The organism is Nocardia sp. NPDC057227 (assembly GCF_042669725.1).
GTDB classification, from domain to species: Bacteria; Actinomycetota; Actinomycetes; order Mycobacteriales; family Mycobacteriaceae; genus Nocardia; species Nocardia asteroides_A.
On sequence record NZ_JBHUXA010000015.1, the window covers coordinates 1 to 197847 of the forward strand.

At 71.7% G+C, this 197847-nt stretch carries 189 protein-coding genes and 3 pseudogenes; 111 read left to right on the forward strand and 81 right to left on the reverse strand.

All coding sequences use genetic code 11. The features are described 5' to 3' along the window. From ACFUJ1_RS20700 to ACFUJ1_RS20715, 4 genes are all read right to left on the reverse strand, one after another. The coding region (locus ACFUJ1_RS20700; RefSeq protein WP_378648158.1) for an SDR family NAD(P)-dependent oxidoreductase at nt 1-161 on the reverse strand (161 nt) is incomplete at its 3' end. 60 nt (nt 162-221) lie between these two features. After that, nucleotides 222-1199, reverse strand: coding sequence for an alpha/beta hydrolase family esterase (locus ACFUJ1_RS20705; RefSeq protein ID WP_378647844.1), 978 nt, complete (start codon nt 1197-1199; stop codon nt 222-224). A gap of 105 nt (nt 1200-1304) precedes the next feature. Continuing rightward, entirely contained in the window at nt 1305-2144 is an 840-nt protein-coding gene (locus ACFUJ1_RS20710; RefSeq protein WP_378647846.1) for an SDR family NAD(P)-dependent oxidoreductase, read from the reverse strand. A 2-nt stretch (nt 2145-2146) separates the two neighbouring features. After that, the gene (locus ACFUJ1_RS20715; RefSeq protein ID WP_378647848.1) at nt 2147-5014 is read right to left on the reverse strand and encodes a BTAD domain-containing putative transcriptional regulator; all 2868 of its coding nucleotides are present in this window, start codon (nt 5012-5014) and stop codon (nt 2147-2149) included. A 98-nt stretch (nt 5015-5112) separates the two neighbouring features. Here ACFUJ1_RS20715 and ACFUJ1_RS20720 point away from each other — a divergent pair, with 98 nt between their 5' ends. Together ACFUJ1_RS20720 and ACFUJ1_RS20725 are read left to right on the forward strand one after the other, a co-directional pair. After that, nucleotides 5113-6189, forward strand: a complete 1077-nt coding sequence (locus ACFUJ1_RS20720) for a class I SAM-dependent methyltransferase (RefSeq protein WP_378647850.1) — start codon at nt 5113-5115, stop codon at nt 6187-6189. A gap of 16 nt (nt 6190-6205) precedes the next feature. After that, the gene (locus ACFUJ1_RS20725; RefSeq protein ID WP_378647852.1) at nt 6206-6955 is read left to right on the forward strand and encodes a PIG-L family deacetylase; all 750 of its coding nucleotides are present in this window, start codon (nt 6206-6208) and stop codon (nt 6953-6955) included. A 13-nt stretch (nt 6956-6968) separates the two neighbouring features. On the opposite strand, the gene ACFUJ1_RS20730 is transcribed toward ACFUJ1_RS20725, so the two are convergent. The 4 genes from ACFUJ1_RS20730 to ACFUJ1_RS20745 form a co-directional block, all read right to left on the reverse strand. Beyond that, nucleotides 6969-7445 carry a nuclear transport factor 2 family protein gene (locus tag ACFUJ1_RS20730; RefSeq protein WP_378647854.1) on the reverse strand — a complete coding sequence of 159 codons (477 nt, stop codon included), beginning with the start codon at nt 7443-7445 and terminating at the stop codon, nt 6969-6971. Between the two features lie 19 nt (nt 7446-7464). Further along, the gene (locus tag ACFUJ1_RS20735; RefSeq protein ID WP_378648160.1) at nt 7465-7911 is read right to left on the reverse strand and encodes a nuclear transport factor 2 family protein; all 447 of its coding nucleotides are present in this window, start codon (nt 7909-7911) and stop codon (nt 7465-7467) included. Nucleotides 7912-7996: 85 nt separating this feature from the next. Beyond that, nucleotides 7997-9421 carry a rifampin monooxygenase gene (gene rox / locus ACFUJ1_RS20740; protein ID WP_378647856.1) on the reverse strand — a complete coding sequence of 475 codons (1425 nt, stop codon included), beginning with the start codon at nt 9419-9421 and terminating at the stop codon, nt 7997-7999. Between the two features lie 84 nt (nt 9422-9505). Further along, entirely contained in the window at nt 9506-9919 is a 414-nt protein-coding gene (locus tag ACFUJ1_RS20745; RefSeq protein WP_378647858.1) for a VOC family protein, read from the reverse strand. Between the two features lie 76 nt (nt 9920-9995). Here ACFUJ1_RS20745 and ACFUJ1_RS20750 point away from each other — a divergent pair, with 76 nt between their 5' ends. Then, entirely contained in the window at nt 9996-10580 is a 585-nt protein-coding gene (locus tag ACFUJ1_RS20750) for a TetR/AcrR family transcriptional regulator (protein ID WP_378647860.1), read from the forward strand. A 37-nt stretch (nt 10581-10617) separates the two neighbouring features. Next, nucleotides 10618-10842, forward strand: a complete 225-nt coding sequence (locus ACFUJ1_RS20755) for a hypothetical protein (protein ID WP_378610811.1) — start codon at nt 10618-10620, stop codon at nt 10840-10842. Here the strand turns inward: ACFUJ1_RS20755 and ACFUJ1_RS20760 are convergent. Beyond that, nucleotides 10839-11360, reverse strand: coding sequence for a class I SAM-dependent methyltransferase (locus ACFUJ1_RS20760; RefSeq protein WP_378647862.1), 522 nt, complete (start codon nt 11358-11360; stop codon nt 10839-10841). The genes ACFUJ1_RS20755 and ACFUJ1_RS20760 overlap by 4 nt on opposite strands. Next, complete coding sequence (locus tag ACFUJ1_RS20765) at nt 11357-11530, reverse strand: hypothetical protein (RefSeq protein ID WP_378647864.1); 174 nt, start codon at nt 11528-11530, stop codon at nt 11357-11359. Before ACFUJ1_RS20765 ends, ACFUJ1_RS20760 begins: the two co-directional genes overlap by 4 nt. Before the next feature lie 120 nt (nt 11531-11650). On the opposite strand from ACFUJ1_RS20765, the gene ACFUJ1_RS20770 reads away from it, so the two are divergent. Continuing rightward, a complete protein-coding gene (locus tag ACFUJ1_RS20770) occupies nt 11651-12916 on the forward strand; it encodes a serine/threonine-protein kinase (protein ID WP_378647866.1) in 1266 nt (421 codons plus the stop codon). 5 nt (nt 12917-12921) lie between these two features. Here ACFUJ1_RS20770 and ACFUJ1_RS20775 read toward each other — a convergent pair whose 3' ends face one another. Next, nucleotides 12922-13635: an SDR family oxidoreductase gene (locus ACFUJ1_RS20775; RefSeq protein ID WP_378647868.1), complete on the reverse strand. Its 714-nt coding sequence runs from the start codon at nt 13633-13635 to the stop codon at nt 12922-12924. A gap of 109 nt (nt 13636-13744) precedes the next feature. Between ACFUJ1_RS20775 and ACFUJ1_RS20780 the strand changes: the two genes are divergently transcribed. After that, complete coding sequence (locus ACFUJ1_RS20780; RefSeq protein ID WP_378647870.1) at nt 13745-14356, forward strand: TetR/AcrR family transcriptional regulator; 612 nt, start codon at nt 13745-13747, stop codon at nt 14354-14356. On the opposite strand, the gene ACFUJ1_RS20785 is transcribed toward ACFUJ1_RS20780, so the two are convergent. The 3 genes from ACFUJ1_RS20785 to ACFUJ1_RS20795 are packed head-to-tail and all read right to left on the reverse strand — an operon-like array spanning nt 14353 to nt 17618. Beyond that, nucleotides 14353-15162, reverse strand: a complete 810-nt coding sequence (locus tag ACFUJ1_RS20785; RefSeq protein WP_378647872.1) for a tyrosine-type recombinase/integrase — start codon at nt 15160-15162, stop codon at nt 14353-14355. The genes ACFUJ1_RS20780 and ACFUJ1_RS20785 overlap by 4 nt on opposite strands. 43 nt (nt 15163-15205) lie before the next feature. Next, complete coding sequence (locus ACFUJ1_RS20790) at nt 15206-16120, reverse strand: cation diffusion facilitator family transporter (RefSeq protein ID WP_378647874.1); 915 nt, start codon at nt 16118-16120, stop codon at nt 15206-15208. A gap of 22 nt (nt 16121-16142) precedes the next feature. Further along, nucleotides 16143-17618: an alpha/beta hydrolase gene (locus ACFUJ1_RS20795; RefSeq protein ID WP_378647876.1), complete on the reverse strand. Its 1476-nt coding sequence runs from the start codon at nt 17616-17618 to the stop codon at nt 16143-16145. Nucleotides 17619-17909: 291 nt separating this feature from the next. On the opposite strand from ACFUJ1_RS20795, the gene ACFUJ1_RS20800 reads away from it, so the two are divergent. Beyond that, nucleotides 17910-19253 carry a lipase family protein gene (locus tag ACFUJ1_RS20800; RefSeq protein ID WP_378647878.1) on the forward strand — a complete coding sequence of 448 codons (1344 nt, stop codon included), beginning with the start codon at nt 17910-17912 and terminating at the stop codon, nt 19251-19253. 57 nt (nt 19254-19310) lie between these two features. After that, entirely contained in the window at nt 19311-20717 is a 1407-nt protein-coding gene (locus ACFUJ1_RS20805; protein ID WP_378647880.1) for a carotenoid oxygenase family protein, read from the forward strand. 7 nt (nt 20718-20724) lie between these two features. Here the strand turns inward: ACFUJ1_RS20805 and ACFUJ1_RS20810 are convergent, their stop codons facing one another. Beyond that, nucleotides 20725-21183, reverse strand: coding sequence for a hypothetical protein (locus ACFUJ1_RS20810; protein ID WP_378647882.1), 459 nt, complete (start codon nt 21181-21183; stop codon nt 20725-20727). A gap of 254 nt (nt 21184-21437) precedes the next feature. Between ACFUJ1_RS20810 and ACFUJ1_RS20815 the strand changes: the two genes are divergently transcribed. After that, entirely contained in the window at nt 21438-22664 is a 1227-nt protein-coding gene (locus ACFUJ1_RS20815; protein WP_378647884.1) for a cytochrome P450, read from the forward strand. 117 nt (nt 22665-22781) lie between these two features. Here the strand turns inward: ACFUJ1_RS20815 and ACFUJ1_RS20820 are convergent, their stop codons facing one another. From ACFUJ1_RS20820 to ACFUJ1_RS20830, 3 genes are all read right to left on the reverse strand, one after another. Beyond that, entirely contained in the window at nt 22782-23747 is a 966-nt protein-coding gene (locus tag ACFUJ1_RS20820) for an NAD(P)H-dependent flavin oxidoreductase (RefSeq protein WP_378647886.1), read from the reverse strand. A 38-nt stretch (nt 23748-23785) separates the two neighbouring features. Continuing rightward, entirely contained in the window at nt 23786-24163 is a 378-nt protein-coding gene (locus ACFUJ1_RS20825; protein ID WP_378647888.1) for a VOC family protein, read from the reverse strand. Between the two features lie 88 nt (nt 24164-24251). Further along, nucleotides 24252-24578: an SDR family NAD(P)-dependent oxidoreductase gene (locus ACFUJ1_RS20830; protein ID WP_378647890.1), complete on the reverse strand. Its 327-nt coding sequence runs from the start codon at nt 24576-24578 to the stop codon at nt 24252-24254. 126 nt (nt 24579-24704) lie between these two features. Between ACFUJ1_RS20830 and ACFUJ1_RS20835 the strand changes: the two genes are divergently transcribed. Next, entirely contained in the window at nt 24705-25712 is a 1008-nt protein-coding gene (locus tag ACFUJ1_RS20835; protein WP_378647892.1) for a cupin domain-containing protein, read from the forward strand. Beyond that, entirely contained in the window at nt 25693-28506 is a 2814-nt protein-coding gene (locus ACFUJ1_RS20840) for a M48 family metalloprotease (protein WP_378647894.1), read from the forward strand. Before ACFUJ1_RS20835 ends, ACFUJ1_RS20840 begins: the two co-directional genes overlap by 20 nt. A 26-nt stretch (nt 28507-28532) precedes the next feature. Here the strand turns inward: ACFUJ1_RS20840 and ACFUJ1_RS20845 are convergent, their stop codons facing one another. Next, the gene (locus ACFUJ1_RS20845) at nt 28533-30830 is read right to left on the reverse strand and encodes a glycoside hydrolase family 3 C-terminal domain-containing protein (protein WP_378647896.1); all 2298 of its coding nucleotides are present in this window, start codon (nt 30828-30830) and stop codon (nt 28533-28535) included. A gap of 81 nt (nt 30831-30911) precedes the next feature. On the opposite strand from ACFUJ1_RS20845, the gene ACFUJ1_RS20850 reads away from it, so the two are divergent. The 3 genes from ACFUJ1_RS20850 to ACFUJ1_RS20860 all read left to right on the forward strand — a co-directional run bounded on the left by ACFUJ1_RS20850 (nt 30912) and on the right by ACFUJ1_RS20860 (nt 33507). Then, nucleotides 30912-31490 carry a TetR/AcrR family transcriptional regulator gene (locus tag ACFUJ1_RS20850; RefSeq protein ID WP_378647897.1) on the forward strand — a complete coding sequence of 193 codons (579 nt, stop codon included), beginning with the start codon at nt 30912-30914 and terminating at the stop codon, nt 31488-31490. 520 nt (nt 31491-32010) lie between these two features. After that, nucleotides 32011-32874 carry a hypothetical protein gene (locus tag ACFUJ1_RS20855; RefSeq protein ID WP_378647899.1) on the forward strand — a complete coding sequence of 288 codons (864 nt, stop codon included), beginning with the start codon at nt 32011-32013 and terminating at the stop codon, nt 32872-32874. Between the two features lie 51 nt (nt 32875-32925). Then, a complete protein-coding gene (locus ACFUJ1_RS20860; RefSeq protein WP_378647901.1) occupies nt 32926-33507 on the forward strand; it encodes a TetR/AcrR family transcriptional regulator in 582 nt (193 codons plus the stop codon). On the opposite strand, the gene ACFUJ1_RS20865 is transcribed toward ACFUJ1_RS20860, so the two are convergent. Next, the gene (locus ACFUJ1_RS20865) at nt 33508-34272 is read right to left on the reverse strand and encodes an SDR family NAD(P)-dependent oxidoreductase (RefSeq protein WP_378647903.1); all 765 of its coding nucleotides are present in this window, start codon (nt 34270-34272) and stop codon (nt 33508-33510) included. Between the two features lie 101 nt (nt 34273-34373). On the opposite strand from ACFUJ1_RS20865, the gene ACFUJ1_RS20870 reads away from it, so the two are divergent. Further along, nucleotides 34374-35396 carry a phosphotransferase family protein gene (locus ACFUJ1_RS20870; RefSeq protein WP_378647904.1) on the forward strand — a complete coding sequence of 341 codons (1023 nt, stop codon included), beginning with the start codon at nt 34374-34376 and terminating at the stop codon, nt 35394-35396. Between the two features lie 3 nt (nt 35397-35399). Here ACFUJ1_RS20870 and ACFUJ1_RS20875 read toward each other — a convergent pair whose 3' ends face one another. The 4 genes from ACFUJ1_RS20875 to ACFUJ1_RS20890 form a co-directional block, all read right to left on the reverse strand. Next, nucleotides 35400-39212 (reverse strand): ABC transporter ATP-binding protein, encoded by a 3813-nt coding sequence (locus ACFUJ1_RS20875; RefSeq protein ID WP_378647905.1) that lies wholly within the window; start codon nt 39210-39212, stop codon nt 35400-35402. Nucleotides 39213-39307: 95 nt separating this feature from the next. Next, entirely contained in the window at nt 39308-40651 is a 1344-nt protein-coding gene (locus ACFUJ1_RS20880; RefSeq protein WP_378647907.1) for an LLM class flavin-dependent oxidoreductase, read from the reverse strand. Nucleotides 40652-40665: 14 nt separating this feature from the next. Further along, nucleotides 40666-41820 carry an ROK family protein gene (locus tag ACFUJ1_RS20885; protein WP_378647909.1) on the reverse strand — a complete coding sequence of 385 codons (1155 nt, stop codon included), beginning with the start codon at nt 41818-41820 and terminating at the stop codon, nt 40666-40668. Between the two features lie 93 nt (nt 41821-41913). Then, nucleotides 41914-42504 carry a TetR/AcrR family transcriptional regulator gene (locus ACFUJ1_RS20890; RefSeq protein WP_378647911.1) on the reverse strand — a complete coding sequence of 197 codons (591 nt, stop codon included), beginning with the start codon at nt 42502-42504 and terminating at the stop codon, nt 41914-41916. 137 nt (nt 42505-42641) lie between these two features. Between ACFUJ1_RS20890 and ACFUJ1_RS20895 the strand changes: the two genes are divergently transcribed. Beyond that, nucleotides 42642-44189: an MFS transporter gene (locus ACFUJ1_RS20895; protein ID WP_378647913.1), complete on the forward strand. Its 1548-nt coding sequence runs from the start codon at nt 42642-42644 to the stop codon at nt 44187-44189. Nucleotides 44190-44253: 64 nt separating this feature from the next. Further along, nucleotides 44254-45381 (forward strand): NDMA-dependent alcohol dehydrogenase, encoded by a 1128-nt coding sequence (locus tag ACFUJ1_RS20900; RefSeq protein ID WP_378648162.1) that lies wholly within the window; start codon nt 44254-44256, stop codon nt 45379-45381. Between the two features lies 1 nt (nt 45382). Here the strand turns inward: ACFUJ1_RS20900 and ACFUJ1_RS20905 are convergent, their stop codons facing one another. After that, entirely contained in the window at nt 45383-45883 is a 501-nt protein-coding gene (locus ACFUJ1_RS20905; protein WP_378648164.1) for an SRPBCC family protein, read from the reverse strand. Between the two features lie 197 nt (nt 45884-46080). On the opposite strand from ACFUJ1_RS20905, the gene ACFUJ1_RS20910 reads away from it, so the two are divergent. Together ACFUJ1_RS20910 and ACFUJ1_RS20915 are read left to right on the forward strand one after the other, a co-directional pair. Then, on the forward strand, nt 46081-47040 hold the full coding sequence (locus ACFUJ1_RS20910) for a hypothetical protein (RefSeq protein WP_378647915.1): 960 nt from the start codon (nt 46081-46083) through the stop codon (nt 47038-47040). After that, the gene (locus ACFUJ1_RS20915) at nt 47037-48041 is read left to right on the forward strand and encodes a polyprenyl synthetase family protein (protein ID WP_378647917.1); all 1005 of its coding nucleotides are present in this window, start codon (nt 47037-47039) and stop codon (nt 48039-48041) included. Before ACFUJ1_RS20910 ends, ACFUJ1_RS20915 begins: the two co-directional genes overlap by 4 nt. Nucleotides 48042-48226: 185 nt before the next feature. On the opposite strand, the gene ACFUJ1_RS20920 is transcribed toward ACFUJ1_RS20915, so the two are convergent. Next, a complete protein-coding gene (locus ACFUJ1_RS20920) occupies nt 48227-49153 on the reverse strand; it encodes a DUF5996 family protein (protein ID WP_378647919.1) in 927 nt (308 codons plus the stop codon). 101 nt (nt 49154-49254) lie between these two features. On the opposite strand from ACFUJ1_RS20920, the gene ACFUJ1_RS20925 reads away from it, so the two are divergent. Continuing rightward, nucleotides 49255-49884, forward strand: a complete 630-nt coding sequence (locus ACFUJ1_RS20925) for a hypothetical protein (protein WP_378647921.1) — start codon at nt 49255-49257, stop codon at nt 49882-49884. Nucleotides 49885-49927: 43 nt separating this feature from the next. Here the strand turns inward: ACFUJ1_RS20925 and ACFUJ1_RS20930 are convergent, their stop codons facing one another. The 3 genes from ACFUJ1_RS20930 to ACFUJ1_RS20940 all read right to left on the reverse strand — a co-directional run bounded on the left by ACFUJ1_RS20930 (nt 49928) and on the right by ACFUJ1_RS20940 (nt 54508). Continuing rightward, entirely contained in the window at nt 49928-51766 is a 1839-nt protein-coding gene (locus ACFUJ1_RS20930) for an ATP-binding cassette domain-containing protein (RefSeq protein WP_378647923.1), read from the reverse strand. A 35-nt stretch (nt 51767-51801) separates the two neighbouring features. Beyond that, the gene (locus tag ACFUJ1_RS20935; protein WP_378648166.1) at nt 51802-52914 is read right to left on the reverse strand and encodes a type III polyketide synthase; all 1113 of its coding nucleotides are present in this window, start codon (nt 52912-52914) and stop codon (nt 51802-51804) included. Between the two features lie 130 nt (nt 52915-53044). Continuing rightward, nucleotides 53045-54508 (reverse strand): fatty acid desaturase, encoded by a 1464-nt coding sequence (locus tag ACFUJ1_RS20940; RefSeq protein ID WP_378647925.1) that lies wholly within the window; start codon nt 54506-54508, stop codon nt 53045-53047. A gap of 427 nt (nt 54509-54935) precedes the next feature. On the opposite strand from ACFUJ1_RS20940, the gene ACFUJ1_RS20945 reads away from it, so the two are divergent. Beyond that, nucleotides 54936-55775, forward strand: a complete 840-nt coding sequence (locus ACFUJ1_RS20945; protein WP_378647927.1) for an LppX_LprAFG lipoprotein — start codon at nt 54936-54938, stop codon at nt 55773-55775. A gap of 61 nt (nt 55776-55836) precedes the next feature. Here the strand turns inward: ACFUJ1_RS20945 and ACFUJ1_RS20950 are convergent, their stop codons facing one another. Next, nucleotides 55837-56481, reverse strand: coding sequence for a TetR/AcrR family transcriptional regulator (locus tag ACFUJ1_RS20950; RefSeq protein ID WP_378647929.1), 645 nt, complete (start codon nt 56479-56481; stop codon nt 55837-55839). 103 nt (nt 56482-56584) lie between these two features. Here ACFUJ1_RS20950 and ACFUJ1_RS20955 point away from each other — a divergent pair, with 103 nt between their 5' ends. From ACFUJ1_RS20955 to ACFUJ1_RS20975, 5 genes are all read left to right on the forward strand, one after another. Beyond that, on the forward strand, nt 56585-57169 hold the full coding sequence (locus tag ACFUJ1_RS20955) for a TetR/AcrR family transcriptional regulator (protein WP_378647931.1): 585 nt from the start codon (nt 56585-56587) through the stop codon (nt 57167-57169). Continuing rightward, nucleotides 57166-58356, forward strand: a complete 1191-nt coding sequence (locus tag ACFUJ1_RS20960; RefSeq protein WP_378647933.1) for an NADH:flavin oxidoreductase — start codon at nt 57166-57168, stop codon at nt 58354-58356. The genes ACFUJ1_RS20955 and ACFUJ1_RS20960 overlap by 4 nt, the downstream gene beginning before the upstream one ends. A 67-nt stretch (nt 58357-58423) precedes the next feature. Then, a complete protein-coding gene (locus tag ACFUJ1_RS20965) occupies nt 58424-59095 on the forward strand; it encodes a hypothetical protein (protein ID WP_378647935.1) in 672 nt (223 codons plus the stop codon). Continuing rightward, the gene (locus ACFUJ1_RS20970) at nt 59092-60297 is read left to right on the forward strand and encodes a PrsW family intramembrane metalloprotease (RefSeq protein WP_378647937.1); all 1206 of its coding nucleotides are present in this window, start codon (nt 59092-59094) and stop codon (nt 60295-60297) included. The genes ACFUJ1_RS20965 and ACFUJ1_RS20970 overlap by 4 nt, the downstream gene beginning before the upstream one ends. Nucleotides 60298-60326: 29 nt before the next feature. Beyond that, nucleotides 60327-60836 carry an SRPBCC family protein gene (locus ACFUJ1_RS20975; RefSeq protein ID WP_378647939.1) on the forward strand — a complete coding sequence of 170 codons (510 nt, stop codon included), beginning with the start codon at nt 60327-60329 and terminating at the stop codon, nt 60834-60836. A 37-nt stretch (nt 60837-60873) separates the two neighbouring features. On the opposite strand, the gene ACFUJ1_RS20980 is transcribed toward ACFUJ1_RS20975, so the two are convergent. Further along, entirely contained in the window at nt 60874-61629 is a 756-nt protein-coding gene (locus tag ACFUJ1_RS20980) for an SDR family oxidoreductase (RefSeq protein ID WP_378647941.1), read from the reverse strand. A gap of 162 nt (nt 61630-61791) precedes the next feature. On the opposite strand from ACFUJ1_RS20980, the gene ACFUJ1_RS20985 reads away from it, so the two are divergent. The 3 genes from ACFUJ1_RS20985 to ACFUJ1_RS20995 all read left to right on the forward strand — a co-directional run bounded on the left by ACFUJ1_RS20985 (nt 61792) and on the right by ACFUJ1_RS20995 (nt 63799). Next, the gene (locus ACFUJ1_RS20985) at nt 61792-62574 is read left to right on the forward strand and encodes an MBL fold metallo-hydrolase (protein WP_378647943.1); all 783 of its coding nucleotides are present in this window, start codon (nt 61792-61794) and stop codon (nt 62572-62574) included. Between the two features lie 87 nt (nt 62575-62661). After that, nucleotides 62662-63162, forward strand: coding sequence for a DUF1772 domain-containing protein (locus tag ACFUJ1_RS20990; protein WP_378647945.1), 501 nt, complete (start codon nt 62662-62664; stop codon nt 63160-63162). A gap of 10 nt (nt 63163-63172) precedes the next feature. Further along, entirely contained in the window at nt 63173-63799 is a 627-nt protein-coding gene (locus ACFUJ1_RS20995; protein WP_378647947.1) for a TetR/AcrR family transcriptional regulator, read from the forward strand. Between the two features lie 3 nt (nt 63800-63802). Here the strand turns inward: ACFUJ1_RS20995 and ACFUJ1_RS21000 are convergent, their stop codons facing one another. After that, the gene (locus tag ACFUJ1_RS21000) at nt 63803-64381 is read right to left on the reverse strand and encodes a TetR/AcrR family transcriptional regulator (RefSeq protein ID WP_378647949.1); all 579 of its coding nucleotides are present in this window, start codon (nt 64379-64381) and stop codon (nt 63803-63805) included. Nucleotides 64382-64459: 78 nt separating this feature from the next. Here ACFUJ1_RS21000 and ACFUJ1_RS21005 point away from each other — a divergent pair, with 78 nt between their 5' ends. After that, a complete protein-coding gene (locus tag ACFUJ1_RS21005; RefSeq protein WP_378647951.1) occupies nt 64460-65716 on the forward strand; it encodes a glycosyltransferase in 1257 nt (418 codons plus the stop codon). A gap of 44 nt (nt 65717-65760) precedes the next feature. Here the strand turns inward: ACFUJ1_RS21005 and ACFUJ1_RS21010 are convergent, their stop codons facing one another. Beyond that, the gene (locus ACFUJ1_RS21010) at nt 65761-66336 is read right to left on the reverse strand and encodes a DJ-1/PfpI family protein (RefSeq protein ID WP_378647953.1); all 576 of its coding nucleotides are present in this window, start codon (nt 66334-66336) and stop codon (nt 65761-65763) included. A 98-nt stretch (nt 66337-66434) separates the two neighbouring features. Here ACFUJ1_RS21010 and ACFUJ1_RS21015 point away from each other — a divergent pair, with 98 nt between their 5' ends. Continuing rightward, nucleotides 66435-67382, forward strand: a complete 948-nt coding sequence (locus tag ACFUJ1_RS21015) for a GlxA family transcriptional regulator (protein WP_378647955.1) — start codon at nt 66435-66437, stop codon at nt 67380-67382. A gap of 15 nt (nt 67383-67397) precedes the next feature. Here ACFUJ1_RS21015 and ACFUJ1_RS21020 read toward each other — a convergent pair whose 3' ends face one another. Together ACFUJ1_RS21020 and ACFUJ1_RS21025 are read right to left on the reverse strand one after the other, a co-directional pair. Further along, a complete protein-coding gene (locus ACFUJ1_RS21020) occupies nt 67398-69194 on the reverse strand; it encodes an NYN domain-containing protein (RefSeq protein ID WP_378647956.1) in 1797 nt (598 codons plus the stop codon). A gap of 155 nt (nt 69195-69349) precedes the next feature. Next, on the reverse strand, nt 69350-69949 hold the full coding sequence (locus ACFUJ1_RS21025; RefSeq protein WP_378647958.1) for a TetR/AcrR family transcriptional regulator: 600 nt from the start codon (nt 69947-69949) through the stop codon (nt 69350-69352). Nucleotides 69950-69999: 50 nt separating this feature from the next. Between ACFUJ1_RS21025 and ACFUJ1_RS21030 the strand changes: the two genes are divergently transcribed. The 6 genes from ACFUJ1_RS21030 (at nt 70000) to ACFUJ1_RS21055 (ending at nt 74266) form a co-directional block, all read left to right on the forward strand. Next, a complete protein-coding gene (locus tag ACFUJ1_RS21030) occupies nt 70000-70080 on the forward strand; it encodes a putative leader peptide (protein ID WP_378648168.1) in 81 nt (26 codons plus the stop codon). Between the two features lie 62 nt (nt 70081-70142). Continuing rightward, nucleotides 70143-70661, forward strand: coding sequence for a DUF4242 domain-containing protein (locus tag ACFUJ1_RS21035; RefSeq protein WP_378647959.1), 519 nt, complete (start codon nt 70143-70145; stop codon nt 70659-70661). Then, nucleotides 70658-71674 carry an acyl-CoA dehydrogenase gene (locus ACFUJ1_RS21040; RefSeq protein WP_378647961.1) on the forward strand — a complete coding sequence of 339 codons (1017 nt, stop codon included), beginning with the start codon at nt 70658-70660 and terminating at the stop codon, nt 71672-71674. Before ACFUJ1_RS21035 ends, ACFUJ1_RS21040 begins: the two co-directional genes overlap by 4 nt. Then, nucleotides 71650-72366: an ABC transporter ATP-binding protein gene (locus tag ACFUJ1_RS21045; protein WP_378647963.1), complete on the forward strand. Its 717-nt coding sequence runs from the start codon at nt 71650-71652 to the stop codon at nt 72364-72366. The genes ACFUJ1_RS21040 and ACFUJ1_RS21045 overlap by 25 nt, the downstream gene beginning before the upstream one ends. Continuing rightward, nucleotides 72363-73490, forward strand: coding sequence for an ABC transporter substrate-binding protein (locus ACFUJ1_RS21050; RefSeq protein WP_378647964.1), 1128 nt, complete (start codon nt 72363-72365; stop codon nt 73488-73490). Before ACFUJ1_RS21045 ends, ACFUJ1_RS21050 begins: the two co-directional genes overlap by 4 nt. After that, nucleotides 73487-74266: an ABC transporter permease gene (locus tag ACFUJ1_RS21055; protein WP_378647965.1), complete on the forward strand. Its 780-nt coding sequence runs from the start codon at nt 73487-73489 to the stop codon at nt 74264-74266. Before ACFUJ1_RS21050 ends, ACFUJ1_RS21055 begins: the two co-directional genes overlap by 4 nt. A 14-nt stretch (nt 74267-74280) precedes the next feature. Here ACFUJ1_RS21055 and ACFUJ1_RS21060 read toward each other — a convergent pair whose 3' ends face one another. Further along, on the reverse strand, nt 74281-75261 hold the full coding sequence (locus ACFUJ1_RS21060; protein WP_378647966.1) for an aldo/keto reductase: 981 nt from the start codon (nt 75259-75261) through the stop codon (nt 74281-74283). 130 nt (nt 75262-75391) lie between these two features. Between ACFUJ1_RS21060 and ACFUJ1_RS21065 the strand changes: the two genes are divergently transcribed. Then, on the forward strand, nt 75392-76282 hold the full coding sequence (locus tag ACFUJ1_RS21065) for a helix-turn-helix domain-containing protein (protein ID WP_378647967.1): 891 nt from the start codon (nt 75392-75394) through the stop codon (nt 76280-76282). Nucleotides 76283-76287: 5 nt separating this feature from the next. Here ACFUJ1_RS21065 and ACFUJ1_RS21070 read toward each other — a convergent pair whose 3' ends face one another. Beyond that, complete coding sequence (locus ACFUJ1_RS21070; RefSeq protein WP_378647968.1) at nt 76288-76866, reverse strand: TetR/AcrR family transcriptional regulator; 579 nt, start codon at nt 76864-76866, stop codon at nt 76288-76290. 88 nt (nt 76867-76954) lie between these two features. On the opposite strand from ACFUJ1_RS21070, the gene ACFUJ1_RS21075 reads away from it, so the two are divergent. The 4 genes from ACFUJ1_RS21075 (at nt 76955) to ACFUJ1_RS21090 (ending at nt 80308) form a co-directional block, all read left to right on the forward strand. After that, nucleotides 76955-77398 carry an anthrone oxygenase family protein gene (locus ACFUJ1_RS21075; RefSeq protein WP_378647969.1) on the forward strand — a complete coding sequence of 148 codons (444 nt, stop codon included), beginning with the start codon at nt 76955-76957 and terminating at the stop codon, nt 77396-77398. Nucleotides 77399-77434: 36 nt separating this feature from the next. After that, nucleotides 77435-78070 (forward strand): pentapeptide repeat-containing protein, encoded by a 636-nt coding sequence (locus ACFUJ1_RS21080; RefSeq protein WP_378647970.1) that lies wholly within the window; start codon nt 77435-77437, stop codon nt 78068-78070. A gap of 117 nt (nt 78071-78187) precedes the next feature. Then, complete coding sequence (locus ACFUJ1_RS21085; protein WP_378647971.1) at nt 78188-78661, forward strand: MarR family winged helix-turn-helix transcriptional regulator; 474 nt, start codon at nt 78188-78190, stop codon at nt 78659-78661. 15 nt (nt 78662-78676) lie between these two features. Further along, entirely contained in the window at nt 78677-80308 is a 1632-nt protein-coding gene (locus ACFUJ1_RS21090) for an MDR family MFS transporter (RefSeq protein ID WP_378647972.1), read from the forward strand. Between the two features lie 42 nt (nt 80309-80350). On the opposite strand, the gene ACFUJ1_RS21095 is transcribed toward ACFUJ1_RS21090, so the two are convergent. Further along, nucleotides 80351-80962, reverse strand: coding sequence for a hypothetical protein (locus ACFUJ1_RS21095; protein ID WP_378647973.1), 612 nt, complete (start codon nt 80960-80962; stop codon nt 80351-80353). A 99-nt stretch (nt 80963-81061) separates the two neighbouring features. Here ACFUJ1_RS21095 and ACFUJ1_RS21100 point away from each other — a divergent pair, with 99 nt between their 5' ends. The 3 genes from ACFUJ1_RS21100 (at nt 81062) to ACFUJ1_RS21110 (ending at nt 84286) form a co-directional block, all read left to right on the forward strand. Further along, entirely contained in the window at nt 81062-81955 is an 894-nt protein-coding gene (locus ACFUJ1_RS21100) for an SGNH/GDSL hydrolase family protein (protein ID WP_378647975.1), read from the forward strand. Between the two features lie 53 nt (nt 81956-82008). Then, nucleotides 82009-82668 carry an HAD family hydrolase gene (locus ACFUJ1_RS21105; protein ID WP_378647977.1) on the forward strand — a complete coding sequence of 220 codons (660 nt, stop codon included), beginning with the start codon at nt 82009-82011 and terminating at the stop codon, nt 82666-82668. Between the two features lie 64 nt (nt 82669-82732). After that, nucleotides 82733-84286, forward strand: coding sequence for a hypothetical protein (locus ACFUJ1_RS21110; RefSeq protein WP_378647979.1), 1554 nt, complete (start codon nt 82733-82735; stop codon nt 84284-84286). A 37-nt stretch (nt 84287-84323) separates the two neighbouring features. Here ACFUJ1_RS21110 and ACFUJ1_RS21115 read toward each other — a convergent pair whose 3' ends face one another. Continuing rightward, nucleotides 84324-84911 carry a TetR/AcrR family transcriptional regulator gene (locus ACFUJ1_RS21115; RefSeq protein WP_378647981.1) on the reverse strand — a complete coding sequence of 196 codons (588 nt, stop codon included), beginning with the start codon at nt 84909-84911 and terminating at the stop codon, nt 84324-84326. Nucleotides 84912-84985: 74 nt separating this feature from the next. Here ACFUJ1_RS21115 and ACFUJ1_RS21120 point away from each other — a divergent pair, with 74 nt between their 5' ends. The 17 genes from ACFUJ1_RS21120 to ACFUJ1_RS21200 all read left to right on the forward strand — a co-directional run bounded on the left by ACFUJ1_RS21120 (nt 84986) and on the right by ACFUJ1_RS21200 (nt 101424). Then, a complete protein-coding gene (locus ACFUJ1_RS21120; protein ID WP_378647983.1) occupies nt 84986-85996 on the forward strand; it encodes a GlxA family transcriptional regulator in 1011 nt (336 codons plus the stop codon). A gap of 110 nt (nt 85997-86106) precedes the next feature. Continuing rightward, nucleotides 86107-86820: an alpha/beta fold hydrolase gene (locus tag ACFUJ1_RS21125; protein ID WP_378647985.1), complete on the forward strand. Its 714-nt coding sequence runs from the start codon at nt 86107-86109 to the stop codon at nt 86818-86820. 28 nt (nt 86821-86848) lie between these two features. Further along, nucleotides 86849-87814, forward strand: a complete 966-nt coding sequence (locus ACFUJ1_RS21130) for an alpha/beta hydrolase (protein ID WP_378647987.1) — start codon at nt 86849-86851, stop codon at nt 87812-87814. Continuing rightward, on the forward strand, nt 87811-88509 hold the full coding sequence (locus ACFUJ1_RS21135; protein ID WP_378647989.1) for an alpha/beta fold hydrolase: 699 nt from the start codon (nt 87811-87813) through the stop codon (nt 88507-88509). Before ACFUJ1_RS21130 ends, ACFUJ1_RS21135 begins: the two co-directional genes overlap by 4 nt. An 83-nt stretch (nt 88510-88592) precedes the next feature. Then, the gene (gene gndA, locus ACFUJ1_RS21140) at nt 88593-90035 is read left to right on the forward strand and encodes an NADP-dependent phosphogluconate dehydrogenase (protein WP_378647991.1); all 1443 of its coding nucleotides are present in this window, start codon (nt 88593-88595) and stop codon (nt 90033-90035) included. A gap of 33 nt (nt 90036-90068) precedes the next feature. Further along, a complete protein-coding gene (locus ACFUJ1_RS21145) occupies nt 90069-90644 on the forward strand; it encodes an NADPH-dependent FMN reductase (protein ID WP_378647993.1) in 576 nt (191 codons plus the stop codon). Between the two features lie 10 nt (nt 90645-90654). After that, nucleotides 90655-92106 carry a DHA2 family efflux MFS transporter permease subunit gene (locus tag ACFUJ1_RS21150; RefSeq protein ID WP_378647995.1) on the forward strand — a complete coding sequence of 484 codons (1452 nt, stop codon included), beginning with the start codon at nt 90655-90657 and terminating at the stop codon, nt 92104-92106. Nucleotides 92107-92138: 32 nt separating this feature from the next. Next, nucleotides 92139-92696, forward strand: a complete 558-nt coding sequence (locus ACFUJ1_RS21155; protein ID WP_378647997.1) for a TetR/AcrR family transcriptional regulator — start codon at nt 92139-92141, stop codon at nt 92694-92696. A gap of 54 nt (nt 92697-92750) precedes the next feature. Next, entirely contained in the window at nt 92751-93743 is a 993-nt protein-coding gene (locus ACFUJ1_RS21160) for an NAD-dependent epimerase/dehydratase family protein (protein ID WP_378647999.1), read from the forward strand. A gap of 59 nt (nt 93744-93802) precedes the next feature. Next, nucleotides 93803-94777, forward strand: coding sequence for a protein kinase family protein (locus tag ACFUJ1_RS21165; protein WP_378648001.1), 975 nt, complete (start codon nt 93803-93805; stop codon nt 94775-94777). Between the two features lie 39 nt (nt 94778-94816). Then, complete coding sequence (locus ACFUJ1_RS21170; protein ID WP_378648003.1) at nt 94817-95830, forward strand: fused (3R)-hydroxyacyl-ACP dehydratase subunits HadA/HadB; 1014 nt, start codon at nt 94817-94819, stop codon at nt 95828-95830. 58 nt (nt 95831-95888) lie between these two features. Further along, on the forward strand, nt 95889-96887 hold the full coding sequence (locus tag ACFUJ1_RS21175) for an alpha/beta hydrolase (RefSeq protein ID WP_378648005.1): 999 nt from the start codon (nt 95889-95891) through the stop codon (nt 96885-96887). A 39-nt stretch (nt 96888-96926) separates the two neighbouring features. Next, the gene (locus tag ACFUJ1_RS21180) at nt 96927-97826 is read left to right on the forward strand and encodes a ferritin-like domain-containing protein (protein WP_378648170.1); all 900 of its coding nucleotides are present in this window, start codon (nt 96927-96929) and stop codon (nt 97824-97826) included. Then, nucleotides 97823-99355 (forward strand): flavin-containing monooxygenase, encoded by a 1533-nt coding sequence (locus tag ACFUJ1_RS21185; RefSeq protein ID WP_378648007.1) that lies wholly within the window; start codon nt 97823-97825, stop codon nt 99353-99355. Before ACFUJ1_RS21180 ends, ACFUJ1_RS21185 begins: the two co-directional genes overlap by 4 nt. Nucleotides 99356-99396: 41 nt before the next feature. Then, entirely contained in the window at nt 99397-100173 is a 777-nt protein-coding gene (locus ACFUJ1_RS21190) for a MerR family transcriptional regulator (protein ID WP_378648009.1), read from the forward strand. Nucleotides 100174-100204: 31 nt separating this feature from the next. Next, nucleotides 100205-100753: an NADAR family protein gene (locus ACFUJ1_RS21195; RefSeq protein ID WP_378648011.1), complete on the forward strand. Its 549-nt coding sequence runs from the start codon at nt 100205-100207 to the stop codon at nt 100751-100753. A 17-nt stretch (nt 100754-100770) separates the two neighbouring features. After that, on the forward strand, nt 100771-101424 hold the full coding sequence (locus tag ACFUJ1_RS21200; protein ID WP_378648013.1) for a GAD-like domain-containing protein: 654 nt from the start codon (nt 100771-100773) through the stop codon (nt 101422-101424). Nucleotides 101425-101460: 36 nt separating this feature from the next. Here ACFUJ1_RS21200 and ACFUJ1_RS21205 read toward each other — a convergent pair whose 3' ends face one another. From ACFUJ1_RS21205 to ACFUJ1_RS21250, 10 genes are all read right to left on the reverse strand, one after another. Further along, nucleotides 101461-101967: an O-acetyl-ADP-ribose deacetylase gene (locus ACFUJ1_RS21205; protein ID WP_378648015.1), complete on the reverse strand. Its 507-nt coding sequence runs from the start codon at nt 101965-101967 to the stop codon at nt 101461-101463. Between the two features lie 86 nt (nt 101968-102053). Beyond that, a complete protein-coding gene (locus tag ACFUJ1_RS21210) occupies nt 102054-103610 on the reverse strand; it encodes a copper resistance protein CopC (protein WP_378648017.1) in 1557 nt (518 codons plus the stop codon). Next, nucleotides 103600-104283 (reverse strand): YcnI family protein, encoded by a 684-nt coding sequence (locus ACFUJ1_RS21215; RefSeq protein WP_378648019.1) that lies wholly within the window; start codon nt 104281-104283, stop codon nt 103600-103602. Before ACFUJ1_RS21215 ends, ACFUJ1_RS21210 begins: the two co-directional genes overlap by 11 nt. 10 nt (nt 104284-104293) lie before the next feature. Continuing rightward, nucleotides 104294-105217, reverse strand: a complete 924-nt coding sequence (locus ACFUJ1_RS21220) for a MetQ/NlpA family ABC transporter substrate-binding protein (protein WP_378648021.1) — start codon at nt 105215-105217, stop codon at nt 104294-104296. Continuing rightward, nucleotides 105214-106065, reverse strand: a complete 852-nt coding sequence (locus ACFUJ1_RS21225; RefSeq protein WP_378648023.1) for an ABC transporter permease — start codon at nt 106063-106065, stop codon at nt 105214-105216. The genes ACFUJ1_RS21220 and ACFUJ1_RS21225 overlap by 4 nt, the downstream gene beginning before the upstream one ends. Then, on the reverse strand, nt 106049-106870 hold the full coding sequence (locus ACFUJ1_RS21230) for an ABC transporter ATP-binding protein (protein ID WP_378648025.1): 822 nt from the start codon (nt 106868-106870) through the stop codon (nt 106049-106051). The genes ACFUJ1_RS21225 and ACFUJ1_RS21230 overlap by 17 nt, the downstream gene beginning before the upstream one ends. A gap of 1 nt (nt 106871) precedes the next feature. After that, on the reverse strand, nt 106872-107969 hold the full coding sequence (locus ACFUJ1_RS21235) for an ABC transporter substrate-binding protein (protein ID WP_378648027.1): 1098 nt from the start codon (nt 107967-107969) through the stop codon (nt 106872-106874). Between the two features lie 201 nt (nt 107970-108170). Further along, nucleotides 108171-109454 (reverse strand): peptide synthase, encoded by a 1284-nt coding sequence (locus tag ACFUJ1_RS21240; RefSeq protein ID WP_378648029.1) that lies wholly within the window; start codon nt 109452-109454, stop codon nt 108171-108173. Then, complete coding sequence (locus tag ACFUJ1_RS21245) at nt 109435-110871, reverse strand: condensation domain-containing protein (protein ID WP_378648031.1); 1437 nt, start codon at nt 110869-110871, stop codon at nt 109435-109437. The genes ACFUJ1_RS21240 and ACFUJ1_RS21245 overlap by 20 nt, the downstream gene beginning before the upstream one ends. Beyond that, nucleotides 110868-112286, reverse strand: a complete 1419-nt coding sequence (locus ACFUJ1_RS21250) for a condensation domain-containing protein (protein ID WP_378648033.1) — start codon at nt 112284-112286, stop codon at nt 110868-110870. The genes ACFUJ1_RS21245 and ACFUJ1_RS21250 overlap by 4 nt, the downstream gene beginning before the upstream one ends. 443 nt (nt 112287-112729) lie before the next feature. Here ACFUJ1_RS21250 and ACFUJ1_RS21255 point away from each other — a divergent pair, with 443 nt between their 5' ends. Then, on the forward strand, nt 112730-113695 hold the full coding sequence (locus tag ACFUJ1_RS21255; protein ID WP_378648035.1) for an ATP-binding cassette domain-containing protein: 966 nt from the start codon (nt 112730-112732) through the stop codon (nt 113693-113695). Then, nucleotides 113692-114513, forward strand: a complete 822-nt coding sequence (locus ACFUJ1_RS21260; protein ID WP_378648037.1) for an ABC transporter permease — start codon at nt 113692-113694, stop codon at nt 114511-114513. The genes ACFUJ1_RS21255 and ACFUJ1_RS21260 overlap by 4 nt, the downstream gene beginning before the upstream one ends. On the opposite strand, the gene ACFUJ1_RS21265 is transcribed toward ACFUJ1_RS21260, so the two are convergent. Beyond that, nucleotides 114514-116673, reverse strand: a complete 2160-nt coding sequence (locus ACFUJ1_RS21265) for a glycosyltransferase (protein WP_378648039.1) — start codon at nt 116671-116673, stop codon at nt 114514-114516. Between the two features lie 257 nt (nt 116674-116930). Here ACFUJ1_RS21265 and ACFUJ1_RS21270 point away from each other — a divergent pair, with 257 nt between their 5' ends. The 3 genes from ACFUJ1_RS21270 to ACFUJ1_RS21280 all read left to right on the forward strand — a co-directional run bounded on the left by ACFUJ1_RS21270 (nt 116931) and on the right by ACFUJ1_RS21280 (nt 120909). Then, nucleotides 116931-118202: a glycosyltransferase gene (locus ACFUJ1_RS21270; protein ID WP_378648041.1), complete on the forward strand. Its 1272-nt coding sequence runs from the start codon at nt 116931-116933 to the stop codon at nt 118200-118202. Then, nucleotides 118199-119512, forward strand: a complete 1314-nt coding sequence (locus ACFUJ1_RS21275; protein ID WP_378648042.1) for a hypothetical protein — start codon at nt 118199-118201, stop codon at nt 119510-119512. Before ACFUJ1_RS21270 ends, ACFUJ1_RS21275 begins: the two co-directional genes overlap by 4 nt. A 65-nt stretch (nt 119513-119577) precedes the next feature. Next, nucleotides 119578-120909 carry a hypothetical protein gene (locus tag ACFUJ1_RS21280; RefSeq protein WP_378648044.1) on the forward strand — a complete coding sequence of 444 codons (1332 nt, stop codon included), beginning with the start codon at nt 119578-119580 and terminating at the stop codon, nt 120907-120909. Nucleotides 120910-120912: 3 nt separating this feature from the next. Here the strand turns inward: ACFUJ1_RS21280 and ACFUJ1_RS21285 are convergent, their stop codons facing one another. After that, nucleotides 120913-121992, reverse strand: coding sequence for an AraC family transcriptional regulator (locus tag ACFUJ1_RS21285; RefSeq protein WP_378648046.1), 1080 nt, complete (start codon nt 121990-121992; stop codon nt 120913-120915). Nucleotides 121993-122126: 134 nt separating this feature from the next. Between ACFUJ1_RS21285 and ACFUJ1_RS21290 the strand changes: the two genes are divergently transcribed. Continuing rightward, a complete protein-coding gene (locus ACFUJ1_RS21290) occupies nt 122127-123026 on the forward strand; it encodes an acetaldehyde dehydrogenase (RefSeq protein WP_378648048.1) in 900 nt (299 codons plus the stop codon). Here the strand turns inward: ACFUJ1_RS21290 and ACFUJ1_RS21295 are convergent. Further along, nucleotides 123010-124725 carry a DUF3556 domain-containing protein gene (locus ACFUJ1_RS21295; protein ID WP_378648050.1) on the reverse strand — a complete coding sequence of 572 codons (1716 nt, stop codon included), beginning with the start codon at nt 124723-124725 and terminating at the stop codon, nt 123010-123012. The two genes, ACFUJ1_RS21290 and ACFUJ1_RS21295, sit on opposite strands and share 17 nt — an antisense overlap. A gap of 459 nt (nt 124726-125184) precedes the next feature. Between ACFUJ1_RS21295 and ACFUJ1_RS21300 the strand changes: the two genes are divergently transcribed. Next, nucleotides 125185-125862: a hypothetical protein gene (locus tag ACFUJ1_RS21300; RefSeq protein WP_378648052.1), complete on the forward strand. Its 678-nt coding sequence runs from the start codon at nt 125185-125187 to the stop codon at nt 125860-125862. Nucleotides 125863-126383: 521 nt separating this feature from the next. Here ACFUJ1_RS21300 and ACFUJ1_RS21305 read toward each other — a convergent pair. Together ACFUJ1_RS21305 and ACFUJ1_RS21310 are read right to left on the reverse strand one after the other, a co-directional pair. Continuing rightward, nucleotides 126384-127268 carry a hypothetical protein gene (locus ACFUJ1_RS21305; RefSeq protein ID WP_378648054.1) on the reverse strand — a complete coding sequence of 295 codons (885 nt, stop codon included), beginning with the start codon at nt 127266-127268 and terminating at the stop codon, nt 126384-126386. A 149-nt stretch (nt 127269-127417) separates the two neighbouring features. Beyond that, nucleotides 127418-128301 (reverse strand): annotated as a pseudogene (locus tag ACFUJ1_RS21310) (IS3 family transposase); the annotation flags it as partial. A gap of 259 nt (nt 128302-128560) precedes the next feature. On the opposite strand from ACFUJ1_RS21310, the gene ACFUJ1_RS21315 reads away from it, so the two are divergent. From ACFUJ1_RS21315 to ACFUJ1_RS21330, 4 genes and pseudogenes are all read left to right on the forward strand, one after another. Further along, nucleotides 128561-128782 (forward strand): hypothetical protein, encoded by a 222-nt coding sequence (locus ACFUJ1_RS21315; protein WP_378648056.1) that lies wholly within the window; start codon nt 128561-128563, stop codon nt 128780-128782. Between the two features lie 247 nt (nt 128783-129029). After that, a complete protein-coding gene (locus ACFUJ1_RS21320) occupies nt 129030-129596 on the forward strand; it encodes an RICIN domain-containing protein (protein WP_378648058.1) in 567 nt (188 codons plus the stop codon). 584 nt (nt 129597-130180) lie between these two features. Beyond that, nucleotides 130181-130743 (forward strand): annotated as a pseudogene (locus ACFUJ1_RS21325) (IS5 family transposase); the annotation flags it as partial. A gap of 29 nt (nt 130744-130772) precedes the next feature. Beyond that, nucleotides 130773-131153, forward strand: a complete 381-nt coding sequence (locus tag ACFUJ1_RS21330) for a hypothetical protein (protein ID WP_378648060.1) — start codon at nt 130773-130775, stop codon at nt 131151-131153. Between the two features lie 556 nt (nt 131154-131709). Here the strand turns inward: ACFUJ1_RS21330 and ACFUJ1_RS21335 are convergent. Continuing rightward, on the reverse strand, nt 131710-132351 hold the full coding sequence (locus tag ACFUJ1_RS21335) for a response regulator (protein ID WP_378648062.1): 642 nt from the start codon (nt 132349-132351) through the stop codon (nt 131710-131712). 93 nt (nt 132352-132444) lie between these two features. Next, complete coding sequence (locus ACFUJ1_RS21340; protein ID WP_378648064.1) at nt 132445-134595, reverse strand: sensor histidine kinase; 2151 nt, start codon at nt 134593-134595, stop codon at nt 132445-132447. Between the two features lie 766 nt (nt 134596-135361). On the opposite strand from ACFUJ1_RS21340, the gene ACFUJ1_RS21345 reads away from it, so the two are divergent. Beyond that, nucleotides 135362-136603, forward strand: a complete 1242-nt coding sequence (locus tag ACFUJ1_RS21345) for a CHAP domain-containing protein (RefSeq protein WP_378648066.1) — start codon at nt 135362-135364, stop codon at nt 136601-136603. A 6-nt stretch (nt 136604-136609) separates the two neighbouring features. On the opposite strand, the pseudogene ACFUJ1_RS21350 reads toward ACFUJ1_RS21345, so the two are convergent. After that, nucleotides 136610-137449 (reverse strand): annotated as a pseudogene (locus ACFUJ1_RS21350) (IS5 family transposase). A gap of 3 nt (nt 137450-137452) precedes the next feature. Here ACFUJ1_RS21350 and ACFUJ1_RS21355 point away from each other — a divergent pair. Continuing rightward, entirely contained in the window at nt 137453-137830 is a 378-nt protein-coding gene (locus ACFUJ1_RS21355; protein ID WP_378648172.1) for a DUF6790 family protein, read from the forward strand. After that, complete coding sequence (locus tag ACFUJ1_RS21360) at nt 137827-138318, forward strand: hypothetical protein (RefSeq protein WP_378648068.1); 492 nt, start codon at nt 137827-137829, stop codon at nt 138316-138318. Before ACFUJ1_RS21355 ends, ACFUJ1_RS21360 begins: the two co-directional genes overlap by 4 nt. Nucleotides 138319-138625: 307 nt before the next feature. On the opposite strand, the gene ACFUJ1_RS21365 is transcribed toward ACFUJ1_RS21360, so the two are convergent. Beyond that, nucleotides 138626-138991: a DUF1905 domain-containing protein gene (locus tag ACFUJ1_RS21365; protein WP_378648070.1), complete on the reverse strand. Its 366-nt coding sequence runs from the start codon at nt 138989-138991 to the stop codon at nt 138626-138628. A 53-nt stretch (nt 138992-139044) separates the two neighbouring features. On the opposite strand from ACFUJ1_RS21365, the gene ACFUJ1_RS21370 reads away from it, so the two are divergent. Together ACFUJ1_RS21370 and ACFUJ1_RS21375 are read left to right on the forward strand one after the other, a co-directional pair. Beyond that, the gene (locus tag ACFUJ1_RS21370) at nt 139045-139488 is read left to right on the forward strand and encodes an EF-hand domain-containing protein (protein ID WP_378648073.1); all 444 of its coding nucleotides are present in this window, start codon (nt 139045-139047) and stop codon (nt 139486-139488) included. Between the two features lie 70 nt (nt 139489-139558). Then, complete coding sequence (locus ACFUJ1_RS21375) at nt 139559-140320, forward strand: hypothetical protein (RefSeq protein ID WP_378648075.1); 762 nt, start codon at nt 139559-139561, stop codon at nt 140318-140320. Between the two features lie 729 nt (nt 140321-141049). Here the strand turns inward: ACFUJ1_RS21375 and ACFUJ1_RS21380 are convergent. From ACFUJ1_RS21380 to ACFUJ1_RS21410, 7 genes are all read right to left on the reverse strand, one after another. Continuing rightward, nucleotides 141050-141250, reverse strand: a complete 201-nt coding sequence (locus tag ACFUJ1_RS21380; RefSeq protein ID WP_378648077.1) for a hypothetical protein — start codon at nt 141248-141250, stop codon at nt 141050-141052. A gap of 68 nt (nt 141251-141318) precedes the next feature. Then, nucleotides 141319-141792 carry a hypothetical protein gene (locus ACFUJ1_RS21385; RefSeq protein ID WP_378648078.1) on the reverse strand — a complete coding sequence of 158 codons (474 nt, stop codon included), beginning with the start codon at nt 141790-141792 and terminating at the stop codon, nt 141319-141321. Between the two features lie 2 nt (nt 141793-141794). Beyond that, complete coding sequence (locus tag ACFUJ1_RS21390; protein WP_378648079.1) at nt 141795-142625, reverse strand: hypothetical protein; 831 nt, start codon at nt 142623-142625, stop codon at nt 141795-141797. 39 nt (nt 142626-142664) lie between these two features. Continuing rightward, the gene (locus ACFUJ1_RS21395; protein WP_378648080.1) at nt 142665-143792 is read right to left on the reverse strand and encodes a hypothetical protein; all 1128 of its coding nucleotides are present in this window, start codon (nt 143790-143792) and stop codon (nt 142665-142667) included. A 105-nt stretch (nt 143793-143897) separates the two neighbouring features. Next, entirely contained in the window at nt 143898-145805 is a 1908-nt protein-coding gene (locus ACFUJ1_RS21400) for a serine/threonine-protein kinase (RefSeq protein WP_378648081.1), read from the reverse strand. A gap of 14 nt (nt 145806-145819) precedes the next feature. Further along, entirely contained in the window at nt 145820-146662 is an 843-nt protein-coding gene (locus tag ACFUJ1_RS21405; RefSeq protein WP_378648082.1) for a hypothetical protein, read from the reverse strand. Next, the gene (locus tag ACFUJ1_RS21410; protein ID WP_378648083.1) at nt 146659-147051 is read right to left on the reverse strand and encodes a hypothetical protein; all 393 of its coding nucleotides are present in this window, start codon (nt 147049-147051) and stop codon (nt 146659-146661) included. The genes ACFUJ1_RS21405 and ACFUJ1_RS21410 overlap by 4 nt, the downstream gene beginning before the upstream one ends. A 948-nt stretch (nt 147052-147999) precedes the next feature. On the opposite strand from ACFUJ1_RS21410, the gene ACFUJ1_RS21415 reads away from it, so the two are divergent. Genes ACFUJ1_RS21415 through ACFUJ1_RS21425 form a run of 3 tightly spaced genes read left to right on the forward strand, consistent with a single transcriptional unit; the run spans nt 148000 to nt 150854 of the window. Further along, the gene (locus ACFUJ1_RS21415) at nt 148000-148989 is read left to right on the forward strand and encodes a helix-turn-helix domain-containing protein (RefSeq protein WP_378648084.1); all 990 of its coding nucleotides are present in this window, start codon (nt 148000-148002) and stop codon (nt 148987-148989) included. Between the two features lie 39 nt (nt 148990-149028). Beyond that, the gene (locus ACFUJ1_RS21420) at nt 149029-149856 is read left to right on the forward strand and encodes an alpha/beta hydrolase (protein WP_378648085.1); all 828 of its coding nucleotides are present in this window, start codon (nt 149029-149031) and stop codon (nt 149854-149856) included. 56 nt (nt 149857-149912) lie between these two features. Further along, complete coding sequence (locus ACFUJ1_RS21425) at nt 149913-150854, forward strand: helix-turn-helix domain-containing protein (RefSeq protein ID WP_378648086.1); 942 nt, start codon at nt 149913-149915, stop codon at nt 150852-150854. Here ACFUJ1_RS21425 and ACFUJ1_RS21430 read toward each other — a convergent pair. Beyond that, a complete protein-coding gene (locus ACFUJ1_RS21430; protein ID WP_378648087.1) occupies nt 150838-151398 on the reverse strand; it encodes a hypothetical protein in 561 nt (186 codons plus the stop codon). The genes ACFUJ1_RS21425 and ACFUJ1_RS21430 overlap by 17 nt on opposite strands. Nucleotides 151399-151571: 173 nt before the next feature. Beyond that, entirely contained in the window at nt 151572-151775 is a 204-nt protein-coding gene (locus ACFUJ1_RS21435) for a zinc-ribbon domain-containing protein (protein WP_378648088.1), read from the reverse strand. A 48-nt stretch (nt 151776-151823) separates the two neighbouring features. Between ACFUJ1_RS21435 and ACFUJ1_RS21440 the strand changes: the two genes are divergently transcribed. After that, a complete protein-coding gene (locus ACFUJ1_RS21440; protein WP_378648089.1) occupies nt 151824-152621 on the forward strand; it encodes a hypothetical protein in 798 nt (265 codons plus the stop codon). A gap of 6 nt (nt 152622-152627) precedes the next feature. Here the strand turns inward: ACFUJ1_RS21440 and ACFUJ1_RS21445 are convergent, their stop codons facing one another. Beyond that, nucleotides 152628-153212 (reverse strand): DUF4291 domain-containing protein, encoded by a 585-nt coding sequence (locus ACFUJ1_RS21445; protein WP_378648090.1) that lies wholly within the window; start codon nt 153210-153212, stop codon nt 152628-152630. 103 nt (nt 153213-153315) lie between these two features. Here ACFUJ1_RS21445 and ACFUJ1_RS21450 point away from each other — a divergent pair, with 103 nt between their 5' ends. Genes ACFUJ1_RS21450 through ACFUJ1_RS21470 form a run of 5 tightly spaced genes read left to right on the forward strand, consistent with a single transcriptional unit; the run spans nt 153316 to nt 158530 of the window. Next, a complete protein-coding gene (locus ACFUJ1_RS21450; RefSeq protein WP_378648091.1) occupies nt 153316-153930 on the forward strand; it encodes a hypothetical protein in 615 nt (204 codons plus the stop codon). A 34-nt stretch (nt 153931-153964) separates the two neighbouring features. After that, nucleotides 153965-154786 (forward strand): hypothetical protein, encoded by an 822-nt coding sequence (locus ACFUJ1_RS21455; protein WP_378648092.1) that lies wholly within the window; start codon nt 153965-153967, stop codon nt 154784-154786. 11 nt (nt 154787-154797) lie between these two features. Beyond that, nucleotides 154798-156021 carry an acyl-CoA dehydrogenase family protein gene (locus tag ACFUJ1_RS21460; RefSeq protein WP_378648093.1) on the forward strand — a complete coding sequence of 408 codons (1224 nt, stop codon included), beginning with the start codon at nt 154798-154800 and terminating at the stop codon, nt 156019-156021. Then, nucleotides 156018-157307, forward strand: a complete 1290-nt coding sequence (locus ACFUJ1_RS21465) for an NtaA/DmoA family FMN-dependent monooxygenase (protein ID WP_378648094.1) — start codon at nt 156018-156020, stop codon at nt 157305-157307. The genes ACFUJ1_RS21460 and ACFUJ1_RS21465 overlap by 4 nt, the downstream gene beginning before the upstream one ends. Beyond that, a complete protein-coding gene (locus tag ACFUJ1_RS21470) occupies nt 157304-158530 on the forward strand; it encodes an NtaA/DmoA family FMN-dependent monooxygenase (RefSeq protein ID WP_378648095.1) in 1227 nt (408 codons plus the stop codon). The genes ACFUJ1_RS21465 and ACFUJ1_RS21470 overlap by 4 nt, the downstream gene beginning before the upstream one ends. Here ACFUJ1_RS21470 and ACFUJ1_RS21475 read toward each other — a convergent pair. The 3 genes from ACFUJ1_RS21475 to ACFUJ1_RS21485 are packed head-to-tail and all read right to left on the reverse strand — an operon-like array spanning nt 158527 to nt 160366. Further along, nucleotides 158527-159183, reverse strand: coding sequence for an HAD family hydrolase (locus ACFUJ1_RS21475; protein ID WP_378648096.1), 657 nt, complete (start codon nt 159181-159183; stop codon nt 158527-158529). The two genes, ACFUJ1_RS21470 and ACFUJ1_RS21475, sit on opposite strands and share 4 nt — an antisense overlap. Before the next feature lie 4 nt (nt 159184-159187). Then, nucleotides 159188-159721: a 1,4-alpha-glucan branching protein gene (locus ACFUJ1_RS21480; protein WP_378648097.1), complete on the reverse strand. Its 534-nt coding sequence runs from the start codon at nt 159719-159721 to the stop codon at nt 159188-159190. A gap of 24 nt (nt 159722-159745) precedes the next feature. Further along, on the reverse strand, nt 159746-160366 hold the full coding sequence (locus ACFUJ1_RS21485; RefSeq protein WP_378648098.1) for a YdcF family protein: 621 nt from the start codon (nt 160364-160366) through the stop codon (nt 159746-159748). Between the two features lie 188 nt (nt 160367-160554). On the opposite strand from ACFUJ1_RS21485, the gene ACFUJ1_RS21490 reads away from it, so the two are divergent. From ACFUJ1_RS21490 to ACFUJ1_RS21505, 4 genes are all read left to right on the forward strand, one after another. After that, on the forward strand, nt 160555-161511 hold the full coding sequence (locus ACFUJ1_RS21490) for a DNA polymerase domain-containing protein (protein WP_378648099.1): 957 nt from the start codon (nt 160555-160557) through the stop codon (nt 161509-161511). A 43-nt stretch (nt 161512-161554) separates the two neighbouring features. Then, the gene (locus ACFUJ1_RS21495) at nt 161555-162142 is read left to right on the forward strand and encodes a DUF4126 domain-containing protein (protein WP_378648101.1); all 588 of its coding nucleotides are present in this window, start codon (nt 161555-161557) and stop codon (nt 162140-162142) included. A gap of 236 nt (nt 162143-162378) precedes the next feature. Next, nucleotides 162379-171261 (forward strand): amino acid adenylation domain-containing protein, encoded by an 8883-nt coding sequence (locus ACFUJ1_RS21500; protein WP_378648103.1) that lies wholly within the window; start codon nt 162379-162381, stop codon nt 171259-171261. 111 nt (nt 171262-171372) lie between these two features. Then, nucleotides 171373-172332: an undecaprenyl-diphosphate phosphatase gene (locus ACFUJ1_RS21505; RefSeq protein WP_378648174.1), complete on the forward strand. Its 960-nt coding sequence runs from the start codon at nt 171373-171375 to the stop codon at nt 172330-172332. Between the two features lie 64 nt (nt 172333-172396). On the opposite strand, the gene ACFUJ1_RS21510 is transcribed toward ACFUJ1_RS21505, so the two are convergent. From ACFUJ1_RS21510 to ACFUJ1_RS21520, 3 genes are all read right to left on the reverse strand, one after another. After that, complete coding sequence (locus ACFUJ1_RS21510) at nt 172397-173992, reverse strand: TROVE domain-containing protein (protein ID WP_378648105.1); 1596 nt, start codon at nt 173990-173992, stop codon at nt 172397-172399. 257 nt (nt 173993-174249) lie between these two features. After that, a complete protein-coding gene (locus ACFUJ1_RS21515; protein WP_378648107.1) occupies nt 174250-175068 on the reverse strand; it encodes a class I SAM-dependent methyltransferase in 819 nt (272 codons plus the stop codon). Nucleotides 175069-175077: 9 nt separating this feature from the next. After that, nucleotides 175078-175683 carry a TetR/AcrR family transcriptional regulator gene (locus ACFUJ1_RS21520; RefSeq protein ID WP_378648109.1) on the reverse strand — a complete coding sequence of 202 codons (606 nt, stop codon included), beginning with the start codon at nt 175681-175683 and terminating at the stop codon, nt 175078-175080. Between the two features lie 77 nt (nt 175684-175760). Between ACFUJ1_RS21520 and ACFUJ1_RS21525 the strand changes: the two genes are divergently transcribed. The 3 genes from ACFUJ1_RS21525 to ACFUJ1_RS21535 all read left to right on the forward strand — a co-directional run bounded on the left by ACFUJ1_RS21525 (nt 175761) and on the right by ACFUJ1_RS21535 (nt 178005). Next, nucleotides 175761-175982 carry a hypothetical protein gene (locus ACFUJ1_RS21525; RefSeq protein ID WP_378648111.1) on the forward strand — a complete coding sequence of 74 codons (222 nt, stop codon included), beginning with the start codon at nt 175761-175763 and terminating at the stop codon, nt 175980-175982. Between the two features lie 78 nt (nt 175983-176060). Then, entirely contained in the window at nt 176061-177278 is a 1218-nt protein-coding gene (locus ACFUJ1_RS21530; protein ID WP_378648113.1) for a cytochrome P450, read from the forward strand. 10 nt (nt 177279-177288) lie between these two features. Then, nucleotides 177289-178005 (forward strand): TetR/AcrR family transcriptional regulator, encoded by a 717-nt coding sequence (locus ACFUJ1_RS21535; protein WP_378648115.1) that lies wholly within the window; start codon nt 177289-177291, stop codon nt 178003-178005. Here the strand turns inward: ACFUJ1_RS21535 and ACFUJ1_RS21540 are convergent, their stop codons facing one another. Continuing rightward, the gene (locus ACFUJ1_RS21540) at nt 178006-178401 is read right to left on the reverse strand and encodes a hypothetical protein (RefSeq protein WP_378648117.1); all 396 of its coding nucleotides are present in this window, start codon (nt 178399-178401) and stop codon (nt 178006-178008) included. It abuts the gene before it with no gap. 106 nt (nt 178402-178507) lie between these two features. On the opposite strand from ACFUJ1_RS21540, the gene ACFUJ1_RS21545 reads away from it, so the two are divergent. Continuing rightward, nucleotides 178508-179443 (forward strand): alpha/beta hydrolase, encoded by a 936-nt coding sequence (locus ACFUJ1_RS21545; protein WP_378648119.1) that lies wholly within the window; start codon nt 178508-178510, stop codon nt 179441-179443. Here the strand turns inward: ACFUJ1_RS21545 and ACFUJ1_RS21550 are convergent, their stop codons facing one another. Then, the gene (locus ACFUJ1_RS21550) at nt 179444-179911 is read right to left on the reverse strand and encodes a MarR family winged helix-turn-helix transcriptional regulator (protein WP_378648121.1); all 468 of its coding nucleotides are present in this window, start codon (nt 179909-179911) and stop codon (nt 179444-179446) included. 71 nt (nt 179912-179982) lie between these two features. On the opposite strand from ACFUJ1_RS21550, the gene ACFUJ1_RS21555 reads away from it, so the two are divergent. Beyond that, the gene (locus tag ACFUJ1_RS21555; protein ID WP_378648123.1) at nt 179983-181089 is read left to right on the forward strand and encodes a GDSL-type esterase/lipase family protein; all 1107 of its coding nucleotides are present in this window, start codon (nt 179983-179985) and stop codon (nt 181087-181089) included. A 4-nt stretch (nt 181090-181093) separates the two neighbouring features. Then, entirely contained in the window at nt 181094-181687 is a 594-nt protein-coding gene (locus tag ACFUJ1_RS21560) for an AAA family ATPase (protein WP_378648125.1), read from the forward strand. On the opposite strand, the gene ACFUJ1_RS21565 is transcribed toward ACFUJ1_RS21560, so the two are convergent. Beyond that, the gene (locus tag ACFUJ1_RS21565) at nt 181684-182571 is read right to left on the reverse strand and encodes a dihydrodipicolinate synthase family protein (protein WP_378648127.1); all 888 of its coding nucleotides are present in this window, start codon (nt 182569-182571) and stop codon (nt 181684-181686) included. The two genes, ACFUJ1_RS21560 and ACFUJ1_RS21565, sit on opposite strands and share 4 nt — an antisense overlap. Before the next feature lie 45 nt (nt 182572-182616). Here ACFUJ1_RS21565 and ACFUJ1_RS21570 point away from each other — a divergent pair, with 45 nt between their 5' ends. Both ACFUJ1_RS21570 and ACFUJ1_RS21575 read left to right on the forward strand, forming a co-directional pair. After that, nucleotides 182617-183408: a thioesterase family protein gene (locus tag ACFUJ1_RS21570; protein WP_378648129.1), complete on the forward strand. Its 792-nt coding sequence runs from the start codon at nt 182617-182619 to the stop codon at nt 183406-183408. A 115-nt stretch (nt 183409-183523) separates the two neighbouring features. Next, nucleotides 183524-184213 carry an LppX_LprAFG lipoprotein gene (locus ACFUJ1_RS21575; RefSeq protein WP_378648131.1) on the forward strand — a complete coding sequence of 230 codons (690 nt, stop codon included), beginning with the start codon at nt 183524-183526 and terminating at the stop codon, nt 184211-184213. Nucleotides 184214-184251: 38 nt separating this feature from the next. Here the strand turns inward: ACFUJ1_RS21575 and ACFUJ1_RS21580 are convergent, their stop codons facing one another. The 4 genes from ACFUJ1_RS21580 to ACFUJ1_RS21595 are packed head-to-tail and all read right to left on the reverse strand — an operon-like array spanning nt 184252 to nt 185952. Beyond that, entirely contained in the window at nt 184252-184623 is a 372-nt protein-coding gene (locus ACFUJ1_RS21580; protein WP_378648133.1) for a 3-hydroxyacyl-ACP dehydratase FabZ family protein, read from the reverse strand. Then, nucleotides 184620-185093: a hypothetical protein gene (locus ACFUJ1_RS21585; RefSeq protein ID WP_378648135.1), complete on the reverse strand. Its 474-nt coding sequence runs from the start codon at nt 185091-185093 to the stop codon at nt 184620-184622. Before ACFUJ1_RS21585 ends, ACFUJ1_RS21580 begins: the two co-directional genes overlap by 4 nt. Next, the gene (locus ACFUJ1_RS21590; RefSeq protein ID WP_378648137.1) at nt 185090-185722 is read right to left on the reverse strand and encodes a hypothetical protein; all 633 of its coding nucleotides are present in this window, start codon (nt 185720-185722) and stop codon (nt 185090-185092) included. Before ACFUJ1_RS21590 ends, ACFUJ1_RS21585 begins: the two co-directional genes overlap by 4 nt. After that, entirely contained in the window at nt 185719-185952 is a 234-nt protein-coding gene (locus tag ACFUJ1_RS21595) for a hypothetical protein (RefSeq protein WP_233018372.1), read from the reverse strand. The genes ACFUJ1_RS21590 and ACFUJ1_RS21595 overlap by 4 nt, the downstream gene beginning before the upstream one ends. 568 nt (nt 185953-186520) lie before the next feature. On the opposite strand from ACFUJ1_RS21595, the gene ACFUJ1_RS21600 reads away from it, so the two are divergent. The 12 genes from ACFUJ1_RS21600 (at nt 186521) to ACFUJ1_RS21655 (ending at nt 197811) form a co-directional block, all read left to right on the forward strand. Continuing rightward, nucleotides 186521-186772 (forward strand): acyl carrier protein, encoded by a 252-nt coding sequence (locus ACFUJ1_RS21600; protein WP_378648139.1) that lies wholly within the window; start codon nt 186521-186523, stop codon nt 186770-186772. 67 nt (nt 186773-186839) lie between these two features. Beyond that, on the forward strand, nt 186840-187991 hold the full coding sequence (locus ACFUJ1_RS21605) for a 3-oxoacyl-[acyl-carrier-protein] synthase III C-terminal domain-containing protein (protein WP_378648141.1): 1152 nt from the start codon (nt 186840-186842) through the stop codon (nt 187989-187991). After that, nucleotides 187988-188941 carry a hypothetical protein gene (locus ACFUJ1_RS21610; protein WP_378648142.1) on the forward strand — a complete coding sequence of 318 codons (954 nt, stop codon included), beginning with the start codon at nt 187988-187990 and terminating at the stop codon, nt 188939-188941. Before ACFUJ1_RS21605 ends, ACFUJ1_RS21610 begins: the two co-directional genes overlap by 4 nt. After that, on the forward strand, nt 188938-190590 hold the full coding sequence (locus ACFUJ1_RS21615; RefSeq protein WP_378648143.1) for an FAD-dependent monooxygenase: 1653 nt from the start codon (nt 188938-188940) through the stop codon (nt 190588-190590). Before ACFUJ1_RS21610 ends, ACFUJ1_RS21615 begins: the two co-directional genes overlap by 4 nt. Further along, nucleotides 190587-191096, forward strand: a complete 510-nt coding sequence (locus ACFUJ1_RS21620) for an SCP2 sterol-binding domain-containing protein (protein ID WP_378648144.1) — start codon at nt 190587-190589, stop codon at nt 191094-191096. The genes ACFUJ1_RS21615 and ACFUJ1_RS21620 overlap by 4 nt, the downstream gene beginning before the upstream one ends. Then, nucleotides 191093-192340, forward strand: a complete 1248-nt coding sequence (locus ACFUJ1_RS21625) for a beta-ketoacyl-[acyl-carrier-protein] synthase family protein (RefSeq protein WP_378648145.1) — start codon at nt 191093-191095, stop codon at nt 192338-192340. The genes ACFUJ1_RS21620 and ACFUJ1_RS21625 overlap by 4 nt, the downstream gene beginning before the upstream one ends. A gap of 2 nt (nt 192341-192342) precedes the next feature. Then, complete coding sequence (locus tag ACFUJ1_RS21630) at nt 192343-192816, forward strand: DUF3237 domain-containing protein (RefSeq protein ID WP_233018379.1); 474 nt, start codon at nt 192343-192345, stop codon at nt 192814-192816. A 4-nt stretch (nt 192817-192820) separates the two neighbouring features. Further along, nucleotides 192821-193576, forward strand: coding sequence for an ABC transporter ATP-binding protein (locus tag ACFUJ1_RS21635; RefSeq protein ID WP_378648148.1), 756 nt, complete (start codon nt 192821-192823; stop codon nt 193574-193576). Beyond that, nucleotides 193576-194313 carry an ABC transporter permease gene (locus tag ACFUJ1_RS21640; protein WP_378648150.1) on the forward strand — a complete coding sequence of 246 codons (738 nt, stop codon included), beginning with the start codon at nt 193576-193578 and terminating at the stop codon, nt 194311-194313. The genes ACFUJ1_RS21635 and ACFUJ1_RS21640 overlap by 1 nt, the downstream gene beginning before the upstream one ends. 63 nt (nt 194314-194376) lie before the next feature. Beyond that, a complete protein-coding gene (locus ACFUJ1_RS21645; protein ID WP_378648152.1) occupies nt 194377-195372 on the forward strand; it encodes a DUF1702 family protein in 996 nt (331 codons plus the stop codon). Next, the gene (locus tag ACFUJ1_RS21650; RefSeq protein WP_378648154.1) at nt 195369-196760 is read left to right on the forward strand and encodes an ABC1 kinase family protein; all 1392 of its coding nucleotides are present in this window, start codon (nt 195369-195371) and stop codon (nt 196758-196760) included. Before ACFUJ1_RS21645 ends, ACFUJ1_RS21650 begins: the two co-directional genes overlap by 4 nt. Before the next feature lie 106 nt (nt 196761-196866). After that, a complete protein-coding gene (locus tag ACFUJ1_RS21655) occupies nt 196867-197811 on the forward strand; it encodes a hypothetical protein (protein WP_378648156.1) in 945 nt (314 codons plus the stop codon). Nucleotides 197812-197847: the final 36 nt, after the last annotated feature.

The following is a 197847-nucleotide window of genomic DNA, read 5'->3' on the forward strand; positions in this document are numbered from 1 at the left end:
GCCGCGGCCAGCGTGCGCGCGGCCGCGGCGAGCGGCTCGGCCGAGCGGGCGGCGAGCACGACATCGACGCCCTCCGCCGCCAGCCCGCGGGCGACGGCCAGCCCGATGCCCTTGCTGCCACCGGTCACGATGGCGCGCTTACCCTCCAGATGCAGATCCACCCGGACCACGCTAGCCAGTGCGCCCGGGCGGGTCCGCCGTCCCGCTCGAGCGGATCCGAATCAGCGGGCCGCCGGTCCCGGGTGTGCGCGGAAGAAGTCCCAGATCAGCACGGTGGCGTCGATCGAGGTCGTGTTCGCGCCGACGATGAACGCCGGGTACAGCGGGGACCTGCTCCCCGGCCAGATGTGGCCGCCGCCGAGGATCGAGTACAGCTGCACGTCGGCTCCGGGGGGACACGCGTACCGGTCGAGCACGACGTCGGCGGCGATCGTCGTCCGCTGCGCCCCGCCGGTGCAGCCGTTCCGGTTCGCCCAGCTCTGCGCGGCGGCGGTCACCGCACCGGGGCTCGCCCCGGAGTTCTCGTCACCGGTCGCCGATCCGGTGCCCGCCGTTCCGGTGTACGGAACGATGGGGTCGTCGGTGCCGTGGAACGCGATCACCGGCACCGGCCGCGCCGGGCGGCACCAGCTGAAGTCCCGCAGCCCCGCGACCGGTGCGATGGCGGCGATCCGGTCGGCGAACCGGCAGCCGGCCGAGCTGGTGGCGAAGCCGCCCATGGAGAGGCCGGTGACGTAGATCCGGCCGAGGTCGGCGCAGACCGTGGACTCGACGTGCGTCAGCACTTCGCCCAGCCAGGTGATGTCGGCCGAGCCGGGGCCGAATTCCCACTGGGATGGCGCCAACCGGTCGAGTTGCGGGGTGACGGTGACGAAGCCCTGCCGCAGCCCGTACTCGCCCATCCCGCTGCCCAGTTCGGCGATGTCGATGTTCTCCAGCAGGCCGTGCAGGGCGAGGACGACCGGGAGCGGCCGGTCGGCGGCGGCAGGCACGATCCGGCGGTACTGCCCCGATTTCGCGCTGCCCTGGAACTCGACGGTGGCTCGCTGCTCGAGCGGAGTTTTGCTCGCGCAGCCGGCGGACGGAATCGGCGCCGGTCCCGGCTCATCGGCGTGCGCCGCTGCGGGTGCCGCCAGCAGACAGGTCGCCACTGCGGCGATCAGGACCAGGAACGCCCTGAGAGGTTGATTCTCCTTCATGCGAAGGAGAATCTCAGGCGGACTCGCGCGTTCGGCTCCACATCCGCGCCTGTTGGAGGTATTCACCCCCGCCTCGGGGCGGGATGCACACACTTCCCGGCGGCTTCACCGCGGGCGCTGCTCGGCGTGGCGCAGTGCGGTGCGGATGGAGTCGTCCGAGAAGCCGATGGCCTCGATCGGCTTGCGGATCAGCCCCGCCATGCGGGCCGCGAGCGTGAGCGTGCGCGGCACGGTCGTCAGCTCGGCGCGGCGCTCGATGGCGTCGGCGGTCTCGGTGACCACCGTGGCGCGGGGCACGAACTTCCACGGCGCCTTCCGGTGCTCGCCCCACACCGCGCGCCCGGCCGGGTCGTCCAGGACGCCCGCCATCATGGGGGTGTCGAAGAACGTGGGGTGCACCGAGCCGACGGTGACGCCGGTGTGCCGCAGCTCGAGGCGGATCGAGTCGCACAGCGCCCAGACCCCGGCCTTGCTCGCGGTGTAGGCGCCGTTGAGCGGTGAGTGGACGAACGCCGCCATGGACGAGACCGCCAGCAGATGCCCGCGCTGCTCCGACACAGGGGGCAGCGCGGCGCGGAACGTGCGCCAGACCCCGGTGAGGTTGATGTCGACGGTTCGTTCGAAGGCGGCGGGGTCGCCGGTGGCGAGCGACTCGATGGCGCCGACACCCGCGTTGGCGACGGCCACGTCGAGCCGGCCGAAGTGCGCGGCCGCCGCGGTCATGGCGGCCTCGAGCGAGGTCAGATCGCGCACGTCGGCCCGCCAGCCGCGGGCGACGGCGCTGCCGCCGAGTGCCATCGCCTGTTCGTCGACGGCGTCCTGGTCGAGATCGAGTAATGCCAGGTGGGCGCCCCTGGCGCGGAGTTCGGTGGCGAGGTCGCGGCCGAGGCCGCCGGTGGAGCCGGTGATCGCGACGGTGCGGCCGGCGAGTGCGATGCGGGACATTCTCATCCTTCTCGGAGGGTCGGTACAGGGACATTCGAGCCGGCCCGGATCGCCGCGAGCGCGGTGTCCACGACCGCCTCCCGGCTGAGCACCGACCCCTGCGCCCTTGCCCGCGCGAAAGCGACCTCGCCGAGCGCCGCCCGCAGCGTCGCCGCCACCGGAGCCACCGCCTCGGCGTCCGCGCCGAATCCGGGATCGCCGTTCTCCAGCGCGCCGAGCAGCAGGGCGGCCTCGGTCTCGGCGACCCCGGCCAGCAGCGGGAGCAGGGCGCGCAGCGTGGTGCGCTGGTGATGCCAGACCTGCATGGCCCGCCACCCGCGCACCGCCGCCCCGAACGCGTCGAGCGCCTCCGGAATCCGCTCCTCGCGCAGGTGCAGCGCGGCCAGCCCGACGTGCGCGACATTGGCCGCGAACACGCTGTACACGGTCGCCGCCAACGCCACGACCTCGCTGTACCCGAGCAGCGCCGCCGGCGGATCGAGCACGGCCAGCGCCTCGGCCCGGTTGTAGAGCGCCCAGGCGCGCAGGCTCGGATTGCCCGCGTCGGCGGCGGCGCGCAGGTTCCGCTCGGCCAGCGCGAGCCCGTCGGCCGGGTGGCCCGCGTAGCTGCGGGCGAGCCCGGCGAAGAGCAGCGCCTCGGCCCGGTACCAGGTGGCGCCGCAATGTTCGGCCAGTGTGAGCAGTTCGGCGGTGGCGGTGCCGCACTCGTCCAGCCTGCCCTGGTAGAGCGCGACCGCCGCGCGAATCTTGAGCAGCGGCATCCGCTCCGCTGCCGCCGGCGGCAGCGGAGCGAGCGCGGCGTCGGCGACGGCGAGCGCGCGATCGTGCTCCCCGCCGAAGGTCAGTGCCTCGCCGACGGCGGCGCAGACCGCCGGGTAGCGCGGGTGGGCGGGCGCGCCGGGCAGGGTGAGCGCGGTCTCGCCCCACGCGACCACCTCGTCGGGGAAGCGGTAGAGCACCGCGAGCGCGAGCCCGGCGCTGAGCCGCAGCGCGCGATCGGTGTCGCCTGCGGCCACGGTGTGCCGGTGCGCGGCCCGCAGATTGTCCAGGTCGGCGGTGACGACGGCGTACCAGTGCGCCTCGTCGGGGCCGCGCAGTCCGGCGTCGGCGCGCTCGGCCAGTTCGGTGAACCACGCGGCGTGCAGGTCGAGCACGGCGGCCGCCTCGCCGCGCCGGCCGAGCAGGCCGGCGCCGTACTCGCGGACCGTCTCCAGCATCGTGAACCGGGTCGCTCCCGCGGATTCCGCGACGGTGACCAGCGAGTTGTCGACCAGGGCGGTCAGCGGGTCGAGCGCGAGAGCGCCGTTCACGGTCGCGGCCGCGTCGGCTCCGAATTCGCCGTGGAAGACCGAGAGCCGGGCGAAGAGCCGCTGTTCGGCCGGGCCGAGCAGCGCGTACGACCAGTCGAGCACGGCCCGCAGGCTGCGGGCTCCGGCGGCGCCGAGCGGGTCGGTGCGGGCGGCGAGCCGGGCCGCCAGGTCGGCGGGGTTCAGCACCCGCACCCGGGCCGCCGCCAGCTCGAGGGCCAGTGGGAGCCCGTCCAGCCTGCGGCACACCTCGGCGATATGCCGTAGGTTCGCCCGGTCCAGTTCCAGCCCGGGCCGGACCGCGCGGGCGCGTTCGGCGAAGAGCCGCACCGCCGGGGCGGTGTCGTCCTCGGGCGAATCGGGCAGGCCGAGCGGCGGAATCGGGTGCAGCCACTCCCCCGGTACGCCGAGTGTCGCCCTGCTCGTGGCCAGCACGGTCACCCGGGGGCAGGTGCGCACGATCGCGGTGACCAGCCGCGCGGCGTCGTCGAGGACGTGCTCGCAGTTGTCGAACACCAGAAGCAGTTCGCGCTCGGCCAAGAGCGCGAGCAGCGAGTCGACCAGGCCGGTGCCGGGCTGACGCCGCGCGCCCACCGCGGTGGCCACCGCCTGGACCACGGCATCGCCGGTGAGCGGGGCGAACTCGCACCAGGCCGCGGACAGCCCCGACCCGTGCGCGGCGTGCAGCGCGAGCGTGGTCTTGCCGACCCCGCCCGGACCGGTCAGCGTGAGCACGCGATGCTCCGCCAACCCGGCCACGACCCCGGCCAGCTCGGCCTCCCTGCCGATCAGCCCGGTCTCGGGCAGCGGCAGCCCGCGCACCCGGACCACCGCCGTCAACGTCGGATCCTGCCGTAGCACAGCGACTTCCAGCGCCCGCAGCGGCGCCGACGGCTCGACCCCGAGCTCGGCGTCGAGCCGCTCCCGCAAGGCCCGCAGCACCGCGAGCGCCTCGGCCTGGCGCCCGTCCCGGTACAGCGCCCGCGCCAGCTGCCCCACCGGACGTTCCCGCACCGGGAACTCGGCGACGTGCGCCTGCAATGCCGCCACCAGCCCGTCCCGCCGGTCGGCGGCCAGCGCCGCCTCGAACCGCTCCTCCACCGCCTCCACCCGCAGCGCGCCGAGCCGGTCGGCCTCGGGGCGCACGGCGTCCAGCTCGGCGAACTCCGCGTAGGCGGGGCCGCGCCAGAGCGCGAGCGCGGCGTCGAGCAGGTGCCGCGCGCGTTCCGGGTCGGCGTCGCGGGCCGCGCCGAGCAGCCGCGCGAACTCGGCCGCGTCCAGTACGTCGGCGTCGAGCAGGTAGCCGGGCGGGCGGGTGTGCAGCCGCTCGACGCCGTCGGCGTGCAGCGCGCCGCGCAGCCGGGCGATGTGGCTGTGCAGGGTGCGCAGCGCGGTGGGCGGCGGCTCCTCGCCCCACAGCGCCTGGATCAGCCGATCGGTCGAGACCACCGTGCCCGCGTGCACCAGCAGCACGGTGAGCAGCACCCGCTGCGCGCGGCTGCCGAGCGCGACGGCGCCGCCCGCCTGCCGCACCCGCAGCGCGCCGAGTACCTCGAACTCCATCCGGCCCCGATTCCGTGCCCGCAACCGTGCCACAACCGCGCGGCAACAGGGTCGCCCCATCCTCGCATCGACGACATCACAACAGGAGGTTGGAGACGATGAGTACCACGGAGCAGCTCGAGCTCGACCCGGCCGAGGTGCAGGCCTTCGCCGGCCGGGCGGTCGCGGACGCGGCCACCTGGATGGCCACCACCATGACCATGTTCGGCGACCGGCTCGGGCTCTGGCGCGCGCTGGCCGATTCCCGCCCGGTGACCAGCCCCGAACTCGCCGCGCGCACCGGCACCGACGAGCGCTACCTGCGCGAATGGCTGGCCGCCATGACCGCGCACGGCTACCTCACCCACGACCCCGGCGCGGGCACCTACCTGCTCCCGCCCGCCCACGTGCCGGTCCTCGCCACCGAGAGCCCCGCCTACATCGGCGGGCTGCACCAGGCGCTCTACGGCCTCACCGGCATGCTCGACCGGGTGCTCGCGGTCTTCCGCACCGGCGGCGGCGTGCCGATCGGCGCCTACCCGCGGGACTGGTTCCAGGGGCTGGAGCGGTTCAGCGCGGGCTGGTTCGACCACCTGCTGCCGCAGGTCTGGCTGCCCGCGCTGCCGGAGCTGGAGGCGGCGCTGCGCCGCGGCGCCGACGTCGCCGACATCGGCTGCGGCCACGGCCGGGCGCTGATCCGGCTGGCCGAGCGCTACCCCGCGGGCCGCTACACCGGCTTCGACGTGCACCCGGAGTCCATCGCGGCGGCCGAGGCCGCGGCGCGGGCGGCGGGCGTGGCCGACCGGGTGCGCTTCGAGTGCCTCGACGTCTCCGGCGGGCTGCCCGGCGACTACGACGTGATCACCACCTTCGACGTCGTGCACGACGCCGCCGACCCGCGCGGCATCCTGGCGGCCGTCCACGCCGCGCTCCGCCCGGACGGCCGCTACCTGTGCCTCGACATCAACTCCAGCCACCGCCTCGAGGACAACCGGGGCCCGATCGCCGCCTACTTCTACGGTGTGAGCGTGCTCTACTGCATGACCACCTCGCTCGCGCACGGCGGCGCCGGGCTCGGGACCTGCGGGTTCCCCGAGCACACGGCGCGCGAACTGTGCGCGGCGGCTGGTTTCGGCACCGTCCGGCGGGTCGAGATGGAGAACCCGTTCAACATCCTCTACGAGATCACCCACTGAGAAAGACGGCGCTGCCATGACGAACCCGCTGCCCGGAACCGGCCCCGTGCTGGGAATCTGGGCCCATCCCGACGACGAGGTCTACCTCTCCGGTGGGCTGATGGCGGCCGCGCGGGCCGCGGGCAGGCGGGTCGTCTGCGTCACCGCCACCCGCGGCGAGCACGGCACCGACGACCCGGGGCACTGGCCGCCGGAGCGGCTCGCCGCGGTCAGGGAGGTCGAGCTCACCGCGAGCCTCGCGGCGCTCGGCGTCACCGAGCACCACCAGCTCGGCCTCCCCGACGGCGGCTGCGCCAGGCAGCCGTTCGACACCGTGGTCACCCGGCTCGCCGCCATCGTGGCCGAGGTGCGCCCCGAGATCGTGCTCACCTTCGGCCCGGACGGCTTCACCGGCCACCCGGACCACCGCATGGTCTCGGCCTGGGCCGAGGCCGCCAGGAACCGGGCCGCCCCCGCGGCCCGGCTGCTGCACCCGCGGCTCACCGCGGCCTTCGCCGACACCTGGCAGCACGTCTACGACCGGCTCCGGCTGTTCGACTCCGCCGACCTGCCGTGGCGCGCCGCCCCCGACCGCGTCGCGATCGAGCTCCGGCTGGACGACGCGCTGGCCGACCGCAAACTGGTCGCGCTGCGCGCCCAGGCCACCCAGACCGCGGAGCTGCTCACCCTGCTCGGGGCGGAGACCATGCGGGCCTGGGCCTGCTCGGTGGAGTCCTTCGTCGACGCGGCGCCCGCCCCGGCATGGGACTTCGCGGACGGCTGCTGACCGCCCGGCGCCCTCAGCTCGGCTCGGCCCACATATTGGTCAGCAGCCGGTGGCTGGGGGTGTCGGCCAGGGACTGCGAGGACTCGTAGATGCGGCGGTAGCCGGTCGCGGTGATCCGCCAGGCGCCGTCCGGGTCGCGGCGGTACTCGTCGGCGTAGTAGCCGGAGCCGCGGATCAGCGCACCCCACTCGGTGGCGAGCACGGTGTCCTCGAAGAGCCAGCTGCCGGTGGCGGTGTCGCCGTCGACCCGGATCTCCGGGTGGTTGGCGACGTGCGTGGTGACGATGCCCGGCCCCAGGTTCTCCCGCATGAAGGCGACGATGGCGGCGCGGCCGTCCAGCACCGGCGGCTCGCCGAGGGCGTGCGTGCCGTACCGGCCGCGGCAGTCCTCGGCCAGGGTGTCGGCGAACTCGTCCCACAGCTTCAGGTCGAGCGTGCGGAAGTAGCGGTACTTGAGCCCGCGGATCGCCTCGAGTGCAACCAGGTCCATCGCGACAGAATAACGTGTTCTAGTTTTCCGGGGCGGAATCCGGCGTGAAGGCGGCCTCGAGTCCGTCGAACCACGCCGCCTCCTCGATCAGCCTGCGGCTGCGCCACCCCGCCCCGGTACGCACCAACTCGTGGTTGTACCAGCCGCCGCAGAAGAACTGCTTGCCCGGCGTCACCACCATCGGGTTGAAGAACATGGCGCGGACCCGCGCGCTGTCACCGTCCAGCTCGACGCCGATGTTCGAGATGAAATGCTGTGTGCGGCTGAACAATCCGAGTCCGGTGATGAGCCCTTCGATCACCTTCTCCAGGTCGCCGACCGGGCCGCCCGCGGTGCCGTAGTCGATGTGCGCGTCGGCGGTGAAGACGGTCCGGTAGAGCTCCCAGTCCTTGCTGTCCACCGCGTGCGCGTAGCGGGTGAGCAGGTCGGTGATCTCGATCCGGTCGGCGATGGTCTGCAGATCCATGCCGTCCATCCAAGCGCACCCGGCCCGCGATCGGGGGCAGAACGCGTTATCGTCTACCGGCGAGCGCCAGCGTGGTCACCTCCGGTCAGCTCGGGCGGCCGAACCAGCGGGCCAGCGCCCGATCCAGTTCCCGCTGTTCGGAACCGGCCCAGGCCACATGCCCATCCGGGCGCAACAGCACCGCGGGCGTATCCAGCTCCGCGCTACCGGCGGCGAGGTGGTCGACCCGATCCGCCCAGCCGGTCACCGACAGCGCTCCGGTCCGGTCGAGCAGCAGCCCGCGCCCGGCGTGCAGGTGTTCGTACAACCGCCCTTCGCCCAGCGGGATATCGCGCAACCTGCGCCCGACCGGCTCGGGGCCGGGGCCGAAGTCGTAGCGCACACCGATCGCGTGGATGGACTCCACCAGATACCGGTTCACCTCCTCGAACTCCATGAGCCGGGTGACCAGCCGCCGCACCGCCCGCGCGCCCGGATCCAGCGCCATGAGCTGCATCTGCGCCCGCGTGTTGTCGAGCACCTCGGCGGCGACCGGGTGCCGCTCGGCCTGGTAGGTGTCGAGCAGATCGTCCGGCGCCCACCCGCGCACCGCGGCGGCGAGCTTCCAGCCCAGGTTGAAGGCATCCTGGATGCCGAGATTGAGCCCCTGCCCGCCGGTCGGCGGGTGCACGTGCGCGGCATCGCCCGCCAGGAAGGCGCGGCCGCTGCGGTACCGCTCGGCCAGCCTGGTGCCGTCGCCGAAGCGGGAGAGCCAGCGCGGGGAGTGCACCCCGAAATCCGTGCCCGCCACGGCCCTCAATCGCGACCGGAATTCGTCCAGCGTCGGCGGGATACCGCGCTCCTCGCTCAGTCCAGCCGCGGGCACCACCACCCGATACCGCCCGTTGCCGACCGGCCCGATGCCGAAGCGCAGCTGGGTCTTGCGGATCTCGGCGGTGACCGCCGCCATCTCCTCCGCCGGCGCGGTCGCCGCCATCTCGCCGAGCAGCGTCTCGACCCGGCTCGGCTCGCCGGGAAACTCGATCCCGAGCAGGTTCCGCACGGTGCTCCGGCCGCCGTCGCAGCCGACCAGGTAGCGCGCGGTTTCCGTCGAGCCGTCGGCGAGTTCGACGGTGACCTCGTTCTCGTCCTGGCGCAGCCCGGTCACGGCGTTCCCGCGCCTGAGTTCGGCACCGAGCTCGACGGCCCGCTCGGCGAGCAGCCGCTCGGTGATCGGCTGCGGCAGCCCCAGCGTGAAGGGGTGCGCGGTGTCCAGCTCCGTCGGCGGCGGCTTGGGAATCCCGGCGAAGAACCCGCCCGCCGGGTGCTTCGTGCCCAGCTCCACGAATCGCTCCAGGATTCCGCGCTGGTCCAGGATCTCGATACTGCGCGCGTGCATGCCGAGCGAACGCACCACCTCGGTGGGCTCCGGCTCCTGCTCCAGGACGAGCACCCCGACCCCGTGCAGTCGCAGCTCGCACGCCGTCATCAGCCCGGTCGGGCCGCCGCCCGCAATGATCACGTCGATCATGAAACTCCCGATTTCCGCAGGTAGTGGCCAACGGAGAGAGATTCTGCGGCACGCACCGGGTCTTGCCGCAAGCCCCGGGGTGCGCTATACGTTGAAGAGGGAAGCGAACTCGCCCGCCGGTTCGATGGGCTGGATCACGTCCACCAGCACCCCGCCCGGGTCGGCGACGATGAAGTGCCGCTGCCCGAAATCCTCGCTCCTGATCGCCAGCTCCGGGTGCAGCCCGCCCGCGGTCACCATGCGCTCCCACTCCGCGTCGACATCATCGACCTCGACATTGAGCACGATGCCGCGTGCCGGGGCGCGGTAACCGTCCGGGATCGTCGGGTGCGCGGGATCGAGCAGCGCCAGCTCGCACGGCACCGGGCCCGGTCTGCACAGGCTCACGTACCACTCCGCCTCGAAGGTCACCTCGAAACCCAGCCAGTGGCAGTAGAAGTCGCGGCTCGCCGCGATCGCCTCGGTGCCGAGCACCGGGTAGAAGCTCTGCAGTCGCATGTCACACCTTTCACGTACCAGCGGTATGTGAGCTACGGTAGGTCGCGTACCGCTGGTATGTCAACGAGGAGGGCCGATGCCACCGAGCCAACGGGCCGCGCAGCGCGAGCAGACCCGCGCGCTGCTGGTCCGGCGCGGCCGCGAACTCTTCGCGGCCGAGGGGTACGCGGCGGTCGGGCTGGCCCGCATCGTCGCCGCCGCCGGCGTCACCAAAGGCGCGCTCTACCACAACTTCTCCAGCAAGGAGGAGCTGTTCCGCGCGGTCCTCACCGAGGTGCAGCAGGAGGTCGGCGCCCGGGTCGCGGCCGCCGCCGACGCCGTGCACGACCCGTGGCAGCAACTGCGCGCCGGCTGCGACGCCTTCCTGGTGGCCGCCACCGACCCGGCCATCCAGCGCATCCTGCTCGTCGACGGCCCCGCCGTTCTCGGCTGGCACGAATGGCGCGCGCTGGACGAGGCGAACTCCGCGAGCCACCTGCGCGACGCGCTCGCCCCGCTCGTCGCCGACGGCACCCTGCCCGACCAGCCGCTCGAGCCACTGGTCCACCTGCTCTCCGGCGCCATGAACGAGGCGGCGCTGTGGCTGGCGACCGAGCCGGCGGCGCTGGCCGACACCAGCGCCGCGCTGGGGCGGCTGTTGGCGGCGCTGCGCGGACCCTAGGATCACACGGGACACGGGTCTATCGAAGGAGTCGGCGATGACGGCACACCGGTTTGTCACCGCGGCAACCGCACTCGGGCTGGCCGCGACGGTCGCGCTCGGCGTCTCGGGCTGCGGCAAGTCCGAGCGCTGGTGCGAGCGCGACCAGGGTGACGTCCTCGTCGCGAACTCCTACTGCGAGGCGAACACGCCCGGATACGAGTGGGAGCCCGACCACGACAAGCCCAAGAAAAAGAAGAAGCCGATCAAGAAGAAGCACTAGGTCGCGGCGACCAGGATCTGCTCGGACTCCGCCGGCGAGACGTGCCCGGGCCGGTCCGGCTCGAAACCGGCGGAGCGCAACCGCTCCCACCAGGAGTCGGTCTCGAAGTCGACCGGCACCGGGCGCAGCCGCTGCGGCACGCCGTAGCCGAGTTCGCCGAGGCGCCGCCGCTTCCACTCCTGCGGGCCGGGCCGATCCACCTCGTAGATCGTGAGGTCCCGCTCGGGCCACGGGTTCCGCTGCGCCAGGGTGTCGAGCCCGGCGCCGAGCACCACGTACTGGTCCACCGCCCGCTCGGCGAGCAGCTCCTCCACGAAGCGGGCCCTGGCCACGATGCTCGCGCGCATCGGCGCGGTGGTCGCCGGATCCATGTCGGGCCGCCGCTGCCAGTCGTCGGCGGGTGCGGCAAGCCGCAGCCCGATCGGATCCTCGAACACGTGCGGGGCCGGGTCGTGCGCGAGGGGCAGCGCCCGCCACAGCGCGGTCCGGACGGCGGTGTGGTCCGGGGCGGCGGTCACCGGGGCGCCTGCAGGTTCCAGACCCGGCCGTCCGGATCGCGAACCGTCATCTCGGTGGTGCCGTAGTGCGTCTCCTCGAACTCGCCGATCACCTCGACACCATCCCCCGGCCCCTCGGTGCCGGTCGCCCTCAGCACCAGCCGGAACCCGGTCGGGCTGCTCTCCGGCACCTCGGCGACGAATACGTAGGGCCCGTCACCGCTGCGGAACTGCCCCGAGTGGCGGCTTGCGCTCGCGCCCCGACCGGTGTGAGGCTGGAAATGTCCGTATTCACTGTGCTGGGAGGAATCGTGGCGCTGACGCCCGGTGCAGTTCTCGCGGAGTACACGATCGTGGAACCGCTCGGCGCGGGGGCACACGGCACGGTGTATCTGGCGCGCCATCCCGACCAGCGCAGGGACGTGGCGCTCAAGGTGCTGCACGCCGGGAACGACGAGCTCCGGGCGTCCTTCGAGCGGGGGCCGCGGCTCGAGCACCCCAATATCGCGACCGTGCTCGACCGCAGCCGGTCAGGGGATCCGGAGTGCTGGCTGGCGATGCGGTACGTGCCGGGCGGCGACGTCACCCCGCTGCTGGCGGCCGCGGCGGGCGGGCTGGAGCCGGAGCGGGCGGTCCGGCTGATCACCGATATCGCCCGCGGGCTCGACTACGCGCACCAGTGGGGCACATACCACGGCGATCTCAAGCTGACCGACATCCTGATCGAGCCGCACCCGGACGGCGATCGCGCGGTGATCGCCGATATCGGGCTGGCCCGCTCGACCTGTACCCCGGCCTATGCCGCGCCGGAGCGCTGGGCGGGCGCGGAGGGCGGTCCCCGCACGGATCTCTACGCCCTCGGCTGTCTCTTCTACCAGCTGCTCTCCGGCCGGACCCCGTTCGGCATCACCGACCCCGAGTCCGGACACCGATCGGAACCTGTTCCACCGCTGCGGATTCCGGGGGTACCCGCCGAGCTGGACGACGTGCTCGCCACCGCCATGGCCAAGGACCCGGCCGACCGCTACCCCACCGGCACCGCACTGGCGACCGACGCACTGCGCGCGGTCACGGTGCGCAAACCCGCCCCCGAACCCGCGCTCCCGGCCGACCAGCCGCTGCGCGCGGCCGCCGAACGCGGCGTGCCGGAGGCCATGGTCGAACTCGCGCACGCGCACCGGGACCGCGGCGAGCTGGACGCGGCCGAGTCCTGGTATCGCCATGCGGTCGAGCGCGGTCACTCGGAGGTCGCCGCCAATATCGGCAATATCCGGTACGCGCGCGGGGACCCGGCCGACGCCATCACCTGGTACCGCTGGGCGATCGACCGCGGCGACACCTCCGCGCTCTACAACCTCGGCAAGCTGCATTACGAGCAGGGAGCACCGGCCGAGGCGGAGAGCTGGCTGCGCCGGGCCGTCGACACCGGGCACCTGCCCGCGCTCAACGCCCTCGGCGTGGTGCTCTTCGAGCTGGGCCGGGCGGACGAGGCGGCCTTCTGGTTGCGGCACGCCGTCGACCGGGGTGATCCGCACGCCGCCCGCAACCTCGCCGTCGTCCTGCGCGGACACCGCTGACTCGGTCAGACGTTCGCGGCCTTCAGCTGGGGGTAGAGGGCCTCGATCGGGGCGCTGAGCCCCGCCTTGACCTGAACCGAGCCCTGGTCGGCGAGGACTTCGTACTCCCCCGCCTCGACGGCGTCGAAGACGGTGCGCACGAGGTCGCCGGGCTGCGTCTTGGGATCGGTGGCGTGCGCGGCCATGGGGGTGTCGACGTAGCCGACGTGTACGCCGACGACGTGGACGCCCTCGGGGGCGAGCTCGAGGCGCAGCGAATTCGTCGCCGACCACAGGGCCGCCTTGGTGGCGCTGTAGATGCCCGCGACGGCGTACCAGCTCAGCAGGGAGTGGATGTCGATGATGACCGACTCGTCCCTGCTGCTCAGAATGGGTGCGAAGGCGCGCGCGAGGAAGAGGGGGCCGAGGAAGTTGGTCTCGACGTTGGCGCGGATCTCCGCGTCGCTCTGGGTGAGGATGCCGGTGCTGGAGACCGAGGTACCCGCGTTGTTGATGAGCACGGTCACGTCCGGTGCGGCGGCGACAGCGGCCCGGATGGACTCGGCATCGGTGACATCGAGGGTGAGGGGGACGATGCGCTCGTCGTTCCAGTCGCGCGGGGTGCGGGCGGTGGCGTAGACCTTCGCGGCGCCCCTGGCGAGCGCCTCGTGGACGAAGTGCGTCCCGATGCCGCCGTTCGCTCCGGTGACGAGTACGACGGCTCCGTTGAGTGCGGGCATGGCACGCTCTTTCCGTTGAGTGGGACGATCGAGGGAACGCAACCGAACCCGTTGATAGTGACTATGCTCAAAACTGAGTGCAGTCAGAATGTATTCCCGGAGGATCCCGATGCGATTCGCTGCCGAGCCGGTCGGCCGGCGCGAGCGGAACAAGCAGCAGAAGCTCGACCGCATCACCGCCGCCGCCGGTGAACTCTTCGCCGAGTACGGCGTCGACGAGGTCACCACCCAGCAGATCGCCGACCGGGCCGACGTCGGCACCGGGACGGTGTTCCTGTACGTCAAGACCAAGGGTGAGTTGCTGCTGCTCGTGCAGAACGCGCATTACACGGCATCCCTCGACCGGGGCCGCCGGGCCGCCGAACACGTTCCCGACGTGCTCGAGGCGGTCATGACGATCATCCGTTCGATCGTGGAGTGCAACCGCACCCAGATCGACAACGGCCGCACCTACCTGCGGGAGATGGTCTTCGGCAATCCGGACGAGCCGCACCACCGCGACGCCCTGGCCATCGTCGCGCAGACCGAAGAGGCGATCGCCGCCGTCTTGCGCCGGGACGAAGGGGTGACGGCAGCCGACGCCGCGACGCTGGCGCACATCGTCTCCGCGGTCATGTTCCTCACGATGGCCTCCACGATCAACGTCGCCCGCACCGTGGACGAGATCGTCACGGACATCAGGGGCCAGGTGGCTGTCCTGCTGTCACGGGCGCGCGGCTAGAGCGCGCCGAAGAGGTCGAGCTGTTCGCGCCCGCACGGCGGCAACGGAATTCGCTCCGCCGCGCGCTGCCCGAGCCGGTCGGCCACGGCCTCGGGGGCGAGTCCGGAACGCGCCAGCCGCTGCTCGGCGGTGCTCCGCAGAACATGGTGCCCCAGCTCCACCTCCGCGTCGGCACCGATGCCGCGCAGGATCTCCGCCACCGTGCGGTGTGCGAGCCGCCGGTGCGGGGCGTATTCCGTGACGAAGACCGCGAGCACCTCCGCCTCGGCGAGCAGGCAGCGCTCCTCCAGCCAGGCGGTCAGGGCACCCCTGGTCGCCGCGGCGATCGGCACCGTCCGGTCCGCGCCGAGGGTGATCCGGCCCGGCCACTCCGCCAGGTCGAGGGCGCCGAGGTCGAGCGCGGCCAGCTCCGCTCCCCCGGCGCCGGTGTCCAGCGCGAGCAGCAGCAGTGCGTAGGCGCGGCTGCCACGGCGGGCCGCCGCGCCGAGCGCCGCCCGCTCCTGCTCGGCGGTCAGCGCTCGCTCGTCCGGTGGGATCCGGCGCGCGGCGGGCGCGCCGAGCCCGAGCCAGCGGTAGAAAACCCGCAGCGCGGTCAGATCACCGTCGACGGCCCCGGCTCGCAGGTACCCGCTCACGGCGAGATCGCGGCCGGCGGTGCTGTCCAGCGCGTCCTCGTAGCCGCGGCGCGCGGCCAGCCAGGTGAGGAACCGGGCGATCGGCACGCGCTGGGCGGGAAAGGCCGCGGCGAACCCGGCGAGCAGCGGCGCCGCGGACACCCCCACCGGAACTCGGATGTCGAAGCCCATCTGGCACCACCTCCACCGTCAGGGTGCCATCGGGCACCGACACCTACGGTCCGGCGACGGTCAGCACCGCCTGCGCCACCCGCTCGTTCCGCTCCAACTCGCGCTCCAGCTCGCGCAGCGTGGTGGCGATCGTGTGCTCGGCCGGATCACCGACGAGATCCACGCTCCCCACCAGGAAGACCTTGCGCGGCCCGACGTACTCGAGCCGGACGAACCGCACCGAATCCACCTGCGGCAGCGCCTCGATCCGGGCGATGGCGGCGGCGTGGATCGGCGCGCTGGCCGGTTCGCCCGCGAGGAAGCGGCGGTTGCTGTCGATGAGCAGCACCGCGACGCCGCCGAGCAGCAGCCCGACCAGGATGGAGCCGAGCGCGTCCCAGAGCGGGTCGCCGGTGAGCTGGTGCAGCCCCATGCCCGCGGCGGCGAGCAGGATGCCGATGAGCGCGGCGCTGTCCTCGGCGAAGACCGCGCGCAGCGTCGGGTCGGAGGTCTCCATGACGTAGTCGAGCAGGTCGCTGTCGCGCTTCCGCGCCTCGCCGCCGAGCTGCCTGACCGCCCGCAGCCAGGAGACGCCCTCCAGCAGGAAGGCGATGGCGAGCACCGCGTAGCCGATGAGATAGTTCTCCCCGCCCGGCGTCTCGTGCAGCAGCTCGGAGACCCCGTGCCACACCGAGACCGCCGCACCGGCCACGAACAGCCCGACCGCGGCGAGCAGCGACCACACGTACGCCTCGCGGCCGTAGCCGAGCGGATGCTCCGCGTCGGCCGGGCGGCGGCCGCGCCGGTCGGCGATCAGCAGGAAGATCTCGTTGCCGGTGTCCGACCAGGAGTGCGCCGCCTCGGCCACCATCGAGGCCGAACCGGTGAGCACCGCCGCCACCGATTTCGCCGCCGCGATCGCGAGGTTCGCGGCGAACGCGACGAGCACGGTCCTGGTCGACTCCCCTGACTCCGTCATTCCGCCCAGTCTGCCCCTCGGGTCAGGATGCGGGGCAGGACACGTCCGCCGCGGGGAGCGTGCCGTCGACCAGGTAGGCGGTCGTGATGTCGTTCGCGCACGGATTCCCGGTCAGCAGGTAGGCGCCGTGGCCGCCGGCGTCGACGCTCAGCAGCCGGGCCCGGTCGCCGAACTTCGCGCGCAGCAGTTCGGCGCCGCGGTGCGGGGTGGGGACGTCGCGCCGGTTCTGCACCAGCAGGATGTTCGCCGGACCGTCGGCGAGCACGGGGACCGGCGGCTCGGCGGGCTCGTGCGGCCAGTACGCGCACGGGGTGATGTTCGCGGCGGCGGCGCCGTAGAGCGGGTACCGCTCGCGGTCCTCGGCCACGGCGTCGCGATAGGGCTGCACCTCTTCGGGCCAGTCGACGTCGTTGCAGGTCACCGCGAGGAACACGGTCCACGAGTTGGTATAGGCGGCGAGGTCGGGAACCTCGCCGGTGCCGGGCGGCTCGATGCCGGTGCGCAGCGACTGCCAGAGCCCCGCCATGGTCGGGTACTGCCGCGCGTGGAACAGGAACCCGAACACGCCCGCCCGGAATCCGGTGCCGTCCAGGCCCTGCACCGGCTCCCGGTCCAGGCGGTTCGCCAGCTCCAGGTAGGTGGCCCTGACCTCGTCGGGGGTGCGGCCGAGGCCGTAGGTGTCGTCGCGCGCCGCCGCCCAGGCGGCGAAGTCGGGGAAGGTCTGCTCCATGCCGAGGGCGTAGCGGCGCACGCCGTCGCGGTCCAGGTGCGTGTCGCCGACGATGCTGTCCAGCACCACGCGGTCGGCGCGGTCCGGGAACATCGAGGCGTAGGCGGCGCCGAGCGCGCTGCCGTAGGAGTAGCCGAGGAAGCTCGCCTTCTCCTCGCCGAGCGCGGCGCGGACGGCATCCAGGTCGCGGGCCATATCGGCGGTGCTGATGTGGCGCAGCCGGTCGTCGGGGTCGTTGTCCGCGCACTGCTGGGCGACCCCGCGGACGACCTCGGCGCGCGCGGTCACCGCCGCGTCGTCGACCGCGTACGGCGGCAAATTGCCGACGTACGGCCCCTCGCCGGTGAAACCGCACTCGACCCGCGCGGAGTGCCCGATCCCCCTGGTGTCCATGCCGATCACGTCGTAGCTGTCGGTGACGCTCGCGGGCAGGCCGCGCGCCACCAGGAACGCGGGAAACGCCAGCCCGGAGCCGCCCGGCCCGCCCGGGTTCGACAGCAGCACGCCCCGGCGCTTCTCCGGGTTCGGGCCGGCCAGCCGCGAGATCATGATCTCGATCTCGCCGCTCGCCGGGTCGGCGTGGTCCAGCGGGACCGGCACGGTGGCGCAGTCCAGCAGGCTCGGCGCGGCCTCGGCCACCACCTCCTCGGGGCAGGCGCCCCACGCGATCGGCGGCCGCGCGGGCTCGTCGGTGCCATACGCCACCGCGGATGTCACGCCGACGACGATCGCCGCCAGGGCGGCGATGGTGCGGGGTAGGCCGTTCATCGAGTTCTCCTCCTCGGTTCCTGGTGCGGAACCGATTCGACACCGTGCCGCCGCGGCACAGTCAAGACCGGTCGGCGTGCGGCACTTTCGGCCATCGGTGTGCGATCTCCAAGATCGCTCCGGCACCGGAATGGTGAAAGTCCCAGACATCAGCGCGCGGCAGCCGGGAAGCGCTGCGCGGCAACTACGGTGGCTCCCGCGGGCCGGGTTCAGCGTCGAGCCGCTGCCGCTGTCGAGTTCCGGATCGATTGTCCGGGAACACTATTCGTATTCCAAGCGTGAGGTCTGTCGATGAACGAACGCTGGCCGCTCCGTGCCCTGATGGTCACGGCAGCCACCGCATGCCTGCTCGCGACCGGGCCGCACCAGGCCCGTGCCGAGGAGGATCCCGGCGCACCCTCCGGACTCCAGCAGGGCATCGACAGCGTCGTCCCCGCACCGGCACTCCCGCCCGGCCCTCCGGTCGACGGACTCACCCCGGAGCAGGCCGCGCTCCTGCACGCGGTGCACTCGCCGCCGACCGGCGACCCGTTCTTCGATGCCACCCCGGCCGGGCTCGCCGCGCTGAACCCAGGCGACATCCTCGAGCAGCGCGACGTCACCGCGTCGGCCGCCCTCGTGGTCGGGGTGCCGATCGCCCGCGCCACCCTGGTCAAGTACCGCTCCACCTCGGCGACCGGCGCGCCCTCGTTCGGCACCGCCACCCTGGTCGTCCCGCTCACCCCGTGGACCGCGGGCGACCGGCCGGTGCTTGTCGACAACCAGCCGATCAACTCGCTCGGCACCAAGTGCACCCCCGGCTACGCCATGGCGTACGGCCCGGCCTTCAAGAACTTCGCCACCGACTCGATCCCGCCGACCGCGGCCTGGGGGCTGAACCAGGGCTTCGCCGTGCTCGTCACCGATCACGAGGGCCCGAACATGGCGTACGCGGAGCCGAATGTCGCCGCGCACGTCATCCTGGACGGGATCCGCGCGGTCCGCGCCACCCCCGGCTTCGGCGCCAGCCGCTTCGCGCTCGGCGGCTACTCCGGCGGCGCGATCGCCTCGCACGGGGCCGCCATGCTGCTCGGCGAGTACGCCCCCGAGCTGCGCGACGCCGTGGTCGGCGCCGCGATGGGCGGGCTGGTCACCGACAACCGGGTGATCGCCGACCGGTTCAACGGCAACTTCGCCTCCGGCGTGCTGCTCGCCGTCGTGCTGGCCTACTCGCGGGAGCACCCGGAGATTCTCGACCGGATGAACCACCTCGGCACCTGGGCGGCCACCTCGCCGCTGAACGCGGTGTGCGGGCAGGCCATCGGCTTCCTCGGGGTGACCGGCATCCCGATCGACGTCGCCGCGAACGTCGCCGACGCACTGGACAGCGCGATCGCGGACGAGATCTTCGCGCGCACCGACCTCAGCGACCGCACCTCGCAGGTGCCGCTCTACATCTACCACGGCGTGCACGACCTGTGGATTCCGTTCGAGGGTGCGCAGGAGCTCTACCAGCGGCAGTGCGCGCGCGGGGTCCCCGCGGTCTTCCGCAGCGAGCCGGGTGAGCACCTGATCGCGCTCCCCGGCGGCTTCCCCGGCGCCGCCGCGTGGCTCGGCGCCCGGCTGCGCGGCGAGCCGCCCCCGAACGAGTGCTGAATCGCGCCGGTAACCGCTAGGCTGCCGGGCGAAGGGGACCGCTTGCGAGGAGAGCCGATGACCGCAGCCCCGACTCCGCCCGCTCCCGTTGACCTGGGCCACAACCCGCACCTCTCCGGGGTGTTCGCCCCGCAGCGGCGCGAGGTCTCGGCCGTGGAGCTACCGGTCACCGGCGTGCTCCCGGCCGACCTGAACGGCACCTACTTCCGCAACGGCCCCAACCCGCGCTTCGACCCCATCGGCACCTTCGTCTACCCGCTGGACGGCGACGCCATGGTGCACCGGGTCACCCTGCGCGACGGCGCCGCGAGCTACGCCAACCGCTTCGTCCGCACCCCCATGGTGGTCGCCGAGGAGCGAGCCGGGCACGCGATCTGGGCCGGCATCACCGACCTCTACACCCCCGGCCCCGAACTGGTCGGGCCGGAGCTCGCCGGTACCAGCAGGGAGCTGCCCGACATCAATGTGGTGGCGCACGCCGGGAAGTTGCTCGCCATGGCCGAGAGCGAGCAGCCCTACCGCCTCGACCCCGGCGACCTGGCCACCCTCGGCCGCGACGACTGCGCGGGCGCCATGGCGCTCGGCAGCACCGCGCACCCCAAGCTCGACCCGCGCACCGGCGAGCTCGTCCTCTTCACCTACCGGCTGGAGCCGCCCTACCTGGCCTGGTCGGTGGTGGCGCCGGACGGTTCGCTGCGCCGCGCCCCGACCCCGGTGGACGGCGTCGACGAGCCGATCATGGTGCACGACATGGCGCTCACCGAGCGCTACATCGTGCTCTTCCTCGGCCCGCTGGTCTTCGACATCCCCGGCATGCTGAACGGTGGCTCGCTGCTGGACTGGCGGCCGGGCAACGGCACCGGGATCGCGCTCATCCCGCGCGACGGATCACCGGTGCGCTGGTCGCGCACCGACCCGTTCTGGGTGTGGCACTTCGCCAATGCGCACGACGACGAGCAGGGCCGGGTGGTCGTGGACTACGTGCGGTGGAGCTATCCGGGCGGGCTCGCCGAGGTCGCCGAGGAGCAGCGCGGCGGGATCGAGCGGGCGGTGATCGACCCGGAGTCGGGCGCGGTACAGCGCACGGTGCTCAGTGACCGGTTCGTGGAGTTCCCGCGGATCGACGACCGGCTGATCAGCCGTCCGCACGGCACGATCGCGACGGTGTCCAGTGGTCCCGGGCGGAATGCGCTGGTCTTCCTCGATCCCGAGCGCGACACCGAGAAGGTGTGGAACGCGGGGGATCTCGCGGTCGGGGAGCCGGTCTTCCTGCCGGGAGCCGAGCACGACTACTGGGGTGCGCTCGCCACCGATCCGGGCGACATGAGCTCGCGGTTCCATATTCTGAGCGCCGAGGATCCGGCGGCGGGGCCGATCGCCTCGGTGCAGCTGCCGATCCGGGTGCCCGCCGGGTTGCACGGGGCGTGGATCAGCGCGGACAGCGACCTTCTCGACCCGCCCTGAGCCACCGCTACGGCATCTCCACGGTCTCGGCCCGCTCGATCTCGGTGAAGGCGCTGCGGACGGCGGCGGTCGCCGGCACCCGCGCGATCGCGGCGAGATCGGCGACGAGCAGCAGCGCGGCGGGCTGGGTGACGGCGGGCGGGGGCGGGACCTCGTCCGGCTCGGTGACGCCGAGCGCGCCGGTGAGCGCGGCGACGAAACCGGCCGGGTCGAGGCCGGGCAGCCAGGCGACGGTCGCGCGGACCGTGCGCGCGAGCGCGGCCTGGATGTCGTCGGCGTCCAGGCCGTCCGGGTGCGCGACCTCGAGCAGTTCGCGCAGGGCGGCGCCGAGGACCAGCCCGGTCTGCTCGGCGGGCCGCGCGGCGAGGTCGGTGGTCGCCTCGGTGAAGGCGGCCGCGTCCTGCGCGGTGATCGCGGTCAGCGCCGCCTCGATGCCGCGCTCGATCTCCCTTGCCGTCGTCGCCACCCGGCTCTCCTTCCGTCGCGGCCACTGTCTCACGCGGGGCCGACGGCTCCGCGATCGGCGGCGTCGATCGGGCATTCGGCACCGGTGATCGCGATCCGGTGCCCGGAATGTCGCGGATGTCGAGTACCGTTCGCACACTTGCGGTTTCGCCGCATGACCGGAAGCGCCGGTGTCCTCCGCGCGAGCCGCACCGCCCGCGCGGACAGGTACGCTCGGCAGCACTTGTCCGTCTCGGCGCCGAAGTGGGGGTGACGATGACCGCCGACATCGAATCGACCGGCACCGACCTGCTCGAGGTACTGACCGAGCTGGCGACCCCGGCGGGCCGCGCCGACCCGTACCCGCTGTACCGGCGGCTGCGCGCGCTCGGCCCCGCCGTGCTCGACCCCACCGGAACGCTGCTGGTCACCGAGTACCGGCTGGCCGCCGCGCTCATCCGCGACCACCGCTTCGTGAAGCGCCCCGAGATCGCCCTGAAAGCCTCCGGTTTCGAGCACTGGCAGGAGCGCCCGGCGCTGCGGCTGATGTTCAACAGCATGCTGGTCCGCAATCCCCCGGTGCACACCCGGCTGCGCCGCTCCGCCGCTGGCACCTTCACCGCCCGCCGGGTCACCGGGCTGCGCCCCGCCGTCGAGCGCATCGTCGATGACCTCGTCGCGGAGCTGCGCAGCTCCGGCACCGCCGACTTCATCGAGGCATTCGCGTTCCCGCTGCCGGTGACCGTGATCGGCGAGCTGCTCGGCATCCCGGAGCCCGACCGCGCCCAGTTCCAGCTGCTGGTCCGGCACTGGACCGGCGTCCTCGACGGGCTCACCCCCGAGATCGTGGACCGCGCCGACCCGGCCGCCGTCGAGATCGACGCCTACTTCCGCGACCTGCTCGCCCGCCGCCGCCGCGCACCCGCCGACGACCTCGTGTCCGCGCTGGCCCAGGTCGACGGGCTCGCCGACGACGAGATCGTCACCACCGCCGCCCTGCTGCTCGCCGCCGGTTTCGAGACCACCACCGGGCTGCTCGCCAACGGCCTCGTCGCGCTGCTCGATCACCCGGGGGAGGCGGCGGCGCTGCGCGAGCGGCCCGAGCTCGCGGCATCGGCCACCGAGGAGCTGCTGCGTTACGACTCGCCCGTGCAGCTCCTCTCCTCGCGCACCGCACCCGAGGAGCTCGAGGTGGCAGGCCTGGTGCTACCCGCCGGGCAGCGGGTGGTCACGCTGATCGGCGCCGCCAACCGCGACGCGGAGGTCTTCCCCGACCCCGACGTGCTCCGGCTGGACCGCGCCGACGAGGCGCCGCTCTCCTTCGGCGGCGGGCTGCACTACTGCCTCGGCGCGCCGCTGGCCAGGCTCGAAGCGCAGATCGCCTTCCCGGCCCTGCTGCGCGCCTTCCCGGATCTCGCGGTGACGGGTCCGGCCGTGCACCGCGAGGGCCTCGCCCTGCACGGGTTGATCGAGCTTCCGGTCACGACCGGACAGGCTGTCTGAGCCCGGCTGCGCGCAGCCGCGACGACTCGGGGCAGGCACCGCGGGACGGCATCGAACCGGAGGGGCGGCCGAGCGCGAAGCGGGCGATATCCGAGCGCGCACGTCGAGCGCGGCGTCTCAGCGCACGAGCAGCCGCTCGCGCGCCGCTTCGTACTCGGCGGCGAGCCGGTCGACGACCGCGGCGGCCGGACGAACCTCGCTGACCGCGCCGACCCCGTGCCCGGCACCCCAGATATCGCGCCACGCCTTGGCCCCGAGCGCCCCGTCGTCACCGAAGTCGATAGCCCCGGCCTCGGCACCCGCGAGCCGGGCCGGGTCGAGCCCGGCGGCGACGACGCTCGGCGCCAGGTAGTTCCCGTGCACCCCGGTGAACCGGTCGGTGTAGACGATGTCGGCGGCGCTGGAATCGACCACCATCTGCTTGTACCCGGCCACCGCGTTCGCCTCCTCGGTGGCGATGAACAGCGACCCGATATAGGCCAGATCGGCCCCCGCCGCTTCGGCGGCCAGTACCGAGCGCCCGTGCGCGATTGACCCGGAGAGCGCCAGCGGCCCCTCGAACCACGCCCGGATCTCCTGCAGCAGCGCGAACGGCGACTGCGTCCCCGCGTGCCCGCCCGCGCCCGCCGCCACCGCGATCAGCCCGTCCGCCCCCTTGTCCACGGCCTTGCGCGCGTAGGCGTTGTGGATGACGTCGTGCAGCACGATCCCCCCGTAGGCGTGGATCCGCTCGTTGACCTCGGGCCGCGCCCCGAGCGAGGTGATCACGATCGGCACCCGGAACTCCTCGACCAGCGCCAGATCCTCCTCGAGCCGCGCATTCGTCCGATGCACGATGAGGTTCACCGCGAACGGCGCGCTCGGCGCCTCCGGATGCGCGGCATCGTGTGCCGCCAGCGCCTCGGTGATCCGCGTCAACCACACCCGCAGCTCGGCGAGCGGGCGCGCGTTCAGGCTCGGGAACGAGCCGACCACCCCGGCGGTGCACTGAGCGATCACGAGATCGGGGCCGGAGACGAGGAACATCGGCGAGGCGATCACGGGCAGGCGGAGGCGATCGACCAGAACGGACGGCAGGCTCACGGGACATCCCCGGGGCCGGGAGTGGAACCTCCCCCGGTTCACTCGATACCCCGGGGCGGGAGTGTGAGGCAGAAGGGATGCCCCGCCGGATCGAGGAGCACTCGCCAGCGCTCGGGGGCGGGCTGAAAGTCGGCTTTGACCGCGCCACAGTCGATCGCCGACTGCTCCGCGCTGTCGAGATCTGTGACGAACAGATCGAGATGCATCTGCTTGGGCAGCCGGTTGCCCGGCCAGTCCGGCGGCTTGTGCTCGTCCACGCGTTCGACCGTCAGCATGATGCCTGCGCCTCGGAGCACAACAATCTCGTCGGATTCGTACCAGAGGTCGAAATCCAGTATCGCCCGGTAGAACCGCCCGAGCTGTCGCGGATCTCCGGCGTCGAGCGAAACCGCACCAAACGTCGCTATGGCAGCCATTGTCGTGCCCCCGCACCTCTCGGCCTCGGCCGGGCGCCGAGGACCACGCTATCCGCCATGCATACCACCGCGGGGTGGAGACCATCGGTCAGTCGTCGGTGTTGTCGAGCGCTGCGCGGAGTTTGTCCGGGTCCATGCCGAAGCCGGTGAGGCGGTTCAGGGGGATGGAGGCGCCCATGCCCATGCCCATGGCGCTGCCGTCACCCATGAATTCGGTCATGCCGCCGAAGACCTCCACCAGGGCGGCCGCCGTCTTCGGGTCGGCGAGTGCCTCGCCGTGCGTCGAGTCCGCCCCGATGGTCTCGACGGCGGACTTCAGTTCGGGTTCGCGCCTGCCGGTGATGAAGACGTGCGCGCCCTCGTCCGCCAGTCGCACGGCCGTGGCCAGGCCGATCCCGGTGCTGCCCCCGGTCACCACAGCCGTCCTGCCTGCCAGCTCTCCGGTGGCCGACGCGATCGGCTTGCTGCACCCCCGCACGGTGATCGGGCCGAATCTCCGTGCCGCGGGGCGCTGGGCGCTGCACTTCGACCGTTCCCGCACGTGCGGATCGGAGGCCTGGTGTCCGGCGAGTGCTGGCTGCTGGTCGAGGGCCGCGAGCCGGTCCCCCTGCGCGAGGGCGACACCTTCATGCTCGGCAACCCGCCGCCGTACGTGCTGGCCAGCGCGCCCGACGTGCCACCTCGCAAGGCGGGGCCGGACACCGGGTTCGTGCGCATCGGCCCGGAATCCGAGGAGGAGCTCTACCTCTGCACCGGGCACATCGCCTTCGACGACGCCAACGCGGCCCTGCGTGCGGCACAGGGATGCCCCGCCGGGTCGAGGAGCACTCACCAGCGGAACCGGTCTCGTCCGGCCGAATGCGTGGCCGGATGTCGCGCGAGCGAGACGTGCGCCGATTATTCTGCCGGAGGCGGGTTTTCGGTGGCGGGCAATCGCTCGCTCTGTCCCCTTGCGTGTCGGGGGTTGATCACCGTCGGGGGGAGATACGAGGGGCTCCACACGCCGACGCCGCATGAATTACCGAGGAGGGAGATCGGGATGGACGATCAGAACACGAAGCAGTACACGGTTCGCGAGGTGGTTCACGACGTCGTGGCCGACGTCGCGCCCGAGGAACTGCCCGTGCTGGCCGGACTCGGTCGGCTCGACGACGATACCGCCCTGCGGCGGCTGACACGGCGCCGACAGCCCCGTGAGCCGTTGGGGTTCGGCCTGGACACCGTCGAGATTCTGGCCACGGCCATCGCCTGGGTGGCGGTCGAGGAGTCGGTGCGGCACATGGTGCAACCCGCGGCCGACGGGCTGTCTCGGGGTGTGGGGGCGAGGTTACGCCGCTTGTTCGGTCGCCGATCTGCCCCGACTGTCGTGCCTGCCTTGACACCCGAACAGTTGAGCGAGGTCCATCGGCGGGTCTTGGAGCTGTCCGAGCAGAACGGCTTCGATCCCGACCGGGCCGCCGTTCTGGCCGAGCGGGTGACGGCGAGGTTGGCGCTGGGCACCCCGGACACCGACGAGTCGGCGAGCGGTGATGGCAGTACGCAGCGTTGATCAGCGGGTACTCGGTGCCGGTACCACGGTCCGTTTCGGACTGCTACTGGTGCTCTTGCTGGCCGCCGGCGCCTCGGCGATATCCAGCTTCTTCTCGCTGATCATCGACCCGGACAACAACGACTTACAGTGCCTGCTGGCGTCCGGCGTGGATCCCAACAGCGACTGGCTGACCGTTTTGACGAGGTCGACAATCGGTGAAGACCAAACAGCGCTCGCCGCGTGTTTGGAGCAATACGCGCAGTCGCCTCCGTGGTGGGGTCCGATACTCGGGATCGGTCTGCTGCTCGTCGTGGCCGGGGCATTCTTCTGGGGGATACCCGCATGGAAGGGCCGGCGCAGCCAGGTTGTCGCGGTAGCAGAGGTGGATGTTCGTGGAGACCTGGTGCCTGCGCTGGAGGAACTGGTGCGGACAGCCGGGGTGGATGCGCCGACCTTCCTGGTCAACCCGGGGCGGATCACCACCAGTGCGGTCGTGTTCGGTCGGCCCGGCCGGTATGCGGTGTGCCTGGACGGCGGCCTGATCGCTCGCCGGAAGGCTGATCCGACCGGCTTTCACGCGGTGGTCCTGCACGAGCTGGCGCATATCCGTAACCGGGATGTCCCCATCACCTATGCGACCGTCGCCCTGTGGCGCACGTTCCTGATCGCGGTGCTGGTGCCACAGACGGTGACGATGGTGTGGGGAATGACCGCGTTCGAGACGTTCGCCGGGGAGTGGCCGCCCGGTGTCCGCTCCCTGCTCTCATTGGCGGTTCTGACCGTGTTGGTCTACCTGACCAGGGCCGACATCCTCCGCAATCGGGAGATATACGCCGATCTGGACGCGGTCGACTGGGGCGCCGATCCCGCGCACTGGCCGGACACCGACCCGGGGGCGCGTCACTTGTTCGCGTCTTTCCTCGAATTGTGGCGTACCCATCCACGATGGGACCAGCGAAGGAAGTCACTGACCGATCCCGCGGTGTTGTTCGGTCTCGAGCCACTGCCCGTATTTCTGACCGGAGTCGCGGCGATCTTCCTGGGTGACAGCCTGCCGGACTTGTTGTCCGTGTTGTTTCCCGGCGCCGGATGGCCGAAGGCGCTGACGCCCTGGCTCACCGCGTTGCCGATCACCATGATCATCGGCGTCGCGTTGTGGCGCGCGGTCGCTCATGCGGTACTGACCGAGCGTCGGCCGCCGTCCGGCGTGCGCACCGGACTGTGGCTGGGGGTCGGGCTGGTGGTCGGTGAGTTGGTGCGCGGCGGAACCTCCGGCAACAAGTGGTTCCCGAGTCGACCCGAATACCTGGTGTTGCTCATCGTCGCCGCCGTGGTGATCGCGTGGTGGACCGGTCAGTGCGCGGAGTTGTTCATCCGCGCCTGGCGAGGCCGCACCTTGCGCCCGGCGATGTTTGCCGGGCTCGCTGTGTCCTGGGTGGCTTTCAGCTTCTGGTTCGACTGGTGGAACAGCACAGGGGCGCTGTTCGCCATCGGATTTCCCTTCGGCAACCGATATGCCGTGACGCAGATGTTTCCGGAGTCGGCTACCGGCCACGCCGGTCTCATCACCCTGATCGCGCTGGTGATGGCGGTACGGGTAGCGTTCATCAACCATTCGGTCACGACATGGGTGGCGGTGGCGATGTGGCTGGTCCCGCTGCTGGTGTGGACGGTACGCCCGACCTCCGGGGTTCCGCGTTGGGTGCACAGGGCCATGCCGGACGCGGAAGCTCCGCCATCGCCGGCCGAGCAACTGCCGTCGTTGCGAAAGATTCTGTATGTCGCGCTGCTGGGTGGAGCGCTCGGTGCGCTGGCCGAGGCGGCGGTCATGGCGTACCAGCACACCTGGCAGCCCCCTGCCGACCAGCGCGGCGGGCTGTACGTGTTTGCCTACCTGAACCTGATGACCTCGGCGGTTTCCGTCGCACCGATAGCGGCGGCCGTCGCGGCGGCCGTGATCTTTCGTCGGTACCGCCTGCCGGTGGCTCTGATCGCAGCCAATGGGGCGGCGCTCGCCGCCTTCGGTGCGGTGTTCGTGTTGTTCGCGACCGACGGGTGCCTGGGACCGTTCAACACGTTGGCGTCTTCTTGCCACTGGTTGCCGGCCCCCGCGAGTGATCTGACGCAGCTACTCGTGCCCGATGTCCTCGGGCCAGGCATGTTCGCCGCCGCCACCGCGGTACTACTCGTGCAGGTCGTCGAACGTCTGATCAACCGTGACCGGCCCGCGCACAGCACCGGGCCGATCCCGTCTCCGCGGGGCCGGTGGGTAGCAGAGCGTGTCGGCATCGCGGTCGTCGGGATCGTCGGGGTCGGGCTCACGACATCCGTCGGCTCGCCATTCACCCCATCCACATCCGCCATCGGTCACCCCCTCACCGACGAAGAGTTCATGCGGGCTCCGGCCGGTCCCCCGGTCGCACCCGAGATCCGCCGCGCTCAAATGCACGCATGGCTCCGGTACGGAGGCTTGGACCGCACCCGACCCCTGGGACCCGCCCTGACCGAGCTCAGCACCACCTTCGACGGACAGATGCCCACCGCCAGGGTCACTTCACTGTGTACCGACATCAACCGAATGATGCAGTCGGTCAACGCGTACTTCCCTGTTCCGGATCCGGCACTACAGCCCGAGTGGTCGAAGGCGATCAACGGCATGATGCTGGCCAGTGCCGACTGTCAGCGGGCGATACAACAGAACGACGGCGACTTGCTCCTGAAAGCGCTCACCGGGCTGGTGGACAATGCCGAACCCGCTGCTCGGATCATGGAAGAGATCGCATCCGCGGCCCAACCGGAAGGTGCTGGGTAACGCACGAGCACGTGGCGGTGTACTACTCAACCGCCTCCGTTGTGGAGCGCTGCGTGGAGTTTGCCGGGGTCCATGCCGAAGCCGGTGAGGCGGTTCAGGGGGATGGAGGCGATCATGCGCATCATGTCCATGCCCATGGCGCTGCCGTCACCCATGGATTCGGTCATGCCGCCGAAGACCTCCGCCAGGGCGGCCGCCGTCTCGGGGTCGGCGAGTGCCTCGCCGAGCGTGGAGTCCGCGGTGATCGGGATGCGTACCTGGTCGCCGGGCAGGTCGAGTTCGGTCTCCGCGCGCAGGTCGCGGCTGGAGGCGCCGGCCCAGAGGCGGTAGCGGCCGGGTTCCACCACCCAGGATTCGGTGCGGGTCTCCCAGTAGGCGAGATCCTCGCGCGCCACCTCGATCGTGACCTGTTCGGTCGCACCGGGTTCCAGCTCGCCGGTGACCGCGGAGCCGATCAGGGCGCGCACCGGGCGCTGCACCTGCGATTCCGGTACTCCGGCGTAGAGCTGCACCACCTCGCGGCCCGCCCGGTCGCCGGTGTTGGTGACGGTCAGCCGGGCGGTCAGGCCGTCGCTCGTGGGCTGGGCGGTGAGGTCGGTGTGGTCGAAGGTGGTGTAGGAGAGGCCGTGGCCGAAGGGGTAGCAGACGTCCATGTCGCGGGCGTCGTACCAGCGGTAGCCGACGAAGAGGCCCTCGCCGTAGCGGACGTGTGAGTTCTCGCCGGGGAAGTTCAGGTAGGCGGGGGTGTCCTGCAGGCGGACCGGCACCGTTTCGGCGAGGCGGCCGGAGGGGTTCACGACACCGAAGAGCACGTCGGCGAGTGCGCCGCCGCCCGCCTGGCCGAGCAGGGCGCCGTCCAGGATGGCGGGGGCGAGGCAGGCGACCGGCTCGAGGCGGAGTACGCCGCCGTGGGCGAGCACGACGACGGTGTCCGGCTGGGCGCGTGCCACGGCGGCGAGTAGCTCCAGCTGGTCGGTGGGGAGTTCGATGTGCTCGCGGTCGAAACCCTCGGATTCCTGGTCGGCGGCGAGGCCGAGGAACAGGACGGCCACATCGGCTTCGGCCGCCGCTGTCGCCGCCGCGTCGTGGTCGACGCCGTCGTGGTGGGTGACGGTGCCGTCGCCTGCCAGGGCGCGGATCTCGTCCAGCGGGGTGTCGAGCCGGGTCGGGTTGACGTGCGAGCTGCCGCCGCCCTGGTAGCGGGGTTCGGTGGCGAAGGTGCCGATCGCGACGATCGAGCGGCCCGGGGTGAGCGGGAGCAGGTCGCGGTCGTTCTGCAGCAGGACGATGCTGCGGGCGGCGGCCTCCCGCGCGAGGCGGTGGTGCTCGTCGGCGAGGGGGCCGACCCCGTTTTCGTCGGCTCCGGCCGCCTGCGCGGTGTGGCGTTCGCGGGCGTCGGTCGCGCCCGCTGCCTCGTGACCGCTGCTCGCGGCCGCAGCAACCGCTTCCCCGGCCCCCCGGTTCTGCGCGGCGCGCACCCGCGCGACCAGCCGCGCGACATTCGTGGCGGCGGCATCGACCGCCTCCACGGGCAGCCTCCCGTCCTCGACCGCGGCGACCACCAGCTCGTCCCCCGCTCCGGCCCCGCCCGGCATGGTCAGATCCAACCCCGCCGCGACCGACGCGACTCGATCCGAGACCGCACCCCAATCGCTCACCACGAGCCCGTCGAACCCCCACTCCCCGCGCAGCAGGTCGGTGAGCAGCCAGCGATTGTGCGCCGCCGGCACACCGTTGATCCGGTTATAGGAGCACATGACCGTCCACGGCCGCGCGGTCCGCACGATGTGGGAGAAGGCGCGCAGGTAGATCTCCCGCAGCGGCCGCGGATCGATATCGGAACTGGCCCGCATCCGATCGTGCTCGGCATTGTTCGCCGCGAAGTGCTTGAGCGAGGCCCCTACCCCCGCGCTCTGCACGCCGTCCACCCAGGCCGCCCCGAGCCGCCCGGTCAGCTGCGGATCCTCCGAGTAGTACTCGAAGTTCCGCCCGCCCCGCGGATCCCGCTTGATGTTCACCCCGGGCCCGAGCAGCACATCCACCCCGAGCGCCCGCGCCTCCCGCCCCAGCGCCACCCCGACCCGCCGCACCAGCGCCGGATCCCAGCTCTGCGCCAGCGCCACCGCGGGCGGAAAGCACGTCGCTGGCTCGCTGCCCGCCAGCCCGAGATGATCGGTGGCGCCGGTCTGCCTGCGCACCCCGTGCGGCCCGTCGGTGAGCACCAGCGACCCGACCGGCCCGATCGCCTCGGTACTCCAGAAGTCCGCGCCGCTGCCGAGTGCCGCGCGTTCGGCCAGGGACAGGTCGCTGATATCGCTCGCCATCGAGACTCCTCAGGGGTCGGGTACTGAAAACAGTATGTCATTCGGTTTTGGTGGGCAAGGCTCGCCTAGTACAGTCACGGCGTGACTCGGCGCGGCTCGTATTCGAAGGGAATCGCCAAGCGCGAGGAGATCCTGGAAACCGCGCTCGAGCTGGTCGCCCGGGTCGGTTACGGCCGGACGACGGTCAAGGAGCTCGCCGACGCGGTCGGGCTGAGCCAGACCGGGCTGCTGCACTACTTCGGCAGCAAGGAAGAGCTGTTCACCGCGATCCTTGCCCGCCGGGACGCCGCCGACCGCGCGGCCTTCCTCGCCCCGGACACCCCGCCCGAGCTGCCCGAGGGCCTGGTCCGCCTGATCCGGCACAACGCCGAGGTACCCGGCCTGGTCGAGCTGTACACCCGCTTCTCCGCCGAGGCGGTCCGCCCCGAGCACCCCGCGCACCCGCACTTCCGCGACCGCTACCGCGAGATCCGGCAGCTGATCGCCGAAACGGTCGGCGAACTGCAGCGGGAGGGTCGGCTCCGCCCCGACATCGACCCCGAGCGCTTCGCCGTGCTGGCGGTAGCGCTGCTGGACGGGCTGCAGGTGCAGTGGCTCTACGACCCCGAGGTCGACATGGCCGAGCACCTCGCGCACCTCTGGGCCCTGCTCGCCCGCTGACCCGCGCTCTATCCGAATCCCCCTGCGGCGTGCCAGAATCGGCGTGCGCCGAGCAGGACGGGGGCGGCATGTGCGGGCGGGGAATACTGCTGGCGGTACTGGCCGGATCGGTGCTGGCGTGCGGGGCGCCGGAGAAGGAACCACCGCCGCCGTCGAACTCGACGGCATCATCCGCCGTGGGAACCTCCACGGCGGAGCCGACGACGTCACAGCCGGCTTCCGGAGAACCGACATCGGGCAATCCGCCGCCCATCCATCCGCTTCCCGCGCCGAATCCGCCGACGCCGCAGCCCCCTCCGCCGCCGCAGGGCCCACCGGCGCCGGAACTGCCCCTCCCCGACCCGCCGCAACCGGCTCCGCCACCACCGGACCCGCCGACCACGCCACCGCCGACGACAACGCCGCAGACCGTACTCCCATCCACGGTCCGCCCGGTGCCATCGGACAACCGGAACTCGCCACCGCCCTACCCGGGGCGGCCGACTCAGCACAGCCCCCCGACCAGCACCGCCACCCCGCGATGAGTGCACCCGCCCGCACGGGCCGCGCGTCGGTCCTTGCTCTCGCCGGCGCCCTGACCTCCCAGGCCGCTCTGCTCACCGCACTGCTGTATTACATCGGCTGGGTCTACAGCCACGCCTGGTACCGGTACTACGGCATCGATGTCGCCATGCTCGGGTACTCGATCCCCGACTACATCCTGCGCAGCCCGAACGCGGCCCTGCCGCCGCTGATGCTCGGCCTGGTGGCCGCGCTCGCGGGAATCGCGATCGCGCGCAGGCTTCCGGCCGAGGCGGCGGTGCGGAACGCGCGCCGCAGGCGGCTGCTGCGGGGCTGGCGCCTGCTGGTCGTCGCTCTCGGCGTCCTCGCGCTGGCGGGCGCGCTGCTCACCCAGTTCTTCAAGCCGGCGGCGCCGCCGTGGGTAGTCCCGCTGCTGCTGCTCGCCGGCGCACTGCTGCTCGGCCACACCATCGACCTGGGCAACCGGTATCCGGCGGTGCTGGGCGCGCGCCCGGAGCGCGGTGCCGGGCACGCGGTGCTCGCACTCGGCGTGGTCGCCGTGATCTGGACCGTCGGTGCCTACGCCGACGCGCTCGGCGGCGCGAACGCCCGCCGCACCGCCGAGTCCGGCTTTCCGGAGGATCCGCAGGTGCTGGTGTTCAGCGTGGACCGGCTGGCGGTGGAGGGCACCAGCGCGGGCGTCGCCGAGGTCACCGCGCCCGGGGAGAAGTACCGGTACGTCTACAGCGGGCTGCGCATGATCGGCCGGAGCACGGACGGCTACCTGCTGGTGCCGCAGGGCTGGCGCCGGGGCCGGGACCGGGTCTTCGTCGTCCCTCGCGCCGACGGCATCCGGATCGACATCGCGGCACTCCCGCCGTAGTGGCCGCCCCGCCCTGGCTACGATGAATTAGCCGCGAACGAGGGAGCCGGGATGACGAGCACCGCGTCGGCGCGCCCGGCCGCCATTCGCCGGGCCGCGCTGGAGCTGTTCATGCGCCAGGGGTACCCGGCCACCACCATGAGCGAGATCGGCGCGCTGGTCGGCATCCGCGGGCCGAGCCTGTACAAGCACGTGGCCTCCAAGCAGGAGCTGCTGGCCGAGATCATGGACGGCATCATGGACGCCCTGCAGGACGCGCACCAGCGCGCGGTCGCCGGGACCGGCGATCCGACCGAGCGGCTGCGCCGGGCGGTGGAGGCGCACGTGCGCTACCACGCCAGGCACCGCGCGGAGGCGTTCGTCGGGAATCGGGAGATCCGCAGCCTCACCGAGCCGCACCGCTCGGCGGTGCTGGCCAGGCGCGCGGAGTACGAGCAGCGGTTCCGCGCGCTGATCGCGGACGGGGTGGCCGCCGGGGTGTTCCGGGTGACCTCCACCCGCGTCGCCTCCTACGCGGTGCTCGATCTCGGCATGGGTGTCGCCACCTGGTTCCGGGACGACGGCGAGTTCAGCGAGAACGAGATCGTCTGGCAGTACGCCGACTTCGCGCTGCGGCTGGTCGGCGCCGAGTGATCAGGTGACGGTGAAGCCGCCGTCCACGGCCAGCGTCTGCCCGGTGACGTAGCCGCCCGCGGCCCCGGCCAGGAAGACCACGGCCGCGGCGAGCTCGGCCGGGTCGCCGAGCCGGTTCACCAGCACCCGCCCGATCTGGCTCTCCAGGTAGCCGTCGCTGTACTGATCGGTCATCTCCGAGGTGAAGAAGCCGGGGGCGATGGCGTTCACCCGGATGCCGCGGCGCCCGCTCCACTGCTGGGCCAGGTCGCGGGTGAGCCCGATCAGCCCGGCCTTGCTGGCGGCGTAGGCGGCCTGCGGCAGCCCGGCCGTGGTGATGCCGAGCACGCTGGAGATATTGACGATGCTGCTGCCCGGCTCCATCACCGCGGCGCAGGCCTGGGCCATCCAGTAGCAGCCGTTCAGGTTCACGTCGATCACCTGGGTGAACTGCTCGGGGGTCTCGCGCAGCGCGGGGACGGCGGTGCCGATGCCCGCGTTGTTGACCAGGATGTCGACCCGGCCGAACTCGCGCACCGCGGCCTCGACGACCGTCTTGGCCTCGGCCGGGTTCGCCACGTCGAGCTGCACCGGGAGCGCGCGCTGCCCGGCCTGCTCGACCAGCAGCGCGGTCTCCTTCAGCCGGTCCACCCGGCGGGCCGCGAGCACCACGTCGGCGCCCGCCTCGGCGAGCCCGCGCGCGAAGGCGACGCCGAGCCCGGACGAGGCGCCGGTCACCACGGCCACCTTGCCGCGCAGGCTGAACAAATCGAGTACGCCGGCCACTCCGACCTCCTGGCAATTCATGAATCGGTCCCGATCAGGCTAACAACCATTAGCCGCTGTCGTACGCTTGCCCTTCGCCCCCGAGCACGGAGGATCGGCCGTTGAACAGTTCCGCCATCGACCTCGCCGCCGTGACCGCCTGGCTGGATCGGCTCGGCATCGCGCGCACCGGCGCGATCACGCTGCGGCGCATCGGATTCGGGCAGTCCAACCTGACCTTCCTGGTCCGGGACGAGGCGGAGCGGCGCTGGATCCTGCGCAGGCCGCCGCTCGGCACGCTGCTGCAGTCGGCGCACGATGTCGGGCGAGAGGCGGGCATCCTGCGTGCGCTGGAGCCCACCGATGTGCCGGTGCCGCGGATCCTCGGCGTCGCCGAGCCGGGCGCGGTCACCGACAGCACCGCGGTGCTCATGGAATTCGTGCCCGGCGTGGTGATCGACGAACCCGCCGTGCTGGAGACGATGGGACCCGAGCGCAGAGCCGCCCTCGCCGCCTCCATGATGGCGGTGCTCGCCCGGGTACACGCCGTCGACCTGGACGAGACCGGCCTCACCGGCCTCGCCGGGCACGGCCCCTACGCCCAGCGCCAGCTGAAACGCTGGACCAGGCAGTGGCGGGAGAGCTGGACCGGCGACAGCGCGCCCTTCGACGCGATCACCGAGCGGCTGGCCGCGAGCATCCCGGAGCAGCGCGAGCTGCGGCTGGTGCACGGTGACTTCCACCTGCGCAACGTGATCACCGCGCCGGACGACGGCACCGTGGTCGCCGCGCTGGACTGGGAGCTCAGCACGCTCGGCGACCCGCTCGCCGACATCGGCTACGCCCTCGCCTTCTGGCCCGACCCGGAGCTGCCCACCTTCGGCCTCGGCCTGCCCGCGCTGCCCGGCATGCCGGACCGCGCGGGCCTCGCCCAGCTCTACCTCGACGCCACCGGCCGCGACCGCACCGCCCTGCGCTTCTGGTACGTGCTCGGCATCTGGAAGATCGCCGCCATCTACGCCGGGATCATCCGCCGGGTCGAGGCCGAGCCGGCGAATCTGGCCGCGGGCGCCGCGCCGCGCGCGGCCGAGGTGCTTGCCCTGCTCGACGCCGCCGCGCAGGCCGCCGACGAGCCGCCCTTCTGACGCTCACGGATTCGGCACCGCCGCGCCGTCACCGACCGGAAGCACCGCGGCGCCGTCGCCGACGTAGGCCGCCCACAGCTCCCGATACGTGCCATCGACGGCGAGCAGCTCGACGTGCGTTCCGGTCTGCTCGATCCGCCCGCCGCGCACCACGACGATGAGGTCGGCGTCGGCGGCGGTGGCCAGCCGGTGCGCGACGACGAGGGTGGTGCGGCCCGCGGTGAGCACGTCGACGGCGGCGCGCACCCTTGCCTCGGTGGCGAGGTCGAGCGAGGCGGTGGCCTCGTCCAGGATGAGGATGTCCGGCTCGACGAGCTGCGCCCGCGCCAGCGCGAGCAGCTGGCGCTGCCCGGCGGAGAGCGCGCGGCCGTTGGGGCCGATCGGGTGGTGGTAGCCGTGCTCCAGCCCGGCGATCATCTCGTGCGCGCCGACCGCGCGCGCGGCCCACTCGATCTCGGCCGGTTCGGCGCCGGGGCGTCCATAGGCGATGGCCTCGCGCACGGTGTCGCCGAAGAGGAACGGCTCCTGCGGGACGATGCCGAGCCGGGCCCGGAAGTCCGCGAGCCGGTAGCGGCGCAGGTCGACGCCGTCGATCAGCACCGCCCCCTCGGTCGGGTCGTAGAACCGGGCCAGCAGCTTGACCAGCGTCGACTTGCCCGCGCCGGTCTCGCCGACCAGCGCGACCTTCTGCCCGGCGGCGATGCTCAGCCCGACGCCGGTCAGTACATCCGGAGTGTCCGGGTGGTAGGCGAAGGCGACGTCGCGCAGCTCGATCCGGCCCTGCAGCCGCTCGACCGGCACCGCGTCCTCGGCCTCCGGGGTGGCGACCGGGGTGCGCAGCAGCTCGCCGAGCCGGTCGACGCCGACCACGGCCTGCTGGTAGCTGTCGAAGACCTGGGACAGCTGCTGGATCGGCGCGAAGAGCAGGTCGATGTAGAGCAGGAAGGCGATCAGGGTGCCCGCGGTGAGTACGCCGTCGCGCACGTCGTGCACGCCGACCGCGAGCACCGCCGCGGTGGCGATCACCGACATCAGCTCGATGAACGGGAAGAAGACCGCCATCAGCAGCTGGCTGCGCAGCCGCGCGTCCCGGTACGACCAGGAGCGGCGCTCGAACTCGGTGCTGTTGAACGGCTCCCTGCGGTAGGCCTGGGTCACCGCGATGGTGTCGACGTTCTCCTGTAGGTAGGCGTTCACCGCCGAGACCCGCTCCCTGGCCAGCACGTAGGCGGGCACCGAGAGCCTGCGGAAGGCCGCGGTGGAGACGAACAGGATCGGCAGCAGCGCCAGCACCACCAGCGCCAGGTGCGGCTCGATCAGCAGCATGGCGATCACGACACCACCGACGGTGACCGTGCTGGTGAGCGCGGTGGCCAGCCCGGTCTGCAGGAAGGCGGAGAGGCCGTCCACGTCGGTGGTCATCCTGGTCATGATCCGGCCGCCGAGCTCGCGCTCGTAGTACTGCAGCCCGAGCCGCTGCAGGTGCGCGAAGGTCTTCACGCGCAGGCCGTAGAGCAGCCGCTCCCCCGCCCGGCCCATCACCCGCAGCTGCCCGACGCCGATCGCCCAGTCCACCAGGCAGACGACGAGCGCGGCGGTGGCCGCGAGCAGCACCACGTCGCGGGCGCCCGCCAGCACGCCGTGGTCGATGCCGTAGCGGACCAGCACCGGGATCAGGATCTGGGCCAGCGCGTCCAGCGTCACCAACCCGAGCCCGGCCAGCAGCGGCGCCGCGAAGGGGCGGAGCAGCCGGGCGGTGCCGAAGGCCGGGTCGGGGGTGCGGGCGAAGGAGTCGGCAACCTCGGGTTCGCCGGTGACCGGTGGCAGCGCGTCGATCTGCGCCCTGACGTCGCCGCTCGGCGGTGCGGCGGTCATCATGCCGCCGCCCGCGCCGCCGCGGCCGATGCCGCCGGGCGAGCCGGCCGCGCGCTGGGAGAAGGCGGCGGCGGCCTGCTCCAGCATGCGGTCGTCGTCGGTGCTGCCCGCGGGTTCGATCCAGAGCGGCGCGGTGGCCGATCGGGCCGCGCCCGCGTGCGATTCGGCCTCGATCTCGCTGACGTCCGGCGGGGTGAAGAGCGCGCGGAAGAGCTCGCCGGAGGCGCGCAGCTGCTCGAGCGTGCCGAGCTCGGCGACCCGGCCGCGGTCCAGCACGGCGACCCGGTCGGCCAGGGCCAGGGTGGACATGCGGTGCGCGACGACCAGCGTGGTGCGGCCGCGCACCTCGGCGGCGATGCGCTGGAAGATCCGCTCCTCCACCCTGGCGTCGATGGCCGAGGTGGCGTCGTCGAGCACCAGCACCGGGGCGTCGGTGAGCAGGGCGCGGGCCAGTGCGATCCGCTGGCGCTGCCCGCCGGAGAGCCGTTGCCCGCGTTCGCCGATCCTGGTGTCGAGGCCCTGCGGGAGGGCGGCGACGAACTCGTCGGCGGCGGCCAGGTGCAGGGCGTGCCGGATGGCGTCGTCGGTGGCGTCCGGGATGCCGTAGGCGACGTTGGCGCGCACGGTGCCCGCCACCAGGTGGGTGTCCTCGAAGACCACCGCGACCTCGCCGCGCACGCCGGGCAGTTCGCGGATATCGGTGCCGCCGAGGGTGATGCTGCCCGCGTCGGGGTCGAGCAGGCGCGGGATCAGCAGCGCGAGCGTGGATTTGCCGCTGCCGGCGCCGCCCGTGATCGCCACCGTCTCACCCGGCTCGACGGTGAGGTCGAGCCCGTTCAGCACCGTCGTCGAGCCGAAAGTCACGGTGACGCCGTGGAACCCGAGTCCGGGCGGCGGAGTATCGACGGCTTGGCCGGCCGCGGTGGGGAGTGCCGCCGCGCCGATGGCGGCCGCGGCGGACAGCGCGGCGGTACCGGCCGCGTGGGGTGGCGCGATCGCCGCGTCGGCGGACGGCACCGTGTCGGGTGGTGCCGCCGCCGCGGTGGCCGACGGTTCGGTCTCGATCACCTCGCGCACCCGGTCCAGCGCGGCCCTGCCCTGCTGGCTCACGGTGAGCAGCATGGCGAACTGCCGGATCGGTGCGACGAACGAGCCGAGGTAGGTCATGAAGGCGAGGAAGGTGCCGAGGCTCACCGAGGCGTTCAGCGCCAGCACCCCGCCGAGCACCAGGATCAGCGCCTGGCCGATGGCGGGCACCGACTGCACCGCCGGGGTGAACCGGCTGGTGATCCGGTTGACCCGGAGCCGGGAGCGGTAGAGGTCGCGGGCGGTCCCGGCCAGCTCGTCCAGCTCGCGCCGCTCCTGCCCGAACCCCTTCACCACCCGGACGCCCGCGACCGCCGCCTCCACCCGGATGGCGACCTCGGCGGCCTTGGCCTGGGCGTCCCAGTTCGCCGGGAAGAGCTCGCGCTGGCTGCGCCTGGTCAGGATCCACAGCGCCGGGATCACCAGCACCGCGATCAGGGTGAGCGTCGGCGACATGACCGTCATCAGCACCAGCGCCGCGATCAGCAGCAGCACATTGCCGGTGACGATCGGGATGAGCTGCAGGAACATCTGGATCAGGGTGACGTCGGTGATCGCCCGGCTCACCACCTGCCCGGTGCGCAGTTCCCCCTGCGCGCGGCCGTCCAGCCGCAGCAGCGCCGCGAAGAGGTCGCGGCGCAGGTCGTGCTGCACGCCGAGGGAGAGCTGCGAGGAGGTCACCCGGCGCACGAACGAGGCACCGAAGCGCAGCAGCCCGAGCCCGAGCAGCAGGAACGCCCAGGGAAGCACCGATGCGACGGTGCTGGTGAGCGTGTCGACCACGTGCCGCACGATGAGCGGAAGGCTCGCGGTGAGCAGCGCGCCCCCCGCGGCACCGGCCGCCGCGCCGTACACGGCCCTCGGATGGGCCCGACATCGACGGATCAGATATCGGATCCAGTCGCCGCCCGGTTCGTTTGCTGAGGTAACCACTTCTCCATTCTGCGCGATCACCGTGCGACCGCGAGCGGATCCGCGGTGTCGTACCGGTTCTCCGGGCGGTCGAGGCCGTAGTGGCCGCGCAGCGTGGTCTCGGTGTACTCGGTGCGGAAGAGCCCGCGCTCCTGCAGGATCGGCACCACCCGGTCGACGAAGCGATCCAGCCCGGAGGGCAGCACCGCGGGCATGATGTTGAAGCCGTCGGCGGCGCCGCGCCGGAACCAGTCCTCGATGGTGTCCGCGATCTGCTCCGGGGTGCCCGCGATGGTGCGGTGCCCGCGGCCGCCGCCGAGCCGGGCGATCAGCTCGCGCACGGTCAGCCGCTCGCGCCTGGCGAGGTTGACGATCAGCGTGAATCGGCTCTTGGCGCCTTCGATCTCGTCCTCCGATGGCAGCTCGGCGGGCAGCTCGCTGTCCAGCTCCAGCGCCTCGACCGGCAGCTTGAACCGCTCGGCCAGCTGAGCCCGCGCGTACTCGGGCGAGATGAGCCTGGCCAGCTCGGCGTCGAGGGCGTGCGCCTCCTCCTCGGTGTCGCCGATCACCGGGACGATGCCGGGCAGGATCTTGATGGTGTCCGGGTCGCGGCCGAGCCGGCGCGCCCGGTCCTTGAGGTCGGTGTAGAAGGCGATGGCGTCCTCGAAGGTCTGCTGCGCGGTGAAGACCGCCTCGGCGTAGCGGGCGGCGAAGTTCTTGCCGTTCTCCGAGGAACCGGCCTGCACCAGCAGCGGATAGCCCTGCGGCGAGCGCGGCACGTTGAGCGGGCCGTCCACGGAGAAGAACTCGCCGCGGTGCCCGATCGCGCGCACCTTCTCCGCGTCGGCGTGGATGCCGAGCGCCTTGTCGCCGACCACGGCGTCGTCGGCCCAGCTGTCCCAGAGCTTGGTGGCCACGTCGACGAACTCGGCGGCGCGCTCGTAGCGCACCCGGTGCTCGGGGGTGTCGTCCAGCCCGAAGTTGCGCGCGGCGTCGGCCCCGGCGGTGGTGACGATGTTCCAGCCCGCCCTCCCCTTGCTCACCCAGTCCACCGAGGCGAAGCGCCTCGCCAGGTTGTAGGGGTCGTTGTAGCTGGTGGAGGCGGTGGCGATGAGCCCGATCCGGCTGGTCTGCACGGCGACCGCGGTGAGGATGACGGTCGGCTCCAGCTTGCCCTGCGGGCGCCTGCCCGGATCGCCCATGAGCACCGGGCTGTCGGCGAAGAAGATCGAGTCGAGTTTGCCGCGCTCGGCGGTGCGGGCCAGCGCCACGTAGTGGTCGATATCGATGTGCGCGTGCGGGTCGCTCTCCGGCAGCCGCCAGGCGGCCTCGTGGTGGCCGACCGACATCAGGAAGGCGTTCAGGTGCAGCTGTTTGGTCATGCGCGGGTTTCCTTTCACACGGGAAGATCGGCGGGGCCGGGCGTCGCGTCGGTCCAGCGCTCCATGGCATCGAGCGGGGCCCGGAACAGGCCGTCCAGCGCGACGGCGGCGCCCGCGGTCTCCAGCACCTGCCCCATGAAGGTGGAGGCGGCGATCAGCTCGCCGGGATCGCTGCTCGTCACCGAGTTCCCGCGCACCGTCTCGACGTAGGTCTCCCGGACGGCGGGCACCTCGGGCAGGCTGCGGTCGACGATCACCACCGCCTCGGGGTCGAGGATGTCGACCAGCATGGCCACGATCCGGCCGAGGACCGCGGCCCGCTCGACGAACAGCTCGTGCGCGGCCGGGTCGGTTCCGGCGGCGGCGATCAGCTCCGGGATGGTCCGCACCGGGATGTCCGCCGCGGCGGCCCGGCGCAGCAGGGCGTGGTCGGAGTAGTCGTCACGCGGCGACTCCGCGCCGCCGACCAGCCGGGAGATCGAACCGGCCGACGACCGCGGCCCGTAGTGCACCCGGCCGTGCACCGCGAAGGCCGCGTCGATCACGTTGCCGACGAACAGCATCACCGCGCTGCTGGTTCCGCGCAGCCTGCCGAAGAGCTGCTCGGCGTGCATGAGCGCGCGGGCGTGGCTGTCCAGCTCGACCGGGAGCCCGGTGGCCGCCTCCAGCCGGGCCCGCACCGGGACGTCCTGCCAGCGCAGGAAGGAGTGCTCGAGCACGATGCCCGCCCGCCGGTCCACCCGCCCGCCGATGGCGACCCCGACGGCGAGGATGCGGTGACCGTCCCCGGCGTCGCGGACGCGGGTGATCGCCGCGCCCGCGTCGGTGAGGATGTCGTCCGGGTCGAAGGAGCGGTGCGGAATCTGGCTGCCGGAGAGCACCTTCCCGGCGATGTCGACCACCGCGACGGTGGTCTGCGCGGCCGCGATATGCACCGCGATCACCACATTGCCCGCGCTGTTCAGCGCCAGCGGCGAGTACGGCCGCCCGATCCCGGAGAGGCTCACCGCCTCCGGCAGCTCGATCAGCAGCCCGGCCTCCAGCAGCGACCTGGACTGCCAGGTCACCGTCGCCGGGGAGACGCCGACGTGCCGCGCGACCACGCTGCGCGGCACCGGACCCAATTCCAGCACCGCCTGCAACACCGCCGCCGCGCTGTTGTCCGTCACCGTCGCCTCCACCCTCCGCGTCATCTCCCGTCACTCGCGTCGACAACGCTAGGAGCGCGGGGGGCTGGATCGAAGGCTTCAGCGCAGCCTGATCTATTTTGCTCGCGTCCTGCTCAATGCCGCGCGGGCGGCGAGGAAGTCGTCGACCAGGCGCGCGCAGGCCGCCGGTGAGGCATCGCCGAGCCCGACCAGCCGGGTGAAGACCAGCGGCCCGACCAGCTGGATCAGCACCTGCACCCGGTCGTGCTCGCCGAGCACCGCGCGCGCCTCCCTGCCGTCGAGCAGCTCGTCGAAGGGCACCCGGTACTGCTCGACGAGCCGGGCGCGCAGCGCGCTCGTCGCCGGGCCGTCCCCCGGGTCGGTGGCGAGCCAGGCCACGGTGGCGAGGTGCAGCGGCGCCTCCTCGATGACTTTCGCCTGGCGGGTGAGCAGCTCGACCAGCCGGTCGCGCAGCGTGCCGTCGGCCGGGGCGTGCACCGGCGGCGGCAGCAGCCGCTCCAGGGTGGCCGCGCGCAACTGGGCGGCGCTGGAGAAGTGCCGGTAGAGGGTGGTGCGGGCGACCTTCGAGACCGTGGTGACCGCCTCGACGGTGACCGCCTCCAGCCCGCCGCCGCGCAGCAGTTCGGTGGCCGCGTCCAGCAGGCGGGTTCGGGACCGCTGTCTACGGGGGTCGATCTCGGTCATGCCCGACAGCTTTCCTCGCTTCCGGTGTGGTTCACCGCCCGCCCCCTGTGCTACCGATAGTACCGCTACGATACTCATAGTTTCGTTTCTCCGAGAGGGCGATGATGGCGACGCGGGTGTGGAAGTCCGGAACGTGGATGGTGGCTCTGGCGTGCCTGGCGCTGGCGCTGGTGGTCGGCTCGATGGCCGCGCTCTACACCGCGCTGCCGGACATGGCCGTGCGCACCGGGGCCGACCAGCACCAGCTCACCTGGATCGTGGACGGCTACACGCTGAGCCTGGCCTGCCTGGTGCTGCTCGGCGGCGCGCTCGGCGACCGCTACGGCAGGCGCACCATGATGGTGCTCGGGCTGATCGTCTTCGCCGCGGCCTCGGCGGTGCCGCTCTTCGCGGAGGGGCCGACCTGGATCATCGTGGCGCGCTGCGTCTGCGGCGCGGGGGCGGCGCTCGTCATGCCGTCGACGCTCTCGCTGCTGACCGCGAACTTCGGCGAGGAGCGGCGCGGGCTGGTGGTCGGCGTGTGGGCCGGGGTGGCTGGCATCGGGGCGATGCTCGGCATTCTCGGCTCCGGGCTGCTGCTGAAGCTCTCCTCCTGGACCTCGATCTTCGTCGCCATGAGCCTGGCCGGGGTGGCGCTGGCGCTGGCCGCGTTCTCGCTGCCGGAGTCGCAGGACGAGTCCCGGCCCCGGGTCGACCTGCTCGGCGCGGTCACCTCCGGTGCGGCGGTCGGCGCGCTGGTGCTGGCCGCGGTCCAGGTGCCGCTGCACGGCTGGACCCACCCGGCGGTGCTGATCCCGGCGGCGCTCGCGCCGATCGCGGCGGCGGCCTTCATCGCGGTGGAGCTGCGGGTGGCCAGGCCGCTGCTGGACGTGCGGCTCTTCGCCGACCGCGGCTTCGGCGCCGGCACCATCTCGGTGACGCTGCAGTTCCTGGTCTCGTTCGGCGTCTTCATGGTCTACGTGCAGTTCCTGCAGCTGGTCTTCGGCTACTCGCCGCTGCAGGCCGCCTTCGCCATGGCGCCCATGATGCTGCCGATGATGGTGCTCGCGCTGATCGCGCCGAAGCTGGCCGAGCGGTTCGGGCTGCGGCTCCTGCTCGGCACCGGGCTGGCGATCATCGGCGTCGGGCTGCTGCTGCTGGCGCAGACCGACGCGTCGAGCACCTACGGCGGCATCGTGCTCGCACTGCTGGTGACCAGCGCGGGCGTCGGGCTCTCCACCTCACCCGCCACCGCCGCCATCGTCGAGGGGACGCCGGTGGAGCAGCACGGGGTCGCGGCGGCGGTGAACGACGCCGCGCGCGAGATCGGCGCGGCGGTCGGCATCGCCATCGCGGGCAGCATCCTGGCGGCGGGGTACGGCGCGCGGATCGATCCGGTCGTCGCGCGGCTGCCCGAGCCGCTGCGGGAGCCGGTGAGCGATTCGCTGGCCGCGGCGCTCGCGGTGGCCGAGCAGGCGGGGCCGGCGGGGCAGCCGCTGGCCGACGCGGCGGTCGACGCGTTCGTGCACGGCGCGCACCAGGCGCTCGTCGCGCTCGGGATCATCGCCCTGGTCACCGCCGCGGTGGTCGGCGCGTGGGCGCCGGGCGCCAAGCGGGCCGCGCCGCTTCCCGAGCAGCCGAAGTCCGATTCTGGACAGCTGTCCGAAGCAATGTCCGGTACCGGAGATCATACACTGGACACGTAGTTGTATGACGGTCTACGGTGACGCCGACGGCGCGATGCGCGACAGCGACGAAGGCAGGTTCACCATGAAGACCAAGGGTGCTCTGATCTGGGAATTCAACCAGCCCTGGACGATCGAGGAGATCGAGATCGGCGCGCCGCGCCGGAACGAGGTGGCGATCCGGATGGAGGCCGCCGGGATGTGCCACTCCGACCACCACCTGCAGACCGGCGGCATCCCCATGGCGGGCTTCCCGGTCCTCGGCGGGCACGAGGGCGCCGGGGTGGTGATCGAGGTCGGCGAGGGCGTCGAGGACGTCGCGGTCGGCGACCACGTGGTGCTGTCGTTCATCCCGTCCTGCGGCAAGTGCCCGTCCTGTCAATCCGGGCTGCGCAACCTCTGCGATCTCGGCGCGCTGCTGCTCGGCGGCGCCTCGGCCACCGACGGCTCGTTCCGGATCACCGCCCGCGGCGAGAACGTCTACCCGATGTCGCTGCTCGGCACCTTCTCCCCGTACATGGTCGTGCACCGCAGCTCGGTGGTGAAGATCGATCCGTCGATCCCGTTCGAGGTGGCCTGCCTGGTCGGCTGCGGGGTCACCACCGGCTACGGCTCGGCGGTGCGCACCGCGAACATCCGCCCCGGCGAGGACGTCGCGATCATCGGCATCGGCGGGCTCGGCATCTCCGCGCTGCAGGGCGCGGTGAACGCGGGCGCGCGGCACATCTTCGCCGTGGACCCGGTGCCGTGGAAGCGCGAGCAGGCGCTCAAGTTCGGCGCGACGCACGCCTACGCCAGCACCGAGGAGGCGACCGCGGCCTGCGCCGAGATCACCGCGGGCGGGATGGCCAAGAAGGTGATCGTGACCGTCGGCGAGGTGCACGGCGGCGACGTCGACCTGTGGATGGGCATCACCGCCAAGGCGGGCACCTGCGTGCTCACCGCCATGGGCAACCTGATCGACAACCAGACCACGCTCAACCTGGCCATGCTCACCCTGCTGCAGAAGAACCTGCAGGGCACCATCTTCGGCGGCGGCAACCCGCACTACGACATCCCGCACCTGCTGTCGATGTACCGGGTCGGCAAGCTCAACCTGGACGACATGGTCACCAGGCAGTACCGCCTCGAGCAGGTCAACGACGGCTACAAGGACATGCTCGAGGGCCGCAATATCCGCGGCGTGGTCCGGTACACCGACGCGGACTGGTGAGCTACCCGGCCACCGGGGCGAAGCGCTCGTCGGTGTAGCGGCGCAGGTTGGCCAGGAACCGGCGGAAGGTCGCGTTCATCACCGGCGCTCCGATGGCGCCGGTGAACCGCGCGGGCCCGCCCAGCCGGTTCACCAGCGTCCAGGTGAGCCGGCAGCCGTCGGCGGTCGGCTCCACCAGGTAGTCCTCGGCGAAGGCGGCCACCGCCTTCGTCGAGCAGGCGTTGAAGCGAAACGCCATCCGCCGGTTCGGCTCCCAGATCAGGAACTCCTCGTCGCCGACGATGCCGCCGCGCATCTCGACGGTCCTGGTGGTGCCGACCCCGATCGGCGGCGCGCTGGTCCAGGTGACCTTGGTGATCACGCCGGCCCAGCGCGGCCAGGCTTCGGCGTCGGCGAGCACCTCGAACAGCTGCTCGGGGGTGATGGCGAGATCGACGCTGTTGCTGAACCGGTTCGGCGCGGTGTTCACGAAGTCGGCGTCGACCGGTTCGCAGGGGTGCAGGGTGGCCACGGCGGGGTCCTCCTGAGGTCTCGTAGGTAGTTTCACAGTACCTTCTGCGAAATATTCGCCACGGGATTTCCGAATGAGCCGTTCGCGCCGTACCCCGCCCCCGCCGGGCGGCGCGCGGCGATCCGAGATAATCTCCGCCGCAGACCTATTCGGTGGAAGGGCGGGACGATGACGGTTGCGGGGCGCCGATGAGCGCATTCGCCGACGCTTTCCTGGCGCTACCGCCCCGGCGCAACCCGCACCGCGACGCCGCCGCCGCGCACGTCGACGCCTGGGTGCACGGCCACGGCCTGGTCGAGCGCGACGCGGTGCGCGCCCGGTTCGCCGAGACCGACTTCGGCGCCTTCGCCGCCGCCACCTACCCGGCCGCCGACGCCACCGGCCTCGCGCTGGTGGCCGACTGGCTGGCCTGGCTCTTCCTGCTCGACGACCAGCTGGACGACGGCTCGCTCGGCCGCTCGCCGGACCAGCTGGCGACGCTGCTCACGGCCATCATGGCTATCCTCGCGGGCCGGGCCACCGACCCCGGCGCGCCGGGCATCGTGCGCGCCCTGGCCGACCTGTGGCGGCGCACCGCCCCCGCGACCGGCGAGGTCTGGCGGCAGCGCTTCACCGGGCACGCCACCCAGTGCGCGCTTGCCGTGGTGTGGGAGGTGGACAACCGGGTGCGCGGCGTCGTGCCCGCCGAGGCCGAGTACCTGGAGCGGCGCAGGCACACCGGCGCGATCTACCCGTGCATGGATCTGATCGAGGTGGTCGAGGGGATCGAGCTGCCGGAGGCGGTGTACCGCGGCGCGGCGTTCACCCGCGCCCTCGACGCCGCCTGCGACGTGGTGTGCTGGACCAACGACCTGGTCTCGCTGGACAAGGAGGCCGCGCTCGGCGAGTACCACAACCTGGTCATCCTGCTCGAGCACTGGCGCGGGGTGGAGCGGCGGGTCGCGGTGGAGCTCGGCCGGGCCCGCGCCGCCGAGCGGCTGCGCGATTTCCACGGCGCCGAGACCGAGGTGCTGGCCGCGCACCCGGAGCACCGCGCCGAGCTCGGCGCCTACCTGGCCGGGATGCGGTCGTGGATGCGCGGGCACCTGGACTGGTCCGCGAGCTCCGGCCGCTACCGCGTCGCCGCGGGCGGGGGAACCGCCGGATGACCGTGCTCTCGCACCCGGTGCAGCCCATTCTGGCCCGCACCGGGCAGCAGCTGCTCCCCGTGCTGAGCGCCGCGATCGACCGGCTGGACGGCCCGCTCCGGCACATGTGCGGCTACCAGCTCGGCCTGCTCGAGCTGGACGGCACCCCCACCGGCAGGCTCGACGGCAAGCTGCTGCGCCCGGCCTTCACCCTGCTCTGCGCCGCCGCCACCGGCGCGCGCACCGCCGACGTGCTGCCCGCGGCGGCCGCGGTCGAGCTGCTGCACAATGCCTGCCTGGTGCACGACGACGTCATGGACCGCGACCTGCTGCGCAGGCACCGCCCCACGGTCTGGGCGCACTTCGGCGTCGGCGAGGCGATCCTCGCCGGGGACGCGCTGATCGGGCTGGCCTTCGAGGTGCTCGCCGACCGGGAGCACCCGGCCGCGCGCGCCGCGCTGAGCCACCTCGCGGTCACCCTGCGGCTGCTCGGCCAGGGGCAGGAGCGCGACCTGCGCGCCAGCGCGAGAACCGAGGTGAGCGTGGCCGACTGCCTGGCGACCTTCGCGGGCAAGACCGGATCGCTCTTCGGCTGCGCCTGCCGCTTCGGCGCGCTCTTCGGCCCCGCCGGGGCGGCGGCGGAGCATTTCGACCGGTTCGGCACCGATCTCGGCATCGCCTTCCAGCTCGCCGACGACCTGCTCGACATCTGGGGCGACACCGCCGTCACCGGCAAACCCGCCTCGGATCTGCGGGCCCGCCGCAAGAGCGCCCCGGTGGTCTACGCGCTGGCTGCCTCGTCCGAGCTGCGCGACATCTACGCCATCGACGCCGAATTCGACGAGGCCACGACCGCACGGGTGATCGCGCTCATCGAGGCCACCGGCGCCAGGGCGTGGACCGAGGGCGAGGCGAGTGCCCGCACCGCGGCCGCCTGGACCGAGATCGACGGCCACACCCTGGATCCTGTCGCGCGCGGTGAGCTGGCCCAGCTCGCCGCCGCCATCCTCGGGGCGGGCTGAGCGCTCGACGCTCGAGGTGGGCTGAGCGCTCGAGATAGGTGAGCGCGGTGCTCGGTGCCGACCAGGTAGCCGATCGCGCCGGGCGCGCTGCCCGCCGCCGTTCGGCAGGTCGGCGACCCCGCCCGCGGTTTCGCCGCGCGATCGCCCCGGCCCGCGCTCCTCCCCCGGCGTGCCGGGACCGGGCCTCAGCCCAGGTGCCTGCGCAGCCGCTGCGGATCGTCCTCCAGGAAGCCGCGATCCCAGTCCGCGAGCGTCGCGGCGGCGGCGTAGCTCGAATCGAGGAATTCCAGCAGGGTGCGGTCCGGGTCGGCCGACTCGGCCACCGCCTCGTACGGGAGCACGAATTCGCCGAGATCGCGGCGGTATTCGGCGGTGCCGGGGCCGATCGGGTGCTCGGGGTAGCCGGGCGGCTCCGGGTAGGCGTAGGCGTAGAAGGCGCCCTCCTCACCGCCGCCGGGCCAGAAGCCGCAGCTCGCCAGCTCCTGCGAGTACCCCTCCAGCATCACCCAGTCGGCGCAGTTGGGCGCACCGCCCGGGTGCGGCGGAGCGGTGCGGCCGGAGAACCGGGTACAGGCGAGATCCATGGCGCCCCAGAAGAAGTGCACCGGGCTCGACTTGCCGACGAAGCGCGACCGGTAGATCCCGAACACCCGATCCACCTGGATCAGCTGCTGCCAGAACCGCTGCACCGCGGCACCGTCGTAGGAGGCGTGCACGGTGTCCTGGTCGAACGGAATCGCCACCTGGACCTCGTTCGGCACCGGCCGGATGGTGGCGGGCACCCGCAGCGCGCCGAGCGCATCCGTCACCTCGGCGTAGAAATCCGCCACCGACTTCGGCTCCAGCGCCACCGCCCGGCTCTCCCCCGCGCTGGTCCTGGCCAGCAGCCGGTGCTCGACGAAGTCGAACTCCAGGTCGAAGACCCCGTCCGCGTAGGGAATCGCCGAGGTGGTCAGCCCGCGGGGGCTCACGTACAGCGCGACCTCCCACCAGTGATTGACCAGCGGCGCGTGCGCCATCCGGATCTTGCCGACGATCTGGGTCCACATGTGCAGCGTGTCCCGGGTGTCCGTCCACTCCGCGACCCGCAGCCGAGGCCAATTCCCGCTCATGCTCCGAGCTTGCCACAGATTAGCCGAGCCGGAAGCTTGCATATACGTACACTTCTACTTATAGTTCTCCTATACATATACACCTACGTATAGGAGTTCCGATGACCGTCTTCAGCACCCCCGCCCCGATCATCGCCACTGTCGACGTGCCGGTCGGAAACGTCACCGTGACCGCGGCGGACCGCGCCGACACCGTGGTCGAGATCCGCCCCGCCGACCCGTCGAACAAGACCGACGTGCGGGCCGCGGAGCAGTTCCGCGTCGAGTTCACCGGCACCGAGCTGACCGTGCGGCTGCCCCGCGGCCGCTGGAACCCGTTCGGCGGCACCCCGTCGGTCGAGGTCGAGGTGCTGGTGCCCACCGGCTCCCGGCTGACGGCCACCCTCGCGATGGGCGGGCTGCGCACCGCGGGCGCCTTCGACGGCTGCGCGCTGACCGTCGTCGACGGCGACATCCGGATCGAGCGGCCGCGCGGCGCGGTCACCGCGGTGGTGGCGCGCGGCGACATCCGGGTCGAGGACGTGGCGAGCGGGGTGCTCCGGCTGGAGACCTCGACCGGCGAGCTCGCGATCGGCATCCGCCCCGGCAGCGCGGCCCGGCTGGCGACGCACGAGTCCTTCGGCCCGGTCCGCAACCGGCTGGAACCGGCCGAGCCCGGCGCCGAACTGGTCGAGGTGCACGCCAGGAACTCGTACGGCCCGATCGTGGTCGGGCACGCCGTCGCGGTCTGAGCAGCGCGACAGAGCCCCGCGAATCCTCGCGGGGCTCTGCGGCTCAGGCGGCGACGTGGCCGAAATCGAGCTTGACCAGCTGGTCGGCGCGGTCGAAGTACCGGTCGTCGTGGGTGATCACGATGACGGTCTTGCCGCGGCGCTTCAGGTCGGTCAGGATCTCGCCGTAGAAGACGTCGCGGAAGCGCGGCTCCTGATCGGCGGCCCACTCGTCGAAGAGGTAGATCGGGCGGTCCTCCAGCAGCGCGGTGAGCAGCGCGAGCCGCTTGCGCTGCCCCTGCGAGAGCGCGATCGTGGAGAGCTTCCCGTCCCGCACCGTCACCTTGTGCGCGATCTGCAGCTGCTCCAGGTAGTGCCGCACCTCGTCGTCGATCCCGGGCCGGTCGAACCCCAGGTAGTCCTCGAAGAGGTGGAAATCGGTGAACACCGCCGAGGAGTTCTGCCGGAACCACTCCACGTTCTCGTGGTCGATCTTCTCGCCGTTCAGCGAGATCGAGCCGGTGCGCGGCACGTACAGCCCGGTGATCAGCTTGGCCAGCGTCGACTTGCCGCTGCCGTTGCCGCCCACCACGAAGGTGATCTGCCCCGGCTCGAAGACCAGGTCCAGCGGGCCGAGCGCGAACCCGGAGGCCTCCGCCTGCTCCAGCACCGGCGCGCCCATCGGCACCGGGTGGTGGTCCCGGCCGCCGTGGTCGATGCGGCGGCGTCCGTTCACATCCGGCGCGGGCGCGGCGGGCGGCCCGCCGGGACGCGGGTGCCCGGGGTGCGCTCCGCGCGGGTGCGGGCCACCGGGCGGCCTGGCACCGGGGCGTCCGCCGGGGTGCGGCGGTGGCGCGCCCGGGCCGTCCTCGAACGGTGCCGGCGGCTCGCTGGCGTAGTGGTAACCGATATTGTTCAGCTCCAGCCGGGCCGATTCGACCACCGGACGCTCGGTGTAGGGCAGCTGCTCCTCGTTGTGCAGCGTCGTCATGGACAGGTTCATGGTGCGGATCTTGGCCAGCGCCACGTCACCGCGGACCAGGTCCGGCAGCCGGTGCATGAAGTTCTGCATCGGCATGGCGAGGAAGGTGGTCACCAGCACGTACCCGACCATCACGTCGCGCGGCAGGTCGAGCGCGGCGGCGATGGCGAACAGGACCAGCGCCATCGTGCCGAGCTGCAGGAACTGCCCGAGCCCCTGTGCCACCGAGAACTTCTGGCTGGCGTCCACGTTCTGGTCGCGCAGCGTGCGGGCCGAGCCGAGCAGGTGCCGGTCCATGAAGTCGCGGCGCCTGCCGCGGTGCAGCTTCAGCTCCTTGATCCCGAGCGTGACCGCCTGGAACGAGCTGAGCAGCAGGTCCTCGTTCTCCCGCGCCCGGTGGTAGATGGCCCGGACCCGGCGCAGGAAGAGCTCGACGCAGCAGATGCCGACCAGCGTGCCCGCCACGCTGATCGCGAAGATCGGCCCGGAGAGCACCGCGAGGAAGACGAAGCAGCCGACGATGGTCGCGACGTCGACGCAGATCGCCGGGATCGCGGTGACCGCCTGCGACAGCGAGCGCACGTCCTCGGTGAGCGTCGCGAGCAGCCGGTGCGAGCCGAGCCGCTCCAGGTGCTCCAGCGGCGCGGAGACCACGCCGCCGCTGAGGTCGGCGCGGAGCCGGAAGATGGCCTCCTGCGCCAGCCGGATCAGCAGGATCTGCGAGATCAGGCCGCTCACCAGCAGGACGACTCCGGTGAGGACGAACCGCGTGAGCAGGTCGTCCGGGTGCGGCCCCGGCGCCACCACCTTGTTGATGAGGGTGACCAGGTAGGTGTTGGCCGCGCCGGCCACGAGGCCGGCCGCGACGACGCCGGCGATCCGCACCAGGGAGATCGAGATGAGGAATCTGATGAGTTGCATGGTTTCTGTGCTTTCGGAAGTGCCGGTGGGTGCGATTACCGGCGGATGATGTCGAAGATCATGCCTTCGAGCGTGACGCCGGGGGCGAAGGAAAAGGCCACGCCGGTCGAGACGGGTGCGGTGGAATCGGCCATGCCGATCATCCGCTGCAGTACAAAGATCAGGGAGACGCTGAGCATGTTGCCGTGCTCGGCGAGCACGTCCCAGCTCACCGCGGCGGCCTCGCTCGGCAGCCCGAGCGAGCGCGCCGACTCCTCGATGATCTTCGGGCCGCCCGGGTGGATCGCCCACAGCGCGACGTCGGACTTGCGCAGCCCGTGCTCGGCGAGGCGCCGGGTGACCACCGGGTCGACGCCCTCGTAGATGTACTTCGGCAGGTCCTCGGCGAGCTCGCAGGTGATGCCGTTGTGGTTGACGCCGAGCACGATGCCGTCCTCGGCGTCGTCCAGCAGGTGGCTGAAGCTGTCCCGGATGACGACCTTGCCCGGGCTCAGCGGCTGGTGCACCTTGCTCGCGCCGATCACCACCGCGCCGCAGCCGTCGCCGAAGAGGCTGTGCGTGATCACGTCGTTGACGTCGTCGGCGAAGACGGCGTTCACCGAGCTGAGCTCGATGCAGATCAGCATGGCCTTCTTGTCCGGGTGCGCCCGGACGTAGTCGACGGCGGTGCGCATGCCGTTCATCGCGGCGGCGCAGCCCATGAAGTTGACCACCACCCGCCCCACGGCGGGCGAGAGCCCGAGCCGCTTGACCACCGCGACGTCGACGCCGGGGGCGATGAAGCCGGTGCTGGTCACGAAGATCAGCAGCCCGATCTCGGCCGGATCCTCGATCCCGGCCAGCGCCCGCCCCGCGGTGTCGACGGCCAGTGGGACCGCGTGCTCGTGGAAGAGGTTCATTCGCTCCCGGATGGTCCCCGGCTCGCGGCTGTAGGCGAGGAACTCCGGATCCAGCGGATCCACCGCGAGCCGGCGGGTGTCGATCCGCGTCTTCCGGTACACCCGGGCGATCCGGGTGCGCTGCTGCTCGTCACCGAACAGCTCGGCGACCCGCTCGGCCGCGGCCGCCTGGTCGAAGACCCGCAGCGGCGATCCGGTCGCGATGCTCTCGATCACCCCGACCGTGGTCGGCGGTGCGGGCGGCAGCATCCGCGTCGCGATGTCGTGCCCGTGCTCCCCATCCGCCCGCAGGCGGGTTGTCCCCGGGCGATTGCCCTCATCGATCGTTACAGACACGACCCTCTACCTTTCGCAATGATGTGTGACGGTGGAATGCGGCTCAGACGGTGCCGATTCCGGTGAAGCCCTGGGCCGTGTAGACGACGCAGGTCTTCAGTGCCGACGGCGAGCAGTGCTCGCGCACGAACCCCCAGTTGCGTTCTTTCGCCTCGTCGGAGCGGGAAAGCAGATATGTCCGGATCTGTTTGGGGAACCGGTCGGTGAAGAAGCTCTTCGCGGGCAGCCACTCCACCCCGAACTTCTCCGCCTCCTCGCGCAGCACGTCCTCGGTCGCGATGTTCGCGAAACCGCTGCGCTGGTAGGGCAGCACGTGGTGCACCCGGTGCGAGCTCAGCCCGGCGGAGAGGAAGCAGTCGACGTAGCGGTTGCCGACCACCTTCAGGTCGTAGGCCTGCTGGAGCTGGTTGATGCCCCAGTCCTCGGTGTCGGTGTGCGTCTCCTCGGTGTCCAGCTCGAAGTCGTGGCTGGCCACCACCAGGAAGGTGCTGATCCACAGCGAGATCACGAACTGCAGGAACCAGGCGAGGAAGTCGCCGGCGACGGTGAAGGCCACCAGCTCGGCGACGAGCAGGAAGCGCACCCCGAAGGAGCCGACGAAGTGCGGCAGCGCGCCGCGCATCGAGCCGTACATCTCCTTGACGCCCACCTTGCGGGTGAGCCGGCAGACGTCGAGCAGCCGGATCGTCATGCCGGTCAGCGTGTGCCCGAGTTTGTGCAGCGTGTGCACCGGCATCCGGTAGAGCCGCGGCACCCGCATCATCATGGTGAAGACGTTCTTCTTGATGTCGACTTCGCTCTGCGTGTGCGGGTGGTGCAGCAGCGCGTGGCCGTCCGCGGTGACGAAGGAGAGCGCGACGTAGTTCAGGTCGAAGGCGTTCACCCAGACCTTGTTCACGCCCTTCTGTGCCCGGTGGATGGCGTAGTGCCCGAACCCGGCGAGCGAGCTGCGCAGCAGCACCATGGCGATCACGAAGACCGGCAGCGGCATCCAGCCCGGCTCGAAGAGCCGCAGCCCCTGGACCGCGAAGTAGGCCACCGCCAGCACCGCGACCACGATGTTGAAGATGGTGTCCATCCGCTTGATCCGGGCGGCGAGCTCGGGCTCGCGGAGCCGGGCGCGCACCCGGTGCAGCAGGTCGTCCTTGTTGCCGAAGCTGTACTTCGGGGTGTCCCGCCAGCTGTCGAAGCCCTCCTTGAAGAGGAAGTCCGGCGCGTTGTTCTTCGGGTGGATGTCCTCCGGCGTGGCGTCGCGGTCGAGCGCGTAACGCTCCAGCATCCGCTCGACGGCCTGCGGGTTCTTGTGGTACGACCCGATGATCGAGGTGATGTCCCGGTTCTTGGTCCGGCCGATGAAGAACTCGCCGCCCGGATGCTTGGAGATCCAGTCGCTGAGGTCGTAGGCCCGGCCGTTGTAGATCCAGACGTTCGAGATCGGGGGCGGCCCGTCGGGCGGCGGGGGACGACGGAAGTCCTGCTCCTCCGTCGCGGGGCGGGTGTCGGTCATCGCTGTCCTTCGTGCTGGGTTCCGCGGTGTCTCGGGCCGTATCGCTCGGACCCGGGAATTGATTTCAGACACCGAGCGGGCCGGCTCCGCGCCGGTTCGGACCGGAAGGTTATCCCAGGTCACGTGGTCCGTCTCGGTGGTCATGCTCAGTATGGTGCGTCGTCTCGCCTACAGCGCACTGAACGATTCCTTAAGCCGGAACCGGGTCGCGACGCGTTTGCCGTCGGCCCTATGCGAGACGACCGCGCACAGGGTAACGTTCCGGCCCGCAGCGGCTTCCGACCGTGGTTCGGCCATGGGTCGGCCACCGGAAATCACGGCCGGCGAAGGGCTCTTCCTCCGCCGGAGGGGCTGCTGCGCCACCCCGGCAGCGCCTGCTGCCACTCCACCCCGGTCGCCTGCGACCACGCACTCTCTGGGGGCATCCATGAGTGACCCGACAACGTTCGAATCCACCGTCGCCCGGCGCGCAACCCGCCGGCTCACCCCGGTGCGCCTCGGCACCGCGGCCGTCGCGGCTTCGCTCCTCGCGGCCGTCCTGACCGGTTGCGGCAGCGACGATTCCAGCACCGGCACGAGCACCGCCGCGACCGCGACCGGCGCGCTGCCCGAGGCCGCGCAGATCGTGCAGGAGTCCGCGCGCACCACGCAGACCCTGCAGGCCGTGCACCTGGAGCTGGAGGTCGAGAACATCCAGAACCTGCCGGTCGAGAAGGTCGACGCGGACGTCACCAACCAGCCGCAGGGCCAGGGCGCGGCCCAGGGCAGCGCCACCGTGCGGACCAAGCCGGACGCGCCGTTCATCGAGGCCGACTTCGTCGTCGTGGACAAGTCCATCTGGGTCAAGCTGGAGGACGGCAAGTTCGCCGACCTCGGCCCCTCGGAGAAGGTCTACGATCCGGGCATCATCCTGGACAAGGACAAGGGCCTCGCCAATGTCATCGCCAAGGTGCAGAACCCGAAGGTCGAGGGGCGCGAGAGCGTCGAGGGCACCGCGGTCGTGAAGGTCAGCGGTACCATCGACTCCTCGGTCATCGACCCGATCGTGCCCCGGGTCGGCGAGGGCGGCGGCACCTTCCCGATCACGCTCTACATCGCCGACGTCGCGCCGCCGAGCACCTCGGCCGCGGCCAAGCCGTCCGACGCCCCCTCCGCCGGCGACGGGCCGAACCTGGTGCGCGCCATCATCAAGAAGGGCGGCGGCACCATCAACGTCACCCTCTCGGACTGGGCCGAACCGGTCACGGTCACCAAGCCCGCGAACTGACAGCTACCGGCCGGTCATGGCCGGGGCCACGAGCCGGATGGCTGGTGCGATTGCGCGCCGGTCACCCGGCTTTTCGCGTTTCGCGGCACCCGGCGTGCGCGGCGGCGCGCACCGCGGGCGCGACCCAGCGGCGCAGGTAGGCGCGGAGCTCGGCCCCGCGCCGCGGCGGTGCCGAAGCGCCCGCCGCCTCCTCGACGAAGGAGAGCAGCACGCGGACGAGGAACTCGATCAGCTCGTCCAGCTCCTGGCCGGTGAAGCCGTGCGCCGCCCACTCGACGTCGGTGCGGGCGAACGCCTCCCGGCAAACGCCGAGCGCCACCTCCGAGAGCGCGTACCGGGAGAACGCCGTACCCTCCCCGCTGTTCATCAGCGCGGTCAGATACCGCTCCGCGGGCAGCTCCTCGACGGTGAACGCGACCGCCTCCACCGCAAGCTCGGCCGGGTCGGCCCGCCCGGCCAGGTGCGCGACCAGCCGGTCCACGAAGCTGTCCCGCGCCGCGTACCCGACCGCGGCGAAGAGCGCCTCGGTGCTCGGGTAGTAGCGGTACACCGTCTGCCGGATCACGCCCAGCTCCGCGGCCACGCGCGAGAGGCTGGTCCCGCGCGCGCCGTGCGTGTCGATACACCGCATGGCGGCGGTCGTGATGCGCTCGCGCGCCTCCTCCGGGCCGCTCGGCGGCGAACCGTTCCACGCCGGTCGTCTCATGGCTCCAGTGTGCGGGAGCGGGAAATCCGGCATTCCGCCCGGTCCCGCCGCCGGAGTTCAATCAGTGATTGAACAGACGATTGAAACGTGTTCTAATTCTGCCGTGGGACGAGCCGAGACCGGGACGCGCGAACGCATCCTCACCAGTGCCGAGCGACTGCTGCTCGAGGCCGGGTACGACCGGGTCTCGGTGCGCGCCGTGTGCGCCGCCGCCGGGCTGAACCCGGCCGCCGTGCACTACCACTTCGGCTCCAAGGAGGCGCTGGTCGCCGCGTTGCTGGAGGCCAGGCTCGGCCCGCTCTGGCAGACCACGCTCGACGATCTCGCCGTCGGCTCCCCCGACGTGCGCGCGGTGGTCACGGCGCTGATCGCGCCGCTCGCCGAGCTCGCCGCCGACCCCACCGGCCGGCTCTACCTGCACCTGCTCGCCCGCCTCGTGCTCGGCAGGCGGCCGGTGCGCTGGGCGGCCACCTGGTTCCGGCTCGACCCCTGGGTGGCGCTGCTGCGCGACCTGGTGCCCGGCCTCAACGCCGCCACCGCCAAGCGGCGCTGGCTGCTCGCCTTCGACCTCGTGCTCGGCCAGTTCGGCGACCCGCTCGCCGGCGACCGGGTGCTCTCCCCCGCCGCGGTGGCAGCCCTCACCGCGTTCGTGAGCGCGGGGCTCGCACTCTCTCCGGAGGAAGAATGAACGACGTGTTCGCCCCGGCCCAGCTCGGGCCGGTCCGGTTACGGAACCGGGTGGTCAAGTCCGCGACCTTCGAGGCCCGCACCCCGGACGCGCTGGTCACCGACGACCTGATCGAGTACCACCTGCGCCCGGTGCGCGGCGGGGTCGGGATGACCACCGTCGCCTACTGCGCGGTCGCGCCCGAGGGCCGCACCGAGCGCAGGCAGATCTGGATGCGGCCGGAGGCGGTACCGGGGCTGCGCAGGCTCGCCGACGCCGTGCACGCCGAGGGCGCCGCGGTGAGCGCGCAACTCGGCCACGCGGGCCCGGTCGCCAACGCCGCGTCGAATCGCGCCCCCGCGCTCTCCCCGAGCCGGCTGTTCAGCCCGCTCGGCATGGCCGCCACCCGGCGCCCGAGCGCGGCCGAGGTGCGCGGGCTGGTCCGCGCGCACGCCGAGGCCGCGGTGCTGGCGCAGGACGCCGGATTCGACGCCGTCGAGCTGCATTTCGGGCACAACTACCTGGTCAGCGCCTTTTTCAGCCCGCTGCTGAACCGCCGCCGCGACGAGTACGGCGGCGCGCTGGAGAACCGGGCCCGCTTCGCCAGGGAGATCGCCACCGCGGTGCGCGAGCGGGTCGGCACCGGCATGGCCGTCACCGCCAAATTGAGCATGGACGACGGCGTGCGCGGCGGGCTGAGACTGCCGGAGAGCCTGCAGATCGGGCGCTGGCTGGAGGCGGACGGCGCGCTCGACGCACTCCAGCTGACCGTGGGCAGCTCGCTGCTGAACCCCATGTACCTGTTCCACGGCGACGCGCCGCACCGGGAATTCGCCCGCGTCTTTCCGCCGCCGCTGAGCTGGGGGTTGCGGGCAGGCAGCCGCTTCTTCCTGCGCGAGTACCCCTACCGCGAGGCCTACCTGCTCGACCTCGCGCAGCAGTTCCGGCGCGAGCTGACCATGCCGCTCATGCTGCTCGGCGGCATCACCACCAGGGCGACCATGGATCTGGCGATGGCGAGGGGCTTCGAATTCGTCGCCATGGCCAGGGGCCTGCTGCGCGAGCCCGACTTGCTGCAGCGGCTGCGCGCCGACCCGGCGACCGAGTCGCTCTGCACGCACTGCAACGTCTGCATGACGACGATCTTCCACCGCACCCGCTGCGTGCTGGCCCGCCCGGACGAGCCGGTGGCCGGCGTTCCGGGCTGAGCCGGTCCCCGCTCGCCCTCGGGCAATCTCCGGGTTATCGTTTCGGCGATACCGGAATGGAGGTCCCGTGGGGACGCACGCCAGGGAGCGCGGAACGGCCGAGACGGCATCGTATTTCGACCCCGGCGATCGCTGGGTCCCGGTCGACCGGCGCTGGTTCGGGATGGACCGGCGGACGCTGCTGCCCGCGCTGGTGGTGCTCGCGCTCGCCTTCCTGCAGGGTGTGCTGTTGCCGCGGCTGGACGCGGCGCTCGCGGACGACGATGTGACCGTCGCGGGCGACGTGATCGCGCTGGACGGCGGGATCACCTTCCCGGCCGAGCCGGGCTGGGCGCTGGTCGACGGCGAACGCGCCGCGGACGAGCCGAGCGGCCGTGGCTACCCGACGGTGGCCGTGCTCGCCCGCCGCGGCATTCGGTTCACCGTGCAGACCGGCACCTTCGACGGGGACGCGAACGCGCTGCTCGACCAGATCGAGCGCACCGACGCCGCGCTCTCCGGCGGCCACGGGCTGACCGCGACCGGCGATCCGGCACCGATCACCACCACCGGCGGCGTGACCGGGATCAGCACCCGGTTCGCGGCAGCCCAGCGGGACGGCGTGCTCGCCGCGTTCGTCTTCGAGGGCACCGGGGTGGAGATCGTCGCGGTCGGCCCCGCGCGACCGGACCGAGACATTCTCACCGACGTGGGCGCCATGATCGCCGGGCTCGGCCGGACCGGAGAGCGGGACGCATGACCACCACCTCGACCAGCGATCTCGACCGGGCCAGGTTCCTGGCGATCGAGCAGTCCGGCTGGGGCCGCTCCTTCACCTTCTACCAGCCGCGCAACCTCGCGTTCTGGGTCTACGTGCTGCTCACCGCCTCCGGCGCGCTGCTCTTCGCGAGCCGGATCGGCAACAGCTACGGGGCCTACAGCCGGGCCATCCTGGTCACCGCGGCGGTGTTCACGGTCTACGGCGCCCTCTTCTGGTGGTTCACCCAGCACATCGACCGCTACGCCCGGCAGCCGACGAAGATCCTGGTGGTGGCGTTCTGCTGGGGCGGGTTCGCCGCCACCTGGGCCATGGCCTCCTACGCCAACACCGCGCTGATCAGCGTCTACGGCAAGCTCTTCGGGCACGCCTGGGCCCAGGACTGGGGCGCCGGGCTGGCCGCGCCGTTCACCGAGGAGACGGCGAAGGGCTTCGGGCTGCTGCTGCTCATCGCGCTGGCGCCACGGCTGGTGCGCACCGCCTTCGACGGCTTCATCCTCGGCGCGTTCCTCGGGCTCGGCTTCGAGATCATCGAGGACATCGCCTACGGCATGAACTCGGGCGCCGCCCAGTTCGGCGCCAACCAGGTGGACGCCTCGCTCGGCACGGTCTTCCTGCGGGTCGCCACCGGCGCCACCGGCCACCTGCTCTACACCGCGCTGTTCTGCGCCGGGCTGGTCTACCTGCTCGGGCGTCCGGCCGAGCCGCGCCGGATCGGGCGCGGGCTACTCCTGATCGGCACCGCCATGCTGCTGCACGGGCTGTGGGACTCGATGGGCAACTTCGCCGGCGGCAGCAATCTGGCAGCATACGGGCTCATTCTCGGCATCATGGCGGCCGCGCTGACGATCGCGGTGCGGGTGTTCGCGCTGACCGTTCCCGCGGAACGCGCGTTCCTCGAGGCGATCCTGGCCCCCGAGGTGGCCGCCGGCGCGGTCACCTCGGGGGAGGCCGTGGCCGCGTGCGGGAACGCACGGGCGCGGCGGGCGTTCCGGCGCTCGGGTGCTGACCGCGCGGGCCGCGCGCGGAACGCCTACGTGCTCGAGGCGGTGCACGACCTGGCCGATGCGCTCGCCACCGGGCACGGCGCCGCGACGCCGCGGGTGGAGTTCGCCAGGTCCGAGGTCGCGCGGCTGCGGGCGGGCAGGCCGCCGGGCGAGGCGTTGCTCCCCGTCCGGCTCTGACCGCGGTGCGACGTGCGTAGAGTCCGGGAATGGCCCGAACCATGCAGATCACCGACAGCATCGTGATCGCCGTCGACCCGGCGACCGCGTACGACAACATCGCCGACGTCACCCGCATGGGGCGCTGGAGCCCGGAGAACACCGGCGCCGTGCTCGACGCCCCCGGCCGCCCGGCCCAGGTCGGTACCACCTTCGTCGGCGCCAATGTGCGCAGCGGCTTCCGCTGGCACACCGGCTGCGTGGTGACCGCCGCCGAGCCGGGCAGCCGGTTCGCCTTCCAGGTGCAGCGCTGGGGTGTGCGCAAGCCCGCGCTGCGGGTGGCCGTCGCCTCCTGGGAGTACCGCTTCGAGCCGGTCGACGGCGGCACCCGGGTCACCGAGACCTGGACCGACGACCGGGCGAAGTGGCCAGATGCGGTGGCGTCCGTCTTCGACCGCCTCGCCACCGGCAAACGCGGCTTCGCCGAATTCCAGCGGGGCAATATCCGGCGCACCCTGGCCCGGCTCAAGGAGGTCCTGGAGTCCGAGCAGGTCGGATGACCAATTGGCCGGACGGGCCAACATGGCGACCGGTCGGTCAGCCGACCGGGTGCCGCTGGTCCAGCCAGGTGGCGAAGGTGGGGCCGGCCAGCTCGGCCGCGGGGCCGGGCAGCAGCCCGCCGCCCGCCTGCAGCGCGGCGTCCGGCGCGGTGTCGTCGGCGGACTCCAGCACGTGCGCGGGCGCGCCGCGCCGCTCGGCCAGTGCCCGCACCGCGGTCACCAGGTCCAGCGGCTCCGGACCGGCCAGCTCGAGCCGCGCGGGCGCCTCGGCGGCGAGCGCGAGATCGGCGAGCCGCTCGGCGACGGTCCGCGCGCTCACCGGCTGGGTGCGCATCCGCGGCACGGTGGCGGTGTCGCCGACGGTGGTCCAGGTCAGCATCATCTCGGTGAACTCGTGGAACTGGGCGGCGCGCAGAATCCGCACCGGCACCGCCCCTTCCAGGTAGGCGTGTTCCTGGGCCAGCTTGCCCGCGTAGTGCCCGGCGGTGGTGTCGTCGATGCCGATGATCGAGAGCAGCACGATGTGCCGCACCCCGGCGCGGGCCGCCGCGGCTTGCACCCGCCGCGCGACGGTGCCGAAGAACTCGCGCACCGCCTCGGTCTCCTGCAGCGGTGAGTTCACCGCGTCGACGATCGCGTCCACTCCGGCCAGCGCCGCGTCCAGTCCCGCGCCGGTGTAGGCGTCCACTCCGGACGTCCGGGTCAGCGCGATCACCTCGTGCCCGCGTCCGGTGAGCACCTCGGCCACGGCCGCGCCGATCAGTCCGCCGGCCCCCAGTACCGCTACCCGCATGTCGTGCTCCTTCGCTTCGTGGCTGTCGATGGGGTGACGACACGGCGAACGGATGTGTGACAACCGGGCGCGCAAACGCCCGGCATTCCGTAGGTTGTCGGTGTCCGCCGTCGTGGCCGAGGCGGACTCCCCCTTCCCCTTCGACGACGACGGAACGCGCCCGTGAAAGTCCACCACCTGAACTGTGGCAGCATGCATCCCCCCGCGACGGCCGACCTGGTCTGTCATGTCCTGCTGGTCGAGGCACCCGGCTCGCTGGTGCTGGTCGACACCGGCTTCGGCCTGCGCGACATCGTCGACCCGGGCGCCAGGATCGGCCCGGTGCGGCACCTGCTACGGCCCGTGCTGGAGCCGAACGAGACGGCCGCGCGGCAGGTGGAGCGGCTCGGCTTCAAGCGCGACGACGTGCGCCACATCGTGCTCACCCACCTGGACGCCGACCACATCGGCGGGCTCGCCGACTTCCCGCATGCCCAGGTGCACCTGACCTCGGCGGAGCTGCGCGGCGCCGTCACCGAGCCGACCTCGCGCGAGCGCATGCGCTTCCGCGCCGCGCAGTGGGCGCACGGCCCGAAATTCGTGCAGCACAATCCGGCGGGCGAGCCGTGGCGCGGCTTCGCCGCGGCCCGCGAGCTCACCGAGATCGCACCGGGCATCGTGCTCATCGCCCTGCCCGGGCACACCCGCGGGCACGCCTGCGTCGCGGTGGACGCCGGGCGGCGCTGGATCCTGCACGCCGGTGACGCCTTCTACCACCCGGCCACGCTGGACGGCCGCTCGAAGGTCCCGTTCCCGCTGTCGGTCATGGAGTCGTCGGTCGCCTACGACCGGCACCGGGTTCGGGAGAACCACGCCCGGCTCGCCGAGCTCTACCAGCGCGGCGAACCCGACCTGCGGATCGTCTGCGCGCACGACGCCTCGCTGCTGGCCGGTTCGCTCGTCTGAAAGTTCGTTTCTCGGGGGATATTTCGGGGTCGGGATCCGGGTCGAGCCCGGATTCCCGGCTCGCGCGCGCGACCTAGCGTTCTCCGTATGACACGCGCACGCACCATCGCACTCTGGCTCTTGGTGATCTTCGTCGGTATCCAGTTCGGGGCGGGCTGGTACGAGAAGGTCATCGTGGTGCACCTGTGGGAGCAGGTGCCGCCTGCGGACACGCTCGCCGCCATGACCGATTCCGGCTTCGAGCGGGCGGGGAAGGCATTCTGGCCCTTCGTCTCGCCGCTGGTCGCGCTGCTGGCTCTGCTGAACATCGGCCTCGCCTGGCGGGCACCGGGCCCGATCCGGCGCTGGTGGCTGGCCGCCGCCCTGCTCATGACCACCTACGCCCTGGTCAGCTACGGCTGGTTCGTCCCGCAGATGGTGCTCTTCCAGCGCGACGGCGCGGACTGGGATGCCGATCGCACCGCCTCGTTCGTCGAGCTGTGGACGTCGGCGAACTACGCCCGGATGGCGCTCGGCGGGGCGGGCTGGCTCTGCGCGCTGCGCGCGCTCTCGCTCTCCGGCGACCGGGCGCGGCCGATCGCCGATTAGCATCGCGGAAATGACCGGAACGGCCCCGAGCAGCAGCAGACGCACCAACCGCCGCGGCGCGGCGACCCGCGAGTCCATGCTCGAGGCCGCGCTCGGCTCGCTGGCCTCCGGCGATCCCGGCTCGGTCTCGGCCAACCGGATCGCCAAGGACATCGGGGTCACCTGGGGTGCGGTGAAGTACCAGTTCGGCGATATCGACGGGCTGTGGGCGGCGGTGCTGCACCGCACCGCCGAGCGGCGCGGCGAGCTCCCGGTGGGGCTGGCGCCCGGCGGCTCGCTCCGGGAGCGGGTCGCCGCCACCGTCGACACGCTCTACCACGGCCTGACCGGCACCGATTCGCGCGCCATCGAGACGCTGCGCGCCGCGCTCCCGCGCGACCCGGCCGAGCTGGAGCGGCTCTACCCGCAGACCGCGGCCGAGCTCGTCTCCTGGCGGGCAGGCTGGAACGCCGCCTGTCAGAAGGCCTTCGCCGATCTCGACGTGGACCCGGAGCGGGTGCGCGAGGTCGCCTCGTTCCTGCCGGGCGCCATGCGCGGCATCGTGTCGGAGAAGCAGCTCGGCACCTACGCCGACCTGGACGAGGCGCGCCGCGGCTTCACCGCCGCCATCGTCGCCTACCTGGAGCACTCGCGCTGAGCCTCACTTCAGCAGCGCGCCGACCAGCGTGACCAGGTACTCGGTGGTGGCCTCCTGGCTCAGCCCCTGCTCGCGCCGCAGGCTGCGCCAGGTGCCGACATTCAGCACGACCACGAGCAGATCGCCGAACCGGTCCTGCTCGTCCGGGCGGCGCTCGATCTCCGCGGCGAAGATCGTCTCCACCCAGTCCCGGTGCGAGCGGTGCCCGTCCTCGATGATCGGCAGCAGCTCCGGCATCCGCTCGGCGAGCGCCAGCAACCGCCAGGTGCCCTCGCCGGTGCGCTCGTAGTCGCGCACCGCGGTGCGCACGATGGACTCCACGTCGCCGGGCACCGCCTCGGCGCGCTGCGCCCGCACCGCGGGGGCGAACCGCTCGGCCAGCCCGGCGACGTACAGCCCGATCTTGCTGCCGAAGTGGTTCACCACCGTCTGCGACGAAACCCCCGCCGTGGCAGCGACATCGGCGATCGTCACCTCGTCGTACCAGGTGTCGACGAAGAGCTCGATCGCCGCGTCCAGGATGGCCTCCCTGGTCTGCTCGCGCGCCTTCGCCCTCGCTGTCATCTCGTATCGGCGCGTCATCGCACCTACTTCCCTTTGGGCTTGACACAAATCAATTTAGTCCCATACTAACAGAAGTCCCCCGAAACGGAGCCCGCGATGACCCGCTTCCTCGTCTACACCGCCCCGGCCACCGGCCACACCCTTCCCCTCGTCCCCGGCCTGCTCGAGCTGCGCCGCCGCGGCCACGAGGTGCACGTGCGCACCCTGCCCGCCCTGGTCGGCCCGCTGCGCGCCGCCGGGCTCTCCGCCGACGCCGTCGACCCGCGCGTCACCGCGGTCGAGGTCACCGACTTCCGCGCCACCTCCGACACCGAGCGGCTGCGCAGCGGCCAGGTCGATCTCCTGCGCCGCGGCCGGTTCGACGGCCCCGACCTGGACGCCGCCATCGCCGAGCACCGCCCCGACGTGCTGCTGGTCGATTCCATCGCCTACGGCGCGCAGACCCGCGCCCAGGCGTCGCCGCTGCCGACCGCCATGGTGCTGCCCTCGGTGCTTCCGGTGCGCGGCCGCGGTGTCCCGCCCTACGGCCTCGGGCTGAAGCCGCTGTCCGGCCCGCTCGGCCGGGTGCGCGACGCGCTGGGATGGAAGCTGGTCGAGCGCATGTTCGGCAAGGCCATGCTGCCCGGGCTGAACGAGCTGCGCCGGGAGGCCGGGCTGCCCGAATTCCGTTCTCCGCTCGACCAGTTCACCGCCCAGGACGCGGTGATCGTGCTCACCGGCGAGCCGCTGGAGTACCCGCGCACCGACCTGCCCGCCCACGTCCACCTGGTCGGCGCCCAGCCCTGGGATCTCCCCGCCGAGCGCCCCGCCTACCTGGACGAGCCCGGCGACCCCTGGGTCCTGGTCACCTGCTCCACCGACTACCAGGGCGACGAGGACCTGGCCCGGATCGCCGTCGAGGCGCTTCGCGACCAGCCGGTGCGGGTGCTGCTCACCCTCGCCGAGGCGTACGAGGGTGCCGCGCTGGCGAGCGCGGGCAACATCCGGGTCGAGCGCTTCGTGCCGCACGGGCACGTGCTGCCGCACTGCGCCGCCGTCGTCACGCACGGCGGGTTCGGGATCGTCTCCAAGGCCATGGCCGCGGGCGTGCCGACGGTGGTCGTCCCCTTCGGGCGCGATCAGCCGGAGATCGCGCGGCGCGTCAGCGAGGCAGGCGCCGGGGTCACGCTGCGGTCCAAGGAACTGAACGCCCGCTCGCTGCGCGTGGCCGTCGAGCGCGCCCGCGCCCTGACGCCCGGCGCCCGCGCCGCCGCCGCGACGTTGCGGGCGCACGGTGGCGCCACGCGGTTCGCGGATGTCGCCGAGGGGCTGGCTCCTGCGCTACGCCGGGAGAATTCGGCCGCGACCAGGTAGCGCGCCGGATGGGCGGCCGCGACGACGGCGCCTCCCGGCTCCGCCTACCACGGCTCGGTGCGGCGTTCGTGTTCGAGGATCTCCTCGGCTTGCGCCGCGCTGGCGGGGCCGAAGAACCGCTCGACCAGGTGCAGGCCGAGGTCGATTCCGGAGGTGACGCCGCCTGCGGTGATCAGGTCGCCGTCGTCGACCACGCGACCGGCGGTGACAATCGCACCCTGGCGCCGGAGATCGTCCAGGGCGATGTGGTGGGTCGTGCACCGGCGACCGGTGGTGATTCCCGCCGCCGCCAGCAGCAGCGTTCCGGTGCACACGGCCGCGAGGGTGAGCCCGGGACCCCTGGCCGCGGCCAGTGCGGGCGGCACCGTGCCGCGCTGCTCCTCGACCGCCGAGCCGGGGCCGTAGCCGCCGCCGGGGATCACGAGCAGGTCGGCGTCCTCCGGTGACCACGGCGTCCGGACGGTGAGCTCGAGCCCCGCCGCGGTGGTCACGGCGCCGGAGCCGTCGATGGTGACGAAGCTGTGCTCGACTCCGTCGACCGTGCCGAGCGCGGTGATCGGGCCGATGAAGTCCTGATCCTCCACCCCGTCGTAGAGCAGTGTGTGCACGCGCAACGTCATCGAATCCTCCTATGGCCGTGGTGTTTACATCCCGAGTATCTCGGCCGTCGGCTCGCGCGGACAGTGGCGTGATCGCCAGGGTGGCGTAGGATCCAGCCATGCATACCGTCGCCGTGCTCGCGGTCGACGGGGTCGTCGGTTTCGAGCTCGCCACGCCCTGCCAGGTCTTCGCCCTCGCACCCGGCTACCGGGTCCGGGTGTGCGCTCAGCGACAGCGGAATTCGATCGCCACCGCCGCGGGCGAGGAGATGTTCGCCTTTTCCTCGCGCTACGGCCTCGGCGACGTGCTCGACGCGCAGACGGTGATCGTCCCCGGCGCCGACCCCGGCGCGGTACCCGACCCGCGCGTCCTGCACGCGGTGCGGGAAGCCGCGCGCCGCGGCGCGCGAGTGGCCTCGATCTGCACCGGCGCCTTCGTCCTCGCCGCCGCCGGGCTCCTGGACGGCCGCCGCGCGACGACGCACTGGATGCTCACCGACCACCTCGCGCAGCGCTACCCGGCCGTCACGGTCGACCCCTCGGTCCTCTTCATCGACGACGGCCAGATCCTGACCTCGGCAGGTATCGCGGCCGGGCTCGACCTGTGCCTGCACCTGGTGCGCCGCGACCGGGGCGCGACGGTCGCCGCCGACATCGCGCGGCAGATCGTCACGCCACCCCAGCGATCAGGCGGCCAGGCCCAGTTCATCGAGCGCCCGGCACCCATCACCAACTCCGACGACCTCGCTCCGACCCTGCGGTGGATGCAGGACAACCTCGCCACTCCCCTGTCCCTCGCCGACATCGCGGGCGCGGCTTCGATGAGCGTCCGCACCCTGTCCCGGCGATTCCGCGCCCACACCGGAACGACCCCCGCGCAGTGGCTCCTCGACCGCCGCCTCCAGCGGGCGCGGGAACTGCTCGAGACGAGCGACCTGCCCGTCGAACGCATCGCCACCGCAGCCGGTTTCGGCTCGATCGAGACCCTGCGGTACCACTTCGTCCGGCACGTCGGCACCACGCCCGCGGCGTACCGGTCGACATTCCGGGCGGGACCCTCCGAGTAGGTCGCGCCGGGCTGGTCAGCGGGTGACGTCGGTGACGTCCCGGTGGTGGACGCGCCTGCGCCACCACGCCAGCCCGCCGAGCACAAACGGCTTCCCGTGCACGGCGCCGTTCGATCGAGCGGGTTCTTCCGGTGCCGCGGCGACCTCGGGCTCCGCGACCTCGCCGTCCGACGCGGTCAGTGCAGCGACCCGATCCCGGTTCTCGGCGCTGATCCGGTCGACGAGGACCAACTCGGCGAGCACATCCGGATCGGCCCGAACCCCGGCCGCCGCGAGGTCGGCGATCCACAGCCGGGTGACGGCGTCGACGATGTCCTCGGGCCGCTCCCCGCGCCGGGGGCCGATCGGCTCCCCGGGACGCAGGACCCCGGCCCTGGTCAGCAGCTGCCACAGCCCGGCGGTGTCCGCGACGAGCTCCGCGTCGGTCCCGGCCACGACCCGCACGTGCAGGTCGCGCAGCGCGGCGGGGCCGTCGAGCACCGCGTCCGGCTCGGCATCGTGCAGCGCCGCCGCGACGCTCCACAGCGCGTTCGGCTTCGGCACCGGCGCGGGCAGCGCGGCGGCGTAACCGGCGGCGGTCGGATGCGCCAGCAGTTCGGCCACCCGGGCGTGCTCGGCCGCCGACGGCGCCGCCCCGAACAGCGCCGTCGCCAGCGCCGCCAGGTCGGGCTCGCCCTCGATCCGGGACCGCAGCCGGTTGACCAGCCCGAGCTGGACCCGCCACAGCGCCGCCTCCGGCGCCACCGGCACGACGAACGAGGTGCCGTCCGCCCGGCGGCGCAGCACGTCGGCGAGCCGGGTCACCAGTTGCGAGATCCGGCGGATGTCGGCGGGATCGCCGTCCTGGCGCTCCTCGATCACGGCCCTGGCCTCGCGCAGATTGGTGAACGCGACGTCGGCGTCCATCAGCAGCCGCACGCCCTGCTCGACCAGCGGCCAGGTGCGTCCGGGCTCCGGCAGCAGCCGCAGCGTCTGCGACTGCCAGACCCGGCGGTAGTCGGCGGCCAGCATCGGATCGGTGGCCGCAGGCTCCGGCGCAGCCACGGCGGCCTCCGGGCGCAGCCGCACCAGCAGCTCACCCTGCCCCTGCGGCTGATCGAGCTCGACCAGGTCGTTCTCGAAGGCCCGCAGGAACGCGGTGAAGGTGTCGAAACCGAGCGCGGCCTCGGTGAACTCGGGGTCGAGGCGGCGCAGCAGCGGCTTGATCGCCACCCGCTTCACCCACTCCTGCCCCTCGCTCCGGCGGGCGTGCCGCAGCGCCCGGACCAGCAGCTGCCCGGCGGCGTCGAGCCGCTCGGCGGAGACCGGCTCGGGTTCGGGCTCCGGCTCGGGTTCCGGCGGGACCAGGGTGTCGTAGTAGCGGAAGTCGTGGCAGGCGGCCACCCAGAACCGGCTGGTGTGGTCGCGCACGCCGATGCCGTGCACCCGGCGGCCGAGCTGCCTGCACCGCCGCGCGAGCGCGACGTAGTCCGAATCGCCCGCGCAGATCAGCACGTCGGTGATGTGCGGGAACCGCTGCAGGTCGTCGATGACGTCGATGGCGAGCCGGATGTCGGCACCGTTCTTCTTGGTCGTCAATTGCGGCAGGTGGACCAGGTCGACCAGGTGCTCCGCGAGCGGGTCGGAGTAGACGCCGAGCCCGGCGTGCACCCAGTTGCCGTAGGCCCGGTTCACCAGGATGTCGCCCAGCGTCGCGGCGTGCGCGAGGACCGCGCCGACATCGATCACGGCCTGGCTCAGCCGCTCGATCGCGCCCGAGCGCGGGAAGCGTTTCCAGCCGTCGTCGGCGAACCACGCCCCGGCGCCGCGCACCGACTCGTAGTGCGAGACGGCGATGTCTCGAAATCCCAGTAGATCGCGGTACCGGTCTGCATGTCCGCCCCCTGAGCGGTAGTACGTTCCTCGAAACCCCCATGATCCCGAGTGGAAGCACTCTCCGGTGTCGGTCACCCGACCCACACGGGCGGCTATCCGGTGCCGAGCAGCTCCGCCGCGATCGCGCGCCCGAGCCGCAGCGGCTCCACCGAGTGCTCCAGCTTCGACCCCGCCAGCGCGCCGTCGTAGACCAGCTGGATCCGCCGCGCGAGCACCCCCGGATCGGCCACCCCGGCCTCGGCGAGCAACCCGGTCAGCGTCTCCCGAACCCAGACCCGATGCGCGACAACCGGTTCCAGCCGCTCATCGGGAAACTCGGTCGCCGCGTTCGCGTACTGGCAGCCCCGGAATCCCTTCCCCGGCGCGGAAGCCAGCGCGAGGTCGAAGAAGGTCAGCACCCGATCGGCGGGGTCGGGGACGACGGCCACCGCCTCCTGCCAGCGCACCCGGTCGCGGCGGTCTAGGTGCTCGAGATAGGCGAGCACCAGCGCGTCCTTGGAGCCGTAACTGGAGTAGAGGCTGGCCCGCGCCACCCCGGCCTCGGCCAGCACTCGGTCGATGCCGACGGCGCGAATGCCGTAGCGGGCGAAGAGGGCGCCCGCGGTGTCGAGCAGGCGCTGCGCCGGGCTCGGCTTGGCCGGCTGCCCGGCCCGCGCCGCGGGTTCCGTCGACGTGGTCACACCGTCCACCATAGCCACTCCGCCGAATAGACAGATCGTTCTGTCTATGTCATGGTTGCTTCGTGACCCGCAGCACCCTCACCCGCCGCCTGCACGTGGATCTCGTGCGCGTCGCCGGTGCTGCCTGTCGTCACTCGCGCTGAGCCGCGTCCCGGTCCCGCACTGCGTCGAGGGCCGTTATCCGTTCTCCGAAAGGCGATCCCGCATGTCCCTGTACCTGTACGAACTGGCGCCCGCGATCGATCCGGCCAAGGCCGTCGACGAGCTGGCGGCGCGCATCGGCGAGGCCGGCGGCGAGCTGATCGAGGCCCAGGTGACCGGCGGCGCCGGGCGGATCTTCGCGATCGCCGAGTTCGAATCCTGTCGCGCCCCCGGGCTGGAACCGGACGGCGCGCTCGGCGCGGTCGACGGCCCGCACGAGGTGCGGCTGGTCGGCGCCGAGCTGGCACAGCTCAAGGCAGCCCGCCCGGCGGCGGGGTACCTGGTCGAGTGGGACATCCCGGCCGAGATCGACATGGACACCTACCTGGCGCGCAAGAAGGCGAACGCGCCCAAGTACGCGAACGTCCCCGAGGTCGACTTCCTGCGCACCTACGTCCGTGAGGACACGGCCAAGTGCCTGTGCTTCTACGACGCCCCCGACGAGGCCGCGGTCCGCCGCGCCCGCGATGCCGTGAGCACCCCGATCGACCGCCTGCACGCGCTCACGGAACCCAGGACATGACCGCCGTGCTCGACGCCCGCGCCGAGGCGGTGGCCTTCGTCCGCGAGCGGGCCGCCGCGCTCGACCGTGGCGAGACCGACGTCCGCACCGACCTGGCCGAGCTGGGCCGGTTGGGGCTGCTCGACATCGGGCTCGGCGAGCCGGGGATCGAGCCGATCGTCGGCGTGGTCGAGGCGATCGCCGGGGAGAGCCTCGCGGTCGGCTTCTCGCTCTGGGCGCAGCGGATGACCATCGAATATGTCTCCCGCGCACCGGAACCCGTGCGCGACGCACATCTCGACGGCCTCACCTCCGGCCGCACGGTCGGCGTCACCGCCATGGCGGCGGCGCTCAAGCACCTGGCCGGGCTCGGCCCGCTGCCGCTGGCCGCCGACGGCGACCGGATCTCCGGGCCGATCGCCTGGGCCTCCAATGTCTTCCCGGACGCGCTGATCGTCTTCCCGTTCCGCGACGAGTCCGGGCGCGGGCACGTCGGCTGCACCCGCACCGGCGCGACCGGCGTCGAGGTGGCGCCCGCACCCGAGCTGCTCGCGCTCGGCGCGACCGCCTCGACCTCGCTGCGCTTCACCGGCGTCGCGGTCGAGCAGCGGATCACCGCCGACCTGAAGGGGTTCTGCGGCGCCATCCGCCCGACCTTCCTGCTGCTGCAATCCGCCTTCTGCACCGGCATCGCGCGCACCGCGCTCGCCGAGGCGGCGGGGCGGCTGGACGGGCTCGGCGAGGAGTTCCGCACCGAGCTCGAATCGCTCGCCGCGCGCGGCGACGACCTGCGCCACCAGCTGCACCGGCACGCCGCCGACCCCGGCGCGGCCGGACCGGCCGAGCTGCTCGAGGTCCGGCTCGGCGCCGCCCGGCTCGCGGTCGAGGCCACCCGGCTGGAGTTCGCCCTGCGCGGCGGGGCGGGCTACGCCACCGCCAGCGCCACCAATCGTCGGTTCCGGGAGGCTGCCTTCCTGCCGATCCAGTCACCCTCGGAAGGGCAATTGCGGTGGGAACTCTCGCAGTACGAATAGCGGACGGCCACAAGAGCTACTCCGGCACCCCGGTCCTGCGCGGCCTCGACCTGGCGGTTCCCGCCGGGGAGACGCTTGCCGTGCTCGGCGCCAGCGGCAGCGGGAAGTCCACGCTGCTCCGGGTGCTGGCCGGGCTGGACCGGCTCGACGCGGGCACCATCGACTGGGACGGCGCGGGCACCCCGCCCGCCACCGGCACCGTGTTCCAGCAGCCGCTGCTCATGCCGTGGCTGACGGTGCGCGACAACATCCTCTTCGGCGGCCGCTTCACCCGGCACCGCGACGGCTTCGACGCCGAGCACGCGCTCGGCCTGCTCGCCCGCTTCGGCCTCGGCGACCTGGCCGGACGCCGCCCCGACCAGCTCTCCGGCGGGCAGGCGCAGCGGATCGCGGTGATCAGGGCAGCCGCCGTCCGGCCCCGGCTGCTGCTGCTCGACGAGCCGTTCAGCGCGCTCGACCCGGCGGTGCGCGCGGACCTGCAGGACTGGCTGCGCGAACTCGTCGCCGAGCTGTCCTGCACCACCGTGCTCGTCACCCACGACGTGGACGAGGCGCTGCGGCTGGCCGACCGGATCGTGCTCATCGGGCCGGGGGCCGCCGTGCGCGAGGACGTCTCGCTGACCGGCGCCGACCCGGTCGCGGTGCGCGAGCGCATCGTGGCAGGCTACCGCGAGACGGTGGTGCCCGCGTGAGCCTCTCCCGCCGGGCCCTGCTGTGCGGGTGCGCCGGACTGGTCGCCGCCGGTGGCATCGCCGGGGTCGCCGATCTGGCGCGGGCCGCCGGGACCGACCGCACCAACACCGGCGGCACGCTGCGCATCGGCTACCTGCCGATCACCGATGCCGCGCCGCTGCTGGTCGCGCACGGCGCGAACACCGTCGCCGCGGGCACGGTGGACAGCGCGAAGCCGGTGCTCTTCCGCAGCTGGGCCGCGCTCGCCGAGGCTTTCCTGACCCGCCAGGTGGACGTTGTGCACCTGCTCATGCCGCTGGCCGTGCAGCTCAGGTACGGGCTCGGCGCGGATGTCCGGGTGCTCGGCTGGAACCACACCAACGGCTCCGCGCTCACCGTCGCCCCGCACATCACCGAGCCGGAGCAGCTGGCGGGCACCCAGGTGGCGATCCCGTTCTGGTGGTCGATCCACAACATCCTGATCCAGCAGTACCTGCGCGCGCACGGGCTGCGCCCGGTGATCCGGCGCTCCGCCGCGCGCGCCGACCGCACCGTCGAACTCGTGGTCATGAGCCCGTCGGACATGGTCCCCGCGCTGGCAGGAGGCTCGATCGCCGGCTTCACCGTCGCCGACCCGTTCAACGCCGCCGCCCAGGTACGCGGCATCGGCCGGATCCACCGCTACCTCGGCGACCTCTGGCGCGACCACGCCTGCTGCGCTCTCGTGGTGCACCAGGACCTGCTCGACCGGCGCCCCGAGGTCGCGCAGGCGCTCACCGACGGCGTGGTTGCCGCCCAGCGCCGCATCGACGCCGACCGCCCCGCCATCGCGAAAATGCTGGCGGGCGGTTACCTTCCGCAGCCGCTGCCCGCCATCACCACCGCGCTCACCTACCCGAAACCACCCCCGGTCCGGCACCCGGAGTGGAACCCGCAGCGCATCGGCTTCCACGCGTACCCCTACCCGAGCTTCACCGAGGCCCTGATCGAGGCCATGCCCGCGACCGTCGTCGACGGCGACATCCGGTTCCTCACCCGGCTCGACCCCGCCCGGGTACACGCCGAACTCGTCGACGACCGCTTCGTCCGCAGCAGCCTCGGCGGCGCCGCCCCCACCCGCATCGAGGAGATCGACCCGTCGTGACCACCACCGTCCTCCCCGATACCGATCCGGTTTCGCGCACCCGCCGCAGCCCGCTCCCCCGCGTCGCCGCCATCGCCGCCGCGCTGGCGCTCTGGTGGCTGGTCACCAGCGTGCTGGCCGGCTCCGACTCGCTGCTCCGCGACTTCGCCCCGCAGCACGTGCCCGGTGCGCTGCACGCGCTGTACGAGCGCGGGGTGCTGCTCTCCGATATCGGGGTCAGCCTGTGGCGGTTGCTGCTCGGGCTGCTGATCGCCGTGACCATCGGCGTTCCGCTCGGCCTGCTGCTCGGGTTGCACGCCGCGACCGAGCACGCCGTCGCGCCGGTGGTGCAGTTCCTGCGGATGATCTCGCCGCTCTCCTGGGCGCCGATCGCCGTCGCGGTGTTCGGCATCGGCAATCAGCCGGTGGTGTTCCTGGTCGCCGCCGCGGCGGTCTGGCCGATCGTCCTGAACACCAGCGCCGGTGTCCGCGCGATCGACCCCGGTTTGCTCCTGGTCGCCCGCTCCTTCGGCGCCACCCGCCGCGAGCGGCTCTTCGCCGTGGTGCTGCCCGCCATTCGCGGGCACGTGCAGGCGGGGTTGCGGATCGCGCTCGGGATCGCGTGGGTCGTGCTGGTGCCCGCCGAGATGCTCGGCGTGCGTTCGGGTTTGGGGTACCAGATTCTGAACGCGCGGGATCAGCTGGCGTACGACCAGGTGATGGCGGTGATCGTCGTCATCGGCGCACTCGGCTTCGTCCTCGATTCCGCCGCGCGGGCGGTGCTCGACCGGCGCTGAGGGTCGCGGAGCTGTCAGCGGTCGATCCTGGCCATGTTCGCGTCGTCGTGACGGGCTCCGACCGCGGGGGTGAGTCGATCCAGGCGCGCCAGTTGGCCGGTGGTGAGTTCGACGGTGTCGGCGGCGGTGTTCTCCCCGACGCGGGCGACGCGGCGGGTGCCGGGGATGGGGGCGATATCGTTGCCCTTGGCCAGCAGCCACGCGATCGCGACCTGCGCGGGGGTGGCACCTGCCTCGTCAGCGACGGTGCGGACCTCGTCGACCAGGCGCAGGTTCCGGGTGAAGGCCTCGCCGACGAACCGCGGGTTGGTCTTGCGCCAGTCGTCGTCGGGGATGTCGGCGGGCGAACGGAGCTGCCCGGTGAGGAATCCGTGCCCGAGCGGGGAGTAGGGCACGAACCCGACGCGCAGGTCGCGCAGCAGTGGCAGCAGTTCGTTCTCGGGGTCGCGGGTCCACAGCGAGTACTCGGTCTGCAATGCCGTCAGCGGGTGCACCGCGTGGGCGCGGCGGATCGTCTCCGGAGACGCCTCCGAGAGCCCGATGTGCAGGACCTTGCCCTCGGCGACCAGATCGGCGAGCGCGCCGACTGTCTCCTCGATGGGGGTGTTCGGGTCGACGCGGTGCTGGTAGTAGAGATCGATGCGGTCGGTGCCGAGCCGCCGCAGCGAACCCTCGACCGCGGCCTTCACGTTGGCGGCGCTGCTGTCGACGGTGCCCGGCCCGGCACCGGAGTGCGAGACCAGCCCGAACTTGGTGGCGACGACGACCCCGTCCCGTCGCCCGGCGATCGCGCGGCCGACGATCTCCTCGCTGTGGAAGGGACCGTAGATCTCGGCGGTGTCGATGTGGGTGACACCCAGTTCCAGCGCACGGCGGACGGCACGGATCGACTCGTCGTCGTCCAGGCCACCGCCGGAGGTGTAGGTGCCTGCCATGGTCATGGCACCCAGGCCGATCCGGGACACCTCGAGGGTGCCGAGTAGCGCAGGCTTCATCGAATTACTCCTTCGTCGGTTCTTTCCCCGACGTCAGCCAACACCGTGGCCGGAGGGCGCGACAGGCCCTGGTGAGAGGGGTACTCGCAGTGGCCCCCTCCCCGACCCACCGGTGGCTACGCTCGAAACCATGGACGAGAAGCAGGCAGCGCGCGCCGCGGTCCGTGAATTCCTGCGCAGCCGCCGGGACCGGATCTCCCCCGCCGAGGCGGGGCTGCCCCCGGTCGGGACCCGCCGACGCGTGCAGGGCCTGCGCCGCGAAGAGGTCGCCCTGCTGGCCGGAATCAGCCCGGAGTACTACATTCGCCTCGAACGAGGCCAGGCCACCGGCCCCTCCTCGGCGGTCGTGGAATCCATCGCCACGGTGCTGCGACTCGACGACGACGAACGCGCCCACCTCGACCGGCTGCTCGCCGCGCTGACTCCCGAGGCCCGCAAGCGCCGTACACCCCCGGCCACCGCCACGATCAGCCCCGGAATCCGGGTGCTGCTCGACTCGATCGACCACCTGCCCGCTGTGGTGTGCAGCCCCCGCCTCGACCTGCTCGCCGCCAACGACCTCGCCCGCGCCCTCTACGCGGGGATGCTCGACACCGACGGCCCGGTGAACTCGGCGCGTTTCCTGTTCCTCGACGAGCACGCGGCCAGGAACCTGTTCCCCGAATGGGAACGCGTCGCCGCGGACGCGGTGTCGATCCTGCGCAGCGAGGCAGGCCGTCACCCCGACGACCCGGAGCTGATAGCCCTCATCGGTCACCTGTCGACCCGCAGCCCCGCGTTCCGCACCCGCTGGGCCGCCCACGACGTCAAGACGCACCGCGCGGGAACCAAGGTCTTCCGGCATCCCCTGGTCGGAACGTTCACCCTGCCCTTCGAGAACCTCACCATCGACAACTCCGCGGACCAGGTCATGACCGTGTTCACCCCGCGACCGGGTTCGCCCGAACACGACGCGATCCGCCTGCTCGCCAGCTGGAACGCGCAGACCCCGGCCCCCGGGCACACCGAAACCGTCCCGTAGAGCGGCTAACCGGCGGCGAGGCGATCGACCAGCAGCTCGACCCGCCGCGCGGATTCACCCGGCGGCAGCCGTCCGGCGCGGGTGAGGGTGGCCAGCCCGTGCAGGGCCGACCAGACGACCTCGGTGAACAGCCCGGGTTCGACGCCCTCCCCGGCGGCGTCGGCGAGGTTTTCGAGCAGGGCCGCGAAGGCATCCTTCAGCGGCTCCGGGGTGTCTTCGCTCGCGAAGGCCAGTCCACCGTCGAGCTGGAACATGGCGTCGTAGACCGCGGGGTTGCGGGCGGCGAAGTCGAGGTAGGCGTCGGCGAGGGCGGTGACCCGGGCGCGTGGCCCGTCGGCCGCGCCCGCCGCGGCCCGTACCGCCGCGGCCAGTTCGGCGGCACCTTCCAGGGCGACGGCGCCGATGATCTCGCGCTTGCCCCGGAAGTGGCTGTAGAGCACCGGCTGGCTGTACTCGATGCGCTCGGCGAGCCGCCGGGTGGTGACCGCGTCCCAGCCGTCCCGCGCGGCGAGTTCGCGGGCGGTCGCCACGATCAGCCGCTCCCGCTCCGCCCGCTCGCGCTGCTTCCGCTCCTGTACCGACATAGCCGAATCCTAGCACCGCTAGACAACGGGGCGCCGATAGTTCTAGTGTTGATCCAAGAACTAGCAGCACTAGATAAAGAAGGTCGCCATGCTCAACGCACTCGAAATCGGCACCGTCGTCATCGTCGGCCTGATGGTGGGAGTCGAACTCTCCGTCGCCTTCGTGATCAACCGGATCCTCGACGGCCTCCCCGGCGACGCCGGCCAGCTCGGCCGTGCCCACGGCGGCCGCATGCTCGGCGCCCTCATGCCGTTCTGGTACCTCGGCTCCCTCGCCCTCAGCGCCGTCTGGGCCGCCACCGCCTGGCGCGACCCCGGCACCGGCCTCGTCGTCACCGCCGCCGCGCTGCTGATCGTGAGCGTGGTCATGTCGCTGCTCCTGCTCGTCCCGATCAACAACCGGGCCAAGACGTGGACCGCCGAGAGCCGCCCCGCGGACTGGAAGGAGCAGTCCAACCGCTGGGACCGCTACCACTACGTCCGCGTCGCGATCATCGTCGCCGCCTTCGTCCTGCTGACCGCCGCACGGTGAGCGTCGCTGTCGGCACGGCCCACTAGGGTGCACGACGTGCGCGAACTCGACGACCTCCCCTTCGCAGCCCACCTCCGCCCCCTGGACGACCCCCTCGATGACGAGGGCGACTACGACTGCGCCCTCATCGAGGGCGAGCACCGCAACGCCACCGTGCGCAACGCCCGCTTCACCGAGTGCGCCCTGCGCGCGGCCGGGCTGACCGTCACCGACTTCACCGCGACCAGATTCGCCGACTCCTGGTTCCGCAACACCGACCTGACCGGCGCGACCCTGACCGAATCCTCCTGGCAGGACGTCGAACTCGTCGAATCGGTGCTGGCCGGCGCGGAGCTGATCGGCGCCCGGCTGCGCCGGGTCACCTTCGAGGGCTGCAAGCTGGACGGCGCGAACTTCCGCGGCGCCCAGCTGCGCGAGGTGACGTTCCGCGACTGCGTCCTGCGCGATGTCGACCTCGGCGGTGCCAAGCTCACCGGCGTCACCTTTCCCGGCAGCCGGGTGGAGCTCGCGCTCCGCGACACCACGCTGGAGAAGGTCGATCTGCGCGAGGCGGCGAGCATCTCGGTCACCGAGGGCGTGCCCGCGCTACGGGGCGCCATCATCTCGCAAACCCAGCTGTTCGAGCTCGCTCCCCTGCTGGCCGCATCGATCGGACTGCTGGTCAGGGACTGATTCGGACATCTCGGGCGTGACTCATCGCACGCCCGCAAACTAGTTGCTTGTGTCAAACAACCGTCGTATAGTTGCTTAACGCAAGCAAGCAAATAGTCTGTTGCGGGAGTGGTCACGATGGCGGTGTCGAGCACGACGGCCCAGAGCCTGATCGACGAGCTCTACCTCATGGCCAGGGCGATCAAGGTCTCGATCGCCAGGAACGAGGACGAGCGGCTGCTCGCGGGCGGCCTCGGGGTGCTGGTCACCCTGGAGGAGCACGGCCCGTGCAGGCAGGGCGATCTGGCGGTCTCGATGTGCCTCAGCCCGTCGGCACTGAGCCGCCACGTCGCCGAACTGGTCGCCGACGACCTGCTGAGCAGGCATCCCGATCCGACCGACGGCAGGGCCACGGTCCTGCACATCACCGACCCCGGCCGCGCACTGCTGCGCCGGATCCGGGTCAAGCGCGCCGAGGTCATGGCCGCCCTGCTCGACGACTGGGGCGACGACGACGCCGAACGCGCCCGCAGCACCATCCGCACCCTCCGGGAAAAGCTCACCGAACACGCTCTCCGCACCGGCGCGGGCGAGCACCAGCCGGTTCGATAGAAAGTCAGGTATTCGATGTCCACCACAGCCGAGGCGGTGAAAGACCGAGATCCGGCCGCCATGAGTCACCGCGAGATCCTGGAAGCGATGACCGGTCTGCTGGCCGCGCTGTTCACAGCGCTGCTGAGCACCACCATCGTCGCGACCGCGTTGCCGACCATCATCGGCGACCTGAAGGGTTCGCAGACGGCCTACGCCTGGGTCATCACCACGGCGCTGCTCGCCAACGCGGCGACCACCCCGATCTGGGGCAAGCTCGCCGACCTGTTCAACAAGAAACTGCTCGTGCAGTCCGCCATCGTGATCTTCGTGATCGGCTCGGTGATCGCGGGCTTCGCGCACACCGTGCCGCTGCTGCTGGTCGCCCGGGTCATCCAGGGCGTCGGCATGGGCGGGCTGACGGCGCTGGTCGTCGCCATCATCGGCTCGATCGTCTCGCCCCGTGAGCGCGGCAGGTACTCCGGCTACATGGGCGCCGTCATGGCGGTCTCCATGTCCGGCGGCCCGATCCTCGGCGGCGTGATCGTGGACAGCCCGCTCGGCTGGCGCTGGTGCTTCTTCGTCTGCGTGCCGCTGGCCGTGATCGCTCTCTTCCTGCTGCAGCGCACGCTGCGGCTGCCCACCGAGCGCAAGACCGGCGGCTCCATCGACTGGCTCGGCGCGACACTGCTCACCGCGGGCGTCTCGGTGCTGCTGATCTGGGTGTCCTTCGCGGGCAAGGCCGGCTACTACGACTGGTTCTCCCGGGAGTCGGCGCTCTACGTCGGCGCGGGCCTGCTGCTGCTGGCCGCCACCGTGTGGGTCGAGCGGCGGGCGAAGTCGCCGATCATTCCGCTGCCGATCGTGCTGGAGAAGACCACCGGGCTGGCGATCCTCGCCTCCATCGCGGTCGGTATCGGCATGTTCGGCGCGACCACCTTCCTCGGCCAGTACTTCCAGACCGCGCGGGGCTACTCCCCCACCGCGGCAGGCGTCCTGACCATCCCGCTGGTGGCAGGCATGCTGATCGCCTCGGTGACCTCGGGGCAGCTGATCACCCGGTTCGGCAAGTGGAAGCGCTTCGTGGTCCTCGGCGGCGTGCTGCTGGTGATCGGCTTCGGGCTGCTCTCCACCATCGACCACGCCACCGACCTGTGGCTGGTCGGCGGCTACATCACCGTGGTCGGCCTCGGCGTCGGCATGATGATGCAGAACCTGGTGCTGGCCGTGCAGAACACGGTGAGCGTGCAGAACATCGGCGCCGCCTCCAGCAGCGTCGCGTTCTTCCGCACCTTCGGCGGCGCGATCGGGGTCTCGGTGCTCGGCTCGATCCTGGCCTCCCGGGTGGGTGAGCTCTCCGCGGATGGCTTCGCGAAGCTGGGTATCCCGGCGGGCAGCTCCGGCGGCGGCACCCTCGACCTGAAGTCGCTGCCCGCCCCGGTCCTGGAGATCGTCCGCGCCGCCTACGGCGACGCCACCGGGCGCATCTTCCTGGTCGCCGCCGCGGCCTGCGTCATCGCGCTGGTCGCTGCCGCGCTGCTGCCGAACAAGCCGCTGCGCACCACGATCGACATCGACCCGGCGCTCGACCCCATGCAGCCGGGGACGACGCCGCGGACCGAGAACACCGTCGACGACACCACCAGGGAGCGCGTGCTGCAGCACTGACTCCCCGAGCAGCGGGCCCCGGAGCGATCCGGGGCCCGTTTCTCATTTCCGCGACCGGCGCGGCAGCTCGACCGCGGTGAGCCCGGCCAGCATGGCGGCCTCGCCGATATTGCCGAGCGGCGGCACCGCCACCGCCGTGCCGGAGGCCAGCACCAGCAGCACCGTCCCCACCAGCGGCTCCCACCGCGACTCGCGGCGCAGCAGCCAGATGCTCGCGGTCAGCAGCACCACGGTCACGACCAGCGGGACGATCGGCGGCGCGGGCTCGGCGGAGGCGTAGCGCAGGGTGTCGGCGTACTCCTTGGGGATCAGCTCCAGGTGCGGCAGCTCGAACACGCCCCACGCGATCAGGATCGCGGTGAGCGCGACCGCCGACCAGCGCAGCCGCTGCCCCGCGGCCACCCGGTCGGCCGCCCAGAGCACCAGCACCGGGGTGAGCAGGGCGTGGCCGATGAAGCGGCCGAGGCTGATCGTCTCCAGCAGCGCGCCCTCGCCGAGCACCGCGCCCAGCCCGATGATCGCCGAGTCGTAGGCGACGCCGAGGCCGACCACCCCGAGCAGCCAGACGCGGGCGGGCCGGGTGGTGCGGGTCCAGAGCAGGGCCACGCAGGCGAGCTGGACGAGTGCGGTGAGGAGCAGGAGCGCGGAGATCACGCCACACCCTAGCGAAACGGACAATCTCACCCGTTGCGGGTGATCTGCTGGCACGCTGTCAGCTGCCAGGATCACCCGCAACGAGACCCGGAGGTGCCCATGTGGCGAGCCACTCTTGCCGCGTTTGCTGGAACACTGCTGACCTGCGCCACGGCGCCGCTCGTCACCGCGCAACCGCCGGGCTACCAGGAGTACGTCTCGCTCGGTGACTCCTGGTCGGCGGGCGCGACCCTGAACCCCGCGCTGCTCAACAGCGAGTTCGTGCCGCTCGGCTGCCTGCAGCGCACGCAGAACTTCGCCAGGCAGGTGGCCGAGGCGCTGAACGTCCCCACCTTCCGGGACGCGGCCTGCGCCGGCGCCACCACCGAGGACATGACGGTCGACCAGCCACTCGGCAAGGACCAGTACCCGTCGTACAACGAACCGCAGTTCGACCGGCTCACCCCGGACACCGACCTGGTGACGATCCTGATCGGCGGCAACGACGTCGGGCTTGCGGCGACGGTGCGCACCTGCATCACCCCGAACCCGGCCGTCTCGCCGTGCGTGTCCAGGTTCGTGGTGAACGGCGTCGACCAGATGACGCAGCGGATCGAGGCCGCCGAGCCGAAGATCGCCGCCACCATCAGGGGCATCGCCGAGCGCTCGCCGAACGCCAGGATCGTCATGCTGAACTACCTGGACGGCGTCGCCGTCGGCGACCCGTGCTACCCGATCATCCCGATCTCGCCGACCGACGTGAACTGGCTTGCCGAGAAGCTCGCCCAGTTGAACACCATGCTCGCCGCCGTAGCCAGGCAGACCGGGGTGGAGTTCGCGAACACCTACGCGGGCAGCGTCGGGCACGACGCCTGCCGCGCGCCCGGCGTCCGCTGGGTCGAGGGGCTGATCCCGGTCACCGCCGACCCGCCCGGCCCCGCGCTCCCCTTCCACCCCAACCAGCTCGGCGTCAACCACCAGGCGAGCACGGTGCTCGCGACCCTCGGCGGCTGATTCCCGCGCGGCAGGTCGGGTAGCCGGGCAGCAACCGACCCGAGGAGGAGCCCGTGCCCGACCCCGCCGCCGTGCTGTTCGACATCGACGGAACCCTCGTCGACTCCAACTACCAGCACACCCGCGCCTGGCACCGCGCCTTCCGCGAGGCGGGGGCGGTGGTGCCGAGCTGGCGCATCCACCGCGCGATCGGCATGGACGGCGACACCCTGATCGAGACGCTCGCCCCCGATATCGACGCGGATCGCGCCGACGGGCTGCACTCCCGGTACTACCTGGAGTCCGCCGGGGAGCTCACCCTGCTCCCCGGCGCCCGCGAAATCCTGCACGCGCTGCACGATCGCGGTCTGCGCATCGTCCTCGCCACCTCCGCCGCGCCCGACGAACTCGCCCGCCTGCGCGAGCTGCTCGACAGCGATGCGATCCTGCACGCCGTCACCGACGCCGACGACGTGCGGACGGCCAAGCCGGACCCGGCCATCGTCCGCGTCGCCCTCGACCGGGCGGGCGTCTCCGCCGACCGGGCGGTCTTCGTCGGGGACACGGTGTGGGACGCGAAAGCCGCGACCGAGGTCGGGGTGCGCGCCGTCGGCGTACTCAGCGGAGGTATCCCCCGCGACGAGCTGACCTCGTCAGGTGCGGAGTTCGTCTGCGACGACGTCGCGGAGCTGCTGCGCGAGGTCGACCGGAGCCCCATCGGCGAACTGCTCTGATCGCGACGTGCAGGTCACGCACCCGGATTCGGACCGGATCGAGGGTGCCGTAGGTTGAAACCCCGTGCGCGCGTTCATGGTCGATGGTCATCCACTGCTCGGTAAGATTCCGGGGCCGCTCGTGCCCGCCCGCTTCGGGGACACACTGTGGGTGGCGGGCGGCGGGCGTGGGGACAGCGCCGTGCTGCGGTTCGACGGCGAGGGGTGGCGGTCGCGGCGGCTCGGCGCGCACGGCCTGCGCGCGATCCTGCCGCTGAGCGACACCGCGGCGGTCGTCGCCGGTGAGCACGGCTTTCTCGCGATCATCGACGCGGACGACGAGCGGATCGTCCCGACCGGCACCGGGGGCTGCCTGTACGCGCTGGCGGCGGTCGACGGGTCGATCCGGGTGACCGGTGACGCCGGGTTCGTGGCAGTGCTCGACCCGGGGACCGGGGAACTGCGCGTCGAACCGCCGTTCACCGGTGACAGCGTCGTGGCCGTGGCCGCGGCCCCCGACGGGGCGACGGTTTTCGCGGCGGGGGCCGCACTGATCGTCCGCTCCGCCGACAGCTCCGTGCGCGAGTCGTTCCGCGGGAACGCCCCGCTGTGCGGCGTCGCCTTCGCCCCCGACGGCCGCGGCGTGGTCGTCGGCGACAAGGGGCAGGTGTTCCGGTCGGCGCCCGGTGGCTCCTTCCTGCCGTGTGCGGAAGCGCCGTCGCTCGATCTGGAGCACGTGCACTACGACGCGCCCCACGACCGCTTCCTCGTCGTCGGCGCGGACGGTTTCGTCGGCGTGCTCGACGACACCGGTTTTCGGGCCGCGCCGCCCGCGACCCCGCCGTACCGCCTCAGCGGTGTCGTCGAATGGGGCGACGGCCACCTGTTCACCGGCTGGACCCAGCAGGGCCCGCCCTTCGAGTTCCGCGGCGCGCTCTACCACGACGGCAGCACCGTGCCCGACACCGTGTACCGGCCACCCCGCCAGGACTTCGGCCCGCCGCGCAGCCGCACCGTCGCCGTGCCGTCGGCCGCGGCGCTCGGTGCCGGTGACTACACCGTGCTCCCGCTCGAGGAGGCCACCCGGCTCCTTCCCGGGGTGTCCTGGCCCGACTGCGCACTCGACGAGGTCCGGTTCTACGACGGCGACGTCCACGTCGCGGATGCGAACGCGCTGCTCGGAAGCGACGACGACGCCGACTACGCGGTCGCGATCCGCGGCGACCTCACCGTCGACGGCACGCTCGACGCCACCGCGGGCGGCGACGGCTACGGCAGCCTGCTCGTCGTCGGCGGCGACGTGTGGGCGCGCGCGGCGATGTTCCGCTACGGCATCGCCGCCTCCATCGGCGGAACCCTCCAGGTCGCCACCGTGGTGCTGTGCGACCACGGCGACGACGGCGGCACCCTGTGCGCCGAGGAGATCGACGCGCAGGTGCTGTCCTACTCGCTGTACTTCCCGCGCCCCGACGCCGAGTTCGACGCGTTCCTCATCGGTGACGTCTACGGCGAGGCGAGTTTCCCCCCGGAGCGGGCCGACGAGGTCTTCGTCCCCGAGGTCCTCGAGGACGGATTCCTCGACGAGCGCACCGCGGCGCAGTGGCTGCGCGAGGGGCGCCCGATCCTGCGCGAGGATTGAGCGACCACCGACCGTCCCGCTTCGAGATCGGGAGCGATCACGCCACCGCGACGTCGTCGGTGATCGGCAGCCCGGCCACCGACACGTCGGCGATCGCCTCCAGCCGCTCCCGCGGCATACCGAGCCTGCTCCCCTGGATCAGCCCCTGCGCCACCAGGATCACCTGGGCCGCCACCACGTCGACGTCGAATCCGTCGGCCACGACGAGCCTTTCGGCGACGGCGCGCTCCATGACCGAGGTGGCGCGCGCGCCGATCTCGACCACCTCGGGGATGCGGACGCCGAGCCCGGCGATGCTGTTGAGCATGAGGCACCCGCGGCGGTCCGGGTGCTCGGCGCAGCCGTCGAGGACGGCGTGGAAGAGGGCGCGCACGGCGTCGCGGGGCGAGCCGGGGGCGGACTCCATGACCTCGCGGATGAGCGCGGCGCGGCGTTCGCAGTAGCGGCCGTAGGCGGCGAGGAAGAGGCCGCGCTTGCTGCCGAAGGCGGCGTAGATGCTGCCGTTGCCGATGCCGGTCGCGCGCGAGACGCCCTCGACCGAGGTGTCGTCGAAGCCGCGCATCCAGAACAGTTCGGTCGCGGCGTCCAGCAGATTCGACTCGTCGAACCGTCGTGGGCGTCCCATAGCGCCACGGTATCCGATGGCGAGTTCGCCCACACCGGTTGTTCTGGAGCCGCTACTCCATAATACTGAGCGGTATGTGCCCGGAATTCGCTGTACCCGCACGACGCCGCATCGGCATCCTGCTCTTCGAGGGTGTGAAGATGCTGGACTTCGCTGGACCTGCGGAAGTCTTCGTGGAGGCGAACCAGTCGCTGAACGGTTACCAGGTGGTGCTGCTGTCCCCGGACGGCTGCGATGTCGGCACCTCGATCGGTGCCAGGATCGAGGTCGCCGGGGCGGCCGCGGACGCGGGCCGGTTCGACACGGTGGTGATCCCGGGCAGCGAGCGGCCGCTGTCGACCTGGGCCACCCCGCAGGTGCTCGCGGCGGCGCGGCACCTGTCGGCGCGCACCCGCCGGTTGGCCTCGGTCTGCAGCGGCGCCTACGTGCTCGGCGAGCTCGGGCTCCTCGACGGCAGGCGGGCGACCACGCACTGGAAGTTCACCACCGACCTCGCCAGGCGCTACCCGCGGGCCGCGGTGGACCCGGACGCCATCTTCGTGCGCGACGGCACGCTCTACAGCTCGGCCGGGGTCGCCGCCGGGATGGACCTGGCGCTGGCGCTGGTCGAGGAGGACCACGGCGCCGACGTGGCGCGCCGGGTCGCGCAGTCCCTTGTGGTCTACATGCAGCGGGCGGGCGGGCAGTCGCAGTTCTCCGCCTCGCTGAGCGGCCCGGCGCCGCGCACCCCGCTGGTGCGGGCGGTGGTCGACCTGATCTGCGCCGATCCCGCGGCCCCGCACACCGTGCAGAGCCTCGCCGCGCACGCCCGGGTCAGCATCAGGCACCTGACCAGGCTGTTCCGGGCCGAACTCGAGCGCTCACCCGCCGAGTACGTGGCGTTCATCCGCTTCGGCGTCGCGCGCGACCTGCTGCACTCGGGCTCCGGCGTCACCGAGGCGGCGATGACGGCCGGGTACGGCAGCAGCGAGGCGCTGCGCCGGGCGTTCGTGGCCCGGCTCGGGATCTCGCCGCGCAAGTACCAGCAGCGGTTCCGCTCCACCGGCAGCGCGGGCGCGCCGCTGCTGGCGGCGGTCGGCACCTGACCCCGGTGTCCCGATCGGTGGCTTTCCGGGCCGCTGAGGCGGGGCGCCGACAACTCTCCGAGCGAAGACTCGACACTGCGCCGGCAGGTGCCGGTCCGGAAAGGAAATCCATGTCCTCCCCCACCATCGTCCTCGTCCACGGTGCCTTCGCCGACGCCGCGAGCTGGGCTCCGGTCACCCAGCGGCTGCTCGCGAAGGGGCACCGCGTGCTCGTCCCGCCGGTCTACAACCGCAGCCTCGCCGCCGACGCGGCCTCGATCCGCGCCGTGGTTGAGGCGGTCGACGGCCCGGTGCTGCTGGCCGGGCACTCCTACGGCGGCGCGGTGATCACCGTGGCCGGGGTGGCGGAGAACGTGGCCGGGCTGGTCTACGTCGCGGGCTACGCGCTGGACGAGGGCGAGAGCCTGGGGCAGCTGCAGGGCGGCTTCCCCGACTCCGACCTGGCATCCGCGCTGGTCTACACGCCGTTCCCGGTACCGGGCGGCGAGCCGGGCACCGACGTCTCGGTGGATATCGACAAGTTCCCCGAGGTCTTCGCCGCGGGGCTGGATCCGGCCGAGGCCGCGGTGCTCGCCGTCTCGCAGCGCCCGCTCACCGCCTTCGCCTTCGGCGAACCGGCCAGCGTGGCGGCCTGGAAGACCAAGCCGGGATGGGGCATCGTCTCGAGTGCCGACCGCACCATCAACCCGGACGTCGAGCGCTTCGGCTACCAGCGCGCCGGGCTGCGCTCGGTGGTCGAGATCGACGGTCCGCACCTGGTGATGCGCACCCACCCCGACGAGGTGGTCGCGGTGCTCACCGAGGCGCTCGCCGCACTGTCCTGAAACGTTCCATCGAGAAAGGCACCCCGCTATGGCAGGAAATCCGCACGGCCTCTCGCTCGAACCCGCCGCCCAGGCATTCGTGGACGCGACCTCGGAGCCGCCCTTCCTCTACCAGCTCGACCCCGAGGAGGGCCGCAAGACCGTCGACGGCGTCCAGGATTCGGAGATCTGGAAGCCCGAGATCGACGAGGAGTGGGTGACCGTCGACGGCGGCCCGACCGGGTCGGTCCGGGCGCGGATCGTCAAGCCGAATGGCGCCGCGGGCGCGCTGCCGGTGATCGTCTACACGCACGGCGCCGGCTGGGTCTTCGGCGATGCGCACACCCACGACCGGCTGGTCCGCGACCTCGCGGTCGGCGCGAACGCGGCGGTGGTGTTCCCGGAGTACGACCGCTCCCCCGACGTGCGGTACCCGGTCGCCAACGAGCAGTCCTACCGGGTGGCGCAGTGGGTCGCCGGCGACGGCGCCGCGCACGGGCTGGACGCGTCGCGGATCGCGGTCGCCGGTGACTCGGTCGGCGGCAACATGGCGATCGCGCTCACCCTGCTCGCCAAGGAGCGCGGCGACCTGAGCTTCGTGCAGCAGGTGCTCTTCTACCCGGTCACCGACGCGGCCTTCGAGACCGAGTCCTACCACCGCTTCGCCGAGGGCTACTTCCTGGCCCGCGACGGAATGCAGTGGTTCTGGGACCAGTACACCCCCAGCGCGGAGGACCGGGCGCAGATCACCGCCTCGCCGCTGCGCGCGAGCACCGAGCAGCTGGCCGGGCTGCCGCCCGCGCTCGTCATTACCGCCGAGGCCGACGTCCTGCGCGACGAGGGCGAGGCGTACGCGGCGAAGCTGCGCGCCGCGGGTGTTCCGGTGACCGCGGTGCGCTACGGCGGCATCGTGCACGACTTCGTCATGCTGAACACGCTGCACGACACCGAGGCCGCCAAGGCCGCCGTCGCCCAGGCCGTCGCGACCCTGCGCTCCGCGCTGCACCCCGCATGAGCGTTCCGACGATCGTGCTCGTGCACGGCGCCTTCGCCGACTCGTCCAGCTGGAACGGCGTGATCGCCCGGCTGCGCGCCGACGGGCACCGGGTGATCGCCGCCGCCAACCCGCTGCGTGGGCTGGCCTCCGACGCCGCCTACGTCGCCTCGGTGCTGCGCACCGTCGACGGCCCGGTGGTGCTGGCCGGACACTCCTACGGCGGCAGCGTGATCACCGTCGCCGCGGCCGGGCAGCCGAACGTGGCCGCGCTGGTCTACGTGGCCGCGTTCATCCCGGACACCGGCGAGAGCGCGCTGGAACTCACCGACAAGTTCCCCGGCTCGACGCTCGGGCCGACCACGACTCCGGCGGAGTACCCGGGCGGCACCGAGCTGACCATCGGGCAGGACGAGTTCCCCGGGCAGTTCGCCGCAGATGTAGACAGTGCCCCCGCCGCGCTGCTGGCCGTGACCCAGCGTCCGGTGGCGCTGGCCGCGCTGCAGGAGGGCGCGGCGGCGACCGCCTGGCGGGACGTCCCGGTGTTCGCCCTGCTCACCACCGAGGACAAGAACATCCCGGTGGCGTCGCAGCGCTTCATGGCCGAGCGCGCGGGCGCGACGTCGGTGGAGGTCGACGCCTCGCACGCGGTGGCGGTCTCCCGGCCGGACGTGGTCGCGGAGCTGATCGGAAGGGCGGTGGCGGCCGTCCGCTGACGGCGCCGGTGGCGGCGCAGGGTAAGAAGAAGCGTGCGGTCCCGCGCCGCCACCAACCACCGTCGAACGAGGAGAGCTGGTTCATGACGAACCCCACCGCGCGTGCACAGATCGGGGTCACCGGCCTCGCGGTCATGGGCAGCAATATCGCCCGGAACTTCGCGCGGCACGGCTACACCGTCGCGCTGCACAACCGCAGTATCGCCAAGACCGACGCGCTGCTGGCCGAGCACTCCGGCGACGGCGATTTCGTGCGCACCGAGACCATCGCCGAGCTGATCGACGCCCTGGAGAAGCCGCGCCGGGTGCTGATCATGGTCAAGGCGGGCGATGCCACCGACGCCGTGATCGAGGAGCTCGCCTCGGCGATGGAGACCGGCGACATCATCATCGACGGCGGCAACGCCCTCTACACCGACACCATCCGGCGCGAAGCCGCCCTGCGCGAACGCGGGCTGAACTTCGTCGGCGCGGGTATCTCCGGCGGCGAGGAGGGCGCGCTGAACGGGCCCTCGATCATGCCGGGCGGCCCGGCGGAGTCCTACGAGTCGCTGGGTCCGCTGCTGGAGTCGATCGCCGCGCAGGTCGACGGGACGCCGTGCTGCACCCACATCGGCCCGGACGGCTCCGGGCACTTCGTGAAGATGGTGCACAACGGTATCGAGTACGCCGACATGCAGCTCATCGGCGAGGCCTACCACCTGTTCCGCGAGGCGCTGGGTTACGACGCCAAGCAGATCGCGGATGTGTTCACCCAGTGGAACACCGGTGATCTGGAGAGCTACCTGGTCGAGATCACCGCCGAGGTGCTCAACCAGGTCGACGCCAAGACCGGCAAAGCCCTGGTCGATGTGATCGTGGACGCCGCCGAGCAGAAGGGCACCGGCCGCTGGACCGTGAAATCCGCCCTCGACCTTGGTATTCCGGTGACCGGGATCGCCGAGGCGGTCTTCGCCCGCGCCATCTCGGGCTCCCGCGCCCAGCGCAAGGCCGCCCAGGGCCTCGCCTCCGGGACGCTGGCGGACAAGCCCACCGATGCCGAGACCTTCACCGAGGACATCCGCCGCGCGCTGTATGCCTCCAAGGTGATCGCCTACGCCCAGGGCTTCGACCAGATCGCCGCGGGCAGCGCCGAGTACGGCTGGAACCTCACCCCCGGTGACCTGGCCCGGATCTGGCGCGGCGGCTGCATCATCCGGGCGCGCTTCCTCAACCGGATCACCGAGGCCTACGACCGGAACCCGGAGCTGCCGAGCCTCATCCTGGACCCCTACTTCCGGGACGCGATCGAGACCGGCATCGACAGCTGGCGCCGAGTCGTCTCGACCGCGACCCTGCTCGGAATCCCGGTACCGGCCTTCGGCTCCTCGCTCTCCTACTACGACGCGCTGCGCGCCGAACGCCTGCCCGCCGCCCTCACCCAGGGCCAGCGCGACTTCTTCGGCGCCCACACCTACGAGCGCACCGACGCCGAAGGCAAGTTCCACACGCTGTGGAGCGGGGACCGCAGCGAAGTATCCGCTTGACCTCAACAATGGTTGAGGGGTCACGGTGGAGCCATGAACTCCACCGTGACCGAACCACTGCAGATCGCCGTCGTCGTCGGCAGCACCAGGCCGGGCCGGCTCGGCCCGGCCGTGGCGGAGTGGTTCCTGGACCGCGTTCGCGCGCGTCCTGAGCTGACCCCCGCTGTCGTCGACGTCGGCGATACCGAGCTGCCGCACTCCTTCGGCGCCCCGGCTCCGGGGCTGGCTCCGGCCGCGGCCGCGCTGGCCGCCGCCGACGCCTTCGTCGTCGTCACCCCCGAGTACAACCACAGCTACCCCGGCTCCCTGAAGAACCTGATCGACCTGCACTCGGCCGAATGGCGCGCCAAGCCGGTCGCTTTCGTCAGCTACGGCGGCGTCTCCGGCGGGCTGCGCGCGGTGGAGCACCTGCGCGGAGTCTTCGCCGAGCTGCACGCCGTGACCGTGCGCGACACCGTGAGCTTCCACAATCCGTGGGACCGCGCCGAAGGCGGCCGCCTGCGCGCCGACCCCGAGTCCGACGCCGCCGCCACCACGCTGCTGAACCAGCTCGTCTGGTGGGGCGAGGCGCTGCGCACCGCCCGCGCCGACCGCCCCTACGGCAGCTGAGGGCGAGCCCGTGACGAACACCCTGACCGAACCCGTCGTCGCCGAGCGCAATCCGATGACGGTCGCGCTGGTCCTCGTGGTCGGCTCGATCATGTCGACGCTGGACCAGACCATCGTCAATGTCGCCATCCACCGGCTCTCCATCGACTTCGACGCGCCGCTCTCCACCATCCAGTGGGTGACCACTGGCTACGCGCTGGCGCTCGGCGCGGTGGTGCCCGCCTCGGCCTGGGCGATCGGGCGGTTCGGTGCCAAGCGGCTCTACCTCTTCGCGGTGGTCTTCTTCGCGCTCGGTTCGCTGCTGGCCGGGCTGGCCTGGGACATCGGCTCGCTCATCGCCTTCCGGGTGCTGCAGGGCGTCGGCGGCGGGCTGCTCATGCCGGTCGGCATGACGATCCTGCTGCGCGCCGCCGCGGCCACCCCGGAGCGGCTCGGCCGGTTGATGAGCACGCTCGGGCTGGCCATCCTGGTCGGCCCGCTGGCCGGGCCGGTGCTCGGCGGGTACCTGATCGACGAGATCTCCTGGCGCTGGATGTTCTTCGTGAACGTCCCGGTCGCGGCGCTGGTGGTACTGCTCGCCGTGCGCGTCTTCCCGGCCGACGTGCCCGAGCCGCGCAAGCCGCTCGACCTGATCGGGCTCGCGCTGATGTCGCCAGGGCTGGCGCTGCTCATCTACGGCGTCACCGCGGCGGGTGAGCGCGGCGGTTTCGCCGCACCCGCCGTGCTCGGCCCCCTGCTGATCGGGGCTGCGCTGGTGGCGGCGTTCGGGTATCGCGGGTTCACCGCGGAGAATCCGCTGCTCGACCTGCGGGTGCTGCGCAACCGGTCGGTGGCGGCGGCCGCGGCGGTGCTCGGGTTGTTCGCGGCCGGGTACTTCGGGTCGATGCTGTTGCTGCCGCTGTACTTCCAGGTGGTGCGCGGGGAGTCGGCCATGGTCGCGGGTGCGCTCGGGATTCCGTTCGCGCTGGCGTCCGGGTGCGCCATGCAGGTGGCGGGGCGGCTCATCGACCGGGTGCCGCCGGGGCGCTACCTGCCGGTGTCGATCGGGGTCGGGCTGCTCGGCTTCCTGCTCTTCCGGGCGCAGCTCGACGCGGACGCCTCCTACTGGGGGCTGTGCGCGGCCATGCTGCTGATGGGGGCGGGCGGCGGCGGGACGATGATGCCAGCCATCACGGTCGCCACCCGCAATCTCGCGCCGGAGCAGCAGGCGAGCGGGACCACGACGGTGAACATGGTCAACACCACCGCGCTCGCCATCGGCACCGCCGTCACCTCGGTGGTACTGGCCGCGCTGCTCCCGGTCGACGGCGGATTGCAGGCGCTGCACCACATGGGCGCGGAAGCGCAGGCCGCACTGGCGCCCGCGCTGGCGCGGGCCTTCCAGGACTCGTACCTGGTCGCGCCCGTACTCATGGCGCTGGCGGTGATCCCGGCGCTGCTGCTGCCGCGGCGTCGGGGTTGACATAAATATGATGACCGGTCTACTTTTGGGTCATGGGTAGCAAGGGTGCCGAGACCCGGCAGCGCATGGTGGCCGCGACGCTCGCCTCGATCGAGCGGCGCGGCTACTTCGGTGCCGGGTTGAACCAGATTCTGGCGGACAGCGGCACCCCGCGCGGATCGCTGTACTTCCACTTCCCCGGCGGGAAGGACGAATTGGTGGCCGAGGCGGTTCGGGAGGCGGCCGCTGTGGTCGAGGCGGTGCTGGCCGAGGTGGATCCGAGTGATCCGGTCGGTGCTGTCGGCGCGGTGCTCGGCGCGTTCGGGGATCGGCTCGAGGAGTCCGGGTGGGAGTGCGGGTGTCCGATCGCGGCGGTCGCGCTGGAGGTCTCCGGGACGCACGATCCCATCCAGCGGGCCTGTGCGGAGGTTTTCGCGCGGTGGACCGAGATGATTCGGCTCGGGTTGGTCGCTGCCGGGCGGGATGATGCCGACGATCTCGCGTCGTCGCTGCTCGCCCTGATCGAGGGGGCGTTGCTGCTCGCTCAGACCCAGCGCAGTCGGAAGCCGTTGGATCGCGCTCTGCGCACGGCGCGGGTGTTGCTGAGCTGAGCGCGGTTTTCGCGTGGCCCGAAAATATGTAGACCAGTCAATCAAGGAGTTCTTGTGGCCGACAGTATCGTCTTCGGCGCCGCCGGGTTCATCGGTAGCGCGCTCGTCGCCCGGTTGCTGGACGAGGGCCGGACGGTGATCGCCGCGGTGCGGCCGGGCAGTGAATCCCGGGTGCGTATCCGGCATCCGGATCTGACCGTGGTCGCCGCGGACATCACGAAACCCGATCTCGGACCGATAGATTCTCTCGCTGTCCAGGACGTCTACAACTGCGCCGCGCGCTTCGCCTTCGGCCTCGATGCCGCCGACGCCAGGGCGGTGAACGTCGACGGGGCGGTGCACGTGCTGGAGTGGGCGGCGCGGCTGCCCGCGCTGCGCAGGCTGGTGCACGTGAGCGGGTATCGGGTGTCCGTTCCAGGGCATCGGCCCGACTACCGCGCCGGCGCGTACGAGGCGTCCAAGACCGAGGGTGACCGGGCGCTGTGGCAGCGGGCCGCGGAGTTGAATGTCCCGGTCACGGTGGCGAATCCGAGTACGGTCCTCGGTCCCGGGCAGTACATCGGCTTGGCCGAGATGGTGCGTGACCTGTGGCAGGGGAAGCTGCCCGCCATCCCGGGTGGGCGGCGCACCCTGGTGCCGATCGTGGAGCTCGGCTACTTCGCGGAGTTCCTCGCGCGGATTCCGGAGTACCCCGAGACAGCGGGTGCCGCCTACACCGTGCTCGACCCGGACAGCCCCGCGCTGCCCGACCTGATCCGTTTCCTGGCAGCGCATCTCGACGTGCCCGCACCGCGCTTCACCGTTCCGCTGGGGGTGTTGCGGAGGTTGCCTGCCGCGCTCACCGGGGTGGATCGCGAGCGGCTGGCCTTTCTGTCCGAGGATCGGTACGACACCTCCACCGCGCAGGCGTTCGCCGCGCGGGCGGGGCTGGTGATGCCGCCCACCGAGACAGTGTTGCGGGAGTGGGCGGATCACCTGATGGACAGCGGGTTCGGGGAGGAAGGTACTCGAATGTCATCGGTGGTGACGAAGTCGAGAAGTTCGTGAGCCGCGCCGACGATCCCGCGCGCCTGCGGGCCCACAGTGCCGTTTCCACGGCCCTGGGGATGCTCAGTGATCACGCGCTGCGCGACCTGGTGGATACGGCTACGCCGATCGGCGCCGGGATCGGCGGGAAAGCGGCGCTGCTCGAGGTCGACGGCATTTCGGTCTTCGTGAAGCGCGTACCGCTCACCGACCTGGAACGGCAGCCCGAGCACGTCCGGTCGACGGCGAACCTGTTCGATCTGCCGCTCTTCTGCCAGTACGGCGTCGGCCGCATCGGCTCGCCGGGCTTCGGGGCCTGGCGCGAACTCGCCGTCCACACCATGACGACGAACTGGGTGCTCGCCGCCGAATACGAGGGTTTCCCGCTGATGTATCACTGGCGGGTGCTGCCGGACACGACGCCGCTGCCCGAGGAGCTGACCGACATCGACCGCGCCGTCACCTACTGGGGCGACCGGCCGCAGGTGCGCCATCGGATCGAGGCCATGCGGGACTCCTCGGCGAGCATCGCGCTCTTCCTCGAGAACATCCCGCAGACCTTGCGCGAATGGCTCGAGGCCGGCGGCCGAGCCGGCACCGTGGTGGAGCGGGAACTGGCCGCGGGCGCCGAGTTCATGAACAGCCGCGGGCTGCTGCACCTCGACGCGCACTTCGACAACATCCTGACCGACGGGCACCGCCTCTACTTCGCCGACTACGGCCTCGCGCTCAGCACCGCGTTCGACCTCGCGCCCGAGGAGACCGCGTTCTTCGACCGCAACCGGAGCTACGACCGCGGCTACACCGCGAGCTACCTGGCGAACTGGCTGGTCACCGCGCATTTCGGGCAGCAGGACCGGGGCGGACTTGTGCGCGCCTTCGCCGCGGGAGAGCGGCCGCGAGGCGTACCCGACGAGGTCGCGGCGGTCCTCCTCCGGAACGCCCCGTTCGCCGCGGCGATGGCCCCCTTCTTCCGCGGGTTCCTGGACGAGAGCCGCAGCTCCCCCTATCCGGACCGGGAGGTCCGCCGCCTTCTGAGCGGGGCGGCGATGTGAGAGGGTGACCCTTCACGCGTGGAATCTCGGAGGAAAACTGTGGTGGAAGCGGCATTCGATGTGGCCGGGCTGGTGGGGTATCGCTACCGTGCGGACGACTTCTACGAGGTGGGGCGGGAGAAGATCCGCGAGTACGCGCGGGCGGTACAGGACTTCCACCCGGCGCACTGGAGCGAGGACGCCGCCGCCGAGCTCGGGTACCGGGGGCTGATCGCGCCGACCACCTTCATCTCCACCGTCGCCATGCTGGCCAATCGCAAGCTGCTGGAGACCGTGCTGGCCGGGTACGCCGTGATCGTGCAGACCGACCAGGTCTTCGAGATGCACAGGCCGGTGCTCACCGGCGACCGGCTGGTCAGCGATGTCGAGCTGTCCTCGGTGCGCCGGATCGGCGGGAAGGACCTGCTCACGATCACCAATACGTTCAGCGATCGGGCCGGCGAGGTCGCGCAGGTCATGCACACCACCGTCGTGGGGCTGACCAGCGAGGACGTCGCCGCGGACGTGAGCGGGGCGATCGAGCGGGTGATCATGAGCGGGCTCGGCACGACCACCGTCGCCGACGAGCCGCCGACCGGCGCTGCCGAAGAGCCGCGCCTCTCGCCCGAGTCGCGCACGCGCACCCCGCGCACGGCGATCCGCCTGTCCGAGGTTGCCGCGGGGGACGAACTGCCCGCTCGGACCGTGCAGCTGACCCGCGGTGACCTGGTGAACTACGCCGGGGTCTCCGGGGACGCGAACCCCATCCACTGGCACAACGGGATCGCCGCGCTGGCGGGGCTGCCCGACGTGATCGCGCACGGCATGCTCACCATGGGGCTCGGCGCGGGGTTCGTCACCGGCTGGCTCGGCGACCCGGGCGCGGTGCTCCGCTACGGGGTCCGGCTGTCGAACTACACCGTCATCGAGGCGCTCGAGGCCGGGACGGTGGAGTTCACCGGGCGGGTGAAGTCGGTCGATGCCGAGGCGGGGACGGCCGTCGTGGTCATCATCGCCAAGTCGGCGGGGCGCAAGATCTTCGGGCTCGCCACGGCCGAGGTCCGCCTCGCCTGAACACCTCCCCCCTATGTGCCATTGACAAATGGCACATAGGGGGCTGATGCTGTTGGGCATGACAACCCCACGGTCGACGGTGACCTCGCGGGCCAGGCCGGTCCCGGCCGCGGCATCACTGCGCAGCCGGGTCGCGGCGGAGCTCTCCGCCCGCAGCCTGCGGCACCTGAACGGCGCGCTGCCGCTCAATGCCGCCGGGATCTTCGCGGGCAGGCAGATCGTCGCGGGGCTCATGGCGGCGTTCGGGCCGGTGCTGCCGGGCACGAAGGTGCGGCAGGTGCGCGAACCGGGGGTGCGCGGCGAGTGGGTGCGCGCCGCGGGCGTCGCCGAGGGGGCGCGCGCGATCTACTTCATCCACGGCAGCGGCTACGTCATCTGCTCGGCGCGCACGCACCGCGGCCTCGCCTCGCGGCTCTCCGCGGCGACCGGGCTGCCGGTCTTCGTCGTCGACTACCGGCTCGCGCCGGAGCATCGCTTCCCGGCCGCCGCCGACGACATCGCCGCCGGGTACGCGTACCTGCTCGGCAGCGGTCACCGGCCGGGTGATCTCGTGATCGGCGGCGACTCGGCAGGCGGTCACCTCGCGCTCGACCTGGTGCTGCAGCTGGCCGAGCAGGGCACGCCGCAGCCCGCGGGCGTCTTCTGCTTCTCGCCGCTCATGGACCTCACCTTCGCGCTCGCCGAGGAGCACGACCGGGCCCGCCCCGACCCGATGGCGCCCGCGACCACCGGGCGGCCCATGCTCGCGCTGTACACCGAGGGCCAGCAGCTCGACTCGCCTCGGCTGCGGCTCACGGCGCGGCAGGGCGCGGTGCTGCCGCCGTTCTTCGTGCAGGCCGCCGCCGAGGAGATGCTGGCCGGCGACGCCAGGCACCTGCACGCCATGCTCACCGCCGCCGGGCAGCGCTGCGAGCTGCAGCTGTGGCCCGGTCGCATCCACGTCTTCCAGGCGCTGCCGCTGCTGGTCCCCGAGGCCATCGCCGCGCTGCACCACACCGCGACCTTCGTCGCCACCTCCCTGGCCCAGGCCGACGCCCCGATCGCCCGCCCGGCCTGACCTCGCACCGACAGGAGAACCGCCGTGGACTTCGACTCCATGCTCGCCAAGATCAAGGCCAAGCAGTGGGCGCTGGCCGAGTTCGACTGGGACGCCCCCGGCGCCGAACTCATCGACCCCGCCCTGCACGCCAAGCTCAAACCCTTCATGGCCGACCTCATGTGGATCGAGAACGTCGGCGCCCGCGGCTTCGCCGCCATGGCCACCAAGGCCCCCACCGAGACCCTGAAACAGATCTACCGCTACTTCCACGCCGAGGAGCAGCGGCACGCCAACGCCGAGCTCGCGCTCATGCGGCGCTGGGGCATGCTCGACGGCGACGAGATCCCCGAGCCGAACATCAACGTCAAGCTGGTGATCGACTTCCTGGACAAGCACGCCGACGAGATGTCGCTGTCCTTCCTGGGCACCGTCATCCCCATGCTCGAGGTGGCGCTGGACGGCGCGCTGATCAAGTTCGTCACCGACGAGATCGAGGACCCGGTGGCGCAGGAGGTCTTCAAGAAGATCAACGCCGACGAATCGCGGCACCTGGCCACCGACTACGCGGTCATGGAGCTGCTCGGGCATTCCGGCACGCGGAAGCTCGCCATCGAGCTGGTCGGCGGCTGGGCGAAGCCGTCGTTCATCGTCGGGGTGCTCAGCTACGTGCCGCTGCTCAACAAGATGCGCGACAACATCGTCGCCATGGGCGTGGACGAGGAGAAGCTCTACTCGGCCATGCGCAAGTTCAAGCAGGTCGGCGAGCGGATGCCGCAGGCCAACCGGGTGCCCATGTACCGGATCGTGAAGATGCACGGCGACTGGGTGATCGACCGCGACCACCCCTACCACCTCTTCGCGGACGCCATGGTGAAGCTCACCGCCCGGATCCCGCAGCGTTTCCTCGCGAAGCAGCCCAGCTGGTCGCAGGAGCTCACCTACGAGCCGGTCGCGTGAGCGGCGTGACGGCCCTGCCCGGGCGCGGCGGCTCGCCGCTGGACGCGGTGGTGATCGGCGCCGGGTTCGCCGGCATCGGCGCCGCGATCCGGCTGCGGCAGAAGGGCATCCGCAATGTCGCGGTGCTGGAGCGGGACAGCAGGATCGGCGGCACCTGGCGGGACAACACCTACCCCGGCGCCGCCTGCGACATCCCGTCCCGGCTCTACTCCTACAGCTTCGCGCCGAACCCCGACTGGTCGCGGACCTACTCCGGCAGCGCCGAGATCCTGCGCTACATCGAGCACATGGCCGACGAGTTCGGCGTGCGGCAGCTCATCCGCTTCGGTCACACCGTCACCGGGATCGCCTGGGACGAGCCGAGCGGGTTGTGGGAGGTGTCGCTCGCGGACCAGCCGACGCTGTGGGCGCGCAGCGTGGTGCTGGCCTCGGGGCCGCTCGCCGAGCCCGGCTACCCGGACATCCCCGGACTGGACCGGTTCGAGGGCAAGGTCGTCCACAGCGCGCGCTGGGACCACGAGTACGACTTCGCGGGCAAGCGGGTCGCCGTGGTCGGCACCGGAGCCAGTGCCGTGCAGATCGTGCCGGAGCTGGTGCGGCGGGCGGAGTCGGTGCGGGTCTTCCAGCGCACCGCGGGCTGGGTGCTGCCCCGGCTGAACCACCGGACCTCGCCGCTGCTGCGCGAGCTCTACCGGCAGGTTCCCGCGGGTGAGAAGCTGGCGCGGGAGGCGTGGTTCTGGGGTCACGAGTCGGTGGCGCTCGGTGTGGTCTGGAACTCGCCGCTGACCAGGGTGGTCGAGTCGGTCGCGCGGGCGCACCTGCGGGCCCAGGTGCGCGACCCGTGGCTGCGCCGCCAGCTCACGCCCGACTTCCGGGCGGGGTGCAAGCGGCTGCTCATGAGCAGCGAGTACTACCCGGCGCTGCAGCAGCCCAACTGCAAGCTCGTCACCTGGCCGATCGCCGGGATCCACGCGAACGGCATCCGCACCGCCGAGGGCATCGAGCACCGCGCCGACTGCCTGGTGCTCGCCACCGGATTCGAGGTCTCCAAGCAGGGCACGCCGATCCCGGTGCGCGGGCGCGGCGGCCGCGAGCTGGCGGCCGAGTGGAGCGGCGGGGCGTACGCGTACAAGAGCATCACCGTGGCCGGCTACCCCAACCTGTTCCTCACCTTCGGCCCGAACTCGGGGCCGGGGCACAACTCCGCGCTGGTCTACATGGAGGCGCAGCTCGAGTACCTCTCCGCGGCTATCGGCGTGCTGCTGAGCCGCGACCTGCGCGGGCTCGAGGTGCGCCGGGAGGTGCAGGACCGGTACAACGCGCGGCTGCAGCGCAGGCTCGCCTCGACCACCTGGAACTCCGGCTGCCGCAGCTGGTACCTGACCGAGGACGGCTTCAACGCCACCATGTACCCCGGGTTCGGCACCCAGTACGTGCGCGAACTGGCGACCGTCGACCTGGACGACTACGTGCTCACCCCGCGGCAGCCGGTTCGCGCCGAGCCCGGGATCGCGGTGCCGTTCGGCTAAGGTCGAGGCCGGGTAGCGGGGCGACGGAAGGACGGCGGGCGATGGCGGAGTACCGCATCGACGATCTCGCCAGGGCCGCGGGCACCACCTCCCGCAATGTGCGCGCGTACCAGGAGCGCGGCCTGCTGCCCACCCCCGCCAGGCGCAGCGGCCGCGCGCTCATCTACGACGACTCGCACCTGGCCCGGCTCAAGATCATCGACGCGCTGCTGCAGCGCGGCTTCACCACCGGGCACATCGCCGACTTCATCATGAGCTGGGAGACCGGCAAGGACCTCACCGAGATCCTCGGCCTGCAGCACGCCGTCACCGCCACCTGGGGCAAGGCGGGCGACCCGGTGACGGTGCCGCGCGAGCTCGTGCACGCCTTCCTCGGCGGCGACGACGACCGCCCGGTCGCCGACCACGACCTGCACCGCCTCGCCGAGCTCGGCCTCGCCCGGATCGACGACGACCTGGTCGAGTTCACCCGCCCCGAACTGCTGGAAACCTTCGCCGCCCTGCACCGCTACGGCTTCGACCTGCACCGCCTCATCGACGTCTTCGCGGCCATGATGCCCAAGGTGGAGGAGATCGCGCGGCTCATGATCACCACCGCCGAGGAGCAGATCGTCGCCCAGCACGGGCCCGGGTGGCTGCCCGACTCCGCCGCCGAGATCGCGGCGACCACCGCGCTGCTCGAGCACCTGCGTGAGCTGGGCATGAGCGTCGTACAGAGCACCTTCGCGCAGGCGCTGGAGCAGGTGCTTCGGGCGGAGCTCGGGGCGTATCTGGAGGTGGCGGCCGGGAATCGGGTCGGGCGCGTGAATATCGAGTGACAGCGGTGGGTGCGGGCGGCACACTGCTCGGATGCGATCGGTGCAGGAGCTGACCGCCGCCGTCGCGGCCGGTGAGCGGGTGAAGTATCTGAAGTTCTGGGGACATCGGCCGCGGGCCGACGGGAGTATCGGCGCGAGTTGCCTGAGTCAGTGGTGGCCGGCCGCGTTCGAGGTCGAGGGGGTGTCCTTCGCTACCGCCGAGCACTACATGATGTGGCGCAAGGCAACGCTTTTCGGCGCCGACGAGGTGGCCGCGCGAGTGCTCGCCGCCGGGCATCCCAAGCAGGCCAAGGATCTGGGGCGCACGGTGCCCGGGTTCGACGACGCGGTGTGGGACGAGCACCGGTACGCCGTCGTGGTCGCGGGCAGCACCGCCAAGTTCGGGGCGCACCCGGAGTTGCGGGACTATCTGCTCGGGACCGGGGAACGGGTGCTGGTGGAGGCGAGTCCGGTGGACCGGGTGTGGGGTATCGGGCTCGCCGGTGACGATCCGCGCTCCGACGATCCCGGGAGCTGGCAGGGGCTGAACTTGCTCGGGTTCGCGCTCATGGCGGCCAGGGGCGCGCTACGGGCGGAGTGACTGGCAGGATGCGGGCGGTGCGTATCGAACTGCTCGACCTGCTGTCCAGGCACGGTGACCCGATCGACCCGATTCCGGTGCCGGAGAGCTACTTCGCCGAGTACGCGGGGCGGCTCCCCGAGCTCATGTTCGACCTGTGGCGGGAGCTCGGGTTCGGCGGGTTCGGGGACGGGCTGCTGTGGGCCTGCGATCCGCACCGCTGGCAGCCGATCGTGGATGCCTGGCTGGCGAGTGTCCAGCTTCCCGCCGAGTACGCCGGCGATCGGATTCCGATCTTCCGGACCGCCTACGGCAAGATCTACTGCTTCCGGCCCGGACTGGGACAGAAGATCGACATCGACCCGCTCTTCTCCGGCGTCCACCTGTTCCGGCCCGAAACGCTGGCCGGGCAGGAGTGGATCGATATGGGGATCACCGATCTCCTGACCTTCCCGGACGATCAGTTCCTGGTCGACGCCGACCACCCGACCGAGGGCTTCGACCTGCAGGAGGAGCTGTTCGGGCGGATCGTCGAGCGGCTGGGGCGCACCTCGCACGACACCGTCTACAGTTTCGCACCGCGCATCCAGGAGGACGGTGCCATCCGTGCCGAGCACGCGGTGCTCGCCGACGCCGTCACCGAGCTGGCCGCGCTGCTCGCGCTCCAGGAACCCGAAGTCACGCTCGACTGAAGGTGTCTTCCGCACCGGGTGCGGAATTTCTCGCCATCACACCGCGGCGGCGAAGGCGTCATAGGCCGCGGGGCCGAACAGGACGAAACGCACCTCCCGCACCGCGGTGTCGGCGGCCCGAACGGTCTCGACCGCGATGCGGGCACCGTCATCGATCGGCCAGCCGTAGATCCCGGTGGAGATGGCGGGGAACGCGACCGTTCGCGCACCCAACTCGTCCGCCACCCGCAGCGACTCGCGATAGCAGGAAGCCAGCAGCTCCGATCGGTCGTTCTGCGCCGACCACACCGGCCCGACCGTGTGGATCACCCATCGCGCGGGCAGATCACCGCCGGTAGTCGCGACGGCCTCCCCGGTCGGCAACCCCTTCCCGTACTGCGACGCCCGCAGGTCCCTGCACGCGGACAGGATCGCCGGACCACCCCTGCGGTGAATGGCCCCGTCGACGCCCCCGCCGCCGAGCAGTGACGAATTCGCCGCATTCACCACCGCGTCCACATCCTGCTCGGTGATATCGCCCCGGACCAGCACGAGTTCGACCATGACGCCATTGTCGTCACTTCCGGCGACGAGGCGAAATCCTGCCGACCGGGTGGCTGTGCCCGCGAACGTCGAAAGATTGCACCGTTTCAGAGCGCCTGATAGCGGAAGGAGGCCAGTTTCGGGCCGGAACCGGCGTCGAAACGCACCGTCACCTTCCACTCCCCCGGCGCCGGAACGATGAGCTTGTCGCTGCGCCAGAGCAGGGAGCCGTCCGCGCCGACCGCGGCGGTGAGGGTGACCGGCAGGCGGGCCACGTTGGCGGTGGCCGAGGAGAGGTCGACGCTGACGCTGGGCTCGGGGCCGGATCCCGGCGGGGCGTAGGTGAGGGTCAGTTGCTGGGGGCCGCGGCGGATGGAGTCGATGCCGACGCTGACGACCTCGGTCGCGCCGAAGTCGAGGGTGGCGGTGATGTCGGTGGTGTAGACGTCCTTGGCCGGGGGCAGGGTGGTGAGGATGGAGGTCGCGGCGATGACGGCGACGGCGACGGCGGATTCCACGACCACCGCTCGGCGCAGGTGGCGGTAGGCGAGGTAGCCGAGGGTGACGGCGACCGCGACGAGCGCGACCTTGGCGAGCAGGACCAGCCCGTACCGGGTGTGCAGCAGCGCGCCCGCCGGGCGCACCTGGAGCAGGGTGAGCAGCAGGCCACCGAGTACCACGGCGAGCACGTGCCAGGCCGCGACCCGGTGCCAGCGCCGGAGGTCGGTGCGTGGCGGCGCATCCGAGCGCTGATGCGCCGGAGCACCGGGGCGGACGAGTAGGAGAATCGCCACGCCCCCGAGCCACACGCTGATCGCGTACACGTGCAGCAGCGTGCCGAGGAACGACCACGGCCAGCTCTGCACGGAACCACCGTGCCCCCCGAGCGTCACCGCGAGAATCGCGGTCACCGCCTGGGTGACGACGATCGGCGGCCGCGGCGCGGCGAGCGCTACCAGCGACAGCAGGACAGCGGCGGAGAGCGCCAGCCCGTGCGGCGTCCCGAGCAGTGCCTTCGCGCCGTCGAGCGACACCGCTCCCAGCCCGCCCGACTGCTGCGCCACCAGCACCGTGAAACGCAGTGCCAGCCCGGCGATCAGCACCGCGCTACCGACCCGGTACACGAGCAGGAAGCGTCCGGACCGCAAGATCTCGGGCCAGGCCCAGCGCGCGGCCAGGAACAGCCCGGCGGAGAGAACGAGCCCCAGATAGGTGAGCCCGCGCCCGGGTGAGTTCAGATACCGCTCGAGCCCGGATTCGTCGGCGGGAGCGGCGAACTCACCCTGCTCGGTCACCGCCCCGACGGTGAACTGGATGGACAGCGACACCACGTGCGTATCCGCCGACACCACCCGCGCGGTGGCCAGGTAGGCCCCGTCCGGCACCGGCTCGGCGGGCACCAGCACCAGCCGCCGCTGCCCGTCGTCCACCCGGACCGCACCGAGCCCGAACCGCGTCCCGGCAGCGTCGATCAACTGCGCCGACCCCTCCACCACGGTGACCGGCTCGTTGAGCTGCAACACCAGTTCGGCAGGCGCCGAATCGGCGTGCGCCCCGTTCGCCGGTGCGGTGGAGACCAGCGAGGCGTGCGCCGACGCGACCCCGGCACCGCCCAGTATCGCCGCAAGGACGGCGAATACCAGGAACAGGCTCCTAGGCGCCACGATCCCGCCGCAGCAGCAGGGCGACGCCGCCCGCGGCGGCCAGCGAGAGCACCAGGCTCAGTACCGACACCGCGCTCTGCCAGCCGGAGCCGTCGGCCGAGGCGGCCACCTGCTCGTCGTGGTCGTGCTCGTGCTCGGTGGAGCCGCCGTGCGCGTCGTGGCCGTCGGCCGCGCTCAGCGCGACCACCGGTGCGGGATGCTCCGGCTCGCTCTCCCTATCGACCGCGACCTCGTTCCAGGCGACCACGCTGCCGTCGCTGTACTTCTGCTCCGAGGGCAGCGCCACGGTCTCCTTCCCCTCCGGCCACGGCCCCGCGGAGAAGGAGAACTTCTGGTACTCGGCATTGCTGAAGCCGCTCTCGGGGGTGGACGCGGTCCACACGATGCGGGCGACCCGGCCGTCCTGCCGTTCGACGTTCGCGGTCCAGCCCGGAACCGGCAGCGTGCGCGCCGATTTCAGGTCGACACCGGCCGGGATGGTGACCGTGAGCCCCACGGTGTCCGCCAGCTCCGACTCGCCGGGCACGATCAGCCCGACGACGCCGTACCCGCCCTGCGCCACCGGGGCGCCGTCGCTGCGCACGTGCGCGGCCGCCGCGCCCGCCGGTACCAGCACGGCGAGCCCGGCGGCGGCGGTCACCGCGGTGAGGCGCCGAATTGCGTTGTTGGTCATGGAATCTCTCTCATCGGGTCGAGGACGCGGCGGTCACCGGGATGTTCGCGCCGCGGTACTTCGTGGCCAGGAACCGGGCCAGCTCGGGGCTCTCCAGCGCGTGGGTCAGCTCCAGCACCCGCTGGTCGCCCGCGAGGCGGGCGGGCGCGACCAGGACGTGCGCGTACGGGTTCTGCGGGCCGGGTTCCAGGGCGAGCGCGTCCTTCGCCGGTTCCAGCCCGAGCGAGCGGGCCTGCTCCGGGTTCAGCACGACGGCGTCGTAACCGCGGTAGATGGCGTCCAGGTACTCGTCGTAGCTGATGCCGAGCAGCGTGAGGTGCCGCAGCGAGTCGCGCACGTTGGCCTGGGTGATGGTCAGGTCGGGTGCGGTGGTGCCGCCGAACGGGCGGTCGAGCAGCACCAGCCCGGCGCTCTGCAGCAGGTAGAGCCCGCGCGCGAACCCGGTCGGGGTGGCGGGCATGGCGACCCGGGAGCCGTGCGGCAGGCTGTCGCCGACGATGTCGTCGGCGACCAGCCCGGCGTTCAGCCAGCTCCGGGTCTCGGCGACGCTGCGCCAGCGGGCCGAGTACAGGCCGTAGGGAACGACGTTGACCGCGGCGACCACGCTCAGGTTGTCGTAGCCGTGCTGCCCCCGGTCCGCCTCGAAGGCGGGGACGTGCTGAAAGTAGGCGAGGTCCGCCGCCCCGGACGACACCTGCGCATTGGCGTCGTCCGGGGCGTCGACCAGTTCGAGCCGCACCGAATCCGGCAGCAGTTCGTCGGCGACGTGGCGGAGGATCTCCCGATCCTCCCCTGCCCCGACGTACACCACCAGCGCGCCCTCGTCGCGCGCCGCGGCGTAGTCGACCTTCGGCTCGCCGCCGCAGCCGAGCACCGCCGTCAGCAGGACGACGGCGAGGACGGCGGCGGCTCTCGCCCGACGCGCGGCGCTCACTTGTTCGTCAGCCCGCGCTGCCAGCCGGTCAGCCGCCACTCGGCGACCGCCATGACGCCGTTGACCAGGATGCCGATCAACCCGAGCGCGAGGATGCCCGCGTACATCTGCGGCGTCTGGTAGCGCAGCGCCGCGTTGTTGATGTAGATGCCGATGCCGTGCGCGCCGCCGACCAGCTCGGCGGCGACCAGCGCGGTGAAGGCGTTGGAGGCCGCGAGCCGGATGCCGGGGAAGATCGCCGGGATCGCGGCGGGCAGCACCACCCTGGTGAAGATGTAACCGCGGCCCGCGCCGAGCGTGCGCGCCGCGTTCAGCAGGATGCGCTCCACGCCGCCGACCGCGCCGACCGCGTTCACGAAGATCGGCCAGAAGCAGGCCCACACCACGATCGCGATCTTGGACTCCTCGCCGATGCCGAGGAAGACCACGAACACCGGGAGCAGCGCGAGCAGCGAGAGGTTGCGGAAGAACAGCAGGATCGGCTCGAAGAGCTTGCGGAAGATCGGCACCGAGCCCACCACGATGCCGAGCCCGATCCCGACCACCAGCGCGATGGCGAAGCCGATCACCGCGCGCTGCACGCTCGGCCACACCTCGGTGCCGAGCGTGCCGTCGGCCAGTCCGTCGACGAAGGCCCGCGCGGTCTCCTGCGGGGTGGAGAGGTAGAGCGGGTTCACCGTCCCCGAGGCCACGACCCACCACCAGAGCAGCAGGAACAGCCCGAGCCCGACGGCGCCGTAGAGCAGCCTGCCGTACTTGGCCAGGAAGGGATTCGGCGCCTTCGGCGGCTCGATCCGCTCGTCGTCCGGCGCGGCGGCGCCGGTCGCGGGCTCAGTGATCGTGGCCAATGCGCACCTCCTCCTCCAGGATCCGCGCGACCTGCGAGCGGATGTGCACGAACTCCTCGGAGCTGCGGGCCGCGCTGCCGCGCGGGCGCGGCAGGTCGACGTCGATCAGCGCCTTCACCCGGCCGGGCGCGCGGGTCATCACCGCGATCCGGTCGGAGAGGAAGATGGCCTCGTCGATCGAGTGGGTGACGAACAGGACGGTCTTGCGCACCCCGCCCGCCTCCCAGATGCGCAGCAGCTCGCCCTGCAGGAACTCGCGGGTCTGCGCGTCCAGCGCGGCGAACGGCTCGTCGAAGACCAGGACATCGGGCTCGTAGGCGAGCACCCTGGCGATCGCGACGCGCTGCCGCATGCCGCCGGAGAGCTGGTGCGGCAGCCGGTTCGCCGCCGCCTCCAGCCCGACCGTCTTCAGCACCTCGGCCGCGCGGTCCCGCCGCTCGGCCCGCGGCACGCCGCGGATCTTCAGCCCGACCTCGACGTTCTTCTGCGCGGTCAGCCAGGGGAACAGCGCGTAGCCCTGGAAGACGACGCCGACATTGCGGTTCACGCCGCTGACCCGCTCACCGTCGACCAGCACCGCGCCGCCGTTGTAGCTCTCCAGCCCGGCCAGGATGTTCAGGAAGGTGGATTTCCCGCAGCCACTCGGGCCGAGCAGCGACACGAATTCACCGGTCTCGATCCGCAGGTCGAAATCGTCGAGGACCGAGGTGTGCTCCTTGGCGCGCCAGCCCGGTTTCGGATAGAGCTTGGTGACGTGCCGCGCCTCGATCTTGGTCGTCGTGCCGACGACCGTCTGCCCGGTCACCTCACTTCTCGGCTTTCGCGATGTCGACCAGGTGCGTGTCGAAGATTCCGGCGTTCTGCTCTTCGGTCAGGATGGTGGTGTTGTGATCCTGGGTCTCCAGCAGATCCGCGGATTTCGCGTAGGGATTGAAGGCATTGGTCGCGATGTCCTCCGGCTTCAGGTTCTCCGAACCCGGAAGCGGCTTGCCGACCTCGGCCACCAGATCCCACCACAATTGCAGGCTCGCCTTGTCCAGCAGCGCGTTCGGCGCGTAGTGCCAGTTGGTGGTCTGCTCCACCGGGTAGCCGGTGGTCTTGCCCGCGATCTCGGCCGATTCCCGCGGGTGCGCATTGGCCCAGTTGGCGGTCTTGGCGATGATGCCGACGAATTCGCGCGCGGCGTCCGGGTTCTTCTGCAGCCAGGCATTGCTCGCCACGTACGGCGCCTGGCCGCCCAGCGGGCCCCAGTCGTCGAACGAGGTGAAAGCCTGGGTGAACTCCGCGGGCTTGCTCAGCAGCACGCCGACCAGCGGCGGGTGGAAGACGCCGAGGTCGACCTCGCCGCGCTCGATGGCCGGCGCGATGAGCTCCGGCTTGAGCTCCAGGAAGTTCACCTTGCCCAGGTCGACGCCGTTGTTCTTCAGGTACCGCTTGATCAGCAGGTCGGTGCAGCTGTTCGAGCCGTTCAACCCGACCGTGCGGCCCTCCAGCGCCTTCAGGTTGGTCTTGGTGATCGGCGAACCGGCCCTGGTGAAGTAGGCCATGTGTGGCTCGTTCGGGAGGTCGAGCATGCTGGAGGCGATGGCGGTGAACTTGAAGCCCTTCACCTTGCCGTCGATGTCGTTGTTGAACATGCCCGTCGCGATATCGATGCTGCCCTGATCCAGCAGCTGCACCGCGGGCACCGCGGTGGCCGGGCCGACGTACTCGGGCTTGACCTTGGCGTTGTCCCAGTAGCCGAGTTCGTCCGCGATGCGCACCAGCGACAGCGCCGTCGGGGAATTGGCGAAGCGGAAATAGACCACGCCTTCTTCTTTGCCGAGGGTGCACCCGGCCAACAGTGCGGGCGCGGCCACCAGGAGCGCCGACACCACCGCCATCTTTCGCAGCAGACGCCTCATGACCGCGCCCCTCGATACGTTCTTCTGCCGCACACGGCTTTTCCTCTCTCACGACGGAACCCGTCGATCGATGAAGGTAAGTCCGGGCGGGGGCGGCACATACGGATAAATTCACCTCGAGCGGGAAGCGGGATTTCGCTCGAGGGTGAACGTTCAGGAAATCTCGACGGTCGAGTTGCTTTATCGTAGAACCGAATCGACTCAGGTGCGGGTGAGCAGGCGCGTTCGTTCGGTGAGTGCCTCGGTGAGGTGGTCGGTGAGGCGGGCGACGGTGGCGCGGGCGGTGGCGGTGTCCGGGTAGCGGATGCGCAGTGCGAGCCCGGAATCGGTGCGCGAGAACCAGAACTGGGCGTCGTCGGCGCGGCCGACCGCGGAGATGTGCCTGGCGCCGATGGCGTCGTGCTGCGCGGCGCCCGGCAGCGTGCGGTAGTCGATCCAGGAGACCATGAAGATGTCGCCGCGGCGCAGCGCGAGCCCACCGAGGTGCGGCAGCACGGCCCCGAGCGGCAGGGTGCCGAGCGGGATGGCGGCGCGCACGGCGGCGGCGGAGGCCCGGGTGGCCGCGGCGGGATCGGGCAGGGCCGGGATCTCGACCGGCACGTTGGTGGTGAACCAGCCGAGCGCACCGCGCCAGCGCTCGTCGTGCCTGGTGTGCATGGGAAACACCAGGCGCAGCCGGTCCGGGCCGCCGCCGGTGCGGGTGGCGTGCGCCAGCGCGGCGAGCGCCCCGGCGAACGGACGGGCACCGAGTTCGCGGCACCACTCGTCGAAGCGCTCGGCGCCCGCGCCGTCGAGCAGCACGCGCAGCTCGACCGCCTGCGGTGCGGTCTCCCCCGGCGCGACGCCCAGGTCCAGCGGGAACTCCGGCGGCCGGACCCCGCCGGGGCCGAAGAAGGAGCGCCACCCGCGCAGCCGCGGGTCGTCCGGCGCCACCGTGAGCCGCGCCTGCTCGGCACAGTGGTCCACGAAATCGCCGGTGGGCGGCAGGGTTTCGCCGTCGTAGAGGCGGCGCAGGTCGTCGATGGCGAGCGCGATGGAGTAGCCGTCCACGTGGGCGTGGTCGAAGGCGCAGAGCACCGTGGCGACGTCCGGCCGGTCGATCACCCCGAGCAGGTAGGACGGGTGCCCGAAGGCGCCGCAGCGCTGGTCGAGCAGCGCGGGCAGCGCCGTCACCGGGACACCGGGGAGCCGGTGCACGACCGCGGGCACGGGGTGCCGCAGCCGGACCGGGCCCGGCTCGAAGGAGCTGCGCAGGGTGCCGTGCCTGGCGATCAGCGCGCGGTAGGCGGCGGCGAGCCGCGCGTGGTCGACCGGGCCGGGCACGTCGAAAACCGCGGCGAGCCAGATATTCCCGCCCCCGGCCAGGTGCACCGCCTGGTTGAACGACGGCGGGACCGGCGAGGGTTCGCCCGGTCCGGACTCGGGGCGGTACTCGACGAAGGTGCCCGGTGCGGGAGCGAAGCGATCAGCGGTGGTGACCCGCACCGATCACCTCCCGCGGGCGGATCGCACGATCACCGTCCCTGGCGACCTCGGCGAAGACCTCGCGCAGCCGCGCGTGGTAGGGCGCGAGCGCCGCCTGGGCGGCCGGGGTGCCCGGGCTCTGGCAGCCGAGGTAGAGGTGGCGGAGGTCGCGGTTGATCCAGAGCGAGGCATTGCCGGTGGCGCCCTCGCCGGTGAAGAGCATGCCGTGCTCGTACTCCGAGCTGCCCGCGCCGGGAAAGCGGCGGAAGTCGATGTAGGAGAGCATGTTCGGGCTCGCCGCCACCTTGGCCGGGTCGGCGCCGGACATGAGCAGCGCGGTGATCACCGACTGCACCGGCGCCGCCGCCAGCCGCAGCGCGCGCTCGTAGCCCGCGTGCGCGTGCGCCAGCAGCTCCCGGAAGGTGCCCGCCGAGCGCACCGGGAAGGCGACCGGCGCGAAATTGCAGAACCAGCCCTGCGACAGCAGGTAGTCGCCGCGGTCCCTGGTGCTGGTGACGATCATGCCGTAGTAGTCCGGCTTGCCCGCGATCTCCAGGTCGGCGACGGCCACCGCGGCGAGCACCCCTGCCACGAAGCGCACGCCCTCGGACTTGCAGACGGCATCGAAGGCGGCGGTGCCGTCGGCGTCGAGCAGGTCGAATTCGATCGGCCGCATCGGCGCGGTCTCGCCGGGGGCGAGCCCGAGATCGACCGGGCAGCTCGGCAGCGCGCCGTCGTTGTGCCGCACGATCTCCAGCCACTCGGCGATCTCCGGGCTCTCCGGGCCGAACTCCGCGGCCAGCGCGTGCTCGGCCGCGGCGTACTCCGGGAAGCCACCGGCCGGCGTACTGGTGAACGGGCCGAGCGCGGCCCCGGTGGCCTCGGCCCGGTACAGCTCGAGCAGCTCGGGCAGCACCAGCGCCTGCGAGATGCCGTCGCTGAGCGCGTGGTCGCAGCCGTAGTACAGCGTGAACGAACCCGGCCTGCGGACCGCGCCGACCACGAAGCCGGGGTACGAGGTCACGATCGCCTCGCGGGAGAACCGGGCCAGCGCGTACGCGCGGAACGCCGCACCGCCCTCGGTCTCCCCGACGGGACGCGCCTCGAAGGCGACCGCGCTCGCCGGCACCCGCATCCTGGTGACGGCGCCGCTGTCCACCTCGAGCCAGGTGCGCAGCCCGGCGTGCCGGAGGGCGAAGCGCTCGACCGCGCGGCTCATGGCGGTGGCGTCCAGCGCACCCGCCACCTCGGTGGCGGTGGCCAGGTAGGCGTGGTGCTCGCGGCCCGCGTGCTGCCCGGCCGCCACCCCGCGGACGTGGTTCTCCTGGAGGAAGGAGGCGCGCCCCGGGTCGGGCTCGGCCTGCGGCGGACCGGCCGGGTGCCATTCGAACACGCTGCCCGCGGGCGGGCTCCAGTTGGCGAGGGCGGTGATGATCACCCGCGCACCGCCATGGCGGGGACCGGAAGCTCGCCGGTGGTGGCGACGGCGCCGAGCAGCTGGGAGACGGTGTTGATGAAGCGGTGCACATTGGCGGCCGCGACCTCGTTGCTCGGGAAGCGCGCCGAGATGGCGAGGCCGTCCGGGGAGCGCGCGATCCAGAAGTACACCTCGTCGTCGGAGGTCTCGCCGCTGCGCAGCGGGCGCACCGCCCAGCGGCGCCACTCGGTGGCGTCCGGGACCGCGCGCACGTCCAGGTAGGAGACGACGAAGCGCGGCACCGACGGATTCCCGAGCAGGTGCGCGACCCGGGGGTACGGGTAGCGGGCCAGCGGGCGGGCGGTGCGCACGGCGGTGGCGGCCCGGTCGAGCACGGCGTCGAAGCCGTCGGCGCCCGCGCTCTCGATCCGCACCGGCGCCAGCCCGACGTACCACCCCATGGCGTGCACGTCGGCCGGCTGCTGCCTGGTGTGCATGGGCATGGCGAAGTCGAGGGTGTCGGTGCCTGCCAGCGTGCGCGTGGCCTCCGCGACCGTGGCGAGCACGCCGGTCTGCACGGAGTGGCCGGCGGCCCGGCAGCGCGCCTCGAAGGCGGCGGCCTTCTCGGCCGTCAGCGACCAGGCGGAGAGGCCGCTCTGGTGCCTGCCCGGGGTCGGCCTGCGCGGGGAGACGATGTCGAGCGGGAAGCCGGGGAAGCGATCGCCGCAGCGGCGCAGGAACTGCTGCCAGCCGCGCACGGCCGGGTGCGCGGGGGTCAGCTCGTCGCCGTAGCCGCGCTCGATGCCGCCGTAGTCCACGCAGCTGCCGACCTCGGGCAGCGCGGCGGGCTCGCCGGTGCGCACCTCGCGGTAGAGGCGCTGGATCTCGCTGATGGCCAGCATCATCGAGTACGCGTCCATGACCGAGTGGTCGGCGCCGAAGACCAGCAGGAAGCCGCCGCCGGGGCGGGCGGGGACCGGGTCGGTGACGGTGGCGAGCAGGCAGTGCGGCCAGCGCGTCGGCGCCAGCCTGGCCTCGAAGAAGTCGGTGATGTGCTGGTAGACGCGGGTTCCGGTGCGCAGCGCGCCGACGTGGCGCGGCGTGACGTCGACCTGGTCGGCGTGGACGCCGAACCGGTTCCAGAGCGGGGCGCCCTCGGGGCCGGGGCGCACCGTGGTGCGGAAGGTCTCGTGCCGGGCGATCCAGCGCCGCAGCGTCTCCCGCAGTGCCTGCTCGTCGTAGCGATCCGGGATCTCGAAGATGGTGCCGAGCCACGATCCGGGGCCGGAATCGGCCTGTCTTCGGGCGCAGTGCTCCTCGTGGATCCAGCTCAGCGGCCGGTCGTCCGGACGCCACGGATCACCCGGTACGGCGGGCACCCATTCGGTGAGGGTGCCCGCGGGCAGCGGGTAGTCGGCAAGCTCTGTGAATTCCATCTGGAAGACGCCCCATTCATTTTGCTGACCGCATGCTGACAACGACGAGAATGTACGTAAAAATCCTGTGTTTCGAAAATCGCTACTCTGCGGCCCCTGTGCCGACACCTGATCCGCACACCGTTGTCAGCGTAGGGGGGCCACCCCGGAACCCTCTCACCGACCCCGAGTGGGCTTCATCACCATCAATATTTTCGGACATACTGCCTGGTAGAGGTTTCAGAGACGATCGAGCTGGCTACCGTTGGCTGTTCGAAAATTTCTTTCGTGTGAACTCGCTGTTTCACCCATCCAGGGTGGGAGGCGTATCGAATCACGGATTGCTCATCACATTGCCCCAGCCCATTGCGGATCATATGCTGGCGCAGCGCTTCGCAGTGTCGCGAGCGATTTCGAGCAATGAAGTACTTTAATTCCGCCACTCGAGCGAGCAGGGGGTAATCATGTCCGGGGTCCCGGTTCCCGCCATCGAAACAACGGGGCTGTCCAAATCTTTCGGCGCTTTCCGGGCCGTGGACGGTATCGACCTGACGGTCCCGTCCGGAAGTGTCTGTGCGGTACTCGGCCCCAACGGGGCTGGCAAGACCACCATGGTCCGGATGATCGCGACGCTGACGCGGCCGGATGCCGGGCGCGCGGCGGTCTTCGGCTACGACGTGGTGCGCGAGGCCACCGCGGTGCGCTCGCTGATCGGGCTCACCGGGCAGTACGCCTCGGTGGACGAGGAGTTGACCGCGCGGGAGAACCTCGCCATCTTCGGCAGGCTGCTCGGCCGCTCCGGCCGCGAGGCACAGCACCGCGCCGACGAGCTGCTCGACGAGTTCGGGCTCACCGACGCGGGAAACCGCGCGCTCAAGCACTTCTCGGGCGGCATGCGGCGCCGCCTCGACCTGGCCGCCAGCCTGGTCGCCCGGCCGCCGCTGCTCTTCCTGGACGAGCCGACAACCGGGCTCGATCCCCGAACCCGCGCGCAGATGTGGCATACCGTCCGCGATCTGGTACGAGAGGGAACCACCGTCTTGCTGACGACGCAGTATCTGGACGAGGCCGACGAGCTGGCCGACCGGATCGTGGTCATCGACCACGGCCGCCTGGTCGCCGACGGCACCGCCGACGAACTCAAGGCCGGCATCGGCACCGCCACCCTCACCCTGCGGGTGCCCGACCCGGACCTCACCGTCGCCATCGGGGTGGTGCACCGCTTCCTCGGTGACACCGCCGCGGTCTCCGCCGGCGAGGGCAGGCTGGCGGTTCCCGCCATCAGCAACGCCCGGCTCCCGGAGCTGCTGATCGCGCTGCGCGACAGCGACGTCGACGTGCTCGAGGTGGCGCTGGCCAAGCCGAGCCTGGACGAGGTCTTCTTCGCCATCACCGGCAGCAGGCGCCCGGCCGTCGCGGAGCCGGTGTGACCGCGGCGCCGCTCGCGCCGGCGAGCGCTCAGCTCCGGCCCGTCGTCTCCAACCGCATCTCGCTGCACGCCTCCGTCGACCACGCGCTGGTCATGGCGCGCCGCGGGCTGCTCAAGATCCGGCACAACCCGCAGGAGCTCTTCGACGTCATCGCGCTGCCGGTGGTCTTCACGGTCATGTTCTCCAGCATCTTCGGCGGCGCCATCGCCGGAACGGTGACCGGCTACCTGCCGACGCTGATCCCCGGCGTGCTGGTGCAGGTCACCATCGCGGCCTCGGTCGGCACCGGGGTGAAGCTGCGCGAGGACATGAACAAGGGCGTCTTCGACCGGTTCCGGTCGCTGCCGATCGCGCGGATCGCGCCACTGGCCGGCTCGCTGCTGGCCGACATGGTGCGCTACGCGGTGGCCACGGCGATGACGGTCTCGGTCGGGCTGCTCATGGGGTACCGCCCGGCCAGCCTGGCCGGGCTGCTGGTCGCCTGCCTGCTGGTGATGGTGGTGGCCTTCGCGCTGAGCTGGATCTTCGCGCTGATGGGTGTCCTGATGGACAAGCCGTCGACGGTGCAGGGGGTCTCGATGCTGGTGCTGATGCCGCTGACCTTCGTCTCCAACGCGCTGGTCCCGGTGGACACCATGCCGGGCTGGATGCAGGCCTTCGCGCACGTGAACCCGGTCTCGCACCTGGTCTCCGCGGTGCGCACGCTGGCCGACACCGGGCGGGCGAGCAGCGAGATCGCGACCTCGCTGCTCGGCGCCGTGCTCGTGCTCGCGGTGATGGCCCCGCTCACCGTGCGGGTCTACATGCGCAAGGCCTGATCAGGGGGCGGGCCGGTCAGCGTCGTTCTCGGCACGGCGCAGCATGTTACGCAGCCCGTAGGTGCCGGTGCGGCGATCGTAGGCGCGGATGAGCAGCAGCCGCGCCGCGTGCAGGACCACGATGGACGGCACGTAGACGAGCGCCGCACCGGCCGCGAGCCCCCAGCGCCTGTGCAGCAGCAGGGTGCGCGGCAGGCAGGCCATGTACCGGACGAAGGCCGGGACCCCGGTCTCCATCCGGCGCGCCGCGACGCCGACGGTCAGGTTGTTCAGGAAGGCGTTGCGGCCGCCGATCTCGGTGACGCAGAGCCCCATGTCGACATCCTCGAAGACGTCGCGGCGCATGGCGACCGAGCCCCGGATGGCGGCCCAGGTCTCGGCGCGCAGGATCATGTTCGAGCCGTAGAGCACCGGTACCTGCTTCACGCCGTCCGGATCGCGTTCGCGCAGCCGCTTCTTGGCCCGGCCGACCCGGTCGCCGTAGGGCAGCCCGTACGCCTCACCGCGCCCGCAGGCCGCGGCCCAGTGCCCGGCGGTGTCCGCGGCGAAGAACTCGACAACGGTGGCGGCCCAGTGCTCCGGGATCCTGGTGTCGGCGTCGATCCGGGCGAGCAGCGCGCCGCCCGCGGCGTCCAGCCCGCGGTTGCGCGCGTGCACCAGCCCCTGCTGCTCCTCGCGCACCAGCACGACCTGCGGGAAGCGCTCCGCGTAGCCGCGCACGATGTCGGCGGTCTTGTCGGTCGAGTTGTTGTCGACCACCACGATCTCGGTGATCGCCCCGAGTTGGGCGGTGAGCCGGTCGAGACACTCGCCGATCACCTCCTCCTCGTTGTACGCCGGTACGACCACCGACAGCGTGCCCGCCTGCACCGCATCCCCTCTCGATCGGCGGGTGGCCACCTCGGCCACCCGTTCGGCGATCCGCACCGCCCGCTCCGCCGCCGCGGCGGGCGGGATCAGCGCCGCCGCCGCGCGCGCCGCGGCCGCCGCCCGCTCCGGGCGCAGCACATCGACGAGCGCGGACTGTAGCCGCTCCGGCGTCAGCCCGGCGACCGGGATGGCCGTCCCGGCGCCGAGCGCGCGCAGCCTGCGACCCCAGAGCGGCTGGTCGGCGCCGTGCCAGCAGATCAGCGCCGGACGTCCGGCGCGCAGCCCGGCGGCGACGGTCCCGGCGCCACCGTGGTGCACCAGCGCGACGCAGCGCGGAAGCACCGCCGCGTGGTCGACGCTGCGCACCACCCGGATCCGGTCGCCGTGCGGCGCGAACTCGGTGCCGTCGAGCCCGCCCCAGCCGGAGACCACCAGCACGCGCAGCCCGAGCTCGGCGGTGACCAGGGCCAGCGTGCGGGCCAGTTCCGGCGGATCGGCGACGGTCATGCTGCCGAAGCCGACGTAGAGCGGCGGCGGCCCGGCGGCGAGCCAGGCGTCGAGGCCGTCGTCACCGGTGCGCGGGTCGACGAGCGCGCGGGTCTCGGGCGCGAGGCCGAGGAAGCCGGTGAGCGGCCGGGCCGGACCCCACTCCGCGGCGAGGCCGGGGAAGAGCAGCGGGTCGTAGGCCTGGATCTCCGGGACCCCGGCGATCCGGCCCGCCGCTGGACCGACCGGCGCGGGCAGCCCGAGATCCGCCGCGAGCGTCCGCTCGGCGCCACGAATTCCCAGCCACAGCAGCTGTTCCACCGCGGCCCAGCTGACCCGGTGCACCGCGGGCGGCAGCCCGTCCGCGGGCAGGAGCGAGACCACGCCGTTGCGGCGCAGCGGGCAGTAGTGGACCGGCAGGTATGGGATGCCGAGCGCGGTGGCGACGTTCAGCGCCCGCTCCTGCCCGGCGCTGCCGCCGATCAGCACATCCGCGCCCGCGGCGAGCTCGGCCAGCTCGCGCTGCGTCCGCCTGCCGTCACGCAGGGTGAGCTGCGCGATCGCCCGCAGCCGGGTGCGCGGATTCGCCGACTTGAGTTGCCGTCGCACCAGTTCCGAGCCGAGCAGTTCGCCGGTGTCGGCGCCGAAGGGGTGCGTGTCCAGCCCGGCGCCGCGGCCGAACCCGACCAGGTTGGGCGGGACCGCGAGCCGCACCGCGTGGCCCGCTCCCACCAGCGCGACGCCGAGCGCCACCGCGGGCTGCACATCGCCCCGGCTCCCGGAGAACGCGAGCACGAAAGTCATCGAAGGCCCTCCTGGCACCTCGGAACCGGGACGGAAGAACCGTCAGCCTAACCACGGGCCCGGCAGCTCAGCGCGGCGGGAACGGATCCCGGTGCTCCTTCTCACAGCGACCCATACCGGCCGGGAGGCGGCGCGAATCTCCTGGTTCCCGCGGTCGTCGGCGGCCCGCATGGCGCCGATCACATCCGCCCAACCAACCCGAGCGGCCGCAACGAATACCACCTACAGTGCGGTCGATCCGACAGCAGGGAGATCCGGTGAAGTTTCTGCTCGCATTCAACGGGACCCGCGGTGACGTCCAGCCCGCCGTTGTGGCCGGTGCGGAGCTGCAGCGGCGCGGTCACGACGTGGTGCTCGGGGTCCCGCCCAACCTCGTCGAGTTCGCCGCCGCGGCCGGGCTGGACGCGCGCCCCTTCGGCTACGACACCAGGGCGCACATGAAGTCCGAGCCGGTGCAGGCCGCGCTGCGCGGCGGCGGACCCCGGCAGCGGCTGCGCGCCCTCGCCGAGGTGCGCGACCTGGGCTGGGCGCAGGGCGTGCGGGACATGGGCGCGCTCGCCGACGGCGCGGACGCCATCGTCACCGGCTTCGTCACCGAGCAGATCGGGCTCGCCTACGCCGCCGCCCGCGGCGTGCCCGGCGTGCTGCTCCAGCACGCCCCCATCCGGCCCAACCGCAGCACCTTCCCGGTCCCCGGGGTCTCCCCCGCACTGCCCGGCCCCGCGAAGGCCGCGGGCTGGTGGGCCGTCGAGACCGCCATGTGGGCGCTGACCCGCAACCGGCAGAACGCCCTGCGCCGCTCCCTCGGCGCACCCGGCCGCGCGCCACGCTCCCCGCGCGCGGACGCGGAGATCCAGGTCTACGACCCCGCGCTCTGCCCCGAGCTGGCGCTGGAGTGGGCGGGCACGCACCGGCCCTTCACCGGCTTCCTCGACCTGGCCGCCGAGCAGCGCGCCCGGATCGGCGCCGACACCGGCCCCGAGCTGCTGGCCTGGATCGAGCGCGGCGACCCGCCGCTCTACGTCGGTTTCGGCAGCATGCCGATCGCCGATCCGGCGGCAACGGTCGCCGCGGTCACCGCCGCCTGCGCGCACTTCGGGGTCAGGGCGCTGATCAGCGGGGGCTGGCACGACCTCCCGGTGCCCGAGACCGAGACGGTCCGGGCGATCGGCAGCGTCGACCACGAACTGATCTTCCCGCGCTGCCGAGCCGTGCTGCACCACGGCGGCGCCGGGACAACGGCGGCCGCGCTGCGGGCCGGGGTGCCGAGCCTGATCGCCTGGATCGGCTCGGACCAGCCGTTCTGGGGGTCGGTCTGCGAGCGGTTCGGCGCGGGCGCATCGACCAGGGCGAGGGGGCTCACCACCGAGATCCTGATCGACAAGTTGCGCACCGTCCTCGCCCCGGAGACCGCGGCGGGCGCCGGGGCGCTCGGCGCCCGGCTGATCGGCCCCGACGAGGCGCGCACCCGCTGCGCGGACGCCCTCGAGGCGAGCCTGCACCGCACCACGGCGGGAGCGGACGCATGAGGACGCTGCGCGCGGCCCGGATGCAACCGGAGGACAGCACCTACTGGTTCGTCCGCGAGGCATTCGGCTGGTCGGTGGTGCTGCAGCTGGTCTGGCGCTTCCCGCGCCCGCCTGCCGACCGAGCGCTCCGCGACTTCGCCGCCGGACTCGCCGACGGCGTGCTCTCCCGCCGCATCACCGTCCCGAGCGCCCCGCTGGCGCGGCCGCGCTGGCAGCACGAACCGCACCCCGCCGTGCTGCACACCGATCCAGGCACCGTCCCCGCGGGCGCCGTCGAGGCCTGGGCCGGAGCCGAACTCGACGGCGCGCCGCTCGATCCCGAGCGCGGCCCGACCTGGCGGTTGCGCGGCACCAGGCTCGACGACGGCGGCTACGCGCTCTCGCTCACCACCCTGCACCTGGTCGCCGACGGCCGCACCATGGTCACCGCCGCGCTCGACGCGCTGGCCGGAACCGCCGCCGACCCGCTGGCCCGCCGACCCGAGCCGCGCGGGCTCGCCGACACGGTCGACGGCATCGGCGTGCTCGGCGCCGCCGGTCGCGGCGTCGCAAGGGCGGCCGCCGCCGCCACCCGAACCCGCTCCGCCGCACCGGAGATCACCCGCACTCGAACACCGGCACACGAGCGCGCCCCGCTGGCCCGCCCGGCCTGGACCACCGTCACGGTCGCCGCCGAGGCATGGGAGCGGGCGGCCCGCGCGCACGGCGGCACCCCGAACACGCTCTTCGTCGCGGTGCTCGCCGGTGCACTGCGGGCCGCGGGCTACACCGGCACGCTCAAGCTCGGCATCCCGGTGAGCACCCGCGCCGACGGCGACGAGGGCGGCAACGCCACCGCGGGCGTCTCGGTGCCGCTGGAAGGGGACCCCGCGCCCGGTGCCGACCTCACCGCGCTGCGCCGCGCCTGCAAGGATGCCTTCACCCGGCTCGCCGCCGGAAACCGCACGCCCCTGGTGCATCTCACCCCGCTGCTCGGGCTGCTGCCCACCAGGGCCGTCGTGAAAGCGGTGAGCTCCGGCTCCGGTATGCCGGACGCCGTCGCCTCGAATCTCGGCGACTTCCCCGCCGAGCTCGCCCGCATCGGCGACGCGACCGCGAGCGCCGTCGCCTTCCGCGGCATCGCCCAGGGCGTCGACCCGACGCTGCCCTACCGCTTCGGCGACGGGGTGCAGTCCTGGCTGCTCCGGATCGGCGGCTCGATCACCTTCTCGGTCGCGGCATTCGACGAGCAACACTTCCCCGGCGACACCCTGCGCACGCTGCTCGGGGCCGAACTCGACCGCTGGGGCGTGCCACGGGTGCTGTGGTGAACCGCCCCGATCCGGGCTCGACCGGCGGAGATGCGATCCCGCCGCAGAGCCACTACCCTGCGGGAATGGACCGTGTTGCCGGAGCAGACGAGTCATACCTCCTCGCCGAACGGCTTTTCGGGATGGCGGCGCCGATCCAGTACGCCTGGATCTTCCCCGCCGAGCCCGATCCCGCCGCGCTGGCCGGATTCGGGGATCAGCTGGCCGCCGGGCTACTGAGCCGCAAGGTGGTTCCCGCGGTGGTCCCGTTCGCCAGGCACCGCTGGGTGCGCTCGCCGCACCCGCCGGTGCTGCGCATCGAACCGGAGCCGGTGCCGGACGGCGAGATCGGCGCCTGGGCCGACCGCACCCTGCGCACCGCCGACCTCGACCCCGCCGCCGGGCGCGGCTGGCAGCTGGTCGGCACCCACACGGTGTCCGGGAAATTCGTGCTCTCCCTGCTGATCTCACACATGGTGACCGACGGCCAGGGCCTCTACAACGCCTTCGCCGCCGCGCACGCGGGCACCTCCATGAGCGGCCTGCCCAGCGAGGACGAAGTGCGCGGCTGGCCGAGAGTCCGCGCCGACCTGAAGGATTCGCGCACCGCGCTCGGCGAGGCGGCGTCGTCGGCGCGGGTGATCGGCACCGAGCTGTGGCGGCAGCGCAAGGCCGCCGAGTCCGGCGCGAAGCCGGTCGCCGCGAAGGCCGCGCCGCGCTCGGGAACCGCCGAGTCCGGCTCCACCCTCGCCATCGTCGACGTCGACCGGAACGCCTGGACCGCGGCCGCGACCGCGGCGGGCGGCACCGGAGCCACCCTGTTCACCGCGCTGCTCGGCGGCCTCGTCCGTCGCTCCGGCTACCCGCTCGCCCCCGACGGGCTGCTCAAGGTCTGCATCGCCGTGAGCAACCGGGAGGACGGCGACGACCGCGCCAATGCCTCCGGCGGCGTCTGGATCCGGGTGCCGGGTGAGATCGGCCCGGACGCCGGGCTCGCCGAGATCCGCGCGCTGAGCAAACAGGCCTTCATCGAGTACCGCACCCGCGACGACACGCTCACCGAGAACCTGCAGCCGGTGGTCCGGCTGCTGCCGAAGGCGGTCATCCGCAAGCTCATGCGCGCGGTCCCCGGCCCGGACACCACCGTCTCCAACCTGGGCGCCGCACCGGACAGTGCCCTCGAGATCGGCGGGCAGCGCGCCGAGTCGTTCGCCATTCGCGCCATCATGCAGGGGCAGTCGGCGGCCGAGCGGCGCAGGCAGGGCCCGGCCATCGCCGCCTGGGCGGTGGAGTACGACGACAAGATCACGCTCACCTTCTTCGGCATCGACCCGGATCACTTCGGCGACGCCGAGCAGCTGCGCAAGGCGATCGCCACCGAGCTCGACTCCTGGGGGCTCGCGGGCACGCACTGGTGAGGTTCAGCGCAGCCGGTGCCGCCGGGCGGCGAACTCCGCCCGGCGCCGCGCCGGGGTGGTGCCGGTCCACCGCTTGTACGCGTGGATGAAGCTGGCCGCCTCCGCGTAGCCGAGCCGCACCGCGATCTCCTCCACCGACTCCGTCGTCTCGGCGAGCAGCCGATCGGCCGTGGCGTGCCTGGCCTGATCCAGCAGCACCCGGAAGCTGGTCCCCGCCGCGGCCAGCCTGCGGCGCAGCGTGCGCGGGCTGACGCTGGCCCGCGCCGCCAGGTCCTCGAACGAGGGCGCGCCGCCGCCGGGTGCGCCCAACCGGGAGCGGAGCTCGCGCGCCAGCGCCGCCGCGTACGGGTCGCGGCGGCGGGCCAGCAGCGCCCGGCACTGCTCGACGCAGCGGGCGTGCGTCTCGGCGTCGGCGTGCGGCAGTGGCCGATCCAGCACCGCCACCGGGAAGTCGACCGAGCTGCCCGGCTGGTCGAAGCGGAGCGGGCGGCCCATGAGCCGCCGCAGCGCGTCGGCGTGCTCCGGTTCCGGGTAGGAGAGCCGCACCTCGCTCGGCAGCTCCGCCGCGCCCGCCATCTCCGCGATCACCGAGAAGCCGGCCAGCAGGTCGCGCTCGATGATGAGCGGGCGCAGCTCCTCAGGGAGGCCGTGGTCCAGGTAGTGCACCCGCAGCAGCTCGGCATCCACCTCGATCCGAGCCCCGCCGAAGGCGTAGCTGAGCTCCCAGAACTCCACCGCCACGCGCAGCGCCGCGCCGACCGTCGCGCTCGTCAGGCAGGCGTAGCCGTACACCCCGAGCGTGCTCACGCCGTAGTAGCGGCCGAGCGCGAGGCCGAGCGCGGGCGGGTAGCTCAGCCCGGACGCCAGGTTGCGCAGCGCCGTGAGCTCCTGTTTCGCCGAGACCACGGAGTCGGGGCCGAGCAGCTCCGGGGTGCGCACGCCGGTGCCCGCGAGCACCGCCGCGGGAGAAAGCCCGCGCTCCAGCGCGAATTCGACGATAATGGCGATCCCGAGCCCGGGGCGCGGGACCTCGGGTGCGATCTCCCCGGTCGCCCGGTACGGCCGCGGTCTTCCGATCGGCATGGATCGCACCCTAGCGACTCTTCCGCAACCGAATGGCCGGTTTCATCAATTCCTTGTCCGGCACTATCCTTCTGCCCGGCGCCGGAGCAGCTTAGGTTCACCTTACGTTCGAGGTGTCCCGGAGGAACAACCCCATGCAGCCAACCAAGGTCGCCGTCATCGGCTCCGGCCCCGTCGGGACCGATCTGATGATGAAGGTGCTGCACGGCGCCCCGACCCTGGAGATGGCGGCCCTGATCGGCATCGACCCCGACTCACCCGGGCTCGTACAGGCCGCCGAGCTGGGCGTCCCCACCTCCGCGCGCGGGCTGGCCGGGTTGCTCGCCATGCCGCACTTCGCCGACATCGCGCTGGTCTTCGACGCCACCACCGCCGGGGCGCACCGCGCCAATGTCACCGCGCTGGCCGCGCACGGCAAGCGGATCGTGCACCTCACCCAGTCCGCGCTCGGTGCCCACGTGGTGCCGGGGGTGAATCTGGACGCGCACGTCGGCGCGGGCAACATCAATGTCCTCACCGGCAGCGCCCAGGCGACCGTCCCGCTCGTCGCCGCCATCGCCACCGTCACCCCGGTGCTGGAGGCCACGGTCTCCGCCGTGGTGGCGGGCACCCCGGCAGCATCCATGACCAGGGATCGGATCGCCGCGCTCACCGACACCACCGCGCACGCGCTGACCGCCGTCGGCGGCGCGCTGCGCGGCCGCGCCTCGCTCAGCCTGGACCGCACCGACCCGCCGCGCGCCACCGTCGCCACGCTGCGCGCCGCCGTCGGCGCGCTCGACCGCCGCGGCCGCGCTGCCGTCGCCGCCGCGGTCCGGGAGGCGGCGAGCCGGGTCGCCTGCTACTCCCCCGGGTTCCGGGTGGCGGGCGAGGTCGGGATCGAGCCGGGCCGGGAACGCACCGACGAGGTGACCGTCGGGCTGAAGCTCACCGGCGCGGGCGCGCACCTGCCCGTGCACGCGGGCGGGCTGGACCTGATGACCGCGGCGGCCGTCCGGATCGCGGAGCGGATCGCGGTCAGCTCCGCGCGCTGAACGTCACGGTGACGGGAACGTCGTCCTGCCAGGGCTGGCGCGTCACCATATCGGCCACCCGCACCTCGCCGCGCTCGAACTCGCCGGTCGCGGCGTCGACCAGCCGATACGCCTGGGTCTGCCGCTGGATCGGCTGCGCGTCCAGCAGCACGACCCTGACCTCACCCGGCTCGAACCCGCAGCGCTCCTGCAGCGCGGCGATGAGCTGTTCGCTGTGCATGTGCCCGTCGCCGAAGTTCCAGCCGAGCGCGGTGCTGCAGATCCGCTCGCCGTCGGTGATCACGTACTCGCCCTCGCGCCCCTCCGGCATGGCCCGGTGCACCAGGGTGAAGAGCGCGCGGCCGTGCGTGTTCATGGCACGGAAGGCGTAGCCGAGATACTGCAGGATCTCCGCTCGTCCCTCGCCGTAGAACTTCTCCAGCTGCGCCTGCGGCATCGAGGCGATGGCGACCACGTGCTCGCCGATCTTCGCCGCCCCCGACGGCTTGACGCACCACACCGTCGTGTCCCAGTTCCCGGCGTAGTACCGCATGCCGGGCAGGAACGAGACGCGCCGCGGGAACAGGTTCCCCGTGATCACGACCGCCGCGCTCACCGCGGGCAGCAGCAGCACCGCCGGGTGCTCGAGATCGCCGAGCCCGACCCCAGCATTGCCGACGAACAGCATCACGATCCCGATGATCATGAACACGTTCCACTCCAGCGGCACCCCCATCGGGATCGCCGTCAGGATCACCAGGTGGAAGGTCACCATGATCGCGGCCGCCACCGCGGTGAGCCAGCTCCCGGTCGCGAAGAACAGCACCACCGGCACCAGCAGCTCCACCGCCGTCCCGCCGTGCGCGAAGAACCGCGCCCGCCCGCCGGGGCGCAGGTCGTCCGGGAAGTTCTCGAAGAACGACCGCTTGAGCCGCTTGGACCGGACCAGCGGGCTGTTCGACATCATGGTCGCCACCACGAACGGGAAGTGCTTGTTCAGCTTCGAGGTGGCCGCACCCATCCAGATCACCACGAATACCAGCTTCGCGGCCACGATCAGGTCGGCGCCGCTGAAGAGGAAGGCGACGGTGAGGGTTCCGTACACCTCCCCGCGCGCCGCCAGGAAGATCACCTTGTCGCGCAGCCCGAGCACCGCGAGCAGGGCCAGGATCAGCGCGATCTGCCACACCGGAAGCAGTCCGACGCCGTACCCCGGGTTCGCCCTTGTCCCATCGCCGGCCAGCGCGATCACCACCGCGACCAGCAGCGCCGCGTACAGCGCGACGTCCACCGGCGTCCGCGCGGTGCCCTTCGTCAACGGGATCACGTTCGGCCACGGCGGCAGCCGGATCGTGCGCGGCCGCAGCCAGTACAGGATCGACCCCATCGGCGGGTTGTACCGATTGTTCAGCGGCCCGAACCCGCAGCCCAGCCCGACCACCTCGAACAGCAGCGTGAACAGCACGACCTTCTGGAACACGATCGGCTCGGTCCACCATTGCCCGATCGGGCCGTCGATTCCTTCCGTTGACAGCGCGATCAGGTACAGCGCGAGCAGGTACGCCAGGATCTTCCCGACATAGAACAGGTGCAGCACCACCGGCGTCCCGAACCCGACCTCCGCCCAGTGCCGCGCCATGGGCCGGATGCGCTCGCCGCGGGTTCCCGCGCGCCAGGTCTCCAGGTCGACGACCGGCAGGTCGGGCGTGCGAAAACCCATCGGTACCTCCGCGTACAGCGTCCGGGCCGGGCGGCCCCGGATACGGTGACACGTGTTGCAGTTTTCTGTCAATCGATTGTCCGCGAACGCCTCTCGTAGCCGACCGGACGCCGGGCCTCGCTCCGCAGCCGGCGAGGCTCACTTGTCGGTGCCCGACGCCATAGTGATGCCCATGAGCTATGACTGCGTGAATCTGACCGCGTCCATCGGCGACAAGACCTGCCCGCTGCGCCACTATCTGGACCAGCGCTACCCGAACATCAAGCCCATCCAGCCGGCCTTCCGCGCGAACGCCGGCACGCTGCAAGTGCCCGGCACCGGCACCGCACCAGGAACGGTTGGCGCCGCCTTCGACTTCCTGCTGCGCGCCGCTTTCGACACCGGCTACGTCCCCCCCGGGTCGCCCTGCTGGCCGGTCCGATCTTCGAGCACCTGGACCGCCGCGACACTGTCGCCACGGTGGCGGCGCTGGCCGGAACCGGCGCGCACCGCTCGGCCACAGCGGAGGCACTGGAGGTCGCGATCCGCGCCAGCTGGGTACTGGTCCTGTGCACCGAGCTCTACCGCAACCCGTTTCTCTTCCCCACCTCCCCGCTGGCCGAGCTGCTGCGCGGCGGCCGCTTCACCGCTGAGCACCTGCTCGAACTCGCCTCGGCCGATGCGATCGACCAGCTGCACGCCATGCATGTTCTGGCCACCGCCGAGTTCGTTGAGCTTCTCGCCGCTCCGGCCACCATGGAGCAGGGCCCGGTCTTCACCGCCTCCACCCTGTGCGCCGCCGACGCCGACTTGATCGTCGACGGCACCCTCATCGAGGTCAAAACACGCCTCGGCGCCGCGAACGTGCGCACCGGACAGCACTTGGACTCCCAAAGCACGAGCGACATTCACCAGATGCTCGGCTACACCCTATTCGACACCCACGACACCTACCGGATCCGCGCCCTGGCCCTCTACTCCGCCCGCTACGGCCGGCTGCACCGCTGGCCCATGGCCGAGCTGCTCGCCGCCCTTGCCGGCGGTCCGGTCGACCTCGGCGCCGAACGCGCCCGGGTGTGGGAGCTGCTGTCTCAGGGCGACAACCCCCACGCGCCCCGCAAGACCACCGGCTCCACGCTCGTGCGCGCCGAGGCCTGACCCACAGCGGCACACCCTGTTCACGCTCCGCCTCACCCGGATCCGGGGCTGTTCCGGGTGGCGTGGATGCGGGTCCGCGGTCGGCCCGGCACGCCGCAGGCCCGAAGGAGCCGAACGCCTCCGTCACTCTTGAGCTCTTTTCGACAAGCGCCGCAAGCTGCGGCCCGCGGCGGAGTACCGCGACCTCGACGAGGGCGAGTGGAACGAATTCTTCGAGCACTTCGACCGTCACAAGGTTGAGCTCGGCGGTTGCGCACGCCCCTACGGAACCGGCTGCCAGCACGAACATTCTTGCTTCTGCGAACTAATCGGTAATGCCCAAACTGGCGTCGCCTAACCTCACCTCGTGCAATAATCGGCTATTTGGGTGAGCTGCGAAAATACTACCTGCGGTACGGAACGATCGTGAAATCCACCGAAAGTAGGCAGGTTCAGGAAGATGGCCAGGCTGACTGTTTGAAGAATTACCAGAGGGTTCGCTTCGAGCCGGAAGGTCGGATCAATAAGGCAGCCCTCCCAAATTAGCTTTCGTTGCCTGCAGAGAACCTTCTCGCTATCGACTTCAGCTCTTCGAACTCGGAAACGCGGGTCGCCAACTCTGTATCGTTTTTGGAATAGCGATTTCCAACAACGACCCCGGTTGGCCCGTTTTCGATTCGCACGTAGAAGAGGGAGTCTACGATCGCGCAGTCTACTCGCAGGTTCGAGGGGACGGTATTTATATCGACTTCATAGACGGCAAAGCCAGCCGACTCTTGATCTCTCATTATCTGCAACAGTTGCGCATCGCGACGAGCATGGACAAATATGCGTTCCACTCTTACCCCGCGGTCAGCTGCATCCTTCTGCGCTGCGAGATAATCCTGATGGTTTCCGAGTAGCTGATAGCTAAGCTGGTCAACGTCTTGAATGGAAACTGCTTTGACGTAACGCGCGCTTCTGCTAATAGCGTCAATCAGTATTGTCAGCTCGTACTGGGTAGCACGGAATGTTCCTCGCGCCAGGCTCTCTAGATCATCGCGACACTTCCCGAGAATTCGTTCCGCGCGTGCCCGGAACACCGGATCCGCAATTGTGTTTGGTACGCGGTCTCGTGCAGAAACATCCGCGAGATGATCGATCGATCGGAGAATCTTCACTACATTCATGGCATGCTCCGGGTAACGCAGAGCCGTCGAAGTGATCTCCCCAATGTCAGCGAAAGCTTGGCGGAACTTTGCATTTCTTACCAGTATCTCTGCCTGAAGCGACAGGCCGACGCCGACCAGGCTAGCTATGAAGCTGGTATCTGCTGGCACTCCAGCTAGATATGAGACGATGCCTGCAATTACCGAAATAAATGAACCAATAATAGTAGCGAGATATTCTGACGAAACGAGACTATTGTTGCCAGCCGATCGGGTCATTTGTGCTCTCCTGGTCGGAATCAACGCGATCCCGAACTTCCGCAGTAGTACTAAAGCTCGGGTTCGCTCGATCGTAGTAGGTTCGGTTGGTCGGCGTACGGCTTCGACCGGGGCGGTGTTATTTTGACGCGGCGCGGAGTGAATCCGCCTTGAGAGCCCGCGTCGGAATGATGTATCGCTCCACTGATTGAACGCCTTCGCGGGCCCGCTGCGCGGCCGCTTGCCGGATCGCGGACTCGACGAACGCGGTGTAGACGAACACGCCCGTGGTCAGGCGGACGTAGGTGAAGTCGGCGACGAGCAGCATGCTCGGCGCCGGGACCCGGAACTGCCGGTCGACCAGGTCCGGTGCCCTCGACGCGGCCGGGTCCGGTTCTGTGGTGCGGACCTTCTTGCACCGCGCGACACCTTTCCCGCCGTTGGCGCGCTTCAGCCTTTACACCGTACACCGCGCGACCGCGATGCCCTGGCGTTGCAGGTGAGCCCACATCTTCACCGCCCCGTACAACGACTCCGGCGCTCGCCGGCCGCGCTCATCGGGCTCGTAGTTGGCCGGCGAGGATCTCGGTGAGGGCGGTGTCCCACAGGGCCCGTTTCGACGGCGCCCGACGCGCCCAGGCATGGAAGGTTCTCGGGGCGATCGTGCACGCGTGCGCGCTCAGCGCACGGCAGATCGGAACGACCCCGAACCGAGCTCGATGCTCGGCGATGAACCTGCAGATGAAGTCCGTCGCGGGTCGTTCGCCCGCGCGAAGAAAGATGTTGCTGCAGAGAGGATCTCGATGGTCTGCTCCAGCTCGGCGATCTTGCGTTTCTGCTCACGGATCGTCCGCGCTGCCTCCGTCGTCGCCCCTTCGACCTCACCCCGGTCGATCTCGGCTTGGCGGACCCGCTTACGCAGGGTTTCGGTGGTCATCCCCAGCCGCGCCGAGACCGCCTTCATCGCGGCCCACTCACTGTCGTAGTCCTCACGATGATCGATGACCAGCCGGACAGCCTTGGCCTTGAGCGCTTCGTCGTACTTCGCAGGCATGATCTGCCCATCCTTCCCAAGAAAGAAGGTGAGCACCAAACCCGGGGCGGTTCAGTGTCGATCGTTCGATCGACATTGTGACAGCAGCAAGGGCACCAGCGCCCATTTCGGCTCGTAGCTGAGATGGCTGTGAGGTTAGATCTGACTACAAGGCTGCCTCCTCCGCCAACCGATGAGCGGCGGCAGCGCACAAGCGATCACATCGGGGGCAGTCCTCGGTGGCGAGCAAGGTGGAGTGTTGTAATGGCACGGGCGGTGTGTGCACGGGATCGGCCAGCAGGTCTCCGGCAGCGAGGCCATGCTCACCGAGTGGCTGCCCGCGCTCAACAGCGGCTTGGTCCTGCCCGCCGCGGACAAGCTCCCCGACAGCAAGGCGGGGTTCTACGGGGACCTGTTCCGCCCACCCGGCCAGACGTTGTCGGGCCCGGAGACGTGGCACGACGTCGACCCCGGATTCGAGCAAGACCTGCCCACCGCGTAGTAAGAAGCGGCCACAGCCAGCGACCTCACCGTACAGGTCCCCGAGGATCAGCGCCTGGGCCACACACCGAAGTCGATGCAGCGCCTGCAGGGCACCCTCGGATCCCCGCGGGGAATCCCGAACCTGATCTTTCCACCGACTCGACCCCGCCCCACCGACGGCCTCTGCGCCTGGCCCCGCGAGCGAACAATTCTGTGAAGCACCATGACTGACAATCCCGAAAGTCCGGATGAGTACAGGAAGGCATATGACGGCGAACGATTTCAACTGGAAGATCGGAATCCCGGGATTCCTGCAGATCGAGATGGGGCCGAATTCGACACGGGCACTCGGTCAGGTATGGAAGCGGCAATCGAAGTTCAGCGGCCAGTGCATCATCGTCGATCGCTGGTCCGGCCTGGCGCTGGATTCCACACCTGACCCTCATCGGAACACAGAGCCGGTCATGTGGACCGTTCACGGCGACCCGTGGCAGAGGTGGCGGATCATCAAGCTGCCGAGCAAGAAGGTGCTGATCGCCAGTGAGATCGGCGGCCTTGTACTGACTACCGAGAACGCGCCGACGGATGGTTCGCGAGTATGGCTCGATTCGTATCGCGGTTACCCACAACAGCAGTGGCAATTGACGCGCAGCGATGACCAGAGAGCCTTTCAGATCGAATCTGTCGTTTCAGCTCACGCGCTCGATGCCGACTATTCAGCAAAGCTACCTGCCGCGGGTGAGGGACATAGCATCAGCGATCCATCCAAGCCGCTGATGTGGACGAACTGGAACGGCGGCTGCCAGCAGTGGACGATCGCGCGTCCTCTCTGATGCGCCAGGTGGTCATCGAGAGGTCCGCTGGCCAGCGTCTCGCACCGATGCCGTTCCGCCGCAGGGCTTCCTCGCCTGTAGCGGCAATCCCTGCTCGTCCACCAGGGAGGTACTGCCGCCCGGGGATGTCCGAGCATCCCTTTGGCGCGATCATTTACAAGCGCGCCGGTGGCGCGATTAGGGTTAGATTTGTTGTACGGCGGCGCCATCGCGGTCACGTTGGCTAAGTCGCTTGTGCGGAGCACGGGTGAAAAGATTCGGGGGCTTGATGGCGCTGCCGGTGGCGTGTGCGCGCAGGATCGGGCAACAGGCTCCTACGGCGGAGTCATGTTCAGGGACTTGTTGCTTGGGATCGACCGCGGACTGCTGCTGGCCGGGGTTGTGTGGCTCTCCCCGGCCGATGGCGCGGCCGGCTTCTCCGGGGAAGTGGCAACGACAGGTTCTGCGCCAAGACGTCGATTCTCACCGGTCGGCCTCGCCCGGCGAAGTGAGGCGTTACGGTGCTCTTTGCCGCGCTGGATGCGCGAACGGGGCACGGTTGTCGACTTGCCGAACTGGTTCACAGCGGATGCGTCGATCGAGTGAGGGTGGTGCTCGACGAGCTTGGTGCGTCCGGATCGATCGACTGGTCGAGGATGGTGGTGGACGCGGCGTCGGTGCGGGCGAAAAGGGGGGCGATCTGACCGGCCCGAGCCCGGTCGACCGCGCCAAGGCCGGCTCGAAACTGCATGTGCTCTGCGACCGCGCCGGGATCCCGCTCGCGGTGGCGGTCTCGGCGGCCAACACCAACGACGCCCAAGCTCTGCGACCGCTGGTCCGGGCGATCCCGGCGGTTCGCTCCCGGCGCGGACCTCGCCGACGACGGCCGGCGAAGCTGAACGCCGACAAAGCCTATGACCACGCCGAGGTCCGTGCCTGGGTCCGCGACCGCGGCATCGGAGTCCGCATTGCGCGCAGGGGCTTCGAGTCCAGCGAGCGTCTCGGCCGGCACCGGTGGGTGATCGAGCGGACGATCTCCTGGCTGACCGGCTACCACCGGCTCGACCTGCGCTACGACCGCAAGGCCGCGCACTTTCTGGGCTTCCTCACCCTCGCGGCGGCGTTGACCGGGTACAAGAAACTTGCGAAGGTGAACCAGCCCACCTGAGACACGGTCTTATGAACGGTGCGCCGGGAATGCCGAAAGTGATTCTCGTTCTCTATCGGGATTTCTCGAACTACGACCAGTTTCAACGTTCCGGCGCAGGCGGGTTCTGCCCATACGCGAACCGTATGCACGCGCCAGAGAAGCCCTCCAAGGGACCTTTGGCCACCTTCGTTGCCGAGGTCCAGAATGGTCCGATCGGCGCCATCTTCTGGTGGGACCCGACGATCGAGGGGGCGGGAACAAACATCTGCTCTCAGCGACTGGTCCCACTCCAGGAACACCGAGAGCTTCCCTACGCCGAACTACATCAGGAGGAGTGGGATCGTGCAGATATGATGAAGCGCGCGCAGGATCTGCTGGCCGAGCACGAGGGGTCGGATGCCCCAGCACCCGAGGGAACCGTCCCTTGACTCGCTGCCGTCGGGATCGTCGGTGATATCGGGCATCGTCCATGGCCCGTTGAGCGGGCACTGCATGTTCCGTTCTCGCGGGTGCGCATGCCTTTGCCCTCGATAGAGGCGCAGCCTTGCGCGGTGAGGACTATCAGGTCGGTTTCAATGGCGCGCTGGCGTAGTCTGACCGCGGGCACGATGACCCCGCCCATCGCCACTCCCGGGATCCGGTAGCGGCCTGTCCATCAGGTCATCCATCGACGTACATCGCCTCACTGGACGCGGTCGGTTCCTGCCCCTCATCGACAAACTGCACGCGCTCCCCCGGTCTCCGCGCACCCCACTCGCTGCCTGTCAACGGTATCCGCTTCGAGCCGGTTCTGGGCAAGTCACGCTCCATCGGGAATCTCGAAGGCGGATCGAGACCCTGACGCCCCGATGCCTGTCCCCCGCGACTCCACGGACTGCTCCTGCTCGTCAGCGAAATTGCCGCAATTCATGACCACCGCAGTCTCGCGTGCCGCTCCCCGGCCAGCGCCATCGCAGGTGGTTCCGCCTCGCCGGCTGGCAGAGGTCAGAGATCATTGGCGTCGACCAGGCGGTCCTGGATCGCCCGCGCGACGAGTGCTGCCTTGGTAGGAGCAGGTCGCCCTACAGCGGCATATTTCGTGCGGATCCGTTCCAGATGCGTGCCGACCGTGCCGGGCGTGATGTGCAGGTGTCGACCGACGAGAGCTTTGGACTCGGTCTGGAACCAGGCCAGCAATACTTGACGCTCGCGCGGCGACAGCGCTGGCCGGGTCGGGCGGTGATCTTGTGCCATAGCCTGCGCCATTGCGCCGGTGACGTGAGCCCGACTCGAGGCCGCCGCGCGCACTGCCGCGATCAGCTGTTCGGGTTGTTCTTCTTTGGAAACATAGACAGCCGCCCCGATGTCGAGGCAGTCCAGGACGAGGTCGCCGTCGGCGTGACTGGAGTAGACCACGACGCGAAACCCGCCCTCGCACAACTGGGTCAGCGCACCGAGGTCCGGGACCCGCTGGTTGAACTGGAGATCCAGAATCACCACGTCGAACTGGGCGGGGCTCGCGGCAGGGTCGTCGAAGAACGCAGATGGGTTGGTGTAGCTGGCTGCGAGATCGATGGGCGGATCGGCGGCAGCGCACCAGCTCGCGACACCGCCGGTGACGACCGAATGATCGTCGATGACAGCCACGGTCAAGATCGCCTCTGCTCGGGCGGACATCGTGCTGGTTCTCCTCGGGGACGGTCCGGGCCCGTGCCCGGGACAGCTACAGAAACGCCGACTTTATGCCAGAGGTACCGTTGTCCACACCAGTTCACCCGCAGCCACCACAACTCCATCGGGCGTACACATCTTCGCAGCGTCACGTGCGGCCGCCGAACAGTCGCAGGTGACACTCAGCGTCGGTGGCTCATCCCGAGCGCCGGCACCGATCAAGACCACCCGGGCTCGGGTGCGAGCGCCTTCGAGCAAGATCATCGGCGCGGCCAGAACGCTGCTACGCGCAGGCGCCGACAGCAGTGGCACAGCCCCGATCACCGAACGCTTCACTACGACACCGCGGCGCTCGGCGGCCGAGATCGCCACGGTCAGTTCATCGATCAGCGGGTGCGCGGACACCTCGACGGGATCGAACATCCGCCGGAGCCGGGCAGATTCGATGAGGCACTTCGCGCGGACGGCTGGATTTCCGGCCGGATCGTCAGTGTGGAGGAGCCCGGTCAGTAGGGGAACGAGTTCGCTGGAAAGTTGGCGTAATCGCACCAGATTGTCGTGGTGCAGCGCTTCGCGCACCGCGGCCGCCGCCCGTACCTCGGTCAGCCCGGTCAACGCCGCCTCGCTGTCGCGGACAGTAACGCGCAACAGATTGCTGAACCAGATCGCCAACGCCTGCAGCGTGGCGACGCTGATCACTGCGTACACCAGCGCGACCGAGGATCGGGTCTGTCCACTATGGCTGATCACCACCACCACTTCACCGCCCCACAGGATGGCCAGCACCCACATGCTTGCCCAGGTCGGCCTTCTGCCCGACATGGCAGCAACGTGCCAGCCCAGGGCCCCTACCGCCCAGTTCGCGCCGGTGGCGAAATCGGCTGAGTCGAGCAAGGTCACCTGTATAGGTCCGGCCACGACGGCGGTCACCATCGTGGCCCACCACATCAGCATCGGAATCTCCCAGCGAGCGTCGACGACTGCGATGACGGTGATCGCGAGTACGACCGCCAGCACCAGCGATTGTCCCGTCGGATGGGCGGCCGCAAGCCCCAGAGGGCTCTGTATCGCGGTGACGATGGCCGCGACGAGCACGAGGCCGTATCGGTAGCCGCCGAGCAGGCGTTCACTGTGGTCGACCTTCGCCGGACCGGGCGAGGTGTGTGGGATCGAATGCCAATCGATATCGATTTCCGTACCCCCGCCCGGCGCTGAGCGGATCTCGACGGCCACTCCGGCGTCGGCCAGCCGGCGCCGTATCGAGTTACGAACGCCGTAGCGGGCGCCTACCGCGCGCGGATCAGCGGGATCGAAGCCGACACCGTCGTCGGCGATGACGAGCCGGTCGTGGGCGAGTCGAATACTCACCTCACTGGCTGCGGCGTGGCGATCGACGTTGGTCAGCGCCTCACGCGCCGCGGCGAGCACAGCACGGCCGATCTCCGAGGGCACCTGCAGGGTTTCCGGACCCACGTACCGTACGGGCGTGCGGGTCGATTCGCCGAGCTCTGCCAGTGCCTGTGGCAGTTCGATGCTCGGGTTGCCCTCGTAAAGCCCCGCGCGGCGCAGAGCGCGCAGATCGCGGCGCAGCTGTGCGTGCAGGATGCCGGCCGGGACACGGACCCCGTGCGCCAGCATGGCCAACGTCGCGGCCGCGGTGTCGTGCATCGTGGCCCACGCTTCCCGCTCAGCACGCTCTCGCGCCGTCGCGACCTCGGCGACGGTCTCGGCGTACGCGAGCTCGGCCTGGGCGATATCGGTGTTCGCCGCCGCGCGGAGCACCAAAGCTCGCAGGGTTGCCGCCATCGCCCATTCGACGAGTACGAAGTCGAGATTGAAGATCGTCAGCGGATTACCCACACCCGGCACTCGCGCTGCCCCGGCCGCCCAGCAACCGACGACGACGAGAGCCATCGACAACGAGCGCAGCGGACTGCACGAGATCGCCATCGCCACCACCGCGGTCGCACCGACCGCGAGCATCGGTGTCCCCACAGTGGTGAATTCCGGACCATCGACCAGCACCGGCGTGGCCAGAACATACACAGCCGCGACCGTGACGTCCCGGACCGGCCACCAGCGGACCGGTCGATCGGTGGCCAACCTGAACGTCGCCCACAACAGCAGGACCGCAGAGACCGCCGCCCCCGCGCCGGTCCCGGTGCCCCCGATGAGGTGGGCACTCGCAGCCAGCGCTTCCACCGCCGCCAGCAGGACCACGCCGAGCCCCCGAGCCCGCCCTGCCACTGAGGTGACGGTGAGACCGTCACCCGGACCCGCTGCACCGTCACCACCCTCGACCGCCCGGCTCACCACACCCCACTACTCGCGCTCTCCACTCTCACAGCAGGACCCGAGCTGCTGGTCGGCCCAAGCACCGCCAACTTCGCAGGACAGCGATGGCCCGACATAGCGGGTGCCGGGCCGCCTGGTCGATCGGCATTTGCGAGGCCGGCACTGCATTCAGCCGTGCACCACAGTAGTACGGGTTGTCCGGCGAACACCAGATAGCGCTGCAACTCTCCACCTGCGAGGCTGCTGAGTATCGGTTCATCGGTATTTGCTCACGCCATTCATCCACGCTCTCGATAGGTAGTCCCCGATGCGTTGCTCAGTCCTCAGCAGGAACACTTCGAAGTCGCGTCGACTTAGGGCAATTTTCGCTCACAGGGGGCCGTCGCCTCGCCCGAAACGCCGAGGTCGACGCATCGGCCCAGCAGCTGAATAACCCTCTGACATAGGGAGAGTAATACCTCCGGCTCGTTCGATGAGCTGGTTTGGATTTCATTAATACTATTGTCCATACAAAGAAATTTCAATGCGAAATTACTTTCAGCACGTGTCCGTCTCGATGGCGGGCACATTTAGTGCTTAGGTACGAACCGAAGGATTGACGGTGAGTAACTCCAGGAGACGAGCAGCCAGGTGGTTAAGGCCCTTGGGCGCCTTCGTCGCGGGTGCGGCAATTGTGGCTACGGGGTCACTCGTGGCCGCAGGCCCGGCGCAGGCTCACACACTCACGTGTGGAACCTACGGCAGCGCACCGAGCTTCGGGTGCCTCGAGTTCGCTGGCTTCAGCGGCCAGTCGACGTGGGGATACCCGGCGGACGGCAACGGCCACAACTGCACCAACTACGCTGCGTTTCGCCTCGCGCAGAACGGCGTGGCCAACCCGGGCAACCTGGGGCACGCCAAGGACTGGGACAACAATGCCGGATCCTCGCCGGTAAACAATACGCCGGCCAAGGGTTCCATCGCTGTGTGGGAGGCATATTCGACTCCCGCGCTCGAGTTTGGGCATGTCGCGTACGTCGACACCGTCACGGGTTCGGGGCAGAGCCTCAGGATCGAGACCAGCGAAGACAATTTCAACGGTACGTCGATGCGTAGGAGTATCGGCGTGGGTGACGTGGAGTGGCCGGACCACTTCATTCACTTCAAGGATCTTTCGGACAGCTCCACGGAGCAGCCGGCGCGGATCGCCACTCTGGGCGGAGACGGCCACGTCTACGTCAAGCAAGGGGCCCTCAACGTCACCTGGAGCGACATCGGCGGAGGATTCGCTTCGGTCAAGATGTCGCGCAACCGCATCGCGGGTGTCAACAACGGGCAGCTGCTCGTCAAGGAAGGAGCGCTCAACGCGACCTGGACGGTGACGACCGGGGCTGTCGATGCCTACGAGGTGACCGATAGCCGTGTCGGCATTCTCGTGGGTGGAACGCTCTTCGTCAAGGACGGCCCGCTCAACGCCGTGTGGACCGAGATCGGCAGCGGCTTCACGTCGTTCAAGATGTGGGGCAACCGCATCGTCGGCATGAACAACGGCAGCCTGATCGCCAAGGAGGGCCCGCTCAATGCCACCTGGACCACGCTGAGTGGTCCGGTGGACGACTACGACGTCACCGAGGGCCGCATCGGCACCCTCACTGGCGGCGTGATCAACGTCAAAGTCGGTCCACTGAACGCGCAGTGGACCTACGTCGGTGCCGGCTTCGCCTCGTTCAGGCTGTCGCCCAACCGAGTGGCTGGGATGAACGGCGGCAGCCTCATCGTCAAGGAGGGACCGCTCAACGCGGTATGGTCGACGCTGACCGGAAACGTCGATGACTACGAGGTCACCGACACGCGAGTCGGCGTGCTGATCACCGGAAACGTCGACGTCAAAGAGGGTCCGCTCAACGCCACCTGGTCGCGAATCGGAGGTGGCAACGCCTTCACCATGTCCTAAGAGCACCTATCGGGTTCGGTTGCCGAGTCGTCGCCAGCAGATGAACGCCGCCCCGAGTGAGAGCAGACCGCGGTGACGTCGGGGCGGCGTTCCCACCGGGTCGCCAGCCGGCGGAACTGGTGGAGCAGGGCCAGGGTCTGCTCGACCACCCAACGAACCGGTTGGACGTTGTCACTGCTGCCGCGGCGCGGAATATGGGCGGTGATGGCGCGTTCACGCAGGTCTTCGTGGACGCGGGGATAGTCGTAGCCCTTGTCAGCGACCAGGGCCCAGATCTTGGTCCGCGGCCGTCCCGGCCGCCCGCGTAGCGGGCGCACACTGTCGAGCAGGGGAGGAAGCATCAGGTGGTCATTGAGGTTGGCGGCCGAGAGATCAACGACGAGGGGTATGCCGTTTCCGCAGATCAGGACGTGGTGTTTGGAGCCGGTCTTCGCGCGATCGACCGGGCTCGGCCCTGTCTCGGGACCCCTTTTTCCCACGGATGTGGGAGGCGTCGGCGATGGCCCGGTCGAAGTCGATCAATCCGGCAGCGTTGCAGTGATCCAGCATCGCCTGGTGCATCCGGTCGAAGACTCCGGCTTCGGTCCAGTCTCGAACTCGCCGCCAGCAGGTCATGCCGGATCCGAATCCGAGTTCCTGGGGCAGGTCTTTCCAGCCGATGCCGGTGAACAGCACGAACGGGATGCCCTGGAATACCCGCCGGTCGTCCATTCGCGCTGGTCCTAGTGTTCCGGCGGGTTTGATTGGCAGTAGCGGTTCTATCACTGCCCACAACTCGTCGTCCACGATCCAGGGTGCTGCAACGACCGAATATGCTGCACGACAATAGCAATCGCCGCTACTCAGACGATTCCGTTAGGGGCTCATAGTGTCGGCATCTGGTGGGCGTTCTGGGGTGTCGGCACCCGCCTGCTGGTCGCCGGGATCAGCCAGTTGACGAATCCGGCGCGCACCGCGCAGGGCATCCTCGGCATCGAGGACCACGGCGCCGAACAGGTGGTGCACGAACTCGGCTTCGCCAACCTCGCGATGGGGCTGGTCGCGCTGATCGCCCCGTTCGTCGACCGCGGCATCCACGCCGCCGCCGCGGGCGCGATCTACCTGGGGCTGGCCGGTGCCAGGCACGTCGCCAAGCGCGGCAAGGGCGCCGACGAGAACGTCGCCACCTGGACCGACCTGCTCGTCCTCGCCGTGGTGACCGCGGGGATCATCGCGAGCTGGGTGTGAACCTCGACGCCTGGCACGACCTGTTCCTCGCCGCCGCCGGGGCGGGGGCGGCGCTCGCCGGGCTGATCATCGTCGCGATGAGCGTCAATGTCCGCACCATTCTCGCGATCCCGTCCATGACCTCGCGGGCCGCCACCACCGTGGCCGGGCTGATCCTCATCGTTGTGGTCTCCTGCGCCGCGCTCGTCCCCGCTCAGCCGGCGGCCGCACTCGGCATCGAGATCGCGCTGGCGGCCACCGTCGCGCTCACCCTCGCCGTGCGCTCGGCCGGCTACATCCTGCGCGCCCGCACCCCGGCCATCGGGCTCGGCCTCACCCTCGGCAAGGCCGCGCTCGGCGTGCTCCCCACCGCCGGGATGTTTCTCGGCGGGATCCTGCTGATCCGGTGGGTCGATACCGGGCTGTACCTCGTGGCCGGGGCGGTCATCGTCGGCTTCGCCACCTCGGTCACCAACGCCTGGGTGCTGCTCGTGGAAATTCTGCGCTGACCGGGTTACGAAGGTCGCCGCCCCGGGAGGAACTGGGCCAGGGACCACGCCGACTTCCGGGAGAACAGCGAGTCGCGCTGAGATGCCCGCTCAGAGCCCCGGATCGATCCGCTCGGCGCCGGGGCAACCCGTTCCGGGCGCATCCCGGCCGGTGTCACCGCGTCGCCCCGGCTCACGGTGGCGAGCCTGTTCACGGCGACGCCGCGGTCGTGGCTCGCACTATCCAGCGTCAGGCGCTGGGTGTCGGCGTCGAAGCGGCGCACGGCCTGCTCGACAGCTGAGTCGGCCGAGTCGACGGATTGCTCTGCTAGAGCAGAACTTCGAGATCCACGGCCGCCGCAGACCCGGCGACGAGCCCCTCCGCCGCCCGCACCGCCTTCTTCACCGGCAGCACGTAGGTGCCGCGCTTCGGGTCCGGGAACAGAGATGTCGACCACGAACTCCCGCCGACCCGCACCCGCACCTTCACCGCGCCGAACCCGGTGGTCCGATGCCCGTAGCGCTCCTCGATCTCATCGGCCACCGCTTCCGGCAGGCTCAGGAAATGCCAGGACCCGGCCCGGATTCGACCTGCCGCCATCCGGGGGATCGGTGTGGCAGGATGGCTCGCGCACGACGTGTTCTTCTTCGTAAACGACGAATGAGCAGGGGGTTTGTGCAGTGACGAGTTCACCGATCGATCTCGAGGAATCCGCCCCTCCATCGGATGGGGCGTACGCGTTCAGCGTGTTCGACAGCGACGACGACGGCCTGATCTCGGCCGCCGATCTCATCGGGACGGTGCGCGCACTGGGGCTCGAACTCAGCGCGGAGCAGGCCGCGGAGTTCGTCGCGGCGGCCGACGGCGATGGCGACGGGCTGATCTCGCGCGCGGAGTTCGACGAGGTGCGCGCCGGTCAGCAGGTCGAGGACGGCAACAGCTGGGTCGAGGAGGCGTTCTACGCCGTCGACACCGACGGCGACGGCACGGTATCGGTCGAGGAGCTGGTCGAGTTCGCCGCCGGGCTCCACAGCCTCTTCACCGTGGACGAGGCCGATGGCCTGTTGGCCGGGTACGACTCCGACGGCGACGGCAAGCTCACGCTCGACGAGTTCGTGGTGCTCTTCACCGGCCTGCTCGCCGCCATCACGCCCGATCCGGCGGCCGAGACCGCCGGCACCGCCGCCTGATTCACCGACTTCGAGCACCGGGCCGGTCACCGCGACCGGTGCCGGTGTCCTGCCACGGGAAGGAATCACCATGCCGTCGCAATCGGCACTGCGCACCATCAACGCCGCGATCACCCTGTCGACCGCCCTGGCGGGCAACGCCCCCGCCTTCACCGGCGAGGTGATCGACCGGGAGGAGGCGGTGGCGATCGTGCCGGACCTCCCCCGCCTGGACAAGACCCTGCACGTGAGCATCGAGCAACTCCGCTCCGGCGGCAACCTCCCGTCCCGTCTGCAACGGGTATGGAAGGAGATCGGGGTCGAGCCGCCGGAGCGATTCTTCGAACGGCGGCAGGAGCTGGGGGCGGAATCCCGCAGATTCGGGAGTTTCGGTGTCCGCCCGAACGATTCGGTGGTGCTGGTCGCCTCGTCCCGCCCGGGACGGTTCAGCTTCCTCTCCACCGACGGCGGGGCGACCTTTCGCTGGCTCGGGCGCAGACCGCAGCCACCGGCCCCGATCGATATCCGGCCGGGCTACCTCGTCGAGAAGGAACGCCGTGACCGGGCCGTCGACGCGCTGCCGGCCACCGGCGTGCTCACCGGCTACACCTCGCTGCTCGAGCATTTCCGCGTCGCGGGCGAGCTCCGCTTCTCCTCCTGGAACTGGTACGGCGGCAAGAAGCTGCCGATCAGCAAGGACCCGGCCACCCGGATCCAGGGCACCTGGGCACCGATCCAGGGGAGCAAGAACGCCGGTGGCTACCGGAGCACCTCGTGGGGCACCCCGTCCACCTGGTACCTGGTCGAGGGTGCGAACCACTACGTCCGCGAGGGCTGGTTCACCTGGCTGTAGCCGTCCGGCGCGGTCACCGCCCGGCCCAGGAGAGCAGAGCCGGATCGTCCAGGCTGTCGAGCAGCCGATCGTGGTCGACGACCTTGCCCGGCTCAGCGCCGATTCCGGGTCGATCCAGTGCAGGTCGTCGATGACAGCGCGACGGCGCCCTCCGTGCCGATCAGCCGGGCCGGGCGCCGCGCGGCGGCCACGGCGGCTGGAGCCACCCCGGCCCCGGTCTGCGGCCGTTCGGACGGGCTCGCCGTGTGCGGGATCGCCGAGTTCCACGACCCCCGCGTTCGGATGAGGGGCCCGCCCGCGCCACGCGGTGCAGCAATAATGGGCGTCGGCGAATCGCCCTCCGCTGATCCGGACGCGACACGGACGCGATTCCCGGCGCGATTGTTCGGGCTGCGGCGAGGTGGGTCAGCGACCCGAACACGACGCCGGCCCCGCCAGTAGACCGCGCGCCCTCCCCGATGCGCTTTCGCACAGCACCCGGGGGGGGTCCCGGCTGGATTCGACGTGGGCGCGAGCAGATGGGGCCTCCAGCGACTTCGCGCGACTGTTTCCCGCGACAGCATTGGCGGCGCCACCCGTCTCGGTGTGTCTGCTCCCGTCCTTTGACGTTTCCGGTTGATAGATCACCGGACTGCAGCAGGCACCCCTCTGGCGACCGGCATCCACCGCGAACAGATCGCGGTCATCACGCCCCTGGGCCCCTGAGGCCACCTGCGCCTGGGCCACCGCCTAGCAGACAGGCCGCCATAGCGACCCGCACAGGTAATTGGGGAACAACAGACCGAAGAGGGCGCCACCCAGCTCGGCCGAGCCGGTGGACAGTTCCGCGACGTTCGCGCCCGCCGGTTCGGCCTGAGCCGGTGCGGTGGACAACAGCAGTGCACCGGCGAGCAGGGCTGCCGCCATCATGTTGCGATTGGTCTGTTTCACATCAAATCCGTTCTACTGCTTAATTTTTGCGGTGGGAAACGTGAGCCGACTCGACAGGGGTCAGAACGTCAGCTGTCGAACAACTGGATATGGACGTAGCGACTCTGCGGACCCCGCTCGTCCACGATGACTATTCGATAGATCGTCGCACCGCCGGAGCCACGGTATTCGTCCTCGGTTCGGAGGATCGAGGGCGAGGTGTCGAGCGGCGGTCCCGCGATGGTGGATTCGGCGACCCGGAACACTTTGCTCGGCGTTTCGGCGAACCTCGATGCTGCCAGCAGCCGATCCACTCCCGCTTCGTCGGTCGCGAGCGCGATCCGGTAGAGGGTGTCCATGCCGTGTTCGGTGCGGGCGTCGAGTACCGAGGCATTGTCCGGGATCACTATGCCCCCGAAATCGGATGCCTGCTCGACGATCTCGGCGGTGTTCTGCGGCTGCCCCGACCGGCCCCGTGGCTCGTCGTCCCGGCCCGCAGCACCGCACCCGGTCAGCATTCCGGCCACGGAGCCGATCGCGACCCAGGCCAGTACGGCTCGCATTCTCATCGGGTCGGATCGGTCCTTTCACCATCGCGGCTGTCGTCCGATCCCGGCAGGTCGACGGCGCCGTTCGCCGGTATCGGGCCCTGATACCGGCGGACATCGCTGGTTCCCTCGATGTCGTACTCACGGGCCAGCCCCGCCGTGTGCAGTTCGCCCAAGTCCTTGTCGTAGAACAGCACACCGGCGATTTTGGTCTCCTTGCCGGTATCCCAGTTGTATCGGTCGTACAGGTGCACCTTGTACTCCACGTCCACGGTGGGCACCGCCCCCTGCGCGGGCTCACGCGTGATCACCGCACCACTGACAGCGAGGCTGATGCCGTTCATCGCGAAGAACCAATCGGCGCTGAGTTTCTCGTCGATATAGAAGCCCCTCCACCTGGACTGGAACTGGGTCGGCGTGTCATAGGCTTCGGCTTTTACCTGGGCCGAAGCGACCTTTCTGATCTCCTTCTCGGCTATCGAATTGGCCACGGTGTTGGCCGCGGGCACGTCGTGCAGGACCGAATCGACATTGACCGTCAGGGTGTCTCCGCTGTTGTCGAGGTAGTGCCACAGGTGTGCGGACGCGTGCGTATATCCTTTGATATCCGCGGCAGCGGCCACCGCTGCCGCCACTTCGGCGAATCCGATGTCGTCGAATGTGCTGTACCAGGGCTGCGAGTTCCACTCGCCCGCGCCCGGATCCGCCTTCGGCGGCTCGGGTCCAGCGGGAATCGGCAATGGCGCGGGCGGCGGCACCGGAGCGGGCCCCGGTGCCGGGCTCGGAATCGGGCTTGCCTCCGCGACGGGTGCCGGTGACGGACCCGGAGTCGGGCTGGGCTCTGCCATGTATCTGCTCGCTCGTGCTCGATGGGATTGCCGGTTGATTCAGACGGAGAGGGCGGGCGCTTCGTCGATCGCCGTGTGCTGCCACCAGGTGTGGCTGCCGAAGCCGTATCGGAGCAGATGGGCGCCGGGGTCGACGCGCGCCGGAACCTCGAAATCCGCCGTGGCGAATGTCGGTGCCGCGCGGTCGGGGGAATAGCTCAGAGCCGAGGAAACCCGATCGAGCACCGCGGTCATATCGGCGTGCCTGGACTTGGCGGAGTCCTTCACGGCGTCGACCGCCGAGACGATCCGGGACCGGTGCGACTCCTGCATGGGGTGGTCGATCAGCAGCGCCCAGACTCCCAGCGGCAGGGTGAATCCGACGAAGGTCATCGGCTCGGTGAGCGCGCTGCTCAGATTTATCGCCTGGTTGTATACCGTGCGTTCGAGGCGGGCACCCGCGTTCTGGACGATCTTCGACACCGCGTCCAGGTCCCAGCTGCGGCCCGCGAACGATTCACCCAGTACGCCGGCATTGTCGCCGAATGCCCGCGAGCCCTGCCTTTTCCAGCTCCCCTGCAACCAGGTGCTGCCACCGGCGATATTCACCGACGCCGAATAGTCGTTGACGCCGAGGAGGCCGATCCGCTCACCGACGACCTGGAGCGCCTCCCAGTCGCCCATCAGCGGTTCCAGGTATTCCTTCGCGGGCCGCATGCCGATCTTCTGTCCGAGCGCCTCGTCGTAGGGGCCGATCAATTCGATACCGGCGGTGACCACGTCGTGCACGGTGGCCGGTGCCTCTCCCACCTCCGGCATGGTGGGCAGGTGCAACCCGGCGAAGCGCGTGACCACACCCGAGTCATCCGATTGTCCCGCACCGGTATCCATGACCGCCCCGAGTCCATCGGTCGATTCGGTCTCGGCGTTTTCATAGGTGGTTCTCGCGGTGCCGAGGTGCTCACCCAGCCGGTGGACCGTGGTCAGATCGCTCCTGTGCGCGGCGGACAGCCCGCTGTGGAATGTCTTGAATGCCGGGGCCAGAGTCGACAGGAGCTCACCCGAGCGGGCCGGCAGTGCCACACCCGGTAGCAACCGGGTGGCATTCGAGGTGAAACTCGCCGAAAGATCCCGTAGATCCAGTCCGAACCCGGAGAGGCTGGGTTCGTGTACCTCGAGTTCATCCACAACCGCTCCCGATGCCGCGCGTGAGGTTCTTTGCGAACAGTAGTGGTCTCTTAGAGCGCCGCCAAGACCCCGGTGCAAGGGGCTGGCGAAGAATTCGGCAATGCCCTACTGCTCCGGTTCGGTGGCTCCGTAGCTGTTGTCGCGCACGATCGCCACCATGCGCCGGCTGCCGCGACGGTGGCGGTACCGCTTTCCCATCCGGCGGGCGCCGGCTGCCGCCGCCACTCCCGCTGCCGCCGCGACGAGCGCCGCGACGACGAGCGCGGGCACGGTCGGCTGGCTACCGAGCAGCACCCATGCCGCGCCCGCGACGGCAACGGCGGTCGCCGCGGCGCTCACGGTCAGCCCGGCCGAATTCGCGAACGCGCCCCGGCCGCGGCGCAGTGCGCGGAGATTGGATTCGAGGTAGGCGAGGGCGAGCAGGGCGAGCAGTGCGACGCCGACCGCCGCGGCCGTGGTGAGCGCCGACTGCGCGGTGCGGAATTCGACGCGCTGGGCCGCGACCTCCGTCTCGCCGCGCAGCAGGGTCAGCTCTGCCGTTCCGGTTCCGGCCACGATGTAGGGGTTGACCGGTGCGGGAACCGTTGTCGGGCTGCCGGGTTCGATCGGGGTGGTCGTGCCGCCGATCCGCGTCCCGAGCACGACGATCGACAGCCGGGCGGCATCGGCGTCGACGCCGTCCACGCGCAGTGGGACGGGCGCGGACAGATCGATGTCGACGGGTCCGGTCGCCGGGTCGGCGTTCGCGAGGGTGACGGTTCCCGGCGTGAGATCTCCGCCCGCGTCCGGTCCGCCGAGTCCGACGAGGGCGACTGCGCAGGCACCGATGGCCAGTACCGCGGCAATCGCGAAGGGCACGCGCGGTGACGCGATGTTCACCACCTCGCGGATGGGCACCAGGTCGGCACGATCGAGGTCGATCAGCCGAGCTCCGCGGGCCTGGACGTCGCCCTGCGGGCGCATCCGCGCTGTCGGCGGCGGGGGCGAAGGCGGGGTGGCGTGGCGCGTCGGAGGAGGCATCTGGCTGATCGTCCGAGTGGCGGGCATGGGCACGGTGGGCGGGCTCGGGGCGCGCCGGCCGGTGGTGTTCCGGGAGCCGCCGGTGGCCGCGGCCACGATGGTGTCCGCGCCGATCACGGGGATGCCGACGGGGGCGAGCCAGCCGCTGCCCCAGCAGTGGGCAGCGGGTGCGGCGAGCGCGATGCCGAATTCCTCGGCCGAGCCGAAGCGCTGCGTCGGATCGGTCGCCAGGCCGCGCATCACGACCGAAGCGATCGGCTCCGGGACGCGCGGCGCGGCCTCGGACAGCGGGATCGGCTGTTCGTAGGCGTGCGCGTAGAGGGTGGCGAGGTGGTTGGCGGCGGGCGGGAAGGGCAGGACACCGGAGAGCAGCTGGTAGAGCATGGTCGCCAGCGAGTAGATGTCGGTGGCGGGCGAGAGCTCCTCGCCGCGGACCTGCTCCGGTGCGATGTAGGACGGGGTGCCGATGATCTCGCCCGCCTTGGTCACCAGCGTCTCGTCGCCGCCGACGATCTTGGCGATGCCGAAATCGGTCAGCTTGATCGCGCCGCCCGCGCCGAACATGAGATTCGACGGTTTGACGTCGCGGTGCAGGACACCGTGGTTGTGCGCCGCCTGCAGTCCGGCGGCGCAGGAGAGCGCGACCGCGACTGCCGTCGCGGCGTCGAAGCCCTGCGTGGCGAAGCGATGGGCGACCGTGCCGCCGGGCAGGTACTCCATGATCAGCAGACACAGGTGCTCGTGCTCGATGTAGTCGAAGACCCGCACCACGTGCGGATGGTCGATCGCCGCCATGACGCGGGCCTCGGCGACGAAGCGCCTGCGCACCGTCGGATCGTGGGCGAACTGGGACGGGATCTGCTTGATCGCGACGGTCCGGCCCAGCCGGCGCTGGACCCCGGAGAGGACCACCCCGCAGCCGCCGCGGCCCACCTCCGAGCCGAGGTCGTAGCCGGGCAGGGCCGCGCGCAGCCGGCCGGTGTCCGCGGTCACCGTGTCTCGCTCGTTCACGCGATCGGCCCCCGTGACACGATGCGAACGGTGTCGGCGTTCCCGGAGACGTCGACGGTGGCGAACTCCGGATCGAAGGCATCGTCCGGGCCGGAATCCGGTGTCGGGGAGAGGTATCCGAGCACGAAGGCGACCGCGGCCGCCGCGCCCGCGGCCCCGAGCCACACGCCCGTGTCCGGCACCCACCAGCGCAGCACCGAGGTGGTGAAGCCGAACACCAGTCCGATACCGACCCCGGGGGCGAGCAGCCGGACCCCGCGCTGCCACCGATTGGCCGAGAGCCGGTGCCCGGCGATGCCGATCGCGGCGTCGAGCAGGGCGAGCGCGGTCAGCACGGCGAGCGCGATGCCGAACAGGCCGTACACCGACCGGATCGAGCCGCGCACGTCGGTCACCGTGCCGACGTGGCCGAGCTCCGCTCCGTCCGCGCCGACGACCGCGAGCCGGCCGGCGATGAGGCCGGTGGCCTGGCCCTCCAGGCCCGCCGGATCCAGGTCGTAGCGCAGGGTTTCGGTCTTTCCCGGCGCGATCTTCAGGCCGACGGCCGTCGAGTAGGAGAAGAAGCGGAGTCCGAGCACCTCGCCGGTGAGGTCGACCCGCCGCACCTCGATCTGCTGGGCGCCGTTGTTGCGCAGCGTCACCGCGATCGCGGCCGGGCTGTCCGGGGTCAGGACGACCGGGTCGGCGCCGCTCCGACCGGCGATATCGCGGTCGTCGACGGTGGCGGTCAGCTCGACGCCGTCCGGCTGGGCATGCGCCGGTCCGGACGACAGCAGTGCCGCCGCACCGAACAGGACGGTGAGCACCGATATCGCGAAACGCCTCGGGTGGATGGTCATCGGTCTCTCCGGGTCGAGCGGTGCGAGATGAGCCGGTGGCCGTAGAACCAGCCACCGAGGAGGAGGAAGAACAGCAGGATCGCCAGCGTCGACGCGCCGCTGTCGACGCGGCTGACCAGCACCACGTCCAGCTGGGCCGTCAGCGGGCGTCCGCACCACGTCTGCACGTCGTGGCGCCCGACCGCGATGGCGGACAGCGTCAGCTGCGCGGTGAAGGAGCCGTCCGCCGTGGCGACGGCAGTGCCGACGGGTGTCCGGCCGATCTTCAGCTCGACCTGGGCGCCCGGGTCGCAACCGCGCCCGGAGGCCGTCACCTCCCCGCCGGGGGCGATCGCCGACGGGGTCAGCTCCAGCACGGCGGAGCCCGTCGGACTGCGGTCGTCGGTCACCGGCGGGTCCTCGACTTCCGGTTGCCCGGTATCGGGCTGCCCGGTGTTCGAGCCCGGGTCCCGCCTGTCCGACTCCGGATCCCGCGTGCCCGGGTTCGAGGTGTTCGGGTCACCCGTTCGCGGGTGCGGATCTCCCTGGTTCGAGGTGTCGTCCTCGTCGTGCGGGCACTGCGGGCTCCCCGGCACGCACGGGTCCGGCTCCCGCGGGAAGGTCGGCGGTGGGTTCGCAGCCGAGCAGGACGGAGTGGTTCCGCAGGTCGACGGCGGATCGCTCCCGGCGCACGGGTCGGTCACGCACCCCTCGGCGGTGGGGGTGCGCGCACACGGGTTCGTCGGCGGGCACGGGCCGACGCCGGTTCGGCACCCGGGGTAGGGATCGGTACCACCGTTGGCGTCCGGATTCCCCGTGCCGGACCCTTCCCCGGAGTCGCAGGTGGTTCCCGAGCACTCTTCGTCCGGTACGGGAGCCACGGAGGTCGGCGGTAACGGCGCGCGGACGGTGACGGTTCCCGGCGGAAGGGCCGACACGGTCGCAGCCATGGCCGCCAGCACGAGCAGTACCGCCAGCCCGACACCGGCGATCCGAGCTGTCCACGACCGTCCACGCGTGGCCCCGGAAGGTCCGGATGCCCCAACGGTTCTGTGTCGCAGCAATGCTCGCCGACGACCGCTGCCCCCGGCTGCGTCTCCTCGTCCCGGAATCCGCATCGGCCCTCCCCGGCGATCACAGATCGATCAGTGTCATTTTAGAGCCCGCGCACCGAAACGGAGCGGTGAACTGCGAGCCCTACACCGTTGATCGCCGTGCGGCGGTCAACCGATAACGACCACGGCGGGAACCAGGACGACGCTGCACGCTCTGTGCTCACACCGCACACACGCCCCCACCCCGTCCGGCACCCTCTAAATTCGAAAACCGAACGGTTGGGAACAGGTGAGGAGGATGCGATGGCCGTCGTATTCCGATCGAGCGACTACGCGCCGCAGGACCGGGCGGACGCGACCCGGGTCGCGATGCAGGAGCAGTCGGTTCCGTCCTGGGTGGTGCTGCCCGACCCGGACGCGGTGGACTCGCTGATGCAGGTCTGGATGTACGGCCAGGCGTGCATCTTCCGGGCCGAGATGACCGGGTTCCGGCTGCTGCGGTCGCCGCGGCAGGTGCGCACCGGGCCCGCCGAGATGCTGTCGATGACCGTGCAGGAGGCCAGTAACGGGTTGTTCGGGCAGTACGGGAACCAGCAGGTCCTGCGCCCCGGCGAGCTGTTCCTCACCGACCTGAACTCGCCCTACGACTACGGGCAGCCCACCTACGGCAGCTCCTGCTGCCTCCAGGTGCCGATCGAGGCACTCGGGCTGCCGCACGAGGTGGTGCGCGATGCCGCGACCCGGCTGGCGGCGAGCCCGCTGCACACGCTGGTGCTGACCCACATCGTCGAGCTGACCCGGCGGGCGGACGAGCTCTCCGCCGACCCCTCCGCCGCCGCGCTCGGCAACACCGCGACCGACCTGGTGCGCACCCTGCTCGCCTCCGCCTACGACATGGGGTACGCGCGGGGGCTGATGGCGGAGGTGCTGCTGCCCCGCATCCGCGGCTACGTCCGCGGGCACCTCGGCGACCCGGACCTCACCCCCGCCCGGATCGCGCGGGCGCACGACATCTCGGTGCGCAGGCTGTTCCAGCTCTGCGCGGAGGCCGGGTTCAGCCTGGAGCAGTGGATCATCGAGGAGCGGCTCACCGGGGCCCGCGAGGAGTTGCTGCGGACTCCGGACGCGCCGGTCGCCGCCGTCGCCCGCCGCTGGGGCTTCGTCAACCACGCGCACTTCAGCCGTCGCTTCCGGGCCGCCTACGGGCTCTCCCCACGCGAGGCGCGGCGGACCGGCGCGCTGGGGACAGAACCGTGCGCTGCGAGCCAGCCGGGGCCGCTCGGCCCGGCTTAGCGTGAGCGCGGTCGACCCCTTCGAACCGGAGAACGCGCCATGAGCAACAGCCCCGACACCATCGTCCTCGTCCACGGCCTGTGGATGACCCCGCGCAGCTGGGAACACTGGGTGGAGTACTACGGAGCCAAGGGCTTCACCGTCCTCGCCCCCGGCTACCCGGGGTTCGAGGTCGAGGTGGAGGCGCTGCGCGCGAACCCGGCGCCGATCGCCGAGCTGACCGTCCGCGACACCGTCGACCACCTGGCCGCGGTGATCGAGGCGCTGCCCGCGGCGCCGATCATCATGGGTCACTCCTTCGGCGGCACGCTGACCCAGCTGCTGGTCGACCGCGGGCTCGGGGCGGCAGCGGTGGCGATCGACTCCGCGCCGACCGAGGGGGTCCGGGTGACACCGCCCTCGCAGGCCAAGGCGCTGTTCCCGGTGCTCAAGAACCTCGGCAACCGGCACCGGGCAGTCGGCTTCACCGCCGAGGAGTTCCACTACGCCTTCACCAACACCATCGACGAGGCGGCCTCGCGCGCGGCCTGGGAGCGCTACCACATCCCGGCGCCGGGCAACTGGGTGTGGACCTACGGCGTCTTCGAGAACTTCCGGCCCGGCCACCACGAGACCTGGGTCGACTACGCGCGCGCCGACCGCGCGCCGCTGCTCTTCATCGCCGGCTCCGAGGACCACATCATGCCGCCCGCGGTGAACCGGTCGAACGCGAAGCTCTACCACAAGTCGGCGGCGGTGACCGAGTACCACGAGTTCCCCGGCCGCTCGCACTGGACCTGCGCGGAGCCGGGCTGGCAGGAGGTCGCCGACCACGCGCTGGAGTGGGCGCTCGCGCAGGCGGCGCGGCCCGCGCGGGCGACCGACTGAGCCGTGCCGCCGGGGGTAGAGTTCGAACTCCGCGAGCACGGTGAGCGGAGCGCGACATGGCACTACTCCTCGACGTCTCCCCGGCGCGGCCGCTCGACCAGGCCGCGCTGCGCGGGGCGCTGCGCCGGGCCGGGCTGCCCTCGACCGTCACGCTCTCGCCGCTGCACCGCACGGCGGTGCGGCTGCGGCTGCACCGCTGGAGCCTCGGCGACGGCGCCGCGCTCGCCCGGCTGGAGAGCACCGGGATCGCCGTGCGCGCCCGGCCGCGCACCGGCGCCGCCGGGCTCGCGGTGGCGGTGTTCTCGCCCGGCGCGTGGAGCCTCGCGCACCACCACGTCGTCACCCCGGAGCCGGACGAGCCGACCCTCGCCCTGATCGACGAGACCGCACCGCTCGACTTCCGCAGGGCCGATTCCGGCACGGTGCTGCTGCTGCAGGTCGACGTGGCGCGGTTGGCGCTGCCGCGGGACGTCCCGCACCGGGCGGCGCGCAGGCTCCGGTCGAACGACGCGCTCGCCGGGGTGGTGCGGATGTATCTGCTGCAGCTCGCAACCGTCGCGGCCACCGCCCCCGAGCTGCTGCCCGAACTGCACAGCGGCACACTGGAATTGGTGCGCGCCCTGCTACTCGGCGCCGCGGGCGACCCGGCCGCGGATGCCGACCCGAGCCGGCGCATCCGCGCCTACATCGCCGAGCACATCGACGACCCGGCGCTCCGCGCCGACACCATCGCCGCCGCCGCCAACATCTCCGTCCGGCAGCTGTACAAGGTGTGGGCGGGCACCGGGACCGGCCTCGCGGAGCACATCATCGCGCTCCGCCTCGCCCGCGCCAGGGAAACCCTCCGCACGCACCGCCACCTCACCGTCACCGCCGTCGCGCACCGGCACGGCTTCACCGACGCCACCCACTTCGCCCGCCGCTTCCGCGCCGCCTACGCCATGAGCCCGACGGAGTGGCGCGCCGGGCGGGCGCCGTCGATCACGGCTGACCGGTGACGAACGCCTGCAGGGCGTCGGAGAACTCGGGGCCGCCCATGATCGATCCGCCGATGGCCCCGCCGATCAGCACGCCGAGCGGGATGCTGACGCCCCAGATCAGGAACAGGCAGGCGCCGAGCAGGCCGCCGACGATGGCGCCGCCCGCCACGCCGGGCATGTTCTTGTTGATCTGCTCCATCAGCCTGCCGTACGAGCCGATCTCCTCGGCGACCACCTTCGCCGGGGTGGGCGGGGTGAGCGTCAGGGTGCGGCCGTCGGCGGCGATCTCGTGCGTCATCGTGATCTCGCGGCCGTCGGCGGCGTAGTGCCGCGGCACCTCGAGCACCGTCGCCCCGTCGCCGGTCTCGAGCAGTACCGTTCCGTTGCCCGCCTGCTCGAACCGGCCGTTCTCGACGGTGGCGGTGACGACCCGGCCCACCGGCGACACCGCGATCCGGTAGCCGATTCCGTGGTCGATCCCCGACGTCGTCGTGCTGCCGGCCGATTCGGCCGGTGACGGTATGGACGGTTCCGCACCCGCGGTAGCTGTGCTGATGGCCATGGCCGAGGCTGTGATGAGAACAGCGGCGGTCGTTTTTCCGAGCGTCATTCGATCGAACCCCTCTACGCGGTTACCCCTGCCAGATGGATCGAGTCGGACCGCGAGCGGTCGTCGGCGTGCAGGAGTGTACGGGCTCGGGAGGTCGACCGAAGGAGCGCCCGGTGCCGACGGGTTCAGATGGCGACGGCGGCGCCGCAGATTCCACAGGACTCGAACTGGGTGCGACCCCAGCGCAGAACCGGGATGAAGAAGATCGTGAGCTGCGTGTACTCGCGCAGCCGGGTCCACTGCGTGGTGTTGTGGCAGCGCGGGCAGGTCCGGGTCGCGCCCGGGCCGATGGGCTTCTGTTTGCGGCCGTATCCGAAGAGGAGGAACACCCCTCTCAGCGTAGCGGGGGCGGTCGCGCACCGAATACGCTGACGGTCGTGAGCGCGCCGGGGCCGGGTTACGAGGAGGCGCTGCACGCCGCGCGGGAGATCGCACGCGACCCCGGGACGGTCGTCCACCATCCGCACCCGGGACTGGAGAACGCCCGCTACGGCCGCGGCTTCGCCTTCCGGCAGCGGGTCGGCACCGATCGCGGGGTGGTGGACGGCTACATCCTGGTGAGCACCGGCGGACGCGCCAGCGGCATCCTTTCCCCTGGCGACTCCATCGACAAGCGGATCGCGGAGCACCTCGCCCGCGCCGAGCACCTCAACCGCGACATCCCCGACAGCGATCTCACCCCGGCGCATCACCTCGCGCTCGCGGCCTACGACGCGGGCCGCGCCCGGATCGAGAGCACAACCGCCGACGCCGACTATGCCGAATACATCCTCATCACCCTGCGCCGCAACCCGAACACCGGCGAGCCGGGCCGTAAAGTGCTCGCCCGCAACGATTCCCTGCTCCAACCACCGGAACCCGGCCGCCGCTACACCCAGCCCTGCCCCCGCTGCACCCGTCCGGCGCTCTGCAACGAGCGCTACCCCCGCCTGGTCTGCGACCACTGCCGCGCCCGCACCACCGACAGCGCCGGACGCCGCATCACCGGCTTCAACACGAGCATGGGCGGCGGCATGATCGCCTACTACACCGACACCCTCGACCGCGCCCAACACGAGGAATGCGCAGAGGTCACCCGCACCGGCAGGTGCCTCGTCGACGGGAGGGCCGCGATCATGGAGGAGGCCCGCTTCGGCGGGATCGCCATCCAGCTCGTCGCGAGCGACCCGCGCTGAACACGGCTACGGCACGCTCCCCATCCCGAGCGCGACGGCGATATCGCCGGGCACCGGGTAGCTCCGCTCGACCGGGAGCAGCTCGGCGACGTCCGTGGCTTCGCGGATGGTCCGCACGGTGTCGGTGATATCGGTGATGGCGACAATCCACTCGTCGAGATACCGCCGCACCGCGTCGCCCGCGAGCCCGACCTGCAGCGATCGATACGGCAGCGGAGCGGAGCGAAGGTCCCGCTCGGGATCCCACTGCACGCGGACCGGCGCGACCAGCCCGTCCCGCCACTCCCGCTCGGAGGCGTGCACCCCCGGCTCGAAGTGGCTCAGCGCGCTGTGCCGCAGCGCCCACTCGAATCCATCGCGGGTGATCCTGATGGCGAGCACCCGCTCCTGCCCGGGCTTGGTCGCCCAGCCGCTGCGGTACATCATCCACAGGAACGAGGGCTTGATCCAGGTCATCCGCTCCACCTTGAACCCGGCGCCGAACCGGCCCGCGCGCACCGCCGCCGCGGCGATCTCCGGGTTGTAGGCCTGGTAGACGACGAGCGATTCGGTGTCGAAGTCGGCCCTGATCTCGCGGAGCGGGTGGTTCATGCCTCGGATGGTGCCCGGTCCGCGCCGCCCGGTCGACCGATTATCGAGGCCGTGGCGACGGCTACGCTTGGCCCGCCCCGAACGGAGAGGAGCGCCCCGCAGGATGGATTACCCCGTCTCCCTCGCCGTCGAGGATTTCGTCCCGGTCGTCTTCACCACCTGCGGCGTGCTGCTGCTGCGCCGGGTCACCGGCACGCCGGGCACGATCGCGGCGGCGGCGCTGATCGGTGCGGGCGGCTTCGCGAAGGCCACCGCGAAACTCGTGGTCGCGCTGGACGGGCCCGACCTGGTCTGGCTCCGCTCCGCGCTGTTTCCCCTGCTGACGCTGGGTTTCGCCCTGCTGTACCTGGAGCTGACCCGCAACCCGGGGATCTCCCGCACCCGGGCCGCGATCGCCGCCGCCGTCACCGGGGTCTGTGCCGTGGCCGCGCTGCTGGTCGCCGATGCGCTGCCGATGCTGGTGAGCACCACGGTCTTCGCGACGCTCACCGCCGTCCGGCTCATCGGTCTGGCCAGGTCGAGGGGCGATACCCTGGCCGCGGTCCTGTTCGGCGCGCAGATCGCGGTGTTCTTCGTGCTCGGCCCGCTGGGTGCGCGGGCGGACCAGACCGTCGCCCTGCAGTGGATCGAGCAGCTGACCAATACGGCGGGACAGGCAGCCTTCCTGCTCGGCGCGGTGCGGCTGGCGCGAACGAATCAGGGTGAGCGGATGCCGTGAGCACCGGGCCGCCTCGGGGCTAGGTTCAGCTCCCATGGCAGGGCTCGTCGCGACGGCGTTCAGCAGCGAAGAGGCCGCCGCCGTGCTCGCCGATCCGGAGCTGCTCGCCGCCTGGGCCGCCCAGGGCGCGGCGTTCGCGGTGATCGGCATCGACCGGCTCGATCCCGACGTGCCCGCGAGCGACCTCGACCCGAGCCTGCTCGGCACCGCGCTGGCCGCGGCGGGCGGCCCCGCGGTGCTGGTGGCGGCGGCCGCGCACATCGACCTGCCGTACAACCTGGCCCGCCGCATCCTCAGCCTCGACCACCTGACCCGCGGGCGGGCGGGGGTGCTGCTCGGGGTCCGCGACACCCGCGGGCGTACCCCGGACGCCTGGAGCGGCGCCGGGCTCGGGACCGGCGCGGAGCTGGGGCCGGAGACCGCGGCGGAGGTGGTCCGCGCCCTGACCCGGCTGTGGTGGAGCTGGCCGCTGGCGAGCGTCGTCGCCGACCGGGAGTCCGGCATCCTGGTGCGCTCCGACCGGATCCGCCGCGTGGATCAGCGCGGGGTCGTGACCACGGCCGGACCGCTGAGCGTCCCGGCGTCGGTGCAGGGCGCGCCGGTCCTCGCCTGGTACGGCACCGACCCGCCCGACGGCGTCGACTTCACCCTCGCCTCCTCCGCCGAGCGGGTACTGCTGCGCACCGTCGACCCCGGCCCACCGACCCGTACCGCGGGCGAACTCCTGCGCGCGACCGCCGGCCTGCCCCGCGGCACCGGCACTCTGCGGGAGATCCTCGGCCTCCCCACCCCCGCCGACCCACTCCCCGACGCCCCGGCGGCCTTCCCCGCCCCCTCCCCCGACGTCTACCGCTGAAGGAACCCCGCATGACCGAGCTGCGCGCGCTCCTCACCCGCCCGGACGCCGACACCGCGACCCTGGCCGCGACCTACCGCCCGATCTTCGCGCGGATCGCGGAGGGGAACGCGGCACGGGAGCTTGCCCGCGAATTCCCGCACGAGCAGGTGCGCCTGCTGGTGGCGGCCGGATTCTCCCGGCTCCGGATCCCGCGTGCGCACGGTGGCGACGGCGCCACGCTGCGCCAGCTCTTCGTTCTGCTCGCCGAGCTCGGCGCCGCCGACCCGAATGTCGCGCACGTCTTCCGCAACCACCTGGCCTTCGTCGAGGACCGGCTGAACGCCCCCGAGCACCCGGCGACCGAGCTCTGGCTGGAGCGCTTCCGGCGCGGCGACTTCGTCGGCGGCGGCTGGACCGAGGCGGGCAGCGCGAAGTTCGGCGAGATCGCCACCCGGCTGCGCACCGTCGACGGCGTCACCCGGATCACCGGCGACAAGTTCTACGCCACCGGCAGCATCTACGCGGACTGGCTGGATGTGCTCGGCCGTGACGAGAACGACCGGGTGCTCACCGCTCTTGTCGCGCGGGACCAGGCCGGGGTGGAGCTGGCCGACGACTGGGCCGGGTTCGGGCAGCGGACGACGGCCAGCGGCTCGGCCCGCTACCGTGACGCGCTGGTGGACACCGTCTTCCCGGCCGAGGAGCGCTTCGCCTACCAGGGCCTCTTCTACCAGACCGCGCTGCTCGCGGTGCTCACCGGCATCGCCCGCGCTGCCTTCGCCGACGGTGCCCGCGCGCTCGGCGCGCGCGGCCGGAACTACCCGCTCGGCACCGCCGAGATCCCCGCGCGGGACCCGCTGCTGCAGCAGCGGATCGGGCTGCTGGCCACCCGGGTGTTCGCCGCCGAGGCGGCGCTGGAGAAGCAGTCGGCGACGCTGGACGACGTCGCGCTCGCGCACTTCGACGGCGCCGACGAGCGGGAGCCGCTGGTGACGGCGACGGTGCGCACGCACGAGGCGCAGACGGTGATCGTCGAGGCCGCGCTGGAGGTCACCGGCGGCATCTTCGACGCGCTCGGCGCCTCCGCCACCGCGGCGCCCGCCGGGCTGGACCGGCACTGGCGCAATGCCCGCACCCTTGCCTCGCACAACCCGCGGGTGTTCAAGGAGCGCGTGCTCGGCGACCACTACGTCAACGGCACCCCGCCGCCCGCCTCGCACGCCTTCCTGCGGCCGCAGGGCCAGGGCACGTGAGCGCGCGGACCGGGCACGTGCTGCTCGGGCTGAACGTCCTGGTCTACGGCTACATCCCCTCGGCGTGGCGCTCGCCGCTGCTCGGCGACCGCGACTTCCTGACCCCGGAGTACTGGGCCCGGATCGGCGCGCTGGCCGAGCGGGCCCGGCTGGACGCGATCTTCCTCGCCGACGGCCTCGGGCTCGGCGACCCCGCCTACGACGCCAACCCGATCCGGCTCGACCCGACCGTGCTGTGGGCGCACGTCGCCCGCGCCACCGAGCGGGTCGGGCTGATCGCCACCGCCTCGACCACCTTCAACGACCCGGTCGAGCTGGCCGCCCGCATCCTCACCCTCGACCACCTCTCCGCCGGCCGCGCCGGCTGGAACCTGGTCACCACCAGGGACGACCGCTCGGCCGCGAACTTCGGCCTGGACAGCGTGGTCGCCCGGACACCGCGCTACGAACGCGCGGCGGAGTTCGCCGAGCTGGCCCGCGCGCTCTGGGCGGCCGCCGGAACCGGCGCGCGGATCCGGCACGCGGGCACCCACTTCCGCTACGACGGCGACTTCCGCGCGCCGCTCTCGCCGCAGGGGCAGCCGGTGATCTTCCAGGCGGGCGGCTCGCCCGGCGGGCGCGACCTCGCGGCCAGGTACGCCGACGGTGTCTTCGCCGCCGAGATCACCCTGGAGACGGCGCGCGAGCACTACCGGACGGTCAAGGCGGGCGCGGCGCGCGCGGGCCGCGACCCGGCCGAGGTGGCGATCCTGCCCGGGCTGCTGCTCACTCTCGGCTCCACCGAGGAGGAGGCGCGGCGCCGGGTGGACGCGCTCTACGAATCGAGCCCGAGCGGCTACGCGGCGGGGTGGCTGTCGCACGCCATCGGCGTCGACGTGAGCGCGCTCGACCTCGACGAGCCCTTCCCGCCGGAGGTGCTGCGCGCCCCCGCCGACCCCGAGTTCTTCACCGGAAGCATCGGCTTCCGCGAGTCGATCCTGGAGCAGATCGGGCAGACCCGGCCCACGGTGCGCGAGTACCTGCGCCGCACCCGCTACGCGGGCTCCGGCCACGGCGGCTTCGTCGGCACCCCCGAGCAGCTCGCCGACCGGATCGAGGAGTGGTACCGCGGCTACGCCTGCGACGGCTTCAACCTGCAGCCCGACATCCTGGTGGACAGCCTCGAGGTGATCGCCGACGAGCTGATCCCGCTGCTGCACGCCCGCGGCCTGTTCCGCGCCGAGTACGAGACCGAGACGCTGCGCGGCCATCTCACGCGAGCGCGCTCCGCCGAGAGGATCCCATGACCGGGTACGCCCACTTCACCCTGCTCTTCACCCCGATCGGCGTGCACCCCGCCGCGGCGGGGCTCGGCGCGGCGCCGACCGGGTTCGCGGACTGGATCGCCGGTGCGCGCACCGCGGAGCGCGGCGGCATCGACGCGATCTTCATCGCCGATGCCCCGACCGCCGCGCTGGAGGGGGCGGCCACGATCAAGTTCGAGCCGGTGACGCTGCTGACCGCGCTGGCAAGGGAGACCACGTCGATCGGGCTGATCGGCACCGCCTCGACCAGTTTCGGCGAGCCCTACAACGTGGCGCGGCAGTTCGCCTCGCTGCAGCTGCTCAGCGACGGAAGGGCGGGCTGGAACTCGGTCGGCACCTCGCACCCGGGTGCGGCGGAGAACTTCGGCGACGCCGAGTGGCACGACCACGCCCGCCGCTACCGGGTCGGGCACGAGTTCACCGGCGTGGTGCGCGAGCTGTGGCGGGCGGGGCAGCGGCCGATCCGGCACCGCGGCGAGTTCTTCTCGGTGGACGGGCCGCTCGACATCGACCTCGCAGGCACCGTCCCGCCGGTGATCTGCCAGGCGGGCGGGTCGGAGGCGGGGATCCGGCTGGCCGCCGAGCACGCCGACCTGACCTTCGCGGTGCTGCCCGACCTCGCCGCCGCGCTGGCGTATCGGGCGCGGATCAGCGAGGCGGAGGAGTCGCGCCGGGCGGGCGGCTCGGTCCGGGTGCTGCCCGGCGTGGTCCCCTACCTCGCCGACACCGAGGCGGAGGCCCGCGCCTACAAGGCGAGGCTGGACGCCGCGGTCGACCTGCGCGCCGCGTTGCCGGTGATCGCGCGCTACCTGCACGTGGACGCGGCGGTGCTCGGCGCGCTCGCGCCGGACGAGCCGTTCCCGCTCGAGCTGCTGCCCGCGCCGGACCAGGTCGGCAACTCGGTCGCCACCTACACCTCGCTGCACACCGTCATCACCGGCGGTGCCATGACCACCCGCGAGGTGCTGCTGAAGGCGTCGGGCGGCAACCGGCACCGCGAATTCGTCGGCACCGCGGAGGCTTTCGCGGCCGATATCGATCGGTGGCTGCGCGCGGACGGCGCCGACGGCTTCACCCTGCTGCTCCCCGCGACCGCCCGCGACCTGCCCTACTTCAGCGACCGGGTGGCGCCGGTGCTGCGCGGCGCCGGGCTGCTGCCCGCGCAGCCTGCGACCGGCCCGCTGCGAGAGCGGTTCGCCGGCTAGAACCCGAGCCGCTCGGCGACCTCGACGATCCCGGCCTCGGTGAGCGAGCCGAGCACGAGATCGGCGCGGGAGAAGTCGAGTTCGACGGTCATGGCATTGGGCACCGCGACGGCGCGCAGCCCGGCCGCCTTCGCGGCGGCGATGCCGTTGGCGGAGTCCTCGACGGCGATGGCGTCGGCGGGGTCGATGTCGAGGGTGTCGAGGGCGAGCCGGTAGACGGCCGGGTCGGGCTTGCGCCGCGGCACCCGGTCGCCGGTGGCGAGCACGGCGAAGCGCTCGCGCAGCCCGAGCCGCTCCAGGTGCGGGCCGACCCACGGTTCGCTGGAGCTGGAGGCGAGCCCGACCGCGAGCCCGAGCGCCTTCGCCTCGTCCAGCCAGGCGAGCACGCCCGGCCGGACCACCTCCGACGCGATGAGTTCGTGGTGCCTGGCCAGCCGGGCGGCGCGCAGCGTGGCCTGGTCGATGGGGTGCCCGACCAGCTCCTCCAGGTGCTGGGCGGCGTCCCAGCCGGTGGTGCCGATATTGGCGGTCCAGAGTTTGTGGTCCAGCGTGGCGCCGAGGCCGCTGTAGGTCTCCTGCCACGAGGTGTACGAGGGGGTCTCGGTGTCCAGGATCAGGCCGTCGAAGTCGAAGATCACCGCACGCAGCGTCACCGTTTCACCGTACGCGGGCGATGATCCCGCGGACGGTCGTGCCGTCCGGGAGGGTCCAGGGGATGGCGATCTCGCCCGGTGCGGGGTCGGCGTCGGAGGGCTCCGGCGCGCGGACGAGCGCGATGTCGGTGGCGTCGGGGGCGGGGCCGACGAGCACCGTCGGGTCGGGGGTGTCGCTGGCCTGCTGCGCCTGCGCGGCCACCTCGCCGCGGACCAGCGCGGCCAGCTGCGCGCGGAAGACCGGGTCGGCCGGGGCGTCGTGGACGTACCTGGTGCCGAGCACACCGTGCTCGGTGGTGCCGATGAGCGCGTCCGGCAGCGGCGCGTCCCGGTAGGTCATGGGGGTCAGGAAGGCGCGCCCGTCCCCGTCGGTGACCAGCACGATCTCGATGCCGACCGCGCCGGCCGGATCGTCGAGGCGGAATCCGCCCGCCCGGTGCAGCTCACCCTGCCCGGCGTACCACGGCTGCCGGGGCAGCCAGGCCGCGAGCAGTTCCAGCTTGGACGGGACCAGGGTGGTGCGGTGCACGATCGCCATGTCCGTGCAGTCTGCCGGACCGCGCTACGGACCGAACTGCCGGACCAGCGCCGGGAGCTGCTCCGGGGTCAGCCCGGCGATCACCACGATCCCGGCCTCGTCGAAGACAGAGCGGGCGCGGGCGATGTGGTCGGCCGAGGTCACCACGACGGCGTCGCGCACGCCGATGTCGCGCAGGATCCGCGCGGTGAATTCGGCGTTCTGCAGCGTGGATCCGGCCTCGGATTCGATGTGCACGCGGGCAGGCGCGATTCCGTGCGCGACGAGCCAATCCGCCATCGCCGCCGCCTCGGTGATTCCCTGCTGCGGGTTTCCGCCGGTGACGACGACCGGCGAGGCGGGTGCGAGCAATGCCTGGACATAACCGGCCTGGAGGCGGTGCACCAATTCCGGCCGCATGCTCCCGTCCGGAAGTAGCCCGTAGCCGAGGACGACCACCGCGGTCTCCGGTCCGCGCACCGCGGGCGGCCCGGCCACCGCCGTCGCCCCGGTCGGGATCAGCCCGGTGAGCAGCGGTCCAGGCGCGGCGGAGCCGGAATCGGCCGATGCGGTGGCCGGGATGGTGACCACGGCGGCCAGCCCCAGCAGCGCACCGCCTGCCCTGCGGAGTGAACGGGGTGCGGGCTTGCGGTGCCGACCGGCCATGGAATTCCCCTGAACTGCGCGTGGACGAATACCGTTCATCGTCCGGCGGCGAGACAGCGGAAATCGGTGAACGCGGCTTTGTCTGGACGGTTCACGAACTCCGCGCACCCGACATTGGAATGGGAAACTGTCCCCTTGTGACCGGCTACCGGCCCGGTCGAAAGGAGTTGTGACGGTAGGGTGGGCGCATGAGCGCCGGCGAACAGCGCGACGGGGTCGAGCTGACGAATCTGGACCAGCCGCTGAGCGAGGACGCGGCCGCCACCAAGCGCGACCTCGTCGACTACCTGGACGCCGTCGCCGACCGCATCCTCCCCGCCCTCGCCGACCGCCCGCTCACCGTGCTGCGGGTGCTGCGCGGGCGGGCGCCGTTCATGCAGAAGAACGTGCCCAAGTACACCCCGGACTGGGTGCGCACGGTGCCGATGTGGGCGGAGTCCTCGCACCGCGAGGTGCGCTACGCGCTCTGCGACGACCGGCGCACGCTGCTCTGGCTCGCCAACCAGCGCGCCATCGAATACCACCCCACGCTCGGCCTGGCCGCCGACATCTACCGCCCCACCCACCTGATCCTGGATCTGGACCCGCCGCCGGGCAGCGATTTCGGCGCCGTCGTCGCGGTCGCGCACCTGGTGCGGCAGGCGCTGGCGGACTGCGGGCTCGCGGGCGCGGTGAAGACCAGCGGGGCCAAGGGCGTGCACGTCTTCGTCCCGGTCGACGACAGCGCCCCGGTCGACGACGTCGCCGCCGCCACCCGTGCCCTCGCGGCCAGGGCCGAGGCGCTCGACCCTGGCCGCGCCACAACGGCTTTCATCGTCGAGGACCGGAAGGGCAAGGTCTTCGTCGACTCCACAAGGGCGGGCGGCGCGACCGTCGTCGCCGCCTACAGCCCGCGGTTCCGGGCGGGCACCCCGGTCTCCTTCCCGCTGGACTGGTCCGACCTGGACCGGATCACCCCGGCCGACTTCACCGTGCGCACCGCGCTCGACGCGCTCGGCGGTCGCGACCCGTGGGCGGCGGCCATGCCCGCGCCGCAGCGGCTGCCCGCCGAGCTGATCGAGCACGGCCGCACCATTCCGGTGGCCAGGGTGGCCGCCATGCACGAGGGCAAGCGCAGGGCGCGGGCCAAGCGGGCAGCCGGATAACGATCCGGACAACCACCCGAAAACCCCACCTAGACTCGCAATCATGAGTAGTTGGGTGCTTCCGCTGTTCCTCGGGCTCGGCCTCGCGGCCGCCTGCGGGTTCCGTGCCTTCCTGCCGCTGCTCATGCTCAGCGTCGCCGCCCGCTTCGACCTCTTCGGCCTCGACCTCAACGAATCCTTCGCCTGGATCGGCTCGACCGGCGCGCTGGTGGCGCTGGCCGTCGCGGCGGGCGCGGAGCTGCTCGCCGACCTCATCCCCTACGTGGACAACCTGCTCTCGCTCGTGGGGAATGTCACCGGGCCGATCGCGGGCGCCATCGCCGCCGGGGCGGTGTTCCAGACCGCGGACCCGAGCACGGCCGCGATCGCCGGGATCATCGTCGGCGCCCCGACCGCGCTCACCTTCAGTGCCACCCAGACCGGCGTGCGCGCGGCCAGCACCGCCACCACCGGCGGTTTGACCAACCCGATCGTCTCGATCGTGGAGAACATCCTGACCTTCTGCACGGTCCTGCTCGCCATGGTGCTTCCGGTGCTCATCCCGGTGTTGCTCGCCGGGTTGCTCTACCTCATGTGGCGGGTTACCCGCCGGTTCAGGCGGCGCCGCGCGACGGTGGGCGCGGCCGCCTAGGCCACGCGCCCCCGGCCGGGGGTCCGCATACCGCGCACCGCACGCGAAGACCGAATACGCTGGCGCTCCCGTACTCGAGTCGGTTCTGACCGGAAGTTTCGAACTTCGGCTCCGGGGCTGCTCCCCGAATTCGGTTCTGCGACAGTCGTTCGAGTAGCTTGACCGCTTGCAGGATGGTCGCCGCGGCGTCGGCGGTGGAGTGAAGGAGTTCTTGGTCCGATGGCCTCGGTGTCCCGATGACCCGTTCCGCTCGTACCCGCCCGGCCCGGACCAGGGCGCCGCGCGCGATCCGGCTGCCGCAGCTGCTCGCCGCCGCGGCCGAGGCGAATCCCGGCGGGGTGGCGGTGGTCGCCGCCGGGGCAGGGGCGAGCACGGAGCGGCTCACCTACGCCGAGCTGGACACGCGGTCGAGCCGGCTGGCCCGCTCGCTCATCGCGCGCGGGGTCGGCCCGGAGGACCTGGTCGCGATCGGTATCCGGCGCTCGGTGGCGTCGGTGCTCGCGGTGTGGGCGGTCGCGAAGACCGGGGCCGGCTTCGTTCCGGTGGACCCGAACTACCCGCCGGATCGGGTGCGGCACATGCTCGCCGACTGCGGCGCCGTGCTCGGGCTCACCGTGGCGGCGGCGCGGCCGGGGCTCACCGGCGACATCGGCTGGCTCACCCTGGACGACCCGGCGTTCCTGGCCGAGGTGGCGGGGTACTCGCCGGAGGCGGTCGCGCACGGCGATCGGGTGCGGTTGCTGCGGGCCGGGCACCCGGCCTACGTCATCTACACCTCGGGCTCGACCGGGCTGCCGAAGGGCGTGGTGGTGACCCAGGCCGGGCTGGCCGGGTTCTGCGCCGAGCAGCGCGAGCGGTACCGGGTGGACCCGGGCTCCCGGACGCTGCACTTCGCCTCGCCCTCGTTCGACGCCTCGGTGCTGGAGCTGCTGCTCGCGGTGGGTGGCGGGGCGACCATGGTGGTCGCCGACCCGGCCGTGTACGGCGGCGACGACCTGGCCCGGCTGCTGCGCCGGGAGCGGGTGACGCACGCCTTCGTCACCCCGGCCGCGCTGGCGTCGGTGGATCCGGCGGGGCTGGCCGAGCTGCGCGTGGTGGTCGCCGGGGGCGAGGCGTGCCCGCCGGAGCTGCTGCGCCGCTGGGCCTTCGGCGGTCGCGAGTTCTACAACGGCTACGGCCCCACCGAGACCACCATCATGACCAATATCAGCGCCCCGCTGCGGCCGGGCGAGGTCGTGACCATCGGCGGGCCGATCCGCGGGATCACCGAGTTCGTGCTGGACGAGCGGCTCGCGCCGGTACCGGGCGGGGTGGCCGGCGAGCTCTACATCACCGGCGCGCAGCTCGCGCGCGGGTATCACCGCAGGCCGGGGCTGACCGCGGCCCGCTTCGTGCCGAACCCGTTCGCGGCGGACGGCTCCCGCCTGTACCGGACCGGCGATCTGGTGCGGTCGCTCCCCGGCGGCGAACTGGAGTATCTGGGCCGCAACGACTTCCAGGTCAAGATTCGCGGCTTCCGGATCGAGCTCGGCGAGATCGACGCGGTGCTCGCCGCCGACGAGTCGGTGGATCTGGCGGTCACCGTCGGGCACGAACACGGCGGCGGAACGGTGCTCGTCTGCTACGTGCACGCGGCCGACGGCGCGGTCATCGATGTCGACGCCCTGACCGAGCGGGCCCGCGCGCACCTGCCCGCGCACATGGTGCCCGCGGCGATCACGGTGCTCGATCGCATTCCGCTGACCCCGGTCGGCAAGCTGGACCGGGCCGCGCTGCCCGCGCCGGTGCTGCGCGCCGCCGCCTACCGCGCGCCGGCCACCCGGATGGAGGCGCTGGTCGCGGAGGTCTTCACCGAGCTGCTCGCGCTCGAGCGGGCCGGTGCGGACGACGACTTCTTCGCGCTCGGCGGCAATTCGCTGATCGCCACCCGGCTCGCGGCCCGGCTCGGCGCGCGGCTCGACACGACGGTTCCCGCCCGGCTGGTGTTCGAGGGTTCCACGGTCGCCGGGCTGGCCGGGCGCCTAACCGAGCTGCACGGTGCCGGGGCGCGGCCCGCGCTCACCGCGATGCCGCGGCCGGAGCGGATTCCGCTCTCCCCCGCGCAGCAGCGGATGTGGTTCCTGAACCAGTTCGACACCGCCTCGGTGACCGACACCATCCCGGTGGCGCTGCGGCTGTGCGGCGCGGTCGACACCGCCGCCGTGGCCGCCGCCTTCGCCGATGTGCTCGATCGGCACGAGGCGCTGCGCACCGTCTACCCGGACGGTCGCCAGGTGGTCCGGCAGCTCGCGGTCGACCTGACTCCGCGCCCGGTGCAGCCGGTGGAGCTGCCCGAGCGGCTGATGGCGCTCATGGGCGCGGGCTTCGACGTCACCACCGAGGTGCCGCTGCGCGCCGCGCTCTACGAGCTTGGCCCGGGGGAGTTCGTCTTCGCGCTGGTCCTGCACCACATCGCCGCCGACGGCGCCTCCATCGCCCCCCTGGTCCGCGACCTCAGCACCGCCTACCTCGCCCGCACCACCGGCCACGAACCCACCTGGACCCCGCTCACCGTCCAGTACGCCGACTACACCCTCTGGCAACGCGAACTCCTCGGCGCCGAGACCGACCCCGACTCCCTGGCCACCGCCCAGCTCGGCTACTGGCAACACACCCTGCGCGGGCTCCCCGCCCGCCTCGACCTGCCCACCGACCACCCCCGCCCCACCGTCGCCACCGGCCGCGGCGCCCGCCACACCTTCACCATCCCGGCTCAGACCTACCGCGCGGTGGAGGAACTCGCCCGCCGCCACAACGCCTCGGCCTTCATGGTCACCCACGCCGCCTTCGCCGTCCTGCTGGCCCGACTGTCGGGCACCCGCGACATCACCGTCGGCACCCCCGTCGCCGGCCGCGGCGAAGCCGCCCTCGACGACCTCGTCGGCATGTTCGTCAACACCCTGGTCCTGCGCACCCCCATCGACCCCGCCGAACCCTTCACCGACCTGCTCACCCGCGTCCGCGACACCGACCTCGCCGCCTTCGCCAACGCCGAACTCCCCTTCGAACGCCTGGTCGAGGTCATCGACCCCGAACGCAGTGCCGCCCACCACCCCCTGTTCACCGTCGCCCTGTTCTTCCAGAACCTCGACCCCGTCGCCCTGGAACTACCCGGCCTCACCGTCAACGGGCTCGACGTCGACGGCGTCCGCGCCCGCTTCGACCTCCAACTCACGATCACCCCGCGCGGCACCGATGCGGGCGCCGAATTCACCTATGCCGCCGATCTGTTCGAGCCTGCGACCGTCGCCGGCTTCGCCGACCGGCTGCTGCGGGTACTGGATGCGCTGATCGCCCGGCCGGAGACGCCGGTCGGCGACATCGAGCTGCTGACCGCCGACGAACGGTCCGCGGTACCGCGCTCGGGCCCCGCCCTCGAACTCCCCGCCGGACAGCTGCTGGACGGGTACCGGCGTGCCGTCACCGCCCGGCCGGACGCGATCGCGGTCGTCTTCGCGGACCGCACCCTGACCTACGCCGAGTTCGACGCCGCCGTCAACCGGCTCGCCCGGCTCCTCGTCGCGCGCGGCGCCGGACCGGAAAAGGTTGTCGCGCTGTCGATCCGGCGCTCCCCCGAGCTGGTGATCGCGATCTACGCGGTGCTCACCGCGGGCGCCGCCTATCTGCCGCTGGACCCGGAGCACCCGGCCGAGCGGATCGGCTACGTGCTCGACACCGCCCGCCCGCTCTGCCTCCTCACCACCGTCGCCGATCGGGTGCCGGTACCGGACGGGCTGCCGGTGCTGGAGCTGGACCGCATCGACCGCACCGACTACCCGGCGGGGCCGCTCGACCGGCTGGGGCCGCACCCCGAGCACCCGGCGTACATCCTGTTCACCTCCGGCTCCACCGGCCGGCCGAAGGGCGTCGCGGTGCCGCACCGCGCCATCCGGCAGCAGCTCGCCTGGATGCTGACCCGCTACCCGCTGCACCCGGGCGACCGCTACCTGCAGAAGACCGCCACCACCTTCGACGTCTCGCTCTGGGGCTGGCTGCTCCCGCTCGCCGCCGGCGCGCGCCTGGTGCTCGCCACCCCGGACGGGCACCGCGACCCGCGCTACCTGCTCGACACGATCGCCGCCGACGGCATCACGCACACCGACTTCGTGCCGTCCATGCTCACCGCCTTCGCCGCCGCGGCCGACCCCGCGACGGCCGGGCCGACGACGCTGCGCCAGGTGTTCGTGATCGGCGAGGCGCTGCCGCCGGAGACCGTAGCGGCGACCGCGGCCGCGCTCCCCGCCGAGATCCAGAACCTGTACGGCCCCACCGAGGCCGCGGTCTCGATCACCGGCTGGACCGCGCGGCCCGGCGCGCCGACGGTGCCGATCGGCACCCCGCAGGGCGGCAGCCGGGTGTCGGTGCTGGACGAGCGGCTGCACCCGGTCCCGGACGGCGTGGTCGGCGAGCTCTACCTGGCAGGCGGCCAGCTGGCCCGCGGCTATGTCGGCCGCCCCGACCTCACCGCCGACCGCTTCGTCGCCGACCCGTTCGGCCCGGCCGGCGCCCGCATGTACCGCACCGGCGACCTGGTGCGCTGGACCCGCGACGGCGCCGAACCTGTGCTCGAGTACCGGGGCCGCGCCGACTTCCAGGTGAAGTTCCGCGGCCTGCGCATCGAACTCGGCGAGATCGAGGCCGCGCTCCTGGCCGCCCCCGAGGTGGTGCAGGCGGCGGTGCTTCCGGTGCCGGTCGCGGGCGAGGATCAGCTGGTCGGCTACGTGGTCGCCGCCGCGGGCACGCACCCCGACCCGGCGGCGCTGCGGCACGGGCTGGCCGAGCGGCTGCCCGGCTACATGGTGCCCGCCGCCGTGCTCGTCCTCGCGGCGCTGCCGCTCAACAGCTCCGGCAAGCTGGATCGCAGGGCGCTGCCGGTCCCCGCGTTCACCGCGCGCGCCTTCACCCCGCCGAGCGGACCGGTGGAGGAGCTGGTCGCCGCCGCCTACGCGGAGGTGCTGCACGGCAGCAGGATCGGCCGCGACGACGACTTCTTCGCGCTCGGCGGTAACTCGCTGGCAGCCATGCGGGTGGCGGGGCGGATCGGCGCGGCGCTGCGGCGCCGGGTGCCGGTGGCGCTGCTCTTCGAGCTGCCGGTGGTCTCCGCGCTCGCGGCCCGGCTGGCCGTCGGCGGCGGGCGCCCGGCGCTCACCGCGAGCCCGCGCCCGGAACGGCTTCCGCTCTCCCCCGCGCAGCAGCGCATGTGGTTCCTCAACCGGTTCGACCCCGGCTCCACCGCCTACAACCTGCCGATCGCGGTGCGCTTCCGCGGCGACCTCGACGTCCCCGCGCTGCGCGCCGCGCTCGCCGACCTGGTCGCCAGGCACGAAACGCTGCGGACCGTGTACCCGGAGACCGCGGACGGCCCGGTGCAGACCGTGCTTCCCGCGGCCGTCGCGGTCCCCGACGTCGAGCTGCGCACCGTCGCCCCGGACGCGGTGGCCGATGCCGTTGCCGAGGTGCTCGGCACGGTCTTCGACATCACCACCGAGGTACCGGTGCGGATGGCGGTGCTCGCGGCGGGCGGCGAGCACGTGCTCGCCGTCGTCGTGCACCACATCGCCGCCGACCGCTTCTCGCTCGGCCCGCTCACCCGCGACCTGGTGACCGCCTACCTCGCCAGGACCGGCGGCGCCGCACCGGCCTGGACGCCACTGCCGGTGCAGTACGCCGACTACAGCCTGTGGCAGCGGGCGCTGCTCGGCAGCGAGCGCGACCCGGACGCCGCCGTCACCCGCCAGCTCGCCTTCTGGCGCACCGAGCTCGCCGGGCTGCCCGACCAGCTCGAGCTGCCCGCCGACCGCCCACGCCCCGCCGTGCAGTCGCTCGCGGGCGGCACCGTCCCGGTCCGCGTCGACGCCGCGACGCACCGCGCGCTGGCCGAGCTCGCCGCGGCGGGCGGCGCCACGCTCTTCATGCTGGTGCACACCGCGCTCGCGGTGTGGGCAGGCCGGGTGGCAGGCACCGACGACCTGGCCGTCGGCACCCCGATCGCCGGCCGCGACGACGCCGCGCTCGACGACCTGATCGGCATGTTCGTCAACACCCTGGTCTTCCGCACCCGGCTGGAGCACGGAGAGCCCTTCACCGAGCTGCTGAACCGGCAGCGCGACACCGACATCCGGGTCTTCGCGAACGCCGACGTGCCGTTCGAGCGGCTGGTCGAGGTGCTGAACCCGGCGCGCTCCACCGCCAGGCACCCGCTGTTCCAGCTCGGCCTCTCCTTCCAGAACCTCACCCCCGCCGTGCTGGAGCTGCCGGGCATCACCGTCTCCGGGCTCGCCGTCGACACCGCCGTCTCCCAGTTCGACCTGCACTGGATCATCGCCGACGGCTACGACGCCACCGGCGAGCCGACGGGAATCGACGGCGTCCTCACCTACGCCACCGCGCTCTTCGACGAGGCGACCGCGCGCTGGTTCGCCGACGGCTTCACCCGCGTCCTGCGGGCCGTCGCCGCCGCACCGCACACCCCCGTCGGCGACCTGCCGCTGCTCGAGCCGCACGAGCGGCACCGCCTGCTGGTGACCCGCAATGCCACCGCCCGCCCGCTGGACGCCGCGAGCACGCTCGCCGACCTGCTCGACATCGGCGACCCGGACGCCACCGCCCTCGTCGGCCCGGACGGCACGGTGGTCGACTACCGCACGCTCGGCGCCCGGGTCGCGCGGCTGGCCAGGCACCTGATCGCGCTCGGCGTCGGCCCGGAGCGGCGGGTCGCGCTGGCGCTGCCGCGCGGCATCGACCTGGTGGTCGCCGTGTACGCGGTCACCGCGGCGGGCGGCGCCTACGTTCCGCTCGACCCCGGCCAGCCCGCGCAGCGCGCCGAACACGTGCTCGACCTGGCCGCACCGGTCTGCGTGCTCACCGATCGCGACACCGGCTTCCGCTCCGGCGCGGCGCCGGTCGTGCTCGTCGACGACCTCGACCTCACCGGCTACCCCGCCACGCCGGTGCGCGACGCCGAGCGGCGCGCCCCGCTGCGCCCGGCGAACACCGCCTACGTCATCTTCACCTCCGGCTCCACCGGGCTGCCGAAGGGCGTCGCGGTGCCGCATGCCGCGATCGTCAACCAGATGCTCTGGAAGCGAACGGAATTCGGGCTGCTCCCGGACGACGTCGTGCTGCTGAAGACCGTCGCGACCTTCGACCTCTCGGTCTGGGAGTTCTGGTCGGCGACGGCCTGCGGCGGCACCCTGGTGATCGCCGAGCCGGAGGGGCAGCGCGACCCGGCGTACCTGCTCGGGCTCATGGCGCGGGAACGGGTCACCACCCTGCACGCGGTGCCGTCGGTGCTGGAGGCGCTGCTCGCCGCGGCGGGCGGGGCGCTGCCCCCGTCGCTGCGCCGGGTGCTCGCCATCGGCGAGGCGCTGCCACCCGCGACGGCCGCGCGCTTCCGGCGGTCGAACTACGCCGAGCTGTACAACCTGTACGGCCCCACCGAGGCCGCGGTCTCCGTCACCGCCCAGCGGGTGACCGACACCGGCCGCGGCACCGTCGGCATCGGAGGACCGGAGTGGAACTGCCGGGTCTACGTGCTGGACCGGCGGCTCCGCCCGGTCCCCGCCGGGGTGCCGGGTGAGCTCTACCTCGCGGGCGCGCAGCTGGCCCGCGGGTACGTGGCCCGCCCGCGGCTCACCGCGGACCGCTTCGTCGCCGACCCGTTCGGCGCATCCGGCACCCGCATGTACCGCACCGGCGACCTGGTCGCCTGGGCGCGCTCCGGCGACGGCCTGGAGTACCTCGGCCGCACCGACTTCCAGGTGAAGCTGCGCGGCTTCCGGATCGAGCTCGGCGAGGTCGAGACCGCGCTGGCCGGGCACCCCGCGGTCGCGCTGGCCGTCGCGCTGGTGCGCGCACCCGACCGGCTCGTCGCCTACGTGGTGCCCGCTGCCGGCGCCGCCGTCGAGCCCGCCGCGCTGCGCGACCACCTCGCGGCGCGGCTGCCCTCGTACATGGTGCCCGCCGCGGTGGTGCCGCTGGACCGCCTCCCGCTCACCGTCAACGGCAAGCTGGATCGCGCCGCGCTTCCCGACCCGGTGTTCGCCGCGCTCGAATACCGCGCTCCCCGCACCGAGGTGGAGCGGCTGGTGTGCTCGGCCTTCGCCGCCACCCTCGAGCTCGAGCGGGTCGGGCTGGACGACAACTTCTTCGAACGCGGCGGCACGTCACTGCTCGCCGTCGCCCTGGCCGGGCGCCTCGGGCAGCTGCTCGACCAGCCGGTGCCGGTGGCCCGGCTCTTCTCCGCCCCGACGCCCGCGGGGATGGCCGAGCGCGTCGGGGCGGGTGAGCCGCACCTCGACACCGCCTTCGACCTGCTGCTCCCGCTGCGCCCGGCGGGCTCCGCGGAGCCGCTGTTCTGTTTCGCACCGGCAGGCGGTGTCGCGTGGTCCTTCGCCGGACTCGCCGCGCACCTGGATCGGGAGCGGCCGCTGTACGGGCTGCAGTCGCCCGCGCTCACCGGCGCCGCGCTGCCGGAGTCGCTGGAGACGTGGGCCCGGCTCTGCGTGCGCGAGATCAGGGCCGTGCAGCCCGGCGGGCCGTACCACCTGCTCGGCTGGTCGCTGGGCGGCGTGCTCGCGCACGCCGTCGCCGTCGAGCTGCGGCGCGCGGACGCGGCGGTGGCGCTGCTCGGCATGCTGGACAGCTCGCTCGAGGTGCCCGCCGACCGCTCCGGCGCTCTCGCGCTCGCCGACCTGTTCGGCGGGCTGCTCGACCCGGGGGAATCGGCCGCCGCGAACCCCGCCGACCTCGCCGCGCGGCTGGAACGGCTGCCCGAGCCCTTCCCTTCGCTCGGCGCGGCCAGGCTCAGGCACATCGTCGACGCGGGGCTGCGCTCGCTCGATCTGATCGCCGCCTACCGGCCGGACCCCTTCGACGGCGACCTGGTCTACTTCACCGCCGCCGCGCACGACCCCGCCGAATCGAGGGGCGCCGACAGCTGGCGCGCCGCGGTCACCGGAACCGTGCACAACCACCCGCTCCCGGTCGACCACTGGCACATGACCGCGGCCGAGGTGCTCCCGGTGATCGCCGAGGCGCTCGTCCTCGACCGCGCTCCGGTGGGCGTCACCGTGTCCTGAAGCCGGGCTCGGGGCCCGGTCGAACCGGCAAATTCGCCATTCACCCCCGGCCATGTACCGTCGCTGAGGACATCGCGGGCGAGAGAGTGTGGAGGGTGCGTGGGCGAGTCGATGACCTGGGTCCAGGCTTTGGTACTCGGGCTGGTGCAGGGGCTCACGGAGTTCCTGCCGGTCTCCTCGTCGGGGCATCTGCGGATCGTCTCGTCGGTCTTCTTCGGCGCGGACGCGGGCGCCTCCTTCACCGCCGTCACCCAGCTCGGTACCGAGGCCGCGGTGCTGGTCTACTTCGCCAAGGACATCGCGCGGATCGTCGTCGCCTGGTTCGCCGGGGTCGGCGCGCGGCTGCGCGGCAAGCGCGAGCCGGCCGAGCAGACGGTGCCGATCACCGACCAGGTGACCACGAAGCTCCCCGTCTACAACCCGAGCGACCCCGCGACCATGAAGCTCCCGGTGGTCACCGCAGCCGCCGACGCGCAGCGCGACCTCGACTACCGCATGGGCTGGTACGTCATCATCGGCACCATCCCGATCGGGCTGCTCGGCTTCCTCTTCAAGGACGAGATCCGCACCGGCGCCAGGAACCTGTGGCTGGTGGCGGTCATGCTCATCGTCTTCGCGCTGGTGATCGCCGCCGGTGAGCACTTCGGGCGCAAGGAGCGGCCGCTCGCGAAGCTCAGCACCAGGGACGGCATCGTCATGGGGCTGGCCCAGTGCCTCGCGCTCATCCCCGGTGTCTCCCGCTCCGGCGCCACCGCCACCGCCGGCCTCTTCCTCGGTCTGGAGCGCGCCGCCGCCGTGCGCTTCTCCTTCCTGCTCGCCATCCCCGCGGTCACCGCCTCCGGGCTCTTCAGCCTCCCGGACGCCTTCGAACCGGCGGGCGAGGGGCTCAACGCCTCCGGCACCCAGCTGCTCGTCGCCACGATCCTGGCCTTCTTCGTCGGCTACGCCTCGATCGCCTGGCTGCTCAAGTTCGTCGCCGACCACTCGTTCTACTGGTTCGTCGGCTACCGCATCATCCTCGGCTTCGTCGTCATCGGATTGCTCGCCACCGGGGTCGTCGCCGCCACCTGAGCCCCGCTCCCACCCGATAGCGACAACGAATCCCGCTCCCCCTGATCGAGGGAGCGGGATTCGTTCATCCGCGGGCGAAGTCGGCCAGCAGCCCGGGCACCGCCGCGTCGAAACCGGCGACGTCGAGCATGCCGGCGTCGGACGGGTCCGCGATGCTGAAACCGGTCGCGGTCATGCCGACCACCACCAGCTTCGCGGCCGGGTTGACCTCGCGCCGGTACTGCTTCAGCGCCTGGAAGGGGTGCGTCTTCCCGGCCCAGGTCTCGTTGTCGGTGTACACGGAGAACACGTCGACCTCGAGGCCCGTGCGCAGCGCGTGCAACATCGGCAGCGAGCAGTCGGTCGCGCCGAACGGCAGGTTCGCCGTGCCGGCGAGCACGTCGTCCAGCCGCTGCCGCGGCCCGATCGGCAGCGGCCGCAGCGCGGAGCCGTCCTGCCAGCGCTTCCCGGCGGCGGTGAAGCCGACGATGGTGTGCCGCTGTTCGGTGGCCGCGGTGACCATCGCGAGGGCGGCCGATGCCTCCCGCGCGGTGATCGGCAGCCCCGCGATCGTTGCCCCCATCGACCCGGAGACGTCGAGCGCGAGCAGGTGCCGCTTCCCGGTCGGCCGGACCGCGTCGAACGCCGCGTAGAACGCGGCGTCCAGCGCGTCGATCACCGGCCGCGACGGCTGCCAGCTGCCGCCGCCGCGCACCCCGCGCCCGGAGGCGTAGGTGCGCAGCGCGACCAGCACCGAGATCGGGTGCACCCGGCCGCGGCGCAGCCGCTCGCCGTCGGTGAGCTGCGCGCACACCGCCGCCGTGCGGTCACCCAGCGGGTCGAGCAGGCCGAGCCCGGTCAGCCGCGGCAGCTGCCGCAGCAGCGCCGTCTGCGGAATCCCGTTGTCCAGCAGCGCCTCCCACACCGCGCGCTCGCCGAGCGCGTGGTCGGGCAGCATCTCCCAGGACAGCCGGTACTCGCGGACGAGGCCGGGCAGCGCGGCGATCGGAGCCGTCCGCGCCCGCTCGAACCCCTCGACGATCCGCAGCCCGTCCAGCGCGGGCTCGCGCCCGCAGATCCAGTCGAAGAGCCGCGCACGGTCGTCCTCGGTGGCCGTCGGGTGTGCCAGCCGCAGCAGGTCGCGGTGCGACCAGCCCTCGCGCTGCCGGTACTTGACCGCCTGGAACGCGAGGTCGTCGACGGACTTGGCGGTGTACCAGTTCGCGACGCCGCGGCGCAGGCCGCGACCCCAGCCGCGGAACTGCTCGATGTAGCGTGCGAACAGGAACAGGTGCGTGCCCGTGCGCGCCACCAGCGGCAGCGCCTCCAGCGCGGTGCGCCGCCCGGCCACGTCGCCGAGCGAGGCCGCCGCGGCGAGCGCGAACAGCGCCGGGTTCTGCTTCGGCGCGCGGCCCGCGGTCGAGATCGCGACGATCTCGCGCACCAGGTCGTCGGTGCGCTCCCGCGCGAAGCCGAGCACGACCTCGGCGTTGTCCGCGGTCAGCTCGCCCGCGTGCACGTAGAAGGTACCGCCGTCGGTGCCGAGGGTCAGGAAGCGGCGCAGCCGGACCTCGGGGGTCACCGCGAAGACGAAGCCGCCCGCGGAGTTCGGCACCTGGTCCGGACGCGCCCGCTCGCCCTGTGGGGTCTTCCGGCGATTGATCTTCGACAGCACGTCCATTGTGGTTCCTCCTCCCGTGCGGTCACGGCGATCCGGGTGGGCGGTCGTGGTGTGCCGACCGACAAAGTGCTCTGCCAGCTGAGCTACGGGAGCACGCGCTCCCGGCAGGACTCGAACCTGCGACCGCTCCAGTGAAAGTGGTAACCGATCGACTCCGGCCCGCCCACCTCGGATTGCCTGGAATGAACTGTAGAGAACGGGCACCGGCCGCCGCCAACCATTTTCGGCGCGACCCGGGATCGGTGTGCTCGTGCTCGTCAGCGGGTAGTGGCGTGCACCAGGCGGATACCCGATCCGATCGGGTGCGTGGTGCGTATTCCGTACTCGCTCAGCAGATCTCCGGCCGTTCGATCCTCGCGCAGGGCGAAGCCGAAGCCTTTGAGCAGGGTGCGCGTCTCGTCGGCGGTGAAGTAGCTGAGCCAGGGCTCGCCGGCGGCGGCGACCCGGTCGGCGCGGGCGCGCTGCTCGGCGGCGCTCTCCGGTGCGGGCGGCGCGGGGTAGTCGAAGACGAGGTCCGCGCGCCCGCCCGCGATGACGCCGAGGGTCTCGTCGATCGAGCCGCGGGTGAGGTAGACGACGACGCCGAGCCAGACGAAGATCGTCTCGGCCGCGCGGTCCAGCCCGGCGGCGGCGAGCCCGCCCGCGAGGGTCGACCGCTCGAAGTCGACCGGGGCGAAGGTCAGGGTCGGTGGCGGCTCGATTCCGGCCGCGCGCAGCCGATTCCGCTTCCAGGACTGGGTCTCGGGGTGATCCACCTCGAAGTAGCGGACATCGGGGTGCCTGTTGCGGTAGGCGCTCGTGTCCAGCCCGGCGCCGAGGATCACCACCTGGCGGGTGCCGCGGGCGATCGCGGCGGCCACCCGATCGTCGGCGAAGCGGCTGCGGGCGGCGATGACGAGGCGGCGCACCCGGGCCAGCTCGGGGTCGACGCCGTCGAACTCGCCCGCGGGCGCGCTGTCGCCGACGACGCGGCTCGCGAAGGGGTCGGTGAAGATGCGCGGATCGTCCAGCGTCTGGTGCTCGGCCCGCGCCAGGGCGACGGCCAGTGCGGTCCGGCTCGGTTGCCCGGTCTCCATACCCCCACCCTACGAGCCGCTGGTGAAGATCCGATCCAGCTGCCGGTCGAGCAGCGCGACCGCCTCGGCAGCTGGCAGTTGCCCGAGCAGCACCCGGTACTGCAGGCCGTCGGCGGCGGCGAGCAGGAGGGCGGCCTCGGCGCCGGCGTCGATCCGCGCCTCGGCCTCGCCCCGCGCGACGGAATGCGTCAGCAGCTCCGTGAGCAGCGCGGTGAGCGCCGGTGGGGCGTCCCGCGCCACGGCGGCGAGCGCGGGCTCGGTGAGGAAGCGGACGAAGTAGGCGGCGTACACGGTGTGCCTGCTCCGGCGCTCCTCGTCCAGCGGCAGCATCTCCAGCACGACGCCGCGCACCACCGCGCGCAGGCCGGGATCCGGGCCGAGTGCGGCGAGCCGCTCCTTCGCGGTCGCCTCGGCGTCGGCATTGAGGATCTCGAGCGCGCCGAGCAGCATCTGGTCCCTGGTGCCGAAGTAGTACTGCAGCAGCCGCACCGACACCCCGGCCTCGGCGGCCACTTGGCGCAGCGTGACCTGCTCCAGGCCACCGCGGGCGGCCAGCCGCCACACGGCCTCCGCGATCTGGCGGCGGCGCAGGTCGTGATCGGCCAGGCGGGGCATGGTGCGATCGTATCAACAGTGTTATGGTTCGATCGAACCAACAAAATGCCGCCGCGGGGTGGCGGAGGGAGGGCGCGATGCGTGCGGTCATCGAACTCGTCATCGGAATGGTGCTGCTCGTGCTGGGCGCGCAGGGCGCGATCCGGCTGCTCGCCGACCACGACAACGCCGGGTTGCTGAGCTGGCTACCCGGCGAATTCGCGGTACGGCTGGTCGCCTACGTCGCGGTGGCGGTAGTCGGCGCCGCGCTGGCCGGGCGGGGCAGCCGGGCGCTGCAGAGCAAGGGTCAGGCGCGGTGAACAGCATTTAGTAAATGCTCTTCACAAATCGGGAAGTGATGTGGTTCACTCGGACGAACCCGCTCCGAGGAGGTACCCGTGCACGTCGCACACGACTTCGACTTCACCGACCCCGACCTGCTCGCCACCCGGCTCCCGATCGAGGAGTGGGCCGAACTGCGCCGGACCGCCCCGGTCTGGTGGGTCGACCAGCCGGACGGGGTGAGCGGCTTCGACGACGGCGGGTACTGGGTGGTCAGCAAACTCGACCACATCCGGGAGATCTCCAAGGACAGCGAGGTCTTCTCCTCCGCCGCCAATACCGCGGTCATCCGGTTCAACGGCGACATCGCCCGCGAGGAGATCGACATCCAGCGCGCCATGCTGGTGAACACCGACCCGCCCGCCCACGACAAGCTGCGCCGGATCATCTCCCGCGGCTTCACCCCGCGCGCGGTGCAGACCCTGCGCGATGCCCTGCACGAGCGGGCCGAGCGGATCGTGCACGAGGCCAAGAAGACCGGCGGCGGCGACTTCGTCCAGCAGATCGCCTGCGAGCTGCCGCTGCAGGCCATCGCGGAGCTGCTCGGCGTGCCGCAGTCCGACCGCGGCAAGCTCTTCGACTGGTCGAACCAGATGATGGGGTACGACGACCCGGAGTTCGACGGCAACCACCGGGTCGCCACCGCCGAGATCATGGGGTACTCCTGGAATCTGGCCGAGGAGCGGCGCCGGTGTCCGGCCGACGACATCGTGAGCACGCTGGTGACCGCGGACATCGAGGGCGAGGCGCTCGGCTCCGAGGAGTTCGCCTGGTTCGTCATCCTGCTCGCGGTGGCGGGCAACGAGACCACCCGCAATGCCACCACGCACGGCATGAAGGCCTTCGTCGACTTCCCCGAGCAGTGGGAGCGGTTCCGGGCCGAGCGCCCGAAGACCGCGCCGGACGAGATCGTGCGCTGGTCGACCCCGGTGATCGCGTTCCAGCGAACCGCGCTGCGCGACACCGAGATCGGTGGTCAGCCGATCGAGCGGGGCCAGCGGGTCGGGCTCTTCTACGCCTCGGCCAACTTCGACGAGGAGCGCTTCGACGACCCGTTCGCCTTCGACATCACCCGCAGCCCCAACCCGCACGTCGGCTTCGGCGGCACCGGCACGCACTACTGCGTCGGCGCGAACCTGGCCCGGCTGCAGCTGGAGCTGATCTTCGACGCCATCGCCGACGTCATGCCCGATATCAGGCAGCTGGCCGAGCCGGTCCGGCTACGCTCGGGGTGGTTGAACGGGATCAAGAGCTGGCAGGTCGCCTACGAATGACGAGTCCGGGATGACGGCCCGCCGCGGCCGGGTGCCCGCGGTCAGCGATGCGGACATCCGGCGGGTGGCGCGTGCCCAGCTGGCCGCGCACGGCCCCGAGGCGCTGACCCTGCGCGCCATCGCGGGCGCGCTGACCGTCACCGCGCCCGCGCTCTACCGCTACTACGGCTCGCGCGAGGAGCTGGTGGCGGCGCTGCGCCGGGACATCTGCCTCGACCTGGCCGACCGGCTCGCCGCCGAGGCGGCCGAGCTGCCGGAGGACGGGCTCGGCCAGCTGTTCGCGCTCTGCCGCGGGTTCCGGCGCTGGGCGCTGGCAAACGCGCACGAGTTCACCCTGGTCTTCGCCTCGCCGCAGCACGGCAGAGCGGAGACCAGGCGCTTCGAGGAGCCGTTCGGCCGGGTCTTCCTCGCCTCCGCCGGGCGGTTGCTGGCAACGCACGACCTGGCGCTGCCGCCCACCGACGACATTCCCGACGCACTCCGCGCCGACCTGGTCGGCTACCAGGACGACCTGCTCGCCATGCTCGCCGCCGCGGGCCAGAAGTTCCCGGCGGAGAAGCTCGACCTCGGCGTCACCTACCTGATGATGACGCTCTGGGCCCGGCTCTACGGCCACGTCACGCTCGAGGTGTTCGGCAACTACCCGATGCGGGTGCGCGACCCGGACGTCGTCTTCGAAGCGCTGCTCACCGAGCTGGCCGCGGGCATCGGAATCAGCGGGCCCTGATCAACGCTTCCGCCTGCCGGGGAGCGGGTGCGGCAGGAAGCCGTCGGCGAAGTAGAGCAGCGAGCCGCAGTCGTCGCAGCGGTAGGCGTGCTGCTGGTCGACCAGCCGGCCGAGCTCGCTCGGGGCCTCGGACATGAACCCGGTGTGGCCGGTGAGGAAGCCGATCTGCCCGAGGTAGCGGCGCGGCCGCTCACACCACGGGCAGTCCAGGTCGATCCGGGCCACCCGGCGCTCGGTCTCGGCCGCCGAAGCGGGCACGACCCGGCTGCCCCGGAATCCGCCATCGACCCGAAAGGTGACCTCGGCGCGCGAGATCCCCTGCGGCAGGCCGTCGTACAGCCTGACCCGCCGCGGGTCCCGCGCATCCGGGGTGTACTCGATCCCATGCTTCGCCACGCCGGCCACGCTAGCGCCGCCGGGTGACCACCACGGTAATTCCCGGGGTATACGAACAGTGCCGTTCTTGGATACCGTGACGGCACGTTCGACGGAAGGACATCCGATGCCAGCTCCACGCAGGGCAGCACTCCTCGTGCTCGCCGTATTGCTCGGCGCCGCAGTATTTCTCGTTCCCGCCGCGCCCGCCTCGGCGAGCGGGATCGTGCGCTGGGAGAACCGGGTCAGCGACCGCATCCTGGATATCGGGATCTCCTCGCCGAACCTGGAGGGGCCGGACTGGTCGGTCAAGGTGGTGCGGCTGCTGCTGCCGCCGGGCTGGTCCAAGGACGCGAACCGCACCTGGCCGACGATCTGGGTGCTGCACGGCGGTTTCGACGACCACAAGTCGTGGAGTGACAAAGGTGACCTCGCGACGCTGACCGCAGGCAAGAACGCGATCTTCGTACTGCCCGAGACCAGCTGGTGCAGCGCGTACTCGGACTGGCGCAACACCGGCAACGGTGGACCCCCGGCCTGGGAGAAGTACCTGCTCGGCGATGTGCGGACGGTACTGGAGTCCACCTACAAGGCCAATACGACGCGTGCCGTCGCGGGGAACTCCATGGGCGGGCTCGGCGCGATGAAGTTCGCGGCCAAGAACCAGGGATTCTTCAGGTCGGCGGCGTCGTTCAGCGGAAACGTGGACCCGCTGCACGAGTCCGGCGCGCCGGGCGACCCCGACCTGCCGGGGCAGGGCTGCGCCGCGGACTGGAAGCGGGTGTGGGGCGAGCTGCCCGCGCAGCGCGACATCTGGCGGGCGAACAACCCGTACAGCCAGGTCGCCCGGCTCACCGGCATCCCGCTCTTCGTCTCCTACGGGAAGGGCGACGCGGTCGAGGAGAAGGTGTACGAGCAGAACTACCGCTTCGTCGACGCACTCCAGGACGCGCACGCCCAGGTCGACGAGCGCTATGTGGCGGGCCAGGGTCACAATTGGAACGCCTGGAAGATCCAGATGGCCGATGCGCTGCCGATGCTGCTCTCCTCGGTGGGCGCCTGATCACGGGTCGACGCCGGCGACGGCGTCCGGGTTGGCGGCGTCGCGGACGATGCGCAGCGCCTGCACCAGGCCGTCCAGCTGCTCCGGGGTGAGCAGGCCGGTGAACCAGCGCTCGACGGCGGCCAGGTACTCGGGGAGCACCTCGGTGAGGGTGCGGGCACCGGCGTCGGTGAGCACGGCGTGCGCGGCGCGGCGGTCGGCCTGGTCGAGCACCCGCTCGACCAGGCCGTTGCGGACCAGCCGGTCGACCAGCCGGGTGGCGCCGCTGGTGGAGAGCGAGACCTGCACCGCCAGGTCGGTCATCCGCAGCCGCCGCTCCGGCGACCGGCTGAGCCGCATGAGCGCGTTCAGGTCGAGTCCGGAGAGCCCGCCCGCCTTCCAGGTCGGCTCCAGCCGCGCCACCAGCCCGTCGTGCGCCTCGAACAGCAGGCCCATGGCGGTGAGCCGGGGGTCATCGAACAGCGACATGCCCCGAACCTACCAGATACTTGCTATGCGGATAGTTGACGCGCGGAATATCTCGGGGTAGACCTGGAGCGGTGAACACTTCCGCAGTATGGCTCGCCGGATTCCGCGGCGGCCTGATCAGTCCGCACGAGCAGATCCGGCTGGCCGAGCCGATCACCTTCGCCGACGCCACGGTGCGCCAGACCCTCCGAATCGCCGGCGGCGGCAGCCGGTTCCGGGTGCGGATCAGCAACCGGTTCGGCCGCACGGCGCTCACCATCGGCGCGGCCCTGGTTGGCGAGCACGCGCTGCTCTTCGACGGCGCCTCGACGGTCACCATTCCGGCGGGAGCCGAACTCTTCAGCGATGCGGTCGATCTCGCGGTCCAACCGGGCACCGATCTGGTCGTGAGCCTGTACCTGCCCGATCCGACCGGCCCCGCGACGGCGGCCTCGCAGCCCGGACAGACCGCACTGGTCGCGCCCGGTGACCGCACCGCCGACGCCGACCTCCCGGACGCCGAGCGGCTGCCGTACCGGGTCTTCCTGGACGCCGTCGACGTCTTCGCCGAGCCGCAGCCGGTGCTCGCCGCCTTCGGCGACTCCTGGTTCGAGGGCGTCGGCACCACGCCGAACGCGCACCTGCGCAGCGTCGATGTGCTCAACCGGGAACTCGGCGGGGGCTGGGCGGTGAACCTCGGCATCGCCGGAAACCGCCTGCTGCGCACCGAGGTCGGGCCGAGCGCACTGGACCGCTTCGAGCACGACGTGCTCGCCGTCCCCGGCGTCTCCCGGGTGCTGGTGAACTTCGGCATCAACGACCTCATCCTCGGCGGCTACACCGGGGAGCAACCGCCCGCCGCAGGCGCGATGATCGCCGGCTACACCGAACTCGCGCGCCGCGCGCACGATGCCGGGCTGCCGATCCACGCCGCCACCATCGGCCCCTTCGCCGGCTGCGAGTACCCGAATCTCACCGTCGACGCGGGCATTCCGATCCGCCGCGAGGTCAACGAATGGCTGCGCACCACGACGGTCTTCGACTCGGTCGCCGACATCGCGCGGACCGTCGAGGATCCCGCCCGCCCCGACCACCTCGCCCCCGAGCTCGACAGCGGCGACTGCATGCACCTCAACAATGCCGGCGCCCACCTCATGGCCCTCGAGTTCCTGGCCGCCCTGCCCGCCGTGGTGCACTGAACGCGTGCCCCCGTCGCTGCCCGCCACCACCGAAGCGCACCTCGCCCGGATCGCCACCGGGCTGTCCGGGGCCGTGGTCATCTGCGGCTTCCCGGCGTCCGGGAAGTCGACCGCGGCCCGGTTTCTGCGCTCCCGCACCGGCGCGCCGATCCTGGACAAGGACCGGTTCGCGCCGGTTCTGGAGGAATCACTGATGGCCCGGCTCACCGGCGACCCGTTCGACCGCGATTCCGAGACCTACCGCGCGCTGGTCTCCCCCGGCATCTACGACGGGCTGATCCGCACCGCGCTCACCGTGGCCGCGGCGGCCCCGGTGATCGTGGACGCGCCGTTCCTCTCGGTCATCCGGGCCGCGCACGCTGCGGGGCGGTCGCTCGCCGAGCACCTCCGGGCGGTGGGCGGCACCCCGGATTCGGTGCCGGTCCGCACGCTCTGGCTCGACACGCCCCCGCATCGGATCAGGGAGCGGATGGTCGCGCGCGGCGCCGAGCGCGACGCGCCGAAACTCGCGGACTGGACCGCCTATCACGACGGCGTGCTCGCGGCGGGGAACCGCGAGCGGGCGCACGCCGTCTGCGATCTCGTTCTCGAGACCTAGGCCAGCACCGTGCGGACGACCGCACCGATGGTGCGCGTCTGCTCCGCGTCGGCGGCGGTGAGGGGTGGGCGGACGGCGCGCGCGAAGCCTGGAAGCCGTTCGGCCAGTGCGGCTTTGGCGACGGCGATATCGATGAGCGGCAGTGCGCGGCGGCAGGCGCCGTAGCGATCGAACACCCGCTGCAGCCGGTCGGCCTCGGCGCCGTCGCCCACCGCGACCGCGGCGGCGATCGCGACCGGGAGTTCGGCGACCGGCCCGCCCGCACCGCTCACCACGCCGTCCAGGCCGAGCTCCCGGATCCGGGCACCGACCCCGTCGTCGCCGAGCAGGACGGCGAGCTGCGGGCAGCGCGACTTGTACTCGGCGCTGACCGCCCGGTCCTTGCCCGAATCCTTGATTCCGGCTACGACCTCGGGGAACTCGGCGGCGAGCTGGGCCAGCGATTCCGGTGCCAGCGGGGTCCGGGTGTGCCGGGGGAAGCTGTAGAGGAGGGTCGGGAGCCGCAGCCCGGCCAGAACGCGGCGCAGGTACTCCTCGACCCCGGTGCGCGGCGGGTCGGCATGGAAGAAGGGGGTGATGACGGCGAGCAGATCGGCGTGGTCGTGCGCGTGCTCGGCGCGGGCGAGCACGTCGCCGATCGGCCCGCCGCCGATGTGCGCGATCAGCGTGCCCGGCCACGCGGCCCGGCACAGCTCGAGCACCGTGCGCCGCTCGGCGTCGGTGCAGGCGGCGAACTCACCGGTCGTCCCGTTCACCAGCAGCGCGCGCACCCCGGCCGCGGTGAGCAGGTGCAGCTGGTCGCGCAGCGCTGCCGGGTCGACGGTGCCGGAGCGCTGGAACGGGGTCAGCGCGGCGACGACCGGCGAGGGGACTGGGATGGACACCGTCCGAGACTAGGTAATGTCGATCATCCCAGCACAGGAGGATCGATGGTCAGCTTCTTCACGCCGGACGGCGACGCCGTGATCCCGGAGCCGATCGCGCGCAGCGGCTGGGGCGGCGGCCACCTCGGCGGCCCCGGCGTGTGCGGGCTGATGGCGCGGGACGTCGAGCGGCACTGCCCGGAGGGGTTCGTGCCCGCCCGGATGACGGCCGACCTGTTCCGCCCGGTGTGGGACCGGCCGATCACCGTGCGGAGCGAGGTGGTGCGCTCGGGCAGGCGGATCACCGTCGCGGACGCGAGCATCGTGCAGGACGGCGAGGTGCGCGCCCGCTCGACCGTGGTCTTCCTGAGCACCGGCGCCGAGCCGCCGGGGCAGCTCTGGCGCCCGGAGCGCGAACTGCCGGTGCCGCTGGTCGGCATCGTGCCGCCGGAGGGCGGGCGCCCGCTGTTCCGCAGCGGCGAGCGCGAGTGGTCCCGCGAGTACGGCGACCACCAGAACGCCGACCGGAAGATCTCCTGGCACGCCATGCCCGCGCTGGTCGCCGGCGAGAAGCTGACCCCGTTCCAGCACGCCGCCATGGTCGGCGACACCGCCAACCACATCTGCCACTGGGGTTCGGCGGGCGCGGGCTACATCAACGCCGACATGACGCTGACGCTCTCCCGGCTGCCGATCGGCTTCGAGCTCGGGCTGCGCGCGGTGGACTCGCTCGCCACCGACGGCGTCTCCATCGGCACCGCGACGATGTACGACCGCAGCGGCCCGCTCGGCACCTGCGTGGTGACGTCGCTGTCCAACGCCGACAAGCTCATCGACTACACAGCGCCGCGCCGCTGACCGGCGCGGGACACAATCCGATTCAGTTGTGCCAGTTGCCATCTCGGTTACCGACAATTTCGGACCGAGCGCATTTCGGGCTGCCGGAGCGGCCCGCAGCGGATACCCTGGAGGGGTGACCAGACGGATTATCCGAGCCGGTTCGGCGGTGGCGATCACCGCGTTCCTGGCAGTGGGGTGTGGCGATGGGTCCGGGGGGCTGCCCGATCCGCAGTTCCTGCTCCGCGGCGCGACCGCGGCCAGCGCGGCGGTGACCAGCGCACACGTGGAGATGAGCAGCGAGGGCAGCCTCTCCGGGTTCAGCGCGAGGGAGCTGAACGCGGATGTCAGAGCCCGCGGCAAGAGCGGTCCGGGAGCCTCCGTGGGGACGGCCGAGGTCGCAGGCGCCACGCTGGCCTTCGTCGAACAGGAGGGCAGGTTCTACTCGCGCGGCGCGGACGGGCGATACAGCGCGGCGCAGCTGCCGGGCGGCGCGGCGCTGCCGCGGCCGTCGGAGCTGCTCGATCCCGAGCGCGGGCTGGCGAAGCTGCTCGGCGGGCTGCGCGAGGTGCGCACCGAGGCGCGGGAGGAGCACGAGGGGGTGCTCTCCTTCCGGGTGACCGGGACGGTGCCGCGGGCCGACGCCGCAGTCTGGCTGCCCGGCACCGCGGGCGATCCGACGCTGACGGTGTGGTTCGCGGCGCAGGGCAGGCACCTGCCGGTCGGCACCCGGCTCGCCACCGTCAACGACACCGGGGAGCCGGTCACCATCGACTTCGCGCTGAGCGAGCTGAACGAGAAGGTGCAGATCCCGGCGGTCGACTGAGCTCGCGGCCCCCGCTCGGCGGGGGCCGCTCCGGCAGCTCAGCGCCCGACCCGAAGGGCGGCCGCGACCGCGGCGACCTCACCGGCCACCTCGGCCCGCAACTCCCACTCGTCGGGCTCGTCGCGCCGGCGCACCGTCAGCCGCACCTGGTCACCGGGCACGACGAAGCGCCGGAACCGCAGGCCGCGCGCCTCGCGCAACCGCAGCATCGGCTCCGCCGCCGTCGCCCGGATCAGCGCGATCCCGCCCTCCAGCAGCAGCATTCCGGGCAGCGTCGGATAGCGCGGGAAGTGCGCGGCGAACACCGGCAGCGTGCCGGTGACGTTCAGCACCGCGGTGCCGCACTCCCCCGGCCGCACGATCTCGACCGCGTCGAAGGCGGGCGCACCGTAGGTCGCCGCCGCCGTCACGACGCGCTCCGCACCGGCGCGTCCAGCGGGCCGGCGCCGAGCAGGACCCCCGCGGTCCGCGCGGTCTCCGCCGGGTCGTCGAAGCGGTCGGCATCGACGAAGGCGCACATGATCCGGCGGGCGACCAGGATCGGCTCACCGTCCACCCGCACCGTGCCGTCCACGCTCGCCGTGCGGGATCCCGCCTGGGTCACCTCGACCTCCAGCTGCAGCACGGCGCCGCGCCCGGCATCGCGCAGCACCGACACCTCGGCGATGTTCAGCAGCGCGGCCCGCTTCCGGTGCTCCGAGCTGAGCAGCACCAGCCAGGCGCCCGCCTGGCACAGCGCCTCGAGCACGATGCCCGCGGGCAGCACCGGCCCGGCCGCCGACGGCTGCCAGTAGTCCTCGTACACCGAGGTCGCCTTGCGAGCGCGCAGCGTCCGCATCGGCTCCCACGACTCGATGCGATCGATCAGCTGGAACTTCACGGCGCCTCCGCCCCGAGCAGCGCCCGGAGCCGCTCCGCCAGCTCCGGTGGCGCCGAGTCGGCGACGCGGGCAATCGATTCCGGCCCGGGTAGCAGCTCGGCGGCGGATGCGAGTACGGCCGGATCCAGCTCGGCCAGACAGCCGCGGAGCTGGGCGGAGGTCGCGATGTCCAGCATGCCTGCGAGTGTGGGGTGATCGGCGGCGGTCACGAGTTCGCGCGCCACCTCGACGGCGAGTGGCACCGGGAGCGCGGCGATCACCGCGCCGGAGCGCGCCAGGTCCAGGTACGTCGCCACCCGGGCCAGGTACTCCGGGGTGAGCCGCTGGGCCACCGCGGCGGCCCTGGCCGGCTCCATCACCGCCGCCAGGTGCGCGGTCATCAGCGGGCTGTCGTTGCGAGTCGCCACCTTGGCCGCTATCTGCGGCGGTACCAGCCGGGTCGCGGCGGCGACCGAGCTCAGCCCGGCCTCCTCGGTGATGCCGAAGATCCGGTCCGACAACAGGATTCGCAGCGCGGCGAGGTCGGCGGCGGGGACATCGGCGAGGTAGCCGATGCGCTCGGCGGTGACTCCGAGCAGCCGGGCCAGCGCGGTGACCGCGGCCCGCCGGACGGCCGGTGTGTCGTTCACCGCCCCACCGCCCGCCGGATCGCCGGGCGGAGGAAGGCGGGGATGGCGTCGAGCGCGTCCTCCGCGGCGCTGGTCAGCTCCTCGATCCGCCGCGCGCAGGCGGCGTCGACCAGCTCGGCGAGGTCGGCCCGGTGCGCCGCGGGCAGCGCGGCGACACCGGCGGGCAGCGGTGCGGCGAAAAGGCCGGGCAACCGGTCCTCCGGCACAACGGGGTCTTCGGATTGCGTCAACACGACCTCCACGGCGACAGGGCAGCGCTACATCCGCATCGGCAGCGATGCGGAACGGGGACAGGGGTTTTCGGACGATCCGAGCTGAGGAGCGAACCAACGTGGTCGGACGGCCGGAGCGTAGCACGGCGCGCCGGGAGCCGCCCGGAGATCGGGTTCACCGAGCGATCACTCGGTAAATGTAATTCTCGGGCAATTCGGGCAGTGTGGTGGACTGTCGCGAATGAATTCCGCCGTTGATACCCGGAGAACCGGATAACTCGCGGTGTGCGGCGTGGCCGTTTCGGCCATCCGAATGCAAATAGTCGCCCGTCCAGTTCTGTGCTTTTTCACATGCCTGCCGAGACCTGTTGACGCTGAAGCCCTCTCGATCTAATCTCGAACCCGGCACCCGGCCGGTCGGCATGTTGCGAGGATTGGGAATCCTCCGTGCCGGCAGTTGTGAAATTCGACATCGCTGTCGAAGGGTGATCCCGGTACTCGTCGTCGCCGACGAGGTTGCATACTCTCCTTGGCTACCCGCGCTCCGCAGTACCGCTGCGCCGATGCGGGGAAAGGTCGGTCAATCATGTCTGTCGACGTATCCATCCGCGACGATATCGCCGAATTCCTGCGTGCCCATTACGACGTCGATCTGGACGTCGTCTCGCCCGATTCCACGCTGGACGACCTCGGCCTCGATTCCCTCGGCGTCCTCTCGGTCGCCGATCTGATCGAGAACAAATACGGCATCTCGCTGGACGACGAGCGAATCGCGTCGGTGCGCACCTTCGCCGATCTCATGGGGCTGATCCGGCTCAAGGCCGCCGAAGCCTCCTGATCGGCGCGTCCCCCTTTCCTCGCGTTTCCGCACAGCCCCGGTCACCGATTCGAAAAGGCACGACTCCATGGACGCTTACATCACCGCAACCGGCCGCTTCCTCCCCGGCGAGCCGATCACGAACGACGAGATCGAGGAGTACATCGGCAAGGCCGGCCGCGCCTCCTCGGATCTGAAGGACCAGATCCTGCAGAACAGCGGCATCAAGACCAGGCACTACGCCATCGACAAGGACCAGAACACGGTCTACTCCAATGCCCGCATGGCCGCCGAGGCGGTGCGCGCGGCGGTCGACCGGGCCGGCCTGACGCCGGAGGGCGTGGAGATGCTGGCCGCCGCCACCACGCTGCCCGACCTCATGGGGCCGGGCCACGCCAGCATGGTGCACGGCGAGCTCGGCTACCCGCCCATGGAGATCGTCACCGCGCACGGCATCTGCAGCTCCGGAATGATGGCGCTGAAGAACGCCTATCTGCAGGTGAAGGTCGGCGAGAAGCGAACCGCGCTCGCGGTGGCGAGCGAGCTGGCCAGCCGCGGCTTCAAGCACACGCGCTACGCCGAGATGAAGACCACGACCGAAGACGGCTCGCTGCCGATGGAAACCGCCTTCCTGCGGTACATGCTCTCGGACGGAGCCGGTGCGGCGGTGGTCTCGGATACCGCGCCCGCGGATCGCACGAGCCTGCGGATCGACTGGATCTCGCTCACCTCGTACGCGAACACCGAGAACGCCTGCATGTACTTCGGCAGCGCCAAGAATTCCTGCGAGAAGACCTGGGGCGATTACCCCTCGGCGTCGGAGGCCGCCGCGGCGGGCGCCCTCGCGCCGCGGCAGAAATTATCGCTGCTGCCGCACCTGGTGCGGGTCGGAATCGACGAATACGAAAAACTCGCGAATGCCGGAAAATTCGATCCGGATACCGTAACCTGGTTTCCCGCGCACTACTCCAGCGAGCGCATGAAAACGATGCTGACCGGAGAACTGAAGCGGCGCGGCGTTTCCGCGGGCCGCCCGGAGGCGTGGTTCAGCAACCTCACGCAGGTGGGGAATATCGGCAGCGCGAGTATCTACGTCATTCTGGACGAAATGCTCACGCAGAATCTGGTGCAGCCCGGCGACACCCTGCTCTGCATGGTGCCGGAATCGGGACGATTCGCCATCTCGTTCATGCACCTGACGGCGGTGCGCGGCCCGATCGAACATTCGGGCGCCGCATGACGGGACATGCCGGAATCCGGGCGGTGGGGCCCGGTGGCGCCGTCGGCGCCGACACCAGGCCGGTCGTGGTCTTCGAGTATTCGCAGACCGGCCAGCTCACCGAGGTGGTCGACGCGCTGGTCGCCCCGCTCGAGGCGGCGGGCAGGCCGGTGCGCCGGGTGCGCTACGCCCCGGCCGAGCCGTATCCGTTCCCCTGGCCGGTTGCCCGATTCTTCGGCGTATTCCCCTCTGCCACAGACGAATCGGCGCGGGTCGCGCTCACCGTCGATCCGGCCGAGCTGTACACGGCGCCGGAGGAGCTGGTGATCCTGGCCTACCAGGTGTGGTATCTGGCGCCGTCGGTGCCGGTGCGCTCGCTGCTCGCCGCGCACCCGGAGCTGTTCGCCGGCCGCGATGTCGTCACCCTGGTCGCCTGCCGGAACATGTGGTACTCGGCGGCGGCCGAGGTGCGCCGCACGCTCGCCGGGCTCGGCGCGGCGGCGGCGGGCACCGTCGCCGCGATCGACACCAGGCCGCAGGGGATCACGCTGGTCACCACGCTGCGCTGGCTGCTGCTCGGCTCGCGGGACGGGTTCCTGGGTAGGGCCGGGGTCGGCGCCGACGAGCTGCGCCGGGTCGGCGCGGTCGGCGAGGAGCTGGCGGCGGCCGCCGGGCCGGACGAGACCGCGCTGGCGCTGGCCGGTGCGGCGCCGGTGGTCCCGGTGCTCGCCGCCGCGGATCTCGTTGCCGGACAGGTGTTCCGGCGCGCGGGCGCGGCCATACGCCCGGCGCGCGGTGCGGCCAGGGCAGCCGGGCTGCTCGGCTTCGCGCTGACGCTCGGCCTCGCCATCGTGACCGGGCTGCCCGCCCTGGTGGCGGCCAGGCTGCTGCTCGGCAAGCGGTTCGACCGGGTGGTGCAGGCCCGGCTGACCGGGGTGACCGCCGCGGCGAGCGCGGGAGCGGCGCGGTGAGCGCCCGCGTCGCCGTGGTCGGGGCGGGCCCGGCCGGGCTGGCCGCCGCGTACGCGCTCGGGCGGCACGGCGTCGAGACCGTCGTGCTGGAGAAGCGCACCCGGCCCTCGACCCACCCGCAGGCCACCCTGGTCAATGTGCGCACCACGGAGATCCTCCGCGAGTTCGGGCTCTTCGACGCCGCGCTCGCCGCTGGCACCCCGCTGGAGCAGGCCGCGCGGGTGCGCTTCCTGACCGCGGTGGCGGGCACCGAACTCGGCCGCCTCGAGCTGATCGAGGACACCGACAAGCTCATGCGGCTCGCCGCGCAGAGCCCGGCCCGGCCGATGCTGTGCCCGCAGAACCGGTTGCAGGAGGTGCTCGCCGCCGGGCTCGCCGGGCTTCCCGAGGTCACGCTGATCACCGGCGCGACCGTCGACGCGGTGTCGACCGGAGCGGACGGCACGGTGCTGGAGTACACCGACGGCACGGGCGCGCACCGGCTGGCCGCCGACTACGTGCTGCTGGCCGAGGGGATGCACGGCACGCTGCGCGATCAGGTCGGCATCACCGGGACGGCCGGTTCCCCGCTCGGCAGCCTGCTCGACGTGCACTTCCACGCCGACCTCGGGCACTGGCTCGGCGGCGCCGAGAGCGTGCTCTCCTGGATCGTCAACCGGGAGCTGCGCGGCGTACTCATCACCGTCTCCCCGGAGCAGGACGAGTGGCTGCTGGAGATCCCGCTCACCGCCGCCGAGGGCGACCGCACCGGTGACGCCGCGGCCCTGGTCGCCGCTGCCATCGGCGCGCCGGTCGAGGTCGATATCAGGGGCGCCCGCACCTGGACCATGGGCAGCACCGGGATCGACCGCTGGCGGGACCGCTCGGGACGGGTCTTCGCGCTCGGCGACGCCGCGCACACCTTCCCGCCCACCGGGGGGTTCGGCATGAACACCGGCATCCAGGACGCGCACAACCTGGCCTGGAAGCTGGCGGCGGTCCTGGCCGGCTGGGCGGACGACCGGCTGCTCGACACCTACCAGCCCGAGCGTGCACCGGTGGCCGGGTTCAATGCCGCGCAGAGCGAGCACAATGCCCGCGCGATGGCCGAGTTCGGGGCACTGGCGCTGGCCGCGCCGGACGCGGCGGCGCTCTCGACCGGGATCGAGGAGCAGCGCCCGCACTTCGATTTCTACGGCCAGGCGCTGGGTTTCCGGTACGGGGTGGAGCCGGTGGTCGACGACGTCATCGACTACACCCCGGAGGTGCGCCGGGGCAGCCGGGTGCCGCACCACTGGCTGCGCACCGCCGACGGCACCCCGATCTCCACGCTCGACCTGGCGGGCAGCGGCTTCGCGCTGCTCGCCGCCGAACCGGCGGGCGCGGCGTGGGCGGACGCGGTCGGGTACGCGCACCTGATGAACACCGTGCCGGTCACCGCGGTCACCGTGCTGGCCGGCCGCCGAACCGGGAGCGGGACGACGGGATTCGGCGACCCGTCCGGCGCGGCGACGGCGGCGCTGTTCGCCGAGCCCGGGCAGGCCGTGCTGATCCGGCCGGACGGCCATGTGGCGGCCGTGCTGCCGGGCCGCGACCCCTACAACGAACTCATCGCGGCCGTGATCCGCGCCGTCACCGACGGTTCCAGTACAGCGGAGGTATTCGTATGAACGCAGTGGAGACGGCGGCGCGGCTCGCCGCCGACACCGGGAAGGCGAGCCGCGCCCAGATCGAGGATCTGCTCTCCGGTGAGCGGGCGCGGGTGCGCCGGGTGGTCGAGGTGCTGCCCGCCGATGATCTGAGCTGGGCGCTCGGCACCGAGGTCGGGGCGCAGGCGCTGCGCAACGCCATCGCGCTGATGCCCGAGTACTACCTGCCCGGCCGGTTCGACCGCGAGGTCGCCGTCCGGTTCGAGATCACCCGCCCGCCCGGCGAGACCGTGCTGGACACCGTCTCCTTCGGCCCGCAGACGTGCCGGGTGCTCGGCCCGGAGTATCCGGGCGCGGTGGCGCTGACGGTGTACCTGGACGGCCCCGGCTTCGCCCGCATCGCCACGGGCCTGGACAAGGGCATGGAGCTGATGATGCGCGGCGAACTGCGGGTGCAGGGCGACGTGCAGGTCGCCATGAAGATGGAGGCCTTCTTCGGCCTCGACCCGAAGGGGAAGAAGCGATGAACGGCGACCGCAAGCGGGTGGCGATCACCGGGATCGGGCTGGTCACGCCGATCGGGATCGGCACCGAGCTGTACTGGAAGCAGCTCACGGCCGGGGTCAGCGGCGCCCGGCTCATCGAATCCTTCGACGCCTCGTTCAACCGGGTCCGGATCGGCGCGGAGGTCACCGGCTTCGACCCGTCGGACTGGCTGGAGTACAAGGACGCCAGGCGCTTCGACCGGGTGGGGCACCTCGCGGTCGCCGCCTCCGACCTGGCGCTGAACGACCAGGGCATCGAGGGGCTCGACCGCTCGGAGATGGCCACCGTGATCAGCGCCGCGCTCGGCGGCACCGCCACCGCGGTGCAGAACATCGAGGCGCGGGCCGCGGGCCGCAATGCCTCACCGCTGTTCATCCCGATGACGATGGCGAACTTCGCGGCCTCCGCGGTCGCCTTCCGGCACAAACTGGGCGGGCCGAGCTACGCCCCGCTCAGCGCCTGCTCCTCGTCCGCGGACGCGGTGGGCCAGGGCTACCGGATGATCCGCGACGGGTACGCGGAGTCGGCGCTGGTCGGCGGCGCCGAGGCGGCCATGAGCCCGGTCGTGCTCTCCGGTTTCACCAGCATGCGGGCGCTCTCCGCGCGCAACGACGACCCGAAGGGCGCGGGCCGCCCGTTCGCCGCGGACCGGGACGGCTTCGTGCTCGGCGAGGGTGCGGGCATGCTGGTGCTGGAATCGCTGGAGTCGGCGCGCGCCCGCGGCGTGCACGTGTACGCCGAGATCTGCGGCTACGGCCAGGTCGTCGACACCCACCACGTCACCGCGCCGCGCGCCGACGGTGCCTGCGCGGCCAAGGCCATGCGGCTGGCGCTGCGCGAGGCCGGTGCCGAGCCCGAGCAGGTCGGCTACATCAACGCGCACGGCACCGGCACCATCCTGTCCGACCCGGCCGAGACCAAGGCGGTGCACACCGCGCTCGGCGCGCACGCCCGCTCGGTCGCGATCAGCTCGACCAAGCCGATGACCGGGCACATGCTCGGCGCCACCGGCGCGGTGGAGGCGGCGACCTGCGCGCTGGCCATCGATCGCGGCCAGCTCCCGCCCACCATCAACCACACCGTCCCCGATCCCGAGTGCGACCTGGATTACGTCCCGAACGTCGCGCGCTCGGCGAATGTCGAACTCGCGCTGTCGAATTCGATCGCGTTCGGCGGGCACAACGTGACCCTTGCCTTCCGTCGCCCCGCTGACGAGGAGAACTGACCGTGGAACTCACCCGCATCGGCACCGTCACCGCACACCTCAAACCACCGCAGATGATCGGCCCCGGCCCGTACGGCATCCGGATGTTCATCGAGATCATGGACGGCACGCTGGAGGGCGACCCCTCGGTGCCCGAGGTGAACTCGATCGCGGGCACGGTGCTCCCCGGCGGCGGCGACTGGGTGCTCATCGGCGCCGACGGCTGGGCCCGGCTCGACGTCCGGGTCCAGTTCCTGACCTCGAACGGCGCGGTGGTCTTCGCCGAGTTCTTCGGGCTGATCGAGATGACCGACAAGGTGCAGGACGCGCTCATGTCCGGCGCCGCCACCGAGTTCGACGATCAGTACTTCCGGGTCACCCCGCGGCTGGAGACCGGTGACCCGCAGCTGGAGTGGGTGAACCAGGCGGTGTTCCTCGGCGAGGGCCGCTTCGTCGAGGGCTTCGGCCTGCAGTACGTGATGTACCGGGTCGGCTGAGCCGATGGCCGCACCGGAGAACGCCGCCGTGGTCGTCGACGACCTGCGGGTGCGACGCGGGGAGACGGAGGTCCTGCGCGGCCTGTCGTTCACCGTGCCGACCGGGGCCGTCACCGGCCTGCTCGGGCCGAGCGGCTGCGGCAAGACGACCCTGATCCGCTCGATCGTCGGCGTCCAGCAGCTCGGGTCGGGCAGCATCACGGTGCTCGGCGCACCGGGCGGCAGCGCGTCGCTGCGCGCCAGGATCGGCTACGTCACCCAGTCACCGTCGGTCTACGGCGACCTCACGGTGCGCCAGAACGTGCGCTACTTCGGCGCGGTGTACGGAGTCTCGGCGGCGGCCGCGGACGCGGCCGTCGCCGACGTCGGGCTGACCGAGCACAGCGGCAGGCTGGTGGACAAGCTCTCCGGCGGCCAGCAGGCCCGGGTCTCGCTGGCCTGCGCGCTGGTCGGCAAACCCGAGCTGCTCGTGCTCGACGAACCGACCGTCGGGCTGGACCCGGTGCTGCGCCGGGATCTGTGGCAGCACTTCGCCGAACTCGCGGCGGGCGGCGCCACCCTGCTGGTCTCCAGCCACGTCATGGACGAGGCGGACCGTTGCGACCGCCTGCTGCTCATGCGCGAGGGCAGGCTGCTCGCCGACCAGACCCCCGGCGAGCTGCGCGCCGAGACCGGCACCGCCAACCTCGAGGAGGCCTTCCTCGAACTGGTGCTCGCCAGTACCCGCGCGCCGGAATCCGAGACGACAGGAGCACAGTGATGTCACCCCGGCTGACCTGGTGGACCGTGCGACGGGTACTCACCCAGCTGCGCCACGACCGCCGCACGATCGCACTGATCCTGGTGGTGCCGAGCGTGCTGCTCACCCTGCTGCGCTACGTCTTCGACGGCCGCCCCGACATCTTCGACCAGGTCGGGCTGCTCCTGCTCGGCATCTTCCCGTTCACCTCCATGTTCCTGATCACCAGCGTCGCCATGCTGCGCGAGCGCACCACCGGCACCCTCGAGCGGCTGCTGAGCATGCCGCTGCACAAGCTGGACCTGCTGCTCGGCTACGGCATCGCCTTCGCCCTCGTGGCCATGGTGCAGGCGGCGGTGGCGGCGACGGTGGCCTACGGGTTCCTCGGGCTGCAGACCCAGGGCGCGGTCGGGGTGGTGCTGCTGATCGTGGTCGCCACCGCCGTCCTCGGCTCCTCCACCGGGCTGTTCACCAGTGCCTTCGCCCGCACCGAGTTCCAGGCGCTGCAGTTCGCGCCGTCCATCATCATCCCGCAGCTGCTGCTCTGCGGGCTGATCTGGCCGCGCGAGGAGATGGCGGGCCCGCTGCGCGCGGTGTCCGACGTGGTGCCGCTGCGCTACGCCGCCGAGGCGCTCGGCGAGGTCGGCACCTACCCGCTGCCGACCACCCTGCTCTGGCGCGATCTCGCCGTCGTGCTCACCTTCGGCCTGGTGCTGCTCGCGCTCGGCGCGGTCACGCTGCGCCGCAAGGCGCGCTGAGCCACCGGCTTCCGCCGCCGCTGTCGACGCGGCACCCCTCCGACGATCCCGAGGTGAACCACCATGATCACCGCGCTCGGCGTCGCCAGGCACCTGGTGCCCGCGCCGTCGATGAAGGACATGCTCTTCCACACCCGCCGCTTCCCGGTCACGCCGGGGCCGGTGGCCCGCCGCTACGAGGGCGTGTCCCGCGCCGTGCTCGAGGGTTTCGAATTCGGCGCTGATCTCGCCGACCCGGCCGCGATCGCCGCCCGCCTGGAGTGGGTCGACCCCTTCTACCGCAGCCTCGCCTGCGAGGGCGCGGTCGCCGCGCTGGCGTTGCGCGACCTGATGTCGCCGCGCAAGCGCAGCCGGGCCGTCGAATTCACCCGCGGGCCGGGCGCGCCGCACGCGCTGCTCGCCTACGTCGGGTTCGGGCTCGTGCTCTCCCGGCTGCCGCGCCCGCTGTGGCGGCGCGCGCTGCCCCGGCTGGAGCAGGCCGAGCCGCTGCTGGCCGACCTGAGCTGGCTCGCGGTCGACGGCTACGCCTTCGATCTGGCCTTCTTCGACCCCGAGCGCTGGATCCTGCGCAGGCGGACGCCGCCGCGCTACCGCTGGGAAGGACGCTCGGACTACTTCGGCCGCGCCTTCGACCAGGGTGTCGGCCGGGCCGTCGCCTTCTACCACGCCGGCGATTTCGAGGCGGTGGCCGCCACCATCGGCGGCTTCGAGCCGGAGCGGCGCGGCGATCTCTGGAGCGGCGCGGGCGCGGCGGTCGGCTACCTCGGCGGCCCGGACCGCGCCGGGCTGCTGCGGGTGCTCGCCGCCGCGGGCCCGCACGTCCCCGACCTCGCTATCGGCGTGGTGATGGCGGCCGAGGCCAGGCAGCACGCCGGATTCGTCCCGGAGAACACCGAACTGGCGTCCGAGGTGGTCTGCGGCGCGAACGCGGCAACGGTCGCCGCGCTGGCGGTGCAGACCGCGCAGGCGCCGCCGACCCCGGAGGGGCCGCCCGCGTACGAGCAGTGGCGGCTGCGGATCCGCGCGCACTTCGCCGAGCGCGTGGCGGTGGCGCCGTGAGCGCCGCGCCGCTGCGGCTGGTCGGCGAGCCGCTGGTGGAGCGGCCACCGCTGGACAGCTTCGGGGTGCGCGAGGCGGCCAGGGTGCTGGTGATCGGGCTGGTGCTCGGCGGCAGCCTGCTCGCCGGGCTCGGCCGCCACGGCGCACGGAAGCTGCTGCGCGCCAGCGACTCGAGCTGGCAGGAGGCAGCCGCGGAGGCCACCGTCGACGCCTTCGAGCGGCTCGGCCCGCTCTTCGTCAAGCTGGGCCAGCTCATCGCCTCCTCCTCCGGCGCCTTCCCGCCCGCGCTCTCCGCGGCCTGCCTGCGCTGCCTGGACCGGGTGCGGCCGTTCCCGGCCGCCGAGGCGCGCCGGATCGTGGGTGCCGATCTCGGGCGCCCGGTGGACGAGCTCTTCCGCTCCTTCGACGATGCCCCGCTCTCCGCCGCCTCGGTGGCCCAGGTGCACGCCTGCGTGCTCCCGGACGGCCGCGAGGCGGTGCTCAAGGTGCAGCGCCCCGGGATCGCCCGCCGGATGATCGTCGACCTGCGCGCGGCGCTGCGCACCGCCCGGCTGCTGCAGCGGTTCTCGCACGCGGCGCGGGTGGCCAATGCCGTCGGTGTGGTGCACGACCTCTACGAGGCCACCGTCGGCGAGCTGAACTTCCTCGTGGAGGCCGAGAACCAGCGCCGCATCCGGGCCGATCTCGGCGCCTTCGGCGACAACGGGGGCGTCATGGTTCCCGAGGTGTACAGCGCGCACTGCGGCCCGCGGGTGCTGTGCATGGAGCGGGTGCGCGGGGTGCCGCTGGACCGCTTCGACGTCACCGCGGCCCACCCCGACCCCGAACTGCTCATTCGCAGACTGGTGAAGGTGTGGCTGGAGGGGGTGACCGTGCACGGCATCTTCCACGGCGACGTGCACGCGGGCAATCTCTGGCTGCTGGACGACGGCAGGCTCGCCCTGCTCGACTTCGGCATCGTCGGGCGGATGACCGCGCCCTGGCGGCAGCTGGTGCGGAACATGTTCCACGCCAGCGCCTTCGACGGCGACTTCACCCCGGTCGCCACCTCGCTGCGCGAGCTCGACCTCTTCCCGGACCAGAGCAGCGACGACGCCGCCATCGGGAGCCAGCTGGCCATGGTGCTCGGCCCGATCCTCTCCGGCGAGCTCGCCGAGCTGGATCTGAAGACGGTCACCGGCCTGATGCTCGACTTCGGCACCGACAGCGGGATGAGCGGCCCGCAGCAACTCATCCTGATGGGCAAGCAGCTTGGCTACTTCGAGCGCTACGCCGTCACCCTCGCCCCGGACTGGCGCCTCGGAACCGACCTGTTCCTGCTGCAAAATGTCTTCCCCGACGAGGTGGCCGCGGCGCTGGCCGAGCGCGGAGCCACGCTGCCCGCCTGAGCGCTCCGGTTAACAGCGGGCGCGCGCGGGGATATCTTCGAGCGGAACCCGCCGCGCGCCCGGACCCGGACCACGCCGGACGGATTCGCACTTCCTGGAGGCAGCCGTGCCCACTCCCCTCGTCCGGATCTCCGCAACCGCGGCGGCGCTCGCCATCGCCGTGCTCTCCCTGACCGCCTGCGACGACGAGGTCGGCACCGCCACTCCGGCCTCCCCGTCGGCCGCCGCCACCCCCGCCGCGGGCGCGCCGGCGCCCGGTGGCCGCTCGGGGCAGTCCACCGTGCGCACCATCGGCAAGACCGGCTGGTACGACGACTTCACCATCACCGTGGACCGGGCCACCGTGGTCCCGGACCAGTACGGCGGCGCCGAGGTGACCGTCGACCTCACCTACGCCAACACCGGCCTCACCGACCGCATGCTCGGACTCACCCCGACCCTGCTGGTCAACGGCGAACTCGACGGCGGCGCGACCTTCGACAGCCCCACCGTCGCCGCGGGCGGCAAGGGCAAGGGCAAAGCCGAGACCCCGGTGCAGTCCCTGGACGACGCCGAGCACCTGATCGACACCCTGACCATCGTCTACGGCACCGCCACCGACAACCAGACCATCATCCCGCTGGCGGCGGACGAGAAGGTGCAGAGCGTGCAGCCGCGCAGCTTCCCGATCTCGGCCACGCTCACCCAGGGCGACACCACCGCCACGATCACCGGCGCCACCCTGCACCCCAGCTACAGCACCGGCGACCGCGGCAGGTCCGATCTCTCGCTGCACGTCACGCTCACCGGCGGCTCCGGCATCCCCGCGGGCGGCGCGAACATCTACTACCAGTACTTCAGCGTGCGCACCCCGGACGGCCGCACGGTGCCCGCCGACTTCAAGGGCCCGATCAACGAGCTGCTCGCCGCGGGCCAGACCATCGACAAGCCGGACAACTTCGCGGTCTTCGTGGTCGACTCCCCCGGCACCGGCGCCTACACGCTCTCCTACAACGCCATCGGCGCCGAGGGCGAGGGCTCGGCCCCGACCGCGCCCTTCACGCTGAACTGACCCCCGGAGACGCCGACGGCGGCCCCGCACCTCTGT

Bases quoted from the DNA above. Each gene is read 5' to 3' on its own strand.
- ACFUJ1_RS20705 (WP_378647844.1), bottom strand. From the start codon at position 1,199: ATGAAGGAGAATCAACCTCTCAGGGCGTTCCTGGTCCTGATCGCCGCA.
- ACFUJ1_RS20710 (WP_378647846.1), bottom strand. From the start codon at position 2,144: ATGTCCCGCATCGCACTCGCCGGCCGCACCGTCGCGATCACCGGCTCC.
- ACFUJ1_RS20715 (WP_378647848.1), bottom strand. From the start codon at position 5,014: ATGGAGTTCGAGGTACTCGGCGCGCTGCGGGTGCGGCAGGCGGGCGGC.
- ACFUJ1_RS20720 (WP_378647850.1), top strand. From the start codon at position 5,113: ATGAGTACCACGGAGCAGCTCGAGCTCGACCCGGCCGAGGTGCAGGCC.
- ACFUJ1_RS20725 (WP_378647852.1), top strand. From the start codon at position 6,206: ATGACGAACCCGCTGCCCGGAACCGGCCCCGTGCTGGGAATCTGGGCC.
- ACFUJ1_RS20730 (WP_378647854.1), bottom strand. From the start codon at position 7,445: ATGGACCTGGTTGCACTCGAGGCGATCCGCGGGCTCAAGTACCGCTAC.
- ACFUJ1_RS20735 (WP_378648160.1), bottom strand. From the start codon at position 7,911: ATGGATCTGCAGACCATCGCCGACCGGATCGAGATCACCGACCTGCTC.
- rox (WP_378647856.1), bottom strand. From the start codon at position 9,421: ATGATCGACGTGATCATTGCGGGCGGCGGCCCGACCGGGCTGATGACG.
- ACFUJ1_RS20745 (WP_378647858.1), bottom strand. From the start codon at position 9,919: ATGCGACTGCAGAGCTTCTACCCGGTGCTCGGCACCGAGGCGATCGCG.
- ACFUJ1_RS20750 (WP_378647860.1), top strand. From the start codon at position 9,996: ATGCCACCGAGCCAACGGGCCGCGCAGCGCGAGCAGACCCGCGCGCTG.
- ACFUJ1_RS20755 (WP_378610811.1), top strand. From the start codon at position 10,618: ATGACGGCACACCGGTTTGTCACCGCGGCAACCGCACTCGGGCTGGCC.
- ACFUJ1_RS20775 (WP_378647868.1), bottom strand. From the start codon at position 13,635: ATGCCCGCACTCAACGGAGCCGTCGTACTCGTCACCGGAGCGAACGGC.
- ACFUJ1_RS20780 (WP_378647870.1), top strand. From the start codon at position 13,745: ATGCGATTCGCTGCCGAGCCGGTCGGCCGGCGCGAGCGGAACAAGCAG.
- ACFUJ1_RS20785 (WP_378647872.1), bottom strand. From the start codon at position 15,162: ATGGGCTTCGACATCCGAGTTCCGGTGGGGGTGTCCGCGGCGCCGCTG.
- ACFUJ1_RS20790 (WP_378647874.1), bottom strand. From the start codon at position 16,120: ATGACGGAGTCAGGGGAGTCGACCAGGACCGTGCTCGTCGCGTTCGCC.
- ACFUJ1_RS20795 (WP_378647876.1), bottom strand. From the start codon at position 17,618: ATGAACGGCCTACCCCGCACCATCGCCGCCCTGGCGGCGATCGTCGTC.
- ACFUJ1_RS20800 (WP_378647878.1), top strand. From the start codon at position 17,910: ATGAACGAACGCTGGCCGCTCCGTGCCCTGATGGTCACGGCAGCCACC.
- ACFUJ1_RS20805 (WP_378647880.1), top strand. From the start codon at position 19,311: ATGACCGCAGCCCCGACTCCGCCCGCTCCCGTTGACCTGGGCCACAAC.
- ACFUJ1_RS20815 (WP_378647884.1), top strand. From the start codon at position 21,438: ATGACCGCCGACATCGAATCGACCGGCACCGACCTGCTCGAGGTACTG.
- ACFUJ1_RS20825 (WP_378647888.1), bottom strand. From the start codon at position 24,163: ATGGCTGCCATAGCGACGTTTGGTGCGGTTTCGCTCGACGCCGGAGAT.
- ACFUJ1_RS20840 (WP_378647894.1), top strand. From the start codon at position 25,693: ATGGCAGTACGCAGCGTTGATCAGCGGGTACTCGGTGCCGGTACCACG.
- ACFUJ1_RS20845 (WP_378647896.1), bottom strand. From the start codon at position 30,830: ATGGCGAGCGATATCAGCGACCTGTCCCTGGCCGAACGCGCGGCACTC.
- ACFUJ1_RS20855 (WP_378647899.1), top strand. From the start codon at position 32,011: ATGAGTGCACCCGCCCGCACGGGCCGCGCGTCGGTCCTTGCTCTCGCC.
- ACFUJ1_RS20860 (WP_378647901.1), top strand. From the start codon at position 32,926: ATGACGAGCACCGCGTCGGCGCGCCCGGCCGCCATTCGCCGGGCCGCG.
- ACFUJ1_RS20880 (WP_378647907.1), bottom strand. From the start codon at position 40,651: ATGACCAAACAGCTGCACCTGAACGCCTTCCTGATGTCGGTCGGCCAC.
- ACFUJ1_RS20890 (WP_378647911.1), bottom strand. From the start codon at position 42,504: ATGACCGAGATCGACCCCCGTAGACAGCGGTCCCGAACCCGCCTGCTG.
- ACFUJ1_RS20895 (WP_378647913.1), top strand. From the start codon at position 42,642: ATGGTGGCTCTGGCGTGCCTGGCGCTGGCGCTGGTGGTCGGCTCGATG.
- ACFUJ1_RS20900 (WP_378648162.1), top strand. From the start codon at position 44,254: ATGAAGACCAAGGGTGCTCTGATCTGGGAATTCAACCAGCCCTGGACG.
- ACFUJ1_RS20910 (WP_378647915.1), top strand. From the start codon at position 46,081: ATGAGCGCATTCGCCGACGCTTTCCTGGCGCTACCGCCCCGGCGCAAC.
- ACFUJ1_RS20915 (WP_378647917.1), top strand. From the start codon at position 47,037: ATGACCGTGCTCTCGCACCCGGTGCAGCCCATTCTGGCCCGCACCGGG.
- ACFUJ1_RS20920 (WP_378647919.1), bottom strand. From the start codon at position 49,153: ATGAGCGGGAATTGGCCTCGGCTGCGGGTCGCGGAGTGGACGGACACC.
- ACFUJ1_RS20925 (WP_378647921.1), top strand. From the start codon at position 49,255: ATGACCGTCTTCAGCACCCCCGCCCCGATCATCGCCACTGTCGACGTG.
- ACFUJ1_RS20930 (WP_378647923.1), bottom strand. From the start codon at position 51,766: ATGCAACTCATCAGATTCCTCATCTCGATCTCCCTGGTGCGGATCGCC.
- ACFUJ1_RS20935 (WP_378648166.1), bottom strand. From the start codon at position 52,914: ATGCTGCCGCCCGCACCGCCGACCACGGTCGGGGTGATCGAGAGCATC.
- ACFUJ1_RS20940 (WP_378647925.1), bottom strand. From the start codon at position 54,508: ATGACCGACACCCGCCCCGCGACGGAGGAGCAGGACTTCCGTCGTCCC.
- ACFUJ1_RS20945 (WP_378647927.1), top strand. From the start codon at position 54,936: ATGAGTGACCCGACAACGTTCGAATCCACCGTCGCCCGGCGCGCAACC.
- ACFUJ1_RS20950 (WP_378647929.1), bottom strand. From the start codon at position 56,481: ATGAGACGACCGGCGTGGAACGGTTCGCCGCCGAGCGGCCCGGAGGAG.
- ACFUJ1_RS20960 (WP_378647933.1), top strand. From the start codon at position 57,166: ATGAACGACGTGTTCGCCCCGGCCCAGCTCGGGCCGGTCCGGTTACGG.
- ACFUJ1_RS20970 (WP_378647937.1), top strand. From the start codon at position 59,092: ATGACCACCACCTCGACCAGCGATCTCGACCGGGCCAGGTTCCTGGCG.
- ACFUJ1_RS20975 (WP_378647939.1), top strand. From the start codon at position 60,327: ATGGCCCGAACCATGCAGATCACCGACAGCATCGTGATCGCCGTCGAC.
- ACFUJ1_RS20980 (WP_378647941.1), bottom strand. From the start codon at position 61,629: ATGCGGGTAGCGGTACTGGGGGCCGGCGGACTGATCGGCGCGGCCGTG.
- ACFUJ1_RS20990 (WP_378647945.1), top strand. From the start codon at position 62,662: ATGACACGCGCACGCACCATCGCACTCTGGCTCTTGGTGATCTTCGTC.
- ACFUJ1_RS20995 (WP_378647947.1), top strand. From the start codon at position 63,173: ATGACCGGAACGGCCCCGAGCAGCAGCAGACGCACCAACCGCCGCGGC.
- ACFUJ1_RS21000 (WP_378647949.1), bottom strand. From the start codon at position 64,381: ATGACGCGCCGATACGAGATGACAGCGAGGGCGAAGGCGCGCGAGCAG.
- ACFUJ1_RS21005 (WP_378647951.1), top strand. From the start codon at position 64,460: ATGACCCGCTTCCTCGTCTACACCGCCCCGGCCACCGGCCACACCCTT.
- ACFUJ1_RS21010 (WP_378647953.1), bottom strand. From the start codon at position 66,336: ATGACGTTGCGCGTGCACACACTGCTCTACGACGGGGTGGAGGATCAG.
- ACFUJ1_RS21015 (WP_378647955.1), top strand. From the start codon at position 66,435: ATGCATACCGTCGCCGTGCTCGCGGTCGACGGGGTCGTCGGTTTCGAG.
- ACFUJ1_RS21025 (WP_378647958.1), bottom strand. From the start codon at position 69,949: ATGGTGGACGGTGTGACCACGTCGACGGAACCCGCGGCGCGGGCCGGG.
- ACFUJ1_RS21035 (WP_378647959.1), top strand. From the start codon at position 70,143: ATGTCCCTGTACCTGTACGAACTGGCGCCCGCGATCGATCCGGCCAAG.
- ACFUJ1_RS21040 (WP_378647961.1), top strand. From the start codon at position 70,658: ATGACCGCCGTGCTCGACGCCCGCGCCGAGGCGGTGGCCTTCGTCCGC.
- ACFUJ1_RS21060 (WP_378647966.1), bottom strand. From the start codon at position 75,261: ATGAAGCCTGCGCTACTCGGCACCCTCGAGGTGTCCCGGATCGGCCTG.
- ACFUJ1_RS21065 (WP_378647967.1), top strand. From the start codon at position 75,392: ATGGACGAGAAGCAGGCAGCGCGCGCCGCGGTCCGTGAATTCCTGCGC.
- ACFUJ1_RS21070 (WP_378647968.1), bottom strand. From the start codon at position 76,866: ATGTCGGTACAGGAGCGGAAGCAGCGCGAGCGGGCGGAGCGGGAGCGG.
- ACFUJ1_RS21075 (WP_378647969.1), top strand. From the start codon at position 76,955: ATGCTCAACGCACTCGAAATCGGCACCGTCGTCATCGTCGGCCTGATG.
- ACFUJ1_RS21085 (WP_378647971.1), top strand. From the start codon at position 78,188: ATGGCGGTGTCGAGCACGACGGCCCAGAGCCTGATCGACGAGCTCTAC.
- ACFUJ1_RS21090 (WP_378647972.1), top strand. From the start codon at position 78,677: ATGTCCACCACAGCCGAGGCGGTGAAAGACCGAGATCCGGCCGCCATG.
- ACFUJ1_RS21100 (WP_378647975.1), top strand. From the start codon at position 81,062: ATGTGGCGAGCCACTCTTGCCGCGTTTGCTGGAACACTGCTGACCTGC.
- ACFUJ1_RS21115 (WP_378647981.1), bottom strand. From the start codon at position 84,911: ATGGGACGCCCACGACGGTTCGACGAGTCGAATCTGCTGGACGCCGCG.
- ACFUJ1_RS21120 (WP_378647983.1), top strand. From the start codon at position 84,986: ATGTGCCCGGAATTCGCTGTACCCGCACGACGCCGCATCGGCATCCTG.
- ACFUJ1_RS21125 (WP_378647985.1), top strand. From the start codon at position 86,107: ATGTCCTCCCCCACCATCGTCCTCGTCCACGGTGCCTTCGCCGACGCC.
- ACFUJ1_RS21130 (WP_378647987.1), top strand. From the start codon at position 86,849: ATGGCAGGAAATCCGCACGGCCTCTCGCTCGAACCCGCCGCCCAGGCA.
- ACFUJ1_RS21135 (WP_378647989.1), top strand. From the start codon at position 87,811: ATGAGCGTTCCGACGATCGTGCTCGTGCACGGCGCCTTCGCCGACTCG.
- gndA (WP_378647991.1), top strand. From the start codon at position 88,593: ATGACGAACCCCACCGCGCGTGCACAGATCGGGGTCACCGGCCTCGCG.
- ACFUJ1_RS21145 (WP_378647993.1), top strand. From the start codon at position 90,069: ATGAACTCCACCGTGACCGAACCACTGCAGATCGCCGTCGTCGTCGGC.
- ACFUJ1_RS21155 (WP_378647997.1), top strand. From the start codon at position 92,139: ATGGGTAGCAAGGGTGCCGAGACCCGGCAGCGCATGGTGGCCGCGACG.
- ACFUJ1_RS21165 (WP_378648001.1), top strand. From the start codon at position 93,803: ATGCTCAGTGATCACGCGCTGCGCGACCTGGTGGATACGGCTACGCCG.
- ACFUJ1_RS21175 (WP_378648005.1), top strand. From the start codon at position 95,889: ATGACAACCCCACGGTCGACGGTGACCTCGCGGGCCAGGCCGGTCCCG.
- ACFUJ1_RS21180 (WP_378648170.1), top strand. From the start codon at position 96,927: ATGCTCGCCAAGATCAAGGCCAAGCAGTGGGCGCTGGCCGAGTTCGAC.
- ACFUJ1_RS21190 (WP_378648009.1), top strand. From the start codon at position 99,397: ATGGCGGAGTACCGCATCGACGATCTCGCCAGGGCCGCGGGCACCACC.
- ACFUJ1_RS21195 (WP_378648011.1), top strand. From the start codon at position 100,205: ATGCGATCGGTGCAGGAGCTGACCGCCGCCGTCGCGGCCGGTGAGCGG.
- ACFUJ1_RS21205 (WP_378648015.1), bottom strand. From the start codon at position 101,967: ATGGTCGAACTCGTGCTGGTCCGGGGCGATATCACCGAGCAGGATGTG.
- ACFUJ1_RS21215 (WP_378648019.1), bottom strand. From the start codon at position 104,283: ATGACCAACAACGCAATTCGGCGCCTCACCGCGGTGACCGCCGCCGCC.
- ACFUJ1_RS21235 (WP_378648027.1), bottom strand. From the start codon at position 107,969: ATGAGGCGTCTGCTGCGAAAGATGGCGGTGGTGTCGGCGCTCCTGGTG.
- ACFUJ1_RS21250 (WP_378648033.1), bottom strand. From the start codon at position 112,286: ATGGAATTCACAGAGCTTGCCGACTACCCGCTGCCCGCGGGCACCCTC.
- ACFUJ1_RS21255 (WP_378648035.1), top strand. From the start codon at position 112,730: ATGTCCGGGGTCCCGGTTCCCGCCATCGAAACAACGGGGCTGTCCAAA.
- ACFUJ1_RS21265 (WP_378648039.1), bottom strand. From the start codon at position 116,673: ATGACTTTCGTGCTCGCGTTCTCCGGGAGCCGGGGCGATGTGCAGCCC.
- ACFUJ1_RS21275 (WP_378648042.1), top strand. From the start codon at position 118,199: ATGAGGACGCTGCGCGCGGCCCGGATGCAACCGGAGGACAGCACCTAC.
- ACFUJ1_RS21280 (WP_378648044.1), top strand. From the start codon at position 119,578: ATGGACCGTGTTGCCGGAGCAGACGAGTCATACCTCCTCGCCGAACGG.
- ACFUJ1_RS21285 (WP_378648046.1), bottom strand. From the start codon at position 121,992: ATGCCGATCGGAAGACCGCGGCCGTACCGGGCGACCGGGGAGATCGCA.
- ACFUJ1_RS21290 (WP_378648048.1), top strand. From the start codon at position 122,127: ATGCAGCCAACCAAGGTCGCCGTCATCGGCTCCGGCCCCGTCGGGACC.
- ACFUJ1_RS21295 (WP_378648050.1), bottom strand. From the start codon at position 124,725: ATGGGTTTTCGCACGCCCGACCTGCCGGTCGTCGACCTGGAGACCTGG.
- ACFUJ1_RS21305 (WP_378648054.1), bottom strand. From the start codon at position 127,268: ATGACCCGATCGGCTGGCAACAATAGTCTCGTTTCGTCAGAATATCTC.
- ACFUJ1_RS21320 (WP_378648058.1), top strand. From the start codon at position 129,030: ATGACGGCGAACGATTTCAACTGGAAGATCGGAATCCCGGGATTCCTG.
- ACFUJ1_RS21330 (WP_378648060.1), top strand. From the start codon at position 130,773: ATGCCGAAAGTGATTCTCGTTCTCTATCGGGATTTCTCGAACTACGAC.
- ACFUJ1_RS21375 (WP_378648075.1), top strand. From the start codon at position 139,559: ATGCCGTCGCAATCGGCACTGCGCACCATCAACGCCGCGATCACCCTG.
- ACFUJ1_RS21385 (WP_378648078.1), bottom strand. From the start codon at position 141,792: ATGCGAGCCGTACTGGCCTGGGTCGCGATCGGCTCCGTGGCCGGAATG.
- ACFUJ1_RS21390 (WP_378648079.1), bottom strand. From the start codon at position 142,625: ATGGCAGAGCCCAGCCCGACTCCGGGTCCGTCACCGGCACCCGTCGCG.
- ACFUJ1_RS21405 (WP_378648082.1), bottom strand. From the start codon at position 146,662: ATGACCATCCACCCGAGGCGTTTCGCGATATCGGTGCTCACCGTCCTG.
- ACFUJ1_RS21415 (WP_378648084.1), top strand. From the start codon at position 148,000: ATGGCCGTCGTATTCCGATCGAGCGACTACGCGCCGCAGGACCGGGCG.
- ACFUJ1_RS21420 (WP_378648085.1), top strand. From the start codon at position 149,029: ATGAGCAACAGCCCCGACACCATCGTCCTCGTCCACGGCCTGTGGATG.
- ACFUJ1_RS21425 (WP_378648086.1), top strand. From the start codon at position 149,913: ATGGCACTACTCCTCGACGTCTCCCCGGCGCGGCCGCTCGACCAGGCC.
- ACFUJ1_RS21430 (WP_378648087.1), bottom strand. From the start codon at position 151,398: ATGGCCATCAGCACAGCTACCGCGGGTGCGGAACCGTCCATACCGTCA.
- ACFUJ1_RS21445 (WP_378648090.1), bottom strand. From the start codon at position 153,212: ATGAACCACCCGCTCCGCGAGATCAGGGCCGACTTCGACACCGAATCG.
- ACFUJ1_RS21450 (WP_378648091.1), top strand. From the start codon at position 153,316: ATGGATTACCCCGTCTCCCTCGCCGTCGAGGATTTCGTCCCGGTCGTC.
- ACFUJ1_RS21455 (WP_378648092.1), top strand. From the start codon at position 153,965: ATGGCAGGGCTCGTCGCGACGGCGTTCAGCAGCGAAGAGGCCGCCGCC.
- ACFUJ1_RS21460 (WP_378648093.1), top strand. From the start codon at position 154,798: ATGACCGAGCTGCGCGCGCTCCTCACCCGCCCGGACGCCGACACCGCG.
- ACFUJ1_RS21470 (WP_378648095.1), top strand. From the start codon at position 157,304: ATGACCGGGTACGCCCACTTCACCCTGCTCTTCACCCCGATCGGCGTG.
- ACFUJ1_RS21480 (WP_378648097.1), bottom strand. From the start codon at position 159,721: ATGGCGATCGTGCACCGCACCACCCTGGTCCCGTCCAAGCTGGAACTG.
- ACFUJ1_RS21485 (WP_378648098.1), bottom strand. From the start codon at position 160,366: ATGGCCGGTCGGCACCGCAAGCCCGCACCCCGTTCACTCCGCAGGGCA.
- ACFUJ1_RS21490 (WP_378648099.1), top strand. From the start codon at position 160,555: ATGAGCGCCGGCGAACAGCGCGACGGGGTCGAGCTGACGAATCTGGAC.
- ACFUJ1_RS21495 (WP_378648101.1), top strand. From the start codon at position 161,555: ATGAGTAGTTGGGTGCTTCCGCTGTTCCTCGGGCTCGGCCTCGCGGCC.
- ACFUJ1_RS21500 (WP_378648103.1), top strand. From the start codon at position 162,379: ATGACCCGTTCCGCTCGTACCCGCCCGGCCCGGACCAGGGCGCCGCGC.
- ACFUJ1_RS21505 (WP_378648174.1), top strand. From the start codon at position 171,373: ATGACCTGGGTCCAGGCTTTGGTACTCGGGCTGGTGCAGGGGCTCACG.
- ACFUJ1_RS21510 (WP_378648105.1), bottom strand. From the start codon at position 173,992: ATGGACGTGCTGTCGAAGATCAATCGCCGGAAGACCCCACAGGGCGAG.
- ACFUJ1_RS21515 (WP_378648107.1), bottom strand. From the start codon at position 175,068: ATGGAGACCGGGCAACCGAGCCGGACCGCACTGGCCGTCGCCCTGGCG.
- ACFUJ1_RS21520 (WP_378648109.1), bottom strand. From the start codon at position 175,683: ATGCCCCGCCTGGCCGATCACGACCTGCGCCGCCGCCAGATCGCGGAG.
- ACFUJ1_RS21525 (WP_378648111.1), top strand. From the start codon at position 175,761: ATGCGTGCGGTCATCGAACTCGTCATCGGAATGGTGCTGCTCGTGCTG.
- ACFUJ1_RS21535 (WP_378648115.1), top strand. From the start codon at position 177,289: ATGACGGCCCGCCGCGGCCGGGTGCCCGCGGTCAGCGATGCGGACATC.
- ACFUJ1_RS21545 (WP_378648119.1), top strand. From the start codon at position 178,508: ATGCCAGCTCCACGCAGGGCAGCACTCCTCGTGCTCGCCGTATTGCTC.
- ACFUJ1_RS21550 (WP_378648121.1), bottom strand. From the start codon at position 179,911: ATGTCGCTGTTCGATGACCCCCGGCTCACCGCCATGGGCCTGCTGTTC.
- ACFUJ1_RS21570 (WP_378648129.1), top strand. From the start codon at position 182,617: ATGGTCAGCTTCTTCACGCCGGACGGCGACGCCGTGATCCCGGAGCCG.
- ACFUJ1_RS21600 (WP_378648139.1), top strand. From the start codon at position 186,521: ATGTCTGTCGACGTATCCATCCGCGACGATATCGCCGAATTCCTGCGT.
- ACFUJ1_RS21605 (WP_378648141.1), top strand. From the start codon at position 186,840: ATGGACGCTTACATCACCGCAACCGGCCGCTTCCTCCCCGGCGAGCCG.
- ACFUJ1_RS21610 (WP_378648142.1), top strand. From the start codon at position 187,988: ATGACGGGACATGCCGGAATCCGGGCGGTGGGGCCCGGTGGCGCCGTC.
- ACFUJ1_RS21620 (WP_378648144.1), top strand. From the start codon at position 190,587: ATGAACGCAGTGGAGACGGCGGCGCGGCTCGCCGCCGACACCGGGAAG.
- ACFUJ1_RS21625 (WP_378648145.1), top strand. From the start codon at position 191,093: ATGAACGGCGACCGCAAGCGGGTGGCGATCACCGGGATCGGGCTGGTC.
- ACFUJ1_RS21635 (WP_378648148.1), top strand. From the start codon at position 192,821: ATGGCCGCACCGGAGAACGCCGCCGTGGTCGTCGACGACCTGCGGGTG.
- ACFUJ1_RS21640 (WP_378648150.1), top strand. From the start codon at position 193,576: ATGTCACCCCGGCTGACCTGGTGGACCGTGCGACGGGTACTCACCCAG.
- ACFUJ1_RS21645 (WP_378648152.1), top strand. From the start codon at position 194,377: ATGATCACCGCGCTCGGCGTCGCCAGGCACCTGGTGCCCGCGCCGTCG.